The 162327-nt window shown below is 56.5% G+C and carries 175 protein-coding genes (1 of these 175 cut by a window edge); 127 read left to right on the forward strand and 48 right to left on the reverse strand.

Annotation, left to right across the window (positions count from 1 at the left end):
- The 3 genes in view from arnT to arnF are tightly spaced (each overlapping or abutting the next) and all read left to right on the forward strand, a layout consistent with a single transcriptional unit that may run on beyond the window.
- A protein-coding gene (gene arnT / locus ACWKX3_RS15165; protein WP_454542045.1) for a lipid IV(A) 4-amino-4-deoxy-L-arabinosyltransferase crosses the window boundary here: on the forward strand, positions 1–459 show its end. It extends 1197 nt beyond the left edge of the window; 459 of the gene's 1656 nt are visible here — the last part of the coding sequence; its start codon lies beyond the left edge, outside the window; its stop codon occupies positions 457–459.
- Entirely contained in the window at positions 456–794 is a 339-nt protein-coding gene (gene arnE, locus ACWKX3_RS15170; protein WP_058609759.1) for a 4-amino-4-deoxy-L-arabinose-phosphoundecaprenol flippase subunit ArnE, read from the forward strand. The genes arnT and arnE overlap by 4 nt, the downstream gene beginning before the upstream one ends.
- Positions 791–1171 (forward strand): 4-amino-4-deoxy-L-arabinose-phosphoundecaprenol flippase subunit ArnF, encoded by a 381-nt coding sequence (gene arnF / locus ACWKX3_RS15175; protein ID WP_454542046.1) that lies wholly within the window; start codon positions 791–793, stop codon positions 1169–1171. The genes arnE and arnF overlap by 4 nt, the downstream gene beginning before the upstream one ends.
- Here arnF and acpT read toward each other — a convergent pair.
- Together acpT and ACWKX3_RS15185 are read right to left on the reverse strand one after the other, a co-directional pair.
- On the reverse strand, positions 1128–1748 hold the full coding sequence (gene acpT / locus ACWKX3_RS15180; RefSeq protein ID WP_006177964.1) for a 4'-phosphopantetheinyl transferase AcpT: 621 nt from the start codon (positions 1746–1748) through the stop codon (positions 1128–1130). The two genes, arnF and acpT, sit on opposite strands and share 44 nt — an antisense overlap.
- Before the next feature lie 102 nt (positions 1749–1850).
- Positions 1851–2900, reverse strand: a complete 1050-nt coding sequence (locus tag ACWKX3_RS15185; RefSeq protein ID WP_006177963.1) for an AI-2E family transporter — start codon at positions 2898–2900, stop codon at positions 1851–1853.
- 142 nt (positions 2901–3042) lie between these two features.
- Between ACWKX3_RS15185 and ACWKX3_RS15190 the strand changes: the two genes are divergently transcribed.
- On the forward strand, positions 3043–4260 hold the full coding sequence (locus tag ACWKX3_RS15190; protein ID WP_454542047.1) for an MFS transporter: 1218 nt from the start codon (positions 3043–3045) through the stop codon (positions 4258–4260).
- A 3-nt stretch (positions 4261–4263) separates the two neighbouring features.
- On the opposite strand, the gene ACWKX3_RS15195 is transcribed toward ACWKX3_RS15190, so the two are convergent.
- Together ACWKX3_RS15195 and ACWKX3_RS15200 are read right to left on the reverse strand one after the other, a co-directional pair.
- Positions 4264–4821 (reverse strand): DcrB family lipoprotein, encoded by a 558-nt coding sequence (locus ACWKX3_RS15195; RefSeq protein WP_006177958.1) that lies wholly within the window; start codon positions 4819–4821, stop codon positions 4264–4266.
- Between the two features lie 72 nt (positions 4822–4893).
- Complete coding sequence (locus tag ACWKX3_RS15200; protein ID WP_088209247.1) at positions 4894–5559, reverse strand: 7-cyano-7-deazaguanine/7-aminomethyl-7-deazaguanine transporter; 666 nt, start codon at positions 5557–5559, stop codon at positions 4894–4896.
- 166 nt (positions 5560–5725) lie between these two features.
- On the opposite strand from ACWKX3_RS15200, the gene tusA reads away from it, so the two are divergent.
- From tusA to ACWKX3_RS15220, 4 genes are all read left to right on the forward strand, one after another.
- Positions 5726–5968, forward strand: coding sequence for a sulfurtransferase TusA (tusA, locus tag ACWKX3_RS15205; RefSeq protein WP_042321664.1), 243 nt, complete (start codon positions 5726–5728; stop codon positions 5966–5968).
- Between the two features lie 174 nt (positions 5969–6142).
- Complete coding sequence (locus ACWKX3_RS15210) at positions 6143–7114, forward strand: TRAP transporter substrate-binding protein (protein WP_006177955.1); 972 nt, start codon at positions 6143–6145, stop codon at positions 7112–7114.
- A 12-nt stretch (positions 7115–7126) separates the two neighbouring features.
- Positions 7127–7636 carry a TRAP transporter small permease gene (locus ACWKX3_RS15215; protein ID WP_088209245.1) on the forward strand — a complete coding sequence of 170 codons (510 nt, stop codon included), beginning with the start codon at positions 7127–7129 and terminating at the stop codon, positions 7634–7636.
- 10 nt (positions 7637–7646) lie between these two features.
- Positions 7647–8933 (forward strand): TRAP transporter large permease, encoded by a 1287-nt coding sequence (locus ACWKX3_RS15220; RefSeq protein WP_006177953.1) that lies wholly within the window; start codon positions 7647–7649, stop codon positions 8931–8933.
- Positions 8934–9053: 120 nt separating this feature from the next.
- Here the strand turns inward: ACWKX3_RS15220 and zntA are convergent, their stop codons facing one another.
- Positions 9054–11237: a Zn(II)/Cd(II)/Pb(II) translocating P-type ATPase ZntA gene (zntA, locus tag ACWKX3_RS15225; RefSeq protein WP_454542048.1), complete on the reverse strand. Its 2184-nt coding sequence runs from the start codon at positions 11235–11237 to the stop codon at positions 9054–9056.
- Between the two features lie 77 nt (positions 11238–11314).
- Positions 11315–11941, reverse strand: a complete 627-nt coding sequence (locus ACWKX3_RS15230; protein ID WP_006177951.1) for a lysoplasmalogenase — start codon at positions 11939–11941, stop codon at positions 11315–11317.
- Between the two features lie 129 nt (positions 11942–12070).
- Between ACWKX3_RS15230 and ACWKX3_RS15235 the strand changes: the two genes are divergently transcribed.
- Positions 12071–12430: a DUF2500 domain-containing protein gene (locus tag ACWKX3_RS15235; protein ID WP_042321663.1), complete on the forward strand. Its 360-nt coding sequence runs from the start codon at positions 12071–12073 to the stop codon at positions 12428–12430.
- 75 nt (positions 12431–12505) lie between these two features.
- On the opposite strand, the gene ACWKX3_RS15240 is transcribed toward ACWKX3_RS15235, so the two are convergent.
- Both ACWKX3_RS15240 and rsmD read right to left on the reverse strand, forming a co-directional pair.
- Positions 12506–12787 carry a DUF1145 family protein gene (locus tag ACWKX3_RS15240; protein WP_006177949.1) on the reverse strand — a complete coding sequence of 94 codons (282 nt, stop codon included), beginning with the start codon at positions 12785–12787 and terminating at the stop codon, positions 12506–12508.
- Positions 12771–13373, reverse strand: coding sequence for a 16S rRNA (guanine(966)-N(2))-methyltransferase (gene rsmD / locus ACWKX3_RS15245; RefSeq protein ID WP_102890060.1), 603 nt, complete (start codon positions 13371–13373; stop codon positions 12771–12773). The genes ACWKX3_RS15240 and rsmD overlap by 17 nt, the downstream gene beginning before the upstream one ends.
- Before the next feature lie 127 nt (positions 13374–13500).
- On the opposite strand from rsmD, the gene ftsY reads away from it, so the two are divergent.
- The 6 genes from ftsY to livJ all read left to right on the forward strand — a co-directional run bounded on the left by ftsY (position 13501) and on the right by livJ (position 20645).
- The gene (gene ftsY, locus ACWKX3_RS15250; RefSeq protein ID WP_454542049.1) at positions 13501–14994 is read left to right on the forward strand and encodes a signal recognition particle-docking protein FtsY; all 1494 of its coding nucleotides are present in this window, start codon (positions 13501–13503) and stop codon (positions 14992–14994) included.
- A gap of 2 nt (positions 14995–14996) precedes the next feature.
- Positions 14997–15662 (forward strand): cell division ATP-binding protein FtsE, encoded by a 666-nt coding sequence (gene ftsE / locus ACWKX3_RS15255; RefSeq protein WP_006177946.1) that lies wholly within the window; start codon positions 14997–14999, stop codon positions 15660–15662.
- A complete protein-coding gene (ftsX, locus tag ACWKX3_RS15260; protein WP_101738431.1) occupies positions 15655–16710 on the forward strand; it encodes a permease-like cell division protein FtsX in 1056 nt (351 codons plus the stop codon). Before ftsE ends, ftsX begins: the two co-directional genes overlap by 8 nt.
- A 255-nt stretch (positions 16711–16965) precedes the next feature.
- Entirely contained in the window at positions 16966–17823 is an 858-nt protein-coding gene (gene rpoH, locus ACWKX3_RS15265) for an RNA polymerase sigma factor RpoH (protein ID WP_006177943.1), read from the forward strand.
- A 258-nt stretch (positions 17824–18081) separates the two neighbouring features.
- Positions 18082–19347 carry a 4-aminobutyrate--2-oxoglutarate transaminase gene (locus tag ACWKX3_RS15270; RefSeq protein WP_454542050.1) on the forward strand — a complete coding sequence of 422 codons (1266 nt, stop codon included), beginning with the start codon at positions 18082–18084 and terminating at the stop codon, positions 19345–19347.
- 197 nt (positions 19348–19544) lie between these two features.
- Complete coding sequence (gene livJ, locus ACWKX3_RS15275) at positions 19545–20645, forward strand: branched chain amino acid ABC transporter substrate-binding protein LivJ (RefSeq protein WP_071599740.1); 1101 nt, start codon at positions 19545–19547, stop codon at positions 20643–20645.
- A 225-nt stretch (positions 20646–20870) separates the two neighbouring features.
- Here livJ and panM read toward each other — a convergent pair whose 3' ends face one another.
- Positions 20871–21254 (reverse strand): aspartate 1-decarboxylase autocleavage activator PanM, encoded by a 384-nt coding sequence (gene panM / locus ACWKX3_RS15280; RefSeq protein ID WP_058609763.1) that lies wholly within the window; start codon positions 21252–21254, stop codon positions 20871–20873.
- Positions 21255–21677: 423 nt separating this feature from the next.
- On the opposite strand from panM, the gene livK reads away from it, so the two are divergent.
- The 10 genes from livK to ugpQ all read left to right on the forward strand — a co-directional run bounded on the left by livK (position 21678) and on the right by ugpQ (position 31744).
- On the forward strand, positions 21678–22787 hold the full coding sequence (livK, locus tag ACWKX3_RS15285; protein WP_368747825.1) for a high-affinity branched-chain amino acid ABC transporter substrate-binding protein LivK: 1110 nt from the start codon (positions 21678–21680) through the stop codon (positions 22785–22787).
- A 47-nt stretch (positions 22788–22834) separates the two neighbouring features.
- Positions 22835–23761 (forward strand): high-affinity branched-chain amino acid ABC transporter permease LivH, encoded by a 927-nt coding sequence (livH, locus tag ACWKX3_RS15290; RefSeq protein ID WP_006177935.1) that lies wholly within the window; start codon positions 22835–22837, stop codon positions 23759–23761.
- Positions 23758–25035, forward strand: a complete 1278-nt coding sequence (locus ACWKX3_RS15295) for a high-affinity branched-chain amino acid ABC transporter permease LivM (protein WP_006177934.1) — start codon at positions 23758–23760, stop codon at positions 25033–25035. Before livH ends, ACWKX3_RS15295 begins: the two co-directional genes overlap by 4 nt.
- Positions 25032–25799 (forward strand): high-affinity branched-chain amino acid ABC transporter ATP-binding protein LivG, encoded by a 768-nt coding sequence (livG, locus tag ACWKX3_RS15300; protein ID WP_006177933.1) that lies wholly within the window; start codon positions 25032–25034, stop codon positions 25797–25799. The genes ACWKX3_RS15295 and livG overlap by 4 nt, the downstream gene beginning before the upstream one ends.
- A 1-nt stretch (position 25800) precedes the next feature.
- Entirely contained in the window at positions 25801–26514 is a 714-nt protein-coding gene (gene livF / locus ACWKX3_RS15305; protein WP_006177932.1) for a high-affinity branched-chain amino acid ABC transporter ATP-binding protein LivF, read from the forward strand.
- A 258-nt stretch (positions 26515–26772) separates the two neighbouring features.
- Complete coding sequence (gene ugpB / locus ACWKX3_RS15310) at positions 26773–28089, forward strand: sn-glycerol-3-phosphate ABC transporter substrate-binding protein UgpB (RefSeq protein ID WP_042321653.1); 1317 nt, start codon at positions 26773–26775, stop codon at positions 28087–28089.
- A gap of 107 nt (positions 28090–28196) precedes the next feature.
- Complete coding sequence (gene ugpA / locus ACWKX3_RS15315; RefSeq protein ID WP_088209240.1) at positions 28197–29084, forward strand: sn-glycerol-3-phosphate ABC transporter permease UgpA; 888 nt, start codon at positions 28197–28199, stop codon at positions 29082–29084.
- Positions 29081–29926, forward strand: coding sequence for a sn-glycerol-3-phosphate ABC transporter permease UgpE (ugpE, locus tag ACWKX3_RS15320; protein ID WP_058609767.1), 846 nt, complete (start codon positions 29081–29083; stop codon positions 29924–29926). Before ugpA ends, ugpE begins: the two co-directional genes overlap by 4 nt.
- Position 29927: 1 nt before the next feature.
- The gene (locus ACWKX3_RS15325) at positions 29928–30998 is read left to right on the forward strand and encodes a sn-glycerol-3-phosphate import ATP-binding protein UgpC (RefSeq protein WP_006177927.1); all 1071 of its coding nucleotides are present in this window, start codon (positions 29928–29930) and stop codon (positions 30996–30998) included.
- Positions 30995–31744: a glycerophosphodiester phosphodiesterase gene (gene ugpQ / locus ACWKX3_RS15330; RefSeq protein WP_454542051.1), complete on the forward strand. Its 750-nt coding sequence runs from the start codon at positions 30995–30997 to the stop codon at positions 31742–31744. The genes ACWKX3_RS15325 and ugpQ overlap by 4 nt, the downstream gene beginning before the upstream one ends.
- Here ugpQ and ACWKX3_RS15335 read toward each other — a convergent pair.
- On the reverse strand, positions 31725–32105 hold the full coding sequence (locus tag ACWKX3_RS15335) for a DUF2756 family protein (RefSeq protein ID WP_058609769.1): 381 nt from the start codon (positions 32103–32105) through the stop codon (positions 31725–31727). The two genes, ugpQ and ACWKX3_RS15335, sit on opposite strands and share 20 nt — an antisense overlap.
- 123 nt (positions 32106–32228) lie before the next feature.
- On the opposite strand from ACWKX3_RS15335, the gene ggt reads away from it, so the two are divergent.
- On the forward strand, positions 32229–33974 hold the full coding sequence (gene ggt, locus ACWKX3_RS15340; protein WP_454542052.1) for a gamma-glutamyltransferase: 1746 nt from the start codon (positions 32229–32231) through the stop codon (positions 33972–33974).
- A gap of 87 nt (positions 33975–34061) precedes the next feature.
- On the opposite strand, the gene yhhY is transcribed toward ggt, so the two are convergent.
- On the reverse strand, positions 34062–34550 hold the full coding sequence (yhhY, locus tag ACWKX3_RS15345; protein ID WP_006177923.1) for an N-acetyltransferase: 489 nt from the start codon (positions 34548–34550) through the stop codon (positions 34062–34064).
- Positions 34551–34859: 309 nt separating this feature from the next.
- Here yhhY and ACWKX3_RS15350 point away from each other — a divergent pair, with 309 nt between their 5' ends.
- From ACWKX3_RS15350 to gntU, 5 genes are all read left to right on the forward strand, one after another.
- Positions 34860–35897, forward strand: coding sequence for an oxidoreductase (locus ACWKX3_RS15350; RefSeq protein WP_454542053.1), 1038 nt, complete (start codon positions 34860–34862; stop codon positions 35895–35897).
- A 123-nt stretch (positions 35898–36020) separates the two neighbouring features.
- Positions 36021–36716 (forward strand): pirin family protein, encoded by a 696-nt coding sequence (locus ACWKX3_RS15355; RefSeq protein WP_006177921.1) that lies wholly within the window; start codon positions 36021–36023, stop codon positions 36714–36716.
- Between the two features lie 91 nt (positions 36717–36807).
- Positions 36808–37803 (forward strand): gluconate operon transcriptional repressor GntR, encoded by a 996-nt coding sequence (gene gntR / locus ACWKX3_RS15360; protein WP_006177920.1) that lies wholly within the window; start codon positions 36808–36810, stop codon positions 37801–37803.
- 126 nt (positions 37804–37929) lie between these two features.
- Positions 37930–38457, forward strand: coding sequence for a gluconokinase (gene gntK, locus ACWKX3_RS15365; RefSeq protein WP_042321647.1), 528 nt, complete (start codon positions 37930–37932; stop codon positions 38455–38457).
- A 3-nt stretch (positions 38458–38460) separates the two neighbouring features.
- The gene (gene gntU, locus ACWKX3_RS15370) at positions 38461–39801 is read left to right on the forward strand and encodes a gluconate transporter (protein ID WP_257271441.1); all 1341 of its coding nucleotides are present in this window, start codon (positions 38461–38463) and stop codon (positions 39799–39801) included.
- 146 nt (positions 39802–39947) lie between these two features.
- On the opposite strand, the gene yhgN is transcribed toward gntU, so the two are convergent.
- A complete protein-coding gene (yhgN, locus tag ACWKX3_RS15375; RefSeq protein WP_003861574.1) occupies positions 39948–40541 on the reverse strand; it encodes an NAAT family transporter YhgN in 594 nt (197 codons plus the stop codon).
- Between the two features lie 178 nt (positions 40542–40719).
- Here yhgN and asd point away from each other — a divergent pair, with 178 nt between their 5' ends.
- The 6 genes from asd (at position 40720) to glgP (ending at position 51432) form a co-directional block, all read left to right on the forward strand.
- Positions 40720–41823: an aspartate-semialdehyde dehydrogenase gene (gene asd, locus ACWKX3_RS15380; protein WP_282483958.1), complete on the forward strand. Its 1104-nt coding sequence runs from the start codon at positions 40720–40722 to the stop codon at positions 41821–41823.
- Between the two features lie 241 nt (positions 41824–42064).
- On the forward strand, positions 42065–44251 hold the full coding sequence (gene glgB / locus ACWKX3_RS15385) for a 1,4-alpha-glucan branching enzyme (RefSeq protein WP_042321641.1): 2187 nt from the start codon (positions 42065–42067) through the stop codon (positions 44249–44251).
- Entirely contained in the window at positions 44248–46245 is a 1998-nt protein-coding gene (glgX, locus tag ACWKX3_RS15390; protein WP_006177914.1) for a glycogen debranching protein GlgX, read from the forward strand. The genes glgB and glgX overlap by 4 nt, the downstream gene beginning before the upstream one ends.
- Positions 46238–47533 carry a glucose-1-phosphate adenylyltransferase gene (glgC, locus tag ACWKX3_RS15395; protein ID WP_042321638.1) on the forward strand — a complete coding sequence of 432 codons (1296 nt, stop codon included), beginning with the start codon at positions 46238–46240 and terminating at the stop codon, positions 47531–47533. Before glgX ends, glgC begins: the two co-directional genes overlap by 8 nt.
- Positions 47533–48966, forward strand: coding sequence for a glycogen synthase GlgA (gene glgA, locus ACWKX3_RS15400; RefSeq protein ID WP_006177912.1), 1434 nt, complete (start codon positions 47533–47535; stop codon positions 48964–48966). Before glgC ends, glgA begins: the two co-directional genes overlap by 1 nt.
- 18 nt (positions 48967–48984) lie before the next feature.
- Positions 48985–51432, forward strand: a complete 2448-nt coding sequence (gene glgP / locus ACWKX3_RS15405; protein WP_006177911.1) for a glycogen phosphorylase — start codon at positions 48985–48987, stop codon at positions 51430–51432.
- 85 nt (positions 51433–51517) lie between these two features.
- Here glgP and glpD read toward each other — a convergent pair whose 3' ends face one another.
- On the reverse strand, positions 51518–53026 hold the full coding sequence (gene glpD, locus ACWKX3_RS15410; protein ID WP_153682118.1) for a glycerol-3-phosphate dehydrogenase: 1509 nt from the start codon (positions 53024–53026) through the stop codon (positions 51518–51520).
- Between the two features lie 286 nt (positions 53027–53312).
- On the opposite strand from glpD, the gene glpE reads away from it, so the two are divergent.
- From glpE to ACWKX3_RS15425, 3 genes are read left to right on the forward strand one after another with little or no spacing between them, the layout of a single operon-like run.
- On the forward strand, positions 53313–53645 hold the full coding sequence (gene glpE / locus ACWKX3_RS15415) for a thiosulfate sulfurtransferase GlpE (protein ID WP_006177908.1): 333 nt from the start codon (positions 53313–53315) through the stop codon (positions 53643–53645).
- A 47-nt stretch (positions 53646–53692) separates the two neighbouring features.
- Positions 53693–54523 (forward strand): rhomboid family intramembrane serine protease GlpG, encoded by an 831-nt coding sequence (gene glpG, locus ACWKX3_RS15420; protein WP_006177907.1) that lies wholly within the window; start codon positions 53693–53695, stop codon positions 54521–54523.
- 15 nt (positions 54524–54538) lie between these two features.
- Positions 54539–55297 (forward strand): DeoR/GlpR family transcriptional regulator, encoded by a 759-nt coding sequence (locus ACWKX3_RS15425; protein WP_006177906.1) that lies wholly within the window; start codon positions 54539–54541, stop codon positions 55295–55297.
- A 62-nt stretch (positions 55298–55359) separates the two neighbouring features.
- Here the strand turns inward: ACWKX3_RS15425 and malT are convergent, their stop codons facing one another.
- On the reverse strand, positions 55360–58065 hold the full coding sequence (malT, locus tag ACWKX3_RS15430) for an HTH-type transcriptional regulator MalT (RefSeq protein WP_006177905.1): 2706 nt from the start codon (positions 58063–58065) through the stop codon (positions 55360–55362).
- Between the two features lie 585 nt (positions 58066–58650).
- On the opposite strand from malT, the gene malP reads away from it, so the two are divergent.
- Positions 58651–61044 carry a maltodextrin phosphorylase gene (gene malP, locus ACWKX3_RS15435; RefSeq protein WP_088209229.1) on the forward strand — a complete coding sequence of 798 codons (2394 nt, stop codon included), beginning with the start codon at positions 58651–58653 and terminating at the stop codon, positions 61042–61044.
- A gap of 9 nt (positions 61045–61053) precedes the next feature.
- Complete coding sequence (gene malQ / locus ACWKX3_RS15440) at positions 61054–63135, forward strand: 4-alpha-glucanotransferase (RefSeq protein ID WP_153682119.1); 2082 nt, start codon at positions 61054–61056, stop codon at positions 63133–63135.
- A gap of 86 nt (positions 63136–63221) precedes the next feature.
- Here malQ and gntT read toward each other — a convergent pair whose 3' ends face one another.
- The 3 genes from gntT to gntX form a co-directional block, all read right to left on the reverse strand.
- Positions 63222–64538: a gluconate transporter gene (gntT, locus tag ACWKX3_RS15445; RefSeq protein ID WP_006177901.1), complete on the reverse strand. Its 1317-nt coding sequence runs from the start codon at positions 64536–64538 to the stop codon at positions 63222–63224.
- A gap of 361 nt (positions 64539–64899) precedes the next feature.
- The gene (gene nfuA / locus ACWKX3_RS15450; RefSeq protein ID WP_006177899.1) at positions 64900–65475 is read right to left on the reverse strand and encodes a Fe-S biogenesis protein NfuA; all 576 of its coding nucleotides are present in this window, start codon (positions 65473–65475) and stop codon (positions 64900–64902) included.
- A gap of 61 nt (positions 65476–65536) precedes the next feature.
- Positions 65537–66220 carry a DNA utilization protein GntX gene (gntX, locus tag ACWKX3_RS15455; protein ID WP_101738420.1) on the reverse strand — a complete coding sequence of 228 codons (684 nt, stop codon included), beginning with the start codon at positions 66218–66220 and terminating at the stop codon, positions 65537–65539.
- Between the two features lie 35 nt (positions 66221–66255).
- Here gntX and bioH point away from each other — a divergent pair, with 35 nt between their 5' ends.
- Positions 66256–67029, forward strand: coding sequence for a pimeloyl-ACP methyl ester esterase BioH (bioH, locus tag ACWKX3_RS15460; protein WP_454542054.1), 774 nt, complete (start codon positions 66256–66258; stop codon positions 67027–67029).
- 111 nt (positions 67030–67140) lie between these two features.
- Complete coding sequence (locus ACWKX3_RS15465; RefSeq protein WP_006177896.1) at positions 67141–67410, forward strand: YdgH/BhsA/McbA-like domain containing protein; 270 nt, start codon at positions 67141–67143, stop codon at positions 67408–67410.
- Between the two features lie 35 nt (positions 67411–67445).
- On the opposite strand, the gene feoC is transcribed toward ACWKX3_RS15465, so the two are convergent.
- From feoC to greB, 5 genes are all read right to left on the reverse strand, one after another.
- Positions 67446–67682, reverse strand: coding sequence for a [Fe-S]-dependent transcriptional repressor FeoC (feoC, locus tag ACWKX3_RS15470; protein WP_137903713.1), 237 nt, complete (start codon positions 67680–67682; stop codon positions 67446–67448).
- Positions 67683–67694: 12 nt separating this feature from the next.
- Positions 67695–70013 carry a Fe(2+) transporter permease subunit FeoB gene (gene feoB, locus ACWKX3_RS15475; protein ID WP_454542055.1) on the reverse strand — a complete coding sequence of 773 codons (2319 nt, stop codon included), beginning with the start codon at positions 70011–70013 and terminating at the stop codon, positions 67695–67697.
- A 30-nt stretch (positions 70014–70043) separates the two neighbouring features.
- Complete coding sequence (gene feoA / locus ACWKX3_RS15480) at positions 70044–70271, reverse strand: ferrous iron transporter A (protein ID WP_447087695.1); 228 nt, start codon at positions 70269–70271, stop codon at positions 70044–70046.
- Positions 70272–70605: 334 nt separating this feature from the next.
- Positions 70606–72936: a Tex family protein gene (locus ACWKX3_RS15485; RefSeq protein WP_058609489.1), complete on the reverse strand. Its 2331-nt coding sequence runs from the start codon at positions 72934–72936 to the stop codon at positions 70606–70608.
- An 87-nt stretch (positions 72937–73023) separates the two neighbouring features.
- Entirely contained in the window at positions 73024–73497 is a 474-nt protein-coding gene (gene greB / locus ACWKX3_RS15490; RefSeq protein WP_006177891.1) for a transcription elongation factor GreB, read from the reverse strand.
- Positions 73498–73729: 232 nt separating this feature from the next.
- Between greB and ompR the strand changes: the two genes are divergently transcribed.
- Together ompR and envZ are read left to right on the forward strand one after the other, a co-directional pair.
- Positions 73730–74449 carry an osmolarity response regulator transcription factor OmpR gene (gene ompR, locus ACWKX3_RS15495; RefSeq protein WP_006177890.1) on the forward strand — a complete coding sequence of 240 codons (720 nt, stop codon included), beginning with the start codon at positions 73730–73732 and terminating at the stop codon, positions 74447–74449.
- On the forward strand, positions 74446–75792 hold the full coding sequence (gene envZ / locus ACWKX3_RS15500) for a two-component system sensor histidine kinase EnvZ (protein ID WP_058609488.1): 1347 nt from the start codon (positions 74446–74448) through the stop codon (positions 75790–75792). The genes ompR and envZ overlap by 4 nt, the downstream gene beginning before the upstream one ends.
- Before the next feature lie 134 nt (positions 75793–75926).
- Here envZ and pckA read toward each other — a convergent pair whose 3' ends face one another.
- Positions 75927–77546, reverse strand: a complete 1620-nt coding sequence (pckA, locus tag ACWKX3_RS15505; RefSeq protein ID WP_058609487.1) for a phosphoenolpyruvate carboxykinase (ATP) — start codon at positions 77544–77546, stop codon at positions 75927–75929.
- A gap of 369 nt (positions 77547–77915) precedes the next feature.
- Between pckA and ACWKX3_RS15510 the strand changes: the two genes are divergently transcribed.
- The gene (locus ACWKX3_RS15510; RefSeq protein ID WP_454542056.1) at positions 77916–79667 is read left to right on the forward strand and encodes a DUF4153 domain-containing protein; all 1752 of its coding nucleotides are present in this window, start codon (positions 77916–77918) and stop codon (positions 79665–79667) included.
- Positions 79668–79789: 122 nt separating this feature from the next.
- Here ACWKX3_RS15510 and hslO read toward each other — a convergent pair whose 3' ends face one another.
- The 4 genes from hslO to ACWKX3_RS15530 all read right to left on the reverse strand — a co-directional run bounded on the left by hslO (position 79790) and on the right by ACWKX3_RS15530 (position 83975).
- On the reverse strand, positions 79790–80668 hold the full coding sequence (hslO, locus tag ACWKX3_RS15515) for an Hsp33 family molecular chaperone HslO (protein WP_042322244.1): 879 nt from the start codon (positions 80666–80668) through the stop codon (positions 79790–79792).
- A gap of 23 nt (positions 80669–80691) precedes the next feature.
- The gene (hslR, locus tag ACWKX3_RS15520; protein WP_454542057.1) at positions 80692–81093 is read right to left on the reverse strand and encodes a ribosome-associated heat shock protein Hsp15; all 402 of its coding nucleotides are present in this window, start codon (positions 81091–81093) and stop codon (positions 80692–80694) included.
- Positions 81090–81773: a GMP/IMP nucleotidase gene (gene yrfG, locus ACWKX3_RS15525; RefSeq protein WP_006177884.1), complete on the reverse strand. Its 684-nt coding sequence runs from the start codon at positions 81771–81773 to the stop codon at positions 81090–81092. The genes hslR and yrfG overlap by 4 nt, the downstream gene beginning before the upstream one ends.
- A gap of 63 nt (positions 81774–81836) precedes the next feature.
- On the reverse strand, positions 81837–83975 hold the full coding sequence (locus ACWKX3_RS15530) for an intracellular growth attenuator family protein (protein ID WP_058609484.1): 2139 nt from the start codon (positions 83973–83975) through the stop codon (positions 81837–81839).
- A 326-nt stretch (positions 83976–84301) separates the two neighbouring features.
- Here ACWKX3_RS15530 and nudE point away from each other — a divergent pair, with 326 nt between their 5' ends.
- On the forward strand, positions 84302–84862 hold the full coding sequence (nudE, locus tag ACWKX3_RS15535) for an ADP compounds hydrolase NudE (RefSeq protein WP_006177881.1): 561 nt from the start codon (positions 84302–84304) through the stop codon (positions 84860–84862).
- 79 nt (positions 84863–84941) lie between these two features.
- Here the strand turns inward: nudE and mrcA are convergent, their stop codons facing one another.
- Positions 84942–87494 (reverse strand): peptidoglycan glycosyltransferase/peptidoglycan DD-transpeptidase MrcA, encoded by a 2553-nt coding sequence (gene mrcA, locus ACWKX3_RS15540; RefSeq protein WP_006177880.1) that lies wholly within the window; start codon positions 87492–87494, stop codon positions 84942–84944.
- Positions 87495–87614: 120 nt separating this feature from the next.
- Between mrcA and pilM the strand changes: the two genes are divergently transcribed.
- From pilM to trpS, 12 genes are all read left to right on the forward strand, one after another.
- Positions 87615–88391, forward strand: coding sequence for a pilus assembly protein PilM (gene pilM, locus ACWKX3_RS15545; protein WP_454542058.1), 777 nt, complete (start codon positions 87615–87617; stop codon positions 88389–88391).
- Positions 88388–88891, forward strand: a complete 504-nt coding sequence (locus tag ACWKX3_RS15550) for a PilN domain-containing protein (protein WP_101738416.1) — start codon at positions 88388–88390, stop codon at positions 88889–88891. The genes pilM and ACWKX3_RS15550 overlap by 4 nt, the downstream gene beginning before the upstream one ends.
- A 150-nt stretch (positions 88892–89041) precedes the next feature.
- Entirely contained in the window at positions 89042–89350 is a 309-nt protein-coding gene (locus ACWKX3_RS15555) for a HofO family protein (RefSeq protein WP_236347708.1), read from the forward strand.
- Positions 89340–89705 carry a HofP DNA utilization family protein gene (locus ACWKX3_RS15560; RefSeq protein ID WP_236347705.1) on the forward strand — a complete coding sequence of 122 codons (366 nt, stop codon included), beginning with the start codon at positions 89340–89342 and terminating at the stop codon, positions 89703–89705. Before ACWKX3_RS15555 ends, ACWKX3_RS15560 begins: the two co-directional genes overlap by 11 nt.
- A complete protein-coding gene (gene hofQ / locus ACWKX3_RS15565; protein ID WP_454542059.1) occupies positions 89647–90885 on the forward strand; it encodes a DNA uptake porin HofQ in 1239 nt (412 codons plus the stop codon). Before ACWKX3_RS15560 ends, hofQ begins: the two co-directional genes overlap by 59 nt.
- 286 nt (positions 90886–91171) lie before the next feature.
- Positions 91172–91693: a shikimate kinase AroK gene (gene aroK / locus ACWKX3_RS15570; protein ID WP_006177873.1), complete on the forward strand. Its 522-nt coding sequence runs from the start codon at positions 91172–91174 to the stop codon at positions 91691–91693.
- 57 nt (positions 91694–91750) lie between these two features.
- Entirely contained in the window at positions 91751–92839 is a 1089-nt protein-coding gene (gene aroB, locus ACWKX3_RS15575; RefSeq protein WP_006177872.1) for a 3-dehydroquinate synthase, read from the forward strand.
- 92 nt (positions 92840–92931) lie between these two features.
- On the forward strand, positions 92932–94233 hold the full coding sequence (gene damX, locus ACWKX3_RS15580) for a cell division protein DamX (protein ID WP_088209218.1): 1302 nt from the start codon (positions 92932–92934) through the stop codon (positions 94231–94233).
- A gap of 67 nt (positions 94234–94300) precedes the next feature.
- Positions 94301–95113, forward strand: coding sequence for an adenine-specific DNA-methyltransferase (gene dam / locus ACWKX3_RS15585; protein ID WP_006177870.1), 813 nt, complete (start codon positions 94301–94303; stop codon positions 95111–95113).
- A gap of 41 nt (positions 95114–95154) precedes the next feature.
- Positions 95155–95832, forward strand: a complete 678-nt coding sequence (rpe, locus tag ACWKX3_RS15590) for a ribulose-phosphate 3-epimerase (RefSeq protein WP_006177869.1) — start codon at positions 95155–95157, stop codon at positions 95830–95832.
- Positions 95825–96586: a phosphoglycolate phosphatase gene (gene gph, locus ACWKX3_RS15595; RefSeq protein WP_006177868.1), complete on the forward strand. Its 762-nt coding sequence runs from the start codon at positions 95825–95827 to the stop codon at positions 96584–96586. The genes rpe and gph overlap by 8 nt, the downstream gene beginning before the upstream one ends.
- Positions 96579–97583 (forward strand): tryptophan--tRNA ligase, encoded by a 1005-nt coding sequence (trpS, locus tag ACWKX3_RS15600; protein ID WP_404600593.1) that lies wholly within the window; start codon positions 96579–96581, stop codon positions 97581–97583. The genes gph and trpS overlap by 8 nt, the downstream gene beginning before the upstream one ends.
- A 67-nt stretch (positions 97584–97650) precedes the next feature.
- Here trpS and ACWKX3_RS15605 read toward each other — a convergent pair whose 3' ends face one another.
- The 4 genes from ACWKX3_RS15605 to nirB form a co-directional block, all read right to left on the reverse strand.
- Positions 97651–97821: a YhfL family protein gene (locus ACWKX3_RS15605; RefSeq protein ID WP_020884583.1), complete on the reverse strand. Its 171-nt coding sequence runs from the start codon at positions 97819–97821 to the stop codon at positions 97651–97653.
- A 145-nt stretch (positions 97822–97966) separates the two neighbouring features.
- Positions 97967–99340 (reverse strand): siroheme synthase CysG, encoded by a 1374-nt coding sequence (gene cysG, locus ACWKX3_RS15610; protein ID WP_042321622.1) that lies wholly within the window; start codon positions 99338–99340, stop codon positions 97967–97969.
- A 135-nt stretch (positions 99341–99475) separates the two neighbouring features.
- The gene (nirD, locus tag ACWKX3_RS15615) at positions 99476–99802 is read right to left on the reverse strand and encodes a nitrite reductase small subunit NirD (protein WP_006177864.1); all 327 of its coding nucleotides are present in this window, start codon (positions 99800–99802) and stop codon (positions 99476–99478) included.
- The gene (gene nirB / locus ACWKX3_RS15620; RefSeq protein ID WP_088209215.1) at positions 99799–102342 is read right to left on the reverse strand and encodes a nitrite reductase large subunit NirB; all 2544 of its coding nucleotides are present in this window, start codon (positions 102340–102342) and stop codon (positions 99799–99801) included. The genes nirD and nirB overlap by 4 nt, the downstream gene beginning before the upstream one ends.
- A 240-nt stretch (positions 102343–102582) precedes the next feature.
- Between nirB and ACWKX3_RS15625 the strand changes: the two genes are divergently transcribed.
- Positions 102583–103899 (forward strand): cytosine deaminase, encoded by a 1317-nt coding sequence (locus ACWKX3_RS15625; protein ID WP_006177861.1) that lies wholly within the window; start codon positions 102583–102585, stop codon positions 103897–103899.
- Positions 103900–103908: 9 nt separating this feature from the next.
- On the opposite strand, the gene tsgA is transcribed toward ACWKX3_RS15625, so the two are convergent.
- A complete protein-coding gene (gene tsgA, locus ACWKX3_RS15630; RefSeq protein ID WP_058609471.1) occupies positions 103909–105087 on the reverse strand; it encodes an MFS transporter TsgA in 1179 nt (392 codons plus the stop codon).
- A 278-nt stretch (positions 105088–105365) separates the two neighbouring features.
- Here tsgA and ppiA point away from each other — a divergent pair, with 278 nt between their 5' ends.
- The 5 genes from ppiA to argD all read left to right on the forward strand — a co-directional run bounded on the left by ppiA (position 105366) and on the right by argD (position 108705).
- A complete protein-coding gene (gene ppiA, locus ACWKX3_RS15635; protein ID WP_006177859.1) occupies positions 105366–105938 on the forward strand; it encodes a peptidylprolyl isomerase A in 573 nt (190 codons plus the stop codon).
- 106 nt (positions 105939–106044) lie between these two features.
- Positions 106045–106212, forward strand: coding sequence for a YhfG family protein (locus tag ACWKX3_RS15640; RefSeq protein ID WP_006177858.1), 168 nt, complete (start codon positions 106045–106047; stop codon positions 106210–106212).
- Positions 106202–106804 (forward strand): putative adenosine monophosphate-protein transferase Fic, encoded by a 603-nt coding sequence (locus ACWKX3_RS15645; RefSeq protein ID WP_042321619.1) that lies wholly within the window; start codon positions 106202–106204, stop codon positions 106802–106804. Before ACWKX3_RS15640 ends, ACWKX3_RS15645 begins: the two co-directional genes overlap by 11 nt.
- Before the next feature lie 30 nt (positions 106805–106834).
- Positions 106835–107398 (forward strand): aminodeoxychorismate synthase component 2, encoded by a 564-nt coding sequence (gene pabA / locus ACWKX3_RS15650; protein WP_454542060.1) that lies wholly within the window; start codon positions 106835–106837, stop codon positions 107396–107398.
- A gap of 86 nt (positions 107399–107484) precedes the next feature.
- Positions 107485–108705 (forward strand): bifunctional acetylornithine/succinyldiaminopimelate transaminase, encoded by a 1221-nt coding sequence (argD, locus tag ACWKX3_RS15655; protein ID WP_171007421.1) that lies wholly within the window; start codon positions 107485–107487, stop codon positions 108703–108705.
- A gap of 368 nt (positions 108706–109073) precedes the next feature.
- On the opposite strand, the gene ACWKX3_RS15660 is transcribed toward argD, so the two are convergent.
- Together ACWKX3_RS15660 and crp are read right to left on the reverse strand one after the other, a co-directional pair.
- Positions 109074–111161: a YccS/YhfK family putative transporter gene (locus ACWKX3_RS15660; RefSeq protein ID WP_454542065.1), complete on the reverse strand. Its 2088-nt coding sequence runs from the start codon at positions 111159–111161 to the stop codon at positions 109074–109076.
- A 57-nt stretch (positions 111162–111218) separates the two neighbouring features.
- Complete coding sequence (crp, locus tag ACWKX3_RS15665; protein ID WP_000242758.1) at positions 111219–111851, reverse strand: cAMP-activated global transcriptional regulator CRP; 633 nt, start codon at positions 111849–111851, stop codon at positions 111219–111221.
- Between the two features lie 311 nt (positions 111852–112162).
- Here crp and ACWKX3_RS15670 point away from each other — a divergent pair, with 311 nt between their 5' ends.
- Positions 112163–112567 (forward strand): OsmC family protein, encoded by a 405-nt coding sequence (locus ACWKX3_RS15670; RefSeq protein WP_058609467.1) that lies wholly within the window; start codon positions 112163–112165, stop codon positions 112565–112567.
- Between the two features lie 86 nt (positions 112568–112653).
- On the opposite strand, the gene ACWKX3_RS15675 is transcribed toward ACWKX3_RS15670, so the two are convergent.
- The 3 genes from ACWKX3_RS15675 to ACWKX3_RS15685 are packed head-to-tail and all read right to left on the reverse strand — an operon-like array spanning position 112654 to position 114791.
- On the reverse strand, positions 112654–113523 hold the full coding sequence (locus tag ACWKX3_RS15675) for a phosphoribulokinase (RefSeq protein WP_454542061.1): 870 nt from the start codon (positions 113521–113523) through the stop codon (positions 112654–112656).
- A 30-nt stretch (positions 113524–113553) separates the two neighbouring features.
- The gene (locus tag ACWKX3_RS15680; RefSeq protein WP_006177849.1) at positions 113554–113772 is read right to left on the reverse strand and encodes a YheU family protein; all 219 of its coding nucleotides are present in this window, start codon (positions 113770–113772) and stop codon (positions 113554–113556) included.
- A complete protein-coding gene (locus tag ACWKX3_RS15685; protein WP_088209210.1) occupies positions 113769–114791 on the reverse strand; it encodes a hydrolase in 1023 nt (340 codons plus the stop codon). The genes ACWKX3_RS15680 and ACWKX3_RS15685 overlap by 4 nt, the downstream gene beginning before the upstream one ends.
- A 227-nt stretch (positions 114792–115018) precedes the next feature.
- On the opposite strand from ACWKX3_RS15685, the gene mdcA reads away from it, so the two are divergent.
- From mdcA to mdcH, 8 genes are all read left to right on the forward strand, one after another.
- Positions 115019–116674: a malonate decarboxylase subunit alpha gene (mdcA, locus tag ACWKX3_RS15690; RefSeq protein ID WP_040078326.1), complete on the forward strand. Its 1656-nt coding sequence runs from the start codon at positions 115019–115021 to the stop codon at positions 116672–116674.
- Positions 116674–117531 (forward strand): triphosphoribosyl-dephospho-CoA synthase, encoded by an 858-nt coding sequence (locus tag ACWKX3_RS15695; protein WP_006177846.1) that lies wholly within the window; start codon positions 116674–116676, stop codon positions 117529–117531. Before mdcA ends, ACWKX3_RS15695 begins: the two co-directional genes overlap by 1 nt.
- Before the next feature lie 9 nt (positions 117532–117540).
- Entirely contained in the window at positions 117541–117840 is a 300-nt protein-coding gene (mdcC, locus tag ACWKX3_RS15700; protein WP_006177845.1) for a malonate decarboxylase acyl carrier protein, read from the forward strand.
- Positions 117833–118666, forward strand: coding sequence for a biotin-independent malonate decarboxylase subunit beta (locus tag ACWKX3_RS15705; protein WP_088209209.1), 834 nt, complete (start codon positions 117833–117835; stop codon positions 118664–118666). The genes mdcC and ACWKX3_RS15705 overlap by 8 nt, the downstream gene beginning before the upstream one ends.
- The gene (gene mdcE, locus ACWKX3_RS15710; protein ID WP_042321604.1) at positions 118666–119466 is read left to right on the forward strand and encodes a biotin-independent malonate decarboxylase subunit gamma; all 801 of its coding nucleotides are present in this window, start codon (positions 118666–118668) and stop codon (positions 119464–119466) included. The genes ACWKX3_RS15705 and mdcE overlap by 1 nt, the downstream gene beginning before the upstream one ends.
- 121 nt (positions 119467–119587) lie before the next feature.
- The gene (locus ACWKX3_RS15715) at positions 119588–120547 is read left to right on the forward strand and encodes an AEC family transporter (protein WP_006177842.1); all 960 of its coding nucleotides are present in this window, start codon (positions 119588–119590) and stop codon (positions 120545–120547) included.
- Between the two features lie 2 nt (positions 120548–120549).
- Positions 120550–121167 carry a malonate decarboxylase holo-ACP synthase gene (locus ACWKX3_RS15720; RefSeq protein ID WP_220710760.1) on the forward strand — a complete coding sequence of 206 codons (618 nt, stop codon included), beginning with the start codon at positions 120550–120552 and terminating at the stop codon, positions 121165–121167.
- Complete coding sequence (gene mdcH / locus ACWKX3_RS15725; protein ID WP_006177839.1) at positions 121167–122063, forward strand: malonate decarboxylase subunit epsilon; 897 nt, start codon at positions 121167–121169, stop codon at positions 122061–122063. Before ACWKX3_RS15720 ends, mdcH begins: the two co-directional genes overlap by 1 nt.
- Positions 122064–122147: 84 nt before the next feature.
- Here mdcH and ACWKX3_RS15730 read toward each other — a convergent pair whose 3' ends face one another.
- Both ACWKX3_RS15730 and ACWKX3_RS15735 read right to left on the reverse strand, forming a co-directional pair.
- The gene (locus ACWKX3_RS15730; protein ID WP_137273269.1) at positions 122148–123080 is read right to left on the reverse strand and encodes a LysR family transcriptional regulator; all 933 of its coding nucleotides are present in this window, start codon (positions 123078–123080) and stop codon (positions 122148–122150) included.
- 15 nt (positions 123081–123095) lie between these two features.
- On the reverse strand, positions 123096–125000 hold the full coding sequence (locus ACWKX3_RS15735) for an ABC transporter ATP-binding protein (protein ID WP_040078336.1): 1905 nt from the start codon (positions 124998–125000) through the stop codon (positions 123096–123098).
- A 141-nt stretch (positions 125001–125141) separates the two neighbouring features.
- On the opposite strand from ACWKX3_RS15735, the gene kefG reads away from it, so the two are divergent.
- From kefG to slyD, 4 genes are all read left to right on the forward strand, one after another.
- The gene (gene kefG, locus ACWKX3_RS15740; protein ID WP_161975921.1) at positions 125142–125693 is read left to right on the forward strand and encodes a glutathione-regulated potassium-efflux system ancillary protein KefG; all 552 of its coding nucleotides are present in this window, start codon (positions 125142–125144) and stop codon (positions 125691–125693) included.
- A complete protein-coding gene (gene kefB, locus ACWKX3_RS15745; protein ID WP_454542062.1) occupies positions 125693–127498 on the forward strand; it encodes a glutathione-regulated potassium-efflux system protein KefB in 1806 nt (601 codons plus the stop codon). Before kefG ends, kefB begins: the two co-directional genes overlap by 1 nt.
- A 13-nt stretch (positions 127499–127511) precedes the next feature.
- On the forward strand, positions 127512–127712 hold the full coding sequence (locus ACWKX3_RS15750; protein ID WP_003861689.1) for a YheV family putative zinc ribbon protein: 201 nt from the start codon (positions 127512–127514) through the stop codon (positions 127710–127712).
- A 94-nt stretch (positions 127713–127806) separates the two neighbouring features.
- A complete protein-coding gene (gene slyD, locus ACWKX3_RS15755; protein ID WP_088209203.1) occupies positions 127807–128400 on the forward strand; it encodes a peptidylprolyl isomerase in 594 nt (197 codons plus the stop codon).
- Between the two features lie 54 nt (positions 128401–128454).
- On the opposite strand, the gene ACWKX3_RS15760 is transcribed toward slyD, so the two are convergent.
- A complete protein-coding gene (locus tag ACWKX3_RS15760; protein ID WP_042321599.1) occupies positions 128455–128673 on the reverse strand; it encodes a protein SlyX in 219 nt (72 codons plus the stop codon).
- A gap of 236 nt (positions 128674–128909) precedes the next feature.
- On the opposite strand from ACWKX3_RS15760, the gene fkpA reads away from it, so the two are divergent.
- From fkpA to bfr, 11 genes are all read left to right on the forward strand, one after another.
- Complete coding sequence (fkpA, locus tag ACWKX3_RS15765; protein WP_006177827.1) at positions 128910–129731, forward strand: FKBP-type peptidyl-prolyl cis-trans isomerase; 822 nt, start codon at positions 128910–128912, stop codon at positions 129729–129731.
- Positions 129732–129896: 165 nt separating this feature from the next.
- Positions 129897–130619: a helix-turn-helix transcriptional regulator gene (locus ACWKX3_RS15770; RefSeq protein WP_058609456.1), complete on the forward strand. Its 723-nt coding sequence runs from the start codon at positions 129897–129899 to the stop codon at positions 130617–130619.
- Positions 130619–131005, forward strand: a complete 387-nt coding sequence (tusD, locus tag ACWKX3_RS15775; RefSeq protein WP_101738390.1) for a sulfurtransferase complex subunit TusD — start codon at positions 130619–130621, stop codon at positions 131003–131005. Before ACWKX3_RS15770 ends, tusD begins: the two co-directional genes overlap by 1 nt.
- A complete protein-coding gene (tusC, locus tag ACWKX3_RS15780; RefSeq protein WP_006177824.1) occupies positions 131005–131364 on the forward strand; it encodes a sulfurtransferase complex subunit TusC in 360 nt (119 codons plus the stop codon). Before tusD ends, tusC begins: the two co-directional genes overlap by 1 nt.
- 7 nt (positions 131365–131371) lie before the next feature.
- Positions 131372–131659, forward strand: coding sequence for a sulfurtransferase complex subunit TusB (gene tusB, locus ACWKX3_RS15785; RefSeq protein ID WP_006177823.1), 288 nt, complete (start codon positions 131372–131374; stop codon positions 131657–131659).
- A 124-nt stretch (positions 131660–131783) separates the two neighbouring features.
- Positions 131784–132158 (forward strand): 30S ribosomal protein S12, encoded by a 375-nt coding sequence (gene rpsL / locus ACWKX3_RS15790; RefSeq protein ID WP_000246815.1) that lies wholly within the window; start codon positions 131784–131786, stop codon positions 132156–132158.
- A gap of 96 nt (positions 132159–132254) precedes the next feature.
- A complete protein-coding gene (rpsG, locus tag ACWKX3_RS15795; RefSeq protein ID WP_004106370.1) occupies positions 132255–132725 on the forward strand; it encodes a 30S ribosomal protein S7 in 471 nt (156 codons plus the stop codon).
- A 96-nt stretch (positions 132726–132821) separates the two neighbouring features.
- Positions 132822–134936 (forward strand): elongation factor G, encoded by a 2115-nt coding sequence (gene fusA, locus ACWKX3_RS15800; protein WP_006177819.1) that lies wholly within the window; start codon positions 132822–132824, stop codon positions 134934–134936.
- Between the two features lie 69 nt (positions 134937–135005).
- Positions 135006–136190 carry an elongation factor Tu gene (gene tuf / locus ACWKX3_RS15805; RefSeq protein WP_039274549.1) on the forward strand — a complete coding sequence of 395 codons (1185 nt, stop codon included), beginning with the start codon at positions 135006–135008 and terminating at the stop codon, positions 136188–136190.
- 177 nt (positions 136191–136367) lie between these two features.
- Positions 136368–136562, forward strand: coding sequence for a bacterioferritin-associated ferredoxin (bfd, locus tag ACWKX3_RS15810; RefSeq protein ID WP_003863268.1), 195 nt, complete (start codon positions 136368–136370; stop codon positions 136560–136562).
- Positions 136563–136634: 72 nt separating this feature from the next.
- Positions 136635–137111 (forward strand): bacterioferritin, encoded by a 477-nt coding sequence (gene bfr, locus ACWKX3_RS15815; protein WP_006178925.1) that lies wholly within the window; start codon positions 136635–136637, stop codon positions 137109–137111.
- Here bfr and ACWKX3_RS15820 read toward each other — a convergent pair.
- Complete coding sequence (locus ACWKX3_RS15820) at positions 137095–137568, reverse strand: prepilin peptidase (RefSeq protein ID WP_337285996.1); 474 nt, start codon at positions 137566–137568, stop codon at positions 137095–137097. The two genes, bfr and ACWKX3_RS15820, sit on opposite strands and share 17 nt — an antisense overlap.
- A 381-nt stretch (positions 137569–137949) precedes the next feature.
- On the opposite strand from ACWKX3_RS15820, the gene rpsJ reads away from it, so the two are divergent.
- From rpsJ to ACWKX3_RS15975, 31 genes are all read left to right on the forward strand, one after another.
- The gene (gene rpsJ / locus ACWKX3_RS15825) at positions 137950–138261 is read left to right on the forward strand and encodes a 30S ribosomal protein S10 (protein ID WP_001181005.1); all 312 of its coding nucleotides are present in this window, start codon (positions 137950–137952) and stop codon (positions 138259–138261) included.
- A gap of 32 nt (positions 138262–138293) precedes the next feature.
- A complete protein-coding gene (gene rplC, locus ACWKX3_RS15830; RefSeq protein WP_006178923.1) occupies positions 138294–138923 on the forward strand; it encodes a 50S ribosomal protein L3 in 630 nt (209 codons plus the stop codon).
- Between the two features lie 10 nt (positions 138924–138933).
- Complete coding sequence (gene rplD / locus ACWKX3_RS15835) at positions 138934–139539, forward strand: 50S ribosomal protein L4 (protein ID WP_003031119.1); 606 nt, start codon at positions 138934–138936, stop codon at positions 139537–139539.
- A complete protein-coding gene (gene rplW / locus ACWKX3_RS15840) occupies positions 139536–139838 on the forward strand; it encodes a 50S ribosomal protein L23 (RefSeq protein ID WP_000617546.1) in 303 nt (100 codons plus the stop codon). The genes rplD and rplW overlap by 4 nt, the downstream gene beginning before the upstream one ends.
- A gap of 17 nt (positions 139839–139855) precedes the next feature.
- Positions 139856–140677: a 50S ribosomal protein L2 gene (gene rplB / locus ACWKX3_RS15845; protein WP_008457150.1), complete on the forward strand. Its 822-nt coding sequence runs from the start codon at positions 139856–139858 to the stop codon at positions 140675–140677.
- Between the two features lie 16 nt (positions 140678–140693).
- Positions 140694–140972: a 30S ribosomal protein S19 gene (gene rpsS, locus ACWKX3_RS15850; protein ID WP_001138117.1), complete on the forward strand. Its 279-nt coding sequence runs from the start codon at positions 140694–140696 to the stop codon at positions 140970–140972.
- A gap of 14 nt (positions 140973–140986) precedes the next feature.
- Complete coding sequence (gene rplV / locus ACWKX3_RS15855; RefSeq protein WP_002919773.1) at positions 140987–141319, forward strand: 50S ribosomal protein L22; 333 nt, start codon at positions 140987–140989, stop codon at positions 141317–141319.
- A gap of 17 nt (positions 141320–141336) precedes the next feature.
- On the forward strand, positions 141337–142038 hold the full coding sequence (gene rpsC, locus ACWKX3_RS15860) for a 30S ribosomal protein S3 (RefSeq protein WP_000529945.1): 702 nt from the start codon (positions 141337–141339) through the stop codon (positions 142036–142038).
- A gap of 12 nt (positions 142039–142050) precedes the next feature.
- Positions 142051–142461 (forward strand): 50S ribosomal protein L16, encoded by a 411-nt coding sequence (gene rplP, locus ACWKX3_RS15865; protein WP_002919759.1) that lies wholly within the window; start codon positions 142051–142053, stop codon positions 142459–142461.
- Positions 142461–142652: a 50S ribosomal protein L29 gene (gene rpmC, locus ACWKX3_RS15870; protein ID WP_003863282.1), complete on the forward strand. Its 192-nt coding sequence runs from the start codon at positions 142461–142463 to the stop codon at positions 142650–142652. The genes rplP and rpmC overlap by 1 nt, the downstream gene beginning before the upstream one ends.
- Entirely contained in the window at positions 142652–142906 is a 255-nt protein-coding gene (gene rpsQ, locus ACWKX3_RS15875) for a 30S ribosomal protein S17 (protein ID WP_006178921.1), read from the forward strand. Before rpmC ends, rpsQ begins: the two co-directional genes overlap by 1 nt.
- Before the next feature lie 166 nt (positions 142907–143072).
- Complete coding sequence (rplN, locus tag ACWKX3_RS15880) at positions 143073–143444, forward strand: 50S ribosomal protein L14 (protein WP_006178920.1); 372 nt, start codon at positions 143073–143075, stop codon at positions 143442–143444.
- A 10-nt stretch (positions 143445–143454) separates the two neighbouring features.
- A complete protein-coding gene (gene rplX / locus ACWKX3_RS15885) occupies positions 143455–143769 on the forward strand; it encodes a 50S ribosomal protein L24 (protein ID WP_006178919.1) in 315 nt (104 codons plus the stop codon).
- Positions 143770–143783: 14 nt separating this feature from the next.
- Complete coding sequence (rplE, locus tag ACWKX3_RS15890) at positions 143784–144323, forward strand: 50S ribosomal protein L5 (protein WP_001096206.1); 540 nt, start codon at positions 143784–143786, stop codon at positions 144321–144323.
- A 14-nt stretch (positions 144324–144337) separates the two neighbouring features.
- Positions 144338–144643 carry a 30S ribosomal protein S14 gene (rpsN, locus tag ACWKX3_RS15895; RefSeq protein ID WP_003863291.1) on the forward strand — a complete coding sequence of 102 codons (306 nt, stop codon included), beginning with the start codon at positions 144338–144340 and terminating at the stop codon, positions 144641–144643.
- Positions 144644–144673: 30 nt separating this feature from the next.
- The gene (rpsH, locus tag ACWKX3_RS15900) at positions 144674–145066 is read left to right on the forward strand and encodes a 30S ribosomal protein S8 (RefSeq protein WP_006178918.1); all 393 of its coding nucleotides are present in this window, start codon (positions 144674–144676) and stop codon (positions 145064–145066) included.
- A 12-nt stretch (positions 145067–145078) separates the two neighbouring features.
- Positions 145079–145612, forward strand: a complete 534-nt coding sequence (rplF, locus tag ACWKX3_RS15905) for a 50S ribosomal protein L6 (RefSeq protein WP_006178917.1) — start codon at positions 145079–145081, stop codon at positions 145610–145612.
- A gap of 9 nt (positions 145613–145621) precedes the next feature.
- The gene (gene rplR / locus ACWKX3_RS15910) at positions 145622–145975 is read left to right on the forward strand and encodes a 50S ribosomal protein L18 (protein ID WP_003863297.1); all 354 of its coding nucleotides are present in this window, start codon (positions 145622–145624) and stop codon (positions 145973–145975) included.
- A 14-nt stretch (positions 145976–145989) separates the two neighbouring features.
- Entirely contained in the window at positions 145990–146490 is a 501-nt protein-coding gene (rpsE, locus tag ACWKX3_RS15915; protein ID WP_003863299.1) for a 30S ribosomal protein S5, read from the forward strand.
- Positions 146491–146496: 6 nt separating this feature from the next.
- Positions 146497–146676, forward strand: a complete 180-nt coding sequence (gene rpmD / locus ACWKX3_RS15920) for a 50S ribosomal protein L30 (protein ID WP_003863301.1) — start codon at positions 146497–146499, stop codon at positions 146674–146676.
- 3 nt (positions 146677–146679) lie between these two features.
- Positions 146680–147114, forward strand: coding sequence for a 50S ribosomal protein L15 (gene rplO / locus ACWKX3_RS15925; protein WP_003863304.1), 435 nt, complete (start codon positions 146680–146682; stop codon positions 147112–147114).
- Between the two features lie 7 nt (positions 147115–147121).
- On the forward strand, positions 147122–148453 hold the full coding sequence (gene secY / locus ACWKX3_RS15930; RefSeq protein WP_003863305.1) for a preprotein translocase subunit SecY: 1332 nt from the start codon (positions 147122–147124) through the stop codon (positions 148451–148453).
- Positions 148454–148484: 31 nt separating this feature from the next.
- Entirely contained in the window at positions 148485–148601 is a 117-nt protein-coding gene (gene rpmJ / locus ACWKX3_RS15935) for a 50S ribosomal protein L36 (RefSeq protein ID WP_000868187.1), read from the forward strand.
- A gap of 146 nt (positions 148602–148747) precedes the next feature.
- Positions 148748–149104 carry a 30S ribosomal protein S13 gene (gene rpsM / locus ACWKX3_RS15940; RefSeq protein WP_003863308.1) on the forward strand — a complete coding sequence of 119 codons (357 nt, stop codon included), beginning with the start codon at positions 148748–148750 and terminating at the stop codon, positions 149102–149104.
- Between the two features lie 16 nt (positions 149105–149120).
- Positions 149121–149510: a 30S ribosomal protein S11 gene (gene rpsK / locus ACWKX3_RS15945; RefSeq protein ID WP_003863312.1), complete on the forward strand. Its 390-nt coding sequence runs from the start codon at positions 149121–149123 to the stop codon at positions 149508–149510.
- A 32-nt stretch (positions 149511–149542) separates the two neighbouring features.
- Positions 149543–150163 carry a 30S ribosomal protein S4 gene (gene rpsD / locus ACWKX3_RS15950; protein ID WP_004868345.1) on the forward strand — a complete coding sequence of 207 codons (621 nt, stop codon included), beginning with the start codon at positions 149543–149545 and terminating at the stop codon, positions 150161–150163.
- Positions 150164–150188: 25 nt separating this feature from the next.
- Positions 150189–151178, forward strand: a complete 990-nt coding sequence (locus ACWKX3_RS15955; protein ID WP_002919219.1) for a DNA-directed RNA polymerase subunit alpha — start codon at positions 150189–150191, stop codon at positions 151176–151178.
- Between the two features lie 40 nt (positions 151179–151218).
- Positions 151219–151605 carry a 50S ribosomal protein L17 gene (gene rplQ, locus ACWKX3_RS15960; protein WP_001216372.1) on the forward strand — a complete coding sequence of 129 codons (387 nt, stop codon included), beginning with the start codon at positions 151219–151221 and terminating at the stop codon, positions 151603–151605.
- Between the two features lie 107 nt (positions 151606–151712).
- Positions 151713–152081 carry a DnaJ family domain-containing protein gene (locus ACWKX3_RS15965; RefSeq protein WP_102890102.1) on the forward strand — a complete coding sequence of 123 codons (369 nt, stop codon included), beginning with the start codon at positions 151713–151715 and terminating at the stop codon, positions 152079–152081.
- A 2-nt stretch (positions 152082–152083) separates the two neighbouring features.
- Positions 152084–152509 carry a Zn(2+)-responsive transcriptional regulator gene (gene zntR, locus ACWKX3_RS15970; protein WP_006178911.1) on the forward strand — a complete coding sequence of 142 codons (426 nt, stop codon included), beginning with the start codon at positions 152084–152086 and terminating at the stop codon, positions 152507–152509.
- A gap of 57 nt (positions 152510–152566) precedes the next feature.
- The gene (locus tag ACWKX3_RS15975; RefSeq protein WP_058610882.1) at positions 152567–152782 is read left to right on the forward strand and encodes an alternative ribosome-rescue factor A; all 216 of its coding nucleotides are present in this window, start codon (positions 152567–152569) and stop codon (positions 152780–152782) included.
- Here ACWKX3_RS15975 and mscL read toward each other — a convergent pair whose 3' ends face one another.
- The 5 genes from mscL to def form a co-directional block, all read right to left on the reverse strand.
- A complete protein-coding gene (mscL, locus tag ACWKX3_RS15980; protein ID WP_006178909.1) occupies positions 152783–153196 on the reverse strand; it encodes a large-conductance mechanosensitive channel protein MscL in 414 nt (137 codons plus the stop codon).
- 143 nt (positions 153197–153339) lie between these two features.
- Entirely contained in the window at positions 153340–154716 is a 1377-nt protein-coding gene (trkA, locus tag ACWKX3_RS15985; protein ID WP_006178908.1) for a Trk system potassium transporter TrkA, read from the reverse strand.
- A gap of 22 nt (positions 154717–154738) precedes the next feature.
- Positions 154739–156025, reverse strand: a complete 1287-nt coding sequence (rsmB, locus tag ACWKX3_RS15990) for a 16S rRNA (cytosine(967)-C(5))-methyltransferase RsmB (RefSeq protein WP_006178907.1) — start codon at positions 156023–156025, stop codon at positions 154739–154741.
- A 52-nt stretch (positions 156026–156077) separates the two neighbouring features.
- Entirely contained in the window at positions 156078–157025 is a 948-nt protein-coding gene (gene fmt, locus ACWKX3_RS15995; RefSeq protein WP_042322201.1) for a methionyl-tRNA formyltransferase, read from the reverse strand.
- 24 nt (positions 157026–157049) lie between these two features.
- A complete protein-coding gene (def, locus tag ACWKX3_RS16000) occupies positions 157050–157559 on the reverse strand; it encodes a peptide deformylase (RefSeq protein WP_042322199.1) in 510 nt (169 codons plus the stop codon).
- Positions 157560–157686: 127 nt separating this feature from the next.
- Between def and dprA the strand changes: the two genes are divergently transcribed.
- Genes dprA through ACWKX3_RS16030 form a run of 6 tightly spaced genes read left to right on the forward strand, consistent with a single transcriptional unit; the run spans position 157687 to position 161471 of the window.
- Complete coding sequence (dprA, locus tag ACWKX3_RS16005; protein ID WP_454542063.1) at positions 157687–158811, forward strand: DNA-protecting protein DprA; 1125 nt, start codon at positions 157687–157689, stop codon at positions 158809–158811.
- The gene (gene smg / locus ACWKX3_RS16010) at positions 158783–159256 is read left to right on the forward strand and encodes a DUF494 family protein Smg (RefSeq protein ID WP_006178903.1); all 474 of its coding nucleotides are present in this window, start codon (positions 158783–158785) and stop codon (positions 159254–159256) included. Before dprA ends, smg begins: the two co-directional genes overlap by 29 nt.
- A 27-nt stretch (positions 159257–159283) precedes the next feature.
- Positions 159284–159838, forward strand: coding sequence for a DNA topoisomerase family protein (locus ACWKX3_RS16015; protein WP_042322196.1), 555 nt, complete (start codon positions 159284–159286; stop codon positions 159836–159838).
- Positions 159831–160403: an L-threonylcarbamoyladenylate synthase type 1 TsaC gene (gene tsaC / locus ACWKX3_RS16020; protein ID WP_006178901.1), complete on the forward strand. Its 573-nt coding sequence runs from the start codon at positions 159831–159833 to the stop codon at positions 160401–160403. The genes ACWKX3_RS16015 and tsaC overlap by 8 nt, the downstream gene beginning before the upstream one ends.
- Before the next feature lie 4 nt (positions 160404–160407).
- Positions 160408–161226: a shikimate dehydrogenase gene (gene aroE / locus ACWKX3_RS16025; RefSeq protein ID WP_454542066.1), complete on the forward strand. Its 819-nt coding sequence runs from the start codon at positions 160408–160410 to the stop codon at positions 161224–161226.
- The gene (locus ACWKX3_RS16030; protein WP_006178899.1) at positions 161223–161471 is read left to right on the forward strand and encodes a DUF1488 family protein; all 249 of its coding nucleotides are present in this window, start codon (positions 161223–161225) and stop codon (positions 161469–161471) included. Before aroE ends, ACWKX3_RS16030 begins: the two co-directional genes overlap by 4 nt.
- Here the strand turns inward: ACWKX3_RS16030 and ACWKX3_RS16035 are convergent.
- Entirely contained in the window at positions 161447–162001 is a 555-nt protein-coding gene (locus ACWKX3_RS16035) for a gamma carbonic anhydrase family protein (protein WP_454542064.1), read from the reverse strand. The genes ACWKX3_RS16030 and ACWKX3_RS16035 overlap by 25 nt on opposite strands.
- Positions 162002–162327 lie beyond the last annotated feature (326 nt).

A 162327-nucleotide genomic window follows, 5' to 3' on the forward strand; every position in this document is an offset into this window, starting at 1 on the left:
ACCCTGCGCGACAGCCCGCGGCGCTGGTGGCTGGCGGCGCTCTGTCCCGCCGGGCTGGCGCTGCTGGTTGGGTTCGCCGTCCCCAGCAAGGTGGAGGATTCAAAGCAGCCTCAGTCGCTGATCGAGACCGTGCGCGTGCCGCTGCAGGAGAGCCGGTTCGTGCTTGCAAACAACGTGGGCGTGGCGTCGGGACTGGCCTGGGAGCTTAAGCGTAACGACATCATTCTTTACGGTCAGGCAGGGGAACTCCGCTACGGCCTGAACTACCCCGACGCACAGGGGCGCTTCGTGAGCAACGAGGCGATCGCCCAGTGGCTGGAGGAGCATCGCCAGCAGGGGCCGGTGTCGCTGGTGCTTCTGCTGTCTAAAAATGACGATCTTGTTCGCGCGAAGCTGCCTGAACCGGACAGCCTGTACGTTCAGGGCCGCCTGGCTTATTTGCAGTATTTCCCGCAATGATGACCTGGATCGGGCTGATACTGGCGAGCCTGCTGAGCTGCGCAGGCCAGCTTTGCCAGAAACAGGCGACCCGCCCGGCAACAACCGGGCGGCGCGGCGCGCACCGTGCGCTCTGGCTTGGCCTTGCGCTGCTGGCGCTGGGCAGCGGGATGCTGGTCTGGCTGGTGGTGTTACAGCATCTGCCGGTCGGGATTGCCTACCCAATGCTGAGCCTCAATTTTGTCTGGGTGACGCTGGCGGCAAAAACCCTCTGGCGTGAGCACATTTCGCCGCGCCACTGGCTGGGCGTGGGCTTGATTATCATCGGGATTATTGTGCTGGGAGGAAGCCTGTGAAGGGCGTGTTATGGGCATTATGCAGCGTGATTCTGGTCAGCGCGGCGCAGCTGCTGCTGCGCGCGGCGATGGTGGCCTTGCCCCCCGTCAGCGATCTCGCGGTATTTATGCCGGCGCTCTGGCACCGTGCGCCGGGCACCGGTTTGCTGGTGCTGGGCCTGATGGGCTATGTGGTATCAATGGGCTGCTGGTATCTGGCGCTGCACCGTCTGGCGCTCAGCAAAGCCTATGCTCTGCTGAGCCTCAGCTATGTGCTGGTGTGGGGCGCAGCCATTGTGCTCCCCGGCTGGGACGAACCCTTTTCCTGGCACGGGCTGGCCGGCGTCGGGTTGATTATTGCGGGTGTGCTGACAATTTTTCACCCGACGCGTCGTTAACAGAATGGACCGCCGCCGCGGTAAGCGCAAAAGGGGTAGCGGTGCAGACGGCAAGACTCAGCGACGCAATCTGACACTGGCTGACCGAATGCAGCGCGTGGGCGGCGCTGTCGATGCTGACAATCTGCCACGAGTGCGCGCCGCGCTGTTTAACGATGGCACCTTTTCGCGTCCAGATGCGCCAGAACGCCGCAAGCTGGTTATCCGGCGCTTCATTTTCCAGTTCGGCATGTTCGGCACTGCTAAACACGGCGTTGGCGAGCGTCCGCCAGTTATCTTGCGCACGAATATGTTCCAGCGAGCAGCCTACGTCACCTTCATCGCTGACGATCAGGGCAATATCATCCTCACAGTGGCTGACGCTGAACCACAGCGGGTAGTGGTCGGCAAAGCCCGGTTTTCCCTGTTCACTGTAGATAATCTCCGGCAACGGCTCTGGCGCAAACAGGCGCGAGAGCAGCCCGCGGCCCGCCAGCCAGCGGGCGCGCTGTGCGCCCTCAGGGGCATAACGGGTAAGGGCTTCGGCCCAGTTATCGGTACTGAGCGAGGAGATTTTTCCCAGAAAAACCTGGTACATAAGAGGTCTGGCCTTCAGTCGAAACAGAGATATCCGCACAGTTGCGCGGCGAAACCATTACTATAATCTATTGCTGCTCACAATAGCTAACCGGGAAGCGGATTACCCCGGCAATCGACTTTTTGGCCGCCCTGGTCCGAGCAGTATCGCCAGTTTACTGCCGCCGTTGGTGGTCTCCATCCAGATTTTACACACGCTGGTAAGCGGTACCGACAGCAGCATCCCGACCGGCCCCAGCAGCCATCCCCAGACCAACAACGACAAAAACACCACCATCGTCGACATGCCCAGCCGGTGGCCCATCATGCGCGGCTCCAGGATATTGCCCAGCACCATGTGCACCGCCAGGAACAGCGCCCCGACCAGCATACATTCATAAAAGCCATTAAATAAAAATGCCTGGATCATGGGCGGCACGGCGGAGAGCACCGCGCCAATGTTGGGCACGTAGTTCAGCAGAAACGCCAGCACGCCCCACATCAACGCGAACTGCACGTCCAGCAACACCAGCCCCAGCCAGACGATCACCCCGGTCCAGAGGCTCAGCAAGGTTTTCAGCGCCAGATATTTAGAGACGCCTTTTAACGCGCGGTGCAGGCCAGCGATGTGGATCTGCGGGTTATTCAGCGCAAAGCGCAGTTTGTAGGGAACATGGCGGACTTCAAAGAGCATGAATACCACCGTCATGACCAGCAGCAAAATGCTGGCCATCGCGCCGGACAGGCCGGTCATCAGCGTGGTGGCGTAGGTCATTACCTTCTCGGAATCCATCCGGCGCAGCATCCGTTCCGGCGAGATATGCAGGTTGATAAACGGCATCATTCGTTGCAGGTCGACCAGCTTGCGCGTCAGCTCTTTGTTGTATTGCGGCAGCATGGTGGAGAATTCACTTAGCGACGCGGCAAGCACGCCAAACAGGGCCGTCAGGACAATCAACATCACAATCACCACAATGGTGATGGCGACCGGGCGACTGACTCCCCGGCGTAAAAACCACGTCACCAGCGGGTTGAGAACGATGGCAAAAAAAAGCGCCAGCAGGAGCTGGACAAGAATATCGGCGGCCGCGTGGATCCCCGCAAGGATCACCACCAGACAGGCGAGTTTGAGGAGAATGTGTAAACCCGCTTTGTCGGGCTGGGTGGTTAACATGGGTTTTCCTTAATGTGGTTGCACGCTAAGTGTAGTGCGGCGCAGGCGCTTCGTCTGGGTCGATAATCTGAAAGTCGCTGCTGATTTTCTCATCCCGTCATGGTAATAGTGAAACACTGTTGCAAAACTCTGGTAGACCGTCATGCCCGAACCTGCCGCCGAACCGGCGCTAAGCGGATTGCGCCTCAATCTGCGCATTGTTTCTGTTGTTATTTTCAACTTCGCCAGCTATCTGACCATTGGCCTGCCGCTGGCGGTTCTGCCGGGCTACGTCCATGAGGTGATGGGGTTCAGCGCCTTCTGGGCGGGGCTGGTGATTAGCCTGCAATATTTCGCCACGCTGATGAGCCGTCCGCATGCCGGGCGTTATGCCGATCTGTTTGGGCCAAAAAGCATTGTTGTGGTGGGGCTGTGCGGCTGCTTTTTAAGCGGGCTGAGCTATTTTCTGGCGGCCACCACCAGCCATCTGCCGCTGGTGAGCCTGGTGCTGCTCTGCCTGGGGCGCGTCATTTTAGGCATCGGGCAAAGCCTGGCGGGCACCGGCTCGACGCTGTGGGGCGTTGGCGTGGTCGGCGCACCGCATATCGGGCGCGTTATCTCCTGGAACGGGATTGTGACCTATGGCGCGATGGCGATCGGCGCGCCGCTGGGCGTGGTGTGCTACGCCTGGGGCGGGCTGTATGGTCTGGCGATAACCATCATGGCGGTGGCGCTGCTGGCGATTGTGCTCGCGCTGCCGCGCCCGAAGGTCAAGGCCAGCAAAGGCAAGCCGCTGCCGTTTCGCGCGGTGCTGGGGCGCGTGTGGCCGTACGGGATGGCGCTTGCGCTGGCCTCGGCGGGATTCGGGGTCATCGCCACCTTTATCACCCTGTTCTACGATGCTAAAGGCTGGGACGGCGCGGCCTTTGCGCTCACCCTGTTCAGCTGTGCGTTTGTGGGCACACGCTTACTCTTCCCGAACGGCATTAACCGCCTGGGCGGGCTGAACGTGGCGATGATCTGCTTTGCGGTGGAGTTTATCGGGCTGCTGTTGACCGGGTTCGCCAGCGCACCGTGGGTGGCGAAAATGGGCGTTTTCCTCGCGGGCGCGGGCTTCTCGCTGGTCTTCCCGGCGCTGGGCGTGGTGGCGGTGAAAGCGGTGCCGCAGCAAAACCAGGGGGCAGCGCTGGCAACCTACACGGTGTTTATGGATATGTCTCTTGGCATTACCGGGCCGCTGGCCGGGCTGGTGATGGCGTGGGCGGGGGTGCCGGTGATCTATCTGGCGGCAGCGGGGCTGGTGGCTGTCGCGCTGCTGCTGACGTGGCGGCTAAAAAAATGGCCCCCGATGCAGGCACCGGAGGCCACGTCCTCTTCGTGAAACTTACTGGATCACGAGGGTATTGATGATGTTTTCTGCGGCGGTCTGCGCTTTCTGCTGGTCGTCCGCTGGCAGGGTTATCTGGATGGTCAGCAGTTTGTTATCCACCTTGCCGAGCACCACAGACGAGTAGGCGGTCTGGCCTTTCGCCGAGATGATGCTGTCCAGCTGCTGCAGCGTGTGGCCTTTCAGGTCGATAGACTTGTTGGTCACAACCTGGAGCTGCGGGTCGCGGCTGCGCTGCTGGTCTTCCAGACGTTTAGACAGCACGGCCAGATCTTCGCTGGTGTCGTCGCCCACAATCACAATCACGGCTTTCTGCCCGGTGGCATCGGAATAGACGTGCATGTTGTTCGCCTGGGTACCCAGCTTGCCGCTCTGATCGGTCATATCCGCGGGCAGAGAGAAACTGAGTTTGCCGTCCAGCAGGCTCACCGGCTGACCGGTGGCGTTGCTTTCTGCGGACGCGCCCTGAGCAGGCGTTTTCGTGTCGCTGTTATCACAGGCTGCAAGACCCACAACCAGCAGGCCAATCCCGACATATTTAACCAGATTGCGCATTGACTTCTTCCTTTCGATAAACGGCCATAGCGGCTCATTCGTCCATCTTATCACAACTGATAAAGCGAACCCTTAACCTGCCTGCAATGCGGAGATTTCAGATTTATCTGCCAGCCTTTTCAACAGCATATTCAACAGCACGCCGTACATCGGCAGGAAGAACACAATGCTGATCAGCACTTTGAAGCAGTAGTCCACCAGGGCGATCTCCATCCAGTGCGCGGCCATGAACGCGTCCGGGCTGCGCCAGAAGGCGATGAAGAAGAAGGCCAGCGTGTCGCTAACGTTGCCGAACAGCGTCGACGCGGTAGGGGCCATCCACCAGCGGTGGTTCTGACGCAAGCGGTTAAAGACGTGCACGTCGAGGATCTGCCCCAGGGCGTAGGCCATAAAGCTGGCGGCGGCGATACGCGCGACAAACAGGTTGAAGTGCGTCAGCGCCTCAACGCCCTGCCAGCTTCCCATGTAAAACAGGGAGGAGATAACGTACGAAATGAACAACGCCGGAAGCATAACCGCGAAAATAATGCGGCGTGCCAGCGGTGCGCCAAAGATCCGCACGGTTAAATCGGTGGCGAGGAAAATAAACGGAAAGCTGAACGCGCCCCAGGTGGTATGGAAACCAAAAATGGAGATAGGGAGCTGCACCAGATAGTTGCTGGAGGTGATCACCACCAGATGAAAAAGCGAAAGCCAGAACAACGCTTTTACGCGCTGCGATTGAGAAAACTGCGTCATATTGTGACCTTTTTGAACGTTGGGGTGAGGGAACCCAATAAAAACCGCCGCATCATACTGCTTTGACAGGACTTTGCAATGGCTAATTTTCACGCAATCGTTAACCTGTTTGCAATGCGGGCAGCGGGGCGTAAACTACAGCCGTTTTTTTAGCCTTGAGAAGATTATGACCGACCTGTTCGCCAGCCCAGACCATACCCTTGATGCCCAGGGCCTCCGCTGCCCGGAACCTGTCATGATGGTGCGCAAAACCGTACGCAACATGCAGACCGGCGAAACGCTGCTGATCATCGCCGATGACCCGGCCACCACCCGCGATATCCCCGGTTTTTGTACCTTCATGGAGCACGAACTGGTGGCGCAGGAAACCCAGGCCCTGCCATATCGGTATCTGCTTCGTAAGGGATAACCCCCCGGCCCTCTCGCACAGTGAGAGGGCGAGCACTATTTTAAACCGTCGTTTCATTATTTCGCACTTTTGTGAAGTGCTTCACCTCCGCCTTTCCAGCCGTAGTCTAATTTTTAAGCGTCTAAAAATAAAACACCGTTTTAACGCTTACCTCGCTACCCTGGAGCTGACTCGATGAAAACGACCCTCAAGCCGTTACTGGCCGCGCTGTGTCTGTCTGTTATTGCCTGCCCGGTTTCTGCGCAAACCATCAAAGCCGCAGACGTTCACCCCGAAGGCTACCCGAACGTGGTCGCTGTGCAACACATGGGCGAAAAGCTCAAACAACAAACCAACGGCGAGCTGGAGATTAAGGTCTTCCCCGGCGGCGTGCTCGGTGATGAAAAGCAGATGATTGAGCAGGCGCAAATGGGGGCGATCGATATGATCCGCGTCTCTATGGCTCCCGTTGCGGCCATCCTGCCGGACATCGAAGTTTTTACGCTGCCCTACATCTTTCGCGATGAAGATCATATGCACAAGGTGATCGACGGGGAGATTGGCAAGCAAATCGGCGACAAGCTCACTGCCAACCCCAAATCCCGACTGGTGTTCCTCGGCTGGATGGACTCCGGCACCCGCAACCTGATCACCAAAGAGCCCATCGTCAAACCTGAAGATCTGAACGGCAAAAAAATCCGCGTACAGGGCAGCCCTGTGGCGCTGGCGACCCTGAAAGATATGGGGGCCAACGCGGTGGCCATGGGCGTGAGCGAGGTCTACAGCGGTATGCAGACCGGCGTCATCGACGGCGCGGAAAACAACCCGCCGACCTTTATCGCCCATAACTACATGCCGATTGCGAAGAACTACACCCTGAGCGGGCACTTTATCACCCCGGAAATGGTGCTCTACTCGAAGGTGAAATGGGACAAGCTCAATGCCGACCAGCAGCAAAAAATCCTGACCCTGGCCCGTGAGGCGCAGTTCGAGCAGCGCAAGCTCTGGAACGCCTATAACCAGCAGGCGCTGGACAAAATGAAGGCGGGCGGCGTGGCGTTTCACGACATCGACAAAACGGTGTTTATCAAAGCCACAGAGCCGGTGCGCGCCCAGTATGGCGACAAGCATCAGGATCTGATGAAAGCCATCGCTGACGTCCAGTAACCCGGAGCGCGTATGTCCGAACTCTACCTGAAGTGGATGGACCGTCTGTACCTGCTCGCCATGACCGTGGCGGGTATCTCGCTGCTGGTGATGACGATCGTGATCCCGATTGGCATCTTCTCGCGCTACGTGCTCAACCGCGGCGAATCCTGGCCGGAGCCGATAGCCATTATCTGCATGGTGACCTTCACCTTTATCGGCGCGGCGGTAGGGTACCGCGCCGGATCGCATATCGCGGTGAATATGCTGACCGACCGGCTGCCCGCGGCACTGCAAAGGCTGTGCGCGCGGGTGGTGGACCTGCTGATGCTGCTGATTTCTGGGCTCATGTGCTGGTACAGCTACTGGCTGTGCGTCGAGCTTTGGGAGCAGCCCGTCGCGGAATTCCCGCTCCTGACCTCCGGCGAAAGCTATCTGCCGCTGCCGGTCGGCTCGGCCATTCTGATCCTGTTTGTCGTTGAACGCCTGCTGTTTGGCTCGCAGGAACACCGTCCCGTCGTGCTGATCGGCAACCACAGTTAAGGGGTGAACCATGGATGCATTCGTATTGTTATTCACCCTCGCCATTTTGCTGGCGCTGGGGATGCCGGTGGCGTTTGCCGTCGGGCTTAGCGCCGTGGCGGGCGCGCTGTGGATTGATCTGCCGCTGGAAGCGCTGATGATCCAAATCACCAGCGGGGTGAACAAGTTTACCCTGCTGGCGATCCCGTTCTTTATCCTCGCCGGGGCGATCATGGCGGAAGGGGGCATCGCCCGGCGGCTGGTCAACTTTGCCTACGTGTTTGTCGGCTTCATCCGCGGCGGGCTGTCGCTGGTGAATATCGTGGCCTCGACGTTCTTCGGCGCCATTTCCGGTTCGTCGGTAGCGGATACGGCCTCCATCGGCAGCGTGATGATCCCGGAGATGGAGAAGAAAGGCTATCCGCGGGAGTACGCGGCGGCCGTCACCGCCAGCGGCTCGGTGCAGGCGATTTTGATCCCGCCCAGCCATAACTCGGTGATTTACTCCCTGGCGGCGGGCGGCACGGTCTCCATTGCCACGCTGTTTATCGCGGGCGTGCTGCCGGGGCTGCTGCTGGGCGTCAGCCTGATGGTGCTGTGCTTATGCTTTGCCCGCAAGCGTGGTTATCCGAAGGGGGACAAAATCCCGTTTATGCAGGCGCTGAAGATCATGCTGGATGCCCTGTGGGGGCTGATGACGGTGGTCATTATTCTCGGCGGGATATTGTCCGGGATATTTACCGCTACGGAATCCGCCGCCGTCGCCTGTCTGTGGGCGTTTTTCGTCACCATGTTTATCTACCGCGACTACAAGTGGAACGAACTGCCGAAGCTGATGTGCCGCACGGTGAAAACGGTCACTATCGTCATGATTTTGATTGGCTTTGCCGCGGCGTTTGGCGCGGTGATGACCTACATGCAGCTGCCGACGCGCATCACCGAGTTTTTCACCTCGCTCTCTGACAACAAGTACGTGATCCTGATGTACCTCAACGTCATGCTGCTGCTGATTGGCACATTGATGGACATGGCGCCGATTATCCTGATCCTGACGCCGGTGCTGCTGCCGGTGACCAATTCGCTGGGGATCGACCCGGTGCATTTCGGGATGATCATGATGGTGAACCTCGGGATCGGGCTGATTACCCCGCCGGTCGGGTCGGTGCTGTTTGTGGCGAGCGCGGTAAGCAAGCAGCGTATCGAAACCGTGGTGAAGGCGATGCTGCCGTTTTACGGCATGCTGCTGGTGGTGCTGGGGATGGTAACGTACATCCCGGCAATTTCACTGTGGCTGCCGGGGGTATTAGGGATGCAGTGACGCCGCTCTTCTCCCTTTCACCGTGGGAGAGGGTTGGGGTGGGGCATCAGGCCGCACCCTAACCCAATCCATGACCGGGTAGCGGCGAAGCCTTACCCGGCCAACGGTTCGATAACGATTTTATTGTCGACGTAATAACCGCAGCGCGTTCGCCGTCACCAGCACCGTCGCCCCGGTATCCGCCAGCACCGCCAGCCACAGCCCGGTGATGCCGAGCAGCGTGGTCACCAGGAATATCCCCTTCAGCCCCAGCGCAATGCCGATGTTCTGGCGAATATTGGATCGCGTTGCCCGCGCGAGATCAATCATCTGCGCCAGCCCGGTCAGGCGGTTGTGGGTCAGCGCCGCGTCGGCGGTCTCCAGCGCCACGTCGGTGCCGCTGCCCATGGCGATCCCGATGGTTGAGGCTTTCATTGCCGGAGCATCGTTAATTCCGTCGCCGACCATCGCCAGCGGGGCGTGCGCGTTTAATTCCGTCACGGCACGCACCTTATCCGCAGGCAGTAACCCGGCTTTAAATTCGAGGCCCAGCTCACCGGCAATCGCCGCTGCCGCGCGCGGGTTATCGCCGGTCAGGATCACACCCTGCACGCCCAGCGTATGCAGGGCTGCAACCGCCTCTTTCGCATCGTCGCGCAGGGTATCGCGCAGGGCAAGCATGCCTTTCACCACGCCCTCCAGCACCACGACGACAACCGTCTGCCCGGCCTGTTCCAGCGTCTGGATCTGCGGGCTTAACCCGGTCACCGGGGATTTATCCGCCGCGACGATAAGCACTTTTTTGCCCTCAACCTCGGCCTCAATACCCGAGCCTGCCAGCGCGCGCTGCGCGGTTGCCGGCGGAACCGTCAGCCCGCGAGACTGCGCTTCGCGCACGATTGCCTGCGCCAGCGGGTGGGTGGAGCCTTGCTCGACGGCGGCGGCCAGCGTCAGGAGAGCGTTTTCACTCATATCCTGCGGGTACAGGCCGGTAACCTGTGGCTTCCCGACGGTCAGCGTGCCGGTCTTATCAAAAGCGATGTGTTGCACCTGGCTCAGCTGCTCCAGCGCCGCGCCGCCCTTAATCAGCGCCCCGCGACGGGCCGCCGCTGCCAGCCCCGAGGTGATCGCCGCCGGGGTGGAGATCACCAGCGCGCACGGGCAGCCTATCAGCAGCAGCGTCAGGCCTTTATAAATCCAGCCCTCCCACGGCGCGCCAAAGAACAGCGGCGGCACGACAGTGACCAGCAGGGCCACCAGCATGATGGCAGGGGTGTAAATCCGGCTAAAACGGTCGATAAAGCGTTCGACCGGCGCACGGCGCTCTTCGGCCTCTTCAATCAGCTTAAGAATGCGGTCGATGGCGCTGTCGCCCGGTTCAGAGAGCACGTTCAACTGCACCAGACGATCGACGCTGGTGGCACCGGCAGGCACTTTCTCACCCGCTTCGCGCTCAACCGGAATGGACTCGCCGGTTAGCGCGCTTTCGTCAAAGCTTGCGGTGGCGGTAAGCAGCGCGGCATCGGCAGGTAAACGCCCGCCCGCCGCCACTTCAATCACGTCGCCCGGACGCAGGGTAGCGATCGCCACCGTTTCACGACTGCCGTTTACCACGCGAATGGCGGTTTCGGGTTTGAGCGCCATCAGCGCGCTGACCCCTTTGCGTGCCCGGCTCGCGGCCCATCCTTCAAGGCGCTCGCCGATTAAGAACAGCAGTAGCACCATCGCCGCTTCCGCCGTCGCGCCGATGAACAGCGCGCCAATCGCCGCCACGCTCATCAACGTTTCGATGGCGAACCAGCTGCCGCTTTTCATCAGGCGCAGCGCCTGACGGGCTATCGGGAACAGCCCAACGAGCGTGGTGGCGATAAAGGCCAGGTTGCCAAACGGATGGTTGATCTGCTCCAGACCCCAGCTCACCGCCATCATGATGACGAGCGTTAACAGCGGCAGGTTTTCCTGCAGGAGAGAGGTTTTTTCGACCGGGGCAGATTCGCTGCGCAGGGAATAGCCAGCCTGGCTGACGGCGGTTTCAACCTGTTTGCTGACGTCGCGGTCGGCGCTGACCAGCAGCTTTTCGGTGGTGAACAGCACCTGAACGTGGCTGACGCCCGGCACCTGTTTAACCGCGTTTTCTACCTTGCGCGCGCAGGCGGCGCAGTCCATGCCGTTAACGACCCAGCTGTAGCGGCTGCCGGTGTCAGGAAGCGCGTCGTTTTGCGCCTCACACCCGGACTCGCAGCAGCAGTCGTCCTTCGGCGGTACCGGGCTGAGCTTAAGTGCAGAGAATTGTGGAACTTTTTTTGACGATTCAGGAGCAGACATAGCAGCCTCCGGCGAATGATAATTTTCTCATTAACCGGAGTATGCACTCTGGAGTCGACTCCAGAGTCAAGCGTTATTTAGATGTACAGCGACCGCACAATCAGGAAGTGCCCGGCAAAGTAACAGGCGGCAGCAATCGCGTTATCCGCGCGGAAACGGCGGCGATAGTGGCTACCCAGCCAGACGATATTCCCGAGCAGCAGCAGGGCTGCGCCGAAGAAGGCGGACATGGCCTGCGACGTCGGACGGAAGAACCACAGCTCGCCCGCCAGCCACACCATCACCAGCGTCATGGCAATAAAGGTGCAGACCGGCAAACGCATCTCTTCCAGGCGCGTCCAGATCACGGCGATCAGCAGCGCGCCAATTGCCAGTAGCACCAGCGGCAGCGGCCAGAAGAAGGAGAGCGTCATCTGGCTGGCAAAATAAATGGTGTAGAGCAGATGCGACAGGAAGAACGCCCCCACGGCATACAGCAGGCGCTGGCGCGGCAGCAGGGTTAAGGCATCGCCAATCAACGACGCGCACAGCCCGGCGAGCACCAGATAGCTGATGGCGTTAAACATAGGCGCTTGCCAGGCCAACAGCAGCAGGAGCAGCAGCGTGACGGGTTTAAACAACCAGCGCTGCCAGGCGGGGCCACGGTACGACGCATCGACAAAGAGCCATGCGGACAAACAGACGGCGATAAATGACCAAAGCATATTAACTCCCTGTATCTGTTAAGGCTGAATTCTCAGTTTCTGATTCAGTGTAGTGACGCGCAGAGGCGTTTGGCAATGCCGGGAAAGGCAAGGTATCCTGAATTCCGCATTATCTGATGGAGTATTAGTGTGAGTAAGATGCCGCTGTTTTTGATTATTGTGGTCGCCATTATCGTCGTTGCCGCCTCGTTTCGCTTCGTGCAGCAGCGCCGCGAAAAGGCCGATAACGATGCCGCGCCGCTGCTGCAAAAACGCGTGGTGGTGAGCAATAAACGCGAAAAAGCGATCAACGACCGGCGTTCACGCCAGCAGCAGGTCACGCCTGCCGGAACCCCTATGCGCTATGAGGCGAGCTTCAGGCCGGAAAGCGGCGGGCTGGAGGTGACGTTCCGCCTGGAAGCGCAGCAGTATCATCAGCTGACCGTGGGCGAGAAAGGGGTGTTGAGCTACAAAGGATCGCGGTTTGAAGGGTTTGAACCGGAGCTGTAATTTTTCCCTCACCCCGGCCCTCTCCCAAGGGGAGAGGGAGTCGAGAGGGTTGGGGTGAGGGCATCAGGCCGCACCTTATTTCTTCGCCTGCGCCTTAAACGTCTTCATCCACACCAGCAGTTCAAACACGCCAAAGATAAACACGCGCAGCTGCTGCCAGCCGGTCATCTGCGGGCCATCTTTCGGCAGGCCGTTTTTCAGCATCACCATCTGCAGGGCGTGCATGAAGGCGGTGAAGATCAGCGCGACGTTAACAAAGATATTCATTGGCCGCGGGAAAGGGTGCACCAGGTTGAGGATCAAAAACGCCCAGACGCCCAGCATCAGTAAGCGCCCCAGATTAATCAGTACCGGCATCGGATTCTCCTTGTGCCTGACGATGATACAGACGGTAAGCGACCTGACCGGCCACTTTTTCGCGGTGCAGATCCCAGTGAACCGGCACCGGAGGCAAACCGTTTTCCACTTCGCTCTCGACGTAAATCAGCGCGTCATCCGCCAGCCAGCCGTTTTGTTCCAGCAGGGATAACGTCTCTTCCAGCAGCCCTTTGCGGAACGGCGGATCAACGAAGACCACGTTATACGGCGTGCCCTGTTGCGCGAGGAAGCTTAGGGTATTGGTGTTTACCACCTTCGCATTCTTTGCTTTTAGCGTAGCCAGATTTTGCTGCAGCGTCTGCGCCACGTTGCGCTCCATCTCCAGCAGAGTGGCGCTGGCGGCATAACGCGACAGCGCTTCCAGCCCTAACGCCCCGCTTCCGGCGAAGCAATCCAGGCAGTGGGCGTCTACCATTGACGGGGCAAGCCAGTTAAACAACGTCTCGCGCACGCGGTCCGTCGTGGGGCGTAAACCGGGGCTGTCCGGCACCGGTAATTTCCGGCCTCGCCACTGGCCGCCGATAATGCGAATTTGACCGGCCGGGGCGCGGTTGGGTTTCTTCATTTCAGGAAAGCTCTGTTAACAATTCGCCTGCGATTGCGGGCGGTGATGTCAATTAAGTAAAGTGTTAGACTATTTCATCATTTTTTTAGCTTCCATGTATATAGCGCCGCGAGGAGTGTAGTCGCAGATGGCAAAACAAAAAAAACGTGGCTTCTTTTCCTGGCTGGGCTTCGGTGAAAAAGAGCAAGAGAAAGAACAGAAAACCGAAGAACAACAGCAGGTTGAGGAGCCGTCACAGCCTGAAACGCCTGTAGAAACCGCCGCGGTCATTGAAGCGGAGCAGCCTGCACACAGCAAAGAAGAGATTGAATCCTTTGCTGAAGAGGTCGTCGACGTCACTGAGCAGGTTCAGGAGAGTGAAAAGCCGGAACCGGTGGTGATTGAACAGGTTGCAGACGTTGTAGAGGTTGCAGAGGTTGTCGAAACGCCGCCGGCGGCCATTGAACACGAAGCGCTACCGTTGCCGGAAGAGGTGAAAGCCGAAGAGATTTCACCGGAAGAGTGGCAGGCCGAGGCGGAAACCGTCGACATCATCGACGCGGTGGAAGAAGACGCGGCACTTGAGCCTGAACTCACCGACGAAGAGCTGGAAGCCCAGGCGCTGGCGGCGCAGGCCGCAGAAGAAGCGGTTATCGTCGTGCCAGTGGAAGAGCAAGCGCAGGCCGAAGAGGCGATCGTTCAGGAGCAGGAAAAACCGACCAAAGAAGGTTTCTTCGCACGCCTGAAGCGCAGCCTGCTTAAAACCAAAGAGAACTTAGGTTCCGGATTTATCAGTCTGTTCCGCGGCAAAAAGATCGACGATGGTCTGTTTGAAGAGCTGGAAGAACAGCTGCTGATCGCCGACGTCGGCGTGGAAACCACCCGTAAAATCATCACCAACCTGACAGAGGGCGCGAGCCGCAAACAGCTGCGCGATGCCGAAGCGCTGTACGGTCTGCTGAAAGATGAGATGGGTGAAATCCTCGCAAAAGTTGACGAACCGCTTAATATTGAAGGCAAAACGCCATTTGTTATTCTGATGGTGGGTGTGAACGGTGTGGGTAAAACCACCACCATCGGCAAGCTGGCGCGTCAGTTCGAGCAGCAGGGCAAATCGGTGATGCTGGCGGCGGGTGATACCTTCCGTGCGGCAGCGGTGGAGCAGCTGCAGGTCTGGGGCCAGCGCAACGACATTCCGGTGATTGCCCAGCACACCGGCGCGGACTCTGCATCCGTTATCTTTGACGCCATTCAGGCGGCGAAGGCGCGTAACGTGGATGTCCTGATTGCCGATACCGCCGGACGTTTGCAGAACAAATCGCACCTGATGGAAGAGCTGAAGAAAATCGTTCGCGTCATGAAGAAGCTGGACGAAGATGCGCCGCATGAAATTATGCTGACTATCGACGCCAGCACCGGGCAGAACGCCGTCAGCCAGGCGAAGCTGTTCCATGAAGCGGTAGGGCTGACGGGCATCACGCTGACCAAACTGGACGGTACCGCCAAGGGCGGCGTGATCTTCTCCGTGGCCGACCAGTTCGGCATTCCTATCCGTTACATCGGTGTGGGCGAGCGTATTGAGGATTTGCGTCCGTTTAAGGCGGACGACTTTATTGAGGCATTATTTGCCCGAGAGGACTAACAATGATTCGCTTTGAACACGTCAGCAAGGCCTATCTCGGTGGGAGACAAGCGCTGCAGGGGGTGACATTTCACCTGCAGCCGGGCGAGATGGCATTCCTGACCGGCCATTCCGGCGCGGGGAAAAGTACCCTGCTCAAGCTTATCTGTGGGATCGAACGGCCCAGCGCCGGGAAAATCTTTTTCAGCGGCCACGACATCAGCCGCCTGAAAAACCGTGAGGTGCCGTTCCTGCGGCGTCAGATCGGCATGATTTTCCAGGATCACCACCTGCTGATGGATCGCACCGTGTTTGACAACGTCGCTATCCCGCTGATTATTGCCGGTGCCAGCTATGACGATATCCGCCGCCGCGTCTCTGCGGCGCTGGATAAGGTCGGGCTGCTGGACAAAGCGAAGAACTTCCCGATCCAGCTTTCCGGCGGTGAACAGCAGCGCGTGGGCATTGCCCGTGCGGTGGTGAACAAACCGGCGGTGCTGCTGGCGGATGAACCGACCGGGAACCTGGACGATGCCCTGTCCGAAGGGATTTTACGTCTGTTCGAAGAGTTTAACCGCGTGGGGGTAACGGTACTGATGGCGACGCACGATATCGGGCTGATCTCCCGCCGTTCGTACCGCATGCTGACCCTGAGCGACGGGCATTTGCACGGAGGCCACGGTGAATAAGCGTGATGCAATGAACCAGATTCGGCAGTTCGGGAACCGGTTTGACCGCTTCCGCAAGCCGCAGGGCGGTGGGGACGGTAATCGTCATGCGCCAAAGCGTGCAAAAGCCGCGCCGAAGCCGAACTCCCGCAAGACCAACGTCTTTAACGAGCAGGTGCGTTACGCTTTCCACGGCGCAGTGCAGGACCTGAAAAGCAAACCGCTGGCGACGTTCCTGACGGTGATGGTGATTGCCATCTCCCTGACGCTGCCGAGCGTTTGCTACATGGTCTATAAAAACGTTAATCAGGCGGCGTCACAGTATTATCCGTCGCCGCAGATCACCGTCTATCTGGACAAAGCGCTCGACGATAACGCGGCGGCGCAGGTGGTCGGGCAGATCCAGGCCGAACCGGGCGTGGAGAAGGTCAACTATCTGTCGCGCGACGAGGCGCTGGGCGAGTTCCGTAACTGGTCCGGGTTTGGCGGCGCGCTGGATATGCTGGAAGAGAACCCGCTGCCCGCCGTGGCGGTGGTGATCCCGAAGCTCGATTTCCAGGGGACCGATTCGCTCAACACGTTGCGCGACCGCATCACCCGTATCAACGGCATTGATGAAGTGCGCATGGACGACAGCTGGTTTGCGCGTCTGGCCGCGCTGACCGGGCTTGTGGGGCGCGTCTCGGCGATGATCGGCGTGCTGATGGTAGCGGCGGTATTCCTCGTCATTGGTAACAGCGTGCGTCTGAGCATCTTCGCCCGCCGCGACACCATCAACGTGCAGAAACTGATTGGTGCGACGGATGGGTTCATCCTGCGTCCGTTCCTTTACGGCGGCGCGTTGCTCGGTTTTTCCGGCGCATTTCTTTCACTGATATTGTCAGAAATTTTGGTGATGCGGCTCTCGTCCGCCGTTACTGACGTGGCGCAGGTTTTCGGCACCAGGTTTGATATCAGTGGCTTAGGGTTCGACGAGTGCCTGTTATTGTTGCTGGTCTGCTCAATGATCGGCTGGATTGCCGCATGGCTGGCAACGGTGCAACATTTACGTCACTTTACTCCCGACTAATAAAAGCGTGATATAATCTTTCCCTGCACTGAGATGTTCGCTCTGCAGGGAAAGCGTCCCTGTTTGCGCTTCCCCGCTTTATCATTTTCATGTCACATTTTGTGCGTAATTTATTCACTGTTGCACTGGGAACTTGTGGATAAAATCACTGTCTGATAAAAGAGTGAATGCTATTCTCGTTGCTCAAATGCTTTGGCATGGTTGTTGCCTGATGGGGATAACCTGAGCCAGAAGAAATTGAATTGAGAGGAATGAATGACCAAAGAAATGCAAACTTTAGCTTTAGCCCCTGTTGGTAACCTGGAGTCTTACATCCGGGCTGCGAACACCTGGCCGATGTTGACGGCTGAGGAAGAAAAGGAGCTTGCTGAAAAGCTGCATTACCAGGGCGATCTGGAAGCAGCTAAGACGCTGATCCTGTCTCACCTGCGCTTTGTTGTTCACGTTGCTCGTAATTATGCGGGCTACGGCCTGCCGCAGGCGGATCTGATTCAGGAAGGTAACATCGGCCTGATGAAGGCTGTACGTCGCTTTAACCCGGAAGTGGGTGTGCGACTGGTCTCCTTCGCCGTGCACTGGATCAAAGCTGAAATTCACGAATACGTTCTGCGTAACTGGCGTATTGTGAAAGTCGCCACGACGAAAGCGCAACGCAAACTGTTCTTCAACCTGCGTAAAACCAAGCAGCGTCTGGGCTGGTTCAATCAGGATGAAGTGGAAATGGTGGCGCGCGAACTGGGCGTATCCAGCAAAGACGTCCGCGAGATGGAATCCCGTATGGCCGCGCAGGACATGACCTTTGACATGTCTTCCGACGATGACGCCTCTGACAGCCAGCCGATGGCACCGGTTCTGTATCTGCAGGATAAGACCTCTAACTTTGCTGACGGCATCGAAGAGGACAACTGGGAAGATCAGGCCGCGAACAAGCTGAGCTTTGCGATGGAAGGTCTCGACGAGCGTAGCCAGGACATTATCCGCGCCCGCTGGCTGGACGAAGACAACAAGTCCACGCTGCAGGAACTGGCCGACCGCTACGGCGTGTCCGCTGAACGTGTACGTCAGCTTGAAAAGAACGCCATGAAAAAACTTCGCGCCGCTATCGAAGCGTAATTTCTGCGAAGTCCCCGTTTAGCCGAAATAGTTCAGGCTGCAGGAAGGCGGCAAATGAGTGAATCCCGATGAGCTTACATGAGTAAGTGATTCGGGTGAACGAGAGCAGCCAACGTACCTGCGGCTTGAAATATGAAGGATAAAAGCCCCTGGATGTGAATCCGGGGGGTCTGTTTTTTTAACGCCTGCTCTGGCGAAATTTTACCCCCTGGCAAACACTTACTGATGCGCTACACATGCGATCTTCGGGGGGATAAGGTGAACAATAAAGAACTGAATGACCGGCGCTTGCAGGCCACGCCGCGCGGCATTGGGGTGATGTGTAACTTCTATGCCGATAAAGCCGAAAACGCCACGGTGTGGGACGTCGAAGGCAATGAGTACATTGATTTCGCCGCCGGGATCGCGGTGCTGAATACCGGCCATCGCCATCCTGCCGTTATCGCCGCTATCGAAAAACAACTCCACGCCTTCACCCATACCGCCTACCAGATTGTCCCGTACGAAGGCTATGTCGCTCTGGCTGAGCGCATCAACGCCCGCGTGCCGATAGACGGCCCGGCCAAAACCGCTTTCTTCTCTACCGGAGCGGAAGCGGTGGAGAACGCCGTTAAAATCGCGCGCGCCTGGACCCGTCGCCCCGGCCTGATTACCTTTGGCGGTGCTTTTCATGGCCGCACCTTTATGACCATGGCGCTGACCGGCAAAGTCGCCCCCTACAAACTCGGCTTCGGCCCGTTCCCCGGCTCGGTCTATCACGCGCAGTTTCCCGATCACCTTCGCGGCGTGAGTTCCCAGGAGGCGATCAAAAGCGTTGAACGCCTCTTTAAAGCGGATATCGCCCCTGACCAGGTGGCCGCCATTATCCTTGAACCTGTGCAGGGGGAGGGCGGATTCAACGTTGCCCCCGCGGATTTTATGCAGGCTCTGCGCACCCTGTGCGACACCCACGGCATTCTGCTGATTGCCGATGAGGTGCAAACCGGCTTTGCGCGTACCGGCAAACTGTTCTCAATGGAAAACCACTGCGTGAAGCCGGACCTGATCACCATGGCGAAAAGCCTGGCGGGCGGCATGCCGCTCTCGGCGGTCTCTGGCCGCGCAGAGGTGATGGACGCACCCGCGCCAGGCGGCCTGGGCGGCACCTATGCGGGTAACCCGCTGGCGATTGCGGCGGCGCATGCGGTGCTGGACGTGATTGACGAAGAAGATCTCTGCACGCGGGCAGCGCACCTGGGACATCATCTGGTTGAAGTGCTGAATAAAGCGAAAGACGGGTGTCCGTACATCGCCGATATCCGCGCGCAAGGATCGATGGTGGCGGTGGAATTTATCGATCCGCAGACCGGGCAGCCGTCGCCGGAATTCACCCGCGAGGTACAGGATCGCGCCCTGCAGGAGGGGCTGCTGCTCCTGAACTGCGGCGTGTACGGCAACGTGATTCGTTTCCTCTATCCGCTGACCATCCCGGAAGCGCAGTTCCGTAAAGCGCTGGATATTATTTCCGCCTCGCTGACACGATAAAGCCAAAAGCCCGGCGCAACAGGCTGCCGGGCTTAGCACAGTGACATGTCAAATTAGCTATTCCAAAATCATAAAAATGCGGTATGTTTTAGCAGAGTATGCTGAAAAAGCGCGGTCAGTACGCCTATAAACGAAATAAAGCGCTACACAACAACATCACAATAATCGTAATAACCATAATAATGGGGATTCTCAGGATGAACATGAAGGGTAAAGCATTACTGGCAGGATGTATGGCGTTGGCATTCAGCGCCATGGCGCAGGCCGATATTAAAGTCGCGGTAGTCGGCGCGATGTCCGGCCCGGTAGCCCAGTACGGCGACCAGGAATTTACGGGCGCAGAGCAGGCGGTTGCAGACATTAATGCTAAGGGCGGTATCAAGGGCGAAAAACTGCAGATCGTAAAATATGATGACGCCTGTGACCCGAAACAAGCGGTTGCGGTGGCGAACAAAGTGGTAAACGACGGCATCAAATATGTTATCGGCCACCTGTGTTCTTCTTCTACTCAGCCAGCGTCTGATATCTATGAAGACGAAGGCATTCTGATGATTACCCCGGCGGCGACGGCACCAGAGCTGACCGCGCGCGGCTATAAGCTGATCCTGCGCACCACCGGCCTGGATTCCGATCAGGGCCCAACGGCGGCAAAATACATCGTTGATAAAGTGAAGCCAAAGCGCATCGCGATTGTGCATGACAAACAGCAGTACGGTGAAGGTCTGGCGCGTTCCGTACAGGATAACCTGAAGAAAGCGAATGCTGACGTGGTGTTCTTCGACGGCATCACCGCCGGTGAAAAAGATTTCTCCACGCTGGTGGCGCGCCTGAAGAAAGAGAATATCGACTTTGTGTACTACGGTGGCTATCACCCGGAAATGGGCCAGATCCTGCGCCAGGCGCGCGCGGCGGGTCTGAAAACCCAGTTTATGGGGCCGGAAGGCGTGGCGAACGTGTCACTGTCTAACATTGCCGGTGACTCTGCCGAAGGCTTGCTGGTCACCAAACCGAAGAACTACGACCAGGTGCCTGCCAACAAACCGATTGTGGATGCGATCAAGGCGAAGAAACAGGACCCAAGCGGTGCGTTCGTCTGGACCACCTACGCGGCGCTGCAGTCTCTGCAGGCGGGCCTGAACCAGTCAGCCGACCCGGCGGAGATTGCCACCTGGCTGAAAGCCAACTCCGTGGAAACCGTGATGGGACCGCTGTCCTGGGATGAGAAGGGCGACCTGAAAGGCTTTGAGTTCGGCGTATTTGACTGGCATGCCAACGGTACGGCGACCGACGCTAAATAATACGGGTGCGGATTGATGCCCTCACCCTAACCCTCTCCCACAGGGAGAGGGGATAGTTCGGTGTTTTTCCTCCCCTTTGGGAGAGGGGATAGTTCGGTGTTTTTCCTCCCCTTTGGGAGAGGGGATAGTTCGGTGTTTTTCCTCCCCTTTGGGAGAGGGGATAATTCGGTGTTCTCCCTCTCCCCGTGGGAGAGGGCCGGGGTGAGGGCACCAGCCCGCACAAATTTAACGCTTCTCCCACCCGTTCGTCTGCGCCGTAAACCCTAACGCCTGCATAAATGCCGCCATTACGCCGCGGTCTTCCACGCCCACGTCGGCCATCCACCATGCGTCTACGCTCGGGTTATCGCGCATCACCTCTTCAATCAAATATTGCCCCACGCCGCGACGGCGGGTGACGTCACGCACGCGTAAAGAGTCCAGCGCGCCCTGGGTGCCGCTTAGCGTTACGCGTACGGCGGCCAGCAGGCGCTCGTTAAAACGCGCGGCGTAAATACGGTGATTCTCATCAACGTCCAGCGAAGAAGGGGAGTATTCCGGCCAGATTTTGCCCAGGTCGATATGATCCTGGTCGCTAAAGGTCACCAGACGAACGATAGTCAGTTTCATTAGCTGCTTGTCCACATCAAAAAAAGTAAGGGCAGTGTACTCAATTTATCCGCCCCGAGGCTTTCTCTTTTTCCCCGATTAACCAGGTGATTAGTTTTTTGGCTGCGCAATGTCCAGTCTGAAAACGTATGGATCGAAAAATAAGCAGGATTTTAACCTGAAAGGTAGTGATTTATTCGGCGCTTTGTACCGTTATTTTATGCTGCAAACCGCGCTTTTATTTGTTTATCTCTGCCTGATTTCAGAATATTATCTTTGCTTAATCGCCTGAAAAATAGAGATTTTAGTCTGGTTTTTGCTAAAAAACTGCGCTAAACCATTAAAGGCACTGGTAAAAATAGCGTTGTTCATTAAAAGTACAGAATGCTTTTTAACCATAATAAAACAAAATATAAACATCACGTCACGAATGGGGATTCACAGATGAAAAGGAACGCGAAAGCATTAATCGCGGGAATGGTTGCACTGGCAATGTCGCAAAGCGCGATGGCGGAAGATATTAAAGTCGCCGTGGTCGGCGCGATGTCCGGTCCGGTTGCCCAGTGGGGCGATATGGAGTTCAACGGCGCGCGCCAGGCCATTAAAGACATCAACGCCAGTGGCGGCATCAAGGGCGACAAGCTGGTCGGCGTAGAGTATGACGACGCCTGCGATCCCAAACAGGCTGTAGCGGTCGCCAACAAAATTGTGAACGACGGTATTCAGTACGTGATTGGTCACCTGTGCTCATCGTCCACCCAGCCGGCGTCCGACATCTATGAAGATGAAGGCATTTTGATGATTACCCCTGGCGCGACTAACCCGGAGCTGACCCAGCGCGGTTACGCGCACATCATGCGTACTGCGGGTCTGGACTCCTCTCAGGGGCCGACCGCGGCAAAATACATTCTCGACACGGTCAAGCCGCAGCGTATTGCCATCATCCATGACAAGCAGCAGTACGGCGAAGGCCTGGCGCGTTCTGTGCAGGACGGCCTGAAAAAAGGCGGCGCGAATATCGTCTTCTTCGACGGTATCACCGCCGGTGAGAAAGATTTCTCGGCGCTGATTGCCCGTCTGCAGAAAGAAAATATCGATTTCGTCTATTACGGCGGCTACTACCCGGAAATGGGCCAGATGCTGCGCCAGGCGCGTGCGACCGGCCTGAAAACCCAGTTCATGGGCCCGGAAGGCGTGGGCAATGCCTCGCTGTCTAACATCGCGGGTGACGCGGCGGAAGGCATGCTGGTGACGATGCCAAAACGCTATGACCAGGACCCGGCTAACAAGGCTATCGTCGACGCGCTCAAGGCGCAGAAGAAAGATCCGAGCGGTCCATACGTGTGGATCACCTATGCCGCCGTGCAGTCGCTGGCAACGGCAATGGATCGCACCGGCAGCAAAGCGCCGTTGGATCTGGTTAAAGATTTAAAAGCACACGGGGCAAACACCGTGATTGGGCCGCTGAACTGGGATGAGAAAGGCGATCTGAAGGGATTTGAATTTGGTGTCTTCAAGTGGCACGCCGACGGATCTTCCACGGCAGCCAAATAATAATCCCACCGCCCGCGCAATGCGGGCGGGTTGAGAAAGGTTACGTTATGTCTGAGCAGTTTCTCTATTTCTTACAGCAGATGTTTAACGGCGTCACGCTGGGCAGCACCTACGCCCTGATCGCCATCGGCTACACCATGGTTTACGGCATTATCGGCATGATCAACTTCGCCCATGGCGAGGTCTACATGATCGGCAGCTATGTCTCCTTCATGATTATCGCCGCCCTGATGATGATGGGTATCGACAGCAGCTGGCTGCTGGTCGCCGCCGGGTTTGTCGGTGCGATTGTTATCGCCAGCGCCTACGGCTGGAGCATTGAGCGTGTAGCCTATCGGCCCGTGCGTAGCTCCAAGCGCCTGATTGCGCTGATCTCGGCAATTGGTATGTCTATCTTCCTGCAAAACTACGTCAGCCTGACCGAAGGCTCGCGCGACGTGGCGCTGCCAAGCCTGTTTAACGGGCAGTGGATTGTGGGGGCGAGCGAGAACTTCTCGGCGTCAATCACCACTATGCAGCTGGTTATCTGGGTCGTCACCTTCCTGGCGATGCTTGCTCTGACCGTGTTCATCCGCTACTCCCGCATGGGACGCGCCTGCCGCGCCTGCGCGGAAGACCTCAAGATGGCGAGCCTGCTCGGCATTAACACCGACCGCGTAATCGCCCTGACCTTCGTGATCGGCGCGGCGATGGCGGCGGTGGCAGGTGTCCTGCTCGGCCAGTTCTACGGCGTGATTAACCCCTACATCGGCTTTATGGCCGGGATGAAAGCCTTCACCGCAGCGGTACTGGGCGGCATCGGCAGTATCCCGGGCGCGATGATCGGCGGCCTGATCCTGGGCGTAGCCGAAGCGCTCTCCTCGGCGTACCTGAGTACAGAATATAAAGACGTGGTGTCGTTTGCCCTGCTGATTCTGGTTCTGCTGGTCATGCCTACCGGTATTCTGGGCCGTCCGGAGGTAGAGAAAGTATGAAACCGATGCATTTCGCGATGGCGCTGCTCTCTGCCGCCATGTTCTTCGTGCTGGCGGGCGTCTTTATGGGCGTACAGCTGGAGCTGGATGGCACTAAGCTTGTGGTCGACACCGCGCCAGATATCCGCTGGCAGTGGGTGTTTATCGGCACCGCCGTGGTATTTCTGTTCCAGCTGCTGCGTCCGCTGTTCCAGAAGACGCTGAAAAACGTCTCGGGGCCAAAATTCGTGCTGCCAGCGATTGATGGCTCCACCGTGAAACAGAAGCTGTTCCTCGTGGCGCTGCTGGTGGCCGCCGTGGCGTGGCCGTTCGTGGTATCCCGCGGGACGGTGGATATCGCCACCCTGACCATGATCTACGTGATTTTAGGCCTCGGCCTGAACGTGGTGGTGGGTCTGTCCGGCCTGCTGGTGCTCGGCTACGGCGGCTTCTACGCCATCGGTGCTTACACCTTTGCGCTGCTGAACCACTATTACGGCCTCGGCTTCTGGACCTGTCTGCCGCTGGCAGGGCTGGTTTCTGCCGCTGCGGGCTTCCTGCTTGGCTTCCCGGTCCTGCGCCTGCGCGGCGACTATCTGGCGATTGTGACCTTGGGCTTCGGTGAAATCGTCCGTATCTTGCTGCTCAACAACACCGAAGTGACCGGCGGCCCGAACGGCATTAGCCAGATCCCGAAACCGACCTTCTTCGGCCTGGAGTTCAGCCGCACCGCCCGCGAAGGCGGCTGGGACACCTTCAGCAACTTCTTTGGCATTAAGTACGATCCGTCCGACCGTGTGATTTGGCTCTATCTGGTGGCGCTGCTGCTGGTCGTCATCACCCTGTTTGTGATTAACCGTCTGCTGCGCATGCCGCTGGGCCGTGCGTGGGAAGCGCTGCGCGAAGATGAAATCGCCTGCCGCTCGCTGGGCCTGAACCCGACCCGCATCAAGCTGACCGCGTTCACCATCAGCGCCGCGTTTGCGGGCTTTGCCGGAACGCTGTTTGCCGCGCGCCAGGGCTTCGTCAGCCCGGAATCCTTCACCTTTGCCGAATCTGCCTTCGTACTGGCGATTGTGGTGCTTGGCGGGATGGGCTCGCAGTTCGCCGTTATCCTCGCGGCCATCCTGCTGGTGGTTTCCCGCGAGCTGATGCGCGACTTTAACGAATACAGCATGTTGATGCTGGGTGGTTTGATGGTGCTAATGATGATCTGGCGTCCGCAGGGCCTGCTGCCGATGACCCGTCCGCAGTTAAAGCTTAAAGAGGCGGAAGTGAAAGGAGAGCAGCCATGAGTCAGCCATTATTATCGGTTAACGGCCTGATGATGCGTTTTGGCGGCCTGCTGGCGGTCAACAACGTATCACTGGACCTGCACAAGAAAGAGATTGTTTCCCTGATTGGCCCGAACGGTGCGGGGAAAACCACGGTCTTTAACTGCCTGACGGGCTTCTACAAGCCGACGGGCGGCACCATCATGTTGCGCGACCAGCACCTTGAAGGCCTGCCGGGCCAGCAGATTGCCCGCATGGGCGTGGTGCGTACCTTCCAGCACGTGCGCCTGTTCCGCGAAATGACGGTGATTGAGAACCTGCTGGTGGCGCAACATCAGCAGCTTAAAACCGGCATCTTCTCCGGCCTGCTGAAAACCCCGGCCTTCCGCCGCGCGCAGGAAGAAGCGCTGGACCGCGCCGCCACCTGGCTCGACCGCATCGGCCTGCTGCAGCACGCCAACCGTCAGGCCAGCAACCTGGCCTACGGCGACCAGCGTCGTCTGGAGATTGTGCGCTGCATGGTGACGCAGCCGGAAATCCTGATGCTCGACGAACCGGCGGCGGGCCTCAACCCGAAAGAGACCAAAGAGCTGGACGAGCTGATCGCCGAGCTGCGCGATCGTCACGACACCACCATCCTGCTTATCGAACACGATATGAAGCTGGTGATGGGCATTTCTGACCGTATCTACGTGGTAAACCAGGGCACGCCGCTGGCAAACGGGACGCCGGAAGAGATCCGCAACAACCCGGACGTGATCCGTGCATACCTGGGTGAGGCATAAGATGGAAAAAGCGATGTTAACGTTCGATAAGGTCAACGCGCACTACGGCAAGATCCAGGCGCTGCACGACGTCAGCCTGCACATTAATCAGGGCGAAATCGTCACCCTGATTGGGGCCAACGGCGCGGGTAAAACCACGCTGCTCGGCACCCTGTGCGGCGATCCGCGCGCCAGCAGCGGGCGGATTGTGTTTGACGGCAAAGACATTACCGACTGGCAGACCGCCAAAATCATGCGCGAAGCGGTGGCGATTGTCCCGGAAGGGCGTCGCGTCTTCTCGCGCATGACGGTGGAAGAGAACCTGGCGATGGGCGGTTTCTTCGCCCACCGCGACCAGTTCCAGACCCGCATCAAATGGGTATACGAACTCTTCCCGCGCCTGTGGGAGCGCCGCGTGCAGCGTGCAGGCACCATGTCCGGGGGTGAACAGCAGATGCTGGCGATTGGTCGCGCACTGATGAGCCAGCCGCGTTTGCTGTTGCTTGACGAACCTTCGCTCGGCCTTGCGCCGATCATTATCCAGCAGATTTTCGACACCATCGAACAGCTGCGCAAAGAGGGGATGACCATCTTCCTCGTTGAGCAGAACGCCAACCAGGCGCTGAAGCTCGCCGACCGTGGCTACGTGCTGGAGAACGGTCGCGTAGTGCTGTCCGATACCGGCGACGCGCTGCTGGCGAACGAAGCGGTGCGGAGTGCGTATTTAGGCGGTTAATCGCATTTTCCCCTCACCCTAACCCTCTCCCCAAAGGGAGAGGGAACCGATCGGTTTTCTCCCTCTCCCCGTGGGAGAGGGCCGGGGTGAGGGCATCAAACCGCACCGATCCCCTTCACACAACCATCATCCCGCTGACGCGTTGTTGTCATCTTTCTGTAAACAAAAAGTTATTTTTCTGTCATTCGAGCATGTCATGTTACCTCGCGAGCATAAAACGCGTGATATCGCGCATCCGGCACAATAAGAGAGATGACAATGACATCGTTACGACACACAGCTTTGGGTCTGGCAATTGGACTGGCTTTTGCGACAAACGCAATGGCCGTTACCACCATTCCGTTCTGGCATTCCATGGAAGGGGAGCTGGGTAAAGAGGTTGACTCCCTGGCGCAGCGTTTCAACGACACCCATCCGGATTACAAAATTGTGCCGGTGTACAAAGGCAACTACGAGCAGAGCCTGAGCGCGGGCATTGCGGCATTCCGCACCGGTAACGCACCGGCGCTGCTGCAGGTGTATGAAGTGGGCACCGCCACCATGATGGCCTCCAAAGCGATTAAGCCGGTCTACGAAGTGTTCAAAGACGCAGGCATTAACTTTGACGAATCCCGCTTTGTGCCGACGGTTTCTGGTTACTACACCGACTCCAAAACCGGCCACCTGCTGTCGCAGCCGTTTAACAGCTCCACCCCGGTGCTGTACTACAACAAAGATGCCTTCAGGAAAGCCGGTTTAGACCCGGAGCAGCCGCCAAAAACCTGGCAGGATCTCGCCGAGTACACCGCGAAGCTGAAAGCCGCAGGGATGAAGTGCGGCTACGCCAGCGGCTGGCAGGGCTGGATCCAGATTGAAAACTTCAGCGCCTGGCACGGCCTGCCGGTCGCCACCAAAAACAACGGCTTCGACGGCACCGACGCGGTGCTGGAGTTCAACAAGCCGGAGCAGGTGAAACACATCGCGCTGCTTGCCGATCTGAACAAGAAGGGCGACTTCAGCTACTTTGGCCGTAAAGATGAATCCACCGAGAAGTTCTACAACGGCGACTGCGCCATTACCACCGCCTCCTCCGGCTCGCTGGCGGACATCCGTCACTACGCCAAATTCAACTACGGCGTGGGCATGATGCCTTACGACGCCGACGTGAAGGGCGCGCCGCAGAACGCCATCATCGGCGGGGCGAGCCTGTGGGTGATGCAGGGCAAAGACAACGGCACCTACAAGGGCGTCGCCGAGTTCCTCGACTTCCTGGCGAAGCCGGAAAACGCCGCCGAATGGCACCAGAAGACCGGCTACCTGCCGATCACCAAAGCCGCCTATGACCTGACCCGCGAGCAGGGCTTCTACAGCAAGAACCCGGGCGCGGATATCGCGACGCGCCAGATGCTGAACAAGCCGCCGTTGCCGTTCACCAAAGGCCTGCGTCTGGGCAACATGCCGCAGATCCGTACCATCGTGGATGAAGAGCTGGAAAGCGTGTGGACCGGGAAGAAAACCCCACAGCAGGCGCTGGACTCCGCGGTTGAGCGCGGTAATCAGCTGCTGCGCCGCTTTGAGCAGTCGACGAAGTCTTAATCCTTTTACCCTCACCCTAACCCTCTCCCAAAGGGAGAGGGAACTCATACTCCCTCTCCCTTTGGGAGAGGGCCGGGGTGAGGGGCCACCTAACGCTGAGCTAACCTATGTCCTCATCCCGTCCGGTGTTCCGCTCCCGCTGGCTGCCCTATCTGCTGGTCGCGCCGCAGCTGATCATCACCGTTATCTTCTTTATCTGGCCTGCGGGCGAAGCGCTGTGGTACTCGGTGCAAAGCGTCGACCCGTTCGGGCTGTCCAGCCAGTTTGTCGGGCTGGACAACTTTACCGCGCTGCTTCACGACAGCTATTACCTCGACTCTTTCTGGACGACGATGAAGTTCAGCGCGCTGGTCACGGTCAGCGGGCTGGTCGCCTCGCTGTTCTTCGCCGCGCTGGTGGATTACGTGGTGCGCGGCAGTCGCCTGTATCAAACCTTGATGCTGCTGCCCTACGCCGTCGCGCCTGCCGTGGCCGCCGTGCTGTGGATCTTCCTGTTTAATCCCGGGCGCGGGCTGATTACCCACTTCCTGGCGGAGTTCGGTTATGACTGGAACCACGCGCAGAACAGCGGTCAGGCGATGTTCCTGGTGGTCTTCGCCTCGGTGTGGAAGCAGATCAGCTACAACTTCCTGTTCTTCTTCGCCGCGCTACAGTCCATCCCGCGCTCGCTGGTGGAGGCTGCGGCAATCGACGGCGCTGGCCCGGTTCGCCGCTTCTTTACGCTTTCGCTGCCGCTGATCGCCCCGGTGAGTTTCTTCCTGCTGGTGGTCAACCTGGTCTACGCCTTCTTCGACACCTTCCCGGTGATCGACGCCGCCACAGCAGGCGGCCCGGTGCAGGCCACCACCACGCTTATCTACAAAATCTACCGTGAGGGCTTTGCCGGTCTGGATCTTTCGGCCTCTGCCGCCCAGTCGGTGGTGCTGATGTTCCTCGTTATCCTCCTCACGGTGGTGCAGTTCCGCTATGTCGAAAGTAAGGTGCGCTACCAATGATTGAGAACCGTCGCGGGCTGACGATTTTCAGCCATACCATGCTGATTTTAGGGATCATCGTCATCCTGTTCCCGCTGTACGTGGCCTTTGTCGCCGCCACGCTGGACACCAAAGCGGTGTTCGACACGCCGATGACGCTGATCCCAGGCGGGCATCTTTTCGAGAACATGAAAACCATCTGGAACCAGGGCGTGGGTGCCAATAGCGCGCCGTTCTGGCTGATGATGCTCAACAGCTTCATCATGGCGTTTGGCATTACGGTGGGCAAAATCACCGTGTCGATGCTCTCGGCCTTCGCCATCGTCTGGTTCCGTTTTCCGCTGCGTAACCTGTTCTTCTGGATGATCTTCATCACCCTGATGCTGCCGGTAGAGGTGCGTATCTTCCCGACGGTGGAAGTGATCGCCAACCTCAACATGCTGGACAGCTACGCGGGCTTAACCCTGCCGCTGATGGCCTCGGCGACCGCCACTTTCCTGTTCCGCCAGTTCTTTATGACCCTGCCGGACGAGCTGATTGAAGCGGCGCGTATCGACGGCGCCTCGCCGATGCGCTTTTTCCGCGACATCGTGCTGCCGCTGTCCAAAACTAACCTCGCGGCGCTGTTCGTGATCACCTTTATCTACGGCTGGAACCAGTACCTGTGGCCGCTGCTGATTATCCAGGACGTCAGCCTCGGCACCGCCGTAGCGGGTATCAAAGGCATGATCGCCACCGGCGAAGGCACCACCCTCTGGAACCAGGTGATGGCGGCGATGCTGCTCACCTTAATCCCCCCGGTCGTAATCGTTTTAGCCATGCAGCGCGCGTTTGTGCGTGGCTTAGTAGACAGTGAGAAATAAGATGGCAGGACTTAAACTTCAGGCAGTTTCCAAAAGCTGGGATAACAAAACCCAGGTCATTCAACCGCTGACCCTCGACGTGGCGGACGGGGAGTTTATCGTGATGGTCGGCCCCTCCGGCTGCGGTAAATCAACGCTGCTGCGCATGGTGGCGGGGCTTGAGCGCGTGACCTCCGGCGATATCTGGATCGACCGCCAGCGCGTGACCGAGAAGGAGCCGAAGGACAGAGGCATCGCGATGGTGTTTCAGAACTACGCGCTCTATCCGCACATGAGCGTGGAAGAGAATATGGCCTGGGGGCTGAAAATTCGCGGCATGGGCAAAGGCCACATCGCGGAGCGCGTGAGAGAGGCGGCGCGCATTCTGGAGCTGGACGGCCTGCTGAAACGCCGCCCGCGCGAGCTGTCCGGCGGCCAGCGTCAGCGCGTGGCGATGGGGCGCGCCATCGTGCGCGATCCGGCGGTGTTCCTGTTTGATGAACCGCTCTCTAATCTCGACGCTAAGCTGCGCGTGCAGATGCGCCTGGAGCTGCAGCAGCTCCATCGCCGCCTGAAAACCACCTCTTTGTACGTGACCCACGATCAGGTCGAGGCGATGACCCTCGCCCAGCGCGTGATGGTGATGAACAAAGGCGTTGCCGAGCAAATTGGCACCCCGGTGGAGGTCTATGAAAAGCCCGCCACCCGCTTTGTGGCGAGCTTTATCGGCAGCCCGGCGATGAACCTGCTGGACGGGCGCATCAGCAGTGCGGGAACCCACTTCGAGCTGGACAGCGGGATGGCATTGCCAGTCAACTGGTACTATCGTGGCTACGCCGGGCGTAAAATGACGCTCGGTATCCGCCCGGAGCACATTGGGTTAAGCTCTCAGGCGGAGGGTGGCGTGCCGCTGGTCATGGACACGCTGGAGATGCTGGGTGCCGACAACCTGGCGCACGGACGCTGGGGCGAGCAAAAGCTGGTGGTGCGTCTGGCACATCAGGAGCGCCCGAAAGCAGGCAGCACGCTGTGGCTGCATCTGCCGGAAAATCACCTGCACATATTTGACGGTGAAACAGGACAACGTATATGAGTAACTGGCCTTATCCCCACATCGTCGCCCACCGTGGCGGCGGCAAACTGGCACCCGAAAACACCCTGGCGGCCATCGACACCGGCGCGCGTTTCGGCCATACGATGATCGAGTTTGACGCCAAACTGTCGAAAGACGGCGAAATCTTCCTGCTGCACGATGACAACCTCGAGCGCACCAGCAACGGCTGGGGCGTGGCGGGCGATCTGCCGTGGCAAGACCTGCTGAAGGTGGACGCCGGAAGCTGGTTCAGCAGCGACTTCAGGGGGGAACCGCTACCGCGCCTGGCGGACGTGGCGGACCGCTGCCGGACGCACAGGATGATGGCTAACATCGAAATTAAACCGACCACCGGCACCGGGCCGCTAACAGGCAAAGCGATCGCCCTGGCCGCGCGTGAGCTGTGGGAAGGGATGACCGCGCCGCTGCTGTCGTCATTTGATATCGACGCGCTTGAGGCTGCCCAGGCCGCCGTGCCGGAACTGCCGCGCGGCCTGCTGCTGGATAAGTGGCGTAACGACTGGCGCGCGCTCACCACCCGTCTCGGCTGCGTGTCAATTCACCTCAACCACAGGCTGCTGAATGAGGTGCGAGTCAAAGAGCTGAAACAGGCCGGTCTGCATATCCTGGTCTACACCGTCAACACGCCCCAGCGTGCAGCCGAACTGCTGCGCTGGGGCGTGGACAGCATCTGCACCGATGCGATCGACCGGATAGGCCCGAACTTTAGTTCTGCGGATTATTAAGCATACTGCCGTTCGACTGCGGCGTTAGCATGTGCTGCTGGCCGCTGTTCAGGGTATTTCCCCCGCCCAACATGCCGCCGCTGTTGTTTTGCAGCGGCTGCTCGCGTACCTGGCCCTGCTGAATCCGCTGGGTATTGGTATTCATCTGGTTTTGCAGATTTTGCTGCTGCATCTGGGTCTGGGTACGCAGCTGCTGATTGAGCATCCCTTTTTGCTGCTGCTGTTGGCTCATCATTTCCGTCTGCATACGCTGCTGGCTCGGAATAACGTAGCCCTGCTGGTTCGGGTTGTTCAGGGTATTCAGTGGCTGTGCGAGCGCGGCGAATGGCAGTAGCGCTGTCAGAATCAGTAAGCGTTTCATGGTTGTCTCCTCCTTTTGAGGCTTCTCTTAAGTTTACTCTGATTCCGCCAGAACGATGATTTTTTAAGAGTTGTGAACCAGGCTTAAGCGGGGAATATGGACCCCTTCACCTGGAGAACAATAATGATGAAACCAACGTTTTTGCGCTGGGTAGCGATCGCTGCGCTGATGGCTGGCGGCACGTTTAGCGTGGCGGCCAACCCACCGGCGGCTCCGCCCGTCTCCTATGGCGTCGAGGAAGATGTTTTTCATCCCGTGCGGGCAACCCACGGCATGGTGGCTTCCGTGGATGCGCTGGCGACGCAGGTGGGCGTCGATATTCTCAAGCAGGGCGGTAACGCGGTAGATGCGGCGGTTGCGGTGGGCTACGCGCTGGCGGTGACGCATCCGCAGGCGGGTAACCTGGGCGGCGGCGGTTTTATGATGCTGCGCACGAAAGACGGCAAAACCACCGCTATCGACTTCCGTGAAATGGCCCCGAATCAGGCCTCCCGGGATATGTTCCTCGAGGAGCAGGGTAACCCGGACGGTAAAAAGTCCCTGACCTCGCACCTGGCAACCGGCACGCCCGGCACCGTGGCGGGCTTCTCGCTGGCGCTGGAAAAATACGGCACGCTGCCGCTGAACAAAGTCGTGCAGCCTGCGATTGCGCTGGCGCGTGACGGCTTTGAGGTAAACGACGCCCTGGCCGACGATCTCAAAACTTACGGCAGCGAAGTGATCCCCCATCACGAAAACAGCAAAGCCATCTTCTGGAAGGACGGCGAGCCGCTGAAGAAGGGCGACAAACTGGTGCAGACGAACCTCGCAAAAAGCCTGGAGCTGATTGCGGAAAACGGCCCGGATGCCTTCTACAAAGGGGCGATTGCCGACCAGATAGCCGATGAGATGCAAAAGAACGGTGGGCTTATCACCAAAGCGGACCTGGCGGAGTATAAAGCGGTTGAACGCGAGCCGATTAGCGGCACCTATCGCGGCTATGAGATCTTCTCCATGCCGCCGCCGTCCTCCGGCGGTATTCACATCGTGCAGATCCTCAACATTCTTGAAAACTTCGATATGCACAAGTTCGGCTTCGGCAGCGCAGACGCCATGCAGGTGATGGCCGAGGCGGAAAAACGCGCCTACGCCGACCGCTCGGAATACCTCGGCGATCCGGACTTCGTGAAGGTGCCGTGGCAGGCGCTGACCAACAAAGCTTATGCCAAATCCATTGCCGATGAGATCGACATTAACAAGGCTAAACCGTCGAGCGAAATCCGCCCCGGCAAGCTGGCCCCGTATGAAAGCAATCAGACTACCCACTTCTCGGTGGTGGATAAAGACGGTAACGCCGTGGCGGTGACCTACACGCTTAACACCACGTTTGGCACCGGCATTGTGGCGGGGAACAGCGGCATATTGCTGAACAACGAAATGGATGACTTCTCTGCCAAACCGGGCGTGCCGAACGTCTACGGGCTGGTGGGCGGCGATGCCAACGCCGTCGGGCCGAAGAAGCGTCCGCTGTCGTCTATGTCACCGACCATCGTGGTGAAAGACGGCAAAACCTGGCTGGTGACCGGTAGCCCGGGCGGGAGCCGTATTATCACCACCGTACTGCAGATGGTGGTCAACAGCATCGACTTTGGGATGAACGTCGCCGAAGCAACCAATGCGCCGCGTTTCCATCATCAGTGGCTGCCGGACGAGCTGCGCGTTGAGAAGGGCTTTAGCCCGGACACTCTCAAACTGCTGGAACAGCGCGGGCAGAAGGTGGCGGTAAAAGAGGCGATGGGCAGTACGCAAAGCATTATGGTCGGGCCGGACGGCGCGCTGTTCGGCGCATCGGACCCGCGGTCGGTGGATGATTTGACGGCGGGGTATTGATTGTGTTGCCCGGTGGCGCTGCGCTTACCGGGCCTACAACGGCACGAACGTAGGCCGGGTAAGGCGAAGCCGCCACCCGGCAACACGCTACTTCATCCGCGCCATATAATACGCATCCACATACTCGCCGTTGCGCAGGGCGTAGCGCTTGCCGGTACCTTCAATCTCGAACCCGTACTTTTTGTACACGGCTATCGCCGGTTCGTTATCCACAAACACCGTTAGTTCGATGCGGTCGACGCGAAGCCAGTTGTCACACATGTCGATCATGGTGCGCATCAGCGCGCTGGCTACGCCGCGGTTGTGCCACTTTGCGCCCACACAAATACCAAAATCGGCGACGTGGCTTCGGCGAGGGCGCTGGGCGACATCAATGGTGAGATGCCCAACCACGATATCGTCAATGCAGGCAACCAGCTGCTTAATACCCTGCTGGTCGCCTAGCCGCATCTGCCACATTTCGAGCGAAGGATGAGGAACCTGTAGGGTATTGTGGTACACCTCCGGCTGGGCGTGAATCTGACGAATCGCGTCGATATCTTTCTGTTCAGCGTGGCGTATCACTATCTCACTCATTCCTTGTTCCTCAGGGGGGTTAAAAGTCCCTTCCAACATCAATGACTTTAAAATTTGAGTCAATCGCTATTTTTTGCAAAAAGTGTTGGACAAGTGCGAATGAGAATGATTATTATTGCTCTGCATTCAGGAAGACCGCTACGGGAACCTGAAAGCACGACATTGCTCACATTGCTTCCAGTATTACTTTAGCCAGCGTCTCGCTGGCTTTTTTTTGTCTTTTTCCCACTCTCCCCGTGGGAGAGGGCTGGGGTGAGGGCAAAACTTGCGCTATGGTTGCACTCAATAACCTTCCAAAAGGACTGAGCCATGACACTACATTGCGCATTTATTGGATTTGGAAAAAGCACCACTCGCTATCACCTTCCGTATGTTCTCAATCGTAAAGACACCTGGCACGTGGCGCACATCTATCGCCGCAGCGCGAAGCCGGAAGAGCAGTCGTCTCAGTATTCCCACATTCATTTCACCAGCGATCTTGATGAGGTGTTAACGGATCCGCAGGTCCAACTGGTGATCGTCTGTACCCATGCCGACAGCCATTTCGACTACGCGAAACGCGCGCTGGAGGCGGGCAAAAACGTGCTGGTGGAAAAACCCTTCACTCCGACGATTGCGGAAGCAAAAGAACTGTTCGCGCTGGCGAAAAGCAAAGGGCTGACCGTCACGCCGTATCAAAACCGCCGCTTTGACAGCTGCTTCCTCACCGCCAAAAAAGCGATTGAAAGCGGCAAGCTCGGCGAGATTGTCGAAGTAGAAAGCCACTTTGACTACTACCGCCCGGTTGCGGAAACCAAACCTGGCCTGCCGCAGGATGGATCTTTCTATGGCCTGGGTGTGCATACCATGGACCAGGTAATCTCCCTGTTTGGTCGCCCGGATCACGTGGCTTATGACATCCGCAGCCTGCGCAATAAAGCCAACCCGGACGACACCTTTGAAGCGCAGCTGTTCTTTGGCGATCTCAAGGCCATCGTCAAAACCAGCCATCTGGTGAAAATCGACTACCCGAAATTTATCGTTCATGGCACTAAAGGCTCGTTTATCAAATACGGTATTGACCAGCAGGAGACCAGCCTGAAGGCCAACATCATGCCGAGTGAGCCGGGCTTTGCGGCGGATGATTCCGTGGGCGTGCTCGAGTACGTCAACGACGACGGCGTGACGGTTCGGGAAGAGTGGGCCCCGGAATCAGGCGACTATGGCCGCGTCTACGATGCGCTGTATGACACTCTCACAAACGGCGCGCCGAATTACGTCAAGGAATCTGACGTACTCACGAACCTGGAGATCCTGGAACGCGCCTTTGAGCAGGCATCACCTGCCACGGTAACCCTCGCGAAATAAGCTGAAAAGCCTCCTCTGGACTCGTTCAAATATTTTGTACAGAGGAGTCAATTTTCACCCTCTATGATCCCAGACCGTTTACGTCCACACTTACTCCATCGAAACGAACTGAGGGTGAAAACAATGATCTACTTACGCAAAGCAAACGAACGTGGTCACGCGAATCATGGCTGGCTGGACTCATGGCATTCATTCTCGTTTGCCGACTATTACGACCCTAATTTCATGGGCTTCTCGGCACTGCGCGTGATCAACGACGACGTGATTGACGCAGGCCAGGGCTTCGGTACCCACCCGCATAAAGACATGGAAATCCTGACCTATGTGCTCGAAGGTGCCGTAGCGCACAAAGACAGCATGGGTAACGAAGAGCAGGTTCCGGCCGGTGAGTTCCAGATAATGAGTGCGGGTACCGGTGTGCGTCACTCGGAATACAACCCGAGCAAAACGGAAAAACTGCACCTGTATCAAATCTGGATCATTCCAGAAGAAACCGGCATCACGCCGCGCTACGAGCAGCGCCGCTTCGACGCTAAACAGGGCAAACAGCTGGTGCTCTCTCCGGATGCGCGTGAAGGTTCCCTGAAGGTGCACCAGGATATGGAACTGTACCGCTGGGCGCTGGCGAAAGACGAGCAGTCCGTCCATCAGATTGCCGCTAACCGCCGCGTGTGGATCCAGGTGGTGAAAGGTGACGTCACCATTAACGGCACCAAAGCGACAACGGCGGATGGCCTGGCCATCTGGGACGAGCAGGCGATCTCCGTTCACGCCGACGGCGAAAGCGAAATTCTGCTTTTCGACCTGCCGCCAGTATAAATAATTTCTCAACCTTCCCTTTAATCGGGGAAGGTTGAGCTTTGTCCGTGATAAACTGAGAAAATCTCTCACTTCAAGATTTCTCAGGACGATGAAAAAGAAACGCCCCGTACTTCAGGATGTCGCCGATCGCGTTGGTGTGACCAAAATGACGGTCAGCCGTTTTCTACGTAACCCGGAACAGGTTTCCGTGGCGTTGCGTGGCAAGATTGCCGCTGCCCTTGATGAACTGGGTTATATCCCCAACCGCGCTCCCGATATTCTCTCCAATGCTACCAGCCGTGCGGTGGGTGTCCTGCTTCCTTCCCTGACCAACCAGGTCTTTGCCGAAGTGCTGCGCGGTATCGAAAGCGTAACCGATGCGTTCGGATATCAGACCATGCTCGCCCACTATGGGTACAAGCCTGAACTGGAAGAAGAACGTCTTGAATCGATGCTTTCCTGGAACATCGACGGCCTGATTTTAACGGAACGTACTCACACCCCGCGGACCCTCAAAATGATTGAAGTGGCCGGTATTCCGGTGGTGGAGTTGATGGACAGCCAGTCGCCGTGTCTCGACATTGCCGTCGGCTTTGATAACTTCGAAGCGGCTCGCCAGATGACCGCCGCCATCATTGCGCGCGGACATCGCCACGTGGCGTACCTGGGGGCGCGTCTGGATGAACGTACTATCATCAAACAGAAGGGATACGAGCAGGCGATGCTCGACGCCGGTTTAACCCCGTACAGCGTGATGGTGGAGCAGTCGTCCTCCTACACCTCGGGCATTGAGCTGATGCGTCAGGCGCGACGTGAGTATCCGCAACTGGACGGTATATTCTGCACCAACGATGACCTTGCGGTTGGGGCGGCGTTCGAGTGTCAGCGTCTGGGCCTTTCCATCCCGCGTGATATGGCGATTGCCGGTTTCCACGGCCACGATATCGGGCAGGTGATGGAACCGCGTCTGGCCAGCGTCCTGACGCCGCGTGAACGCATGGGCCGCATTGGTGCAGAACGCCTGCTGGCGCGCATTCGTGGCGAGGTGGTTACCCCTAAAATGTTAGATTTAGGTTTCACCTTGTCACCGGGTGGATCTATTTAAGCTGACAAATTTGAAGTAGCTCACACTTATTTACTTCGCGCACGTTTGGATATTGCTTCTCTAAAGTCCCGGCAGGACAATGTTACCGATAACTGTTACCCGTAACAATTGACTGAGGGACACCCTTTGAGCACGACTAATCATGATCACCACGTTTACGTCCTGATGGGCGTTTCCGGTAGCGGTAAATCAGCCGTGGCCAGCGAAGTGGCGCATCAACTCCATGCGGCGTTTCTTGATGGCGACTTCCTCCATCCGCGCAGCAACATCATGAAAATGGCCTCAGGCGAGCCGCTGAACGACGACGATCGCAAGCCGTGGCTGCAGGCGCTGAACGACGCCGCTTTTGCCATGCAGCGCACCAACAAAGTGTCTTTAATTGTCTGCTCTGCCCTGAAAAAAACCTATCGTGACCTGCTGCGTGACGGCAACCCGAACCTTTCTTTCATCTATCTGAAGGGCGATTTCGAGGTGATTGAAAGCCGTCTGAAAGCGCGTAAAGGTCACTTCTTTAAAACCCAGATGTTGGTAACGCAGTTCGAGGCGTTGCAGGAGCCGGGTGCGGACGAGCAGGACGTATTGGTGGTTGATATCGATCAACCGCTTGACGGTGTTGTCGCCAGCACCATCGAGGTTATTACTAAAAGGCAGTAAGTTTTGAGTACATTAACGCTTGTTTTGACAGCCGTGGGCTCGGTATTGCTGCTGCTGTTTTTGGTGATGAAGGCGCGTATGCACGCCTTTGTTGCCTTGATGGTGGTGTCTATTGGCGCCGGTCTCTTTTCCGGTATGCCGCTCGATAAAATCGCCGCGACGATGGAAAAAGGGATGGGCGGCACGCTGGGCTTCCTGGCGATTGTGGTGGCGCTGGGCGCGATGTTCGGCAAGATTTTGCACGAGACGGGCGCGGTCGACCAGATTGCCGTCAAAATGCTGAAATCCTTCGGCCACAGCCGTGCGCACTATGCCATTGGCCTGGCGGGCCTGATTTGCGCGCTGCCGCTGTTCTTTGAGGTAGCCGTTGTGCTGCTGATAAGCGTAGCGTTCTCGATGGCGCGCCACACCGGCACTAACCTCGTGAAGCTGGTCATTCCGCTGTTTGCGGGCGTGGCGGCAGCGGCGGCGTTTCTGCTCCCGGGGCCTGCGCCAATGCTGCTGGCTTCCCAGATGCACGCCGACTTCGGCTGGATGATCCTGATCGGCCTGTGCGCGGCCATCCCGGGGATGATTATCGCCGGGCCGCTGTGGGGTAACTTCATCAGCCGCTACGTTGAGCTGCACATTCCGGATGACATCACCGAGCCGCACCTTGGCGAAGGCAAAATGCCGTCCTTCGGCTTCAGCCTGTCGCTGATCCTGCTCCCGCTGGTGCTGGTTGGCCTGAAAACCATCGCCGCACGTTTCGTGCCGGTAGGGTCTACCGCCTACGAGTGGTTTGAGTTTATCGGTCACCCCTTCACCGCGATCCTGGTAGCGTGTCTGGTGGCCATCTACGGTCTGGCGATGCGTCAGGGCATGCCGAAAGACAGGGTGATGGAGATCTGCGGCGCGGCGCTGCAACCTGCGGGGATTATCCTGCTGGTGATCGGCGCAGGCGGGGTGTTCAAGCAGGTGCTGGTGGATTCCGGCGTCGGCCCGGCACTCGGCGAAGCGCTGACGGGCATGGGTCTGCCGATTGCAGTGACCTGCTTCGTGCTGGCGGCTGCGGTACGTATCATCCAGGGCTCTGCGACCGTGGCGTGCTTAACGGCGGTAGGTCTGGTGATGCCGGTGATTGAACAGCTGAACTACTCTGGCGCGCAGATGGCGGCGCTCTCTATCTGTATCGCGGGCGGGTCTATCGTGGTGTCTCACGTTAACGACGCCGGCTTCTGGCTGTTCGGTAAATTTACCGGCGCGACCGAAGCGCAAACCCTCAAGACCTGGACGCTGATGGAAACCATCCTCGGCACCACGGGCGCGATTGTCGGGATGATTGCGTTTTCGTTGTTGAGCTGACGTTTGTTTTCTCCCTCTCCCTGTGGGAGAGGGCATCAAGCCGCAGAGGTCGTATTTTTGTCGGGTGGCGGCTTCGCCTTACCCGACCTACAAAACCCTGAATCGTAGGCCGGGTAAGCGCTAGCGCCACCCGGCTTTTTTACATCCTAACCTTTCATCCACGCCCGAATTCCGTCCAGGAACATCTGTGTTGCCATCATCACCAGAATCAGCCCCATCAGACGCTCAAGGGCGTTCACCCCTTTCTCACCCAGCAGGCGCAGGAACAGCGACGACTGAAGCAGGATGATGAACGTCCCGCCCCAGGCGATCAGCAGGGCAATCACCAGGTGGCTCATCTGATTTGGATATTGATGCGACAGCAGCATCAGCGTGGCCAGAATTGTCGGTCCGGCCACCAGCGGGATGGCGAGCGGTACGATAAACGGCTCCTCACCCGCTGGCAGGCCGCTGCTGCTGCCTTCGGCGCTGGGGAAAATCATCTTAATGGCGATCAGGAACAGAATAATCCCGCCGGAAATCGAGACCGTTTCGGCGCGTAAATTCAGGAAGGCGAGGATCTTTTCTCCGGCGAACAGGAAGATAAACATCACCAGTAGCGCGATAAGCAGCTCGCGGATCATGATCGCCCGCCGACGCTTCGGCTCGGTGTGTTTCAGCACCGACATGAAGATAGGCAGGTTGCCGAGTGGATCCATAATTAAGATTAATAAAACCGCGGCGGAAATGATTTCGCTCATGGTGCGTTATCCCTGAATGTTTATATGGTTATTCTCATGATTAGCTGCTTTTCTGATTGCAGGGCTATCATCGATTAATTTCGCTTGCGACTTTGGCAGCATTTTGTAATGTGAAGCATATCCCAGTTGAATACTGGTTTGCACAAACAGCACACACCCTCAGCAGGAAATAATAGCTATGAAAAACGTTGGTTTTATCGGTTGGCGCGGTATGGTCGGCTCTGTACTCATGCAACGCATGGTGGAAGAGCGCGATTTCGACGCCATTCGCCCGGTCTTCTTCTCCACTTCCCAGCTCGGCCAGGCTGCACCGTCCTTTGGGGGTACCACAGGCACGTTGCAGGATGCTTACGATCTGGAAGCGCTGAAGGCGCTCGACATTATTGTCACGTGCCAGGGCGGCGATTATACCAACGAAATCTATCCAAAGCTGCGTGAAAGCGGCTGGCAGGGTTACTGGATTGACGCGGCCTCGTCACTGCGCATGGAAGATGACGCCATTATTATTCTCGATCCGGTTAACCAGGATGTCATTACGCGCGGCCTGAACAATGGCGTGAAAACCTTTGTCGGCGGTAACTGTACCGTCAGCCTGATGCTGATGTCCCTGGGCGGCCTGTTCGCAGAAGACCTTGTGGAGTGGGTGTCCGTGGCAACCTACCAGGCGGCCTCCGGCGGCGGTGCGCGTCATATGCGTGAACTGCTGGCGCAGATGGGCCAGCTGCATCAGCACGTCGCAGGCGAGCTGGCAGACCCGGCATCGGCCATTCTGGATATCGAGCGTAAAGTCACTCAGCTGAGCCGCAGCGGCGACCTGCCGGTTGATAACTTCGGCGTTCCGCTGGCGGGCAGCCTGATCCCGTGGATTGACAAACAGCTGGATAACGGCCAGAGCCGCGAAGAGTGGAAAGGCCAGGCCGAAACCAACAAAATCCTCAACACCACGTCGGCGATCCCGGTCGATGGTCTGTGCGTGCGCGTTGGCGCGCTGCGCTGCCACAGCCAGGCATTCACCCTTAAACTGAAAAAAGATGTGTCCATTCCAACCGTGGAAGAACTGCTGGCCGCGCACAATCCGTGGGCGAAAGTGGTGCCAAACGATCGCGACATCACCATGCGCGAACTGACCCCGGCGGCCGTCACCGGCACGCTCACCACGCCGGTTGGCCGTCTGCGTAAGCTCAACATGGGGCCGGAGTTCCTCTCCGCGTTCACCGTGGGAGACCAGCTCCTGTGGGGCGCCGCCGAGCCGCTACGCCGCATGTTGCGCCAGCTGGCGTAATAATTTGTTAAAGACGAGGGGTGATTTTCACCCCTTTTTTTTGCGTACTACAGGGAGTAATACGCCAATGTCTTATTTTTTATCTGGAGGAACCACGTCGTTGGCTATGCTTTAAGGAAGATTTATTTCTCACCTGAGGGTAGGGCGGAGCAGAGAGGATGTGCTGCACCGTTCAAGGTCACATCAAAAGTCGTCCCGGAGCGCGTAAAAAGGGCGACATAAAAAAAACAGGATGAACACCATGTCCGATCGTATTTCGAGAGACGTGATTAATGCGCTTATTGCGGGTCATTTTGCTGACCCCTTTTCTGTGCTGGGGATGCACCGTACAGAGGCAGGACTGGAAGTCCGTGCACTGCTGCCAGACGCCACCGAAGTATGGGTGATTGAACCCAAAACCGGCCGCAAGGTGGGGAAACTGGAGTGTCTCGACTCGCGCGGTTTCTTCTCCGGGGTGATGCCCCGCCGTAAAAACCCTTTTCGCTATCAGCTTGCCGTCATCTGGCACGGCCAGCAAAACCTGATTGACGATCCCTACAGCTTTGGGCCGCTGCTCAAAGAGATGGACGCCTGGCTGCTGTCAGAAGGCACCCACCTGCGTCCGTATGAAACGCTGGGCGCGCACGCCGACACGATGGATGGCATCACCGGCACGCGGTTTGCCGTCTGGGCGCCTAACGCTCAGCGCGTCTCCGTCGTCGGGCAGTTCAACTACTGGGATGGTCGTCGCCATCCGATGCGCCTGCGCCGTGAAACGGGCATCTGGGAGCTGTTTATCCCCGGTGCGCACAACGGTCAGCTTTATAAATTTGAGTTGATCGACGCGAACGGCAAGCTGCGCATTAAAGCCGACCCGTACGCCTTCGAAGCGCAGATGCGCCCGGACACCGCCTCGATGATTTGCGGCCTGCCGGAAAAAATCGTGCAAAGCGAAGAGCGCAAGCAGGCGAACCGCTTTGATGCGCCTATATCGGTCTACGAAGTGCATCTTGGCTCCTGGCGACGCCACACCGATAACAACTTCTGGCTCAGCTACCGCGAACTGGCGGATCAGCTGGTGCCTTACGCCAAATGGATGGGCTTCACCCACCTGGAACTGCTGCCGATTAACGAGCACCCGTTCGACGGCAGTTGGGGCTACCAGCCTACCGGGCTGTATGCGCCGACCCGCCGCTTCGGCACGCGGGATGACTTCCGCTATTTCATCAATGCCGCGCACGCCGCCGGGCTGAACGTGATCCTCGACTGGGTTCCGGGCCATTTCCCGTCGGATGAATTCAGTTTGTCGGATTTCGACGGCACAAAGCTGTACGAGCACAGCGACCCGCGCGAAGGCTATCACCAGGACTGGAATACCCTTATCTACAACTATGGTCGCCGTGAAGTGACCAACTTCCTGGTGGGCAACGCCCTGTACTGGATCGAGCGTTTCGGCATTGATGCCCTGCGCGTCGATGCGGTCGCGTCGATGATCTATCGCGACTACAGCCGCAAAGAGGGCGAGTGGATCCCGAACGAATTCGGCGGGCGCGAGAACCTCGAAGCCATTGAGTTTCTGCGCAATACCAACCGCATTCTTGGCGAGCAGGTTGAAGGGGCCGTCACCATGGCGGAAGAGTCCACCGATTTTCCCGGCGTCTCCCGTCCGCCGTCGATGGGCGGCCTCGGCTTCTGGTACAAGTGGAATCTGGGCTGGATGCACGACACGCTCGACTACATGAAGCTTGACCCGATCTACCGTCAGCATCATCACGATAAACTCACCTTCGGTCTGCTCTACAACTACACCGAAAACTTCATGCTGCCCCTGTCGCACGATGAGGTCGTTCACGGTAAAAAATCGATTCTCGACCGTATGCCGGGCGACGCGTGGCAGAAGTTTGCCAACCTGCGCGCGTACTACGGCTGGCTGTTTGCCTTCCCCGGTAAAAAGCTGCTGTTCATGGGCAACGAATTTGCGCAGGGCCGCGAGTGGAACCACGACACCAGCCTGGACTGGCATCTGCTGGAGGGCGGGGATAACTGGCACCACGGCGTTCAGCGTCTGGTGCGCGATCTCAACCTGACCTACCGCCACCACAAGGCGTTGCACGAGCTGGACTTCGATCCGTACGGTTTCGAATGGCTGGTGGTGGACGACCACGAACGCTCGGTGTTCGTTTTCGTGCGCCGCGACAAGGCGGGCAACGAAATCATCGTCGCCAGCAACTTCACGCCGGTGCCGCGCGAACATTATCGCTTCGGTATTAATCAGCCGGGTAAATGGCGAGAAATCCTCAACACCGACTCGATGCACTATCACGGCAGCAACGCCGGAAACGGCGGCCTGGTGCAGAGCGATGAACATGAAAGCCACGGGCGTCCGAACTCGCTGAGCCTGACGCTGCCGCCGCTCTCCACCATCTGGCTGGTCCGGGAGGGGGAATGACGCAGCTCACGGCAGGTAAACCCGAACCGCTCGGCGCGAGCGTCGAAGGAAAGGGCGTGAATTTCACCCTCTTTTCTGCGCACGCCGAGCGGGTCGAACTCTGCCTGTTTGACGGTGAAGGTAACGAACACCGCTACGACCTGCCGTCGCGCACCGGCGATATCTGGCACGGCTATCTGGCCGGTGGACGGGCCGGTATGCACTACGGTTTTCGCGTGCACGGCCCCTGGGACCCGTCGCAGGGGCACTGGTTTAACCCGGCGAAGCTGCTGATTGACCCCTGTGCGCACCGCGTGGACGGCGAGTTTAAGGATGACCCGATATTCCACGTCGGCTATGACGAGCCCGACCATCGCGACAGCGCGCCGATCGCGCCCAAAAGCGTGGTGGTTAACGATCTCTACGACTGGGAAGACGATGCGCCGCCACGTACGCCGTGGGGCAACACCGTAATTTACGAAGCCCACGTCAAAGGCCTGACGTACCTGCATCCGTCGATCCCCAAAGAGATCCGCGGCACCTACCGCGCGCTCGCCCATCCCGAGATGATTGGCTATCTGAAGCATCTTGGGATCACTGCGCTGGAGCTGCTGCCGGTGGCGCATTTCGCCAGCGAGCCGCGCCTGCAGCGCCTTGGGCTGAGCAACTACTGGGGCTACAACCCGCTGGCGATGTTCGCGCTTGACCCACGCTATGCCGCCGATCCGGCAAAGGCACGGGATGAATTTCGCGATGCGGTGAAAGCGCTGCATCGGGCAGGCATTGAGGTGATTCTGGACGTGGTATTGAACCACAGCGCCGAGAGCGATCTCGACGGCCCGACGCTCTCCCTGCGCGGAATTGATAACCGTAGCTATTATTGGATCAGGGACGATGGCGATTACGAAAACTGGACCGGCTGCGGTAACACCCTGAACCTCAGTCATCCGGCGGTAATGCATTTCGCGCACGAATGCCTGAAGTACTGGGTGGAGACGTTCCACGTCGACGGTTTCCGTTTCGACCTGGCCCCCGTCATGGGGCGCACGCCGGCCTTCAGCCCGCAGGCGCCGCTGTTTGAGGCCATCAGAAACTGTCCGGTGCTCTCAACGGTGAAGCTGATTGCCGAGCCGTGGGATATCGGTGAGGGCGGCTATCAGGTTGGCAATTTCCCGCCGCTGTTTGCCGAGTGGAACGATCATTATCGCGATGCCGCACGGCGTTTCTGGCTGGAGCGAAATCTGTCGCTCGGTGAATTTGCCGGACGGTTTGCAGGTTCAAGCGATCTCTTTCGTCGCGACGGCAAATTGCCCTCCGCCACCATTAACCTGGTGACGGCGCACGACGGTTTTACGCTGCGCGACTGCGTTTGTTTCAATCAGAAACACAATGAGGCAAACGGCGAAGAGAATCGCGATGGCACTAACAATAACCATAGCTTTAACCATGGTATAGAAGGATTAGGCGGTAGCCTTGACGTTATCGAGCGGCGACGCGACAGCGTTCATGCGCTGCTGACAACGCTGTTGTTGTCGCAGGGCACGCCGATGCTGCTGGCGGGTGATGAACACGGTCACAGCCAGCACGGTAACAACAATGCCTACTGCCAGGACAACGCCTTAACCTGGCTTGACTGGCGTGAAGCGAACAGCGGCTTAACCCATTTTACCGCTGCGCTGATCCACCTTCGCCAGCAGATCCCCGCTCTGACCGCCGACCGCTGGTGGGAAGAGGGCGACGGGAACGTTCGCTGGCTCAATCAGAATGCGCAGCCCTTAAGCGCACAAGAGTGGCAACACGGCGCACCACGCCTGCAAATCCTGCTTTCGGATAGATGGCTGATTGCGCTGAACGCGACGGACGACGTCGCAGAGATTGTTTTACCTGACGGAGAGTGGCGCGCCATTCCCCCCTTTGCCGGAGCGGACAATCCGGTAGTTATGGCTGTCTGGCACGGGCCTGCACATGGAGTGTGCGTATTCCAAGATGATAAAAAAGGAGTTAGTCATGGTTAGATTAGAGAAGAACGATCCGTTGATGTTGGCACGCCAGCTCCCCTTAAAAACGGTTGCCCTGATACTCGCGGGTGGGCGTGGTACACGTCTCAAAGATTTGACCATCAAGCGCGCCAAACCGGCCGTTCACTTTGGTGGTAAGTTCCGTATTATCGATTTTGCGCTCTCCAACTGCCTTAACTCCGGGATCCGCCGCATTGGCGTGATCACGCAGTACCAGTCCCACACCCTGGTGCAGCATATTCAGCGCGGCTGGTCTTTCTTCAGCGAAGAGATGAACGAGTTTGTCGATCTGCTTCCGGCGCAGCAGCGCGTTCACGGTGAAAACTGGTATCGCGGCACGGCGGATGCGGTCACGCAAAACCTTGATATTATCCGCCGCTACGGCGCGGAGTACATCGTGATCCTCGCCGGGGACCATATCTACAAGCAAGACTACTCCCACATGCTGATCGACCACGTCGAAAAAGGGGCGCGTTGCACCGTGGCGTGTCTGCCGGTGCCCGTTGCCGAGGCGACGGCGTTTGGCGTGATGCACGTGGATGCTGACGATAAGATCATCGACTTTGTTGAAAAACCGGCGAATCCGCCGACCATGCCGGGAGACGACACCAAATCGCTCGCCAGCATGGGGATTTATATCTTTGATGCCGACTACCTCTACGAGCTGCTGGAGGAAGACGACAATGACGAAAACTCGAGCCACGACTTCGGCAAAGACATCATCCCGAAAATCACCAGGGCTGGCATGGCCTTTGCGCATCCTTTCCCGCTCTCCTGCGTGCAATCCGACCCGAATTCCGAGCCGTACTGGCGCGACGTCGGAACCTTAGAGGCCTACTGGAAAGCGAACCTGGATCTGGCTTCCGTTACGCCAGAGCTGGATATGTACGACCAAAACTGGCCGATCCGTACCCATATGGAATCCCTGCCGCCGGCGAAGTTTGTGCAGGACCGTTCCGGTAGCCACGGGATGACGCTGAACTCGCTGGTCTCTGGCGGGTGCATTATCTCCGGCTCGGTCGTGGTGCAGTCGGTGCTGTTCCCGCGCGTGCGCGTGAACTCGTTCTGTAATATTGACTCGGCGGTGCTGCTGCCGGATGTGTGGGTCGGGCGCTCATGTCGCCTGCGTCGCTGTGTTATTGATCGTGCCTGCGTTATTCCCGAAGGCATGGTGATAGGCGAAAACGCGGAAGAAGATGCACGTCGGTTCTACCGCTCAGAAGAAGGGATCGTGTTGGTCACACGCGAAATGCTGCGAAAACTGCAGATCAAACAGGAGCGCTAATGCAGGTTTTACATGTCTGTTCTGAGATGTTCCCGCTGCTGAAAACCGGTGGGTTGGCAGATGTCCTTGGGGCGTTACCTGCAGCGCAGATTGCTGTGGGAACGGATGCTCGCGTGTTGTTGCCTGCCTTCCCGGATATTCGACGGGGGATCCCTGATGCTCAGGTGGTGACGCGACGCGACACCTTCGCCGGGCGCATCACGTTGCTCTTCGGTCACTACAACGGCGTCGGGATCTACATGATTGACGCCCCGCATCTGTATGACAGACCGGGTAGCCCGTATCACGACACCAACCTGTTCGCCTATACCGACAACGTGCTGCGCTTTGCGCTGCTCGGCTGGGTTGGGGCGGAGATGGCGACGGGGCTGGATCCGTTCTGGCGTCCGGACGTGGTTCACGCCCACGACTGGCATGCCGGTCTCGCGCCTGCATATCTGGCGGCGCGCGGTCGTCCGGCGAAATCGGTGTTTACCGTCCATAACCTGGCGTATCAGGGCATGTACTATGCCCAACATATGGATGACATCGATCTGCCATGGTCGTTCTATAACATGCACGGTCTGGAGTTTAACGGGCAGATCTCCTTCCTGAAGGCGGGCGTGTACTACGCCGACCACATTACGGCGGTAAGCCCAACCTATGCCCGAGAAATCACCGAGCCTCAGTTTGGCTATGGCCTGGAAGGCTTGCTGAGCCAGCGCCACCGTGAGGGCCGTCTTTCGGGCATTCTCAACGGCGTTGATGAGAAGATCTGGAGCCCGGAAACCGACCTGCTGCTGACGTCCCGCTACAACCGCGATTCGGTGGAAGACAAGGCGGAGAACAAGCGCCAGCTGCAAATCGCGATGGGGCTGAAGGTTAACGACAAAGTGCCGCTGTTTGCAGTGGTAAGCCGCCTGACCAGCCAGAAAGGGTTGGATCTGGTGCTGGAAGCCCTGCCGGGGCTGCTGGAGCAGGGCGGCCAGCTGGCGCTGCTCGGCGCGGGCGATCCGGTTCTGCAGGAGGGCTTCCTGGCCGCTGCGGCGGAACACCCCGGTCAGGTGGGCGTGCAGATTGGCTATCACGAAGCGTTCTCACACCGCATCATGGGCGGCGCGGACGTTATTCTGGTGCCAAGCCGCTTCGAGCCTTGCGGCCTGACGCAGCTTTATGGCCTGAAATACGGCACGCTGCCGCTGGTGCGGCGCACCGGCGGGCTGGCGGACACGGTTTCCGACAGCTCTCTGGAGAACCTGGCGGACGGCATCGCCAGCGGGTTTGTGTTTGAAGACAGTAATGCCTGGTCGCTGCTGCGCGCCATTCGGCGTGCGTTCGTCTTGTGGTCCCGGCCATCCCTGTGGCGCTATGTGCAACGTCAGGCGATGTCCATGGACTTTAGCTGGCACGTGGCGGCGCAGTCATACCGCGACCTTTATAAACGCTTGATGTAACGAGGCGAAGTGACAGATATGAACGCTCCTTTTAGCTACTCTTCACCGACACTCAGCGTTGAGGCGTTAAAGCACTCCATCGCCTATAAGCTGATGTTCACCATCGGGAAAGATCCGGTTATCGCCAACAAACACGAGTGGCTGAACGCCACGCTGTTTGCCGTGCGTGACCGCATGGTCGAACGCTGGCTGCGCTCCAACCGCGCTCAGCTTTCGCAGGAAACGCGGCAGGTTTACTACCTGTCGATGGAATTTTTGATTGGCCGTACCCTGTCTAACGCGCTGCTGTCGCTCGGTATCTATGAAGACGTGAAAAACGCGCTCGAAGAGATGGGGCTGGACCTGGAAGAGCTGATCGACGAAGAGAACGACCCCGGCCTCGGCAACGGCGGCCTGGGGCGTCTTGCCGCCTGCTTCCTCGACTCGCTGGCGACCCTGGCGCTGCCGGGGCGCGGTTACGGCATTCGCTATGACTACGGGATGTTCAAACAGAACATCGTTGACGGGCGTCAGAAGGAGTCCCCGGACTACTGGCTGGAGTACGGCAACCCGTGGGAGTTCAAACGCCACAACACGCGCTACAAGGTGCGCTTCGGCGGACGTATTCAGCAGGAGGGTAAACGCTCCCGCTGGGTCGAAACCGAAGAGATCCTCGCCGTGGCCTATGACCAGATCATCCCCGGCTACGATACCGATGCTACCAACACGCTGCGCCTGTGGAGCGCCCAGGCGAGTAGCGAGATCAACCTCGGTAAGTTCAACCAGGGCGACTACTTCGCGGCGGTGGAAGATAAAAACCACTCCGAGAACGTGTCCCGCGTGCTCTATCCGGACGACTCAACCTACTCAGGGCGTGAGCTGCGCCTGCGTCAGGAGTATTTCCTCGTTTCTTCGACGATCCAGGACATCCTCAGCCGTCACCATCAGCTGCACAAAACCTACGCCAACCTTGCGGATAAAATCGCGATTCACCTCAACGACACCCATCCGGTGCTGTCGATTCCTGAGCTGATGCGTCTGCTGATTGACGAACATAAGTTCAGCTGGGACGAGGCGTTCGAGGTGACCTGCCAGGTGTTCTCCTACACCAACCATACGCTGATGAGCGAAGCGCTGGAGACCTGGCCGGTGGATATGCTCGGTAAAATCCTGCCGCGCCATCTGCAGATCATCTTCGAGATTAACGACTACTTCCTGAAGACGTTGCAGGAGCAGTATCCGAACGACACCGGCCTGCTGAGCCGCGCGTCGATCATCGATGAGTCCAACGGTCGCCGCGTGCGCATGGCCTGGCTGGCGGTGGTGATCAGCCACAAGGTCAATGGGGTGTCCGAGCTGCACTCGAACCTGATGGTACAGTCGCTGTTTGCTGATTTTGCCAAAATCTTCCCAACGCGCTTCTGCAACGTGACCAACGGCGTAACGCCGCGGCGCTGGCTGGCGCTGGCGAACCATCCGTTATCCGGCGTGCTGGACCAGAACATTGGCCGCACCTGGCGCACCGATTTGAGCCAACTGAGCGAGTTAGAGCAGCACATCGATTTTCCGACGGTGAACAAAGCGGTGCGCGAAGCGAAGCTGCTGAACAAGAAGCGTCTGTCGGTCTGGCTGGCTATGCACCTGAACGTTGTGGCTAATCCGAAGGCGCTGTTCGACGTTCAAATCAAGCGTATCCACGAATACAAACGTCAGCTGATGAACGTGCTGCACGTCATCACCCACTACAACCGCATCAAGGCGGATCCCACCGCCGACTGGGTGCCGCGCGTGAAAATCTTCGCCGGTAAAGCCGCGTCGGCGTATTACATGGCGAAGCACATTATTCATCTTATCAATGATGTGGCGAAGGTGATCAACACCGATCCGGTCATTGGCGACAAGCTGAAGGTGGTCTTTATCCCCAACTACAGCGTGAGCCTGGCGCAGATGATCATTCCGGCGGCGGATCTCTCCGAGCAGATTTCCACGGCGGGAACGGAGGCTTCCGGGACCAGTAACATGAAGTTTGCCCTGAACGGCGCGCTGACCATCGGCACGCTGGACGGTGCCAACGTCGAGATGCTGGAGCATGTGGGCGCGGAGAATATCTTTATCTTCGGTAACACCACGGAAGAGGTGGAGGCGCTGCGCAGGCAGGGCTACCAGCCGCGTGAGTATTACGAGCAGGACGAGGAGCTGCGACAGGTGCTGACGCAAATCGCGACCGGTCTCTTTAACCCTGACGAGCCGGGCCGCTACCGTGACCTGGTGGATTCGCTGATTAACTTCGGCGACCACTATCAGGTGCTGGCGGATTACCGCAGCTACGTGGATTGCCAGGATAAAGTGGACGATCTGTATCGCCAGCAGGAGAAGTGGACCAGCGCCGCGATGCATAACATCGCCAACATGGGGTATTTCTCGTCGGACAGAACCATCAAGGAGTATGCCGACACCATCTGGCATATTGATCCGGTGCGGTTGTAAAAGCATTGCCCGGTGGCGCTGCGCTTACCGGGCCTACGGGATAGAGTAGGCCGGGTAAGGCGGAGCCGCCACCCGGCTTTTTACATCAGGACGCGAGTGACAACTCACGCTTTCCCGCATGTTGTGCCAGCCACTGCGCCACGCGCGACTGCTCCTCGGCGTTAAGCCACATCCCTTCTTTGGTACGACGCCAGATGGCATCTTCCAGACGGCGCACCCATTCGTGCTCCACCAGATAGCGCAGCTCGGCTTCGTACAGCTCATGGCCGAAATGCTCGCCCAGATCCGCCAGCGTTTTCGCGTCACCGAGGATCAGGTCGGTATTGCTGCCATACGTACGGGCGTAGTGGCGCGCCATACCTTCGGTAATGAACGGATAGCGACGGCGCAGCTTCGCCGCGAAATCATCGCGGTTATCGCCAATATCACCGCCGGGCAGTACCGCCTCTTTAGTCCATGCCGGGCCGATGCCTTTATAGTACGGGGCCAGTTTTTCCAGCGCGTGCTCGGCCAGCTTGCGGTAGGTGGTGAGCTTGCCGCCAAAGACCGACAGCAGCGGAGCCTGGCCGTCCACGTCATGAATATCGAGCGTGTAATCGCGGGTGATGGCCTGCGGCGAATCGGATTCGTCATCGCACAGCGGACGCACGCCGGAGTAGGTCCAGACCACGTCATCACGCGCCAGCTGTTTCTTAAAGTGCGCGTTATAGACCTTCAGCAGGTAGTTCACTTCGCTCTCGTCGATCTCGACGTGTTTCGGATCGCCTTTGTACTCCACGTCGGTGGTGCCGATGATGGAGAACTCATCCATCCACGGGATCACAAACACGATGCGCTTGTCTTCGTTCTGCAGGATATACGCCTGCTTCTGCGTATGGACGCGCGGCACAACGATGTGGCTGCCTTTAATCAGGCGGATACCGTAAGGCGAAGGCAGGTGCATACCGTCATCAAAGAACTGTTTCACCCACGGACCAGTGGCGTTCACCAGACCGCGCGCTTTCCAGCTGAATTTCTCGCCGGTATCCACGTCTTCCGCTTCCACAATCCACAGGCCGTTTTCACGGCGAGCCGCGGTAGCGCGGGTGCGGGTTTTCACCTCGCCGCCTTTCTTCTCGACCATTTGCGCATTGGCCAGTACCAGACGCGCATCGTCCACCCAGCAGTCGGAATATTCGAATCCGCGCACGATTTCAGGTTTCAGGACCGATTCTGAGCCAAAACGCAAGCCATTCGATCCCGGCAGGCTGGTGCGTTTGCCGAGATGATCGTACATAAACAGGCCGATGCGGATCATCCACGCCGGGCGCAGATGCGGGCGATGCGGCAGACGAAAGCGCATCGGGATCGCCAGATGCGGCGCCATCTTCAGCAGCACTTCGCGTTCAGCTAAGGCTTCACTGACCAGACGGAATTCGTAGTGTTCCAGGTAGCGCAGGCCGCCATGAATCAGTTTGGAGCTGGCGGACGACGTCGCGCAGGCGAGATCGTTAGCTTCCAGCATCAGCACGGATAAACCGCGTCCTGCGGCATCAACCGCAATACCGGCACCGTTGATGCCCCCGCCTATCACAATCAGATCTTTGGTTTCCATAACACCCTCATGCACTTTCGTTAAAGCTCAGAAATGTTCGATATCGCTCATAATAGCAAAGGAACGCGCCTTTGGTAACATCAAAAAAACAATTTAGAGTGATATGGATAACATAATGGCGTTTACCCGCCGCCAGGACGTACACTACGGGGTAAAATAGTGCGGCTTGATGCCCTCACCCCAACCCTCTCCCACGGGGAGAGGGGGATCCCTTTCCCTCTCCCCGTGGGAGAGGGCAGGGTGAGGGGAAAAACCGCGCCCCACCTGAACAGAAGATGAGAACACCATGGATCAGTTTGAATGTATTAACGTAGAAGAAGCCCACCAGAAGATGCACCAGGGAAAAGCGGTGCTGGTGGACATCCGCGATCCGCAGAGCTTTGCGATGGGCCATACGCCGGGCGCGTTCCATCTCACCAACGACACGCTGGGCGCGTTTATGCGCGATAACGACTTCGAAACGCCGGTGATGGTGATGTGCTACCACGGCAACAGCAGCAAAGGCGCGGCGCAGTACCTGCTTCAGCAGGGTTACGATGCGGTGTACAGCGTTGATGGCGGCTTCGATGCCTGGCATCGCCATTTCCCGGCAGAAGTTGAGTACGCGTTTGAGCGCTGATCTCGCTATACTGTCCTCTTTTGTGTGGAAATAAGCGACCGCCGCCCATGTTGATGATCACCTCCTTTACCAACCCGCGCGTCGCCCAGGCGTTTGTCGACTATATGGCGACGCAGGGCGTTATCCTTACCCTTCAGCAACATACGCAAACCGACGTCTGGCTCGCCGACGAAAGCCAGGCCGCGCGCGTCAACGAGGAGCTGGCGCGTTTCCTTGAGAATCCCGCCGACCCGCGCTACCTCGCCGCGAGCTGGCAGTCCGGCCAGACGGGAAGCGGGCTGCAATACCGTCGTTTTCCTTTTATCGCCACGCTGCGCGAACGCGCCGGGCCGTTTACGCTGCTGCTGATGGCGGCCTGTATTCTGGTCTTTATCATTATGAACGTGGTCGGCGACCAGCCCGTGATGCTTGCGCTGGCGTGGCCGTACGATCCCTCCCTGCAGTTTGACGTCTGGCGTTACTTCACCCATACGCTGATGCACTTCTCGGTGATGCATATTCTCTTCAACCTGCTGTGGTGGTGGTACCTCGGCGGTATCGTTGAGAAGCGACTGGGCAGCGGCAAGCTGATTGTGCTTACCGTGATTAGCGCCCTGCTGAGCGGCTATGTGCAGCATAAATTCAGCGGGCCATGGTTCGGCGGCCTGTCCGGCGTGGTCTACGCCCTTATGGGGTACGTCTGGCTCAGGGGCGAGCGCGACCCGGAGAGCGGCATCTATCTGCAGCGCGGATTAATCGCCTTTGCGTTAATATGGCTTATTGCCGGATGGTTTGATCTGTTTGGTATGTCCATTGCCAACGGTGCCCACGTCACCGGTCTGGCCGTCGGGCTGGCGATGGCCTTCGCCGACACGCTCCATGCGCGAAAACGAACATAATTCCAGGGATATTTCATGAAACAAACGCAGCGTCATGACGCCATTATCGAACTGGTAAAAAAACAGGGATACGTCAGTACCGAAGAGCTGGTGGAGCAGTTTGCCGTCAGCCCGCAAACCATTCGTCGCGATTTAAATGACCTGGCCGATCAAAGCCGTATTCTGCGCCATCACGGTGGGGCGGCGCTGCCGTCCAGCTCGGTGAACACCTCCTGGCACGACCGTAAGGCGACACAAACGGCGGAGAAAGAGCGCATTGCGCGTAAGGTCGCCAGCCAGATCCCCAACGGCGCGACGCTGTTTATTGATATCGGTACCACGCCAGAGGCGGTTGCGCACGCGCTGCTGCAACACGAGAACCTGCGCGTGGTCACCAACAACCTGAACGTCGCCAATACCCTGATGCAGAAAGATGATTTCCGCATCATTCTCGCGGGTGGCGAACTGCGCAGCCGCGACGGCGGGATCATCGGCGAAGCGACGCTCGATTTCATCTCTCAGTTCCGCCTTGATTTCGGCATTCTGGGGATCAGCGGTATCGACAGCGACGGCTCGCTGCTGGAGTTTGATTACCATGAAGTCCGAACCAAGCGTGCGATCATTGAGAATTCACGCCACGTGATGCTGGTGGCGGACCACTCCAAGTTTGGCCGAAACGCGATGGTGAATATGGGCAGCATCAGCATGGTCAATGCGCTTTACACTGACGTGATGCCCCCGGCGGGCGTGTTGCAGGTGATTAAAGATAATAATTTGCAGTTAGAGTTGTGTTGATCGGTCTTTCTCCCTCTCCCTGTGGGAGAGGGCCGGGGTGAGGGCATCAGGCCGCACAAAACCTACACGCCATACCCCATCATCTTCAGCAGCTGCTGCGCATGCTGCACCGCATCCTGACGATGCGCCACGCCGAGCTTCTGATACAGATTACGGATGTGCGTCTTAATGGTCGTCGCCGCGACGGCCAGCTCGCCGGCAATCTGCTCATTGCTGTACCCTGAATAGATCAGCCCCAGCACCTGCCATTCACGCTGGGTAAGGGGACTGGTGCGGATAAGTTCCGGCACTTCAGGGTGGTTCAGCAAACGTTCGACGAAGTTCTCGTCAAAATGGGCGAACTTGTGCCGATGGTGCTGATTAATCTCACGCAGAATGCGCTGGGCGCGGTGCTGGTCCAGCTCCGGCAGCGTGTTGAGCTGAATCAGCTGGCGCAGCTGTTGCGCCATCACTTCACCCTCAATCACAAAGTGGCTGATAAACCCGGTACGGTTAGCCAGCTGCAGCGCTTCCAGCAGCACGCGCTGCGCGTCGTTTTTGCGACCCGCCTGCCAGTAAAGCTGGTTGAGCAGCAGCAGGTTACGGTTCAGATCGCTCATCAGGCGCAGGCTGCGGGCGTTTTCGTTCAACTCTTCCAGCACAATTTCGGCAGGCTCAAATTCACCGAGCAGGATCTGCACGCGGGCAATGTTTCGCCACTGGCTTTGCAGGAAGTGGTTATTGGCAAATTCAGGTTTCGGCGTGTGGCGCAGCCAGTTGGCGGCGGATTTTTTGTCGCCGGTCATCTGCCAGTAAATCACCCGGACCTTATCGGCGTTGGAAACCCAGTCGCTGTGGTACTGGCCGTTGCCGAGCAGGTTTTCCAGGCGGTTAAGATGGTTGCGCGCATTGTCCAAATCCCCACGCGCCAGCGAGCATTGCACCAGCAGCGCCAGGCATTGCAGCTGCTGCTGCGGCTGGAAGCTGGAGAGCACGTTCACGCCCTGACGCGCGGCGCTTTCCGCCTCGTCCAGACGTGACCACGCCCACAGCAGCTGAGCGCGAATGCGCAGCAGGAACTCGTGCATCGGCAGCTGTTCCAGATGCTGCTCACGAATAAGCTGGAAGGCTTTCTCCTGGTTCTCCCAGGCGGCCTGCAGGAACCCCTGCGCAAATAAAATCTCGCTTTGCTGGATCAGGCTCCACAGCGCGTAATGCCACACGTCATGGCGGCGCGCCATCTGTTCGGTTTGCTGCATCAGCGACAGCGAGCGCGTCAGGTCGCCTTTGCAGTGCAGCACTTCACCGTGTACCGAGGTCGCCACAATGCGGCTGTAGAAGTTCGCCAGCGGCAGTTCGTCCAGCGCGACCATCGCCAGACGTTCGGCCTCTTCCGGGTCGCCATCGTTGATAGCCACCTGGGCGCGCAGCGCGTTGAACTCGCCGTGCAGGGTGGCGTCCATCTCGCTTTCCATCTCCTGCTCGGCGCGCGCCAGCAGCGTATTCACTTCGCTGTAGCGATGCTGGCTCTGCATCAGCCAGGCCTGCAGCAGCACCAGGCGCGGGTTTTCCAGCAGGCTTTCCCACGGCAGCGCTTTTAAGGACTCTTCAAGCAGCGTCAGTTCGCTGTGGTTAAACAGCCCCCACGCATGGTTGAGCAGAATATCGCGCAGCATGTTGGCATCACCGGCGGCCAGCGCATGGTGGATCGCCTCGCTTGGGAAGCCCTGAGCCATCCAGCTCTCGGCGGCGGCGCGGTGGATCTGCGGCAGTTCGGCGGCCAGCTCCCACTGGCAGCGCTGGCGCAGGAAGCTACCAAACAGCGGGTGATAGCTGAACCATTCGCCGGGATCGTCCATCCGCGTCAGAAAGAGTCCCTGACGTTCAATCTCTTCGAGCTGAAGCTGGCCGTTTTCCGTGCCGGTGACGCGCATAATCAGCGCGTCGTTCATGGAGCGCAGCAGGGAGCTTTTGAGCAGGAAGTTACGGGTAGAGGGATCAACGCTGTCCAGCACCTCGTCCACCAGATAATCCGACAGATGGCTGGCATTGATGCCTGCCAGACGACGCGCGGACTGATGCGTCGGGCTGTTATTTTGTCGCGCAGAGAGGGCAATGAGCTGCAGGGCGGTCGCCCAGCCGGCAACGTCATCGCACAGACGGCTGCTCTCGGAGGCTTCAATCGGGGAGGTCAGGCGGCAGTCAAAGAACTGTTTGGCTTCCTGATGGGTAAAGGCCAGCTGCTGGCTGCCCACCTCGAGAAGCTGATCGCGCACGCGCAGGTTTGCGATGCCGAGCTGCGGTAAATTGCGCGACAGCACCACCAGGGTGAGATTTTCCGGCTGATGGCGCAGGAAAAAGCGCATCGACTCATGAATAACCGGGTTGGTGATCAGATGGTAATCATCAATCACCACGTACAGCGGACGATGCCATTCGGCCAGTTCAATAAAGAGCTGTGAGAAAAGGGAAGACAGGCTGGCGTACTGGCGTTTTTGCACCATCACTTCGCTGGCTACGCAGTGGCCGTTGGTGGCCTGCTGAAGGGCAGCAATTAAATAACTGGCAAAACGCTCCTGCTGGTTATCGCCCTCATCAAGGGAGTACCAGCCGAGATCGCTTTTGCCCGCCGCCCACTGTGAAATGAGCGTTGTCTTTCCATAACCTGCAGGGCTCGTCACCAGCGCCAGTCGGAAATTATGCGCGCCGGAAAGTTTAGCCAGCAGACGCTCGCGGACCACCGTGTGGTCGAGGCGAACCGGGCGACTTAATTTGGACGGAATCAACATAGTTTTCACTTCACTGTGGGGAACGAGAAATTTATTTTTTTTGCGCTTCGTAATTAATAGATATAAGGTCGGTGAATAGAAGAACTATTGCAAGTTATGTCTGGGTTTTGTGCCTCTGAATTTGCACTGTGTCACAAAACATTCCGGCAGGCGGCGGAACTTTTTAAAAATGGCCCTCGTGCCGCATGGATACTGGATTGTTTGCATGACATGCGCTTACGCTGAAACGGGTTTCATAACGGGATAATCACGCCCGCGTTAATAAAGTTTGGGTAATGTTCAGCAGGCGTAATACTTCTCTGAGAAACCCCTTAATTGCAAAAAGCGTATTCTCTGTCAGTAATCATTTCAACGTGTATTAATTTCTTACGAAACGGCATTTCATTTTTTTGACACTCTTCCCGGTTATCTTCTCGCCTTCAACGCACACTGCCGCCTGGCGCGCAAAGTGGCCTCGATCACACTTTTCTGCTCATCCCCGCTACTCCTCCCTGGCTAATCCTTTACGGGAGGAGGAAGTGGTGTAATGAGCCAGGCACACTAGCGCCAGTGGTTAATTTTCTTTTTACAGGATGCCGATTCCCTATGTCACAGCCTACCTTCAACAAAGCTCAATTTCAGGCTGCCCTGACGCGTCAGTGGCAGCGTTTTGGCCTTCATGCTGCAAACGAAATGACGCCCCACCAGTGGTGGCAGGCGGTGAGCGGTGCGCTCGCAGAGCAACTGGATGCTCAGCCGGTGGCGAAGCCCGTTAAAGGCCAGCGTCACGTGAACTATATTTCGATGGAATTCCTGATTGGGCGCCTCACCGGCAACAACCTTCTTAATCTCGGCTGGTATCAGGAGGTGGGCGATGTGCTGAAAGAGCACGACGTTAACCTGACCGACCTGCTGGAAGAAGAGACCGACCCGGCGCTGGGCAACGGCGGTTTGGGGCGTCTGGCGGCCTGCTTCCTCGACTCCATGGCGACCGTCGGCCAGTCGGCCATCGGTTATGGCCTGAACTATCAGTACGGCCTGTTCCGTCAGTCGTTCGCCGACGGGCATCAGATGGAAGCGCCGGACGACTGGCATCGCAACACCTATCCGTGGTTCCGCCACAACGCGCAGCTGGATGTGCAGGTGGGCATTGGCGGGAAAGTCTCGAAGCAAGGCCTCTGGGAGCCAGCGTTTACTCTTACCGGTGAAGCCTGGGACCTGCCGGTGCTCGGTTACCGTAACGGCGTCTCACAGCCGCTGCGCCTGTGGCAGGCGAAGCACGCGCATCCGTTCAACCTGACCAAATTCAACGACGGCGATTTCCTGCGTGCCGAGCAGCAGGGCATCGACGCCGAAAAACTGACTAAAGTGCTCTACCCGAACGACAACCATCTGGCGGGTAAAAAGCTGCGCCTGATGCAGCAGTACTTCCAGTGCGCCTGCTCCGTGGCGGATATTCTGCGCCGTCATCATCTGGCGGGCCGTAAGCTGGCACAGTTGCCGGACTTCGAAGTGATTCAGCTCAACGACACGCACCCGACGATTGCGATCCCTGAGCTGCTGCGCGTGCTGATCGATGAGCATCAGCTGAGCTGGGATGACGCCTGGGCGATTACCAGCCGCACCTTTGCCTACACCAACCACACCCTGATGCCGGAAGCGCTGGAGTGCTGGGATGAGAAGCTGGTGAAAACCCTGCTGCCGCGCCACATGCAGATCATCAACACGATTAACGACCAGTTTAAAACGCTGGTGGAGAAAACATGGCCGGGTGATAACGCCGTCTGGGCGAAGCTGGCCGTGGTGTATGACAAACAGGTGCGCATGGCGAACATGTGCGTGGTGAGCGGCTTTGCGGTCAACGGCGTGGCGGCGCTGCACTCCGACCTGGTGGTGAAAGATCTGTTCCCGGAATATCACCAGCTGTGGCCGACCAAATTCCACAACGTGACCAACGGCATTACACCGCGCCGCTGGATCAAGCAGTGCAACCCGCTGCTGGCGGGCCTGCTGGACAAGACGCTGAAGAAAGAGTGGGCCAACGATCTGGACCAGCTCATCAGTCTGGAAAAACAGGCCGACAACGCCAAATTCCGCGAGCAGTACCGCGCCATCAAGCGGGAGAACAAAGTTCGCCTGGCGGCGTTTGTGAAGATGCGCACCGGAATTGAGATCAACCCGAACGCTATTTTTGATATCCAGATTAAGCGCCTGCACGAGTACAAGCGCCAGCACCTGAACCTGCTGCACATTCTGGCGCTGTACAAGGAGATCCGCGAGAACCCGCAGGCCGACCGCGTGCCGCGCGTGTTCCTGTTCGGTGCGAAAGCCGCGCCGGGCTACTATCTGGCGAAAAACATCATCCTCGCCATTAATAAGGTTGCGGCGGCGATCAACAACGATCCGAAGGTGGGCGACAAGCTGAAGGTGGTGTTCCTGCCGGACTACTGCGTCTCGGCGGCGGAAATGCTGATCCCGGCGGCGGATATCTCTGAGCAGATCTCAACGGCGGGTAAAGAAGCCTCCGGTACGGGCAACATGAAGCTCGCGCTGAACGGCGCGCTGACCGTCGGCACCCTGGACGGTGCGAACGTCGAAATCGCCGAGAAGGTTGGGGAAGAGAACATCTTTATCTTCGGCCATACTGTTGAAGAAGTGAAAGCCATCAAAGCCAAAGGCTACGACCCGGTGAAGTGGCGTAAAAAAGACAAAGTGCTGGATGCAGTACTGAAAGAGCTGGAGAGCGGTAAATACAGCGACGGCGATAAGCACGCGTTCGACCAGATGCTGCACAGCATGGGCAAACAGGGCGGCGACCCGTACCTGGTGATGGCGGACTTCACGGCCTACGTGGATGCGCAAAAGCAGGTCGATGTGCTGTACCGCGACCAGGAGGCCTGGACCCGCGCGTGTATCCTGAATACCGCCCGCTGCGGCATGTTCAGCTCTGACCGCTCAATCCGTGACTATCAGGCTCGTATCTGGCAGGCAAAACGCTAAGGAAGCGCGATGGAGAGTAAACGTCTGGATAGCGCCGCGCAGGCGGCGGGGATTAGCCTCAGTTACATTAATGCTCACGGCAAACCACAGTCTATTGGCGCTGAAACCAAAAGACGTTTGCTGGATGCCATGCACAACACCGGCGCGAAAGCGTCGGCCTCCCCGGTGCCGAACGTCAAGGTCTTTACCGCGGGCAAAAAAATGTCGCTGACGGTGGAGGGGCGCGGCGAGTTTAGCTGGCAGCTTACTACCGAAGCGGGGCAGGTGCACACAGGCCACGCCACCGGCGGCAAACGCTTTACCCTTCCGGCAAAACTGCCGGAGGGCTACCACACGTTAACGCTCACCCAGAATGCCAAGCCGTTCGCCTGCCGGGTGATCGTTGCGCCGAAGCGCTGCTATGAGCCGCAGGCGCTGGTGGAGGGCAAAAAGCTGTGGGGTGCCTGCGTACAGCTCTACACGCTGCGCTCCGACAGTAACTGGGGCATCGGCGACTTCGGCGATTTGAAAAAGATGCTCTCGTCAGTGGGTGAGCGCGGCGGGGCGTTTATCGGCCTCAACCCAATCCACGCGCTCTATCCGGCGAACCCGGAAAGCGCCAGCCCGTACAGCCCGTCTTCGCGTCGCTGGCTAAACGTCATTTATATCGACGTTAACGCGCTGGATGATTTCAAAAACAGCAAAGAGGCGCAGGCGTGGTGGAGGCTGGAGACCACGCAGCAGATGCTGAAGCAGGCACGCGACGCCGAGTGGGTGGACTACTCTGCCGTCACCTCGCTGAAAATGGCCGCGCTGCGCCTGGCGTGGAAGGGGTTTGCGAAGCGCGATGACGAGCAGATGGCCGCTTTCCGTCAGTTTGTAGACCGGGAGGGCGAGAGCCTTTACTGGCAGGCGGCGTTCGATGCGCTGCACGCCTACCAGGTGAAGGAAGACGAGATGCGCTGGGGCTGGCCGGTATGGCCGAAGGCGTATCAACGGGTGGATACCCCAGAAGTAAAAGCCTTCTGTAAAAAATATGCCGACGAAGTGGATTTTTACCTCTGGCTGCAGTGGCTGGCGTACAGCCAGTTTGCCGCCTGCTGGCAGGTGAGCCAGGGCTATAACATGCCGATTGGCCTGTACCGTGATCTGGCGGTTGGCGTGGCAGAGGGCGGGGCGGAAACCTGGTGCGACCGCGAGCTTTACTGCCTGAAAGCCTCCGTGGGCGCGCCGCCGGACATCCTCGGCCCGCTGGGCCAGAACTGGGGTCTGCCGCCGATGGATCCGCACGTCATGGCCGCTCGCGCCTACCAGCCGTTCATCGATCTGCTGCGCGCGAATATGCAGAACTGCGGCGCGCTGCGCATTGACCATGTTATGTCGGTGCTGCGCCTGTGGTGGATCCCGTACGGTGAAACGGCCGATCACGGAGCATACGTGCAGTACCCGGTGGACGATCTGTTGTCGATCCTGGCGCTGGAGAGTAAACGTCATCAGTGTATGGTGATCGGCGAAGATCTCGGTACCGTGCCGGTGGAAATCGTCAGCAAGCTGCGCGACAGCGGCGTGTATTCCTACAAAGTGCTTTATTTTGAGAGCGACCATGAGAAAACCTTCCGCGCGCCGAAAGCGTACCCGGAACAGTCAATGGCAGTCGCGACGACGCATGACCTTCCTACGCTTCGTGGCTACTGGGAAAGCGGCGACCTGACGCTCGGCAAAACGCTGGGGCTGTATCCGGATGAGGTGGTTTTACGCGGTCTGTACCAGGATCGCGAGCTGGCGAAACAGGGGCTGCTGGATGCGCTGCACAAGCACGGCTGTCTGCCGAAACGCGCCGGGCATAAGGCATCGCTGATGGCGATGACGTCCACGCTCAACCGCGGGTTACAGCGCTATATTGCCGACAGCAACAGCGCGTTGCTGGGTCTACAGCCGGAGGACTGGATTGATATGGCGGAGCCGGTAAACATCCCGGGGACCAGCTATCAGTACAAGAACTGGCGACGCAAGCTTTCTGTGGGTCTGGAAGCGATGTTTACTGATGACGGGGTGAACAGGCTGATTAAAGATCTGGATAAGCGCAGAAGAGCGTTAACTAAGAAGCGGTGATTTTTCCCTCACCCTAACCCTCTCCCAAAGGGAGAGGGAATAGAATGTAGGCCGGGTAAGCGTTAGCGCCACCCGGCTTTTTTACATCAGATAGCCATATTCAGCAGCAGAACCCCGACCAGGCCGCACACGGAGATAATGGTTTCCAGCATGGACCAGGACTTGATGGTCTCACCGATCGTCAGGTTGAAGTACTCCTTGAACAGCCAGAAGCCCGGATCGTTGACGTGGGAGAAAATCACGCTGCCGGAACCTACCGCGATAACCATCAGCTCCGGGCTGACGCCCGTGGTGGCGATCAGCGGTGCCACGATGCCACCGGCCGTGATGGCCGCAACGGTTGCGGAACCCAGCGCGATACGCAGAACGGCTGCGATAAACCATGCCATAAACAGTGGGGACAGGTTGGTGGCATGCATCATGGACGCAATGTATTTGTCCACGCCGCTGTCGACCAGAACCTGCTTGAACGCACCGCCACCGCCGATGATCAGCAGCATCATGGCGATGATTTTGATGGACGAGGTCAGCGTGTCGTTGATCTGGTCCATTGAACGGCCACGGTTCAGGCCGAAGGTGAACATCGCAATCAGAACGGCAATCAGCGTCGCCATGACCGGGTCGCCCAGGAACTCCGCCACGCTCAGGAACGCGTGACCTTTCGGCAGAACCATCTCGGCAATCGCGCGCATCGCCATCAGGATCACCGGCACCAGCGAGGTCCAGACGCTGACGCCAAAGCCAGGCATCTCCTCTTCGGTGAAGGTTTTGGCGCTGTAGAGACCTTCCGGGATCGGCTTATCAATGCCTTTCAGGAAGCGGGCAAATACCGGACCGGCCAGAATCACGGTCGGGATCGCCAGGATGGTACCGAACAGCAGGGTTTTACCCATATCGGCGTGGAAGATGGTCGCGATAGCGGTTGGGCCCGGGTGCGGAGGCAGGAAGCCGTGGGTCACGGACAGCGCAGCCGCCATTGGCACACCGACGAACAGTAATGGGATGTTGGCCGCCGCCGCGATGGTGAACACCAATGGCAACATCAGGACGAAGCCCACCTCATAGAACAGCGCGAAACCGACGGTAAAACCGGTTAATACCACCGCCCACTGAATGTGCTGTTTGCCGAATTTGGCAATCAGCGTGGTGGCAATACGCTGCGCGCCACCGCAGTCCGCCAGCATTTTGCCGAGCATGGCACCAAAGCCCATGATCAACGCCAGGCTGCCGAGCGTGCCGCCGACGCCGGCTTTAATTGAGCTGATAACTTTTACCAGCGGCATGCCTTGCATCAGACCGACTGCAAGTGCCACCAGAACCAGAGCGATAAATCCGTTCAGTTTGAAACGGATCATCAAGAGCAGTAATAACACAACACCGATAGCGACGATGACTAATGGCATGATTTACCTGGCCTTTGAATTGTTATGGGTAACGTCATTGTTTCAACGACAAATTCCGATTGTCCCAACTGGGAACAGAGCGTTAACGGCACTAATACGGTCGCCTGTGAAACGATTAAGTTTAGTCGGCTGTTATGGGTATGTTTAGTGTCCGCAGGAATGATACGGGTAACATGACGTGATTGAGAATCACCCAGGCAGGCAAAATTTGAATAATGAGACGCAGGTCAACATATACAGAGGGGAGAGGCGGGCAAACAAAAGCCGGGCGGCGGCTTCGCCTTACCCGGCTTACGAATCAAAATGTGCAGCGTCACTGTAGGCCCGGTAAGCGCAGCGCCACCGGGCAAAGGCAGACGGCTTAGTAGTAAGAGTGCTCGCCGCGCTGGTGTTCGGTCAGGTCACGCACGCCTTTCAGTTCAGGGAACTCGTTCAGCAGCTGCTTCTCGATCCCTTCTTTCAGCGTCACGTCAACCATGGAACAGCCGTTACAGCCGCCGCCGAACTGAAGAATAGCCAGGCCATCTTCGGTGATTTCCATCAGGGTGACGCGACCACCGTGGCCGGCCAGCTGTGGGTTAATCTGGGACTGCAACATGTACTCCACGCGTTCCATCAGCGGAGCATCGTCAGACACTTTACGCATTTTCGCGTTCGGTGCTTTCAGGGTCAGCTGGGAACCCAGCTGGTCTGTGACAAAATCAATCTCCGCATCCTCAAGATACGGCGCGCTCAGCTCATCGACATAGGCCGTGAGCTGCTCAAATTTAAGGGCAGTGTCGGTTGCTTCCACGGCGTCCGGTGGACAATAAGAGACACCACATTCTGCATTCGGAGTGCCTGGATTGATCACAAACACGCGGATCTGCGTCCCTTCTTCCTGATTTGCCAGCAGTTTGGCAAAGTGCGCTTGTGCAGAATCGGAAATACGGATCATAGCTTTGGCCTAATAGTTGACTAAATTACCTGGGTATAATCATACGCCCATTGAAGAAGGGCTACAAGGTACGGCACAGACACCATACCTGAACCGACGCGGCGCCGCTTTGCAAAAGCAGCCGTGAAAGTTCGGCGACGGTGCTGCCCGTGGTGACGACATCATCCACCAGCGCGATATGGAGGCCGTTGACCGGCAATTCAAGGCGAAAGGCATTTTTCAGGTTTCGTTTGCGCAGCCGCGCGTTGAGCCGGTGCTGGGTCGCGGTGGCCTGAACGCGCGTTAATGCTGAGGCAGGGTAACGACACCCGAGCCAGTGGGCGAGCGGACGGCAAAGCAGGTCGCTTTGGTTGTAGCCTCGCCGCCAGTGGCGACGGCGATACAGGGGCACGTTCATGATCATGTCCACGCCCGGTAGCTGGCGCGTGCGTCGCGCCTGTAAAAGCGCCAGCAGCAGCAGACGTGCGAGGGGGCGCGCCAACGAACTCTGACTGGAAAACTTCAGGGAATGAATCAGACCGCTCAGGGGCGGAACGTAGTGGTCTACTGCCACCAGGGCACACCACGGCGGCGGTTTTTTCAGGCAGCGGCCGCACGGGAGCTGCGGGCTAGTCGCCGGTAAACCACATTGCGGGCAGCCGCTGATACGCCCTTGCAGCGAGCGCGTACAGACAGAACAGATGCCCCATCCGCTCAGCGTAAGCGGCATTCGGCATAGCCAGCACAAGCCGGGCGCTGTTAGCATAGACAACCTCCATGTCAAAAAGAGAACGATAGCTGATGAAGACGCTGTGGTGGCAGACCGTTGGGACGGGAAATTGTCATCTTGTGCTGCTGCACGGATGGGGACTGAACGCCGAAGTATGGCGTTGCGTAAGTGAGGAACTGGCCTCGCATTTTACACTGCATCTGGTGGATCTGCCCGGCTATGGCCGCAGCAGCGGCTATGGTGCGATGACGCTTGCTGAGATGGCAAACGAGGTCCTGGACGCGGCGCCGCAAAACGCCATCTGGCTGGGCTGGAGCCTGGGCGGGCTGGTGGCGAGCCAGATTGCGCTTACCCATCTCGAACGCGTGCAGGCGCTGGTCACCGTGGCCTCGTCGCCCTGTTTCAGCGCGCATGATGCATGGCCGGGGATCAAACCGGAGGTGTTGGCCGGGTTCCAGCAGCAGTTGAGCGCTGATTTCCAGCGCACGGTGGAGCGTTTTCTGGCGCTACAGACGATGGGCACGGAAACGGCGCGTCAGGATGCGCGTACGCTGAAACAGACCGTGCTCTCTCTGCCGATGCCAGACGTGGCGGTCCTCAACGGCGGGCTGGAAATCCTGAGAACGGTCGATCTGCGTGAACCGCTTGCCTCACTGGCGCTGCCGCATCTGAGGATCTACGGCTATCTTGATGGCCTGGTGCCGCGCAAAGTTGTTCCTCTGCTTGATGCGCTTTGGCCGGAAAGTGAATCGCTGGTGGTGGCGAAAGCCGCCCATGCGCCGTTTATCTCTCATCCTGAGGAGATCGTGTCTGCGCTCGTTGCGCTACGTCAACGTGTGGCCTGACTGATTTCTCACCCGCCTGGCAAAAATGCCGCACCGCAACAATACTCAAGGTGTCGTTGCGGTTGTTCTGCCTACGATAATCAAAACAACAATCCTAAGGAGAGTCGGGTTATGAAACTTGTTACAGGTATTGTCACTTCTCTGGTTATTGGGTCTCTGTCATTTGGCGTGTTTGCGGCAGAAGAGCTGCAAAAAGATAAGGTCAAAGAGATGAATCTGACCAAGGTGGGGGAGATCACCACGTCTGACACCACAGCACCGATGGATGCGAAGCGCGAGCTGTCCAAAAAAGCGGATGAGCTGGGCGGAAAATACTACGTGATTACCAGCGCGCAGAAAGACACCAAAAACGTGCATGCTACGGCTGAAGTCTTTAAGTAATACAACAGAGCCGGGCAGTTACGCCCGGCTCTCGCTTAACGCAGCGCCCACCACTCCCTGAGGCAGGCCTTTCCTTCAGGACAGCTTTTGCAACTGCCCGACAGGCAATCGTTCGGCTCTTCCTGAATACGCACGGCTTTTCCCATGGCTTCCAGCCTTTCCAGCATGGCATCGATCATCGGTTGCGGCGTATGCAGGTTGATGCTCATCTGTTTTGCCTCCATCCGTCCCTGTAATGCCAGTAAATCCCGAACCTGAATTAACGATGCCATGGTGTTCACCTCTTAATGACAGTCGCCAGCCGGGCTGTTGCAGCAGGTGGCGGGGGTTTTACGGGTCGCCAGCAGGTTAACGTCAACGCGGCTACGCGCCCGACGCAGCAGGCCGATAACAACCACGTTGAACAGGATCACCGCCAGAATGCAGACCAGGCTGTAGCGCGGATGCTGGCTGAAGTTAGCCGCCTGATAAAACACCGTCGACAGCGAGTACGCGATGTTAAGCCCCCACAGTACGGAGAAGCCCATCCAGCCGCGGCTGGATTCACGGGCAATCGCCCCCATCACGGAGATGCACGGAATGTACAGCAGCACGAAGATCAGGTAGCTGTAGGCCGCTGAGGCGCTGCCAAACTTCTCGCTCATCACGCCCATGGCACCGGTGGCCATTTCGCCGTCGCCTTTACTGGCTTCGATGGGGTTTGCCAGAACGCTCAGGCTAAAGGTGTCTTTCAGGCTCTGCCAGGTCTCATCCACCGCGCCGAGCAACTCGTCACCGAGGTGAAACTCTGCCGGGTTAAACGCCTGCTCCTGAATGTTTTCAGCGGTGTAGAGGGTGTTGAGCGTACCCACAACCACCTCTTTTGCCATCGCCCCGGTGAACAGGCCCACGGTCGCCTGCCAGTTATCTTCATGCACGCCAATCGGTTTGAACACCGGCGTGATGACGCGGCTGACGGAGGCCAGCGCGGAGTCGTTGATGTTATCTGCCGCTTGCCCGCTCAGGGTGAAGCTGTTCAACGCGCTCAGGAAAATACTGACAATCACGATAACTTTACCGGCACGCAGTACGAAGCCTTTCAGGCGCTGCCAGGTCTGGATCACCAGGCTCTTAAGATGCGGCACGTGGTAAACCGGCAGCTCCATCACAAACGGCGACGCTTCACCGCGCATGATGGTGTGTTTGAGCATCAGGCCGGTCAGGATCGCCATCACGATGCCCAGCACGTACAGCGAGAAGACCGCCAGCGCACCCTGCTGGCCAAAAAAGGCCGCCGCAAAGACCGCGAAGATAGCCAGTCGTGCGCCGCAGGACATAAACGGTGCCATCATGATGGTCATCAGACGTTCACGCGGGGCATCGAGCGTGCGGGCGCCCATCACCGACGGGACGTTGCAGCCGAAGCCGACAATCAGCGGTACGAAGGATTTACCCGGCAGGCCCAGCGCCTGCATCAGACGGTCCATCACGAACGCGGCGCGGGCCATGTAGCCGGAGTCCTCAAGGAAGGAGAGGAACAGGTACATCATGCCAATCTGCGGCACCAGCGGCAGAACGGTATTGATACCGCCGCCCAGCCCTTGGGCGAGGAAGATGGTCAGCCATTCCGGGAAGCGCAGGGTGTAACCCAGCCACTGAATGCCGTGCACGAAGATCGCAACCGATCCGGCGTCGAAAATAGGCTGTAACGCACCGCCGATGTTAATGGCGAGCAGGAACATGAGGTACATCACGAGCAGGAAAACGGGCAGGCCGAGGAAACGATTGAGGACAATTTTATCAATCGCGGCGGTAAAGCGGCTCGGTTCTGCCGTTAACGCGTTGCTGACCACGTCGCAAATGGCCGCGATGGCCTGATAGCGCGCATCCGCGATATGTAGAGCCGGGTCGTCGAATTCGTCGTTGAGACGCGCCAGCGCAACGTCCAGCTTATCCGCCGCGTTGCCCGCATAGGCGCGGCTGTAAATATCGCCTTCCAGCATCTGCAGGCCGAGCCACTGGCGCTGGCGGGCGGGCAGGGTGCCGTCCATTGCCTGTGCCAGGGCGCTGGCTTCGCGCAGCAGCGGCCGGGCGTAATGCACCAGCTCAACGTCGCTGTTTCCGGTATGACGGTCAATCGCCAGCTTCAGGGCATCAATGCCGCGAGCGCGGGTCGAAACCAGCGGCACCACCGGGCAGCCCAGACGGGCAGAGAGCGCATCAATATCAATACGCAGGTTCTGCTTTTCCGCAATGTCGAGCATGTTGAGCGCGACGATGCAGGGAATGCCCAGCTCAAGCAGCTGCAGCGTCAGGTAGAGGTTACGCTCCAGGTTGGAGGCGTCCACGACGTTAATCAGTAAGTCTGCATCGCCGCTCAAAATATAGTGGCAGGCGATCTGCTCATCGAGCGAGGTTTGCGAAGAGATGGTGGTTAACGAATAGGTGCCGGGCAGGTCAACTAACGTTACCTGATTATCCGTGGTCGTGAATTGACCCTCTTTTCGTTCTACCGTTACGCCTGCCCAGTTCCCCACGCGCTGACGTGCGCCGGTAAGCTGGTTAAATAAGGTTGTCTTGCCGGAATTAGGATTGCCAATTAAGCCAATAGTTAATTTTTTCATTGTAATAGACTCACTGAAACCGCTGGCGTGTTATCGGGATAAGGGTTCGACTTCAATTAATGCGAGGTCTTTTTTACGCAATACCAGATTGACGCGTCGGGTTTCGATATGAACGGGATCGCCCAGGGGCGCAACGCGTACGACCTGGAATGACGAGCCGGGGAGCATGCCCAACGACAGCAGCTTCTGCCGATAGGCCGGGCTAATTTCACGGGTAAAACCGGTAATTTTCCATGCACTGTCTGGTGTAAATTGCATAATGCCTGATTCCACGGAAGGTTAAATAATCTACTACAGGATGATAATGAGAATAGTTTTTATCAGCAATAATAAAAATGTGACGGGATGTTGTTGGTGCAATTAATTTCGCGCCAGTTTGACCTTGCTCAATATTAGTGATTTTAAGAAATGAAGCGCAAAAGGGTTATTTGTTAAAGATGTGATAAATAGTGGTGTAAATACGGATATACAACCGGTTTCATATTTTTTATAAATGAGTGAGGACTTAATTATTTAATTTTCTGCGATCTGTATGCCGGGCCTACAAAAATCGTAGGCCCGGTAAGCGCAGCGCCACCGGGCGTTTAGCCACTTAGCGCTTCTTACCCATTGCCGCCGCCAGCGCATCCATCATCGCGCTGTTGCCAGCCGGTTGTGCCTCGCGACCGCGTGGTTTTGCCGCTTTGGCCGCCGGGCGCTGCTGTTCGCGGCCACCGCCGTTGCTGCCACGGCGCGCGTTGGTTTCGCCAGGCTGCTCGTCCAGACGCATGGTCAGGGCGATACGCTTGCGCTGCAGATCCACTTCCAGCACCTTCACCTTCACGATGTCGCCCGCTTTGACCACGGTGTGCGGATCTTCCACGAACTTGTCGGCGAGGGAGGAGATGTGGACCAGGCCATCCTGATGCACGCCGATATCGACAAACGCACCAAAGTTGGTGACGTTGGTCACTGCGCCTTCCAGCACCATGCCCGGCAGCAGGTCGTTCATGGTTTCGACGCCGTCAGCAAAGGTGGCGGTTTTAAATTCAGGACGCGGATCGCGGCCCGGCTTTTCCAGCTCTTTGATAATGTCCGTCACGGTCGGCACGCCGAACTGTTCGTCGGTGAAATCGACCGCTTTCAGATTACGCAGCGCGCTGTTATCGCCCATCAGATCTTTCAGCGCCTGTTGGGTGGCCGCCAGAATACGCTCCACGACAGGATAGGCTTCCGGGTGAACGGTGGACGCATCCAGCGGGTTGTCGCCATGGTTGATACGCAGGAAGCCCGCACACTGCTCAAAGGCTTTCGGCCCCAGACGGCTTACCTTCAGGAGCTGCTGGCGGTTCTTGAACTGACCGTTCTCGTCGCGCCAGGCCACAATGTTCTGCGCCATCATGCGGGTTAAGCCCGCTACGCGCGTCAGCAGGGGAACGGAAGCGGTGTTGAGGTCTACGCCGACGGCGTTAACACAGTCTTCTACTACCGCATCCAGCTTGCGTGCCAGCTGCGTCTGGCTCACGTCGTGTTGATACTGGCCCACGCCGATGGATTTCGGGTCTATCTTCACCAGCTCCGCCAGCGGATCCTGCAGACGGCGGGCAATTGAGACGGCACCGCGCAGTGAAACGTCGAGATCCGGGAACTCCTGCGCCGCCAGTTCGGACGCGGAATAAACGGACGCGCCCGCTTCGCTGACGATGACCTTCTGCGCCGTGACTTTCGGGAACTGCTTCTGTACATCCAGGTAGAACCGCTCGGTTTCGCGTGACGCGGTGCCGTTACCGATGGCAACCAGCTCAACGTTGTACTTCTCGCACAGCGCCGCTACCGCAACAGCCGCTTTGGCTGCCTGGCCGGTATGCGGATAGATGGTGTCGGTCGCGACCAGCTTGCCGGTCCCGTCAACCACCGCCACTTTCACGCCGGTACGCAGGCCCGGATCGAGGCCCATGGTCGCGCGCAGGCCCGCCGGCGCGGCCATCAGCAGGTCGTGCAGGTTACGGGCAAAGACGTTGATCGCCTCGTCTTCCGCACGCTCGCGCACGGTACCCATCAGCTCGGTTTCGAGGTGCATCAGCACCTTAATGCGCCACGTCCAGCTCACCACGCCTTTACGCCAGGCATCTGCCGGGGCGTTGTTCAGGCGCAGGCCGAGGTGGTCGATGATGATCTGCTCGCAGTGGCTCTCTTTTGGCGGCTCGTCGAACTGAGGGTCGGCATTCAGGGAGAGCTGCAATACGCCTTCGTTGCGGCCGCGGAACATGGCCAGCGCGCGGTGCGACGGCGCGGTAGAAATCGGTTCGTGATGGTCGAAGTAGTCGCGGAACTTCGCGCCTTCTTCCTCTTTACCGCTGACAACGGTCGAGACGATGTGGGCATTCTTCCACAGATAATCACGCACTTTGGCGAGCAGCGCCGCGTCTTCAGAGAAACGCTCCATCAGAATATAGCGTGCGCCATCGAGCGCAGCCTTGGTGTCCGCCACGCCTTTATCGGCGTCGATAAATTTCGCGGCTTCGGTGTCCGGATCGTGAGAGGGGTCGTTCCACAGCAGATCGGCCAGCGGCTCAAGACCTGCTTCGATCGCAATCTGCCCGCGCGTGCGGCGCTTTGGTTTGTACGGCAGATAGAGATCTTCTAATTCGGTTTTGCTGAGGGTGCCGTTAATGGCTTTTTCCAGATCGCTGGTCAGTTTGCCCTGTTCGCCGATGGATTTCAGGATGGCCTGACGTCGGTCTTCCAGCTCGCGCAGGTAGCCCAGGCGGGTCTCCAGATTACGCAGCTGTGTGTCATCCAGACCACCGGTGACTTCCTTACGATAACGTGCAATAAACGGCACGGTGTTCCCTTCATCAAGCAGGCGAACGGCAGCTTCTACCTGTTCGGCTCTGGCCTGAATATCACCCGCAATAATGCGGCAGAGCGACTCTTTCATCATGGCTTTATCATCTGTTGGGTCGAAAAATCAGGGGATAGTTATACGGGCTGACACGGCAAAATGCCAGCCGTGGAGGGCGCTCTCGGACTATTTAACGTACTCGATTTCGTTCACGTACCAGCTCGCTTCCCCGCCAGGGGTCTGGACAACGGCTAAATCGCCCACTTCCTTTTTCAGCAGGGCGCGGGCCATGGGGGAATCGATGGAGATGTAATCCTTACGACCAAAAATTTCATCGTAGCCGACAATCCGAAAACGCAGGGTGTCGCCGTCGTCATTCTCTATTTCCACCCACGCGCCAAAGAACACTTTGCCCTCCTGCTGCGGGGAGTAATCGACGATTTTGAGGTGTTCGAGGCATTTCGTCAGGTAGCGTACGCGGCGGTCGATTTCGCGCAGCCGCTTTTTGTTGTATTGGTAGTCAGCATTTTCGCTGCGATCGCCCAGGCTCGCAGCCCAGGTGACTTTTTTGGTCACTTCCGGACGCTCTTCGCGCCACAGGTAATCCATCTCTTTTTTGAGCTTCTCGTACCCTTCGCGGGTGATCAGGGGCGTTTTCATGGTGTGACCTTCTGACTCGACATCGTTGCAAACCTTTCGCACATTACGTATCACATAAAATAACAGACAGTGTAAATAAGGGTTTATGTGATGATGTGTGCAGATAAGCTGCTGTTAAATATGCTTTGTAACAATTTCGACTAGAATTTATACCAGAATTCGCTGGTCGAATACGTGCACTTTTTTAGAATACGCTGTTATTAAACGATCCGAACCTTTGGGAGTACACATAATGCAAGAGAACTATAAAATTCTGGTCGTGGATGACGACATGCGCCTGCGCGCGCTGCTCGAACGTTATCTGACCGAGCAGGGCTTCCAGGTTCGTAGCGTGGCGAACGCCGAGCAGATGGACCGTCTGCTGACTCGCGAATCGTTCCACCTGATGGTCCTCGACCTGATGCTGCCGGGCGAAGACGGCCTCTCTATTTGCCGCCGCCTGCGTAGCCAGAGCAACCCGATGCCGATCATCATGGTGACGGCGAAGGGCGAAGAAGTTGACCGTATCGTGGGCCTGGAGATCGGCGCTGACGACTACATTCCAAAACCGTTCAACCCGCGCGAGCTGCTGGCCCGTATCCGCGCCGTGCTGCGCCGTCAGGCGAACGAACTGCCTGGCGCACCGTCGCAGGAAGAGGCGGTTATCGCCTTCGGCAAGTTTAAGCTGAACCTCGGCACGCGCGAGATGTTCCGTGAAGACGAGCCAATGCCGCTGACCAGCGGTGAGTTTGCCGTCCTGAAAGCGCTGGTGAGCCACCCGCGTGAGCCGCTCTCCCGCGATAAGCTGATGAACCTGGCGCGTGGCCGCGAATACTCCGCAATGGAACGTTCCATCGACGTGCAGATCTCCCGTCTGCGCCGCATGGTGGAAGAAGATCCGGCGCATCCTCGTTACATTCAGACCGTATGGGGTCTGGGCTACGTCTTTGTCCCGGACGGCGCTAAAGCATGAGGCGAATGCGCTTCTCACCGCGAAGCTCGTTTGCCCGCACTCTGCTCCTGATTGTCACCTTGCTGTTTGTCAGCCTGGTGACAACCTACCTGGTGGTGCTGAACTTTGCGATCCTGCCGAGCCTCCAGCAGTTTAATAAGGTTCTGGCGTACGAAGTCCGTATGCTGATGACCGATAAACTGCAGCTGGAGGACGGCACGCAGTTAGTTGTTCCCCCGGCGTTTCGCCGTGAAATCTACCGTGAACTGGGCATTTCGCTTTACTCGAATGAGGCGGCGGAAGACGCGGGTCTGCGCTGGGCGCAGCACTATGAATTCCTCAGCCAGCAAATGGCGCAGCAGCTGGGTGGCCCAACCGAAGTGCGCGTTGAGGTCAACAAAAGCTCGCCCGTCGTCTGGCTGAAAACCTGGCTGTCACCCAACATCTGGGTGCGCGTCCCGCTGACTGAAATCCATCAGGGCGACTTCTCTCCGCTGTTCCGCTATACCCTTGCGATCATGCTGCTGGCGATAGGGGGCGCGTGGCTGTTTATCCGTATACAGAACCGACCGCTGGTTGACCTGGAGCACGCGGCGCTGCAGGTCGGTAAAGGGATTATTCCACCGCCGCTGCGCGAGTATGGTGCGTCGGAGGTGCGTTCGGTGACGCGCGCCTTTAACCACATGGCGGCAGGCGTGAAGCAGCTGGCGGACGACCGCACGCTGCTGATGGCGGGGGTGAGCCATGACCTGCGTACTCCGCTGACGCGTATTCGTCTGGCAACCGAGATGATGGGCGAGCAGGACGGGTATCTCGCCGAGTCCATCAACAAGGACATCGAAGAGTGTAATGCCATTATCGAGCAGTTCATTGACTACCTGCGCACCGGGCAGGAGATGCCAATGGAAATGGCCGACCTGAACGCGGTACTGGGTGAAGTGGTGGCCGCCGAGAGCGGTTACGAGCGTGAAATTGATACCGACCTCCAGGCGGGCGAGATTCAGGTGCGTATGCATCCTCTCTCGATCAAGCGTGCGGTCGCCAATATGGTGGTTAACGCGGCGCGATACGGCAACGGGTGGATCAAGGTCAGCAGCGGCTCAGAACTTAACCGCGCGTGGTTCCAGGTGGAAGACGATGGTCCGGGCATTAAGCCTGAGCAGCGTAAACATCTGTTCCAGCCGTTTGTACGCGGCGACAGTGCGCGCAGTACCAGCGGAACGGGTTTAGGCCTCGCGATTGTGCAGCGTATTGTCGATAACCATAACGGGTTGCTGGAGATTGGCACCAGCGAGCGGGGCGGTTTGAGCATTCGCGCCTGGCTACCTGTGCCGGTGACGCGTGGGCAGGTGAAAGAGAGTTAAATCTCGAAGGTGCGGTCTGATGCCCTCACCCCGGCCCTCTCCCACGGGGAGAGGGAGATGATCTTCCCTAACGCCGGGCGAAGATGATGATGTTCCCTCTCCCCGTGGGAGAGGGTTAGGGTGAGGGGCAAGGGTTACAGCTTTGGTCCCGCACTCACCAGCGCAACGCCCGCCGGGGTGTCGGTATACTTCTCAAAGTTCTCAATAAACAGCTTCGCCAGCGATTCCGCCTTCTCACGCCACTGCTCCGGTGAACCGTAGGTATTGCGCGGGTCGAGAATACGCGTCTCCACGCCCGGCAGCTCCGTCGGGATCGCCAGATCAAACATCGGCAGCGTGAAGGTTTCGGCGTTATCCAGCGAACCATCCAGAATGGCGTCGATAATGGCGCGGGTATCTTTGATAGAGATACGTTTGCCGGTGCCGTTCCAGCCGGTGTTCACCAGATACGCCTGCGCGCCGACGGCCTGCATGCGTTTCACCAGCACTTCAGCGTACTGTGTCGGGTGCAGCGACAGGAACGCCGCGCCGAAGCAGGCGGAGAAGGTTGGCGTTGGCTCCGTTACGCCACGCTCGGTCCCCGCCAGTTTAGCGGTAAAACCGGAGAGGAAGTGGTACTGCGTCTGGCTGGCCGTCAGGCGAGAAACCGGCGGCAACACGCCGAACGCATCAGCCGTCAGGAAAATCACCTTCGTCGCGTGACCCGCTTTTGACACCGGCTTAACGATATTGTCGATGTGATAGATCGGGTAAGAGACGCGGGTGTTCTCGGTTTTCGAGGCGTCGTCGAAGTCGATGGAGCCATCGGCACGCACGGTGACGTTTTCCAGCAGCGCATCGCGTCGGATGGCGTGGTAAATATCCGGCTCCGCCTCTTCAGACAGGCGAATGGTCTTCGCGTAGCAGCCGCCTTCAAAGTTAAACACGCCGTCATCATCCCAACCGTGTTCGTCGTCGCCAATCAGGCGGCGTTTCGGATCGGTGGAGAGGGTGGTTTTACCGGTGCCGGACAGGCCGAAGAATACCGCCACATCGCCTTTCTCCCCAACGTTTGCAGAGCAGTGCATCGAGGCAATACCGCGCAGCGGCAGCAGGTAGTTCATCACCGAGAACATCCCTTTCTTCATTTCGCCGCCGTACCAGGTCCCGCCGATCAGCTGGATGCGCTCGGTCAGGTTGAAGGCGATGAAGTTTTCGGAGTTCAGGCCCTGCTCTTTCCACTGTGGGTTAGTGCATTTCGCGCCGTTCATCACGATGAAGTCAGGGGTGAAATCGTGCAGCTCTTCGTCGGTTGGGCGAATAAACATGTTCTTCACGAAATGCGCCTGCCAGGCCACTTCGGTGATAAAACGCACGGAGAGACGGGTGTCGGCGTTCGCGCCGCAGAAAGCATCGACAATAAACAGACGCTTGCCGGAAAGTTGATGGGTGACGAGCCCTTTCAGATGCTGCCAGGTTTCCGGGGAGAGCGGTTTGTTATCGTTCTTCCCTTTGCCTTTATCAGCCCACCACAGCGTATCGCGGGTGGTTTCGTCTCGGACGATATACTTATCTTTCGGCGAACGACCGGTAAAAATACCGGTATCGACGGCGATAGCACCAAGGTTCGTCAACACACCTCGCTCGTATCCTTCCAGTGCTGGATTGAGCTCTTCCTGATACAACGTATCGTAATCGGGGTTGTAGACGACTTCCTGGACGTCGTGAATACCATAAGCCTTGAGATCTTGCGGGGTTAAACCAGTAACACGCATATCACTGCTCCTTAGCCAATATGTACTGCCTGAAATTGTAGGGTTTTTCTGGGGTTGTTAACCGCGACGGGGCTCATAGATTTACGTATCTGGACAAAACCCTTGCTAACGGAAAACGCTGCGACTCCAGTCACAGGGCAGGCGGATTATCGCAGGAATCGCTTTTTGGGTGGGGAAAATGTTCCTAAAAGGTTAAATGCTGGTGATTTTAACGGAGAGAATGTGAATGTAATCGCATACATGTTGGAAAATTACGTAAGAGTTACAGTGCTAAAAACGATTCACATCGCCTGCAGCAATGCAGATTTCTGACTATGTTGAGGGCGCCTGTCCTGAAACAATACGCTTTTCGTGAAAAAGGGATGAGAAATGGAAAACAGTGAGACGCTGTCGCTCCCGGCGCGTGGTGCCGTGGTACTTGCCGGCGCATTGCAGGGAGCGCTGTGCTACGCGGTGACCTGGTACATCGACTATGCCAGCTTGCCGTCCAACACGCTGTGGCTGCTGTGCCTGATACCCGCCACGGTGGTGATGACCACCACGCTGGCGCTTTCGGTCACGTCGCTCAACGCCCGTTTTTTATGGCTGGCGTTAGGGGGGCTCGGCGCTGTCGTGGCGGGCATGGGGGCCTGGCTTAAAGGGTCCTTGTCGGGGCTTGGGCAGTGGGACGTGAGGGAGACGCTGCTCTTTTTTGGCTTTCATCTCCTGCTGATGACGCTGTTTATCCTGCCCTGGATCCAACGGCGTCTTGCGCCAGAAGGGGCCTTTTACAGCGATTTCTATGCCAGGAACTGGCAGAACGCGCTGACGATAGCCATCGTTTTTGTCTCTAACGGCCTGTTCTGGCTGGTGCTTTTCCTGTGGGCCGAACTCTTTAAGCTCATCGGCATCGCATTTTTCGAACGGCTTTTCTTTGATACGGCCTGGTTTATTAGCCTCTCATTCGGCATCGTTTCGGCGAGTGCGGCCGTGCTGGCCCGCGTGCAGGTGCGGCTCATCGCCGCATTGCAGCATCTGCTCACGCTTATCGCCACCGGCCTGCTGCCGTTGACGGCGGCGCTGGCGTTGCTTTTTATCGGCGCATTGCCTTTCGTGGGCCTGGATACCATTTCAACACGCATCTCCGCAGCGGGCCTGCTCACGACGCTGGCGTTACTGTTGCTGCTTCTGGTGACGGTCGTCTGGCATCCGCAGCGCCGCACGTTGCCTTACTACTCTGCGCTGAACGCTTTGGTTCGCCTGGCGGTGATCGTTGTGCCGGTTTATCCCGTTCTGGCCGCATGGGCACTGTGGCTGCGCATTTCACAGTACGGCTGGTCGCCCGACCGCCTGTACGGCACGTTGGTCACTATGGTGGCGCTGGTATGGGCAGTCGGTTTTTGCGTCAGCGTCCTTTTCTACCGTCGTGAATCGCAGAAGATCCAGGCGTACGTCACGCCAGCGACAGGGTTGCTCTCACTGCTCTTTCTGATATTGATCCACACCCCCGTGCTCGACCCGTGGCGCATTAGCGTGAACAGCCATATGGCGCGCTACAAGGAAGGGCGGCTCGCGGCAGATCAGATAAGCCTGTCTATGCTCAGCCACAGCGGGCGTAAGGGACGAGAGGCGCTGGAAATGCTGCAAAACGATCCGCAGTTTATTTCAAACCCTAAGCGCCAGCGCGAGCTTAATGGTCTTCTCTCTGAAAACCGTGGCGGGGCGGAGAAAATGACCGCCGCGATGCTGGAAAAGCAGATCCAGCTCGCGCCGGGAATGGCCCGTCCTGACAAGGGATTATGGCAAGCCATGCTCAGCAATCAGTATCGCTTTGAGAGCTGTGATAGCGCCCAGGGTAACTGTTTGCTCATGTCGCTCGATCTCAACGGAGACGGCAAACCGGAAGCGGTACTGTATCAATTCACCGATCGCACGATCGTGGCTTACACACAAACAGACACAGGCTGGAGGATAGCCGGAGACGCGTGGAAAATGCCGGAGGCATTGACCAGAGAAGAACTCGACCGCGCATTACGGCAGGGGAAGGTGAAATCTATCGTGAAACCCTGGGCGGATATTGAGATTTTCGGGGAGCGTGTCGACATGAGTTACGACAGTTACAACAACGCGCAGTGGCGCTAGCGTACTTTCTTGCCGGGTAACGCTACGCTTACCCGGCCTACAATGAGCAATCATATCAAGAGATTGCACAATTTTTTGTAGGCCCGTGCAAGCATAGCGCCGTCGGGCAACAGACTCAGAGCTTAGTGAACCTGCGGATCCGCCGGGGAGGCGTTATTGCGGATTTCCGCAATATCCATCGAATTGAACACGTAATGCGTGCCGCAGTAGTCACAGTGCATGTCGATTTCGCCGTCTTCCGCCATGATGCTGTCGATCTCTTCATCTGGCAGGGTTTTTAGCGCGCCCGCACAACGTTCACGGGAGCAGGTGCACTTAAACTCAACCGCCTGCGGATCGTAAACCGTCACTTCTTCTTCGTGATACAGACGCCACAGCACGTCGGTCGCTGACAGGGTGAACAGCTCTTCCGCTTTGATGGTTTCCGTCAGCGTCGCCAGGTGCTCGAAATCGTTGGTCTGCGCGTCCTGAGCAGGCAGAACCTGCAGCAGCATACCGCCAGCCGCCGGCTGGCCGCCCACTTCACCGGTGCGGATGAACAGACGGGTAGGCAGCTGTTCAGAACGCATGAAGTAATCTTCCAGACAGGCGGCCAGGGTATCGCCTTCCAGACCGACAACGCCCTGATAGCGCTCGCCTTCTTCTGGAGAAATGGTGATGACCAGGTAGCCATTACCCACCAGCGTTTTGAGGTCTGCGTTTTCAGGTACGTCGCCCTGAACGCGCGCCACGCCGCGCATCTGCTGCTGGTTGTTGCCGTTGATCACTGCCAGCGTCATCGGGCCATCGCCCTGCAGCTGCACGGTGATATCGCCTGCGAATTTCAGCGTGGCGGTCAGCAGGCTGGTGGCAACCAGCAGTTCGCCCAACAGGTTTTTCACCGGCAGCGGGTAGTTGTGGTTTTCCAGAATCTGTTTCCAGGTTTCGGATACGGTGACCAGCTCGCCGCGCACGGCGAATTGTTCAAACAGATAGCGGTGTAATTGGTCGTGTTGGGCCATTTTCATCTCTCGTGCAGGTGAGGTTATTCGCTCTCACCGTGTTTAAATTTCATCAGATCGCGGCGCTCTTTCTTATCCGGTCGCCGGTCCGGGTGTGGCATCGTCAGCGCGTTCATTCTGCGCGCCAGCGCGGTTTTCTCGCGCTTCTCAATGCTTTCTGCCGTCTCTTCATAAAGCAAAACGGCTTCGGTTGCGGGGCGCCGCTGCTCGGTGATGGCTTTCACCACCACCGTTTTTTCATCGTTGCCCTGGCGAAGCGTCAGGGTGGCATTCAGTTCAACCAGCTTGCTCGGTTTGCTGCGCTGGCCGTTGTAATGCACTTTGCCGCCGTCAACCATTTCACGGGCAAGGGCACGCGTTTTATAAAAACGGGCAGCCCACAGCCATTTATCCAGTCTTACCCCATCAACGGGCTTTTCTTTCATGGCGTCTCCTTCACGGTGAGTGAGGGGATCATCCGGCGATAATCGTTCAGCCCCGGATGCCGCACGTAGCTTTTCTCGGCCAGGCCAGAATCAGGATTGGTCACGCCCAGGCAGTAGCGGATCCCGAACGTGGCGGCCGCATCCAGAATCGGCTCGCTGTCATCAATGAACAGGGTTCGCTCCGGCTGTAAACCGGTCTCTTCCGCTACCGCATGCCACAAACGCTGATCCTCTTTCGGATAACCAAATGTGTGGGTGGAAAGTAATAAATCAAGGTGCGCAGCAAGACCGGTGTGTTCCAGCTTCACGGCCAGGTTATGAGGATGCGCGTTGGTCAGCAAAATACGGCGCTTGCCGCTTGCTTTCAGGGCATCCAGGAACGGCACCGTGTCTTCACGCAAGACGGCGCGCGGCCCCTGCGTCGTCGTCATGGCGCAAATATCCAGGCCGAGGCGCTCGCTCCAGTAATCAAGACAGTACCAGTTTAGCGTATGCTGCACCGCGCTATATTGCGAACGAATGAATTCCTGCGCTTCTGCGGCGGAGATACCCTGCTGCTCGCCATAGGTTTCCGGCACCAGCTTTTGCCAGAAGTAGTTATCAAAGGCGAGATCGAGCAGCGTGCCGTCCATATCCAGCAGGACGGTATCGACGTCCTGCCAGGCGATATCAAGATGCATAAGGGAAACTCCAGCCAGAAGAAACGTGCGCGACAGGGTAGCATAACTTGTCGCGCGGTGACGTTATCCGATCAGGCTCTCGGGAGCGGAGATAAGCTGAGGATTAAGGCAGTTTTCATAATATTGCTGGATGTCGGCCAGACGCGAACGCGAGCGCTGATAGCGGCGTACCGCCAGATAGCCGTTGCAAATAATGCACACCAGCATCGTGAGCATCAGCAGGGAGGTGCCAATGTAACGCCATAACCCGGCGCTATCCGGCATGCGGTGCAGGCCGATATGACGCGTGCCGTTGGCATCGGTATAAATCCCCGTCACGATCCCTTCTGCGGTGAACGGCGTTTGCATCAGCATCTGCGCCAGCCGCTGGAATTCACCCCACTGCTCCTGAGCAGGGTAGTCGTAAAGAGAGACTTGAGGATAAGGCTGGTCGACCAGGTCGCTGCCCTCATCGCTGGCGATAACAAAGCCGCCCGGTGCCGGGCTGTTTAGCGCCTGCGCCGCACGGGTGGTTTCGCGCATCACGAACGGCGCGGTGGACGTTGCCACCAGGTTGTCCAGCGACTCGGCGCTGACCGGGCGCAGCAGCACGTTGACGCCATCCAGCCGTCCCGCTTCGGCGCGTTTCACCAGGGCATCCCAGTCTTTGCTGTTACCCAGGTTCACCAGGGCGTTTTTAAGGCGTACGCACTCGTCCTGAGCGGAACACAAATCCTCTGTCTTCAGCACGATTTCACCGAAGTCATCGAGCAGTACCATGCCGGATTTTTGAATTGCCGAGCGCAGCGCCGGACTGACGCGAGAATCATCATCCGGTTTGGGGTGAAGCTGGCGGTTAACCGTCTGGGTGAGCGCATTGGCTTTGGTGACGATATCCGATTCCGGTAACGGCAGGGGAGGCGCGTCGTTCCAGATAATTTGCGAACAGTCGAACGGCATAAACGGTGAATTCTGACGGGTGTTCCACGCGCCCGGCGCATGGATATTACACATCCCGGTTCCCTTCAGACGCAGCGTATCGCCGACGCGCACGCCCGCGTCGTCCAGCTGTTTAACGCTGGTGGCTTCGACGGTTTGCGCCCCTTTAAACCACGACAGGGTGAATTTGATCGGCATATCCAGCGGAACGAAAAGCAGCAGCATCGCGAAGACCAGTGCGGCCCCCCCGGCGATAACCGTGCTACGCAACCAGTGCTGAAGCGGGAAGTTTTTCACTTCATCATGCAGGGAGAGATACCGCCCCTGGCGCACAACGTGGCGGTCAAGGTAGATATCAATATCCGTTTTATGGCCTAAATCCTGGACGATCCACGGTTGCCAGTGGCGTGGGTAGATCAGATCGATAATGCCAAGCGAGATATTGTTGAGATGTTCCTGATCGTTCTCGCCGAACAACCCCCAGCGCTTTGGCGTTCCGCGCAGGCAGTGGATTTCACGCAGCGAAGTTTTCGCGGGAGGGGCATACAGGCCCCATAACCCGGCGGCCAGCAGCAGGATAGCCCCACCGGCGAGCCACGGCACGAACACGTCGGGCGTGAGCAGGCAGAAGAAAAACAGCAGGAACGCGACCACGATCAGCACCGCTTCGCGGATGCCATCCGGGCGGCTCAGGGCGTACTCTTCATGCGTCTCCTGACGGATGTTCAGCAACTCAATCTGCTCGGTCTCTTCACCCCGAATCGAGGCCTGCGTGGAGCTTGCACGCTCCAGCGCAAAGCGCGGCGCTTCCTGAACGTATTCGCTCAGGGTGTGGCCGTTAAGCGTAATCACCAGCGGAAGGGCGTCGGTATGGATCAGCTCTACGCTGTTCTCATCGTTGATGTACTGCTCCCAGAAAGGCGGCAGATGCACCTCAACCGAGTCGAGGTAGTAGCGCCATTTATTGGGATCGTCGGTAGTGATGCCATAGCGGGTAATGGAACGCGTCACGCACAGCACCGTGTCGCTTTGCGCGTTCAGGTTGAGCGATACCGGCGCGGCAGTCGCCCCCGTCGGCCCGGGCGACTGCTGAGAGCGATTAAGCGTTTCAAGGTATTGTTCAACTGCGCTGCGTTCTTCTGGCGACAGCTTACGCGTGGTCGCGCCAGCAAAAGCGTTCAGGAAGGGCAGCCGATATCGGCGATGTACGCGACGCCTGTATAGCCACCCTGCAATCATTGCGCCGGCCAGCATAGCAGCGAGAAAAATCAAAATGGTGCTCATGCTTTCCCCATCTTACTTAATTTTCTTACAGGTGTAGTCAGTTGCACCTTTAAAAATGAAACAGAGTCTGTGGTTGGCTATCGGCAAGTAAGGAGTCGAACTTGAGCATTTTGAAGCGCATCCCAGTGATCGATGATGATAGCAAAGCCTGCCATGGCGCGATATCAGCAAATTCCTGGAAACATTTCAACCTCTTGACTTTTCTTTTGAATTGAGAACCACATCCTTTTACGTTGCAAGAATGTAAATAAAGAACAATTGACATTGCCGAAACCGTGCGGCATATCGCACAATAAAGCCAGATCACACAGCAAAGACCCATCAAGATGAGCAAACCACTACAAAAACCCACCATTCTGCACGTTGAAACGGTCGCGAAATCGCGTCTGTTTAATGTCGAAAGCGTGGACCTGGAGTTCAGCAACGGTGTGCGTCGCGTTTATGAACGTATGCGCCCGTCATCGCGCGAAGCGGTGATGATCATTCCCATCGTTGACGATCATCTGATTTTGATCCACGAATACGCTGTGGGAACGGAATCCTATGAGCTTGGGTTCCCGAAAGGGCTGATTGACCCGGGCGAGTCGGTGTTTGAAGCGGCAAACCGCGAGCTAAAAGAAGAGGCGGGTTTTGGCGCAAACGCGCTGTCGTTCCTCAAAAAACTGAGCATGGCACCGTCCTACTTTTCCAGCAAAATGAACATTGTGGTGGCGGAAGACCTCTACCCGGAATGGCTGGAAGGGGACGAGCCTGAGCCGTTGCCGCAGGTTCGCTGGCCGCTGGCGCATCTGATGGATCTGCTGGAAGAGCCGGACTTTACCGAAGCGCGTAACGTGAGTGCGCTGTTCCTGGTGCGGGAATGGCTGAAAGGACAGGGGCGGCTGTAGCCCATAAAAAAGCCGGGTGGCGGCGTCGCCTTACCCGGCCTGCGATGTTATGCCCGATTTTCATCGGGCATTTTATTTTTTAAAACAGCTCGTGCGTCTCGCCGTTATCAATCAGCTCTGTACCCACCTCATGCACCGCCTGCGTGGTTGGCTGGGTGCCTTCGATGAAATACTCTGCACGACTGTTGCCGCCGTTCGCCAGCTGCCCGGTGCTGCGGTCAATATTAACCGTCACTATGCCCGGTGGTGGCGTCAGAGGCTGCTCCGGCACCCCTTCCAGAACGGTTTTCATGAATGCATCCCAGGCTGGCTGAGCGCTTTTCGCGCCGCCCTCATAACCGGAGATCTGATCTTTGATCGCGCCGGAAGCGGTGGTGCGGCCCAAATCGCGACGGTGATCGTCAAAGCCGATCCAGACGGAAGTCACCACGCCCGGGCCGTAACCGGAGAACCATGCGTCTTTCGAGCTGTTGGTGGTCCCCGTTTTCCCGCCGATGTCGTGGCGCTGCAAATCGCGCCCTGCACGCCAGCCGGTGCCCTGCCAGCCTGGCTCACCGAAGATGTTGGTGTTCAGCGCGCTCTTAATCAGGAATGAGAGCGGAGTGTTGATCACGTGCGGCGCATACTCAGGCGCGCCGGTTTGCGCGACCAGCGCCTGGTTGGCCTGCTCCAGCTGCGGCTGCGGTACGGTTGAATTCTGCTGCTCCTGAGAGATAGCCACATCTTCCATATCCTTGTTCTCAAGCACGTTCGACTTCGGCGTATCGCCGTAAATCACCGGAATATCGCACTCGGCACAGGCGATTTTCGGTTTGGCTTCGAACAGAACGCCGCCCTGGTCGTTCTCAATTTTACTGATGAAATACGGATCGATCAGGAACCCGCCGTTTGCCATCACCGAGTACCCGCGGGCAACCTGCAGCGGGGTAAACGAGGCTGATCCCAGCGCCAGTGATTCAGTGTGAACGATGTTCTGCGCCGGGAAGCCGAAACGCTGCAGATACTCTGCGGCATAATCAACGCCCATCGCGCGCATCGCGCGTACCATCACCACGTTTTTCGACTGTCCCAGCCCCTGACGCAGGCGAATAGGGCCTGCATACTGCGCCGGCGAGTTTTTCGGCTGCCAGTCGGAACCGGCCCCGGCATCCCAGCGGGAAATCGGCACGTCGTTGAGGATGCTGGCGAGCGTCAGGCCTTTATCCATCGCCGCGGTGTAGAGGAACGGCTTGATGTTCGAGCCAACCTGACGCAGTGCCTGGGTGGCACGGTTAAACTTGCTCTGGTTGAAATCAAACCCGCCCACCAGGGCGATAACCGCACCGTTTTGAGGATTGATTGACACCAGCGCGGAGTTCACGTCCGGCACCTGCGCCAGCCACCAGGCATCACCCACCTGGCGAACCCAGATCTGCTGACCCGTCTGGACGGCGTCGGTCACTTTACGTGGCGTTGGCCCCTGCAGGGTGTCAGACCGGTACGGTCGTGCCCAGCGAATGCCCTCCATGCGCAGCGATACCGAGGTACCGTCGGCCAGCATGGCCACCGCTTCCTGCGGATCGGCCTGGGTAACAACCGCAGGCAGCAGCGGGCCGTAGGTCGGCAGCGATTTCAGCGAGTCGGTGATTTTTTTGCTGTCCCATGCGCTTTCGCCCACTTTCCACAGCACGTTCGACGGACCGCGATAGCCGTGGCGCATGTCGTAATCCATCACGTTGTTACGCACCGCCTGCTGCCCCGCCTGCTGACCTTTGCGGGTCACCGTGGTGTAAACGCGATAGCCATCTTCATAGGCTTTCTCACCGTAACGCCTGACCATTTCCTGGCGAACCATTTCCGTGAGATACGGCGCGGAAAACGCGATCTCCGGGGCATGGTAGTTGGCATCGATAGCATCGCTGCGCGCCTGGTCATACTCGTTCTGGCTGATATAGCCTTCGCTCAACATACGCGACAACACAACGTTACGACGCGCCGTGGCACGTTCAAGTGAGTACAGTGGGTTAAACGTTGAAGGCGCTTTCGGCAGGCCCGCGATAGTCGCCATTTCGCTTAAGGTAAGCTGCTCGATAGGCTTACCGAAATAGACCTGCGCCGCCGCCCCCACGCCATAGGCGCGGTAGCCCAGATAGATCTTGTTGAGGTAAAGCTCAAGGATCTCATCTTTGCTCAGCAGTTGCTCAATGCGGATGGCGAGGAACACCTCTTTAATCTTACGCATCAGCGTCTTTTCAGGGCTGAGAAAGAAGTTACGCGCCAACTGCTGCGTAATGGTACTCGCCCCCTGCGACGCATGGCCGGAGAACAGCGCGACGCTGGCGGCGCGGAAAATCCCCACCGGATCGACACCGTGGTGCTCGTAAAAACGGCTGTCCTCGGTGGCAATAAAGGCCTTCACCATGACGGGCGGAATTTGGTTTAAGGTCAACGGGATACGGCGTTTTTCGCCATATTGCGCCATGAGCTCGCCATCGGCGCTATAGACCTGCATTGGGATCTGGAGACGCACATCGCGAAGCGTGGCGACATCAGGCAGCTGCGGCTCAATAAATTTGTACAAACCATAAATCGAGCCTGCTCCCAGCAGAATGCAACAGACTGCAAGGATCAATAAATACTTTACGAACTTCACCGGAGATTTCCCATTTGGTTTCACTTGGGCAGTTTCTAAACAATCGCGCGGTAGTATAAAGGCAAGCCTGATTCATTGATATAGCCGTCAACCTGACGGGCGATAAGGAGATCGTGAAGCATGGCTTTCAATACATGGCAAACGGGCGTTCATATTCAACAAGATAAGGTGATGATTGTTGCACTGGTGCGCGAGAAAACGGACTGGCGTTTACGGCGCTGGTGGGCCGTTCCACTGGCGCAAGGCATCATCAGCGAGGGCAAAATTCACAAGCCTGACCAGCTGATTGACGCGCTACGCGACTGGCGGCGAACGTTACCGCATTACCACCAGGTTTTCCTCGCCTTTCCCGCAGCGCGAACGCTGCAACGGTCGTTTCCCCGGCCCACCCTGACGCTTTGCGACAGCGAGCAGGTCTCCTGGGTCAGCTCTGCCCTGTCGCGCGAGCTGGAGATGTCAGCCGACGCGCTGTGCTTCGATTATTCTCAGGACACTTTCAGCAGCACCTGGCATGTCACGGCGGCACAAAACAAAGAGGTGGCAACGCTCCTGGCGCTGGCGAAGGCGCTACAGCTGCGCCTGGTGGCCATTACGCCCGATGCGGGCGCGCTGGCAAACTTTCTCCCGGCGGTGGCCCCCGCCTCGTGCGTGGCCTGGCGGGATGAAAGCCAGTGGCTGTGGGCGATGCGCCACCAGTGGGGACGACGTCCGATTGATGACGCGGCCGACATCTCCGGGCTGGCCGCGCTGCTGGCGCTTTCTGCATCGGATATCGCGCTCTTTGATGCGACGCGCGATCCCTGGGAAACGCTAACGCGCTGCCAGCCCCCCTTACCCGAAAACGGTGCGGATTTTACCGTCGCCCTGGCGCTGGCGATGAGTGAGGTGCCCGCATGATCCCGGCAAACCTTTTACCCTGGCGGCAGTATCGCCGGACGCGCTGCCTGCGCTTATGGGGCGTCATGTTTACGGGCTCGCTGGTGATGATCCTGACGGCATTGTCAGCCTTGCGGGTAGATAAGCTCCTGGCCCTGCGCGCGCGACAAAGTGAATGGGCGGGTATACACGCGGTTGAGCAGACGCTGAAAGCCCGCCAGCTGGCGTGGCAGGCTGCGCAAAAACGCGCGGCGGTACCGGAAGCCGCGCCCCGGGTGGCGTGGCGACCGGTTCTGACCTCGCTGTCGGCGCAGATCCCGGAGCAGGCGTGGCTCACGGAGCTGCGCTATCAGCCGCCGGGGCTGGTGCTGACCGGTTATGCCACTACGGCTCCGGCCCTGACGGCGATGCGGGATGCACTCGGGCGCGTGGACGGGTTTAGCCCCGGCACCGTGGGGGCGTTGCAGCAGGATAAGCAGGGCCGCTGGGCGTTTACCTTTCAGCTGAAACATCAGGGGTAGCGCGTGGAGAGGCTGGTTGAACGCTGGTGTACAAGCCCTCCGTGGTTGCGGGTGCTCTGCTGGGCGCTGTGCAGTACTGCGCTTGTGGCGATCGGCTGGGCCGCGTTGCTGCGGCCAGTGGCGGAACAGATCGCCGAAGCACAACATCAGGTGAGTGTCGCGGGGCGTACCAACGCCTCGCTGTGGGCTGCTGTGAGAAAAATCCCGACCGAAACAGAGGAGCCGGTTGCCCCTGCGGTGAGGCCATTTTCACCGCTGGATTTTCAGGCCAACGGCACCCGACTGGTCCACTGGAAGCCCCTTTCGCACGGCGGGGAGCTGGAGCTTGACGCCGACTGGGCGGCGATCCCCGGCATCTTTGCGCAGCTGGAACAGTGCAACGTCAGGATCGGCACCTTCGTGATAACGGCCGAATCAGGCCGGTTGCGCTTGCGGATGGAGCTGGAACATGGGGCATAGCATGCGGTTAATGATTGTTGCCTCGCTGGTGTGCCTCACGGGCATGCGCGATCCGTTCCAGCCCCCGCCAGACACCTGTCTTACCGGGCAACTGCCGCAATGGCGCTATCAGGGAAAGGTGAACGACGTGGGTTTTATGCAGGACGGGCAACAGCGCTGGCATCGTGTGAAGCAGGATCAGCGATTGCTTCCCGGATGGCGGGTGATGGCAATGGATGAACAGCAACTGACCGTTGAGGTTGGCGAAACGTGTGACCCTCGGCAATGGACATGGCAACGAGAAGGAACGAAAAAGCATGAAGATAAGGACAGCCCTGCTGTTAATGGCCCTCAGCGCATCGCTGTGGGCCGCTGAGCCAAAACCGGTCACGCTGGTGCTGGATGAGGTTCCTGTGGTTCAGGTGCTGCAGGCGCTGGCGACGCAGGAGAACCGCAATCTGGTGGTGTCGCCTGATGTAAATGGCTCGCTTTCGCTCAGCTTAACGCGCGTCCCCTGGCGCAAGGCGCTGCAAACCGTGGTGAATAGCGCCGGGCTTGTCCTGCGGGAGGAGGGCGGGATTTTTTATGTCCATACGGCAGCCTGGCAGCAGGCACAGCAAACGCGTAAGGCGCAAGAGCAGGCCCAGAGACAGCTCGACGCGCCGCTGGTCTCTCACGGCATCTCTTTTTCCTATGCGGATGCCGGGGAGCTACAGAAAGCCGCGGAAAAGCTGCTCAGCCCGAAGGGCAGCCTTTCCGTGGACAAGCGAACCAACCGCTTGCTGGTAAGGGATAACCAGACGGTACTGGATACGCTCGTGCGCTGGGCCGAGCAGATGGACCTGCCGATCGACCAGGTGGAACTGGCGGCACACATTGTGACCATCAATGAAAAAAGCCTTCGCGAGCTGGGCGTAAAGTGGAACCTTGCTGAGGCGTCAGAGGCGGGGCGGGTCGGGCAGGTGACGGCGCTGGGCGCGGACCTGTCGGTTGCCAACGCCACGACGCACGTGGGGTTTAATATCGGGCGCATCGACGGCAGGCTTTTGGATCTGGAGCTGTCGGCCCTTGAGCAGAAACAGCAGGTCGATATTATCGCCAGCCCACGCCTGCTCGCGTCGCACATGCAGCCAGCCAGCATCAAGCAGGGCAGTGAGATCCCCTATCAGGTTTCCAGCGGTGAAAGCGGGGCAACGTCGGTGGAGTTTAAAGAGGCGGTGCTCGGTATGGAGGTGACGCCGGTGGTGCTGCCGGGAGGACGCGTGCGGCTGAAATTACACATCAGCGAAAATATGCCAGGGCAAGTGCTGCAGCAGGCTGATGGCGAAACGCTGGCTATCGATAAACAGGAGATTGAAACTCAGGTTGAGGTCAAAAGCGGTGAAACCCTGGCGCTGGGCGGCATTTTCTCGCAAAAAAATAAAACCGGCAGCGATAGCGTGCCGGGGCTGGGGCGCATCCCCTGGCTTGGACAACTTTTTCGCCATGACGGGAAGGATAACGAGCGGCGGGAGCTGGTGGTGTTTATTACGCCACGGCTGGTTGGCATTCACTGATGGGCGACGATCCCCGCAATGATTTTGCATACAGATTGTTGCAGATGTTTGACGTGGGGCATGAATTAGCATACAAGGAGTACCGATTTGAATCGGACTTACGTCTTATTACCTTATGCGTTTGGAACGGTGATTTAATCAGTTGCCAAACAAGCCGGAGTATTGAGATAATTTTTAGTCTGACTCTCGCTCTATTGCATATGAGGTTTCAGTTCATGTCCCGCTACGCTGGGTGTCTTCGAAGCGGGGATTACCATTAACGAATAGTCTTAGTAGTACCGAAAAAATGGCAGAGAAACGCAATATCTTTCTGGTTGGGCCTATGGGTGCCGGCAAAAGCACTATTGGGCGTCAGTTAGCTCAACAACTCAATATGGAATTCTACGATTCTGATCAAGAGATTGAGAAACGAACCGGAGCGGATGTGGGCTGGGTCTTCGATGTAGAAGGCGAAGAAGGTTTCCGTGACCGAGAAGAAAAAGTGATCAACGAACTCACGGAAAAACAGGGCATCGTGCTGGCGACTGGCGGCGGCTCTGTGAAATCTCGCGAAACCCGTAACCGTCTCTCCGCCCGTGGCGTTGTGGTCTATCTTGAGACGACCATCGAAAAACAGCTGGCACGTACGCAGCGCGATAAAAAGCGCCCGTTGCTGCAGGTTGAAACGCCGCCACGCGAAGTTCTGGAAGCCCTGGCCGGTGAGCGCAATCCTCTGTACGAAGAGATTGCGGATGTTACCATTCGTACTGACGATCAGAGCGCTAAAGTGGTTGCAAACCAGATTATTAATATGCTGGAAAGCAACTGATTCTGGCTTTATATACACTCGCCTGCGGGTAAAAGCATTTAAGGTGGATGTCGCGTCATGGAGAGGATTACAGTTACTCTCGGGGAACGTAGTTACCCTATCACCATCGCGGCTGGTTTGTTTAACGACCCAGCTTCCTTCTTGCCACTGAAAGCGGGTGATCAGGCGATGCTGGTCACCAATGAGACGCTGGCTCCGCTTTATCTCGACCGTGTGCGTCACCTGCTTGAGCAGGCGGGCGTAAAGGTCGACAGTGTGATTCTGCCCGATGGCGAGCAGTATAAAAGCCTGGCGGTGCTCGATACCGTCTTTACCGCATTACTGCAAAAACCGCACGGTCGCGACACCACACTGCTTGCCCTGGGCGGCGGTGTTGTCGGCGATCTTACGGGGTTTGCGGCCGCCAGCTATCAGCGTGGCGTGCGCTTTATTCAGATCCCCACCACGTTATTGTCTCAGGTCGACTCCTCCGTTGGCGGCAAAACGGCCGTTAACCATCCGCTCGGCAAAAACATGATCGGTGCGTTCTACCAGCCGGCCTCGGTGGTGGTGGATCTCGACTGTCTGAAAACGCTGCCTGCACGTGAACTGGCGTCTGGCCTTGCAGAAGTGATCAAATACGGCATTATTCTTGATGGCGAGTTCTTTAACTGGCTGGAAGAGAATATGGACGCCTTGCTACGCCTTGACGGGCAGGCACTGGCGTACTGTATCCGCCGTTGTTGTGAGCTGAAAGCAGAAGTGGTGGCAGCTGACGAGCGTGAAACCGGCTTACGTGCTTTACTGAATCTGGGGCATACGTTTGGTCACGCCATTGAAGCCGAAATGGGCTATGGCAACTGGCTTCACGGCGAAGCGGTGGCTGCCGGAATGGTGATGGCCGCGCGGGCATCTGAACGTCTGGGCCAGTTCAAACCGGAAGAGACGGCGCGTATCATCGCACTGCTTGAACGCGCAGGCTTACCGGTAACCGGTCCGCAGGAGATGTCTGCACAGGCGTATTTACCCCACATGATGCGCGATAAAAAAGTATTGGCAGGCGAGATGCGTCTTGTACTCCCGCTTGCAATAGGGAAGAGTGAAGTACGCGGCGGAGTGTCGCACGACGTGGTTCTTGGCGCTGTGGCTGATTGCCAGCAGGCCTAACAACTAGAAAGGTCAGGCCGCCGTAACAGGTGGTCGTTTAGCTTCAGGTGAAATGCAAAGACGTTGGCATAAGCCTTTGAGTGGGGTGTTAAATGGATGAATTCAAACCAGAAGACGAGCTGAAACCCGATCCCAGCGATCGTCGTACTGGTCGTTCTCGTCAATCTTCAGAACGTGATAACGAGCCGCAGATCAATTTTGACGATGTCGATCTGGATGCAGACGATCGTCGTCCTTCGCGCAGCCGCAACGCACGCGATGAGCGAGAAGAAGAAGATTACGAGTCTGAAGAAGATTCAATGGACGAAGAGCCTGTAGAGCGTCGCCCGCGTAAACGTAAAAAAGCGGCGGCGGCAAAACCCGCTTCCCGTCAGTACATCATGATGGGACTTGGCGTACTGGTGCTCTTGCTGCTGATTATCGGCATCGGCTCCGCGCTAAAATCACCGTCTACCCACTCAGGCGAGCAAACCGCGTCCACTGAGAAGAGCATCAACCTTTCAGGCAATGATGCTGCCGATCAGGCCAATGGCGCGCAGCCTGCTCCGGGCACGACGTCTGCCGAGCAGACTGCGGGTAATCCGCAGGATGTCTCTCTGCCGCCGGTCTCTTCGACGCCGACTCAGGGCCAGACGGTCATTGCGCCGGAAGGCCAGCAGCGTGTTGAGGTTCAGGGCGACCTGAATAATGCGCTGACGCAGCCCCAGAATCAGGAGCAGGTGAACAACGTAGTGGTTAACTCTACGCTGCCAACCGAGCCTGCGACCGTTGCACCTGTTCGCGGCGGTAATGCTCAGCAGCAGACTGCGGCGACGGAAACCAAACCGCGCCAGACGCAGACGCATACGCAAACGCAGACCGCGCCGCGTCAGGAACGTAAGCAGGCGGTGATTGAGCCAAAACGTGAAACTAAGCCTCAGACCGTTGCAAAAGCGCCTGAAGTGAAGGCACCGGCTCAGCCAAAACGCACAGAAACGGCAGCGGCAAGCGAACCGGCAAAAGCGCCAGTGACGCAGACTGCACCGAAAGCGACGGCGACGACCACGGCACCTGCGGCGACAGCCGCACCGGCTGCGACAGCGTCTACGGGTGCATCGGGTAAAACGGCGGGTAATGTGGGTTCTCTGAAATCTGCGCCTTCCAGCAATTACACCCTGCAGCTGAGCAGCTCGTCGAACTACGACAACCTCAACGGTTGGGCGAAAAAATCAAATCTGAAAAACTACGTGGTTTATCAGACGACCCGTAATGGCCAGCCATGGTATGTCCTGGTGAGCGGTGTTTACGCATCGAAAGATGAAGCGAAACGTGCCGTTGCATCACTGCCAGCCGATGTTCAGGCGAAAAACCCATGGGCGAAGCCAATTCATCAGGTCCAGGCCGATCTGAAGTAATGTTTAAAGCGCAGGATGCTGTCGGAGCTTTCTCCACAGCCGGAGAAGGTGTAACCAGTTAGTCAGCATGAAAAAAAATCGCGCTTTTCTGAAATGGGCAGGGGGGAAATACCCCCTGCTCGACGATATTAAAAAACACCTGCCAAAAGGCGAGTGTCTTATCGAGCCCTTTGTGGGGGCGGGATCGGTGTTCCTGAATACCGATTTTTCGCGTTATATCCTGGCGGATATCAACAGCGACCTGATCAGTCTCTATAACATCGTAAAACTGCGTACCGACGAGTACGTGGATGAGGCGCGTAAACTGTTTACGCCTGAAAACAACAACCCGGATGTCTACTACCAGTTCCGCGCTGAGTTTAACCAGTGTCAGGAGCCGTTCCGTCGCGCCCTGTTGTTCCTCTATCTCAACCGTCATGGCTACAACGGCCTGTGCCGGTATAATCTTCGTGGTGAATTCAACGTGCCGTTTGGCCGCTATAAGCGTCCTTATTTCCCGCAGGCTGAGTTGTACCACTTTGCTGAAAAAGCGCAGAACGCGGAGTTCCACTGCCTCTCTTATGAGGAGTGTATGGATCGCGCTGACGTCAATTCGGTGGTCTATTGCGATCCGCCTTATGCGCCGCTGTCTGCCACCGCAAACTTCACCGCCTATCACACCAACAGCTTCAGCCCGGCTGAACAGGCTCGTCTGGCGGAGATGGCGGAAAAACTGGTCAGCAAAAGAATTCCGGTGTTAATTTCGAATCACGACACGCCTGATACGCGCGAATGGTACAAAGCCGCGAAACATTTTCAGGTTAAGGTGCGGCGCAGCATTAGCAGCAATGGCGGCACGCGTAAAAAGGTGGACGAACTCCTGGCTCTGTATCGACCCTGAGCCGTTTTGCCCGCCGGTAAACACATTTCAAGGAGAAGCGGATGAAACAGTTTTTGATTGCTCCCTCAATTCTGTCGGCCGATTTTGCCCGCCTGGGTGAAGATACCGCCAGCGCCCTTGCGGCCGGCGCGGATGTCGTCCATTTCGACGTTATGGATAACCACTACGTTCCCAATCTGACCATCGGCCCGATGGTGCTTAAGGCGCTGCGCAACTACGGCATTACCGCGCCGATTGACGTGCATCTGATGGTAAAGCCGGTCGACCGCATCGTGCCTGATTTCGCGGCCGCGGGTGCCAGCATCATTACGTTCCACCCTGAAGCCTCTGAACACGTTGACCGCACGCTCCAGCTCATTAAAGAGAACGGCTGTAAAGCCGGTCTGGTGTTTAACCCGGCCACGCCGCTGAGCTATCTCGACCATGTAATGGACAAGCTGGACGTGATTTTGCTGATGTCCGTTAACCCGGGTTTCGGCGGTCAGTCGTTCATTCCGCACACGCTCGACAAGCTGCGTGAAGTGCGCCGCCGTATTGATGAGTCGGGCTATGACATTCGCCTGGAAGTGGACGGTGGTGTGAAGGTGAACAATATCGGTGAAATCGCGGCGGCGGGTGCAGATATGTTCGTTGCAGGCTCGGCCATCTTCGACCAGCCGGATTACAAAAAAGTCATTGATGAAATGCGCAGTGAACTGGCGAAGGTAAGTCATGGATAAATTGCAGGCAACCCGGGGTGTAGCATTTGACCTCGACGGCACGCTGGTCGACAGCGCGCCGGGCTTAAGCAGCGCGGTTGATCGGGCGCTGTATGCCCTTGAATTACCCGTTGCGGGCGAAGATCGCGTTGTGACGTGGATTGGCAACGGCGCGGACGTGCTGATGGAACGCGCCCTGACCTGGGCGCGCCAGGAGCGTGCGTCACAGCGTTCCGCACAGGGTAAACCGAGCGTCGATCACACTGATATTCCGCAGGAAGAGCAGCAGCGTATTCTGCGCAAACTGTTCGATCGTTTCTACGAAGAGACCGTCGAAGAGGGCAGCTTCCTGTTCCCGGACGTCGCGGAAACGCTGAGTGTTCTGCATGCTAAAGGCATTCCGCTGGGGCTGGTAACCAACAAGCCTACGCCGTTTGTCGCACCTCTGCTTGAGGCGCTGGATATCGCGAAGTATTTCTCGGTAATTGTCGGCGGCGATGACGTGCAGAACAAAAAACCGCATCCGGAACCGCTTTTGCTGGTGGCAGGAAAATTATCCTTAACACCTGCGGAGCTGCTCTTTGTCGGTGATTCGCGCAATGATATTCTGGCCGCCAAAGCGGCAGGCTGTCCGTGCGTCGGATTAACCTATGGCTACAACTACGGTGAGGCGATTACGCTGAGTGAGCCGGACGTTGTATTCGATCGTTTCAAAGATTTATTGCCCGCACTCGGGCTTTCGCACAGTGAACATCAGGAATTGAAAAATGACTAAGCCCATCGTTTTTAGCGGCGCACAGCCGTCCGGTGAATTGACCATTGGTAACTACATGGGTGCGTTACGTCAGTGGGTGAGCATGCAGGACGACTACCATTGCATCTATTGCATCGTGGATCTCCATGCCATCACGGCGCGTCAGGATCCTGAGAAGCTGCGCAAAGCCACGCTGGATACGCTGGCACTCTATCTGGCATGCGGTATCGATCCGGAAAAAAGCACCATCTTCGTGCAGTCTCACGTGCCGGAACACGCGCAATTGGGCTGGGCGCTGAACTGCTACACCTATTTCGGCGAACTGAGCCGTATGACGCAGTTCAAGGACAAATCTGCCCGCTATTCTGAAAACATCAACGCCGGCCTGTTTGACTATCCGGTACTGATGGCGGCCGACATTCTGCTGTATCAGACCAATCAGGTTCCGGTAGGTGAAGACCAGAAGCAGCACCTGGAGCTGAGCCGCGATATCGCCCAGCGCTTCAACGCGCTTTATGGCGACGTGTTCAAAGTGCCAGAGCCGTTTATTCCGAAATCCGGCGCGCGCGTGATGTCGTTGCTGGAGCCAACCAAGAAGATGTCCAAGTCTGACGATAACCGCAACAACGTTATCGGCCTGCTGGAAGATCCAAAATCGGTGGTGAAAAAGCTCAAGCGTGCGGTGACCGACTCCGACGAGCCACCTGTTGTGCGCTACGACGTGCAGAACAAAGCGGGCGTGTCTAACCTGCTGGATATTCTCTCCGGCGTGACCGGTCAAAGCATCCCTGAACTGGAGAAGCACTTCGAAGGCAAGATGTACGGCCACCTGAAAGGCGAAGTGGCGGACGCGGTCTCCGGTATGCTGACCGAGCTGCAGGAGCGCTATAACCGCTACCGCAACGATGAACCCTTCCTGCAGAAGGTGATGAAGGATGGCGCGGAAAAAGCCAGCGCGCGCGCGTCAGAGACACTGAAAGCGGTGTATCAGGCGATTGGGTTTGTAGGTAAGCCTTAATCCTGTCGTGCCGGGATCCAAACAAAAAAACCGGGAAATTCCCGGTTTTTTTACGCCTGAAAAATGCTTACTGCTGTGCCGCCGGGCCACAGCCACCGATGATCTTGGAAATAGAGATCGCCGGGTGCAGCAGGTAATCATAGCTGCAGTTATTTTTGGTATTTTGAACGTGACCTGTGCAGGCGGTCAGCGTCGATAACATGCCTACCAGAACGGCGGCCTTTGCCAGCTTAAACATACTTATTCCTTGTACTCAAAAACGATAAATTGAAGTGAAACGAGGGAATAAATGGAAAAGTTCCATTTTGCGGGCGGTATGTTATCGATAGCGGTAAGAGGGGAGTAGTCCGGTTAAGGACTACTCAGTAAAGGGGGAGTGTGCGTCAGTGATTTGAGAACCAGTTCAGCTTGTCGCGTAGCTCAACCACCCGACCAACGATAATCAGCGCCGGGCTTTCAACCTGCTGCGCCAGCTCGCCGAGCTGCGTCAGGACGCCATTCACCACGCGCTGCTTCGTGGAGGTGCCGTTTTCCACCAGCGCCACGGACATGTCTTCATCCATGCCATGCTCAAGCAGTTTGGCCTGAATGGTCGCGGCCTGATTCAGGCCCATATAGAACACCAGCGTCTGTTTCTCTGCGGCCAGATTGTGCCAGTCCAGCTCGCTGCCGGTCTTCAGGTGGCCTGTCACCAGCCGCACGCTTTGGGCGTAGTCACGGTGGGTCAGGGGAATACCGGAATAGGCCGAACAGCCCGATGCTGCCGTAATGCCCGGCACCACGGAGAACGGAATGCCCGCGTTGCACAACGTTTCCAGCTCCTCGCCGCCGCGGCCAAAGATAAACGGATCGCCGCCCTTAAGGCGCACCACGCGTTTGCCTTTTTGCGCCTCGCGCAGCAGGATCTGGTTAATCTCTTCCTGAGGTACGCAGTGGTAGCCCGCGCGTTTGCCGACAAACACGCGATCGGCGTCGCGGCGCACCAGGTTCATGATGTCATCCGAGACCAGACGGTCGTACACCACGATGTCCGCCTGCTGGATCTGCTGCAACCCCTTGAGCGTCAGCAAGCCTGCATCGCCCGGCCCTGCGCCTACCAGCACCACTTCACCGCGATGATCCAGCGGCTCGGTAAGCAGCGTTTCAGTGGTCTCTTCAACGGCCTGGCGATCCTGATTAGCCAGCGACTGCGCCAGCCTGTCATTCACAAAGAATTTTTCCCAGAAGCGGCGGCGCTCGCCTACGGTCGCGAAGGTTTTCTTCACGCGGGCGCGCAGCTGGCCTGCATACTGCGCCACCTGGCCGAGATGCTGGGGCAGAATCGACTCGAGCTTTTCACGCAGCAGACGCGCTAAAACCGGGGAGGTGCCGCCGGACGACACGGCCACCATCAACGGGGAACGGTCAATGATCGACGGCATGATAAAGCTGGCTTCTTTCGGCGCATCCACCACGTTACAGAAAATTCGACGCGTTTCGCAGGCATCACTGACGCGCTGGTTAACGGCGTCATCGTCGGTTGCGGCAATGGTGAGCCAGCAGGTATCAAGCAGGGATTCGTCGAACTCGCCCTCGACAAGGGTGAGCATGCCTTCTTGCGCCCAGACGTCGAACTGCGGCGCAAAGGCGAGGGCGTTGACGGTCAGCCGGGCACCGGCCTCTAACAGCAGGCGCGCTTTGCGCTCGGCCACGTCACCGCCGCCGACAAGCAGGCAGTCGCGATGGCGTAATTGACAGAAAATCGGCAGGTGATCCACGACATTACCTCGCAGCATTCAGGGGAGGAGGAGAATTTGAGGTCAGGATAACAGCAGGGATCGTACAGAACATACGGTTTTTCCTGCCGTTACCCATAAGGGGTCATAAGCCTTTCCTATTGAAAAGGCTGGAGGTTAGGCTCTTAGCTGCACCATGCCGTCCTTCACGCGGGCGTCGTAGTGCTTCACAGAATGGCTCTCATCTTCCATGCAGCGTCCATCTTTTAAGTTGAAGCGCTGCTTTTTCAACGGGCTGGCGACCCACAGTTCGCCCTGATGTTCCGCGATGATACCGCGGGACAGGACGCTGGCCTCAAAGAACGGGTCAATATTGCTGATGGCAAAAACCTGTTCATCGTGGCGAGGACGGAAAATGGCGACCTGCTCGTGACCTAACAGCGCACAGACGCCGGTTGCTGGCAGAATGTCGTTAATGCTGCAGATATTTACCCACTGGCTCATGCGTTTTCCTCCACCAGAGTCACCGGAATACGTTCGTACGGCGTTGCCGGACGATGCTGTTCACGCTCAGGAACGACCTGTACGTTCGGATCGCGCTGGGTGCTGTTGATAAAGTGTCTGAAGCGCGTCTGCGCCGCCGGGGTATTCACGGTTTCGGTCCACTCGCAGATCACCGCTTCGCGCAGGCGCGCCATCTCTTCTTCCAGATGGTCGTTCAGGCCCAGCTTGTCGTCGATGATGACCGACTTCAGGTAGTCGATGCCACCTTCCAGATTGTCCAGCCAGGAGGCGGTACGGGTCAGCTTGTCGGCAGTGCGGATGTAGAACATCATGAAGCGATCGAGGTACTTAATCAGCGTGTCGTGGTCGAGATCCGCTGCCAGCAGGTCCGCATGACGAGGTTTCATCCCGCCGTTACCGCAGACGTACAGGTTCCAGCCTTTCTCTGTGGCGATGATACCTACGTCTTTACCCTGCGCTTCCGCACATTCACGGGTACAGCCGGAGACGCCGAATTTCATTTTGTGCGGGGTACGAATACCTTTATAGCGGTTTTCCAGTTCCACGCCGAAGCCCACGCTGTCGCCCACGCCGTAGCGGCACCAGGTGCTGCCCACGCAGGTTTTCGCCATACGCAGCGCTTTAGCATACGCGTGACCGGTTTCGAAGCCCGCTTCAATCAGCTGACGCCAGATTTCCGGCAGGTCGTCTTTCTGCACACCGAACAGGCCAATACGCTGAGAGCCGGTGATTTTGGTGTAGAGGTTGAATTCGCGGGCGATACGGCCCACGGCGACCAGCCCTTCCGGTGTAATTTCGCCCCCGGCTGAACGTGGGATCACCGAGTAGGTGCCGTCTTTCTGGATGTTCGCCAGGAAGTTGTCGTTGGTGTCCTGCAGCGGAGTATGTTCCGGCTTCAGAACGTATTCGTTCCAGCAGGAGGCCAGCAGGGAACCGACGGTCGGTTTACACACTTCACAGCCGTAACCCTGGCCGTGTTTTGCCAGCAGCTCGTCGAAGGACTTAATGCCTTCCACGCGGATCAGGTGATAAATCTCCTGGCGAGAGTAAGCGAAGTGCTCGCATAGGTTGTTATTTACTTCGATACCCTGTTTCGCCAGCTCTGCGTTCAGAACCTGCGTCACCAGTGGAATACAGCCGCCGCAGCCGGTACCGGCTTTGGTTTCAGCTTTCAGCGCGGCGACGGTGTGGCAGCCCTTGTTGATGGCTGCAACCAGCATGCCTTTGGTGACGTCGAAGCAGGAGCAAATCTGCGCGCTGTCCGGGAGTTTATCCACGCCGATGGACGGCTTACCGCTGGAGGCGTGAGCCGGGAGGATCAGCGCGTCCGGGTTTTCCGGCAGTTCAATGGCGTTCAGCACCAGCTGCAGCAGGTTACCGTAATCGCTGGTGTCACCCACCAGCACCGCGCCGAGCAGGGTTTTGTTGTCCTGGCTTACGATCAGGCGTTTGTAGACCTCTTTGCTTTCGTCGAGGTACACATAGCTGCGGGAGTTCGGGGTGCGGCCGTGCGCATCGCCGATACCGCCCACATCCACGCCCAGCAGCTTCAGCTTGGCGCTCATGTCTGCGCCTTCGAAGGCGTTTTCATTACCGAGGATATGGTCAACGGCGACCTGCGCCATTTTGTAGCCAGGTGCGACCAGGCCGTACACGCGGTTATTCCAGCTGGCGCATTCGCCGATGGCGTAAATATCCGGGTCAGAGGTCTGGCAGGAGTCGTTGATCATGATCCCGCCGCGCTGTGCCACGGCCAGACCACACTGGGTCGCCATTTTGTCGCGCGGGCGAATACCGGTGGAGAAGACGATAAAGTCCACTTCCAGCTCGCTGCCGTCGGCAAAGCGCATGGTTTTGCGCGCTTCGGTCCCTTCCTGAACGATCTCTTTGGTGTTTTTGCTGGTGTGAACCTTCACACCCATACTTTCGATTTTACGGCGCAGCTGGTCACCACCCATGTGGTCCAGCTGTTCTGCCATCAGCATCGGGGCAAATTCGATGACGTGGGTTTCAACGCCGAGGTTTTTCAGCGCGCCCGCGGCTTCAAGGCCGAGCAGACCGCCGCCAACGACCGCACCGCGTTTGCTGCGACGCGCGCAGGCTTCGATAGCCTTGAGGTCTTCGATGGTACGGTAAACGAAGCAATCCTGTGTTTCCGAGCCTTTGATTGGCGGGATCCACGGATACGAGCCAGTCGCCATAATCAGCTTGTCGTAAAAAACCGTGCGTCCGGCGCTGGAGTGGATCACTTTTTCCTGACGGTTGATGGTGATAGCGCGTTCGCCCACCAGCACTTTCACGCCATGCTTCTCGTAGAAACCTTCACGCACCAGAGAGAGCTCTTCGGCGGTATGATGGGAGAAGTAGGAAGACAAGTGCACACGGTCGTACGCCTTGCGGGGTTCTTCACAGAACACGGTAATGTCGAAACGGTCAGCGTCAGCTTTATCGAGTAGATCCTCAATAAAGCGGTGACCGACCATGCCGTTACCGATGATAGCGAGTCTGACTTTGCTCATTTTTGCCTCGATTTCTTTTCTATTACTGCCTACCTTAACGATTCAGCAGGGGCACTTATTGATGCAAATCAAATACGCCTTAACCTACCACCTAGTGGGTAGATCGCTGATTTGTCAGGTTTTTTATAAGTTGTGGAAATCGCAGGCTTTTCACGGTCGTCGGTTTTATGTACAAAAATGGGTACTATTCCGTAAATTTTTGTACTCCTAAATTTCAGCAGCGTTTTTCGGGGGAAAGGTATGTCAACGACACCACTATGGCTGGTTCAGAATGTCCGTTTACCGGGTCGGGAGGGGCTGTGGCAAATCGCCATCGAAGAAGGTCGGTTCGGTGACATCATGCCGATGGACGGCTCCCATGAGGAAAGCCATGAGATATTAAACGGGCGCGGCGGCCTGGCCATACCTCCCTTTATTGAGCCGCATATCCACCTTGATACCACCCAGACGGCGGGGGAGCCTGCCTGGAATGAGTCCGGCACGCTGTTTGAGGGGATAGAGCGCTGGGCCGAACGTAAAGCGCTGCTCAGCCATGAGGATGTCAAAGCGCGGGCGTGGAAAACGCTTAAATGGCAGATCGCCAACGGTATTCAGTTTGTGCGTACCCACGTCGATGTCTCCGACCCGTCGCTGACGGCCCTCAAGGCGATGCTGGAGGTCAGGCAGGAAGTCGCGCCGTGGATCACGCTGCAAATAGTCGCGTTTCCGCAGGAAGGCATACTCTCTTACCCGAACGGTGCGGCACTCCTGGAAGAGGCGTTAAGGCTCGGGGCTGATGTGGTCGGGGCCATTCCCCATTTCGAATTCACCCGCGAGTACGGCGTACAGTCGCTGCATATCGCCTTTGAGCTGGCAAAAAAATATGACCGTCCGCTCGATATCCACTGCGACGAGATCGACGATGAGCAGTCCCGGTTTGTGGAGACGGTGGCAACCCTGGCCTATGAGGCAGGCATTGGCCCGCGCGTGACGGCCAGCCATACCACGGCCATGCACTCCTACAACGGCGCATACACGTCAAGGCTGTTCCGCCTGCTGAAGATGTCAGGCATAAACTTTGTGGCTAACCCGCTGGTGAACATCCATTTGCAGGGGCGTTTTGACGACTACCCGAAACGACGCGGCATCACGCGCGTGAAAGAGCTACAGGAAGCGGGGATCAACGTCTGCTTCGGCCATGACGATGTCTTTGACCCGTGGTACCCGCTCGGCACCGGTAATATGCTCCAGGTGCTGCATATGGGGCTACACGTGTGTCAGATGATGGGATATTCACAAATCGACAGCGGCCTGAACCTGATCACCCACAATAGCGCCAGAACCTTTGGGCTGAACGACTACGGTATTGAGAAGGGGAATCCGGCGAACCTGATTATTCTGCCCGCAGAGAGCGGGTTTGAGGCGGTGCGCTGCCAGGTGCCGGTGCGCTGGTCGATTCGTCAGGGCAGGGTGATTGCGTCAACGCAGCTGGCGCAGACGTGGATCCAGATGGATAACGGAGGAGAGGAGCTGTTCTTTACGAAGAATAGCCCCTTTGCCGGGCGCAAAGGGGCGTAGGGAAATCTGTTACGCTGCCGCCGTATTATGCTGGCGGTGGCGGGTCACGAAGCCCAGAACGAAGCACATGATGAACACCACGGCATACAGACCGTTTGCGGTGTGCAGCGCCGCCAGTGGGCCGCTGTGGGCCACAATCGGGCCGGTGACCACGAAGGTCAGCATGGTACCGATGGTGCCGCAGGTTAGCACAAAGTTAACCAGCTTCGGCGAGGCCACTTTGGTCTGCAGCGATCCCAGCGTGATGATTGAGGTGTAAATGGCGCTGGAGAAGAAGCCGAGTGTCAGGATGAACCACGGCATATGCTCAGGCGAGCCGTTGATGAACAGATACATCAGCACGGTAGCCAGGCCAGCCAGCACGGTCAAAATGCGCTGCAGATCGAAGAAGCGCAGAATGAAGCTAAACGCCCACATGCCAAACATGTAAGACATCCAGAAATCGCTCACCAGCTTGCCCGCGTCGTTCAGGCTCATGCCCAGGCCTTTGGCGTATTCCGGCACCCAGGAGATAAAGCCCAGCTGGCCGAGGATGTAGCACAGCGCGGCGATAGAGAGGAACAGCACGCCGATCCCCCATTTCTCTTTCGCAACCGGCTCAGCGGTATCTTGCGACTTTTTGCCCAGAACCGGGAATTCACAGCCGAAGGTCAGGATAAAGATCGCCACGTAGACCAGACCGATACAGGCGTACACCCAGTACCATTCAATGCTGCGGGCCAGCAGCCAGGCGGCAACCATCGGGAAAATCATCCCGGCCATGCTGAAGAAGGAGTCGGTGAACAGCAGACGCGCGCCGCGCTGGCGGCCTTCATACATATGGGTAATCAGGAACGTACCGATGGACATGGTAATACCGCTCACCAGCCCCAGCACGAACATGGCGGCAGAGAATAGGGCAATGCTGTGGCTAAGCATCAGGCCAGCCACGGCGGCGACCATCAGCACAAAGCCAAAGCGCAGCTGCGTTTTCAGCGGCACGATTTCCATCAGCCAGGCGTTAAGGAAGATGGAGATCAGGATCCCCGCGTTGAGGAAGGTGAAGGTGTTACTCATGCTGGAAACGGGCAGCTGGAAATAGTCTGCGATATTTCCCATCACCATCCCGGTGACGATCACCAACGCGCCTGTCAGGGCGTAGGAGAAGAAGCTGATCCATGTGAGCTTGATGCGATTGCTGTTAGTCATGTCTGGCCTGTTCAAAGTAAAGTAAAACGCATTGACTGCGTTTGAGCGGGCAGATTTTAGTCGCGAAAGTGATCTATTCCTATCTTTAAGGATTAATTTGCAGGTTATTGCACGATTTAATGTGATCTAAGTCACGTTAACGGGCGTGAAAGCCAATCGTTTGCGCGGTTACAACTGTTTCAAATTCGTAAAATTAGGTAAAAGGCTGGTCTCCGTTCATACTGCTCTTTAGAATCAAGCCATTCGCTTTCTCTACTGCGCTTTGTTAAGGAATTCTCATGCTCAAATCAACACTGGCGGCTGTTGCAGCTGTGTTTGCTCTTTCTGCCGTTTCCCCTGCTGCGCTGGCAGCCAAAGGAGACCCTCACGTCCTGCTGACCACCTCCGCCGGCAATATTGAGCTGGAACTGAACAGCCAGAAAGCTCCCGTCTCTGTGAAAAACTTCCTCGACTACGTGAACAGCGGTTTCTATAACAACACCACGTTCCACCGCGTGATCCCAGGCTTTATGGTGCAGGGCGGTGGCTTTAACGAGCAGATGCAGCAAAAGAAACCTAATCCGCCCATCAAGAACGAAGCGGACAACGGCCTGCTGAACAAGCGCGGCACTATCTCGATGGCGCGTACCGCGGATAAAGACAGCGCGACCAGCCAGTTCTTCCTGAACGTCGCCGATAACGCCTTCCTCGACCACGGCCAGCGCGACTTCGGGTATGCCGTGTTTGGTAAAATTGTGAAAGGCATGGACGTGGCCGACAAGATTTCTCAGGTGCCAACCCATGACGTCGGTCCGTACCAGAATGTGCCGACCAAGCCGGTTGTTATCCTCTCCGCAAAAGTTCTGCCGTAATCCTCTTTAACACGGGCATCTCTGCCCGTGTTGTTTAGCCCTCCCTGCGAAAGCGCGTTTTGCTGCTTATACTTGTGGCAAACGGACATATTCAGGGAGGCGTTAAGTGAAAAAACTCACCGACAGGCAAAAGTCCCGACTCTGGGAACAGCAGCGCAACGTTAATTTTCAGGCCAGCCGCCGCCTTGAAGGCGTCGAAAGTCCCCTTGTCACGCTAAACGCCGAGGATGCCCAGCGCCGCCTTGATGAACTCAGGAGGCACTATGAGCGATAAAATCGGTGACGACCGCGACCCGTATCTCTACCCCGGCCTGAACGTCATGCGCAACCGTCTTAACGTGCGCCAGGCGGACCGGCTGGCGCAGGCGGCGTACGAAATCACCGCGCTGCGTGCGGCCACGCTACCGTTGGGGCCGTCCGCGCCGGGGCTTCCGCACCTGTGCGCTATTCACCGCCATCTTTACCAGGATATTTTCGAGTGGGCGGGGGATATCCGCGAAGTCGATATTTATCAGGGCGATACCCGCTTCTGCCACTTTGCCTATATCGAGAAAGAGGGCAACGCGCTGATGCAGGATCTCGAAGAGGAGGGCTATCTGGCGGGGCTGGAGAAAGACGAATTTATCGCTCGTCTCAGCCACTACTACTGCGAGATTAACGTTCTGCATCCGTTCCGCATCGGTAACGGCATCGCGCAGCGCATCTTCTTTGAGCAGCTGGCGCTCCACGCGGGCTATCAGCTGAGCTGGGAAGGCATCGACCCGGACGACTGGGCCACCGCCAACCAGAACGGCGCGATGGGCGATCTCACGGCGCTGAACGCCATCTTTGCCAAAGTAGTGAGCGAAGCGCGGGAAACTGAGTAGAATAGGGCGGCATTTTTTTCCGGAGCCGCCATGATCCTGCTGATTGATAACTACGATTCCTTCACCTGGAACCTTTACCAGTATTTTTGCGAACTGGGTGCAGAGGTGGTTGTCCGCCGTAACGACGACATCACCCTGGCTGAGATTGACGTGCTGGCCCCGCAGAAAATAGTGATCTCGCCGGGGCCGTGCACGCCGTCGGAGTCCGGCCTCTCTCTGGACGCGATCCGCCACTACGCGGGCAAACTGCCAATTCTGGGCGTTTGTCTCGGCCATCAGGCGATCGCCCAGGCCTTTGGGGCAACCATCGTGCGTGCCGCAAAAGTGATGCACGGCAAAACCTCGCCCGTCACCCACGCAGGCGCTGGCGTGTTTTCCGGGCTGAATAACCCGTTAACCGTTACCCGCTATCACTCTTTAGTAATTGATCCGCCGACGCTGCCCGACTGCTTTGAGGTCACCGCCTGGAGCGAGACGCAGGAAATAATGGGGATCCGCCATCGCGAATGGGATCTCGAAGGCGTGCAGTTCCACCCCGAGAGCATTCTCAGCGAACAGGGACACCAGCTGCTGGGCAATTTCCTCCATCGCTGATTATCTATTGCCTTGTTGTGATTTTTTATGCATATTTTGTGATTATATTTTCACAATCACTGTGACATAAAATGGATGGGCATGACATGGCAACTGAACAATCCGCAATTACCCGCGCAACATTCGACGAAGTGATCCTGCCGGTTTATGCACCGGCAGAGTTTATCCCGGTAAAAGGGAAAGGCAGCCGCGTGTGGGATCAGCAGGGCAAAGAGTATGTGGATTTCGCGGGCGGGATTGCGGTGACGGCGCTGGGTCATTGCCATCCTGCGCTGGTAGACGCCCTGAAAACTCAGGGCGAAACCCTGTGGCACACCAGCAACGTCTTCACCAACGAGCCTGCGCTGCGCCTGGGGCGCAAGATCATCGACGCTACCTTTGCCGAGCGCGTGCTTTTCATGAACTCCGGCACTGAAGCCAACGAAACCGCGTTCAAGCTGGCGCGCTATTACGCGTCAACCCGCCACAGCCCGTATAAAACTAAAATTATCGCCTTCCATAACGCCTTCCACGGTCGCTCGCTGTTTACCGTGTCCGTTGGCGGCCAGCCGAAGTATTCCGACGGCTTCGGCCCGAAACCCGCCGACATCATCCACGTGCCGTTCAACGATCTGCATGCGGTGAAGGCGGTGATGGACGACCACACCTGCGCGGTGGTGGTGGAGCCGATTCAGGGCGAAGGCGGCGTGACGGCGGCCACGCCGGAATTTCTGAAAGGGCTGCGCGCGCTGTGCGACGAGCACAAGGCGCTGCTGGTGTTTGATGAGGTGCAATGCGGCATGGGACGCACCGGGGATCTGTTTGCCTACATGCACTACGGCGTCACGCCGGATATCCTGACCAGCGCCAAGGCGCTCGGCGGCGGCTTCCCGATCAGTGCGGTGCTGACCACCCAGGATATCGCTTCCGCGTTCCACGTCGGCTCCCACGGTTCCACCTACGGCGGCAACCCGCTGGCCTGCGCGATTGCCGGTGCGGCGTTCGATATCATCAACACGCCGACGGTTCTCAACGGCGTGAACGCGAAACGCGAGCAGTTTGTGAAGCACCTTCAGCAGATTGACGAACAGTTTGATGTCTTCAGCGAGATCCGCGGGATGGGGCTGTTGATTGGTGCCGAGCTGAAGCCGCAGTACAAAGGCCGCGCCCGTGATTTCCTGCACGCCGCCGCGCACGAAGGGGTGATGGTGCTCAACGCCGGGCCGGACGTGATGCGCTTTGCGCCGTCGCTGGTGGTGGAAGATAAGGATATTGAAGACGGGTTAACCCGGTTTGCCGCGGCGGTCGGTAAAATAGTCCGGGGATAACCTCATTGCCCGGCGGCGCTGCGCTTGCACGGGCCTACAAAACCGTAGGTCGGGTAAGCGCAGCGCCACCCGACAAAATGGCAGGTACGGTGTTCAGGTCTTGTAGGTCGGGTAAGCGTAGCGCCACCCGACAAAATGGCAGGTACGGTGTTCAGGTTTTGTAGGTCGGGTAAGCGTAGCGCCACCCGACAAAACGGCAGGTACGGTGTTCAGGTCTTGTAGGTCGGGTAAGCGTAGCGCCACCCGACAAAACGGCATGCACGGTGTTAAGGTCTTGTAGGTCGGGTAAGCGTAGCGCCACCCGACAAAATGGCAGGTACGGTGTTCAGGTCTTGTAGGTCGGGTAAGCGTAGCGCCACCCGACATAATCAGTACGGCGTGCGTTTCAGTATGCGCGTTAACCAGATCCCATGATGCGGACGCTGACGCCATGCCACCGACGAAATAGTGTGCATGGTGTTCAGATGCCCTAACACGCGCTGCAAATGCTGCTCCAGGGTGCTCATCGGCCCGTGGGTTAGCGTTTCCGGCGCTTCAAGAATGTTTGAATCCCCCGACTCACCCGGCGAGTCATACTCCAGACGCTGCTGGCACCGCTGCAGCGCAATCTCGCACGACTGCAAATAGCGCTGCGCCAGATCCGGGGTCAGCATCGTGTGCTCGCGCGCGAGTGTCGTCATCGCATTGATGTGCTCGACGATAAACTGGCTGTGCGTCACCCACAGTTTCATGTCTGCCAGATAGTGCGAGTTAAAGCCTGGCTCCTGCATCGCCTGGTTGAGCGAGTTAAACAGGGCGTTGTGCGCCTGGTTGACCTTCATGCGCTGATAGGCCAGCGGCGAGGGCTGCGGGTCGTCGCTGAGGATCAGCCTGATAGCCTCCTGGTCTGCCTCCAGCGCGTCGTGGGCGTTTTGCCTGAGCAGCCCGCTCTGCCACTGCGGCCACAGCCAGACCATGCCGCCAAACGCAATCAGGCAGCCAATCAGCGTATCAACCAGCCGGGCGATGATGAACTGCTCGCCGTTGAGCGTAAGCAACTGCAGGGTATATACCGCCGTGACTGTAAAGCCAACCATCGCCCAGCCGTAGCTTTTGCGGATAATCAGGTAGCTCACCAGCGTAATTGCCAGCATTCCCGCCAGCGTATATCCCTCCGGCACGTGGAAGTGCAGGGTGACCCCGGCAATGACCAGCCCGGCAATCGTGCCGCCCGCCCGGTGCAGGATGCGCACCCGCGTGGCGCCGTAGCCGTTTTGGGTAACAAACAGCACGGTCATTAAGATCCAGTATGGCTTCGGCAGGTGCAGCGCCATCCCCATCAGGCTGGCGATGCTCAGCATCACACTAATGCGCGCGGCGTTACGCAGCGCCGGGGATTTCAGCGACAGGTAGCTTTTAAGGGCGGGCAGCAGCGGGAGCCGTTTTTGTTTATCGGCCATCAGGTCGCGTGGGTAGAGCGGACGCTGGGTGCGCAGGACGCGCGCGATGCGGCTGAAGTGCCAGGCGGCGAACTGCCCGACCGGGTTATCCGGGTGCTGGCGGGCAATCTTCTCCAGCGCGCCGAGGGGTTTATCCATGTTAAAACGCGTGGGGTAGCGGTGATAAAGAATGTCGTCTGCCAGCACCCGCAGGCGCGCGGACACCGTCTGTGCGTTCCAGCGGATCACCGCTTCGGCGTGGCTACGCTCGACCAGCTTTTGCACCTCTTGCGGGTGATGCAGGCTGACCGAGATGTGCTCTTGCAGATCCAGCCCTACCTGGAAGATGCGCAGCAGCCGCTTGTAATCATGGTTTTTATTGGCGGCAAGCATATGCAACTGCTGGTAACACTGGCCAATCAGATCCACCACCTTTTGCTGTCGCGTCAGCAGCGGCGGCAGTGATTTTTCCGGATCGGTGTGCTGGGTCAGCAGGGTGTATTTGGCCTCGCAGTACTCCGCTAGCTGCACGTAGAGCAGGCTCAGGGATTCGCGCAGCGGCTGTTCCCGCCACAGCCAGAACCAAAACCAGTTGAATACGCCGTACCACAGCGTGCCGAGGGCGTAGATCAGCAGCGGCTCCCACACCGGCATATTGCCCGCCAGGCTCAGCGTAAAGATGGCGGCAATCAGCGAGGCGGGCAGCAGTCGGGCGTGCAGCGAGCTGATTTCAGCAGTCACGCCGAGCGTCATTGCCAGCACGGTCAGAATGAGCGGCAGCGGAATATCCCGGGCCAGCAGAAGCTGCACCGCGAGGCTACAGCCTGCAAACAGGCAACCGCCAACGATCAGGCGTTTGAAAAAGCGCTTATGCGGCGTGTCGAGGCCCGCAATGTTGCAGCAGGCAGGCACAAGGGAAAACAGCAGACCCTGCTGGAGATGACCAAGGATCAGGCCCACGGCCACAGGAAGGCACAACACCAGCGTTTGCCGCAGTGCGTAGTTAACTTCCGGGTGATAGATCAGCCTGCGCCACATGGGGAGTAGAGACAAAAACGGCGTGTCACCTTGCGGTGGCACGCCGTTTGACCGTAATTAACGGGTTCCGTAGACCACGATGGTTTTACCGTGGGCAGAGATCAAGTTCTGGTCTTCCAGCATTTTCAGGATACGGCCCACTGTTTCACGGGAGCAACCAACGATCTGACCAATTTCCTGGCGGGTAATTTTAATTTGCATGCCGTCAGGGTGGGTCATCGCGTCCGGCTGTTTAGCCAGGTTCAGCAGGGTCTGCGCGATACGGCCGGTAACGTCGAGGAAGGCAAGGTTGCCCACTTTCTCAGACGTCACCTGCAGACGGCGAGCCATCTGGGAAGAGAGACGCATCAGGATGTCAGGGTTTACCTGAATCAGCTGACGGAACTTCTTGTAAGAAATTTCAGCCACTTCACATGCGGTTTTCGCACGAACCCAGGCGCTACGTTCCTGGCCCTCTTCAAACAGGCCCAGTTCACCGATGAAATCGCCCTGGTTCAGATAAGAAAGGATCATCTCTTTCCCTTCTTCATCTTTGATCAGCACTGCCACCGAGCCTTTGACGATGTAATACAACGTTTCCGCTTTTTCACCCTGGTGAATCAGCGTGCTCTTCGATGGGTACTTATGAATGTGGCAATGAGACAAGAACCATTCGAGAGTCGGGTCTGTTTGCGGTTTGCCAAGCACCATGCGCTGTTATCCTCTGTTATAAGCTGTCACCAGAGCCATAAATCGCATCCTGACTCTGGGGTTGCAATCGAATTCTTACCCATACCCTGGGAAGTCGGCTGTCGTAACGTTTCGCAGCCAGTAAAGTTTGATGTCCTCTGCATACATGTGTAACGTCAATGTATTACTGTAGCATCCTGAGTGTTTTAGCATAGCTTTTGACGCGTGTCTCCTGGTGTCTCGCTTCAGCATGATGCAGGTCGCCTTCCGTTGCGTGAAATGTAACGCGCGCGTACTCTGTCACCAAAAATGCAACGTTGGAGTTAATGAATATGCAAGCGCGTGTAAAGTGGGTAGAAGGGCTGACGTTCCTGGGCGAGTCTGCGTCAGGCCACCAAATTTTGATGGACGGTAACTCCGGCGATAAAGCCCCAAGCCCTATGGAGATGGTGCTGATGGCGGCGGGGGGATGCAGCGCTATCGACGTGGTGTCGATCCTGCAAAAAGGCCGTCACGACGTGACCGATTGCGAAGTGAAGCTCACGTCTGAACGCCGCGAAGAGGCGCCACGCCTGTTCACGCATATCAATCTGCACTTTATTGTCACGGGTAAAGACCTGAAAGACGCGGCGGTGTCGCGCGCGGTTGACCTGTCTGCGGAGAAGTACTGCTCTGTGGCGTTAATGCTTGAGAAAGCGGTTAATATTACCCATTCGTATGAAGTGATTGAGGCCTAATCTTTTGGCGGGTGGCGCTTCGCTGACCCGCCCTACAAAAGCACGATCGTAGGCCCGGTAAGCGCAGCGCCACCGGGCAAAACAACTCACGCGATCTGCTTGCCTTCCATCAACCGCTGCACCAGCGGTGTCATGATTAACTCCATCGCCAGCCCCATTTTTCCGCCCGGCACCACCAACGTATTGATATGTGAAATAAACGACCCCTGCAGCATCGCCAGCAGCCACGGGTAGTCGATCCCGTCCAGATTGCGGAAATGGATGACCACAAAGCTCTCGTCCAGCGACGGAATGGTTTTGGCGGCGAACGGGTTGGAGGTGTCTACCGTCGGCACGCGCTGGAAGTTGATATGGGTGCGGGAGAACTGCGGCGTCAGGAAGTTAATGTAATCTTCCATCGAGCGCACCACCGAGTCCATCACCGCCTCGCGCGAATGACCGCGTTCGCTGATGTCGCGCGTCAGCTTCTGGATCCACTCCAGGTTAACAATCGGCACCACGCCCACCAGCAGGTCAACATGGCGCGCCACGTCGTGCTGTGGCGTGACCACGCCGCCGTGTAGCCCTTCATAAAACAACACGTCGGTGGGTTCCGGCAGCGGCTGCCAGGGCGTAAAGGTGCCCGGCACCTGGCTCCAGGGTACGGCTTCGTCATAGGTATGAAGATATTTACGGGATTGCCCTTTACCGCTCAGGCCATATTCCGCAAAGGTCTGCTCCAGCAGGCCGAAGTCATTCGCCTCCGGGCCGAAGTAGCTGATGTGTTTCCCCAAATCGCGCGCCTTGCGGATGGCCATGTCCATTTCCGGACGCGTATAGCGGTGAAAGCTGTCGCCCTCTACCTCAGCAGCCCGGAGATTGAGCTGGGCGAAAATCTTGCGAAAGGCGAGGCTGGTGGTGGTGGTTCCCGCACCGCTCGAACCCGTGACGGCAATAACCGGATGTCTGGCAGACATAGCAACTCCCTGACTGAAAAGGTTTAGCGGTCAGCCGTGAAACGCGTTGCGGGGCATGATATTGACCGTCTCATGCAGTTCGGACCACACCAGCACCACGTCGCCGCTTTTCAGCTGGCGTTTTACATCGCTGACCTTTTGTTCAAGCGAACGTTCATGTTCACCATAATCGGTGCCTTCCCGCAATACAAAGCTTTCAATCAGATTATCGAGCGTTTCGGGAGAGAGATCCTGCCAGGGAATAATCATTTTATACCGTCCAGATAAGTCGTTAACCAGTCAGGAATGCGCGTCTCAAGCCACATTTTGGGCCGACGCAGCGTGCCGCCGACAAAGCCGACGTGTCCGCCGTACTCGGTGAGCTGATACTGCACGTTTGCCGGTAAATGCCCGGGCGACGGAATGGAGTGGTGATCCATAAACGGATCGTCCTTCGCGTGAATAATCAGCGTCGGCTTTGTAATTTGATTCAGCAGCGGCATGGCGCTGCACTGACGATAATAGTCAATCGCGTCGGCAAAGCCGTGAATTTTTGAGGTAATCAGATCATCAAACTCGCGCAGACGCTTCACCCGCTTGAGTTGCTGCAGGCTGATAGGCAGCGTGTCCGGGTAGGCCTTCAGTTTACGGGCGGCGTTGGCTTTCAGCAGGTTAAGCAGATAGCGCTGATAGACCCGGGAAAAGCCTTTTTCCATATGGTAGCTGCACTGTTCCAGCATAAACGGCGCGGAGACGATGACGGCGGCGTCCAGCGGAACCGCGTCGCTCTCTTTCGCCAGCAGGCAGGCCAGCATGTTCCCGCCCAGCGAATACCCGACGGCGGCCGTCGGCACGGTGCCGAAACTGTCGCGCAGCCAGTGTAAAAACCAGGTGCCGTCTTCGGTCTCACCGGAGTGATAAATGCGTTTCTGACGGTTTGGCTCGCCGCTGCATCCGCGAAAGTGCATCACCACACCGAGCCAGCCACGTGCTTTTGCCGCCTGGATTAACCCGTGCGCGTAAGGGCTGTGCAGGCTGCCTTCCAGACCATGAAATACCACCAGGCGCGGCTTGTGGCGCGCCTGATCGGGATCTTCGCTCCAGGCCAGATCCAGAAAGTCGCCGTCCGGCAAATCGAGCCGTTGCCAGTGTGGGGTGAACTGCACCTTGCGACGGATCAGGCGCGGCAGCATGGTTTGCAGATGAGGATTCGCCACGCCGCGCATAGGCACGAATTCGGCGCGCTCTTCAGCGGCTATCTCAAAGTCGGACGGGATTATTTGGGTCATAACGGCGATGCTAATTATTGTCTGTTATTTACGATATCTTCCGAATTGTACCCCGTTTAGCCCGTTTTTCCGAAACATGAACTGATCCCGATCACATTTCTTTACTGAGATTATTACTCTCAGGCTAATGATTACGCTCTACGCTTAATTGATGCCTTTCTCACCAGAGCGCACACTTTACTCAACGTTAAGCAATCAGAATGATGTGCTGAATCAGGAGGTTAATAATGTTATCTGGGCAAACACCTACCCGGCAATGGAACACACGACGCACGGAAAAAGCGCGCCGTCTGGCATCCGTACCGGTGCAGGGCAAGGTACTACCCACCGGCGATATCGTCGCCATGCTGGAAAAACTGATCGCGCCTGGCGACAAAGTCGTTCTGGAAGGTAACAACCAGAAACAGGCCGATTTCCTTTCCCGCTCCCTCGCCGACGTCAACCCGCAAATTGTGCATGACTTGCATATGATCATGCCAAGCGTCGGTCGCAGCGAGCATCTGGATATCTTTGAAAAAGGCATCGCCCGCAAGCTGGACTTCTCTTTCTCCGGCACCCAAAGCCTGCGTATTTCGCAGCTGCTGGAAGACGGCCAGCTCGAAATCGGTGCCATTCACACCTACATCGAGCTCTATTCACGCCTATATGTCGATCTTTCTCCGAACGTTGCGCTCATCGCCGGTTTCAAAGCGGACCGCAAAGGCAACCTGTATACCGGGGCGAGCACCGAAGATACCCCGGCGCTGGTTGAAGCCGCCGCGTTCCACGACGGGATCGTCATCGCACAGGTGAACGAACTGGTGGACGACGAATGCGATCTGCCGCGCGTGGATATTCCAGGCTCCTGGATCGACTACGTGGTAGTGGCCGACAAGCCGTTCTTTATTGAACCGCTGTTCACCCGTGACCCGCGCCTGATCAAACAGGAACACATCCTGATGGCGATGATGGCGATTAAGGGCATCTACGCGGAACATCAGGTGCAGTCCCTCAACCACGGGATCGGCTTTAACACCGCAGCGATTGAGCTGCTGCTGCCGACCTACGGCGAACAGCTCGGCCTGAAGGGCAAAATCTGTAAGCACTGGACCCTGAACCCGCATCCAACGCTGATCCCGGCGATTGAAAGCGGCTGGGTGGAAAGCGTGCACTGCTTTGGCGGTGAGCTGGGGATGGAAGAGTACATTCGCGCCCGCCCGGACATCTTCTTTACCGGTGCCGACGGCTCCATGCGTTCCAACCGCGCCTTCTGCCAGCTGGCAGGCCAGTATGCGGTGGATATGTTTATTGGCTCCACCCTCCAGGTGGACGGCTACGCTAACTCCTCAACCGTGACCCGCGGGCGTCTCTCCGGCTTCGGCGGCGCGCCAAACATGGGCCACGATCCGCACGGTCGTCGCCACGCGACACCGGCCTGGCTGAACATGATCACCGAGCCTGACCCACTGCAGCGCGGTAAAAAACTGGTCGTGCAGATGGTGGAAACCTTCCAGGCAGGCGTGAAGCCAACCTTTGTGGAGAAACTGGATGCCGTCGACGTGGCGAAAGCCTCCGGGATGCCGCTGGCACCGGTAATGATTTACGGCGATGACGTGACCCACGTCCTGACCGAAGAGGGGATTGCTTACCTCTATCGCGCCAAAGATCTGGAAGAGCGTCGGGCGATGGTTGCCGCCGTGGCGGGGATCACCGATATCGGTCTGGGCGTAGACGCCAAACGCGTCGCAGAACTTCGCCAGAGCGGAAAAGTGGTTTACCCGGAAGATATGGGCATTCGCCGCACCGATGCCACCCGCTCACTGCTGGCGGCGGGCAGCGTGTCTGACCTCGTTGAGTGGTCCGGCGGTCTGTATAACCCACCTGCGAAATTCCGGAGCTGGTAATGAAACTTCTGCCCCAGATTCAGGTTGAAGGCGGTGCCGAATGGCTGGCGCGAACCGCCACGCAGTGTCTGATTGACGAAGCACGATTAAGCCCGAAACCCGGTCTGGTGGACAGTCGGGGGAACGGCGCGCACCACGATCTTACGCTGGCGCTGATGGAGCGCTCCGCGCACAGCCTGACCCCTACGTTTCAGGCGCTGGCGCAGCAAAGCTGGCAGCGTCCGGCTGACGTTGCGCTCAGGCAAACCGTCGGGCGGCTTGGCCGCGAAGGCGAGCAGCAGATGATGAATGCAACCGGCGGGGTCAATACCCACCGGGGTGCGATTTGGGCGCTGGGATTACTGGTCAGCGCGGTGGCGATGCAGGGCGGCGACGCCTCTGCGCAAACCGTCGCAGACACCGCCGCCCGGCTGGCAAAACTGCCGGATGACGCCGCACCGAAAGTGTTCAGCAAAGGGCTACGCGCCACGCATCGCTATCGCGTGCCGGGCGCGCGTGAAGAGGCGCAGCAGGCGTTTCCGCACATCATGCAGCGTGCGCTGCCGCAGCTTCGTCTGAGCCGACTTAACGGCAGTAGCGAAGCGCAGGCGAGGCTCGACGCGCTGATGGCCATCATGACGTCGCTTACCGATACCTGCGTGCTGTCGCGCGCCGGAATGGAGGGGCTGGACGCCATGCAGGACGGCGCCCGCGCCGTGCTGAACGCCGGAGGATGTGCCACACCCGCAGGTCAACTGGCGCTGGCGACGTTAGATCGTCAGATGCTGGCACTCAACGCCTCACCGGGCGGTGCTGCCGACCTGCTTGCCGCCACGCTGTTTCTCGACCGCGTCGAAACGCCTTATTCAAAGCATTAAGAGGATGTTATGGAAAAAATCACATTAACCATGCCCGCCAGCCGCGCGTTAAGCGGTAAAGCGCTGGCAGGGGTTGTCGGTTCCGGGGATATGGAGGTGCTTTTCGCCGCCGAACCGGGCCAGACGTTAACCATTGATATCACCACTTCCGTTGATAACAGCCGCGGTCGCTGGGAAGCTCTGTTTACCCGCCTGCAAACCGTCAGCAGCCTGCCCGCAGGCAAACTGACCATCCACGACTTCGGCGCGACGCCGGGCGTGGCGCGCATTCGTATCGAACAAGTTTTTGAGGGGGTGAGCCATGCGTGATGACAGCAGCTTTATCGAACTAAAAGCACGCCAGCGTGCGCAGGCGCTGCTGGATGACGGCAGCTACCGTGAACTGCTGGATCCGTTTGAAGGCATTATTTCTCCGTGGCTGGGGCCGCAGGGGATTGTGCCGCAGGCCGACGACGGCATGGTGGTAGCGAAAGGGACCATCAACGGTCAGCCTGCCGTGGTGGTTGCCATCGAAGGCGCGTTCCAGGGCGGCAGTATGGGTGAAGTGTCCGGTGCCAAAATGGCGGCGGCGCTGGAGCTGGCGGCGGAAGATAACCGCAACGGCATCCCGACTCAGGCGGTGCTGTGCCTCGAAACCGGCGGCGTGCGCTTGCAGGAAGCCAACCTGGGCCTGGCGGCGATTGCCGATATCCACGCCGCGATTGTCGATCTGCGTCGCTACACGCCGGTGATCGGCATTGTGGCCGGGACCGTGGGCTGCTTCGGCGGGATGTCTATCGCCGCAGCGCTGTGCAGCTACCTGATTGTGACCCGCGAAGCGCGTCTTGGCCTGAACGGCCCGCAGGTTATCGAACAGGAAGCGGGGATTGAAGAGTACGACTCCCGTGACCGTCCGTTTATCTGGAGCATGACCGGCGGCGAAGTACGCTATGAAAGCGGCCTGGTGGATGCGCTGGTGGGTGACGGCGTGAACGCGGTGAAAGCGGCAATGAACGACGCGATTGCGAAAGGCGTGCCGGCGAAACATCGTACCGATAACTACGACGATTACCTGAACCGTCTGACCAATTTCGACACCCGCAAACAGGCCGATGCCGAACAGATTAAAGCGCTTTTTGCCCGGGAGGTGAAATGATGAGTAATTCAATGAGCCGTGGCGAACTCTGGCTGGAAACCCTCGCCCCGAACGCCAAACGTCTGGAAGGGCTCTGCCCGTCCGTGCAGGCCGCAGACGGTGAGCTTAACGGTGAAACGGTGCGTTTTGTCGCCGTCGTCCCGGATGCCAACAACCACTATCCGCGTGCCGCGCAGGGCGAAGTGGGCCTGCTTGAAGGCTGGACGCTGGCAAAAGTGGTCAGCGAAACCGTTGCCGCCGATGCCGATAAAGCCGTTAAACGCCCGATTGTGGCAGTGATTGACGTCCCAAGTCAGGCCTATGGTCGTCGTGAAGAGGCGTTTGGTATTCACCAGGCGCTGGCCGGTGCCGCTGCGGCCTACGCTAACGCGCGTCTGGCCGGTCATCCGGTGATTGGCCTGATTGTCGGCAAAGCGATGTCCGGCGCGTTTCTGGCGCACGGCTACCAGGCTAACCGCCTGATCGCCTTCAACGACAAAGGCGTGCTGATCCACGCGATGGGTAAAGAATCTGCGGCGCGTATCACCCTGCGTACCGTGGAGGCGCTGGAAAAACTGGCGGCCACCATTCCGCCGATGGCGTATGACATCAGCAACTACGCCACGCTGGGGCTGCTTTCCAGCCTGCTGGACATCAGCAACCCGGATGCCCCAACCGATAACGATCTGGCGCAGGTGAAAACCACGCTGCAACAGGCCATCAACGACGCGCGTCAGGACGCCACCCTGAAAAACCGCTTAGGCGCTGACAACCGCCGCAGCTCGGCACTCGTTCGCGAACGCATGCGGGCCAGCTGGTAAGTAAAAAGAGACCTGCCAGATGCACAACCCCGTGGGCGTACGTTGCGCCCACGCGGGAGGCTGCATCCTGAAAATAATAAACATCGCGCCAGTGCTATAACTTTTTTACTACAGGTGATTTATGACTTACGTAATTGTTCATGCTCTTGCACCGATTTTCGTCATCATGCTGCTGGGATTCTGGGCCGGTAAGGCAAAGATGGTCGATAACAAAAATGTTTCCCTGCTTAATATTTTCGTCATGGATTTTGCACTGCCTGCCGCGCTGTTTAGCGCCACCGTGCAAACGCCGTGGACCGGCATCGTGGCCCAGTCGCCGCTGATTCTGGTGCTGACTCTGGCGATGTGGATAACCTATGCGGCCATCTACTTCCTCGCCACCAAAGTCTTTAAAAAATCTCCGCAGGATGCGGCCGTGCTGACGCTGACCGTCGCCCTGCCGAACTATGCGGCACTCGGCCTGCCAATCCTGGGCAGCGTGCTGGGTGAAAGTTCTTCTACCTCGCTCTCCGTGGCGGTCTCCATCGCCTGCGGCTCCGTACTGATGACGCCGTTCTGCCTGCTGATCCTTGAGCGTGAAAAAGCGCGCGCCGAAGGGAATAACTCCGGCTCAACCCTCTCCATGCTGCCGGTGCTGATGTGGCGCTCGATTAAAAAACCGATCGTTATGGGCCCGCTGCTGGGGGTGATCCTCTCCGCTATCGGTATCAAAATGCCGGAACTGGTTCTCGCGGCGATTAAACCGCTGGGGCTGTCCGCCACCGCAGCTGCGCTGTTCCTGACCGGGGTGATCCTCTCTGCTCGTAAGCTGCAGATCAACACCATGGTGATCACCTCCACCATCGCCAAGCTGCTGATCCAGCCTGCGATTGCCTGGGGTATCGTCTTGATCTTCGGCCTGCACGGTTCTGTGGCGATCACCGCTATCCTGATGATTGCGCTGTCCGCGGGCTTCTTCGGCGTGGTGTTCGGTAACCGCTTTGGCGTGCAGTCACCGGATGCGGAAGCCGTGCTGCTGTTAAGCTCCGTACTGTGTATCCTGTCGCTGCCGCTGTTTATCTCGCTGACTTCAGGAATGTAATCATGACCACAACATTACGCACCCACGACCTCATCTGGCTTACCGCGCTTGACGCGCTGGAAGGCATCACCGAATCCTGGGTGGAGGCGGCCTGGCATACCGGCCTGCCGGTAGTGGTGCGGCGTGATGTTGATAGCGAAGGCCGTATTCCCGTTGGTGTGCGCGGATTGCGCCGCGACCAGCGGGCGGCCGGATGGGTGAAGCCAGAACGCGTGACGCGCGTGGTTACGCCCGAATCACTGAGCGTAACGGCCGATCTGCTGCGCTCGCCGTTTGTGACGCAGCCGCCGGTTCAGGTGGCGCTGCAACTTTCCCAGCAGCCGTGGCCGTGGTCGTGGGGCATTACCGGCAGCACCGGCTACGCGCTGGCAACCGGCATTCCGGTTATCCATGCCGACAGCGATCTCGACCTGCTGATCCGCGCTCCGCAGCCTCTCTCCCCCGATGCGTTTGCCGCCTGGCAGGCCCAGCTTAGCCGCGCGCTGTGCCGGGCTGATACGCAGGTGGATACGTCCGAGGGCGGCTTTGCGTTGGCGGAGTGGCTGCGCGACGGCAAAACGCTGCTGAAAACCCGCCGCGGGCCGCGTCTGGTGACGGACCCGTGGCACAGGGAGGCGTGATGAAAATACTGTTTACTTTTCCGGGGCAGGGCACGCAGCATGAAGGCATGCTGCAAAACCTGCCGGGTACCGAGCTGGCTCAGGCGCGGGAGGTGTTGGGGGCGGAGGTTGATACGCTGGATAGCGCTGCTTCGTTATCCCATACCCGCGCGGTGCAGCTTTCGCTGCTGATAGCCGGTGTCGCCTGGGCGCGCGAGCTTGAGCGACGCGGCGTAACGCCGGATATCGTCAGCGGGCTGTCCATTGGCGCATACCCGGCGGCGGTTATCGCGGGCGCGCTGGATTTCACCGACGCGCTTAGGCTGGTCGCGCTGCGTGGCGATTTAATGGAGCAGGCGTATCCGCACGGCTATGGCCTGACGGCGATTATGGGCTTGACCCTGCCGCAGGTGGAACAGCTTATCGAAGGCACCGGAACCTATATTGCGAACCTGAACGCCGAAACGCAGATCGTGATCGCCGGACGCGATGACGGGATGGCACAGGTAGCCGAGCGCGCGCTGGCGAAAGGGGCGAGCAAGGCCAAACGACTGGCGGTCAGCGTACCATCGCACTGCGCGCTGCTGGCGGAGCCGGCGCAGAAGCTGGTGGCGGCGTTTGAAAAAGTGACGCTCTCTCGCCCACGCTTAGCGTATCTTAGCGGCAGCACCGGCCGCGTGCTGTGGCAGCCGGAGAAGATCGCCGACGATCTGGCGATGAATATGGCCCGCACCGTGCGCTGGCAGGAGGCAGTCATTTCCGCCAACGAACGCGACGCGCGCCTGGCTATTGAGATGCCGCCCGGCGGCATATTGACCTGCTTAACGCGCCAGGCGGCGTGGGAAGGGGAGTCTATATCGCTGGAACGCAGCGGGGTTGAGGTAGCGGTACATTTGGCGGGGCGGCTCCGTGCGTAGGTTGTTTGCCCGGTGGCGGCTGCGCCTTACCGGGCCTACTCCCGGATTGTAGTCCCGGTAGCGTAGCGCCACCGGACAATAACATCAGGTACTTTCCTGAAGGCTTCGCGCATACATCCGCCCTTCGGCGGCCAGTGCGCGCAGGCTGGGATCCTGCTCGCGGTTGCGGGCAAAGACGATGGCGATCAACTGCTGCATCTGATACGGCTGCGCCAGCTTCAGTAGCTGAACCGAGTTCTCATACACTTTCTTCATCCTCCCCGGCATCAGCGTAAAACCGACCCCCGCCTGCACCAGGCTCAACATAGAGAAAATGTCGTTCACGCGCGTGACGATTTCCGGCTCGAATCCGGCGATGTGGAACGCTTCCTGGAACCCGGCGTAGGTGGCGAACCCTTCTGCCAGCGCGACGAATTTCTGATCTTTATAATCACGCAGGTCGGCCAGCTCGCCGGTGTTGAGGGACGCAGACGCGGGTGCGGCAAGGAAAATATCGTCGTGGAACAGGGGAAGCACTTCAAGACTGTTACGATCGATATCGCTTTCGGAAATGGAGATTAAAATCGCGTCCAGCGAGCCTTCGTCCAGCATATGCAGCAACGTTTCGTTGGAGCCCATCGTCAGGTCCATCTCCAGGTCCGGACGGCGCAGCTTCATGCCCATGATCAGGCGCGGTACGGTCTCCAGCGTTAGCGAATAAAGCGTGCCTACGCGCAGCCGCCCCTGACCTATACCGGCAATTTTACGGGACTCTTCCACGCCGCGCGCCATGACCTGCATCACCTCCTGGCAATACTCCAGCAGCGTCCAGGCGGAGGGGAGCGCAATCAGGTTGCGCCCCTTATGGGTGAAGAGCGGGCAGCGCACGTTCTCTTCCAGGGTGTGCAGCGCGCGGTGCACGCTGACGCCGCTGAGACCCAGAGTTTCGGCGGTACGCGCGATATTGCCCTTCTCCATGAACGTCATGAAGATGCTGAGCTTGCGAAATGTAATGTCGCTCGTGGTATCGAAACTCATACTCCTCCCGGCGGTTTAGTCGGCCTGTAGCATCGCTTCCAGCTGTTCCTGGGCGTCCAGCCACGCCATCTCACACTCTTCGAGGCTGGATTTGGTTTTGGCCTGTGTTTGCAGGCAGTCCGTCAGCTCGGCCTTGCGGCTCTGATCGTACAGCTCGCTGTCGCCCAGCTTCTCTTCAACGGCCGCAAGCGTGGCGTTGAGCTTTTCCATCTCTTTTTCCAGACGCGCGATCTCTTTACGCAGCGGTTGCGTCTGGGTGCGCAGTTCCGCTTCCCGGCGCTTCTGGTCTTTACGCGCCTGCGCGCTGTTGGCGTTGTCTTTTGCCGACTCGTCCGGCTGGTTTTCCTGCTTCTGCACGTCCGTCAGCCACTGCTGATAGTCTTCCAGATCGCCGTCGAACGGTTCGACTTTGCCGTCGTGCACCAGGTAGAGATCGTCCGTGGTGGAGCGGATCAGGTGACGATCGTGCGAGACCACCACCAGCGCGCCTTCGAACTCAATCAGCGCTTCGGTCAGCGCCTGACGCATGTCGAGATCCAGGTGGTTGGTCGGTTCATCGAGCAGCAGCAGGTTCGGACGCTGCCAGACGATCAGCGCCAGCACCAGACGGGCTTTTTCACCGCCGGAGAAGCGCTCGGTATTCTCGGTGACTTTATCACCCTGGAAACCAAACCCGCCGAGGTAGTCGCGCAGCTTCTGCTCCATCTCCTGCGGTGCCAGCCGCGCCAGGTGCTGAATCGGCGATTCATCCGCGCGTAAAAATTCCAGCTGGTGCTGGGCGAAGTAGCCAAGCTTAATGCCTTTCGCCAGACCGATTTCGCCGCTGACCGGGTTAAGCTCGCCCGCCAGCAGTTTGATCAGCGTTGATTTACCGGCACCGTTACGCCCCAGCAGACCAATACGTGAACCCGGCACCAGGTTGAGCTTGATAGAGTCGAGAATCGTACGCTCGCCATAGCCAGCGCTGACCTTTTCCATCTTCAGCAGCGGGTTCGGCAGGCTCTCCGGCGCGCGGAAGCTGAAGTGGAACGGGTTATCGACGTGCGCAGGCGCAATCATCTCCATGCGTTCCAGCATCTTAATGCGGCTTTGCGCCTGTTTGGCCTTCGAGGCTTTCGCTTTGAAACGATCGACAAAGCTCTGCAGGTGCGCCACGCGCTGCTGCTGGCTTTCATACATCGATTGTTGCTGGGCAAGACGCGTTGCGCGCTGGCGCTCGAAGGAGCTGTAGTTGCCGGTGTATTCGAACATCGTTTGCTGTTCGATATGGATAATTTTATCCACCACCGGATCGAGGAAGTCGCGGTCGTGGGAAATCAGAATCAGAGTGCCCTGATAGCTCTTGAGCCACTTCTCCAGCCAAATAACCGCATCGAGATCGAGGTGGTTGGTCGGTTCATCAAGCAGCAGTAAATCAGAGCGGCAAATCAGCGCCTGCGCCAGGTTAAGGCGCATACGCCAGCCGCCGGAGAAGTCGCTCACCGGGCGTTCGAGCTGGTCGTTGCTAAAGCCGAGGCCGTGCAGCAGGCTGGAGGCGCGGGAGCGGATGGTCCACGCGTCGATGGCGTCCAGCTTGCCGTGAACGGTGGCGATGGCGTGGCCGTCGTTGCGCTCGTTTGCGGCATTGAGCTCCGCTTCCAGCTTGCGGTATTCGCGGTCGCCGTCAATCACATAGTCGAGCGCCGGTTCGCTCAGCGCGGGCGTCTCCTGGTTAACCCAGGCGAGCTGCCAGTTTCCGGGGTAGGTAAAGTTCCCGCCGTCAGCGCTAATCTCGTTTTTCAGCAGCGCCAGCAGGGTGGATTTACCGCAGCCGTTTTTGCCGACCAGCCCGACCTTCTGGCCAGGGTTAATGGTGGCAGTGGCGTTGTCCAGCAGGACGCGCACGCCGCGACGAATTTGTAACGAGGAGAAAACAATCATAGAAGCGCCGTATGTTCCGACTATGTTAATTTGTCATTATGATAATGTAAGGTGTGGACCATTTGCCGCCGCACCGGGCCGCCATGGTAGCCCAAAACAACAACGATACACAAAAACAGAAACAGGACCGGGAGGGGAATGATGTCTCAGACAGCCAAAGTGCTGCTGCTGTATGCCCATCCGGAATCTCAGGACTCGGTGGCGAACCGGGTGCTGCTTAAGCCGGCGACACAGCTCAGCAACGTAACAGTGCACGATCTCTACGCGCACTATCCTGATTTCTTTATTGATATTCCCCACGAGCAGGAACTGCTGCGTCAGCATGACGTAATCGTGTTCCAGCATCCTCTTTATACCTATAGCTGCCCGGCGCTGCTGAAAGAGTGGCTGGACCGCGTGCTCAGCCGGGGCTTTTCAAGTGGGGTAGGGGGCAACCAGCTGGCGGGAAAGTACTGGCGTAGCGTGATTACCACCGGAGAGCCGGAAAGCGCCTACCGTCACGATGGTCTCAACCGCTATCCGATGAGCGATATCCTGCGCCCGTTTGAGCTGACGGCGGCGATGTGCCGTATGCACTGGCTGAACCCAATTATTGTCTACTGGGCGCGACGTCAGGATCCGAAGGCGCTGGCGAGCCATGCCAAAGCGTATGGCGACTGGCTGGCATCGCCGATTCAGGCGGGAGGACGCTGATGGAAGGTTCCAATTTACTGTTAGCCGGCGTGCTCTTTTTATTTGCGGCGGTCGTTGCCGTGCCGCTGGCTGCCCGGATCGGCATCGGTGCGGTGCTGGGCTATCTGCTGGCGGGTATCGCCATCGGCCCCTGGGGGCTGGGATTCATCAGCGACGTGGATGAAATCCTCCACTTCTCCGAGCTGGGCGTGGTGTTCCTGATGTTCATCATCGGCCTTGAGCTGAACCCGTCCAAGCTGTGGCAACTTCGGCGCTCGATCTTCGGCGTGGGGGCCGCGCAGGTGTTATGCAGCGCCGCGATACTTGCCGTGCTGCTAATGCTGACGGACTTTTCGTGGCAGGCCGCCGTCATTGGCGGGATCGGGCTGGCGATGTCCTCCACCGCGATGGCACTGCAGCTGATGCGCGATAAAGGCATGAACCGCAACGAAGCAGGCCAACTGGGCTTTTCGGTGCTGCTGTTCCAGGACTTGGCGGTTATCCCGGCACTGGCGCTGGTGCCGCTGCTCGCGGGATCGGGTGATGACAGTTTCGACTGGGTCAAAATCTCCATGAAGGTGCTCGCCTTTGCGGGCATGTTGATTGGTGGACACTTTTTATTACGCCCGGTGTTTCGGTTTATTGCCGCCTCCGGCGTGCGCGAGGTGTTTACCGCCGCGACGCTGCTGCTGGTACTTGGCTCGGCGCTGTTTATGGATGCGCTGGGGCTGTCGATGGCGCTCGGGACATTTATCGCAGGCGTGCTTCTGGCGGAAAGCGAGTACCGCCACGAGCTGGAAACGGCCATCGATCCATTCAAAGGACTGCTGTTAGGGCTGTTCTTTATTTCGGTGGGCATGGCGCTCAACCTTGGCGTGCTCTATACCCATCTGCTGTGGGTGATAATGAGCGTGGCCGTGCTGGTGGCGGTGAAAACGCTGGTGCTGTATGTGCTGGCGCGCATTTACGGGCTGCGCAGTTCGGAGAGAATGCAGTTCGCCAGCGTGCTGAGCCAGGGCGGTGAATTTGCGTTTGTGCTGTTCTCGACGGCATCGTCGCAGAAGCTGTTTAAAGACGACCAGATGGCGCTGCTGCTGGTGACGGTGACGCTGTCGATGATGACCACACCGCTGCTGATGAAGCTGGTGGATAAACTGCTGTCGCGCCGACTGAACCCGGTGGACGACGAAGCGGAAACCCCGTGGGTGGAGGACGATAAACCGCAGGTGATTATCGTGGGTTTTGGTCGCTTCGGGCAGGTGATTGGCCGCCTGTTAATGGCCAACAAAAAGCGTATCACCGTACTGGAGCGGGATATCAGCGCGGTGAACCTGATGCGAAAATATGGCTATAAGGTTTACTACGGCGATGCCACGCAGCTTGAACTGCTGCGCTCCGCTGGTGCGGAAGCGGCGGAATCGATCGTTATCACCTGTAACGATCCGGAAGACACGATGAAGCTGGTGGAACTGTGCCAGCAGCATTTCCCGCACCTGCACATTCTGGCGCGTGCGCGCGGACGTGTGGAAGCTCACGAACTTTTGCAGGCGGGTGTGAAACACTTCTCCCGCGAAACCTTCTCAAGCGCCCTGGAGTTGGGGCGTAAAGCGCTGGTGTCGCTGGGGATGCATCCTCACCAGGCCCAGCGCGCACAGATGCACTTCCGCAGGCTTGATATGCGTATGCTGCGCGAGCTGATGCCGGTGCATTCAGATACGGCGCAGATCTCCCGCGTGCGGGAAGCGCGTCGCGAGCTGGAAGAAATTTTTCAGCGCGAGATGCAGCAGGAACGACGCCAGCTCGACGGCTGGGATGAATTTGAATAAAGGGTAACGAAAGATGGCTGTACGTAAACGCTTTATCGCGGGCGCAAAATGCCCATCCTGCCAGGCGCAAGATACGCTGGCCATGTGGCGTGAAAATAATATCGATATTGTTGAGTGTGTTAAGTGCGGCCACCAGATGCGCGAGGCTGACAAAGAGGCCCGCGATCACGTTCGCAAAGAAGAGCAAGTGATCGGCATTTTTCATCCGGACTAGCGATATGCCCTGAGTTTTTTTAAGCTAAAGGGTACACGGGTGCAGATTTCCGCTACAATCTGCGCCAGTAATTTTCCCACGCTCAGGAGATATCATGAAAGTAGCAAAAGACCTGGTGGTCAGCCTGGCCTATCAGGTACGTACAGAAGACGGTGTGTTGGTTGATGAGTCTCCGGTGAGTGCGCCGCTGGACTACCTGCATGGTCACGGTTCCCTGATCTCCGGCCTGGAAACCGCGCTGGAAGGTCATGAAGTTGGCGATAAATTTGACGTTGCTGTTGGCGCAAACGACGCTTATGGCCAGTACGACGACAACCTGGTTCAGCGCGTTCCTAAAGACGTGTTCATGGGCGTTGACGAGCTGCAGGTTGGCATGCGCTTCCTGGCTGAAACTGACCAGGGTCCAGTACCGGTTGAGATCACTGAAGTTGAAGACGACCACGTTGTGGTTGACGGCAACCACATGCTGGCTGGCCAGAACCTGAAGTTCAACGTTGAAGTTGTTGCGATCCGTGAAGCAACCGAAGAAGAACTGGCTCATGGCCACGTTCACGGTGCGAACGGTCACGACCATGACCACGATCACGGTCATGACGGCTGCTGCGGTGGTCACGGCCACGATCACGACCATGGTCACGAGCACGGTAAAGGTGGTTGCGGCGGCAATGGTGGCTGCGGCTGCCATTAATTCCGATACGCGGAAAATAAAAAAGCGGGATTGTTATCCCGCTTTTTTTACGCCTCAATAATGAGGTGGGGGCGTCTCTTCAGACTGAGAGGCAATGTGCGATGACTGCGTGGCCTTCACCTTTTCAGTGAGCAGTCGCATCAGGTCCCTGAGTTTTGCCATTTCCAGTTCGTGCGCAGTCACCGTCTGGTTAAGCTCTTCGATGGTGATGTCCTGAAAAGCCAGGCGGCTTTCCAGTTCAGCCAGTCTCGCTTCAATCATTGTGTCCTTCATCATTCACCTCGTTTATATCTAACGCTTTCGTGGGCCAGCGGCGGCGAAGTTTAACTGAGTTTATCCTTAAGTACAGTATCCATCCCCTTGGCAAGAAACTTATTTAAACAAAAATAGTCTGAAAAGAGGCGAGAATTGGAAGTGTCTGTCTGTAGATTTCTTCCGCAACGATTTATAGTACGTCACTCATTTACGTTTAATGCTGGGGTGAGAGTCCCCAGGCCCTGGAGATATGGATGAAATCACTGTTTAAAGTTACGCTGCTGGCGACCACGATGGCAGTTGCGCTGAACGCACCGCTGTCTTTCGCTGCTGATACTGCTGCGAAGCCTGCTGCGACTGCAGACAGCAAAGCGGCGTTTAAAAATGACGACCAGAAATCCGCCTATGCACTCGGCGCGTCTCTGGGTCGTTACATGGAAAACTCTCTGAAAGAGCAAGAAAAACTGGGCATCAAACTGGACAAAACTCAGCTGATCGCGGGTGTTCAGGATGCGTTTGCCAACAAGAGCAAACTGTCTGACCAGGAAATCGAGCAAACTCTGCAGGCGTTTGAAGCACGCGTGAAAGGCGCAGCTCAGACCAAAATGGAAGCAGATGCGAAAGATAACGAAGCAAAAGGTAAAGCCTACCGCGATGCCTTTGCTAAAGAAAAAGGCGTAAAAACCTCCTCTACCGGCCTGGTCTATAAAGTAGAGAAAGAAGGTACCGGCGCGTCTCCGAAAGACAGCGATACCGTAGTGGTTAACTACAAAGGTACGCTGACCGATGGTAAAGAGTTCGATAACTCCTATACCCGTGGTGAACCGCTCTCCTTCCGTCTGGATGGTGTTATCCCTGGCTGGACTGAAGGCCTGAAGAACATCAAGAAAGGCGGTAAAATCAAGCTGGTCATTCCACCGGATCTGGCTTACGGCAAAACGGGCGTTCCGGGTATCCCTGCCAACTCTACGCTGGTCTTTGATGTAGAGCTGCTGGACATCAAACCGGCTCCGAAAGCGGATGCGAAACCAGACGCTGCAGCTGACCAAAAAGCAGCAGCAGACGCGAAGAAGTAATGCGATAAACGCCGCCGCCTTTAAGGCGGCGGTTTTTTTATTGTGGGGCAGAGATAATTAACACTGGAAAGCGTTATACACGCTGTATTAATTTAGTTGTCCGTGTAGATAATGAGCCTGCCCTGACAACGTAACGACAGGCTCCTGAAAAGGAGTGTTTTTTTCATGTCCAGGTCGCTTTTAACCAACGAAACCAGTGAGCTTGATTTGCTGGATCAACGTCCTTTCGATCAGACCGACTTCGATATTCTGAAATCCTACGAAGCGGTGGTGGACGGGTTAGCGATGCTCATTGGGTCCCACTGCGAAATCGTTTTGCACTCCTTGCAAGATTTGAAGTGTTCCGCCATCCGTATTGCGAACGGTGAACATACCGGCCGTAAAATTGGTTCGCCCATCACCGACCTTGCTTTGCGTATGCTGCATGATATGACCGGCGCGGACAGCAGCGTCTCTAAATGCTATTTCACCCGCGCCAAAAGCGGCGTGTTGATGAAATCTGAAACCATCGCCATTCGCAACCGCGAGCACCGCGTTATCGGGCTGCTGTGCATCAACATGAACCTTGATGTGCCGTTCTCGCAAATTATGAGCACCTTCGTTCCGCCGGAGACACCAGACGTTGGCTCGTCCGTGAACTTTGCCTCATCGGTTGAAGATCTTGTGACCCAGACGCTGGAGTTCACTATCGAAGAAGTGAATGCCGATCGCAACGTCTCCAACAACGCCAAGAATCGTCAGATCGTGCTGAATCTCTACGAGAAAGGGATTTTTGATATCAAAGATGCCATTAACCAGGTGGCCGACCGTCTGAATATCTCTAAGCACACCGTTTATCTGTACATCCGTCAGTTCAAAAGCGGTGATTTCGCAGGGCAAGATAAGTAATGCGTTTTGCGTTAATGGTGACAGGCCCGGCATACGGCACCCAGCAGGCCAGCAGCGCGTTGCAGTTCGCCCATGCGCTCATTGAAGCCGGGCACGAGCTGGCGAGCGTCTTTTTCTATCGGGAAGGGGTCTATAACGCCAACCGGTTTACGTCGCCGGCGAACGATGAGTTTGACCTGGTGCGTGCCTGGCAGGCGTTAAATGAAACGCAGGGCGTTGAGCTGCACATCTGCGTGGCCGCCGCGCTGCGCCGCGGCATTACCGATGCCGCAGAGGCCGAACGTCTTGGGTTACCTGGCGCGAACCTGCAGCCTGGATTTTCGCTCAGTGGCCTTGGCGCGTTGGCGCAGGCTGCGCTGACCTGCGACAGAGTGGTGCAATTCTGATGAAACGTGTCGCTTTTGTATTTACCTCGGCACCCCACGGGAGCACGTCAGGCAGAGAAGGGCTGGATGCGTTACTGGCGACATCAGCCTTAACGGAAGATATCGGCGTGTTCTTTTTGGGCGACGGGGTTTTCCAGCTGCTGGCAGGCCAACACCCGCAGGCTATCCTCGCGCGCGATTACATCGCGACCTTTAAGGTGCTGCCGCTCTATGACATTGATACATATTATGTGTGCGCTGATTCATTAGCCGCTCGCGGGCTCAATGATAAGACGCCTTTCGTGCTGGATGCGACGATCCTGCCCTCCGGTGCGCTGCGCGAACACCTTTCTCACTATGATACTGTTCTGACTTTCTGAGGCCGTCATGCTCCATACCCTGAGTCATTCACCCTGGCAATGTGATATCGACGCGCTACTGAGCATGCTGCGCGAAGGTGATGATCTCCTGCTGATACAGGATGGGGTCATCGCAGCGCTCGACGGCAGTCGCTTCGTTGAAATTCTCAGCAATGCCCCCATATCCCTCTCTGCGCTTAAAGACGATCTGGATGCGCGAGGTCTTACTGGTCAAATTTCAGCCAAAATTGACGTGGTTGGCTATACTGATTTCGTCAATCTTACTGTGAAGCATGCCAGTCAAATGAACTGGTGATTTGAGATCGCTGTATATTTCTTGACACCTTTTCGACGTGGCCCTAAAATTTCGCGTCCTCATATTGTATGAGGTCGATTTATTACGTGTTTACGAAGCAAAAGCTAAAACCAGGAGCTATTTAATGGCAACAGTTAACCAGCTGGTACGCAAACCACGCGCTCGCAAAGTTGCAAAAAGCAACGTGCCTGCGCTGGAAGCCTGCCCGCAGAAACGTGGCGTATGTACTCGTGTATATACCACCACTCCTAAGAAACCAAACTCCGCACTGCGTAAAGTATGCCGTGTGCGTTTGACTAACGGTTTTGAAGTGACTTCCTACATCGGTGGTGAAGGTCACAACCTGCAGGAGCACTCCGTGATCCTGATCCGTGGCGGTCGTGTTAAAGACCTTCCGGGTGTTCGTTACCACACCGTTCGTGGTGCGCTTGACTGCTCTGGTGTTAAAGACCGTAAGCAGGCTCGCTCCAAGTACGGCGTGAAGCGTCCTAAGGCTTAATGGTTCTCCGTTAAGTAAGGCCAAACTGATTTATCTTAATGTCAAACTAAACTCGTAGAGTTTTGGACAATCCTGAATTAACAACGGAGTATTCCCATGCCACGTCGTCGCGTCATTGGTCAGCGTAAAATTCTTCCAGATCCGAAGTTCGGATCAGAACTGCTGGCAAAATTTGTAAATATCCTGATGGTAGATGGTAAAAAATCTACTGCAGAAGCAATCGTATACAGCGCGCTTGAGACCCTGGCTCAGCGTTCTGGTAAAAATGAACTGGAAGCTTTCGAAGTCGCTCTCGACAACGTGCGCCCGACTGTAGAAGTTAAGTCTCGCCGCGTTGGTGGTTCTACTTACCAGGTTCCAGTTGAAGTTCGTCCGGTTCGTCGTAATGCTCTGGCAATGCGTTGGATCGTTGAAGCTGCTCGTAAACGCGGTGATAAATCCATGGCTCTGCGTCTGGCGAACGAACTTTCTGATGCTGCAGACAACAAAGGTACTGCAGTTAAGAAACGTGAAGACGTTCACCGTATGGCAGAAGCCAACAAGGCGTTCGCACACTACCGTTGGTAATCCCTTCGGAGTCATAGTCACCAGGCGGGCGCTTCAGAGAAGCCGCCCGCTCTGGGTTACTTAACTGAACGCCTAAAGATATAAACGAGGAATCAAATGGCTCGTACAACACCCATCGCACGCTACCGTAACATCGGTATCAGTGCGCACATCGACGCCGGTAAAACCACTACTACCGAACGTATTCTGTTCTACACCGGTGTAAACCATAAAATCGGTGAAGTTCATGACGGCGCAGCCACCATGGACTGGATGGAACAGGAGCAGGAGCGTGGTATTACTATCACCTCCGCAGCGACTACTGCATTCTGGTCAGGTATGGCTAAGCAGTACGAACCGCATCGCGTAAACATCATCGACACCCCAGGGCACGTTGACTTCACCATCGAAGTAGAACGTTCCATGCGTGTTCTTGACGGCGCGGTAATGGTTTATTGCGCAGTTGGTGGTGTTCAGCCACAGTCTGAAACCGTATGGCGTCAGGCGAACAAATATAAAGTTCCACGCATCGCGTTCGTTAACAAAATGGACCGTATGGGTGCTAACTTCCTGAAAGTTGTTGGTCAGATCAAAACCCGTCTGGGCGCGAACCCTGTTCCGCTGCAGCTGGCAATCGGTGCTGAAGAAGCTTTCACCGGCGTTATCGACCTGGTGAAAATGAAAGCCATCAACTGGAACGAAGAAGACGCAGGCGTTACCTTCACTTACGAAGATATCCCAGCAGACATGCAGGACCTGGCTGACGAATGGCACCAGAACCTGATCGAGTCCGCAGCGGAAGCTTCTGAAGAGCTGATGGAAAAATACCTGGGTGGTGAAGAACTGACTGAAGAAGAGATCAAGCAAGCTCTGCGTCAGCGCGTTCTGAACAACGAAATCATCCTGGTAACCTGTGGTTCTGCGTTCAAGAACAAAGGTGTTCAGGCGATGCTGGATGCGGTAATTGATTACCTGCCATCCCCGGTTGACGTTCCTGCGATCAACGGCATCCTGGACGACGGTAAAGATACTCCGGCTGAGCGTCACGCAAGTGATGACGAGCCGTTCTCTGCACTGGCGTTCAAAATTGCTACCGACCCATTCGTGGGTAACCTGACCTTCTTCCGCGTTTACTCTGGTGTGGTTAACTCCGGTGACACCATCCTGAATTCCGTGAAAGCGGCGCGTGAACGTTTTGGCCGTATCGTACAGATGCACGCTAACAAACGTGAAGAGATCAAAGAAGTTCGTGCGGGCGACATCGCTGCAGCAATCGGTCTGAAAGACGTGACCACTGGTGACACACTGTGTAACCCGGATCACCCGATCATTCTGGAGCGTATGGAATTCCCAGAGCCGGTAATCTCTATCGCCGTTGAACCAAAAACCAAAGCTGACCAGGAAAAAATGGGTCTGGCTCTGGGCCGTCTGGCTAAAGAAGACCCATCATTCCGCGTATGGACTGATGAAGAATCTAACCAGACCATCATCGCTGGTATGGGTGAACTGCACCTGGACATCATCGTTGACCGTATGAAGCGTGAATTCAACGTTGAAGCGAACGTGGGTAAACCTCAGGTAGCTTACCGTGAAGCGATTCGCTCTAAAGTTACCGATGTTGAAGGTAAACACGCTAAGCAGTCTGGTGGTCGCGGTCAGTACGGTCACGTTGTGATCGACATGTACCCACTGGAGCCGGGCTCTAACCCTAAAGGTTACGAGTTCATCAACGACATCAAAGGTGGTGTAATTCCTGGTGAATACATCCCTGCCGTTGATAAAGGCATCCAGGAGCAGCTGAAAGCTGGTCCTCTGGCTGGTTACCCGGTTGTTGACATGGGTGTTCGTCTGCACTTCGGTTCTTACCACGACGTTGACTCCTCTGAACTGGCGTTTAAACTGGCTGCGTCTATTGCCTTTAAAGAAGGCTTTAAGAAAGCGAAACCAGTTCTGCTTGAGCCAATCATGAAGGTTGAAGTAGAGACTCCTGAAGAGAACACCGGTGACGTTATCGGTGACTTGAGCCGTCGTCGCGGTATGCTGCGCGGTCAGGAATCCGAAGTAACTGGCGTTAAGATCCACGCTGAAGTTCCGCTGTCTGAAATGTTCGGATATGCAACTCAGCTGCGTTCTCTGACCAAAGGTCGTGCATCATACACCATGGAATTCCTGAAGTATGATGATGCGCCTAACAACGTTGCTCAGGCCGTTATCGAAGCCCGTGGTAAGTAATCCACAGGATTAAAACCTAAGTCCCGTGCTCTCTCCGAAGGGGAGAGCACTATAGTAAGGAATATAGCCGTGTCTAAAGAAAAATTTGAACGTACAAAACCGCACGTCAACGTTGGTACTATCGGCCACGTTGACCATGGTAAAACTACCCTGACCGCTGCAATCACTACCGTACTGGCTAAAACCTACGGCGGTGCTGCTCGTGCATTCGACCAGATCGATAACGCACCAGAAGAAAAAGCTCGTGGTATCACCATCAACACATCCCACGTTGAATATGACACCCCGACTCGCCACTACGCACACGTAGACTGCCCAGGCCACGCCGACTATGTTAAAAACATGATCACCGGTGCTGCGCAGATGGACGGCGCGATCCTGGTTGTTGCTGCGACTGACGGCCCAATGCCTCAGACTCGTGAGCACATCCTGCTGGGTCGTCAGGTAGGCGTTCCTTTCATCATCGTGTTCCTGAACAAGTGCGACATGGTTGATGACGAAGAGCTGCTGGAACTGGTAGAGATGGAAGTTCGTGAACTGCTGTCTCAGTACGATTTCCCAGGCGACGACACTCCAATCGTTCGTGGTTCCGCGCTGAAAGCGCTGGAAGGCGAAGCAGAGTGGGAAGAGAAAATCATCGAACTGGCTGGCTTCCTGGATTCTTACATCCCAGAACCAGAGCGTGCGATTGACAAGCCATTCCTGCTGCCAATCGAAGACGTATTCTCCATCTCCGGTCGTGGTACCGTTGTTACCGGTCGTGTAGAGCGCGGTATCATCAAAGTTGGTGAAGAAGTTGAAATCGTTGGTATCAAAGAGACTGCTAAGTCTACCTGTACTGGCGTTGAAATGTTCCGCAAACTGCTGGACGAAGGCCGTGCTGGTGAGAACGTTGGTGTTCTGCTGCGTGGTATCAAACGTGAAGAAATCGAACGTGGTCAGGTTCTGGCGAAGCCAGGCTCAATCAAGCCACACACCAAGTTCGAATCTGAAGTGTACATCCTGTCCAAAGACGAAGGCGGCCGTCATACTCCGTTCTTCAAAGGCTACCGTCCACAGTTCTACTTCCGTACAACTGACGTGACCGGTACCATCGAACTGCCAGAAGGCGTAGAGATGGTAATGCCAGGCGACAACATCAAGATGGTTGTGACACTGATCCACCCAATCGCGATGGACGACGGTCTGCGTTTCGCAATCCGTGAAGGCGGCCGTACCGTTGGCGCGGGCGTTGTTGCTAAAGTTCTGGGCTAATTAATTATCCCTGAATTAAAAAGGACGCTTCGGCGTCCTTTTTTGTTTTCTGCGATTTAGTGCTGTCACAAATTTTCGCATTTTTTGTACTCTCCCGACGCGTATCCTGCGGCTTGTGCTATTGTAATCATAACCATTCTCACTTACACTTTGCGCATATTTTGAACGGGAGTGTGTATGTACGTTTGTCTTTGTAATGGTGTGAGTGATAAAAAAATTCGTCAGGCCGTTCGTCAATTTCAGCCACAATCCTTCCAGCAACTGCGCAAGTTTGTTCCAGTGGGAAATCAATGCGGTAAGTGCGTTCGTGCTGCCCGTGAGATCATGCAGGATGAACTGATGCAGATCCCAGAATTCAAAGAGATTGCCTGAGCGCCTCTCTTTTTTTTGACATCCCTGTAGCCCGTTCTACGCTTCAATGAGTGGAAGCGGAGGGACTATATAATGAAAGGTGATGTTAAAATCATAAGTTATCTCAATAAATTATTGGGAAATGAGCTTGTCGCAATCAACCAGTATTTTCTTCATGCAAGAATGTTCAAAAACTGGGGCCTGACGCGCCTCAACGATGTTGAATACCACGAATCCATCGATGAGATGAAACACGCCGATAAGTACATCGAGCGTATTTTATTCCTTGAAGGCATTCCTAACCTGCAGGATCTCGGCAAACTGGGCATCGGCGAAGACGTCGAGGAGATGCTCCGTTCCGATCTGAATCTTGAGCTTGAAGGAGCGAAAGATCTGCGTGAGGCTATCGCCTATGCCGATAGCGTCCATGATTACGTTAGCCGCGACATGATGATTCAGATTCTGGCCGATGAAGAAGGCCACATCGACTGGCTTGAAACCGAGCTGGATCTGATCAGCAAAATAGGCCTGCCGAACTATCTTCAGTCGCAGATCAAAGTGGAAAGTTAATCAGACTTTGCCAGCCGACGCATAAACCCGCTGCTGCCAGAAATGGTCCAAAAGGCAGTGGGTTTTTTAATGGCTCTTTTTCAGGATGCCATAAAGAGAGAATAAGAAGATAAAGGAGCGCCATCAGCGCAGCAGCGAGTGCCAGAACGGGCAAAATGCACCAGCCATGCCATGCTCCTAGCGCCGCCAGGTATTTTACGTCGCCATAGCCCAACCCCTCGCGATGACAAACCAGTCGATACCCCCAGTAGATTGCCGCGAAACCCAGATAGCCTGCCATCGCGCCAGCCACTGCGCTGGGGAGAAACTGCGGGTGAAGGCAAAGCTGGAAAAGCAGTCCTGTCCAGAGGAGCGGGCACACGTAGCGGTCCGGTAGTAACCCGGAGCGAACATCTTCGCGTACCAGTAAAGCCGTAAGCAATAAATAGATGAGGAGAAAGGGCAGGGCAGTCAGCATGTCATCATCCTTGAAAAGAGGTTTTGCGCATCTTCCTCACAACGTTGACGGCTAACAAATTGAAAAATGAAGTCCTGCGTGGCGGCTTCAAGGAAAGAGTTGAAAAGCGAAGCGTTGCCAGAACGTTTGCGAGGGGCTGCGCATAATGACTCTCTGGCGCTTATTTTCTAAACGACACTTGCGTCTTGCGCATATTTACGTATAATGCGCGGGCTTGTCGTAATTGACGGCGGGTTCAATCAGAACCGGAGTGACTCATTTTGTTGCTCAACAATGCTCCCAATTGGGGAGCTACGTAAGAACGGTTACACTCTCCCATCAATCGTAATGGGTTTGAGGAGTAATCATTTTCGTTTATAAAATAATTGGAGCTCTGGTCTCATGCAGAACCAAAGAATCCGTATCCGCCTTAAAGCGTTTGATCATCGTCTGATCGATCAATCAACCGCGGAAATCGTCGAGACTGCTAAGCGCACTGGTGCGCAAGTCCGTGGTCCGATCCCGCTGCCGACCCGCAAAGAGCGCTTTACCGTTCTGATCTCTCCGCACGTTAACAAAGACGCGCGTGATCAGTACGAAATCCGCACTCACAAGCGTCTGGTTGACATCGTTGAGCCAACTGAGAAAACCGTTGATGCTCTGATGCGTCTGGATCTGGCTGCCGGTGTAGACGTGCAGATCAGCCTGGGTTAATCAGGTCATCGAGCGATTGAGAGGTTGATACAATGATTGGTTTAGTCGGTAAAAAAGTGGGCATGACCCGCATCTTCACTGAAGATGGCGTTTCAATCCCAGTAACCGTAATCGAAGTTGAAGCAAACCGCGTTACTCAGGTTAAAGATCTGGCTAACGATGGCTACCGCGCTGTTCAGGTGACCACTGGTGCTAAAAAAGCTAACCGTGTAACCAAACCAGAAGCGGGTCACTTCGCTAAAGCTGGCGTTGAAGCTGGCCGTGGTCTGTGGGAATTCCGTCTTGCTGAAGGCGAAGAGTTCACCGTAGGTCAGGATATTAGCGTTGAGCTGTTTGCTGACGTTAAAAAAGTTGACGTAACCGGTACCTCTAAAGGTAAAGGTTTTGCTGGTACCGTTAAGCGCTGGAACTTCCGTACCCAGGACGCTACTCACGGTAACTCCTTGTCTCACCGCGTTCCGGGTTCTATCGGTCAGAACCAGACTCCGGGCAAAGTGTTCAAAGGCAAGAAAATGGCAGGTCAGCTGGGTAACGAACGTGTAACCGTTCAGAGCCTGGACGTAGTACGTGTTGACGCTGAGCGCAACCTGCTGCTGGTTAAAGGTGCAGTTCCGGGTGCAACCGGTAGCGACCTGATCGTTAAACCAGCTGTGAAGGCGTAAGGGGATAGCAATGGAATTAGTATTGAAAGACGCGCAGAGCGCGCTGACTGTTTCCGAAACTACCTTCGGTCGTGATTTCAACGAAGCGCTGGTTCACCAGGTTGTAGTTGCTTATGCAGCTGGTGCTCGTCAGGGTACTCGTGCTCAGAAGACTCGTGCTGAAGTAACTGGTTCCGGCAAAAAGCCGTGGCGCCAGAAAGGTACCGGCCGTGCGCGTTCAGGTTCTATCAAGAGCCCGATCTGGCGTTCAGGTGGCGTGACCTTCGCTGCGCGTCCTCAGGACCACAGTCAAAAAGTTAACAAAAAGATGTACCGCGGCGCGCTGAAAAGCATTCTGTCCGAACTGGTACGTCAGGATCGTCTGATCGTTGTCGAATCATTCTCTGTTGAAGCGCCTAAAACTAAGCTGCTGGCACAGAAACTGAAAGACATGGCTCTGGAAGATGTGCTGATCATCACCGGTGAGCTGGACGAGAACCTGTTCCTGGCTGCGCGCAACCTGCACAAGGTTGACGTACGCGATGCAACTGGTATCGACCCGGTTAGCCTGATCGCCTTCGACAAAGTCGTAATGACTGCTGATGCTGTTAAGCAAGTTGAGGAGATGCTGGCATGATTCGTGAAGAACGTCTGCTGAAGGTGCTTCGCGCACCGCACGTTTCTGAAAAAGCGTCTACTGCGATGGAAAAAACTAACACCATCGTTCTCAAAGTTGCTAAAGACGCGACCAAAGCAGAGATCAAAGCTGCTGTGCAGAAACTGTTTGAAGTCGAAGTCGAAGTCGTTAACACCCTGGTTGTTAAAGGGAAAGTTAAACGTCACGGACAGCGTATCGGTCGTCGTAGCGACTGGAAAAAAGCTTACGTCACCCTGAAGGAAGGCCAGAACCTGGACTTCGTTGGCGGCGCTGAGTAAGTCGGAGGAGTAATACAATGGCAGTTGTTAAATGTAAACCGACATCTCCGGGTCGTCGCCACGTAGTTAAAGTGGTTAACCCTGAGCTGCACAAGGGCAAGCCTTTTGCTCCGTTGCTGGAAAAAAACAGCAAATCCGGTGGTCGTAACAACAATGGCCGTATCACCACTCGTCACATCGGTGGTGGCCACAAGCAGGCTTATCGTATTGTTGACTTTAAACGCAACAAAGACGGTATCCCAGCAGTTGTTGAGCGTCTTGAGTACGATCCGAACCGTTCCGCGAACATCGCGCTGGTTCTGTACAAAGATGGCGAACGCCGTTACATCCTGGCCCCTAAAGGCCTGAAAGCTGGCGACCAGATTCAGTCTGGCGTTGATGCTGCAATCAAAGCAGGTAACACCCTGCCGATGCGCAATATCCCGGTTGGTTCTACCGTTCATAACGTAGAAATGAAACCAGGTAAAGGCGGTCAGCTGGCACGTTCCGCTGGTACTTACGTTCAGATCGTTGCGCGTGATGGTGCTTATGTCACCCTGCGTCTGCGTTCTGGTGAAATGCGTAAAGTCGAAGCAGACTGCCGCGCTACTCTGGGCGAAGTTGGCAATGCTGAGCATATGCTGCGCGTTCTGGGTAAAGCAGGTGCTGCACGCTGGCGTGGTGTTCGTCCTACCGTTCGCGGTACTGCGATGAACCCAGTCGATCACCCACATGGTGGTGGTGAAGGTCGTAACTTTGGTAAGCACCCGGTATCTCCGTGGGGCGTTCAGACCAAAGGTAAGAAGACCCGCAGCAACAAGCGTACTGATAAATTTATCGTACGTCGCCGTAGCAAATAATTTTAGAGGATAAGCCATGCCACGTTCTCTCAAGAAAGGTCCTTTTATTGACCTGCACTTGCTGAAGAAGGTAGAGAAAGCGGTGGAAAGCGGAGACAAGAAGCCCCTGCGCACTTGGTCCCGTCGTTCAACGATCTTTCCTAACATGATCGGTTTGACCATCGCTGTCCATAATGGTCGTCAGCACGTTCCAGTCTTTGTTACCGACGAAATGGTTGGTCACAAACTGGGTGAATTCGCACCGACTCGTACTTATCGCGGCCACGCTGCTGATAAAAAAGCGAAGAAGAAATAAGGTAGGAGGAAGAGATGGAAACTTTAGCTCAACATCGCCATGCTCGTTCTTCTGCACAGAAGGTTCGCCTTGTTGCTGACCTGATTCGCGGTAAGAAAGTGTCGCAGGCCCTGGACATCCTGACCTATACCAACAAGAAAGCTGCGGTATTGGTCAAGAAAGTACTGGAATCTGCCATTGCTAACGCTGAACACAACGATGGCGCTGACATCGACGATCTGAAAGTCGCGAAAATTTTCGTAGATGAAGGCCCAAGCATGAAGCGCATTATGCCGCGTGCGAAAGGTCGTGCAGATCGCATCCTGAAGCGCACCAGCCACATTACTGTGGTTGTGTCCGATCGCTGAGACTCTGGAGACTAGCAATGGGTCAGAAAGTACATCCTAATGGTATTCGCCTGGGTATTGTAAAACCATGGAACTCTACCTGGTTTGCGAACACCAAAGAATTCGCTGACAACCTGGACAGCGATTTTAAAGTACGTCAGTACCTGACTAAGGAACTGGCTAAAGCGTCTGTATCTCGTATCGTTATCGAGCGTCCAGCTAAGAGCATCCGTGTGACTATTCACACTGCTCGCCCTGGCATCGTAATCGGTAAGAAAGGCGAAGACGTAGAAAAACTGCGCAAGGTCGTAGCGGATATCGCTGGCGTTCCTGCACAGATCAATATCGCTGAAGTTCGTAAGCCTGAACTGGACGCTAAATTGGTTGCTGACAGCATCACTTCACAGCTGGAACGTCGTGTTATGTTCCGTCGTGCTATGAAGCGTGCTGTACAGAACGCAATGCGTCTGGGCGCTAAAGGTATCAAAGTTGAAGTTAGCGGCCGTCTGGGCGGCGCGGAAATCGCACGTACCGAATGGTACCGCGAAGGTCGCGTACCGCTGCACACTCTGCGTGCTGACATCGACTACAACACCTCTGAAGCGCACACCACTTACGGTGTAATCGGCGTTAAGGTATGGATCTTCAAAGGTGAGATCCTGGGTGGTATGGCTGCTGTTGAACAACCGGAAAAACCGGCTGCTCAACCTAAAAAGCAGCAGCGTAAAGGCCGTAAATAAGGAGCGTCGCTGATGTTACAACCAAAGCGTACAAAATTCCGTAAAGTGCACAAAGGCCGCAACCGTGGTCTGGCGCAGGGTACGGATGTTAGCTTCGGCACTTTCGGTCTGAAAGCTGTTGGCCGTGGTCGTCTGACTGCACGTCAGATCGAAGCAGCACGTCGTGCAATGACCCGTGCAGTTAAGCGTCAAGGTAAGATCTGGATCCGTGTATTCCCGGACAAACCGATCACCGAGAAGCCACTGGAAGTTCGTATGGGTAAAGGTAAAGGTAACGTGGAGTACTGGGTTGCCTTGATCCAACCGGGCAAAGTCCTTTATGAAATGGACGGTGTTCCGGAAGAGCTGGCCCGTGAAGCCTTCGGCCTGGCAGCAGCGAAACTGCCTATCAAAACCACCTTTGTAACTAAGACGGTGATGTAATGAAAGCAAAAGAGCTGCGTGAAAAAAGCGTTGAAGAGCTGAACGCTGAGCTGCTGAACCTGCTGCGTGAGCAGTTCAACCTGCGTATGCAGGCTGCAAGTGGCCAGCTGCAACAGACTCACCTGCTGAAGCAAGTGCGTCGCAATGTTGCACGCGTTAAGACTTTACTGACTCAGAAGGCGGGTGCGTAATGACCGATAAAATCCGTACTCTGCAAGGTCGTGTTGTTAGCGACAAAATGGAGAAATCCATGGTTGTTGCTATCGAACGTTTCGTGAAACACCCGATCTACGGTAAATTCATCAAACGTACGACCAAACTGCACGTACATGACGAGAACAACGAATGTGGTATCGGCGACAAGGTTGAAATCCGTGAATGCCGTCCACTGTCCAAGACTAAGTCCTGGACGCTGGTTCGCGTTGTAGAGAAAGCGGTTCTGTAATAGAGTACGCATTCTCAATACGAATAAACGGCTCAGCGATGAGCCGTTTATTTTTTCTACCCATATTGCAGAAGCGGTGTTATAATGCCGCGCCCTCGATATGGGGCTTTTTAACGGCTCTGATTTTAGAGTCTCAGGTAGTAGTTGACATTAGCGGAGCACTAAAATGATCCAAGAACAGACTATGCTGACCGTCGCCGACAACTCCGGTGCACGTCGCGTAATGTGTATCAAGGTTCTGGGTGGCTCGCACCGTCGCTACGCAGGCGTAGGCGACATCATCAAGATCACCATCAAGGAAGCAATTCCACGTGGTAAGGTCAAAAAAGGTGATGTGCTGAAGGCGGTAGTGGTGCGCACCAAGAAGGGTGTTCGTCGCCCTGACGGTTCTGTCATTCGCTTCGATGGTAATGCATGCGTTATTTTGAACAATAACAGCGAGCAGCCTATCGGCACGCGTATCTTTGGGCCGGTAACTCGTGAACTTCGTACTGAAAAGTTCATGAAAATTATCTCTCTGGCACCAGAAGTACTCTAAGGAGCGAATCATGGCAGCGAAAATCCGTCGTGATGACGAAGTTATCGTGTTAACCGGTAAAGATAAAGGTAAACGCGGTAAAGTAAAAAATGTTCTGTCTTCCGGCAAACTCGTCGTTGAAGGTATCAACCTGGTTAAGAAACATCAGAAGCCGGTTCCGGCCCTGAACCAACCAGGTGGCATCGTTGAAAAAGAAGCTGCTATTCAGGTTTCTAACGTTGCTCTCTTCAATGCGGCTACCGGCAAGGCTGACCGTGTAGGCTTTAGATTCGAAGACGGCAAAAAAGTCCGTTTCTTCAAATCTACAAGTGAAACTATCAAGTAATTTGGAGTAGTACGATGGCGAAACTGCATGATTACTACAAAGACGAAGTAGTTAACAAACTCATGACTGAGTTTAACTACAATTCTGTCATGCAAGTCCCTCGGGTCGAGAAGATCACCCTGAACATGGGTGTTGGTGAAGCGATCGCTGACAAGAAACTGCTGGATAACGCAGCAGCTGACCTGACAGCAATCTCCGGTCAAAAACCGCTGATCACCAAAGCACGCAAATCTGTTGCAGGCTTCAAAATCCGTCAGGGCTATCCGATCGGCTGTAAAGTAACTCTGCGTGGCGAACGCATGTGGGAGTTCTTTGAGCGCCTGATCACTATTGCTGTTCCACGTATCCGTGACTTCCGTGGCTTGTCCGCTAAGTCTTTCGACGGTCGTGGTAACTACAGCATGGGTGTCCGTGAGCAGATCATCTTCCCAGAAATCGACTACGATAAAGTCGACCGCGTGCGTGGTTTGGATATTACCATTACCACTACTGCGAAATCTGATGAAGAAGGCCGTGCTCTGCTGGCTGCCTTTGACTTCCCGTTCCGCAAGTAAGGTAGGGTTACTGAATGGCTAAGCAATCAATGAAAGCACGCGAAGTAAAACGCGTAGCTTTAGCTGATAAATTCTTCGCTAAACGCGCTGAACTGAAAGCGATCATTTCTGATGTGAACGCTTCCGACGAAGATCGTTGGAATGCGGTTCTCAAGCTGCAGTCTCTGCCGCGTGATTCCAGCCCGTCTCGTCAGCGTAACCGCTGTCGTCAAACAGGTCGTCCACATGGTTATGTGGGCAAGTTTGGGTTGAGCCGTATCAAACTGCGTGAAGCCGCCATGCGCGGTGAAGTACCAGGCTTGAAAAAGGCTAGCTGGTAATTACCAATTGAATCACGGGAGTAAAGACAGATGAGCATGCAAGATCCGATCGCGGATATGCTGACCCGTATCCGTAACGGTCAGGCCGCGAACAAAGTTGCGGTCACCATGCCTTCCGCCAAGCTGAAAGTGGCAATTGCCAACGTGCTGAAGGAAGAAGGTTTTATCGAAGATTTTAAAGTTGAAGGCGACACCAAGCCGGAACTGGAACTTACTCTCAAGTATTTCCAGGGTAAAGCTGTTGTAGAAAGCATTCAGCGTGTCAGCCGCCCAGGCCTGCGCATCTATAAGAAAAAAGATGAGCTGCCTAAAGTTATGGCTGGTCTGGGTATCGCGGTTGTTTCTACCTCTAAAGGTGTTATGACTGATCGTGCAGCGCGCCAAGCTGGTCTTGGTGGCGAAATTATCTGCTACGTAGCCTAATCGGAGGAAAGAATGTCTCGTGTTGCTAAAGCACCGGTCGTTATTCCTGCCGGCGTTGATGTAAAAATCGACGGTCAGGTTATTACGATCAAAGGTAAAAACGGCGAGCTGACTCGTACCCTCAACAATGCTGTTGAAGTTAAACATGCAGATAACGCTCTGACCTTTGGTCCACGTGATGGTTTCGTGGATGGATGGGCTCAGGCTGGTACCGCGCGTGCCCTGCTGAACTCAATGGTTGTTGGTGTTACCGAAGGCTTCACTAAAAAGCTTCAGCTGGTTGGTGTAGGTTATCGTGCAGCGATCAAAGGGAATGCAGTAGGCCTGTCTCTGGGCTTCTCACACCCTGTTGAGCATCCGCTGCCGGCCGGTATCACTGCAGAATGTCCGACTCAAACTGAAATCGTGCTGAAAGGCGCTGATAAACAGCTGATCGGTCAGGTTGCAGCAGATCTGCGCGCCTACCGTCGTCCTGAGCCTTATAAAGGCAAGGGTGTTCGTTACGCCGACGAAGTCGTGCGTACCAAAGAGGCTAAGAAGAAGTAAGGTAACACTATGGATAAGAAATCTGCTCGTATCCGTCGTGCGACCCGCGCACGCCGCAAGCTCAAAGAGCTGGGTGCAACTCGCCTGGTGGTACATCGTACCCCGCGTCATATTTACGCACAGGTAATTGCACCGAACGGTTCTGAAGTTCTGGTAGCTGCTTCTACTGTAGAAAAAGCTATCTCAGAACAATTGAAGTACACCGGTAACAAAGACGCCGCTGCAGCTGTAGGTAAAGCTGTTGCAGAACGCGCTCTGGAAAAAGGCATCAGCAATGTTTCCTTTGACCGTTCCGGGTTCCAATATCATGGTCGTGTCCAGGCACTGGCAGATGCTGCCCGTGAAGCTGGCCTTCAGTTCTAAGGTAGAGGTGTAAGATGGCTCACATCGAAAAACAGGCTGGCGAACTGCAGGAAAAGCTGATCGCGGTTAACCGCGTATCTAAAACCGTTAAAGGTGGTCGTATTTTCTCCTTCACAGCTCTGACTGTAGTTGGTGATGGTAACGGTCGCGTTGGTTTTGGTTACGGTAAAGCGCGTGAAGTTCCAGCAGCGATCCAGAAAGCGATGGAAAAAGCCCGTCGCAATATGATTAACGTCGCGCTGAACAACGGCACCCTGCAACACCCGGTTAAAGGTGTTCACACGGGTTCTCGTGTATTCATGCAGCCAGCTTCAGAAGGTACCGGTATCATCGCCGGTGGTGCAATGCGCGCCGTTCTGGAAGTTGCTGGAGTTCATAACGTTCTGGCTAAAGCATATGGTTCCACCAACCCGATCAACGTGGTTCGTGCAACTATTGATGGCCTGGAAAATATGAATTCTCCAGAAATGGTCGCTGCCAAGCGTGGTAAATCCGTTGAAGAAATTCTGGGGTAATTGACCATGGCAAAGACTATTAAAATCACTCAAACCCGCAGTGCAATCGGTCGTCTGCCGAAACACAAGGCAACGCTGCTTGGCCTGGGTCTGCGTCGTATTGGACATACCGTTGAGCGCGAGGATACTCCCGCTGTTCGTGGTATGGTCAACGCGGTTTACTTCATGGTTAAAGTTGAGGAGTAAGAGATGCGTTTAAATACTCTGTCTCCGGCCGAAGGCTCTAAAAAGGCGGGTAAACGCCTGGGTCGTGGTATCGGTTCTGGCCTCGGTAAAACCGGTGGTCGTGGTCACAAAGGTCAGAACTCTCGTTCTGGCGGTGGCGTACGTCGCGGTTTCGAGGGTGGTCAGATGCCACTGTACCGTCGTCTGCCGAAGTTCGGCTTCACCTCTCGCAAAGCAGCGATCACAGCGGAAATCCGTCTGTCTGACCTGGCGAAAGTTGAAGGCGGCGTTGTAGACCTGAACACGCTGAAAGCAGCAAACATTATCGGTATCCAGATCGAGTTCGCGAAAGTGATCCTGGCTGGTGAAGTTTCTACTCCGGTAACTGTTCGTGGCCTGCGTGTTACTAAAGGTGCTCGTGCTGCTATCGAAGCTGCTGGCGGTAAAATTGAGGAATAAGTAGCAGATGGCTAAGCAACCGGGATTAGATTTTCAAAGTGCCAAAGGTGGATTTGGCGAGCTGAAACGCAGACTGCTGTTTGTTATCGGCGCGCTGATTGTGTTCCGTATTGGCTCTTTTATTCCGATCCCTGGTATCGATGCCGCTGTACTTGCCAAACTGCTTGAACAACAGCGAGGCACCATCATTGAAATGTTTAACATGTTCTCTGGTGGTGCTCTCAGCCGTGCTTCTATCTTTGCTCTGGGTATCATGCCGTATATTTCGGCATCGATTATTATCCAGCTGCTGACGGTCGTTCATCCGGCCCTGGCAGAGTTGAAGAAAGAAGGGGAGTCTGGACGTCGTAAGATTAGTCAGTACACCCGCTACGGTACTCTGGTGCTGGCAATATTCCAGTCGATCGGTATTGCTACCGGTCTTCCGAATATGCCTGGTATGCAGGGTCTGGTGTTAAACCCAGGCTTTGCATTCTATTTCACCGCTGTTGTAAGTCTGGTCACAGGAACGATGTTCCTGATGTGGCTCGGCGAACAGATTACTGAACGTGGTATCGGTAACGGTATCTCGATCATTATCTTCGCCGGTATCGTTGCGGGTCTCCCGCCGGCCATCGCCCACACTATCGAGCAAGCGCGTCAAGGCGACCTGCACTTCCTCCTGTTGCTGTTGGTTGCAGTATTAGTATTTGCAGTGACGTTCTTTGTTGTCTTCGTGGAACGTGGTCAACGCCGCATTGTGGTGAACTACGCTAAACGTCAGCAGGGTCGTCGTGTCTATGCTGCACAGAGCACACATTTACCGCTGAAAGTGAATATGGCGGGGGTTATCCCGGCTATCTTCGCTTCCAGTATTATTCTGTTCCCGGCGACCATCGCGTCATGGTTCGGGGGCGGTACTGGTTGGAACTGGCTGACAACAATTTCGCTGTATTTGCAGCCTGGGCAACCACTCTATGTGTTACTCTATGCGTCTGCGATCATCTTCTTCTGTTTCTTCTACACGGCGTTGGTCTTCAACCCGCGTGAAACAGCAGATAACCTGAAGAAGTCCGGTGCATTTGTACCAGGAATTCGTCCGGGAGAGCAAACGGCGAAGTATATCGATAAAGTAATGACTCGCCTGACTTTGGTTGGTGCGCTTTATATTACTTTTATCTGCCTGATCCCGGAGTTCATGCGTGATGCAATGAAAGTGCCGTTCTACTTCGGTGGGACCTCGTTGCTTATCGTTGTTGTCGTGATTATGGACTTTATGGCTCAAGTGCAAACTCTGATGATGTCCAGTCAGTATGAGTCTGCATTGAAGAAGGCGAACCTGAAAGGCTATGGCCGCTAATTGGTCGCCTGAGAAGTTACGGAGAGTAAAAATGAAAGTTCGTGCTTCCGTCAAGAAATTATGCCGTAACTGCAAAATCGTTAAGCGTGATGGTGTCATCCGTGTGATTTGCAGTGCCGAGCCGAAGCATAAACAGCGCCAAGGCTGATTATTTCGCATATTTTTCTTGCAAAGTTGGGTTGAGCTGGCTAGATTAGCCAGCCAATCTTTTGTATGTCTGTACGTTTCCATTTGAGTATCCTGAAAACGGGCTTTTCAGCATGGTGCGTACATATTAAATAGTAGGAGTGCATAGTGGCCCGTATAGCAGGCATTAACATTCCTGATCAGAAACATGCTGTGATCGCATTAACTTCGATCTACGGCGTCGGCAAGACCCGTTCTAAAGCCATTCTGGCTGCAGCGGGTATCGCTGAAGATGTTAAGATCAGTGAGCTGTCTGAAGAACAAATCGACACGCTGCGTGACGAAGTTGCCAAATTTGTCGTTGAAGGTGATCTGCGCCGTGAAATCAGCATGAGCATCAAGCGCCTGATGGATCTTGGTTGCTATCGCGGTTTGCGTCATCGTCGTGGTCTGCCAGTGCGCGGTCAGCGTACTAAGACCAACGCACGTACCCGTAAGGGTCCGCGCAAACCGATCAAGAAATAATCGGGGTGATTGAATAATGGCAAAGGCACCAGTTCGTGCACGTAAACGTGTAAGAAAACAAGTCTCTGACGGCGTGGCTCATATCCATGCTTCTTTCAACAACACCATCGTTACTATTACTGATCGTCAGGGTAACGCATTGGGTTGGGCAACAGCCGGTGGTTCCGGTTTCCGTGGTTCTCGCAAATCCACTCCGTTCGCAGCTCAGGTTGCAGCAGAGCGTTGCGCTGAAGCCGTAAAAGAATACGGCATCAAGAATCTGGAAGTTATGGTTAAAGGTCCGGGTCCGGGTCGTGAATCTACTGTTCGCGCTCTGAACGCCGCTGGTTTCCGCATCACGAATATTACTGATGTGACTCCGATCCCTCATAACGGTTGTCGTCCGCCGAAAAAACGTCGCGTATAACGCTCGTTTTTTAGGTTAGTTGGAGATAGAAAATGGCAAGATATTTGGGTCCTAAGCTCAAGCTGAGCCGTCGTGAGGGCACCGACTTATTCCTTAAGTCTGGCGTTCGCGCGATCGATACCAAGTGTAAAATTGAACAAGCTCCTGGCCAGCACGGTGCGCGTAAACCGCGTCTGTCTGACTATGGTGTGCAGTTGCGTGAAAAGCAAAAAGTTCGCCGTATGTACGGTGTGCTGGAGCGTCAGTTCCGTAACTACTATAAAGAAGCAGCACGTCTGAAAGGCAACACAGGTGAAAACCTGCTGGCCCTGCTGGAAGGTCGTCTGGACAACGTTGTATACCGTATGGGCTTCGGCGCGACTCGTGCTGAATCACGCCAGCTGGTTAGCCATAAAGCAATCATGGTAAACGGTCGTGTTGTTAACATCGCTTCTTATCAGGTTAAAGCGAATGACGTTGTTAGCATTCGTGAGAAAGCGAAAAAGCAATCTCGCGTGAAGGCCGCTCTGGAGCTGGCTGAGCAGCGTGAAAAGCCAACCTGGCTGGAAGTTGATGCTGGCAAGATGGAAGGTACGTTCAAGCGTCAGCCGGAACGTTCTGATCTGTCTGCGGACATTAACGAACACCTGATCGTCGAGCTTTACTCCAAGTAAAGCTTAGTACCAAAGAGAGGACACAATGCAGGGTTCTGTGACAGAGTTTCTAAAACCGCGCCTGGTAGATATCGAGCAAGTGAGTTCGACGCACGCCAAGGTGACCCTTGAGCCTTTAGAGCGTGGCTTTGGCCATACTCTGGGTAACGCACTGCGCCGTATTCTGCTCTCATCGATGCCGGGTTGCGCGGTGACCGAGGTTGAGATTGATGGTGTACTTCATGAGTACAGCACCAAAGAAGGCGTTCAGGAAGATATCCTTGAAATCCTGCTCAACCTGAAAGGGCTGGCGGTGAGAGTTCAGGGTAAAGATGAAGTTATTCTTACTCTGAATAAATCTGGCATTGGCCCTGTGACTGCAGCCGACATCACCCACGACGGTGATGTTGAAATCGTCAAGCCGCAGCACGTGATCTGCCACCTGACCGATGAGAACGCAGCGATTAGCATGCGTATCAAAGTTCAGCGCGGTCGTGGTTATGTGCCGGCTTCTGCCCGAATTCATTCGGAAGAAGATGAGCGCCCAATCGGCCGTCTGCTGGTCGACGCATGCTACAGCCCTGTAGAGCGTATTGCCTACAATGTTGAAGCAGCGCGTGTAGAACAGCGTACCGACCTGGACAAGCTGGTCATCGAAATGGAAACCAACGGCACAATCGATCCTGAAGAGGCGATTCGTCGTGCGGCAACCATCCTGGCAGAACAACTGGAAGCTTTCGTTGACTTACGTGATGTACGTCAGCCGGAAGTGAAAGAAGAGAAACCAGAATTCGATCCGATCCTGCTGCGCCCTGTTGACGATCTCGAGTTGACTGTCCGCTCTGCTAACTGCCTCAAGGCAGAAGCTATCCACTATATCGGTGATCTGGTACAGCGTACCGAGGTTGAGTTGCTGAAAACGCCAAACCTGGGTAAAAAATCTCTTACCGAGATTAAAGACGTGCTGGCTTCACGTGGTCTGTCTCTGGGCATGCGCCTGGAAAACTGGCCACCGGCAAGCATTGCTGACGAGTAACCGGATCACAGGTTAAGGTTTTACTGAGAAGGATAAGGTCATGCGCCATCGTAAGAGTGGTCGTCAACTGAACCGCAACAGCAGCCATCGCCAGGCTATGTTCCGCAACATGGCAGGTTCACTGGTTCGTCATGAGATCATCAAGACGACCCTGCCTAAAGCGAAAGAGCTGCGTCGCGTAGTTGAGCCGCTGATTACTCTTGCCAAGACTGACAGCGTTGCTAATCGTCGTCTGGCATTCGCCCGTACTCGTGATAACGAGATCGTGGCAAAACTGTTTAACGAACTGGGCCCGCGTTTCGCGAGCCGTGCCGGTGGTTACACTCGTATTCTGAAGTGTGGCTTCCGTGCAGGCGACAACGCGCCGATGGCTTACATCGAGCTGGTTGATCGTTCAGAATCTAAAGCAGAAGCTGCTGCAGAGTAATCTGTAGTAACGTAAAAAAACCCGCCTCGGCGGGTTTTTTTATATCCGCAGGATCCCCACTTCTCTACAATAACTGTATCTTTTATGTCCACTGCGTGGAGTTCAACATGTGGTTGCTGGACCAATGGGCAGAACGCCATATCTGCGATGCCCAACGAAAAGGTGAATTCGATAATCTCCCGGGTAGCGGCGCGCCCTTAGTGCTGGATGATGATTCGCACATTCCTGCCGATCTGCGAGCCGGATACCGTTTACTGAAAAATGCAGGCTGTTTACCTCCCGAACTGGAACAGCGCAAAGAAGCTGTCGAACTGACTGACCTGCTCAAGGGCATTCGTAAGGACGATCCGCGGCATCAGGAAATTAGCCGCCGATTGAGAGTAATCGAGCTCAGACTACGGCAGGCGGGAATGAGCACCGACTTTTTGCAGGGTGACTATTACGAAAGTATCAGGCAAAGATTAGACGAGGAATAAGCATGTATCGTATTGGTGAACTTGCCAGGCTCGCAAACGTAACGCCGGACACTGTCCGCTATTACGAGAAGCAGCAGATGATAGATCATGAAGTGCGAACTGAGGGGGGGTTCCGTCTCTATACGGATAACGATCTCCAGCGTTTGCGCTTTATTCGGTACGCGCGTCAGCTCGGATTTTCGCTGGAATCGATCCGCGAACTGTTATCGATCCGCATCGATCCTGAACATCACACCTGTCAGGAATCTAAAAGTATTGTCCAGGCAAGGCTGGATGAGGTTGAAGCACGTATTCAGGAGCTGCAGACCATGCAGCGTTCACTGCAACGGCTGAATGATGCGTGCTGCGGTACCGCGCACAGCAGCGTGTATTGTTCCATTCTGGAAACGCTCGAGCAAGGGGCCACTGGGGAGCCGCAGGGATGTTGATTTTTAGCCAGTCCGGGACTAGACTCCCGTCGTCATTAACCATGCTCAGGAGAGATTATGAGCCGCTATCAGCATACCAAAGGACAAATTAAGGATAACGCCATTGAGGCACTGCTTCACGATCCGCTTTTCAGGCAGCGGGTTGAGAAGAGTAAAAAAGGAAAAGGCAGCTATCTGCGTAAAGATAAACATGCAAAACGAGGTAACTGGGAGGCCAGTGGCAAGCAAGCGATTCGCTTATTTACCACTGGCCTTCCGGCTTTTTGGTGCTGATTAAGAGCGGTTATTCTGCTCTTTTAACAAATCACGGATTTCACTCAGCAACACTTCTTCTTTGGACGGTGCTGCAGGCGCAGCTGCAGGTTCTTCTTTTTTACGGTTAAGTCTGTTGATGAGCTTGATGGCCATAAAAATGGCGAACGCCACAATCACAAAATCAAACACATTCTGGATGAACACGCCGTAGTGCATTACGACGGCAGGAATATCTCCCTGAGCCTCGCGAAGCGTAACGGCAAACTGTTTAAAATCGATGCCGCCGATCAGCAACCCTAAAGGTGGCATAATAATGTCGGCAACTAAAGATGAAACGATCTTACCGAACGCCGCACCAATAATGACACCCACCGCCAAATCCACCACATTCCCGCGCATCGCAAATTCGCGAAATTCTTTAATAAAACTCATTATTTTCTCCTTGAACCACCTGACGCCTATAAGTTTAACAAATGATTAGCCATTTGCCATTGGTGATAAATATTCGCTATGAAAAATAAAAGGCTTAGAGATGAGAGGGTTAAATGAGGGGCTCAATAATGAACCCCCTGATATCAAAGGAAGAATGGGCTTGGCTGGAATAACCGTTCAACGTCGGTAATAAATTTCTTATCCGTAAGGAACATAATTACATGGTCGCCTTGTTCGATACGTAAATTATCATTGGCGATCATGACGTCATTTCCACGGACTACGGCACCGATGATTGTTCCCGGTGGGAGCTTGATTTCATCGATGGAACGACCGACAACGCGTGAGGTAGTTTCATCGCCATGCGCGACGGCCTCAATGGCTTCAGCCACCCCACGACGAAGTGATGAAACACCCACGATATCAGCTTTACGCACATGGCTCAGCAGGGCGGAAATCGTCGCCTGCTGTGGAGAAATCGCGATATCAATGACGCTGCCCTGTACAAGATCAACGTAGGCACGGCGCTGAATAAGCACCATCACCTTTTTGGCCCCCATACGTTTCGCGAGCATAGCGGACATAATGTTCGCTTCATCGTCGTTGGTCACCGCAATGAACAAATCAACTTGATCGATATGCTCTTCCGCCAGCAACTCCTGATCCGATGCATCGCCGAAAAATACGATCGTATTTTGTAATTTTTCCGCGAGTTCAGAGGCGCGCTGTTGATCGCGCTCGATCAGTTTTACGCTGTAATCTTTCTCAAGACGTCGGGCAAGTCCTGCACCGATGTTGCCACCGCCGACCAGCATGATGCGCTTATAGGGTTTTTCAAGACGCTGAAGCTCACTCATCACCGCGCGGATATGTTGTGATGCCGCGATAAAGAAGACTTCATCGCCCGCTTCAACAATCGTAGAGCCTTGCGGACGGATTGGCCGGTCGTGACGGAAAATGGCGGCGACACGCGTATCAATATGTGGCATGTGCTCGCGCATCGTAGACAGCGCATTGCCTATCAGCGGGCCACCGTAATAAGCCTTAACAACGGCAAGACTGACTTTACCTTCGGCAAAGTTGACCACCTGCAAAGCGCCCGGGTATTCGATCAGGCGATAAATGCTGTCAATAACCAGCTGTTCCGGCGCGATAAGATGATCGATAGGTACCGCCTCTGAATTGAACAGCTTTTCTGCATCCCGCACATAGTCCGGAGAACGTATACGGGCGATTCGGTTTGGCGTGTTGAAAAGCGAATAGGCCACCTGGCATGCAACCATATTGGTTTCGTCAGAACTGGTTACGGCAACCAGCATGTCGGCATCGTCAGCACCCGCCTCACGCAGGACGCGGGGATGTGAACCGTGTCCTTGCACAACGCGCAGGTCAAATTTGTCCTGTAAAACGCGCAGGCGTTCGCCGTTTGTATCGACAATGGTGATGTCGTTATTTTCGCCGACAAGATTTTCCGCCAGCGTCCCGCCAACCTGTCCTGCACCCAGAATGATAATCTTCATATTTCGTGACCTGTTCTCAACATCACTCTTTGATTAGCTTAGCGTAAAAGAAGCCATCACCCTCTTCAGCGCCAGGCAGGTTCTGCTGTCCCGGCTGTTCAGGCGTGCCCGTATCATGCAGCGCTGCGTCAGGCGTACGTTTAAGGAAGGCGGCAATCTGCTGACTGTTTTCCTCGGGAAGTACGGAGCAGGTTGCATATACCAGGGTTCCGCCAGCTTTCAGGTGCGGCCAGATAGCATCGAGGATGTCGGACTGCAGTTGAGCCAGTTCTTTGATGTCACGATCGCGGCGCAGCCATTTAATGTCGGGATGACGACGGATAACGCCCGTTGCAGAGCAGGGAGCATCAAGCAAAATGCGATCGAACTGCGTGTTGCCACACCAGTCTGCGGGTGTTCTGCCATCGCCTTGCTTAACCTGGGCCTTCATGCCTAAACGCTTCAGGTTGTCATAGACGCGTGACAGGCGCTGCTCATCGACGTCAACGGCGAGAACGTCGGCCTGCGGCGCAACTTCCAGAATATGCGTTGTTTTGCCGCCGGGTGCAGCACAGAGATCGAGGATCTTCTCACCGTTTTTTGGTTCAAGCCAGGTCATGCAGCCTTGTGCAGAAGCATCCTGTACGGTCACCCAGCCCTCTTCAAACCCAGGCAAGGCGTGTACCGGGGCAGGGGAGGCTAAACGCACGGCATCCGGGTAAGCTTCGTGGATGAATCCGCTCATTCCTGACTCTTCCAGCAACGCCAGCCACTCATCGCGCTTATGATGAGTGCGGTTCACGCGAAGCCACATCGGAGGGCGTTGATTATTGGCCTCTGCAATGGCTTGCCACTGCGTTGGATAGGCTTTTTTCAGGCGGTTCAGCAGCCAGTCAGGATGAAGGAAACGCTTCTCAGTCTGGGCGAACTCAGCTAAAAGTTCCTCCTGCTGTCGCTGGAACTGGCGCAGTACCCCGTTAATCAATCCTTTAAGCTGAGGACGCTTAATCGCAATGGCGCCTTCCACCGTTTCGGCAAGCGCAGCATGAGGGGGAATGCGGGTATGCAGGAGCTGATAGAATCCCACCATAATCAAATAATGCACGCTACGCTGTTTGCCGGTCATGGGGCGTGCCATCAGCCGGCTAATCATCCATTCAAGCTGAGACAACGTGCGAAGCACACCAAAGCACAGCTCCTGCAGCAGCGCCTTATCTTTATCAGAGACTTTTTGTTGCAGCGGTGGCAGGACATTGCTCAGTGACTGGCCCTGCTCAATAACTTTTTCAACGGCCTGTGCCGCCATACTGCGTAAATTTTGTTTTTTCATAACCGTAGAAATAAAAATGCCCGGAAACTCCGGGCCTTAAGAATTAATTTGCTCAGGCAAGACGATTGCCAGGGATAAACCATTCACGCCGGGAATTGAGCAGATCCTGCACACTCATCGCTTTCTTGCCAGCCGGCTGCAGTGACTCAAGATTCAAAATGCCCTCTGCCGTGGCGACCTGGATACCCTGTTTATTTGCCTCAACGATCGTCCCCGGAGCGGCCTGCACATGGCTCTCTATCACCGAGGCCTTCCAGACTTTAACCGGCTGATCGTCAATGACCATCCAGCTCATTGGCCAGGGGTTGAAGGCGCGTATGCAACGCTCTAGCTGAGCCGCAGGAAGCGCCCAGTCAAGCAGAGCTTCATCTTTGCTGAGTTTTTCGGCGTAAGTCACCAGCGCTTCATCCTGAACTTCAGGCTTTGCGGTGCCTTCAGCAAGCTGCTCCAGGGTCTTGATGAGGCCCTGTGGACCCAACTCTGCCAGCTTATCGTACAGCGTGGCGCTGGTATCTTCTGGGGTAATAGGGCACGACAGTTTATACAACATGTCACCGGTGTCTAAACCTACGTCCATTTTCATGATGGTCACACCGGTTTCTGCATCACCCGCCCATAGCGAACGCTGAATCGGCGCCGCACCGCGCCAGCGTGGCAGCAGTGAACCGTGTACGTTGATGCACCCGAGACGCGGCATATCAAGCACAGCTTTAGGCAGAATTAAACCGTAAGCCACGACGACCATCACATCGGCATTCAGGTCAGCGACCAGCTGCTGGTTCTCTTCAGGACGTAAAGAGGCGGGCTGGAAAACCGGGAGGCCATGTTCTTCGGCCAGGGCTTTCACCGGGCCTGGCATGAGCTTTTTACCACGACCTGCTGGACGATCCGGTTGGGTGAAGACGCCAACAACGTTGTGACCAGAAGATAACAGCGCGTCCAGATGACGCGCTGCAAAATCAGGCGTTCCCGCGAAGATAATGCGTAGTGTTTTAGACACGTTGATCCTTGTATCCGGGGGATATTATGCGCGAGAGCGCATACGATCCAGTTTCTCGACTTTCTGACGAATACGCTGCTGTTTCAGTGGGGAGAGGTAATCGATAAACAGTTTACCGACCAGATGATCCATCTCGTGCTGAATACAAATTGCCAGCAGGTCGTCTGCTTCCAGCTCGAACGGCTTGCCTTCACGATCGAGTGCGCGAATTTTTACTTTCTCGGCGCGTGGGACCAAAGCACGTTGTTCTGGAATAGACAGGCAGCCTTCCTCAATGCCCGTTTCGCCACTCTTTTCCAGCAGCTCAGGGTTAATCAGCACCAGGCGGCCGTCGCGATTTTCAGAAACGTCAATCACGATAATACGCTTGTGAATGTCTACCTGCGTTGCCGCAAGGCCAATGCCCTCTTCGGCGTACATGGTATCGAACATATCATCGACGATACGCTGAATTTCTGCATTCACTTCTTTAACCGGTTCAGCGACGATGCGAAGGCGCTCGTCCGGAATATGTAACACTTGCAAAACTGCCATAAATTTCCAGAGTCGTGTTCAGGAGTTGATAAGATTAATAACTCTATTCTAGACAAATCCCCCTTCGATTGACAGCATCTGTGACCAATCGCAATGATTGCGGAGACGGTGTGTGGCAGGGGAAAGGATGACATCTACAGAGATATGGTTACGGCTTATCAGCATCGGTTCATTGGGTGGCGAAGAGATGCTGGATATCGCAGAAAAACTCTCGCGCCAGACCGTTATCGATAATGGCTCAGCAAGGGAGGCGGGGCTGTCAGCAAAGCTCGCCGAAAAATTCGTTGCGCTGAGTGAATGCGAGCTGGAATCAAGCCTTAAATGGTTAGAGCAGCCGGGGCATCATCTGCTGACTGCCCATCATCCTCTCTATCCCCCTTTGTTGCGAACCCTCCCTGATTATCCCGGCGCGCTATTTGTGAAAGGAAGCCTGGATGTGCTCACAACCCTTCAACTGGCGGTTGTCGGGAGTCGTGCCCCCTCATGGTATGGCGAGCGATGGGGAAAGATCCTGTGCGAGTCACTTGCGCAGTGCGGTTTTACGATAACCAGCGGGTTGGCGTGCGGTATCGATGGCGTTGCTCATCACGCCGCACTTGCAGCAGGTGGCCGCAGCGTGGCGGTGTTAGGCAACGGGCTCTTTAGCGTGTACCCGCGACGGCATCATCATCTGGCTGAACAGCTTGTTGAGTCGGGCGGGGCGATAGTGTCGGAGTTCTCTTTATCGACGCAGCCCAGGCCCGGTAATTTTCCTCGCCGTAATCGTATTATCAGCGGGTTGAGCCAGGGTGTCCTGGTCGTCGAAGCGGCAATACGCAGTGGTTCGCTTGTCACGGCAAGGTGCGCTCTGGAACAGGGGCGCGAAGTGTTTGCGCTACCCGGCCCTGTTGGTAATCCTGGTTGCGAAGGCCCACACTGGCTCATCAAGCAAGGCGCAACCCCTGTTACCTGTATTGAAGACATTCTGCAAAATGTGCAACACGGTTTGCAGTGGCTGCCAGAGGAACCCGAAAAGAGACATAATTCATCAGATCAGCAGGCGGTGGCATTGCCATTTCCCAAGCTCCTGGCTAACGTAGGAGATGAGGTAACACCTGTTGACGTTGTCGCTGAACGTGCCGGCCAACCTGTGCCAGTTACGGTAGCACAGCTACTCGAACTGGAGTTAGCAGGATGGATCGCAGCTGTACCCGGCGGCTATGTCCGATTAAGGAGGGCAAGCCATGTTCGACGTACTGATGTATTTGTTTGAGACTTACATCCATAACGAAGCAGAAATGCGAGTGGATCAGGACAAATTGACACGGGATCTTACCGATGCAGGATTTGAGCGGGAAGATATTTATAATGCGTTGATGTGGCTGGAGAAACTGGCTGATTATCAGGAAGGTCTGGCCGAGCCGATGCAGTTGGCTTCGGACCCACTTTCTGTACGCATCTATACAGCTGAAGAGTGTGAAAGGCTGGATGCCAGCTGCCGGGGATTCATTTTATTCCTTGAGCAGATTCAGGTGCTAAACCTCGAAACGCGAGAAATGGTGATAGAGCGCGTGATGGCGCTGGATACGGCAGAATTTGAACTGGACGATCTCAAGTGGGTCATCCTGATGGTACTGTTCAATATTCCGGGCTGTGAAAATGCCTATCAGCAAATGGAAGAATTACTCTTTGAAGTGAATGAAGGTATGCTGCACTAAATTCTATGTGCAGCACCAAGAGTTGTTATGGCCAAATCAGCACTGTTCACGGTGCATAAAAATGAGCCCTGTCCACAGTGCGGGGCTGAACTTGTCATTCGGTCCGGGAAACACGGTCCGTTTCTCGGTTGTTCACACTATCCGGAATGTGATTATGTCCGTCCCCTGAAAAGCCAGGCGGACGGACATATCGTCAAAGTTCTGGAGGGGCAATTGTGCCCACTTTGCGGCAGCGAATTGGCGCTGAGGCAGGGGCGTTTCGGGATGTTTATCGGATGCAGCCGATACCCTGAATGTGGACATACAGAACAAATTGATAAGCCCGATGAAACGGCGATTGCCTGCCCACAGTGTCAACGCGGGCAGCTGGTGCAGCGTCGTTCTCGTTTTGGTAAGACCTTCCATTCATGCGATCGCTATCCTGAATGCCAGTTCGTTATCAATTTCAAACCGGTAGCGGGGGTCTGCCCTCATTGCAATTATCCGCTACTTATAGAGAAGAAAACGGCGCAAGGCTTGAAACACTTCTGCGCCAGTAAACAATGTGGAAAGCCGGTTTCGGCGGATCAAACCAGTGAATAATAACCTGCCAACAGGCTCCATTGCGCATGCGGTGGACGTCCTGAAAAATGAAGAAGTCATCGCTTATCCGACAGAGGCTGTCTTTGGTGTCGGTTGTGACCCAGACAGTGAGAAGGCCGTCAGTCGTTTACTTGCACTCAAGCAGAGACCCGTTGAAAAAGGGCTGATTTTAATTGCTGCTAACTACGAGCAGCTTAAACCTTATATAGATGATGCCATGCTGACCCCGGCGCAGCGTGAGACGATCTTCTCGGCCTGGCCTGGGCCAGTGACCTTCGTTTTCCCGGCACAGCCAACCACGCCGCGCTGGTTGACCGGGCGCTTTGATTCCCTCGCCGTTCGCGTAACTGACCATCCGCTGGTGGTGGAACTGTGTCTGGCGTTTGGTAAACCCCTGGTCTCTACCAGCGCCAACCTGACGGGATTGCCTCCTTGTCGCACAACCGAAGAAGTGCTGGCTCAGTTCGGGAATGATTTTCCGGTCGCGATCGGCGAAACGGGCGGTCGCCTGAATCCGTCTGAAATTCGCGATGCCTTAACCGGCGAACGTTTTCGCCAGGGGTAACATGATGGAAACCTACGCTGTTTTTGGTAATCCGATAGCGCACAGTAAATCACCGTTGATCCATCAGCAATTTGCTGAGCAACTTCAGATAGATCATCCCTATGGCCGTGTGTTGGCTCCCGTAGATGCATTTGTGCCTGCTTTGGACGCCTTTTTCTCGGCGGGCGGTAAAGGTGCGAATGTGACCGTGCCTTTTAAGGAAGAGGCGTTCGAACGCGCGGATGAACTCACCGAGCGTGCGTCTCTTGCGGGCGCGGTGAATACCCTCAAACGGCTTGAGGATGGACGCCTTCTAGGTGATAACACCGACGGGATCGGCTTACTCAGCGATCTCGAAAGACTGTCATTTATCAAACCCGGCTTTCGGGTTCTGCTGATTGGCGCGGGTGGGGCCTCGCGGGGCGTGCTGCTTCCTCTGCTTTCGCTGGATTGTGCTGTAACCATTACCAACAGAACCTTCTCCAGAGCGGAAGCGCTGGCAGCGTTATTTGCACACACCGGCAGCGTGAGTGCGGTAGACCTTAACGATCTTGCCGATCGGGAGTTCGATCTCGTCATTAATGCGACGTCCAGCGGCATTGGCGGTGAAGTCCCCGCGATCCCTGCGTCGCTGATAAGCAGTCATCTCTATTTATATGACATGTATTATCAGAAGGGAAAAACGCCTTTCCTGGCGTGGTGCGAAAAACATGGCGCAAAACATATGGCGGATGGTCTGGGTATGCTGGTGGGACAAGCTGCGCATGCTGTACTTCTCTGGCATGGCATGTTGCCTGAGGTTGAGCCGGTGATTGAAACGTTGAAACGGGAACTGATGGAGTGAACCAGGCGATCCACTTTCCGGACCGGGAAATTTGGGATGAAGAGAAGCAGGCGGTATGTTTCCCGGTGCTGGTACACGGCATGCAGCTTACCTGTGCTATTAGCGGGGAAACGCTACGTCGTCGCTTTGGTGGCTCCGCGCCGCTTGAAATATTCTGTGAAAATCGCTGGGATCTTGAAGAGGAAGCCAGCGATTTAATTCGCGATCAGATGGAAGACGATCAGGGCTGGATTTGGTTGTCCTGATCCAGATAGTCATTTTTCCATTTAACGTAGTTGTTGACCGAGTACTTCAGCCCTTCAATTTCCGCCTCTTTTAAGGGGCGGATCTGTTTTACCGGGCTGCCTAAATAGAGATAGCCGCTTTCCAGGCGTTTATTTTGCGGAACAAGACTCCCGGCGCCGATCATTACGTCATCTTCTACGATGACGCCATCGAGCAAAATCGACCCCATCCCTACCAGAACCCGGTTTCCAATCGTGCAGCCGTGCAGCATGACTTTATGACCTACGGTAACATCCTCGCCGATAATAAGCGGATTGCCCTGCGGGTTGTAGGACGATTTGTGAGTGACATGCAGGACGCTGCCGTCCTGAATATTGGTCCGTGCGCCAATTGCTACATAGTTGACGTCCCCCCTGATCGCGACAAGCGGCCAGATGCTGACGTCGTCTGCCATTCGAACATCGCCAATGACCACGCTGCTGGGATCGATCATCACGCGATCGCCTGTTTGAGGGACCAGATCTTTATAGGGACGTAATGCTGCAGACATATCTACCTCGACAGATGAGCGTTATATAAGAAGACTTTGATCGCATTGTAGGGTCGGGGCAAGACAAAATGCGTCAATATTTAGTCAGATCGGATGGGATTTCAGCGAAAAGCGCGGAAAATCAGCAGTCAGTAAAAAAGATCCAAAAAATACTTGTGCTAAAAAATGGGATCCCTATAATGCGCCTCCATCGACACGGCAGATGTGAATCACTTCACACAACAACCGGTTCGGTTGAAGAGAAAAAATCCTGAGATTCAGGGTTGACTCTGAAAGAGGAAAGCGTAATATACGCCACCTCGCGACAGAGCGCTAAAGCGCGTCGC

The organism is Enterobacter sp. UPMP2052 (assembly GCF_053709675.1).

Coding starts and splice junctions, on each gene's coding strand:
- arnE (WP_058609759.1), top strand. CDS start 456: ATGATGACCTGGATCGGGCTGATACTGGCGAGCCTGCTGAGCTGCGCA.
- acpT (WP_006177964.1), bottom strand. CDS start 1,748: ATGTACCAGGTTTTTCTGGGAAAAATCTCCTCGCTCAGTACCGATAAC.
- ACWKX3_RS15185 (WP_006177963.1), bottom strand. CDS start 2,900: ATGTTAACCACCCAGCCCGACAAAGCGGGTTTACACATTCTCCTCAAA.
- ACWKX3_RS15190 (WP_454542047.1), top strand. CDS start 3,043: ATGCCCGAACCTGCCGCCGAACCGGCGCTAAGCGGATTGCGCCTCAAT.
- ACWKX3_RS15195 (WP_006177958.1), bottom strand. CDS start 4,821: ATGCGCAATCTGGTTAAATATGTCGGGATTGGCCTGCTGGTTGTGGGT.
- ACWKX3_RS15200 (WP_088209247.1), bottom strand. CDS start 5,559: ATGACGCAGTTTTCTCAATCGCAGCGCGTAAAAGCGTTGTTCTGGCTT.
- tusA (WP_042321664.1), top strand. CDS start 5,726: ATGACCGACCTGTTCGCCAGCCCAGACCATACCCTTGATGCCCAGGGC.
- ACWKX3_RS15210 (WP_006177955.1), top strand. CDS start 6,143: ATGAAAACGACCCTCAAGCCGTTACTGGCCGCGCTGTGTCTGTCTGTT.
- ACWKX3_RS15215 (WP_088209245.1), top strand. CDS start 7,127: ATGTCCGAACTCTACCTGAAGTGGATGGACCGTCTGTACCTGCTCGCC.
- ACWKX3_RS15220 (WP_006177953.1), top strand. CDS start 7,647: ATGGATGCATTCGTATTGTTATTCACCCTCGCCATTTTGCTGGCGCTG.
- zntA (WP_454542048.1), bottom strand. CDS start 11,237: ATGTCTGCTCCTGAATCGTCAAAAAAAGTTCCACAATTCTCTGCACTT.
- ACWKX3_RS15230 (WP_006177951.1), bottom strand. CDS start 11,941: ATGCTTTGGTCATTTATCGCCGTCTGTTTGTCCGCATGGCTCTTTGTC.
- ACWKX3_RS15240 (WP_006177949.1), bottom strand. CDS start 12,787: ATGCCGGTACTGATTAATCTGGGGCGCTTACTGATGCTGGGCGTCTGG.
- rsmD (WP_102890060.1), bottom strand. CDS start 13,373: ATGAAGAAACCCAACCGCGCCCCGGCCGGTCAAATTCGCATTATCGGC.
- ftsY (WP_454542049.1), top strand. CDS start 13,501: ATGGCAAAACAAAAAAAACGTGGCTTCTTTTCCTGGCTGGGCTTCGGT.
- ftsE (WP_006177946.1), top strand. CDS start 14,997: ATGATTCGCTTTGAACACGTCAGCAAGGCCTATCTCGGTGGGAGACAA.
- rpoH (WP_006177943.1), top strand. CDS start 16,966: ATGACCAAAGAAATGCAAACTTTAGCTTTAGCCCCTGTTGGTAACCTG.
- livJ (WP_071599740.1), top strand. CDS start 19,545: ATGAACATGAAGGGTAAAGCATTACTGGCAGGATGTATGGCGTTGGCA.
- panM (WP_058609763.1), bottom strand. CDS start 21,254: ATGAAACTGACTATCGTTCGTCTGGTGACCTTTAGCGACCAGGATCAT.
- livK (WP_368747825.1), top strand. CDS start 21,678: ATGAAAAGGAACGCGAAAGCATTAATCGCGGGAATGGTTGCACTGGCA.
- livH (WP_006177935.1), top strand. CDS start 22,835: ATGTCTGAGCAGTTTCTCTATTTCTTACAGCAGATGTTTAACGGCGTC.
- ACWKX3_RS15295 (WP_006177934.1), top strand. CDS start 23,758: ATGAAACCGATGCATTTCGCGATGGCGCTGCTCTCTGCCGCCATGTTC.
- livG (WP_006177933.1), top strand. CDS start 25,032: ATGAGTCAGCCATTATTATCGGTTAACGGCCTGATGATGCGTTTTGGC.
- livF (WP_006177932.1), top strand. CDS start 25,801: ATGGAAAAAGCGATGTTAACGTTCGATAAGGTCAACGCGCACTACGGC.
- ugpB (WP_042321653.1), top strand. CDS start 26,773: ATGACATCGTTACGACACACAGCTTTGGGTCTGGCAATTGGACTGGCT.
- ugpA (WP_088209240.1), top strand. CDS start 28,197: ATGTCCTCATCCCGTCCGGTGTTCCGCTCCCGCTGGCTGCCCTATCTG.
- ugpE (WP_058609767.1), top strand. CDS start 29,081: ATGATTGAGAACCGTCGCGGGCTGACGATTTTCAGCCATACCATGCTG.
- ACWKX3_RS15325 (WP_006177927.1), top strand. CDS start 29,928: ATGGCAGGACTTAAACTTCAGGCAGTTTCCAAAAGCTGGGATAACAAA.
- ugpQ (WP_454542051.1), top strand. CDS start 30,995: ATGAGTAACTGGCCTTATCCCCACATCGTCGCCCACCGTGGCGGCGGC.
- ACWKX3_RS15335 (WP_058609769.1), bottom strand. CDS start 32,105: ATGAAACGCTTACTGATTCTGACAGCGCTACTGCCATTCGCCGCGCTC.
- ggt (WP_454542052.1), top strand. CDS start 32,229: ATGATGAAACCAACGTTTTTGCGCTGGGTAGCGATCGCTGCGCTGATG.
- yhhY (WP_006177923.1), bottom strand. CDS start 34,550: ATGAGTGAGATAGTGATACGCCACGCTGAACAGAAAGATATCGACGCG.
- ACWKX3_RS15350 (WP_454542053.1), top strand. CDS start 34,860: ATGACACTACATTGCGCATTTATTGGATTTGGAAAAAGCACCACTCGC.
- ACWKX3_RS15355 (WP_006177921.1), top strand. CDS start 36,021: ATGATCTACTTACGCAAAGCAAACGAACGTGGTCACGCGAATCATGGC.
- gntR (WP_006177920.1), top strand. CDS start 36,808: ATGAAAAAGAAACGCCCCGTACTTCAGGATGTCGCCGATCGCGTTGGT.
- yhgN (WP_003861574.1), bottom strand. CDS start 40,541: ATGAGCGAAATCATTTCCGCCGCGGTTTTATTAATCTTAATTATGGAT.
- asd (WP_282483958.1), top strand. CDS start 40,720: ATGAAAAACGTTGGTTTTATCGGTTGGCGCGGTATGGTCGGCTCTGTA.
- glgB (WP_042321641.1), top strand. CDS start 42,065: ATGTCCGATCGTATTTCGAGAGACGTGATTAATGCGCTTATTGCGGGT.
- glgX (WP_006177914.1), top strand. CDS start 44,248: ATGACGCAGCTCACGGCAGGTAAACCCGAACCGCTCGGCGCGAGCGTC.
- glgC (WP_042321638.1), top strand. CDS start 46,238: ATGGTTAGATTAGAGAAGAACGATCCGTTGATGTTGGCACGCCAGCTC.
- glgA (WP_006177912.1), top strand. CDS start 47,533: ATGCAGGTTTTACATGTCTGTTCTGAGATGTTCCCGCTGCTGAAAACC.
- glgP (WP_006177911.1), top strand. CDS start 48,985: ATGAACGCTCCTTTTAGCTACTCTTCACCGACACTCAGCGTTGAGGCG.
- glpD (WP_153682118.1), bottom strand. CDS start 53,026: ATGGAAACCAAAGATCTGATTGTGATAGGCGGGGGCATCAACGGTGCC.
- glpE (WP_006177908.1), top strand. CDS start 53,313: ATGGATCAGTTTGAATGTATTAACGTAGAAGAAGCCCACCAGAAGATG.
- glpG (WP_006177907.1), top strand. CDS start 53,693: ATGTTGATGATCACCTCCTTTACCAACCCGCGCGTCGCCCAGGCGTTT.
- ACWKX3_RS15425 (WP_006177906.1), top strand. CDS start 54,539: ATGAAACAAACGCAGCGTCATGACGCCATTATCGAACTGGTAAAAAAA.
- malT (WP_006177905.1), bottom strand. CDS start 58,065: ATGTTGATTCCGTCCAAATTAAGTCGCCCGGTTCGCCTCGACCACACG.
- malP (WP_088209229.1), top strand. CDS start 58,651: ATGTCACAGCCTACCTTCAACAAAGCTCAATTTCAGGCTGCCCTGACG.
- malQ (WP_153682119.1), top strand. CDS start 61,054: ATGGAGAGTAAACGTCTGGATAGCGCCGCGCAGGCGGCGGGGATTAGC.
- gntT (WP_006177901.1), bottom strand. CDS start 64,538: ATGCCATTAGTCATCGTCGCTATCGGTGTTGTGTTATTACTGCTCTTG.
- nfuA (WP_006177899.1), bottom strand. CDS start 65,475: ATGATCCGTATTTCCGATTCTGCACAAGCGCACTTTGCCAAACTGCTG.
- gntX (WP_101738420.1), bottom strand. CDS start 66,220: ATGCTAACAGCGCCCGGCTTGTGCTGGCTATGCCGAATGCCGCTTACG.
- bioH (WP_454542054.1), top strand. CDS start 66,256: ATGAAGACGCTGTGGTGGCAGACCGTTGGGACGGGAAATTGTCATCTT.
- ACWKX3_RS15465 (WP_006177896.1), top strand. CDS start 67,141: ATGAAACTTGTTACAGGTATTGTCACTTCTCTGGTTATTGGGTCTCTG.
- feoC (WP_137903713.1), bottom strand. CDS start 67,682: ATGGCATCGTTAATTCAGGTTCGGGATTTACTGGCATTACAGGGACGG.
- feoB (WP_454542055.1), bottom strand. CDS start 70,013: ATGAAAAAATTAACTATTGGCTTAATTGGCAATCCTAATTCCGGCAAG.
- feoA (WP_447087695.1), bottom strand. CDS start 70,271: ATGCAATTTACACCAGACAGTGCATGGAAAATTACCGGTTTTACCCGT.
- ACWKX3_RS15485 (WP_058609489.1), bottom strand. CDS start 72,936: ATGATGAAAGAGTCGCTCTGCCGCATTATTGCGGGTGATATTCAGGCC.
- greB (WP_006177891.1), bottom strand. CDS start 73,497: ATGAAAACGCCCCTGATCACCCGCGAAGGGTACGAGAAGCTCAAAAAA.
- ompR (WP_006177890.1), top strand. CDS start 73,730: ATGCAAGAGAACTATAAAATTCTGGTCGTGGATGACGACATGCGCCTG.
- envZ (WP_058609488.1), top strand. CDS start 74,446: ATGAGGCGAATGCGCTTCTCACCGCGAAGCTCGTTTGCCCGCACTCTG.
- pckA (WP_058609487.1), bottom strand. CDS start 77,546: ATGCGTGTTACTGGTTTAACCCCGCAAGATCTCAAGGCTTATGGTATT.
- ACWKX3_RS15510 (WP_454542056.1), top strand. CDS start 77,916: ATGGAAAACAGTGAGACGCTGTCGCTCCCGGCGCGTGGTGCCGTGGTA.
- hslO (WP_042322244.1), bottom strand. CDS start 80,668: ATGGCCCAACACGACCAATTACACCGCTATCTGTTTGAACAATTCGCC.
- hslR (WP_454542057.1), bottom strand. CDS start 81,093: ATGAAAGAAAAGCCCGTTGATGGGGTAAGACTGGATAAATGGCTGTGG.
- yrfG (WP_006177884.1), bottom strand. CDS start 81,773: ATGCATCTTGATATCGCCTGGCAGGACGTCGATACCGTCCTGCTGGAT.
- ACWKX3_RS15530 (WP_058609484.1), bottom strand. CDS start 83,975: ATGAGCACCATTTTGATTTTTCTCGCTGCTATGCTGGCCGGCGCAATG.
- nudE (WP_006177881.1), top strand. CDS start 84,302: ATGAGCAAACCACTACAAAAACCCACCATTCTGCACGTTGAAACGGTC.
- pilM (WP_454542058.1), top strand. CDS start 87,615: ATGGCTTTCAATACATGGCAAACGGGCGTTCATATTCAACAAGATAAG.
- ACWKX3_RS15550 (WP_101738416.1), top strand. CDS start 88,388: ATGATCCCGGCAAACCTTTTACCCTGGCGGCAGTATCGCCGGACGCGC.
- ACWKX3_RS15560 (WP_236347705.1), top strand. CDS start 89,340: ATGGGGCATAGCATGCGGTTAATGATTGTTGCCTCGCTGGTGTGCCTC.
- hofQ (WP_454542059.1), top strand. CDS start 89,647: ATGAAGATAAGGACAGCCCTGCTGTTAATGGCCCTCAGCGCATCGCTG.
- aroK (WP_006177873.1), top strand. CDS start 91,172: ATGGCAGAGAAACGCAATATCTTTCTGGTTGGGCCTATGGGTGCCGGC.
- aroB (WP_006177872.1), top strand. CDS start 91,751: ATGGAGAGGATTACAGTTACTCTCGGGGAACGTAGTTACCCTATCACC.
- damX (WP_088209218.1), top strand. CDS start 92,932: ATGGATGAATTCAAACCAGAAGACGAGCTGAAACCCGATCCCAGCGAT.
- dam (WP_006177870.1), top strand. CDS start 94,301: ATGAAAAAAAATCGCGCTTTTCTGAAATGGGCAGGGGGGAAATACCCC.
- rpe (WP_006177869.1), top strand. CDS start 95,155: ATGAAACAGTTTTTGATTGCTCCCTCAATTCTGTCGGCCGATTTTGCC.
- gph (WP_006177868.1), top strand. CDS start 95,825: ATGGATAAATTGCAGGCAACCCGGGGTGTAGCATTTGACCTCGACGGC.
- trpS (WP_404600593.1), top strand. CDS start 96,579: ATGACTAAGCCCATCGTTTTTAGCGGCGCACAGCCGTCCGGTGAATTG.
- ACWKX3_RS15605 (WP_020884583.1), bottom strand. CDS start 97,821: ATGTTTAAGCTGGCAAAGGCCGCCGTTCTGGTAGGCATGTTATCGACG.
- nirD (WP_006177864.1), bottom strand. CDS start 99,802: ATGAGCCAGTGGGTAAATATCTGCAGCATTAACGACATTCTGCCAGCA.
- nirB (WP_088209215.1), bottom strand. CDS start 102,342: ATGAGCAAAGTCAGACTCGCTATCATCGGTAACGGCATGGTCGGTCAC.
- ACWKX3_RS15625 (WP_006177861.1), top strand. CDS start 102,583: ATGTCAACGACACCACTATGGCTGGTTCAGAATGTCCGTTTACCGGGT.
- tsgA (WP_058609471.1), bottom strand. CDS start 105,087: ATGACTAACAGCAATCGCATCAAGCTCACATGGATCAGCTTCTTCTCC.
- ppiA (WP_006177859.1), top strand. CDS start 105,366: ATGCTCAAATCAACACTGGCGGCTGTTGCAGCTGTGTTTGCTCTTTCT.
- ACWKX3_RS15645 (WP_042321619.1), top strand. CDS start 106,202: ATGAGCGATAAAATCGGTGACGACCGCGACCCGTATCTCTACCCCGGC.
- pabA (WP_454542060.1), top strand. CDS start 106,835: ATGATCCTGCTGATTGATAACTACGATTCCTTCACCTGGAACCTTTAC.
- argD (WP_171007421.1), top strand. CDS start 107,485: ATGGCAACTGAACAATCCGCAATTACCCGCGCAACATTCGACGAAGTG.
- ACWKX3_RS15660 (WP_454542065.1), bottom strand. CDS start 111,161: ATGTGGCGCAGGCTGATCTATCACCCGGAAGTTAACTACGCACTGCGG.
- crp (WP_000242758.1), bottom strand. CDS start 111,851: ATGGTGCTTGGCAAACCGCAAACAGACCCGACTCTCGAATGGTTCTTG.
- ACWKX3_RS15670 (WP_058609467.1), top strand. CDS start 112,163: ATGCAAGCGCGTGTAAAGTGGGTAGAAGGGCTGACGTTCCTGGGCGAG.
- ACWKX3_RS15675 (WP_454542061.1), bottom strand. CDS start 113,523: ATGTCTGCCAGACATCCGGTTATTGCCGTCACGGGTTCGAGCGGTGCG.
- ACWKX3_RS15680 (WP_006177849.1), bottom strand. CDS start 113,772: ATGATTATTCCCTGGCAGGATCTCTCTCCCGAAACGCTCGATAATCTG.
- ACWKX3_RS15685 (WP_088209210.1), bottom strand. CDS start 114,791: ATGACCCAAATAATCCCGTCCGACTTTGAGATAGCCGCTGAAGAGCGC.
- mdcA (WP_040078326.1), top strand. CDS start 115,019: ATGTTATCTGGGCAAACACCTACCCGGCAATGGAACACACGACGCACG.
- ACWKX3_RS15695 (WP_006177846.1), top strand. CDS start 116,674: ATGAAACTTCTGCCCCAGATTCAGGTTGAAGGCGGTGCCGAATGGCTG.
- mdcC (WP_006177845.1), top strand. CDS start 117,541: ATGGAAAAAATCACATTAACCATGCCCGCCAGCCGCGCGTTAAGCGGT.
- ACWKX3_RS15705 (WP_088209209.1), top strand. CDS start 117,833: ATGCGTGATGACAGCAGCTTTATCGAACTAAAAGCACGCCAGCGTGCG.
- mdcE (WP_042321604.1), top strand. CDS start 118,666: ATGAGTAATTCAATGAGCCGTGGCGAACTCTGGCTGGAAACCCTCGCC.
- ACWKX3_RS15715 (WP_006177842.1), top strand. CDS start 119,588: ATGACTTACGTAATTGTTCATGCTCTTGCACCGATTTTCGTCATCATG.
- ACWKX3_RS15720 (WP_220710760.1), top strand. CDS start 120,550: ATGACCACAACATTACGCACCCACGACCTCATCTGGCTTACCGCGCTT.
- mdcH (WP_006177839.1), top strand. CDS start 121,167: ATGAAAATACTGTTTACTTTTCCGGGGCAGGGCACGCAGCATGAAGGC.
- ACWKX3_RS15730 (WP_137273269.1), bottom strand. CDS start 123,080: ATGAGTTTCGATACCACGAGCGACATTACATTTCGCAAGCTCAGCATC.
- ACWKX3_RS15735 (WP_040078336.1), bottom strand. CDS start 125,000: ATGATTGTTTTCTCCTCGTTACAAATTCGTCGCGGCGTGCGCGTCCTG.
- kefG (WP_161975921.1), top strand. CDS start 125,142: ATGTCTCAGACAGCCAAAGTGCTGCTGCTGTATGCCCATCCGGAATCT.
- kefB (WP_454542062.1), top strand. CDS start 125,693: ATGGAAGGTTCCAATTTACTGTTAGCCGGCGTGCTCTTTTTATTTGCG.
- ACWKX3_RS15750 (WP_003861689.1), top strand. CDS start 127,512: ATGGCTGTACGTAAACGCTTTATCGCGGGCGCAAAATGCCCATCCTGC.
- slyD (WP_088209203.1), top strand. CDS start 127,807: ATGAAAGTAGCAAAAGACCTGGTGGTCAGCCTGGCCTATCAGGTACGT.
- ACWKX3_RS15760 (WP_042321599.1), bottom strand. CDS start 128,673: ATGAAGGACACAATGATTGAAGCGAGACTGGCTGAACTGGAAAGCCGC.
- fkpA (WP_006177827.1), top strand. CDS start 128,910: ATGAAATCACTGTTTAAAGTTACGCTGCTGGCGACCACGATGGCAGTT.
- ACWKX3_RS15770 (WP_058609456.1), top strand. CDS start 129,897: ATGTCCAGGTCGCTTTTAACCAACGAAACCAGTGAGCTTGATTTGCTG.
- tusD (WP_101738390.1), top strand. CDS start 130,619: ATGCGTTTTGCGTTAATGGTGACAGGCCCGGCATACGGCACCCAGCAG.
- tusC (WP_006177824.1), top strand. CDS start 131,005: ATGAAACGTGTCGCTTTTGTATTTACCTCGGCACCCCACGGGAGCACG.
- tusB (WP_006177823.1), top strand. CDS start 131,372: ATGCTCCATACCCTGAGTCATTCACCCTGGCAATGTGATATCGACGCG.
- rpsL (WP_000246815.1), top strand. CDS start 131,784: ATGGCAACAGTTAACCAGCTGGTACGCAAACCACGCGCTCGCAAAGTT.
- rpsG (WP_004106370.1), top strand. CDS start 132,255: ATGCCACGTCGTCGCGTCATTGGTCAGCGTAAAATTCTTCCAGATCCG.
- fusA (WP_006177819.1), top strand. CDS start 132,822: ATGGCTCGTACAACACCCATCGCACGCTACCGTAACATCGGTATCAGT.
- bfd (WP_003863268.1), top strand. CDS start 136,368: ATGTACGTTTGTCTTTGTAATGGTGTGAGTGATAAAAAAATTCGTCAG.
- bfr (WP_006178925.1), top strand. CDS start 136,635: ATGAAAGGTGATGTTAAAATCATAAGTTATCTCAATAAATTATTGGGA.
- ACWKX3_RS15820 (WP_337285996.1), bottom strand. CDS start 137,568: ATGCTGACTGCCCTGCCCTTTCTCCTCATCTATTTATTGCTTACGGCT.
- rpsJ (WP_001181005.1), top strand. CDS start 137,950: ATGCAGAACCAAAGAATCCGTATCCGCCTTAAAGCGTTTGATCATCGT.
- rplC (WP_006178923.1), top strand. CDS start 138,294: ATGATTGGTTTAGTCGGTAAAAAAGTGGGCATGACCCGCATCTTCACT.
- rplD (WP_003031119.1), top strand. CDS start 138,934: ATGGAATTAGTATTGAAAGACGCGCAGAGCGCGCTGACTGTTTCCGAA.
- rplW (WP_000617546.1), top strand. CDS start 139,536: ATGATTCGTGAAGAACGTCTGCTGAAGGTGCTTCGCGCACCGCACGTT.
- rplB (WP_008457150.1), top strand. CDS start 139,856: ATGGCAGTTGTTAAATGTAAACCGACATCTCCGGGTCGTCGCCACGTA.
- rpsS (WP_001138117.1), top strand. CDS start 140,694: ATGCCACGTTCTCTCAAGAAAGGTCCTTTTATTGACCTGCACTTGCTG.
- rplV (WP_002919773.1), top strand. CDS start 140,987: ATGGAAACTTTAGCTCAACATCGCCATGCTCGTTCTTCTGCACAGAAG.
- rpsC (WP_000529945.1), top strand. CDS start 141,337: ATGGGTCAGAAAGTACATCCTAATGGTATTCGCCTGGGTATTGTAAAA.
- rplP (WP_002919759.1), top strand. CDS start 142,051: ATGTTACAACCAAAGCGTACAAAATTCCGTAAAGTGCACAAAGGCCGC.
- rpmC (WP_003863282.1), top strand. CDS start 142,461: ATGAAAGCAAAAGAGCTGCGTGAAAAAAGCGTTGAAGAGCTGAACGCT.
- rpsQ (WP_006178921.1), top strand. CDS start 142,652: ATGACCGATAAAATCCGTACTCTGCAAGGTCGTGTTGTTAGCGACAAA.
- rplN (WP_006178920.1), top strand. CDS start 143,073: ATGATCCAAGAACAGACTATGCTGACCGTCGCCGACAACTCCGGTGCA.
- rplX (WP_006178919.1), top strand. CDS start 143,455: ATGGCAGCGAAAATCCGTCGTGATGACGAAGTTATCGTGTTAACCGGT.
- rplE (WP_001096206.1), top strand. CDS start 143,784: ATGGCGAAACTGCATGATTACTACAAAGACGAAGTAGTTAACAAACTC.
- rpsN (WP_003863291.1), top strand. CDS start 144,338: ATGGCTAAGCAATCAATGAAAGCACGCGAAGTAAAACGCGTAGCTTTA.
- rpsH (WP_006178918.1), top strand. CDS start 144,674: ATGAGCATGCAAGATCCGATCGCGGATATGCTGACCCGTATCCGTAAC.
- rplF (WP_006178917.1), top strand. CDS start 145,079: ATGTCTCGTGTTGCTAAAGCACCGGTCGTTATTCCTGCCGGCGTTGAT.
- rplR (WP_003863297.1), top strand. CDS start 145,622: ATGGATAAGAAATCTGCTCGTATCCGTCGTGCGACCCGCGCACGCCGC.
- rpsE (WP_003863299.1), top strand. CDS start 145,990: ATGGCTCACATCGAAAAACAGGCTGGCGAACTGCAGGAAAAGCTGATC.
- rpmD (WP_003863301.1), top strand. CDS start 146,497: ATGGCAAAGACTATTAAAATCACTCAAACCCGCAGTGCAATCGGTCGT.
- rplO (WP_003863304.1), top strand. CDS start 146,680: ATGCGTTTAAATACTCTGTCTCCGGCCGAAGGCTCTAAAAAGGCGGGT.
- secY (WP_003863305.1), top strand. CDS start 147,122: ATGGCTAAGCAACCGGGATTAGATTTTCAAAGTGCCAAAGGTGGATTT.
- rpmJ (WP_000868187.1), top strand. CDS start 148,485: ATGAAAGTTCGTGCTTCCGTCAAGAAATTATGCCGTAACTGCAAAATC.
- rpsK (WP_003863312.1), top strand. CDS start 149,121: ATGGCAAAGGCACCAGTTCGTGCACGTAAACGTGTAAGAAAACAAGTC.
- rpsD (WP_004868345.1), top strand. CDS start 149,543: ATGGCAAGATATTTGGGTCCTAAGCTCAAGCTGAGCCGTCGTGAGGGC.
- ACWKX3_RS15955 (WP_002919219.1), top strand. CDS start 150,189: ATGCAGGGTTCTGTGACAGAGTTTCTAAAACCGCGCCTGGTAGATATC.
- rplQ (WP_001216372.1), top strand. CDS start 151,219: ATGCGCCATCGTAAGAGTGGTCGTCAACTGAACCGCAACAGCAGCCAT.
- ACWKX3_RS15965 (WP_102890102.1), top strand. CDS start 151,713: ATGTGGTTGCTGGACCAATGGGCAGAACGCCATATCTGCGATGCCCAA.
- zntR (WP_006178911.1), top strand. CDS start 152,084: ATGTATCGTATTGGTGAACTTGCCAGGCTCGCAAACGTAACGCCGGAC.
- ACWKX3_RS15975 (WP_058610882.1), top strand. CDS start 152,567: ATGAGCCGCTATCAGCATACCAAAGGACAAATTAAGGATAACGCCATT.
- mscL (WP_006178909.1), bottom strand. CDS start 153,196: ATGAGTTTTATTAAAGAATTTCGCGAATTTGCGATGCGCGGGAATGTG.
- trkA (WP_006178908.1), bottom strand. CDS start 154,716: ATGAAGATTATCATTCTGGGTGCAGGACAGGTTGGCGGGACGCTGGCG.
- rsmB (WP_006178907.1), bottom strand. CDS start 156,025: ATGAAAAAACAAAATTTACGCAGTATGGCGGCACAGGCCGTTGAAAAA.
- def (WP_042322199.1), bottom strand. CDS start 157,559: ATGGCAGTTTTGCAAGTGTTACATATTCCGGACGAGCGCCTTCGCATC.
- dprA (WP_454542063.1), top strand. CDS start 157,687: ATGACATCTACAGAGATATGGTTACGGCTTATCAGCATCGGTTCATTG.
- smg (WP_006178903.1), top strand. CDS start 158,783: ATGTTCGACGTACTGATGTATTTGTTTGAGACTTACATCCATAACGAA.
- ACWKX3_RS16015 (WP_042322196.1), top strand. CDS start 159,284: ATGGCCAAATCAGCACTGTTCACGGTGCATAAAAATGAGCCCTGTCCA.
- aroE (WP_454542066.1), top strand. CDS start 160,408: ATGGAAACCTACGCTGTTTTTGGTAATCCGATAGCGCACAGTAAATCA.
- ACWKX3_RS16035 (WP_454542064.1), bottom strand. CDS start 162,001: ATGTCTGCAGCATTACGTCCCTATAAAGATCTGGTCCCTCAAACAGGC.